This is a genomic window from Pseudonocardia sp. OZ21, assembly GCF_059359135.1.
This window is the reverse complement of record NZ_JCADBN010000011.1, coordinates 1-222,682: the sequence shown is the minus strand read 5'-3', so window position 1 is coordinate 222,682 and position 222,682 is coordinate 1. Positions and strand designations below refer to the sequence as shown.

Here is a 222,682-nt window from a genome sequence, read left to right as displayed (position 1 = left end):
GCCCTTGCCGTGCCGGCTCGAGACCACGCCGTAGGGCACGCGCGGCACGGCCGACAGCGTCTCGACCTTGAGCACGTCACCCGGCTCCGCGCCCTCGACGAAGATCGGCCCGGTGATCACGTGCGGGCCGTCGACGTCGAAGTTGCGCGGCGTGCGGTTGTAGTCGCGGGCGATCGCGACGGCATCGGTGAGCACGTCGTCCCGCGCCACCTGGTGGCGCCCGAAGTACGCGATCGGGTCGCGGCCCTGGTCCTCGAGGATGCCCTCGTGCGAGACCGTGTCGATGGTCACGGTCGCGCCCGACGCGATGCGCAGGGACGGGGTGGCTCCGATCGCCGGGACGTAGCCCCAGCGCACGGCGTCGGGCGTGGAGGGCAGGTAGTGGTCGCCGTCGATCGGACCGGTGCCCGGCTGCAGCGGGGCGGCCGGCACCGATGATCGGGTGCCTGCCGCGGCCGGCGTGGCTCCGAGCAGGGAGGATCCCACCGTGGCAGCGGTGACGGCGGTGGCGGCCCGCAGGAACCCCCTCCTCCCGATGCCCTCGACGATGAGTGCGCGTGCAACGATCGGATCGGGCGAGCTCATCGGGTGATCGTCATGGGCCCTCGTATCGGTGGGGTTACCCGACGTATCGCCGGTGTGAAGTGTCCCGCTCGTCCCGCCGTCACCCAACGGAACGCGGCGTGTCGCGGGGGCGCGGGACAGAACCGCCCGCGACGTGGTTGGATGGGTACAGGTCGTTCAGTTTCGGTGTTCGTGTGATGCACGCTCGCGGGAACAGGTTGGTGGGGGAGTCGGCGTCGACGTGACGTTGATCAGCCCATCAGGGTCGGCCGGGACGCGCACGGTGCGGGTCCCACCGTCTGCTAGGAGCACATCGCATGGCGCAGGGAACTGTGAAGTGGTTCAACGGCGAGAAGGGCTTCGGCTTCATCTCGGTCGACGGGGGCGGCGCTGACGTCTTCGTTCACTACTCCGAGATCGACGCCTCGGGCTTCCGTAGCCTCGACGAGGGGCAGCGCGTGGAGTTCGAGATCGGCCAGGGCACCAAGGGCCCGCAGGCCACCGGCGTTCGCGTCGTCTGATCCACCTCGCTCACCAGGAGCCCGTCTTCCCCAGGGGAGGCGGGCTCCCGGCGTTTCGGGGCTAGGGGGTGTCCCGCGGATCTTCGATCGCGATAGCCGCGCCCAGGCGGCCCCTGGCGACACCGCCGAACCGCCCGGATACGGCCCGGTATGAGGGCGATCCAGCGGCGCCGCCAGGAACCACCTGGATCACGGCTCTCATCGATCAAGATCCACGGGACACCCCCTAGAGGCCGATGTCCTCGGCGGTGATGGGCCGCCCGGGCAGAGGCGTGCCGGAGGACGGCGCGCGTAGGCCGTCGAGTATCAGCGCCATGCAGCGCTCTGCCGCCAGCCCTGCGACCTCGTCGTCCGCCTTCGGCACCTGCCGAACCAGCAGCGCGAACACCATGGCGACATCGCCGGTGTCGATGTCGCCGCGCAGCGTGCCCTCCGCCTGTGCGGCGTGCACCACGGTGTCGAGCACCTCGATCAGCGCCCGGCGGAGCTTATTGCGCTCCTCGTCGTCGCGCAGCACGATCCTCGGCGGCGACGCCATGGCGAGCTGCATGGTCAGCCGGAGCTCCTGGGACTGGTGCAGGAAGCGGACCAGCGCCTCCCATGCCGTGGGTTCCTCCGCCACAGCGGCACGTGCCTCGGCCAGTGCCTTCTCGAAGCTGTCCCGGGCCACGGCCTGGATCAGGGCCTCCCGATCGGGGAAGCGGCGGTAGAGCGTGCCGATGCCGACGCGGGCGGCCCGCGCGATCTCCTCCATCGGCACGTCCGGCCCCTGCAGGGCGAACCACTGCTTGGCCGCGGCCAGTATCTGGTCGCGGTTGCGGCGCGCGTCGGCCCTCAGGCTCGTCACCGGATCCGCGGTCATGCAGATCACCCCCCGTACATCGTCCGGATTGTTGCACGGGGTCCGGTTGGCTCCGTGGACGTGCTCCCGTCTAGGTGGACGAAATTCCTCCGCTTGCGTACCGTGGACAGCGTAACCGGAGGTAGATCCTCCACATGATAGGCGTTTCGATGGGGGTACCGCGATGACCGAACTGGTCGACCAGCAGGTTCCGACGTTCCCGATGCAGCGCACGTGCCCCTACGCCCCGCCACAGGCGTACGAGGAGCTGCGCGAGCAGTCGCCGATCGCCCGTGTTCTGCTGCCGACCGGGCGTCACGCCTGGTTGGTGACAAAGCACGAGGACGTGCGCGCGGTCCTGGCCGACACCCGGTTCAGCTCCGATCGCAACCACCCCGACTTCCCGCGGCTGATCGAGCTGCCGCCCGACCGGCCGATGTTCTCGCCGTCCCTGATCTCCATGGACCCGCCGGAGCACGGTCCGGCCCGCCGCGCCGTGGTGGGGGAGTTCACCGTCAGGCGCACCCGGGCGTTGCAGCCAAGGATCCAGCAGATCGTTGACGAGAGCATCGACGCGATGGTCGCCGGGCCCCGGCCTGCAGACCTCGTGCAGGCGTTCTCGCTGCCCGTGCCCTCCTTGGTGATCTGCGAACTGCTCGGGGTGCCCTATGCCGACCACGAGTTCTTCCAGTCCCGGTCGAAGCTGCTGATCACCCGCACCACGAGCGCCGAGGACCGGTACCGCGCGGTGGAGGAGGTGCGCAGCTACCTCGACGACCTGGTCACCTCGAAGGAGCGCGAGCCCACCGACGACCTGCTCGGCCGGCAGGTGCTCAAGCAGCGCGAGAACGGCGCCGTGGACCACGCGGGGCTGGTGGCGATGGCCTTCCTGCTCCTGATCGCCGGGCACGAGACCACCGCGAACATGATCTCGCTCAGCACCATCGCGCTGCTGCAGAACCCGGAACAGCTCGCGATCATCAAGGCCGACCCGTCCAGGACCCCGGACGCCGTCGAGGAGCTGCTGCGGTACTTCAGCATCGCCGACACCGCGACGGCCCGGGTGGCGACCGCCGACATCGAGATCGACGGGGTCCAGATCAAGGACGGTGACGGCGTGTTCGCGCTCAGCTACGCCGCCAACACCGACCCGGAGGTGTTCGAGGACCCGGACACCCTGGACGTCGCGCGCGGGGCGCGGCACCACGTGGCCTTCGGGTTCGGCCCCCACCAGTGCCTCGGGCAGAACCTGGCGCGGGCCGAGCTTCAGATCGTGCTCGACACGCTGTTCCGCCGGCTTCCCGACCTGCAGCTGTCCACCCCCATCGAGACAGTGACGTACAAGGACAACGCCGTCGTCTACGGCGTCGAGGAACTGCCGGTGACCTGGTAGGTCCGCCCAGGTCGTCCGAGCCGGACCCGGTCCGGGGGTCGCGCCTTCGCGGGATGTCTCAGCGGCCCTCGGAGTGGAACCGGCGCAGGGCCGCCAGCGTCTCGGCCGGCTTCTCCTCCGCGAGGAAGTGTCCGCTGTCGAGCGCCTCACCGGTGACGTCGTCCGCCCAGCCGCGCCAGATCGTGAGCGGGTCGTAGTCGCCGCCCAGCCGTCCCTTCGCGCCCCACAGGACCTGGACGGGACAGGCGATCCGCCGGCCTGCGCTGTGGTCCTGCTCGTCGAGCAGCCGGTCGTACGTGGCGCCGGCGCGGTAGTCCTCGCAGATCGCGTGCACGACCGCCGGGTTCCGGGCACATCTGACGTAGTCGGCAAGGGCCTCGGGCCGGAAGTAAGGCGCGTCACCGCCGAACTGGGCGTCGAAGAAGAACCATTCCGGGTCGTGGCCGATCAGGGTCTCGGGAACCGGATACGGCCGGGCCAGGAACGGCCAGTGCCAGTAGCCGAGCGCGAAGCTCCGGTCGGCGCGGGCCCAGGCCTCGCTCGTGGGGACGATGTCCAGGACGGTGAGCCGGCGGACGGCCTGCTGGTGGTCGAGGGCCAGGCGGTAGGCGACCCGCCCGCCGCGGTCGTGGCCTGCCACGTCGAAGCTCTCGAACCCGAACTTCTGCATCAGGCCGGCGACGTCGCGGGCCATGGCGCGTTTGCTGTAGCTCTCGTGGTCCGGGACGGACTCGGGCTTGCTGCTGTCGCCGTATCCGCGCAGGTCGGGGGCCACGACCGTGAATTCCTCGGCCAACTCGCCCGCGACCTGGCCCCACATCATGTGCGTCTGCGGGTACCCGTGCAGCAGCAGGAGGGGCGGGCCGGAACCACCGTGGCGCACGCGCAGGGACACCTCGCCCACGGTGATCTGCGACAGTTCGAAGCCCGCGAAGGCCCCGTCCGCTCCGGACGCCAACGACATGCGTGCTCCCTGGAATTCGTCATCCGCGATGCTGCCGCAATTCTACGCGGGAACTGTATAGGCAATTCGCGACATTCGTGGGAACTGTCACCTGCGCCGTCAGGCGCTGCCTTTCGGGCCCGTTATCCGGTGGTGGCCGTCGAGGAGTTCGGCGAAGACGGCTGCCGCCGCGTCGACGCGAGTGGGATCGGTGGCCACGAGTCGGTCCAGCGCCAGCCCGTCGAGGGTGTCCAGGATCAGGTCGGCCAGCGGTGCCGCCCGCTCGGGCGCGATGCCGAACGCGACCAGGCCGGCCTGCAGAGGTGCCCGCCAGGGTCCGCGCAGCTGCTCGGGGGCTTCGCGGAAGCGCTCCGGCTCCTGCACGGCGAGCACGCATATCTCGAGATAGAGCCGCGTGACGCGCGCCGCGGCCGGGGTGCTGAGGGCGCTCCACATGTGGTGCACCAGGTCCGCGAGGCTGCGAACGTCCGGCCCCGGTGGTTCCAGTGACGCGGCGAGACGCCGTTGTGCGAGGGCGAGGACGTCGCCGACCAGGCGCTCCTTGCTGCCGAAGTGGTAGATCAGCATCCGGTCGCTGGTGCCGAGCTCTGCGGCGAGAGGCCGCAGCGACAACCCGACGAGGCCATGGACCAGCACGTAGTCCAGGGCACCCTCGGTGAGCTCGGCGCGACGATCCACCGCGGAACCGTAGCAACCGCTTCACGCGGCGACGTAGCGTCTGCTACGTTCCGGCTGTAGCGACCGCTACGTCGGGCGAGGCGATCGGCGGGGGGAGCGGTGAGGTACAGCTGGTGGGGCGCCGGTGTGGCCCCGGTGACGTGGGGCGTGGTCGTCGGTCTGCTCACCCCACGTGGGCCACTGACCCCGGCCCAGGCCCTGATCAGCGTGGGCGTCGGTCTCGTTGTCGGTGGTGCCGCGGGCCGGTGGAGCAGGTCGCGGTGGGCGATGGTGGGCGCACCGGTGCTGTTCGTGATCGCGGTCGAGATCGTCCGGGCCGGCGCCGTCGGGCCGACCGTGGACGCCCCGCACACCAGTGCGTTGGGCGTGGTCGCGCTGGCCGCCGGACGAGGGGTGCACGGGCTCCTGACCGTGCTGCCGATGGTCGTCGGCGCGGCTTACGGTGCCGGGCAGGCCCGCCGGGCCGGGCACCCGACCCGACCCGGCCGCCTGCGCCGTCACCTGGGTCGGGCCACGATCGGCGTGCTCGCCGCGGTCGTCGTACTGGTGACGGGCGCGGTCGCGCTGCCCGCGCGCACGGACCCGATCCCCGGCGACCGCAGCATCGCCGAACTCACCACCGTCGACGCCGGCCCCCATCGGCTCGGCCTGATGATCCGCGGCGCCGACACGACCGCGCCGGTCCTCCTGTTCGTGCCCGGTGCCCCCGGCGCGGCCGAACGGGGTGCGGTCCGTGCGCACCTCTCCGGCCTGGAGCGCCATGTCGTCGTCGCGACCCTGGACCGGCGCGGCGGCGGGAGTTCCTACCCGGCGATCGAACCGACGGCGACCATGACTCTGGACGACGAGGTCGACAACATCGTCGCCGTCACGCACCACCTCAGGCAGCGGTTCGACGCCGACCGGATCTACCTACTGGCGCATTCCGGAGGGTCGATCCCGGCCGCTTTCGCGGTGCAGCGCCACCCCGAACTGTTCAGCGCCTACATCGGCGCAGGCCAGGCCGTCGACACCGCCGAGGCCGACCAGGCCCAGTACGCCGCGACGCTCGACTGGGCCCGCCGCCACCACGACACCGACCTCGCCGCGGTGCTCACCGCGGTGGGCCCACCCCCGTACGCGCGGATCCATGACTACGAACCGCTGATCCTCGCCGAGAGCAAGGTCTTCCCACGTGCCGGCGGCCAAGGCGGACTCGACGACAGCCTCGCCGCGTCGGAGTACACGGTCCTCGACAAGGTGCATCTCTTCTCTGGGCTCGTCGACGCCCACGACATCTACTACCAGCGCGTCCAGGACGTCGACCTGCGTTCGCAGATCCCTCGACTCGAGGTGCCCGCGTACTTCGTGGACGGCGTCGACGAGGTGCCCGCTCGCGTGCCGCCGATGCAGCAGTGGTTCGCCGGGCTACAGGCCCCGCACAAGGAGCATGTTCTGCTCGCCGAGAGCGGGCACCGGTCGTTGTACGAAAGGCCCGCGGAGTTCACCGACATCCTCGTCCGCCGGGTGCTCGGCGAGCCCGCGACGTAGGGCGCCGGTGTTACCTCAGCTCGCCCTCGAGCAGGCCCATGATGAACATGTCGTACCAGGTGCCGTCCCGTCGGAACGCCTCGCGCAATCTGCCTTCCTCGACGAACCCCACCTTCTTGTACACATGGCAGGCGGCGTGATTCTCGGTCACGACGCTCAGGAAGATCCTGTGCAGGCGCATCTTGTCGAAGCCGTACCGGCACATGGCACGCATGGCCTCGGTGGCGTATCCCTGACCCCAGTAGGACTTCTCGCCGAGGTAGATGTCGAGTTCGGCGCAACCGAGCTCAGGCTCGGCGTCGCGCAGCCGGACGATCCCGATGAGCGTGCTGTCGTCGATCACCTCGACGCCGAAGAGCACGTCGCGGTAGGAGTTCGGCTCCCGTTCTTCCAGCCGTCGTCTGGTCCGAGCGAGCGACGAGCCGTGCCCGTCGTTCATCCACCGCATGACGTCCGGATCGTGGTTCCAGCGCCACAGGTCCTCGGCGTCACTCGGCTCCATCGCCCTCAGCCGGATCCGACCAGCCTGTAGTGCTGCCATGCCCTGCCTCGTCGTCCGGGACCGTGCGCCGCTGGTGCAGTCCATCCGATCATCGGTGCGGGTACAGCGGCGCCGCAACGGGGTTTCGCTCCACCCGTCGCCCCCCGGCCGGATGGCGCCAGAGGAGATCGCCACCCGCCGGAGGGCCCGGTCCTCACATGCCAGGAGCGACCTTCACGCCGCCGTCAGGGCCACGATTGCCACGGCCACCCCGCCGACGCCCGCGACAGGACCCCAGTACTGCATCGGAAGCCAGAAGAACGTGTGCCGGTTCGTGACGACCGTCGGCTGCCCCGTCCGCGCGTCATAACCGGCCACTCCGCGGTTCAGCCGCCGGCCGACGAACCAGATCGCCACTCCGGCCAGCGCGACTCCCACTGCGGTACCGAGGTTGGCGCTGTCCGTAGGGCCGCCGAGCGCCACGCCGATTCCGGTGCCGCCCAAGCTGAAGGCTGCGGTCAGCAGCACAGTGAGGACTCCCCATCCGGGCCAGACGATCACTTGTATCCCTTGTTCCCTTCAATCGGCAAGAATGATCGGAGAGGCTAGAGACCGCCTCCGCGAACCTCCGCACCGGGTGATCAACTTCGGCGACGAAATCCGGTTGACGTTGCAACAGCCAAGGCGCGCTTGACCTCAACTCGGATTGATGGTCGAAGCCCGGCCGATGAGCGATCTTCTTCCGACCCGACAGCCACCCCACCGCACAGTGGGTCTGCGCTATACCTTCGACGCCGTCCGAACAGCGGACGGCTGGCGGTTGGCGCGCGCCGAGATCACCCCGAGGTGGTTTCGGGAGACCTGAGGTCAGCGCATCCGGCTCGGGCCGGCTGGGCCGCCACGGAAACCGTTGCTACGCGGCTGTTCCATACAGCGGGTCCGAGCGGCCACCTGCCGCCCGAGACCCGTCTGACATGGTCGGGGTGGCGGGATTTGAACCCACGGCCCCTCGCTCCCAAAGCGAGTGCGCTACCAAGCTGCGCCACACCCCGTCGGGTGAAGTCTAGGCGGTAGGTCCCGGAACCGGTGACTCGGCGTCTCCCCGACCGCCGGCCGACCGTCCTGTTCGGAATCCGTTCGATCCGGGCTGGATCAGGGCTGATGATGAGCGCGTGGACGCGGACGGGCCGACGTGGCGTGCGGATGTCCAGGTCGCGGCCTGGATCGTGCCGCGGCTCGGGACCCGCATCGGACGGGTGGGCGCGGTGGTGCCCACAGGTTTCGAGGCCTACGCGCGCGTGCTGCATCCGGTGCCCGGCGTCTCGGAGCCGGGAACCTGGGCCGAGGTCTGCCGACGCACGGGGCGTCGCGCACATGCGTTGATGCAGTGGCACGTGGTGGCGGGGGTGCCGCTCATCAGCGCGCCGCCGACCCGCTCCGTGAGATGGAGCGGCGAACACCCCGAGCCGGGCAACCTCCCGACGCCGGCCCTCGAGGTGCTGTCCGATGTCCTCGCAGTGCACACCCGCGCGGACGCGGAGTGTTTCTTCGCGCTCTGGGACGGCTACGGCTGGATCTTCGACGGCGGCCCCGTTCCACCCGCATACCCGAGGGAGATCATCGACGGGCCTCGCCTGCGTCATCCGCTCCGGGACTACATCCTGTTCTCCGGGCCGCTCTCCCGAGCGGCGCACCTCGGCCGCGACCCGTGGAGGCAGTCGCCGAACCTGTTCTGGCCCGCTGACCGCTCCTGGTGCGTCGCCACGGAGATCGACTTCGACTCGACTCTGGTGGCGGGGACTGCCGCGGTCGTCGACGCGGTGCTCGCCGCGCCGGAACTGGAAGCTTGGCCGGTCGGGCCGGACGACGCGCTGACCTTCGACGCCGACACGGTGAACATCTGAGGCGGGGGAGAGGAGCGCGGCGGAGTCCGCTAGGCTGGCCACGTCCCCGGGCTCGTGGGGGACACGCGGGCGTAGCTCAATGGTAGAGCCCCAGTCTTCCAAACTGGCTACGCGGGTTCGATTCCCGTCGCCCGCTCAGCGTCTCTACCAGCGAGAACAGCCGCCCGTCCCGATCTTGGGAGAGGCGGCTGTCTGCTTGCGTGCAATTAGCGTGCAATTAGTTCGCGTCGGACTGGGCGGCGGTCGGGGGCGCGGACGACGTGACGATGGTGCTCAGCCGGTCCGCGATCTGGCGGTCTCGCTCGCGTGTGGCGTGCTGGTAGATCAACGCGGCGCGCATCGAGCCGTGGCCCATCCGGTGCATGAGTTCGCGTGTGCTGGCTCCGGCAGCGGCGGCGAGCTGGTTGCCGGTGTGTCGCAGGTCGTGGAAGTGGAACCCGCGAGGTAGTCCGGCCCTGACCACCGTCTGCGTCCACGCCGTGCTGCGGTGGAAGTTGCCTCGGCGCAGCGGCCCGTCCCGGTCACCGAGGAACACCAGACCCTCTGGTCCTGACTCGGCGAACGAGTCCAGGTGCTGGCGAAGCTCGTCGACGAGTACGTCCGGCAGGGCGACCGACCGGGCGCCGGCCACGGACTTCGTGGGGCCAGGCACCATCTGACCGCGTCGGGTCTGTGCGATGCGGCGGTACACGTGGACGACGCGTCCCTCCAGATCGAGGTCGCAGCGCCGGATCGCGATCAGCTCTCCCCAGCGGAGCCCGGTCAAGGCGGCGGCGAGGACGAGCACGCGGTACCGGGCAGGGACGAGATCGGCGAGGCGGTAGACCTGCGGGACGGTCGCCGTCGGGCGCTCCGGCGTCCGGTGCTGGCCTGCGCCCTTGATCCGGCACGGGTTCCGCTTGATCCGGCCGTCATCGGCTGCAGTGTTCAAGATCGCGCGGAGTAGCCGGTAGGCCTTCGCGGTCCGGTCCTCCGAGCGCCCGTCACGGAGCAATGCTGCCCGCCAGGACCGCACCTGATCAGTGGTGAGCTGCCCGATCTCCACGGCACCGAGGTAGGGCTCGACATGGTGTCGGAACAGGCTGTCGTACTCCTCCCGCGTGCGCAGACTGATCTTGTGCTCGCTGATCCACTGCTCGCCGAACTCCCGGACGGTCACCGTGCCGAGGTCCGGGTCGGACCACTCGCCCTGCACGAGTTCGGACTCCGCCATCGACAGCCACCGTTCGGCGTCCTTCTTCCGCGCGAAGGTCTCCGGCGCTGGTCGACGGCGCCCATCGGGTGCCAGGTAGGAGGCCTGGAACCGGCCAGACGGGAGCTTGCGGATCAGCCCGAAGCGTCGGTGCCCCGGCTTGTTACCCCGTGCCATCAGACGACCCCCCGCACGTGCCGCCGGACCGACTGGGCAGTGATCGGCTCGACGCATCCTTGGGCCACGAACGCCCGAAGGTCGGCGACAGAGAACCGGATGTGGCGACCGACCCGGTAGAACCGGATGCGACGTTCGGCGATCAACCGCCTGACGAAGCGCTCGGAGGTCGACAGGTACGCAGCAGCGCCCCGCACCGTCAGATACTCGCCGCCGTCGTTCCTCATGCCGCCCTCCTGGTTCGGGTGCTGCGTCGTTGCTGTCGGTTGCGTTCGGCGATGGCCATGGCGAGTTCGCGTTCGGCGTGGGTGTGGTGTCCGATGTGGACGAGGCGCCAGTCGTTGATCACGGTGACGGTCGACAGGTCGAGAGGGATCTCGTTGGGGTCGTCGGTGTCGCGGTCGAGCTGGGCCAGGTCGTCGGCGAGCCGCCACGCCCGTCGATCGGCACGGAGCGCGCCGAAGGTGGTCGAGTACCGCTGGGACTTGGTCAAGAAATGACCGCGAAATCCGAGCATGTGCGCCCACCGCCGCAACCCCAGCTCCTCGTACCGGGTGAGGCCGCCGAGTTCCCAGCAGGTGCGGATCATGGCCGCGTGGTGCGGGCTGACGTCGAGGTACTGCACGTGCTCGACATCGCGGATCGGGCGGTCCGCCGGAGCGGTTGTCCTGGACGGAGCGTCCTCGTTCGACCCCGCGACACCCCCTGCAGAGCGCTACGTCGATGCCCTCCTGGCGGCCCTGGCTGGGACTCTCGAACGCCCCGCCGACCTCCGCACCATCCTGAGCGACGCAATCGCTCTCGTCGCACACCAGCTCAACCTCACGCCGGGCGCCGGCCCCTCATCGACGGTGCTGTTGCTGCGCGAAGTGGGGGAGCGGCTCGAACTCCTGGTCCTCGGCGACAGCACCGCCGTCATCGGTCGCCGAGACGGACTGATCGAACGATGGGCCGACCAGCGTATGGCGACCATTGCGGGCGGTCTACGTGCTCGATACCGGGAGGACCTGTGCGCAGGCCGGGGTTACAGCCCCGCACACCGGGAGTTGCTGAGCCAGATCCAACGCGCCGAGCGCGCTGCCCGGAACACCGACACCGGCTACTGGATCGCTGAGGCCGACGAGAACGCCGGACGCCGCGCCATCGTCCACCGCTACCGCCGAACCGATGTCGACTGGTGCGTCCTAGCGACCGACGGCGCACAACGCGGCTTCGACCATCACCACACCGACTGGGCCGCCCTGCATAAGGCCAGTGTCGCGGAGCTGAGCGACCTTCTCGGCTACCTCCAGCGATGGGAAGCCGAAGCAGACCCCGACGGCCGCCAGCTCCCGCGCGCGAAGCGCCACGACGACAAGACCCTCGTCGCCTGGTCCAACGACTGACGATCAAGGTTGGGACGCCGCCGCAGCGTGCGTGTTCAAACTCTCCATACCTGTTCAAGGCGGCGCCTGCGGCGCCGCGCGGCGCTCTGCCCATGCAGCCGCAAGCGCTCGCGCGGGGCGTGCGGCCTCCGGCCGGTCCCCGCGCGGCTCGCGGCTGCGAGCTAACGGGCCGCGGTGAGGTAGATGGTGCCCCGCCCGCCCACGTCAACCTCTGTCTCACGTGTGTGTGTCCACGTCGACGACCGGCTGAACGCCACGCGCGTTCCGGACAGCTGGTAGGGATAGCCTAAGATGCACCAAAGGTGTAGAGAGGTGGCGTGGGTGACCTGGAGTGACATCTACTCGGTGATCGACCCCGTCTCCACTACCCTCTCTATTCCTCTTGCGATCGCAGGCTTTTGGGTGGCGTTGGTGCAGATCAAGAAGACGCGTGCCGCCGCCGAAGCAGCTCGCGATACTGCAATAGTTGCCCGAAATGACGCGAGTCGAGCGAGTATTCTCGTTCTGCTGCCCCAGCTGCAGCGAATCGAGGAGCAGATTGACCGGTCTGTTGATGCGGGTTCTGTAGACCTCGTTATTGCGTGGGCGAATACCTGGCGGTGGCAAGCGAGTCAGCTTAACGAACTGCTACGCTCGGCCTCTTTCGATGATCCGCAACTGTCTCAATTGCTACAATCGTCTGTCCAGGCGGCCGCCACGGCTAAGCAATCACTCATTACTAATGGCGCATCTGATCTTCCGCGCTCGACGAAACGCCTGCGGGATACCGTCACTGCAGTCACGAGTCAACTGGGAGGTCTCACCGTCATCTATTCAGCGCTGCCAGACAGGGGGAATCCATGAAGCCGGACGAGATAACTTCTCGCTTGACTACGCTAATTGCTAAGCTGCAGAGCCAGACGGAGTTAGGCAATATCATCTGGGAGAAAGTTGATGATGAGCGCTACGACGCATCGACGCAGCACTCCTCATTCTCGATTCAGACTCGCGACGGCGATGGCGTCGCCCCCTGGCTCCTTAGCATTTACGACTCGACTGGTAATGCTGTCGCGAGCTTTGACTCGGGCGACTCAGAATACCCGGTAGAACTTCGAAATGAAATTCGCAGCCTCTACGACCAGGTGCGCAACTTAGCAGACACTGATCAAATTGTGAGATCGCTGGATAAGGTACTGCAAGAACTTGATGAGCTTCCGCCATTCTGAATTTCCATGGCTATCCGCTCGGCTTTTCTGCCCCTTGCCACCTCTTGATAGCCCTCGCCGGGCGGGCAGGCCTCCGGGATGGCCGGGCCGGAGCAGACGCGCGAGCATTGTGGGGGAGACGGTGTGCGGCATCCCGTCGACCTCCCAGAGGGCTACCACACGCCGGGCCGGGGGCAGAGCATGTCGGGCATCGGCGGCGGTAACGTCGAGGGCTGCCCCCGGCCCGGCGCGCGGTCGGGCTTTGCCAGGTCGACGGGATGCCGCACGAGCCCCGAGGTGGGCAGCGGGCCGGTGGGCAGCGGGCCGATGGTGCCCCCGTCTTACCCCCATTTTCGGACGGCAGATGTCAGTAGGCCAGGAGAGCGCCCTCGCCGGGCGGGCAGGTTCTCGGAGATGGCGGACTCCGCAGGGATGGCACGTCGGAGCTGGCCGGGTGCGCGCCATCTCCTCGACCTCCCCAACGGCTATCACACCGCCGCTCGGGGTCAAGCCCCCATGGGGGAGCGGCGGTATTGTCGGGGGTGCCCCGACCGGCGGAGTGAGCGGGCTGCGCCAGGTCGAGGAGATGGCGCTCCGGCACTCGGGGTGGGGGAAGCGGAGCATTCCCGGAGCGCACGCCGTATCCGCACCCGCCCCGCGTTAGTACCCCGTGACACGGAGGCCCAGCTCAGGCAGCACGTAGTGGCACAGGGTGGCACAGGGCGGCAGTTGGTAGCCCCTCGCATCCGCCTTCACACCGGTAGGTTGCGCGCTCGTGCAGGGGGTCCGTCGGTGCTGTGTCCCATGCAGCCGCAAGCGCTCTCACGGGGCGTGCGGCCTCCGGTCGGTCCCCGCGCGGCGCGCGGCTGCTTTCGAGGTGCCTCCCCACGACTAAAAAACCTGCCGATACCAGCAGCGGCAGGTTGCGTAATCTTCCTACGGCTAGCGCTACCCTAGCGGCCTGGAGGGCTGAATTGAGTGATCAACTGGATCTAACGCGGCTGCCGCGTGGTCAGCGCGAATGGCGATCTTTCGTTTACCAGATTAGCCAGGTGGATGATCGCGCGGAGCGCTACTTTCTGGAGCTGAAGTCTGAGCTTGACCTGAATAAAAAGGAACATTGCGCTAAGGTTGCGAAGTTCATCCTCGGAGCGGCAAACAGGGCGCCCGAGCGCGCAGCCCGGCGATTTGAGGGCTACGCGATCATGGTTCTGGGTGTGAGCCGAGGGAAGGTCATCGGCATCCCTTCGTTTGAAGCAAAAGACCTGGAGACGGCCGTCTCGCGTTATGTAGGAGTCGGTAAGCCTGCCTGGGATTTTGAGCGAGTCTCGGTTGAAGGCGATCGGGATGTAATCCTCATCATGGTAGACCCGCCCACCGGGGGGAACATTTGGACGTGCTTACGAGACGGTCCAGATGGCTTGCGCGATGGCGCGATCTACATTCGCGCTGACGGTGAAACGCGCGAGGCCAAAGGCGGAGAGGTTCGCGATCTTGCAGCGCGTGTAAGTCAGCAGCAGCCGGAAGCGGAGCTTGAAGTGCAACTCGAAGGGGTTGTCGACGCTGTCTTCTTCGACGCCGATCCATTGCGTGATTACGCAAGTCGAATCGCAGCGGCCCTTCGTGCTGAGGCTCGTCCCAAGAGGCCGAACCCGAATCAGACCGTCTCATCGCGCATCATGCAAGCATATACGAGTCCGTTCTGGCGTGCGGAGGATCGAAGCCTGGAGGATTATGAAGCGGCTATCGAGGAGTGGGTTGGGCAGGTGCTCTCTTCCGGGTCGGCTATAGTCGACACCATTGCCGGAGTGTACTTTCCTCGTAATACGGTAGTAGTCAAGAACTCATCAAAGCGGTACTTGGAGGATGTCGAAGTTCACGTGCACCTTGAGGGGAAGGTACGTGCGGTCGATGTGCTGACGGAAGATGCTGACCTATTGCAGAACTTGCCGCATCCGCCACGGAAATGGGGCGCCTATCAGGAGGACCTCGGCTTTTACCCGCGAGTGATGAGCAATTATGGAGCCCAGTCCTTCTTCGACCGCACCTCAAGTAATGGGATTGTCTCCTATCGCAACGGCGGATCCGTTAATCTGACATTTAGACTAGATAGTCTTAGGCCTAAGGGGTCTTTTGTGTCAGACGACGATGACTTCTTGCTGGTTCTTGATGGCACTGGCACTGATGGTGGCACTGACGGTGGCGAGGTGCGAGGAACGTGGACCGTGACGGCGCGCGGGATCAACGATGTACTCGAAGGCGAACTTCGCGTTCCTGTGTTGGGCGGCAGGGATCTGACTGACGTCCTTCGGCGCCTACTCAGCAATGAGGACAAGGAAGCGTCCGGCGAGACGACCGATTAACGGCCAATCTGCGCCCTCAATCGATCCCTGCTAGCCCTCGCCGGGCGGGCAGGTCTCCGGGATGTTCAGGGGGTAGCGGCGAGAACTCGGTGATTGTGCGGCATGGTGACGAGGACCGGCGCGGACCGTGCAACTAGCGTGCAACTAGGCACGGCTTGAGCCGGTCAACAGGTGCATGCCGTTGCACATCCGAGTGCAGGTCAACGTCGGGGGAGTGGTCCTCGGGGCAGTCTTCCAAACTGGCTACGCGGGTTCGATTCCCGTCGCCCGCTCCGAGCCCCACCAGCACGGACTCCCTTCGCAAGACAGGTGCGCACCGGTCCGGATGGCTCCCGGTCTACGCCCGCGCCTGGCCGGTCGACCAGCCCACCGCCACTCTCGCCACCACCGAGACCCCCTGGTCGTCCCGGCAGAGGGCCGCGACGGGAAGACCGCGCCGGTGGAGATGCCGTTACGGACCCAGTCCACGCGGGCGGAGACCGCATTGGTGGTGCCCTACTACGGCACAGGCGTCGCGCACCCGGGCGACGAGCCGCTGCACGCGGTGCCGACACGGGACCGATTCGGGCTGGCGCTCATCGCCGAGTTGCGCGGCGGTGGCTCCGACGCCCGCGACGTGCATCAGCCGCTGGCGGCGGTGACCGCGTCGGGGAATCACCACATGCTGGTGCGGCACAACAGCTCCAAAGGCGAGGGAGGGGAGATGTGCACCCCAGCTGGCGAGCCCGCGCGCATGTTCACCACGACGGGGCACCAGTCGCTGGTCGGGTGGCCGCACGAGGTGCCGGCTGTGGAGGGCTGCACGTTCCGGATGCTCGAACCCCGCGAGATCCAGGCGGCAATGGCCTTCCGGCGCGACTACCGCATCGACGGGACCCGCCGCGAGCAGGTCCGCCAGCTCGGCAACGCCGTCACCCCACCACGTCACGTTCACAGAGGAAGTGGGCGAGCACGTCTTGCGGCACGGTCTGCCCAGGACCGCCATTGTTTCTTCCAGTCGTCAGTATGGGACCAGCCACGCCAGGACCACGCGTTCCCGGTCAGGGCTGGAGCCAGCGGTCGAACCAGGCACGGGTGCGGCGCAGGACGTCGAGTTGGTGGTTGCGTTCTCGGATCGAGTGGCCCTCTCTGGGGTAGATCACGAATTCGTGCTCGGCGCCGAAGTGGCGCAGTGCCCGGTGGAGGTACACGGCCTGGCCGAGGGGGACGTTGGTGTCCTCGGCGCCGTGCAGGATCAGCACCGGAGTGCGGACGCGGCTGGCGAAGGAGACCGGGCTGACCGCGTCATGCGGGTGCGGGCCGATCCCGTCCCACCCGATGCTGCCGCTGAGCGCACCGTCGAACTGGCCGTACTCCCCGGTCGCGGCGAGCATCCCCCAGTCGACGATGCCCGCGTTGACCAGCGCGGCGCGAAACCGGTCGGTCTGCCCAACGGCCCAGGCGGCCATGAAGCCGCCGTGGCTCCCGCCGGCGATGCCCAGTCGGTCGGGGTCGGCGATGCCCTCGGCGATGAGCAGTTCGATGCCGGTCAGGATGTCGGTCCATTCCTCCCGGCCGACCCTGCCCGCGACGCTGGCCGCGAACTCGTGACCGTGGCCCTGGCCGCCGCGCGGGTTGGGAAGGAACACCGCGTATCCAGCGGTGGCCAGCCACTGTGCCTGTGCGCCGTGGAACGAGAACACTTGGAGGCGATCGGCGTAACGGTCGTAGGGGCCTCCGTGCACGATCGTGACGAGCGGGAACGGGCCGTCTGAAGCGGATTTCCCGACCGGTAGTACGAGCAGACCGTCCAGATCGAGGCCGTCGGCGGCTCGATAGGCCAGCGTTCGCTGGGTGCCGAATGCGATGCCGTCCAGTTCGGGGCGGGTGTCCGTGATCTTCCGCAGCGGCCCGGTCGGTGGCCCGACGTGAACGTTCGTGGGTTGGTGACGGGTTCCGGTCAGTGCCGCGATCGTCGTGCCTGCGGGGGTGGTGGTGAGGGCGTCGAGGTGGCCGGGGTGCTGCGACAGTGGCGTGGGGCCGTCGGGGTCGAGCCGGGCCAGGGTCGTGTTCAGGCCGTCGGCGAACACCACCAGAGGGGCGGCGTCGGTTTGGCAGAGTTCGGTGGGGCACATCGGAAGGTCGGCGGTGCGGTTGCGTCGGACGCGGCTGCCCATGGCCAGGTCGAACACGGCGGTGCCGGCGTGGAGGACCGGTGGCGTGAGGGCGATGTAACCGAGGTGCCAACCGTCTTCGGCCGGCCACCAGGCCAGAGAGTGTGCCTCGGCCTCGACCGGTCCGAGGTCCTCCGCGGTCCCCGTTGTGGGGTCGAACAGGTGCAGTCGGCCATTGCGGGGGCCGTAGTCCTTGTCGGCGCTGGCCTGGGTGAGTAGGGCGAGCGGGCCACCGTCGGGTCGTTGCCGCAGTTCCACGACGTGCCGGTCGCCGAACACGCTCGGGGTGGTGACCTGGCCGGTGCGCAGGTCGAGCAGGCGCAGCCGAGCACGCGGTTCGCGCTCACCGACGACAATGGCGTCGTCGCGGTCCTGGGCGCGGCGCGTGTCCTGCTCGGTGGGCTCGTCCTCGGCGAGCAGAGCGACCAGGTTGGGATCGGCGAGCGGCAGGTGGTCGGTGATGCCGGCGCGCCAACTGGTCACCGCGGTCACCCCCTTGTCGGCAAGGGTGAACCGGTGCACCTGCGGAGTACCACGCTCGGCGTGGTCAGACAGGAAGTACAGCGTGCGCGAGTCCGCGGACCAGCGAGGCCGGGACTCCGTTGCGGTGTCGGCGGTCGCCCGACGCCACACACCGTCGCCTTCGATGTCGGCGAGCCAGAGTGCGGTGTCGAGGTGGTCATCGATTCGGCTGGTGGGGGCGAGAACATGGCAGAGCAGATGCCCGTTCGGAGCGAGCGCCGGGCTCTGCGGGACGCGACCCTCGACCACGAGTTCGGCGGTCAGACCTTTCATGCGATCAGTGTGCCAACGTCACCAGCGCACCACATGGACGAGTCATTGCGCTTGGCGCGCTCGGACGAAGTGTTCAGCTGCACCGGCGGTGCAGCACCCCAACGCGCCCGGCCAGTCGAGGTGCAGATCAGCAGTGATGGGGTTTCGCGCCGAGGAAGGCCCGGCGCGGCGCAAACGTGCGCCGTATGCCGTGAACTGCCCCGCCAGCAACGGGCGCCGCCGGGTCGGTTGCGGAGTCGCCCGCGCTGATCGCACGGTCCAAGCTCCCACAGGCCGGGCAGGCCGGAGCATCGGCTTGGAGCGCGACTCCGCAGGCCAGGCAGCGGATGTCTGGAGCAGTCACGGGTCGATCACCGAAGCCGCAGGCGGCCCGGATCGTCGACGAGTCGTGGCGCGATCCCGAGCGCGTGCTCGTAGGTGAGCACCAGGCGGGACGCGCCCAGCATCGACCCGAACAACCCCATCACCAAACCGCGGCATACGCGTCACGGCCGCGCATCATGGGCCGGCACCCCAGCTTCCCCACATAGGCCGGGTCGAGGTCGTCGACGAGCACATGCAGCGTCGGCGGCGCCCCCGACGGCCGCACGCAGCATCGCGTCGGTGACGTGCACCGCCATGCCCTCGAGCTGGTCCACCCAACCCCGCCACGTGCCCGGTCTGCTCCATAGCCAGGGAGTCTGAACCGGAACTCCGACATTTCTGGGCGCTTACCGCAGCTAGAACCAGGGTTCGGCGTCCGTGCCGGGCCGCAGGGTCGGGGCGGGGCAGGTACGTGCTCAAGGCCGCGCGGGCCGAGGGAACTACCCCGATGGACCGCCTTCGGCGGGGGCCTGTCGGCCCTTGGAGCCCTGTGTCAGCCTCTCCAAGAATGATCAGCTCTTGCTGGGTGTCTCCGGTGGGCGGGCTGCGTGGCTGCGGTGCTGACCGATGAGTTGGCTGCTGGTCGCTGGTCTCCGAGGGGATGACGCGCTCTGACGGTGCGTCCCTGATGGGTACGAGGCGAAGGAATTGACGATGACCGGTCCGATTCGGCTGTACATGTCCATGTCGCTCGATGGTTACATCGCCGGTCCCGACGATCGGCCTGGTCAGGAGCTCGGGCGCGGCGGCGGGCGACTGTTCAACTGGCTCGACGACCGAGAATCCGCCGGTCCGAGCGGGCAGGTGTATGGAGAGGCGTTGGCGACCGGCGCGGTGATCTCGGGCCGGCGAACCTTCGAACTCGCCGGACGCTGGAACGGCGACCACCACGACGGCGTACCGATCTTCGTTCTCACCCACCGGGTCGAGGAGGGAGACATCCCACCTGGCAGGGCACGCTTCGTCACCGATGTCGAGGACTGCGTGCGCGAGGCCTGTGCGGCGGCCGGGGGCCGGGCCGTCCTGGTCCACGGGGCCGGCGCGGCTCAGGCGCTTCTTCGTGCCGGGCTGCTGGACGAGCTGGAGATCCACCTGGTGCAGGTCCTGCTCGGCGATGGCCGGCGGTTGTTCGACCAGCTCGGCGGGGACCGCACGGAGCTCGAACTGGTCCGCCGGCTCGACGACCGCGACGTCACCCATCTCCGCTACCGGGTGCGCCGCACGGGTGCGTCGGCATGAAGACCCTCATGGTGGCCGTCCGCGTGACCGACCTGGATCGGTCACTCCGCTTCTACGCGGCCATCGGCTATGTCGAGCTCGGCAGGATCGCCATGGGCGATGGGGGAAGCCTGGTGGTGCTCAAGTTCCCCGGCGAACCGGTGGCCACGCTCGAGCTCGTCCATCGTCTGGCCGACGGCCCGGTGAAGGTGGGCGACGGGTTCGACCACCTCGCGATCCAGGTGGATGCGCTGGTGCCGACCCTCGACCGGCTGGCCGCCGTCGGCCTGACACCCGGGCCCGTGGAACATCCCGGCGGACCCGACGGACCGGCGGTCGGTTGGCTGACCGACCCCGACGGCTACCGGATTGAGCTGGTCGAGTGGCCACCCGGCCACGCCGACGGCATCACCGCTGCGGACTTCGATCCCCGCCCATCGTCGCGGCTGGGCTGAGCCGTCTGGACACCACGATCGATTCACCGGGATCGCGCAGCCTGGGCTGGTCGGCGCAGATCCGCGCGCCGCGGTCAAGGAACTCATCCTGGGCGGTGCCGAACCAGCCGCCCGATCGCATGGGGGAGTGACCACCTCCACCCTGACCAGCCACGGCGCCCCACGCGGTGCGGGCGGCTGGTCATGGTGGGATACGGCCGGATGAGGTGGTGCTCGGCCCGTGGCATCTGCGGTGCTGGGTCTCTCCTCACATCGGCGCAGCGACGGTGCCGGGACCCGTCACGCCGACGCGAGGAGAATCCCAGCCGATCACCCGGCCAGCGGTGGCCCCACTTGCGCCCGGTCCGTGCGGGGCCTCGGCGACCAAACGCGTGTTCGAAGCGCTGGATGGTGCTTGCATTACGGCATAGGGGTTCACGTGGTTAGGCTGAACGCCATGGCCAGGGTTGCTCGGGCCGAGCTTGCCTGGCTGACCCGGCGGGTGGCGCGGGCTGGGCCGCAATGCGCCGTGGAGTCTGGTCACGCCAGGCCCCGGCCATCGTCAGTTACAACACGCTCCGTGCCACGTCATGTGCCTCGCCCTATCGTCGCCGGGTGCGAAATCCGGCGGCCGACGATGCCGACCTGATGTGTGTTGATGCACGTGGATGCCCTGTACCGTGCTGATCGGCTGCCTTCCAAACTGGCTACGCGAGTTCGGTTCCCGTGGCCCACTCCAAGCCTTCTACCAGGCGCAACTGTGGTTGCAGCCGCCCTGTCTCCGCGACCAGGGTGTTTTCCGTGCGCCGCAGATCGTGCGGGGGCGCCTTGCTCCAGATGCGGTCGAAGTTGGAGCGGGTCGGCATGACTGTTGGGACCGCGATCATCCACCATCGCTGAACCCGATGACTACGCAGCGATGAGTTCCTGGCTGCGCCGCGAGTCTGACTGTCCAGATGGGGGCGGACCGAGGATAGGCCCACCTCCACAATCAGCGACACGAATCGGACGAGCAGGGGGCGCTGTGAGCGGTATCAGGGTGTTGGTGGCGGGGGCGAGCATCGCGGGGCCCGCGCTGGCCCACTGGCTGCGCCGGCGGGGGGCCGAGGTGACCGTGGTGGAGCGGACCCCCGGGCTGCGTCCCGGTGGGCAGGCGGTGGATGCGCGCGGGGTGGCCAAGGAGGTCATCCGGAGGATGGGACTGGACGCGGCGGTACGCGCGGCCTGCACCGACACCGCGGGCGCGTACACCGTGGACGTGGACGGGAACGTGCTGGAGACCTTCCGCGCCGACGACGACGGCGGCGACGGGTTCATCGCGGACATCGAGATCCTTCGCGGGGACTTGTCCCGGGTGCTCTACGACGACACCCGCGACGGTGTCGAGTACGTCTTCGGTGATCGGATCGCCGAGCTCACCCAGGACGGGGACGGGGTCGACGTGGCCTTCGCGGGTGGCGACCGGCGGCGCTTCGACCTGGTGGTCGGGGCGGACGGGCTGCACTCGGCGCTGCGCACGATGGTCTTCGGACCGCGCGAGCGGTTCCTCCGCCATCTCGGGCTCGTGCTTGCCTTCTACACCGTGCCCAACGAGTTCGGGCTGGACCGCTGGCTGATCGACTACCAGGACCCGGAGTCCGGGCGGTCCGCCGGTCTGCGGCCCGTCCAGGACGCCACCCGGGCGATGGCCATGTTCTCGTTCCCCGCGGCCGACTTCGACGTCGACCACGGCGACATCGCGGCCCAGAAGCGCCTGCTGCGTGAGCGCATGGCCGGCTTGGGCTGGTTGACCCCGCGCATCCTCGCCCACCTGGACGACACCCCGGACTTCTACCTCGACCAGGTCGCCCAGGTGGTGATGGACCGCTGGTCGCGTGGACGGGTGGGTCTGCTCGGGGACGCGGCGTTCAGCTCGTCGCCGATGTCCGGGCAGGGCACCGGGCTGGCCCTGGTCGGCGCCTACTTGCTGGCCGGAGAGCTCGCCGCCGCCGAGTGGGACCCGGAGGCCGGGTTCGCCCGCTACGAGGGGCGGATGCGTTCGTTCGTCGAGGCCAACCAGGAGATCGGACGGTTGCACGTGCGCAGCCGCGACGTCCCCGGGCCGGACGCCGAGCCGAGCGCGGAGCCGGAATGGGACCTCGAGCTGATCGAGCGCGCGATCAACGGCGTCGAGCTGCCCGACTACGCCGGGGTGCCGGACTCCGGGGCCCCGGTCGAACCGCCGATCACCTCGTCGGTCAGGCCGTAGGCGCACCGCCTCGGGCGGGGTGAACCAGCGTGCGCGAGAGGCGACGCCTGCCCATGATCAGACGTACGAGCAGCGTCGGGCCCGTGCCGCCTCACATCCGGGATCTCAGCACGTCGACCTCGCAGCCCGGCGCGGACGGGTCGAAGCCGTGCTCGACCAGCCAGCGGACCCCCAGCAGGCTTCGCAACGACCACCACGCGCGGATCACGTCGAGGTCCACGTCGGTGCCGTAGCCGGCGACGACGTCGCCGAGGTGCTCCTCGTGCCCGAGCGTCAAGGTGGCGAGGTCGAACAGGGCATCGCCCGGGGCCGCCTCGGACCAGTCGATCACGCCTGTGATCTCGGCACCGTCGACGAACACGTGGGTGATCTGCAGGTCGCCGTGCGTGAACACCGGGGTCCACGGCCGGAGCGCAGCCTCGGCGACCTGGCGGTTGCGCGTGACCAGGTCGGTGGGAAGGACGCCGTTCCTGACGAGCCACTCGCATTCGCCGTCGAGTTCCGATGCGAGCTCGTCGAGGCTCCGGCCGAGCCATGGCGGCAGCGGCGCGTCGTGCAGCATCCGTGCGGCGGCGCCCGCCGCGGCCCACGCCGCCGACGACGCGGGCGACGGCTCGCCGAGGCGGCCGAGTGCCGTCCCGGGGAGGGCGGTGAGCGCGAGCACGGGCGGCTTCCGCCACAGGACCTCCGGAGTCGGGATCGGCGCCATGGCCATCGCCTCGACCTCGACGTCGGTGCGCGTCTGATCGGCGTCGATCTTCAGGAACACGTCGCCGACGCGCAGGGTCGCGCGCTCGTGATGGGCGACGACGACCTCGACCTCTTCCACGTCGGCCATCATCGCGGGGGCTTACCACCGACGTCGCCGGGTTTATCGCGTCCGGGATGGTGTCAGCCCAGGCCGGACCGGGCGATGACGTTGGTGATGCTGATGTGAACCGCGGTGAAGCCTTCCTGCACGAATGACTCAGCAATGGCCTCTGCGGGTTGAGAGGGGTAGTAGCGGCCGGCGATGCCCGTGGCGACGTGTGTGATCCGGTCTGGCTCGGCAGAGGTTCGTGCATGTCCTTCGATGGTCACGAAGCTGTAGGGTTGCCGCTCGTCACTCACGCAGACTGCGATGCGCCGGTCACGGGCCACGCTCTTACCTTTGACGCTCCCGGGCGACAGGGCGAAGGCGAGTTCGTCGCCGTCGAGGATGAAGCAGACCGGGGTGACATGGGGTCGCCCGTCGGCGCGGGCGAGGGCGATGTGGGCAAGCCGTGTTCCTGTCGTGACGAAGGATCGCCATTCGGTGTCGGTCATTGTCGGCATTGATGTGACCTTTCGTTCGATGCGATTGCCACCGGCGGGCCGAGTGCGGTCAGAGCATCGGGAAACGCCAGCGGGTGGCGCTGAACCCCGTCTCCTTGCCGAATGCGAACACCTGTGCTGGCTCGACTGCGTAGACGTGCCGAGGATCATCGAGGGCGGTGTCGGCGGGATCGTAGAACTCGCCGTCTCTGACGAACGGATGCCACCACGGATACTTGGCCGGAAACAGGTCCGCAACTCCCTGCAGCCGAGGTGGATCCCGAACGAGATGGGCGGCGCCTTCGAAAACCAGGTCGACATCATGACCGGGCACCGTGACCGCGCATCCGTTGTTCCGCACGAGGTTGCGGGCCTTGCGGGACTGCCGGAAAGTGACGAAACAGAACATTCCTTCACGCCATACACCCAGCACCGGCACCACGTGTGGCCGTCCATCCGGGTCGGTGGTCGCGAGCAGGAAGTCGCCTGCCTCGGCCACTCGCGTCCGTACGTCCGCCCAACTGAGCGTCGTCAGAGGTACGCCCCGAGGGCTGGTCAGTTGCTCGGGAGTCGGCGTGCCGTAGGTCGTCATGTCAACGACGCTAGGTACACCGGAGCATTGAGAAAAGCGAAGGTTCCCGATCGACTTGATCGCCATCGGCTATGCTAGGGCGCGTGGGCGACGTCGAACTGCGCCATCTGAGGACGATGGCTGCCATCGCCGAGGAAGGAACGTTCGGGCGAGCGGCTGCCCGGCTCGGCTACACCCAGTCGTCGGTGAGCCAGCAGGTCGCCGCGCTGGAGCGGGCCATCGGTGGCGCCGTCTTCGACCGGCCCGGAGGTCCGAGGCCGGTACGGATCACTCCCCTCGGCGAGGTGGTCCTGACCCACGGCCGCGATCTGCTGGCGAGATCGGAGGCGCTGGCCGACGCCGTCGATCGCTTCAAGGCGGGTAGCGGCCGGATCGACATCGGCACCTTCCAGAGCGTGTCCAACCTGATCCTGCCGGCCGTCGTGCGCCGGCTGCTGGACGAGCACCCCGGCTGCGACATCAGGCTGTCCGAGGTGAGGCCGGACGATCCGAAGATCGGAGATCTCGACCTGTTGTTCCACGACGGCCGGGTCGAAGGCGACGTCGAGCACGTCAAGCTGCTCGACGAGCCGTACCTCCTGGTGGCCGGCGCCGGCACATTCCCCGATGGTCCGGTACGGGTGAAGCTGCTCGACGATGCTCCGATGGTCGCCTGGCCTCCCACCTATCACCAACAATGGTTGGAGCGGGCGCTCGCCGGCTACGGCGCACAGCCACGGATCGTGTTCCGAACCGCCGGCCACGAGACCATCTTGTCCATGGTGCGGGCGGGCATAGGTTCGGCAGTGCTGCCATGGCTCGCCCTCCACGGATCCGATGCCTCGTCCGACGACCGGCTCAGCATCCACCCACTGCGACCATCGCCCACCCGCGAGATGTATCTGCACTGGCCGGCCGACCGCACCCGATCGCCTCTCGCGACCCGAGCCATCGACATCGCCGTCGAAGCCGCCGACGAGCTGGCCATACGCATCAATGCCACGAACGTCGGGCCCACCATGGCCCCGACTGGTCCGCTCTCGGATTGTTGAGAGTCTTCGCCCGGAAGGCGTCGTCCGCCCGGCCCACCGCTCTCCGGAGAGGGGCCGCACGGCGCCGGTCGAGCGCGCGCAACGCCGTCTCGAGTTGGTCTCGCGCAGGCGGCCCGATGTACTCGGTCCAGTCGTTGTGGGCGGCGCTCAGAGTTGCTCGTGGTTTGCCCGCCACTGCCTGCCAGGTAGCGAGTGCCTCTCTGACGTTCGGCGAGCTGACCTCAGGACGGCCGAGTCGGTCCAGTGCCCGACTTGTAGAGATCGGAACCCCGGGGATCTCCGTGGTTGGCGCCTGGTTCGCTGCTTCCCGGACACGGGACGGGCGCCTACGCGGCATTGCCCTTTCGAGTCGTGATCATCTGGTCATCATCTCACCGGCACGCACGATTCGACGGGGCACGCGCCGGCGCGGTGTGGCAGGCGTGGGTCGTCATCGTCGGCGCACTGTTCCTCGAACAGCGCCAGAGCGTCAAGAAGTTCATCCGCATCGCCATCGTGATCGCCGGGGTCGTCGGACTGCAACTCAGCGGAGCAGCGTGACGAACCATCCGGCGCCGGGCCTCACCTCAGACGACCCCACCGCACCCTGTCAGCACGAAAGGACTGACCCATGACTGTCACGGTCGCAAAGCGCAACGGCAGGGCTGGTGCGTGGCTCGTGCTGCTCCTGGCCGGAGGTTTCGCAGTGGGATCGGATACGCCGTCTGGGCGGGGATCGGCGTCGAGATGGCGGCGGCCGCGCCCGACCCTGCGCGCGGTTCCTGAACGAGGCTCACGTCCCCATCGCCTGGGAGGTCGCGGCCCTCGCAGGACCCATCACCGCGAGGGCCGCCGCACAGGAGAGGTGCTACTTGGTCCCCTCGGGCAGAATCTCGGTCGGCGGAGTGCCCTTCGCCTTCACGTAGAAGACGGCCAGTTTTGCGGGCTGTGTCTCACTGGCATTGCGACTTATGAGATGGATATCCGTAGGCGATTCGTAGAAGACGCCGCCGGTGTTGATCGTCTGGAGGTCGCCACCCTTCAGCTGTGTCACGACACTTCCTTCGATCACGTAGACGAAGAGATCGCAATTGTGCCGATGTACCTGGGAAGCTTCGCCCGGGGCGAAATCGACGATCTCGATCATCCCTTCCTTTCCGGACACATCGGGGAGGTCCTGGGTCATCAGACGTGTCACTGACCCCGCGCCGATGCGATGGACGTCGTCGCCATGGTCATGGGCGCCGGCGGCCGCTGGGGCGCTGGCAGGCGCCGGGGCGCTGTCAGACGTTTGACCCGTGCTGCAGGCCATCACGCCGCCAAACGCCAGCACGGAAACCAGTCCCATCTTGACTACATTGTTCATGTCCTGCTCTCTTTCTGTCGGATTGTTGCTGTGGGTACGGTGTTCGATCAGTGCGAGGAAGATCCGAACATCATTTGAGGCGCGCGGATCTTGGTCAGGTCGAGCAAGGCCGCTCGATGTCCGTTACGTGTCTTCCTGCGCGCTGCTCGTCGTCATGTCCGCGACGCTACGTGCCCGAAAGTGCTGGGATCTGGGTCATTCCCACAACAGATTCCTGGGCCAATTCTGAGGCCGCCGCCAGCCGCGTTCGGTACCGGCATCTGGAACGTGATGGGCTGGTTGGACAGTTTGTGAGCGTCCATCACCGGCCGTCGGGCCAGGTGCAGGCGGGCGCGCCGATGGACGTCTACACGAAGCTGGGCGTTCGGCGGCTGACCGGAACACCGCCGGTCTGCTGCTGTACGGCGCAGCGTGACGCGAAGACGGTGGCGGCGGTCAGCCGTGCAGGGACTGGTCGGGCGCTGGCTTGTGACCGCCACCGCTCGGCGCGGGAGGGACCGGCACGACCGGGGCGGGAACACCTGCGCTGCCGCCGTCGGGACCCGCAGTCCGATCACGCTTCTGCTTCGCCCTGCCTCTGCCCATGCTGGGAGCGACGCTACCCGTCGTCATGAAGCATCCTCGCGGCCTGACAGAACTCGAGCGCTGTCCGCCCATCGGTTGCCGTTCGGTGCGGCCGAGCCCCGCCTATCTGCCAGCAGCGACTCACTACACGGCAGAAGCCCCTCCGACGTCGGAGGGGCTTCTGCTCACAGCGGTGACCGCGAAGGTCAGCGGCGCTTCTTGCTTGCGCCCGGGGCGTCGGCCTCGGCCAGCTCCAACTCGGCGGTGGCCTGCACGAGCTCGAGCAGCGCCGGGTCCAGCCCGGGCGCGAACTCCTCCGGACGCTCCACCGCGATGTCCATCGGGAATCCCTCGGGCCGCTGCTCGGTGGTCAACGCTGCGCCGTTCGAGGCGGCGGGAGCGGAGCCACGGTAGATCTTGCCGGCCTCGGAGAGGTTGTCGAGGCTGAACGTGTACTGCTTGAGGTGCAGCCCCTGGTCGAGCAGCTTCTTGACCTCCGGGAAGCGCTCGGCGTCGGTCTTCGGGATCGGCAGGGTCTTGCCCCAGTTGACTCCCAGGGTCTCCAACGCCTTCGCGTAGGCGTTCTCGTGTGCCTGGTCGCGGACGATCAGGTAGGCCACCGTCGAGCGGGCGGTCTTGTTCTTGGTCATCTCGTAGATCCGGCACTTCTGCAGCCGGCCGGTGGACTCGAGCATCAGGTTGTAGAGCAGGTCGAGCACCAGGTTGCCGCTGTTGTAGACGTAGGACCCCGACCACGGGTTGCCCGCGGCGTCCACGGGCAGGGCGCCCTGGGCGCCGACGAGATAGTGGTGGATGTTGCCCATGCTCATCGCGTCGGCCAGCGGTGTCGCGCCGCCCTTGCCCGGCTCGTCGACGGGCTTCTTGGCCGAGCCCTTGTAGCGGGGCGATCCGTCGGTGAGCCGGGCGATGGTGGTGGCGATCAGCTCGACGTGACTGATCTCCTCCGTCCCCACTCCGTAGAGCAGGTCCCGGTAGGGCTTGGCTGCCGCTCCGCGGAAGTTGAAGCTCTGGAAGAGGTACTGCATCATCGTGCGCATCTCGCCGAACTGGCCGCCGAGCCCCTCCTGCAGGGCGTTGGCGGCGGCCGGATCCGGCTCGTCGGGGACGATCTCGTTGATCAGACGCTGAACGTTCATGAACATGGTGCGACGTCCTTGTCCTAGGGCTGTGGAGTCGATCCACTCCGGGGTGCCCGATTTGCTCCGCCTCACCCATGCCAGGGCGAGCAACGCCCGAACCGGGTGACGGCCGGGCCCGATCGGTCGGCCGGCGCGCGGCACCGCGGCCTGTTCCCGACGGGCAGGGCAGCGGTCGTAGCGTCGCCGACATGACCCATCTCCCCACGCCGCGCGTCCGACCTGCGGACGACGGCGACGTCGAGGCCGTCTTCGAGTTGGCCGCCGACATGGCCGTCTCCTTCACCGTCGAGCCGACGGCGTTCCGTCGCAGCTTCGCCGCCGTCCTGTCCGCCACCGATGCGCACGTGCTGGTGATCGACGTCGATGGGCAGGTCGGCGGCTATCTACTGGGGTTCGAGCACCCGGCCTTCTTCGCCAACGGGCCGGTGGCCTGGGTCGAGGAGATCGCCGTTCACGAGAGCCTGCGGCGACGGAACCTCGGCTCGCGACTGATGACCGCGTTCGAGAACGAGGTGCGCGGCCGGGGAGGCAGACTGGTCGCCCTCGCGACGACCCGGGCGGACAGCTTCTACGAGGCGATCGGCTACGACCGGCACGCCACGTACTTCCGCAAGGTTCTCTGACGGTCAGCCGGTGACCTGCGCGCTGGGGGAGACCCGCGGGATGTTGACCACCAGGTCGAAGGCGTCGAGCACCGGCGTCGGCTGGTAGGTGTCCATCACCCGGATGCTGTCGGGCCCCGCGACCCGCCCGCGGGCGCCACGAAGGTCGACGACGCTCAGCCCCGAGAGCACCGCCTCGATGCTGCCGTCCGCGGGTGGCCCGAGCTCGGCGCCTGCTATCTCGACCCCACCCGGAGCGGCCGGGTTGGCCCGGCGCGTTGTCGTCGTGCCCCCGGTGCTGGTGACGGCCACCGCCACGTAGGCGTCACCGAGCCGGTGGGCCAGGTGGGTCCCGGCGACGGACAGCTCGAACCCCGGCATCGTGAAGGGGGACCGCTGGACGTGGTTGTTGGCGGCGCCGATGACGATCTTCGCGTCCGGCCCGAAGCGTTCGAGCATCCAGAACACCGATTCGGCCATCCCGCGGTCACGTGCGGAAACCGGGGGATGGGCGGTCTCCCCGGCGAGCATCTGCGCTGCCTGGCTGCGCAGGCCGTGGTCGAGCAGGCAGGCCAACCGCAGTTCGTGTCGCACGACCGCGTAGGCGTCCGGGGCGCCAGAGCCCTGCTTGGCGTCGAACCACACGGCCAGATCGGCGAGGCCGGCGGTCATGGCGTCGCGGTCGGACCGGTCGAGCTGCGTGTAGGCGGCCAACGCCGTGAGGGTGGACTCGCTCGCGTACTTCTCGACCTGGTTGATCAGCCGGTCGACCAGCGGGACGGCGTCGGGGTCCGCACCGTCCACGTAGCGCCGGACGTTCCGCAACGCGGGCAGTGGCGAGGCGGCCGAGCCAGGGACGTCGAGTCCGAAGAACGGCACCGACGCCGACCTCATCCAGCTGAGGTGGGCGCGCATCTCCGGGCACCGGCCCATCCGGTACGTGATGCCCCACTCGGCGACGGTGTCCAGGTCGCCGGGGCCGCCGCGGACCCAGGAGTCCACCTCGAGCCCCTCGCTGAACCCGGACTCCATCGCGAAGACCGTGAAGCCGCACCGCTCCACCAGGAACCGCAGCATGCGGTGTCGCAACGCATAGAACTCGCGGACGAAGTGCGCGCTCTCGCCGATCGCGACGACCCGCGCGGCGCGGAAGCGCTCGGCCAGCGGTTCGAGGTCGTCGAAGGGCGCGTCCGGGTCCAGCGTGTCCAGGGGGACCGCGTGGTCGGCTGTGTAGGCGGCAAGGGCGGTCGACACCGGGGCAAGGTACGGCACCCGTCGGCTGCTGATCGCTCACGGTGGGTCGGACCAGCCCTGGACGCGGTGCCGGTGGAGGCGGGACGCTGGTGCGGATCGGGGGGGACCGGATGAGCACACCGACAGTCGCGGAGAAGGCGATCCCCGTCGTGCGTGGGCTGCCCGTCGTGGGCAGCGTCGCCGACCTCGCGCGGGACCCCGCGGCGTTCTTCGTCCGCTGCTATCTCGAACACGGCCCGGTCTTCCGCGTCCGCGCGCTCAACCGGACGCTGACCGTTCTCGCGGGTCCGGAGCTCGCCCGGTGGATGGGCTCGCGTGACGGCCAGGCGAGCCTGCGGTCCAAGGAGGTGTGGCAGGGCCTCGTCGACGAGTACGGCGCCACGCGGACCCTCACGGGGGTCGACGGCCCCGAGCACCGCAGGCTGCGCGAGGTCATGCGTCGCGGGTACTCGCGCGAGGCGCTGCAGGGCAGGCTCGACGACGTCGTGGCCATCACCGACGGCTGCCTCGACCAGGACTGGCGGGCCGGGACGGCGGTGCCCGTGGTCACCGCGATCCAGTACATGGTGACGAGCCAACTCGGGATTCTGCTCACCGGCCATGCGCCGCGCGAGTACGTCACGGACATCCGGACGGTGATCCTGTACATCCTCAACGCCCTGGTCACCGAGCAGCGTCCGGCGATCGTGCTCAAGCGGCCGAAGTACCGCCGGGCCAAGGCGCGCGTCAACGAGCTCGGCCGGCAGATGATCAGTGACCATCGCAACCGGCCGCCTGTCGTGGGGGACAGGCGCACGCTCGTCGACGACATCATGGACGCGCACGACCGCGATCCGTCGCTCATCTCGGCGGACGACCTCGTCCTCGCCCTCACCGGCCCCTACGTCGCGGGTCTCGACACCGTGGCGAACACCCTCGCGTCGCTCGTCTACGCGGTCCTGAAGCACCCCGAGGTGCTCGAGCGGGTCCGGGCCGAGGCCGACGCCGTCTTCGCCCGCGGTCCCGTCACCGAGGCGTCCCTCGCCGACATGCCGTCCATCAACGGGGCCGTGATGGAGGCGATGCGCCTCTACCCGATCGCCGTCGCGCAGCCGAGGGTCGCCGATCGGGACTTCGAGTACGCGGGGTACCGGATCCGGGAGGGCGAGCCGGTGTACTGCGCGGTCACCGTCCCGCACTTCCTGCCCGAGTTCTTCCCGAACCCGCAGGCGTTCGACATCGACCGCTACAGCGCCGAGCGCCGCGAGCACGCGACCCCCGGTGCGTACGCGCCGTTCGGCAAGGGCCCGCACACGTGTCTCGGCAAGGGCATCGCCGACGTGCAGATGACTCTCACCGCGGCGCGCCTGTTCCACCGGCTCGACCTGGCTCTCGATCCGCCGGACTACGTGCTGCGACGCAAGGCGGCCCCGACACCCGGCCCGACGATGGGCTTCCGCGTCCGCGTGACGGGGGTGCGTCGCCCGGGGGTGACCCCGGACAGGACGGGTTGACCGCCGCGGGCTACGGCTACCGGGGTACGGCGCTCTCGGGAGAGCTCAGCGCCCGGTGACGCCGTCGATCGCCTGTCGCAGCAGGTCGGCATGGCCGTTGTGCCGGGAGTACTCGCCGATGAGGTGCACGTAGACCATGCGCAAGGACATCGGGTCGCCGCGGAAGTCGAACTCGTGGTCGAGCGGCACCGCCGCGACCGCCTCATCCCCGAGGCGCCACTCCTCGCACAGCGCCTGCACCTCCTGCTCGGCGCGAGCCGGGTCGACCAGGTCGAAGTCCGTGTTGTTGCCCGGGCCGCCGTGCAGATGCGGTACGTCCTGGCCGCCCGCCCGCTGTCTGAGCCAGATCCGCTCGACCTTGGCCAGGTGCCGGACGAGCCCCAGCAACGACAACGTCGACGGTGGCACCGGCCGCGCGGCAATCTGTTCGCCGGTCAGACCTGCGCAGATCCTCAGCAACGTCGCGCGATGATGGGCCAGGTAGCCCTCCAGGATGGGCCGTTCCACGCCCGTCGTCGGTCCGTCCGTCAGTAGCCCGGGTGGAGGGGCGGGCTCGGGCGATGTCCAGATCACCCGCTGCATTCTTCCGTGCCGGCCACCGGGCACATGGTCCCGGTCAGCGCATGAGGGGCGTGCACAGCGGGGACAGGACGGTCAGCGTTCCCACCAGGAACGGGCCGAGCAGGAGTGCACCCGTGGTGGCGACCCGGGCGAGTCGGGCGCTGGTCCGCTCGGGAGGGAACAGCAGACGCTCCACGCGGTCGGCCACCCCCGCTCCCGCCACACCGAGCCCCGGGACCGGTAGCCGGCTCGAGGGGCGCTGGTCGGGTCCGGACAGGGCGAGCAGCGCACCGACGACGGTCTCCCCGCCGTGGCGACGGGCGGCGGCGTCGTCGGCGGCCATCTCCGCCAGCCGGGCGACCGAGGCGGCGCCTTCAGCGAACAAGCGCCTCCCGGGCCGGATCCAGGCCAATGCCGCGGTGCAAGCCAGCAGTTGGTGGTGGCGCCCGGTCAGGTGGGCCCGTTCGTGGGCCATGACCGCCGCCACCTGGGCCTCGTCGAGCGCGTCCAAGGCGGCCCGCGTGAACACGATGGTGCGGATCCGCCCGGGCAGGCAGTACACACTGCGGTGCTTCACGTCCACCACGAGCGCTCCGCCGGGGCCGCGTGGTGTCCCCCGGGCGGCGAGCACCGCAGCGTCCGCGTGGCGGCGGGTGCCTGCGCGGGCCCGATGCAGGTCGAACCCCACGCGGGTCACGACCAGCGCGAGCCCGAGGGTGGCGAGCGCGACTGCCGCGCTCAGGACGCCCTGCACGATCCTGCTGCCCGCACCCCCGGCCAGGTCGGCCAGCACGGCGACACAGCAGCCGAGCATCCCGTCGAGATGTCCCCAGCCCGTCACCAGATCATCGACGAGCATTCCCACCGCCACCACCCAGGCGCCCAGCACGCTGGCCATGGCGGTGATCCACGCGGCCATGCCCCACGCCGGCGCCACCCCGGCCTGGGTGGCCCGCCGCAGCAACGGGGGGCCGGCCATCGTCACCACAGCGCTGGAGCCCAGGACGCAGACGGGCAAGCTCATCGAGGTGTCCCGCTGGAGCGGCGGTGCAGCACCTGCTGCAGCCGGGCCAACTCGTCGTCGGTCATCTCTCCGACGAAGTGGGTGAGCACCGCTTCGGAGTCGGTGTCGGTGTTCAGGGCCTGGCGCATCAGCGCGGCGGTGTGTTCGGAGTGGCTGACCATCGTGTGAAAGCGGTGCGCCTTGCCCTCCCGCGCTCGGGTGAGGTGGCCCTTGCGGTAGAGGTTGTCCATCGTGGACAGCACCGTCGTGTAGGCGATGGTGCGGTCCTGCTGCAGCTGCTCGAGCACCTCACGGACGGTGCCCGACCCGCCCATCGCCCACAGCCGGTCCATCACCACCGCCTCCAGCTCACCGAACCCGCGCATGCCGCCTCCCGACGTCGACCGTGCTCATCCTGACGCAGCACCGGCCGAACTACTACCTCCGTACCGAGGTGGTAGTTATAGTGGCCGGCCGCGCCGGGAGCCCGTACCGCGCGACGTGCTCCGCAGCGCCTGGATCCCGCTGACGCCGGCGGCGAGTGGTTCGAGCACGTTGTCCGTGTCACATGTGGGCAGCACCCACTGAACCGATGTGGGCCGTTGTCCGTAGTGATATTGACAGCGAACCATCAGCTTCTCCCGGCCCCGGACGTTGTACTGTCTCCGTACGTAGGCAGTAGATGGCCCGGTATCGCTGGAAGCCGCGTCGCCGTCATGTCTCGAGGGGGAGCTATGCAGTCGTTGCTGTACGGAGTCGCAGTACTCGCCGGGGGGCGTGAAATGTTGATGATGATGATGATGTGCAGGTCCGACGCTGCGGTCGTCGAGCAGCGGTTCTCCGGCCTGGCCGGCCGCTCTGCGGCGGGGGTTTCGTGATGGTGGACTCGTTCACGGTGATGATCGCCGTGTTGTTCTCGGGCGTGATCGCGGTGCTGATGATCGGCGCCACGTACGTGCTCTGCCTTCGCCCTGTGCTCAGCGCACGACGGCAGTACAGCGGCCGGAGGCCCAACAGTCTCCGCATGGGGCGGGGCAACGACTTCGCCCGGAGATTCGTCGAGTGGTCGGTGGAGCCCGACGCCGCACCCGTCCACCAGCGCAACGGCCGGCGCGAGACCTCGGTCGACTGACCCTCCTGTAGCCGGCGGTCTGCAGGGATCATGACCCGGACATCGTCGAACGGATCAGCTGGGACGCACCCGTCCGGAACCAGCGACCCCCCGGACGCGGTCCATCCCGTTCCTGCACGTCACAGAGGGTTCCGTCGTCATCGGTCCGAGGTTCTGCCTGCTCTGGGATGATCTGGCTCGACGCGTGCCACGACCCCGTGGTCGCCCGACCCGGGAGGCCCACCGCGTGCAATCCTCGACCGAGGACCTGTCGGTTTCCTCGATGGTTCACGTCCCCGGTGGCGCTGTGGATCTTCGGGACGACCGGCGCGGCACCCGCTGGCGGGTGGAGATCGCGCCCTTCCTGCTCGGCCGGTACCCCGTCACGTCCGCGAGCGGTGCCTCACCCGTGGTGAACGTCAGCTGGGACGACGTGATCGACCTGTGCAACGTGATGTCGGACCGGTCCGGACTCGACCAGGCCTACTCCCGCGACGCCCGGAGCGGGGAGGTGACCTGCGACTGGGCCTCCAACGGCTACCGCCTCCCCACCGAGGCGGAGTGGCAGTACGCCTGCAAGGCGGGCACCAGCGGATACCGGTACGGGGAGATCGACGACATCGCCTGGTACGCGGACAACTCCGGGGGCCGGCTCCACGACGTGGGCGGCAAGGCACCCAACCCGTGGGGCCTGTACGACATGCTGGGAAACGTCTGGGAGTGGTGCTGGGACCTCTACGACGAGGAGGTCTACGGCTCCTATCGCATCTTCCGCGGTGGTGGCTGGGCCGAGTCGGCTCGGGGGTGCGGAGCCACGGTGCGTCGCCGCAGCCACCCGTCGTTCGCGATCGACGACCTCGGCTTCCGTCTCGCTCGGGCCGCGTGACGGAATCTCTCCTGGACTGTCTCTGCATGAAAGGGACTCAGAGACCTCGGCGGCGTGCCCGAAGTAGCCATCCGCCCGCCACGGCAGCGCCGATGACGATCGTGGCGATCAGGACCGTCTGTCGCGTCGAGTCCCAGCCAGGGTCCTCGACGCCCACGGCGAGGCCGGCCAGCCACAGAGCGACGTTCGGGACAACGGCGACGAGGCCACCGAGGAACACCGCGACAGCGATCTCAACGGTCCGAGCATCGCGTCGGACCTGAGGATCACCGGGCCCCATGCGCCGAAGTGTGGCCGACGATGATGTCGAGCGCCAGGGCCGTCACAGCTGCCGGCAAGAGCGATTGTCGAACCTGTGGATCGCGTGTGCTCGGAATCAGAGTCGGTAGCGGCCTTCGGTGAGTGACCGCAGGACGATCTCCGTGGTGCCCGTGGCGTCGATGTGGCTGGAATCCAGCACGTGTGGCTCGAGAGTGTCGAGACTGCTGAGGGACTGAATCGGTTCGGGATCGGTCAGGGAGTCGGCGGCGGTTCGAGCGACGGCTCGGTGCAGAGTGGTGGCCCGGTCGGGTCGCAGTACGACGTAATACAGATCGATTGCGCTGGTCCTGCTCGCGGCACGGAACACGTCGAGGAACCAGGGACCGATGACACCATCGCAGATCACGTGGTAGCCCCCGGCGGCGTAGCCGAACGCGCTGTGGGCCAGCACGCCGATCACGATGCTGTTCTGGCGGTGCGCTTCAGGCAGGTACGGCGCGATCCCGCCTCGGCGGATGTAGCTCCAGAAGTCGTCGGCGTGCAGGTGCACGCTGGGCGAGAGCGCGTCGGCGACCCGCCGGGCGATCGTGGACTTGCCCGCCCCGGGTGGGCCGGTCACGACGATCACCCTGCCGGGTTCGCCCGAGGTGCTCGGCGGGCGGGTATGGCTGTTGCTCATGTCGCGAATGGTCCTCCAAGCGGATGGCCGATCGATGCCACGATGCGGCGGTGCTACCGCGACAGAGGGCCCTGCTCGTGCTCGGGGTGCTGGTCGTCCTCGTCGGCGCGTACAGCGTGGTTCATGAGCACCTGTACGGGGTGTCGCTGTTCTCGCCGGCGGCGCTGCCCGAGAAGGTGCGGTCTGCGACCGTCATTTCCGTATTTCAGGCAATACCACTCTGACGACCAGACACGACGTCGATGCCGCTGCGCCGGGCCGGGAGCCGCTGCGCCGGCTCGGGACCTTCGCGCCGCCCCTGCATCACCGTATGGACATCCTCGGCCGGCCCGACGAGTCGGTGTGCGGCATGGAGGTGTTCGTCGGGGACGACGATCGCCTCGCCGAGTACGGGTTGATGGGCGGCCCCTGACTGCGAGACGCGCCCTGGCGGCGATGAGTCGGTCTTGCCGCATCGGGATGCCGCATGCTAATTTTCCGGCGAGCCCCGTATGGGCCTACGCATGGAGGTAGCGGCTACTCAGCCACTATAGAGATCGGTACTGCTCCTCGCCGGAGTCGCGGTATCGCTTTCCCAGTGCGTTTGGCCCGCGGGGTTCTTTCGTGCCGTCTCTTGGTGGTGTCGTCCTCCGATCCGATGGATCGATTCGAAAGGGCAGCATGGCCGAGCGGAGTTTTGATTTCAACGAGTTCCAGCGGCAGATCATCGCGGAGTTCCGGGCCAACGGCGGCAGAGTGGGCGGGATGTTCGAGGGTTCCACGTTGGCCCTCCTGACCACCGTCGGCGCCAGGACCGGCCTGCGCCGGACCAGCCCACTCGCGTATCTGGAGATCGACGGGCAGCCGCTCGTCGTCGCGTCCGCCATGGGCGCGCCCACCCATCCGGCGTGGTACCACAACATCCGGCACAACCCGGCGGTGACCGTCGAGACCGGCACCGAGACCTATGACGCGATGGCCGGAGTCCCCGTTGGCGAGGAGCGGGACGCGCTGTTCCACAAAGTCGTCGAGCACGCCCCGGGATTCGGGGAGTACCAGACCAAGACATCTCGCGTGATTCCGGTGGTGACCCTGCACCGCATCACGCCGACGCCAGGCGCGGGTCGGGCGCAGGGGCTGGGTGATTTCCTCGTGGAGGGCCACGAGTGGCTGCGCAGTGAGCTGGTCGAGCTTCGTCGTCAGGTGGACGAGATATCCGAGGGCCGGGCGGACTCCGTCACCAGTGAACGCAGGCCGGACGACCTTGCACAGCAGATGCGCAGGCGCTGCCTGGAGTTCTGTGGAGCACTGGAACAACACCACACGGGCGAGAACATGGGCGCGTTCCCGATGATCGCACAACGGTTTCCCGCGCTCGCCCCGGAACTGGAGAAACTGAGTGCGGAACACGCCGTGGTCGCACGGCTGCAGGGGGAGATCCGCCGGCTCGTCGACGACCACGTCCCCGGTGAGAGCGACCCTGCTCGGCTCCGGGACGAGCTCGAACGGCTCGCATCCGAGTTGGAAGCACATTTCGCCTACGAGGAGCGCACGATCGTCACGGCCCTCAACGCGATGGGCCCGGCACCCGACGTCAGCGGAACCTGACACCGCCCCGGCCGCCGCCCCCACCGCGTCATGGACACATGACGCGGCATCAGGCCGCACTCGAACAGCAACACGGGACCACAACGCTGTCACCGTGGCTGCGCGCAGCAGGCTGCGGGCGACTCGCGCGCGCGGAACGGGCGACTCGCGCGCGCGGAACGGGCGACTCGCGGGGCCGTGCGCTGCACCGCATCCCTCCGCGGACGCCCCAGCCCCACGGCGGCTGCCGAACCCGAGGAGCGTCCGGGCAGGTCAGTGCTCGTGGACGAGGATGCCGCGGATGTTCTTCCCGTCGAGCAGGTCGCGGTAGCCGTCGTTGATCTCGTCGAGGGCGTACCGGCGGCTGATCAGGCCGTCGAGCCTCAGGTCACCGCTGCGGTAGAGGCCGAGCAGGCGGGGGATGTCGTAGAGCGGGTTGCACGCGCCGAACAGCGCGCCCTGCACCTGGCGCTGGTAGGCGACGAGCAGCCCGTCGTACGTCCTCACCTGCTGCTCGCTCACCTTGCCCGCGGCGGTGATCGTGACCCGTCCGCCCTTGCCGGTGATGGCGATCGCCTGCGAGACGACCGTGTCGTCGTTCACCCCGACCGTGACGACGGCGTGGTCGGCGTACTGGCCCCGCGTGGCGTTCTTGATGAACCGCCTGGCCTCCTGCGGGTCGGTGAACGTGTGGGTGGCCCCGAACTCCTGCGCCGTGTCCAGCTTGAACTGCACGGGGTCGACCACGACGACGTGCTTGGCCCCGGCGTAGGCCGCGCCCTGCACGGCGTTGATGCCGACGCCGCCGCAGCCGTAGATCACCACGGTCTGCCCGGCCCGGACCCCGGCGGCATAGACCGAGCTTCCCCAGCCGGTGGGGACGCCGCAGGAGACGAGGGCGGCGAGCTCGAACGAGATGTCGTCGTCCAGCGGGATGCACGAGAACTCGCTGACCACGGCGCGCTGGGCGAAGGCGCCGAGCACGCACATGCCGCCGACGTCGAGGCCGTCGCGCGAGTGGAACCGGAAGGTGTCGTCGGGCAGCATCCCGCTGACGGCGTTGCGGCCGGCGTCGCAGAGGTTCTGCCGGCCCGTGGAGCAGTAGCGGCAGGTGCCGCAGACCGGGATGTAGGAGCACACGACGCGGTCACCGGGGCGGACGCGGCGCACCCCGGAGCCGACGGCCTCGACGACACCGGCCGCCTCGTGGCCGCCGACCATCGGGTAGCGGACCGGCATGTCACCGGTGCGGATGTGGTCGTCGGAGTGGCACAGGCCCGCCGCCTCGAAGCGGACCAGCACCTCGCCGTCCTGGGGGTCATCGAGATCGAGGTCGACGACGTCCCACTGCCGGCCGGCCCCCCACATCACGGCGGCGCGGGTGGTGGTGGGCATCGGCACTCCCGGAAGTTCTCGGCTGACCGGCCTCCCGCAGACGGCCGGTCCGGTCGATCAAGAGCCTAGGCCGCGGGCACGTAGAACCGCTGTCGAGCCAATCACAGCCGTCCCCGGCCGATCACGTCGTGTGCCCCCGCAGCAGGCTCGTGCCGGAGTGCGCAGGGTCGCCGTCCAGCGACTCCGCCGAGACGTCGACGATGCCGAACTGGTCGAGGGTCAGGTCCGCCGGCAGCGCGAACGTCCCGCGGAAGCGGGAGCCGTCGACCTCGGGAGCGAGGGCGCCGAGCGAGTACAGCCGCGTTCCCGCGGCGTCCATCAGCCACGCCTCCAGGTACGCCCCCGGCCGGATCCCGCCGGGATCGACGACCGTGACCTCGACCTGGCGCACCCCGCCGGACTCGACGACGTCCGCGCTGCCCGACGCGGCAGGGTCGGCGGCGGCCAGCGGCGCGAGCGGCACCTGCGTGAGCGTCGCCGGCCGGGGTCCTCCGGTGAACCCGACACCGAGCACGATGCCCGCGACGAGACCGGCCGCGGCCGTCGCGGCGGGGAGGACCCAGCGTCGCCACGGCGGGCGCGCGGCGCCGGAACGCCTGCGGGTACCGGGGGCGGGCGGGTCGTCGGGCTCGCCCACCTCGTCGAGCACGGCCTGCCAGACGCGCGCGGGTGGCAGCACAGTGACGGGGCCGGCGTCTCCCGCCTGCGCCATCGCGACGGTGTGGCGCAGCGCCGCAACTTCCTCGCGGCACGCCGCGCACGCCGCCAGGTGGGCGTCGATCTGCGGGTCGGGCGGCTCTGCGGGTAGCGCGGCGAGAGTGAGCGCGTCAGGGTCGGGATGCCACACCGTCGACCTCCCACCGCCGTCGCAACCGCACGAGCCCTCGCCGCAGATGACTCTTGACCGTGCCCAGCGGCAGCCCCGTCACCGCGGAGATCTGTTGATGGGTCAGGTCGTCGAAGAATGCCAGCCGCACCACGGTGCGCTGTTGGGGAGGCAACCGTCCCATCTCGTCGGCGACCACGAGAGCATCGACGACGTGGTCGGGCAGCGGCCCGCGGTGCTGGGCCACGGCGGCGTGGGCGGCCCGTTCGGTGATCTCGCGCTCGCGGGCGCGGGCGGCGTACCTGTTGGCGATCTGACGGCGGGTGATGCCCACCAGCCAACCCCCCAGCGAGCCTTTCCCGGGGTCGAACGTCGCGCGCGAGCGCCAGGCCCCGACGAACACCTGCTGGGTGACGTCCTCGGCGTCGTCGTGTCCGGCGAGGGCCCGCGACGCGAGGCCGAACACCACCCGCGAATGCCGGTCGTAGGCCTCCCGGAGCGCCGACGGATCGCCGGCCCGGAAGCGGCGGGCCAGATCGGCATCGATGTCCTCGGCGGCGGCGCCGTCAGCGGCGCCGATCGGCGCACGCGACTCGACCTCGGGCCTCACCCGGGCGGCCTCGTGGTCGGTCACCCTGGTCTCACCACGCACCGGAGCATCCCACCCCTGGGCGGTCCTCGCCTGTCCACCGACGACGGCCTAGGCCCGGGCCGAGGCCGTGCCGGGGATGGGCGGAACGAGCCGGCGGGCGTGGGTCAGGACGGGGGAGCCGGAACGAGTTCGGCGAGCAGCCCGCGGACCCGGGCGTCGATCTCGTCGCGGATGGGGCGGATCTGCTCGGCGGTCCGGCCGACCGGGTCGGGGAGCTCCCATTCCAGGTAGCGCCGGCCGGGGAAGATCGGGCAGGCGTCGCCACAGCCCATGGTGACGACGACGCCGGCGGCCTCGACGGCGTCGGTGGTGAGTCGCTTCGGGAACGCCGTGGTCAGGTCGACGCCGATCTCGTCCATCACCGCGCGCACGGCGGGGTTGATCTCGTCGGCGGGCGCGGAGCGTGCTGACGTGACCCGGACCCGGCCCTGCGCGTGGTGGTCGAGCAGCGCGGCGGCCATCTGGGACCGGCCGGCGTTGTGCACGCAGACGAAGAGCACCTCGGGAACGCTGGTCGGGCGGCCGGTCACGGGGTTCCTCCGGGTACGGGGCGGCGCGTCCAGCGCCGCCGGGCGGCGAGGGAGACGTAGACGAGCCCGACGAGCACGGGCACCTCGATCAACGGGCCGACCACACCGGCCAGTGCCTGCCCGGACGTCACGCCGAAGGTGGCGATGGCCACCGCGATCGCGAGTTCGAAGTTGTTGCCCGCCGCGGTGAACGCCAACGTGGTGGTGCGTTCGTAACCCAGGCCGATCGCCCGTCCGAGCAGGAACGAGCCCGCCCACATGATCGCGAAGTAGGCGAGCAGGGGGAGTGCGATGCGGGCGACGTCGAAGGGCCGGCTGGTGATCGCGTCGCCCTGCAGCGCGAACAGGACGACGATCGTGAACAGCAGCGCGTACAGCGCGAACGGGCCGATCCTCGGCAGGAACCGGGACTCGTACCACTCCCGGCCCTTGGTGCGTTCGCCCAGCCGGCGGGAGAGGTAGCCGGCGAGCAGCGGCACCCCGAGGAAGATCAGCACCGAGGTCGCGATCTGCCAGGCCGAGATGGCGAGGTCGGCCTGCGGGAGACCGAGCCAGCCGGGCAGTACGTCGAGGTAGAACCAGCCGCGTGCTCACGCGAGCACTGTCGGGGCGTCGTCGGGCACGAGCACTGCGGACAGCCGCCGCAGAGCCTCCGGTTGGACGCGGTAGTAGACCCAGGTCCCGCGCCGCTCCCCGGAGATCAGGCCGGCCTCGCGCAGCACCTTGAGGTGATGGCTGATCGTGGGACCGGTCAGGTCGAACACGCCGGTCAGGTCGCAGACGCAGGCCTCGCCGCCCTCGTGCGACGCGATCAGCGACAGCAGCCGCAGCCGTACCGGGTCGCCCATCGCCTTGAACAGCCGGGCCAGGTCGACGGCCTGGTCTGTCGACAAGGGTTCGCGGGCCAGCGGCGAGCAGCACCCCACCGCGCCGGCCAGGTCGGCGAGCATCAGCTCCTGATTCGACATCTCTCTATCTTGACAGCCATCGATTCAATGGTGCAACCTCTTGTCTCGACAGACATCGAAACAAGGAGTGGTCATGTCCCGAGCCCAGCTTGCGCTGCGTGTGTCCGACCTCGACGCCTCGATCGCCTTCTACCGGTCGCTGTTCGGTGTGGAACCGGCCAAGAGGCGCCCGGGTTACGCCAACTTCGCGATCACCGAGCCGCCCCTCAAGCTCGTCCTCATCGAGGGGGAGCCCGGCCTGCCCACCGTCTTGGACCACCTCGGGGTGGAGGTCGAGACCACCGACGAGGTGCACGAGGCGACACAGCGGCTCTCCGGCCTCGGCCTGTTCACCGACGTCGAGAACGACACCACCTGCTGCTACGCCCTGCAGGACAAGGTGTGGGTGCGCGGGCCCGGCCAGGAGCCGTGGGAGGTCTACACGGTGAAGGCGGACGCGCCCGACGCCACGAGCATCCACCCGGTCGGGGCGACGGCCGGCGCTGCCGGCGACTGCCAGTGCGGTGGAGTGGCGCCCGAGGCGGAGGAGACCGCGTGTTGCGCGCCGACGGCAGCGCGGTGATCAACCGCGGTTGAAATAGAGCACGGTCATCGTCACCGCGGTCGTCAGGACGATGGCGCGCAGCAGCGGGGCCGGGAGCCGGCGTGCGAGATGGGCACCCACATACCCGCCGAGCAGCGCTCCGACCAACACCGCTGCCAGCGGGATCGGGTCGCCCAGGACCTCGCCCGCGACGAGGAACAATGCGGCGGCGGGAGTGTAGATCGCGGCCAGTTGCGCGACCCGCATCGGATTTCCGGCCGCGGTGTCCAGACCAAGACCGATACTCCACAGCGCCAGCATCATGATACCGACGGCTCCACCGAAATACCCGCCGTAAACTGCCAGGACGAACTGGCCGGCGAGAACGCTGCGCGGCCCCAGGTCGAACGAACGTCGGAGTCTCGTTCGAAGCAACCGGGACAGCGGGCGGCCCACTGCGAGCACGGCGGTGGCGAAGGCGAGCAGCCACGGGATGGCGGCGTCGAATGTTGCCGCAGGCAGAGCCAGCAACAGGACGGCGCCGACGCCGCCACCGAGGAGGCTCGCCGACGTCAACGAGCGGTAGGTCGTGGTGCCGACCGGCGCGATCTCGGCGCGGTAGGCCCACGCGCTCGAAAGGGCCCCGGGCAGCAGGGCGACCGTCGATGACGCGTTTGCCGTGACCGGGGACAGGCCGGCTGAAACCAGGGCGGGCAGGGCGACAAAGGTCCCTCCGCCACCGACGGAGTTCAATGCCCCGGACGCAATGCCCGCCAGCAATAGAGCTCCGAACTCCGTCATGCGAGGAAGCATCGGCCGAACGGTGCCCGAGCCACAATGCGGAATCCGCGCAGCCGTACTTCGGCGCTCCCATAGGCTGGACGCGTGCGGTACGACCTGGTCGATCTACGGCTCTTCCTGCACACCGTGGCGGAGGGGTCGATCACCGCCGGTGCCCGGCGGATGCACCTGAGCCTGCCCTCGGCCAGCAGCCGGATCCGTGCCCTGGAGCACCACGCCGGCGTGCCCCTGCTGGTACGCGGGCGGCGAGGAGTGCGGCCCACGCCCGCCGGAGCGGCACTCACCCGGCACGCGCGCGAGGTCCTCACCCACGCCGCGCGTCTCGAGGGTGCCGTCGCGAGCTACCTCCGGCCCGAGGCCGCCCCGCTGATCGTGCTGGCCGGTAGCTCGGCCATGCACCGGCTCGTACCGCGAGCACTGGTGTCGTTCCTGAGTGAGCACCCCGACTCGGACGTCGTCGCGTCGGAGCGTCGCAGTTCGCAGACCGTACAGATGCTTGCCGACGGGGAAGCCGATCTCGGTGTCGTGCTCGACGACGAAGCGGCCGGCTCCGGTCTCGACACCGAACCTCTCGGCGACGACTCCCTGGTCGTCGTCGGTCAGGCCGGCGGAATCCTGGCGGGACGAGCGGCGATGACGTTCCGGGAGGTCGCCGAACATCCCCTGGTCGGGCTCCACACCGACGCCCCGCTGCAGCGTTCCATCGAGGACAACCTCGGACCGCACGCGCCGGTGGCCCGGTACCGCACTCTCGTCGGCTCCCTCGGCGCTGTGGTCTCCCTTGCCGCCGCCGGTGTCGGGCTCGCCGTCGTGCCACGCCGCGCTCTCGACCAGGACAGCGCACTCGATGTCTGCGACCTGCAGGAGAGCTGGTCGCAACGGCGCCTGTCGCTGTGCCGGGGCTCCGCGGCGCGCATTTCGTCGCCCGCCGCCGGGGCGCTCGCCGAGCACATCCGACGCGCGGCCCACCACCGTTGACCAGGAGGCGTCAGGTCGGCTGCGCCGTCCTAGTCGTCGACACGGTGCGCGGCGGGTTCGTCGTCCGCGTGCTCGTCGAGGCCTCGGGGCAGGTCGCGCATGCGCACGAGCGGGCTGAGCAGCACCGGCAGCGCTCCGAGCGCCTGCCCGGCCACCCCGACCCACAGGGCTGTGAGCACGCCGTACCGGCTGCCGACGACCCCGCCGAGGAAGGCGCCGATCGGCATCGTCCCCCAGACGACGAAGCGGACCGAGGCGTTCATGCGCCCGAGCAGCGGTCGGGGGCACAGGCGCTGGCGGAAGGAGACCTGCGCGACGTTGTAGAACACGATCCCGACGCCGACCACGGCGGTCGACACCGCGAGCATGGCGATCGCGACCGGCGGCGAGTGTCCGTGGGCGAGTGGGACGAGCGCCAGTGCCGGCAGGCCGGGCAGCAGTGCGAGGGCGATGGAACGGCCCTCCCCGACCAGTGTGATCAGGGGTTCGGCCAGGAGTGCCCCGGCGAGACCCCCGATCGCGCCGATGCTGAGGGCGAGGCCGAGCCCCGCCTCACCCACGTCCAGGTCCCGGATCGCGTACAGCACGAGCAGCGCGTTGCTGATGCCGCCGAAGAGGTTCGACACCGCGGTGGTCGCGACGATGCGTCGCAGCAGGGGCTGGCGGAACACGAACGCCAGCCCTTCCCCGATCTCCACGTGCAGCGCGCGGCGTCCGGTGGCGGGTGGCCGCTCCTCACGGTGCCGGATCCGCAGCACGAACGCGGCCGAGCCGAGGAACGACAGCGCGTCCAGCAGGATCACCAGGGGAGCGCCGAGCGCACGGACGAGCACGCCGCCGATCCCCGGCCCCGCGACCTGCGCGACGGACTGCGACACCTGCAGCTTCGCGTTGCCCTCGCTGATGCGTGACGACGGGACGAGCGAGGGCAGGTGGCTCTGGTACGCGACGTCGAAGAACACGGTCGCGACCCCGACGACCGTGGCGACCACGAGCAGGAGCGGGAACGTGAGCACCCCGAGGAACCACGCGAGCGGCAGCGCCAGCAGCGCGATGCCGCGCACGACGTCGCCGGCGACCAGCACGTCGCGCTTGCGCATGCGGTCGATCCACGCGCCGGCGGGCAGGCCGATGACCAGGAAGGCGAGGGTCTCGAACGTCGCGAGCAGGCCCATCTCGAACTCGTCGGCACCGAGGACGGACACCGCCAGCAGCGGCAACGCGATCAGGCCGATCTGCGTGCCGAACTGGCTGATGGTGTCGGCGACCCACAGCTGCCGGAAGTCCCGGCCGGCCGGGTGACCCGCGAGGCTCGTGCGATACCAGCGGGTGAGCCGGGAGGCGGCGGCGGATTCGGTCGAGCTCACACCGGTGATCCTCGGTAACCGATTGGGAAATGTCAATCAGTGGGACGCGGGCGGCTACGGTTGTCGTCGTGGACCCCTCCGACTCCCGGCGGCGCCCCGCGACGGATGCCGAGGCGAAGGCTCTTGCGTCGTCGCTGCGGTTACGGATCCTGCGGATGTGCCTGGATGAGCCGATGACCAACGCCCAGCTGGCCGAGCGGCTGGGCCGGCCCCCGGCGAGCGTCCTGCACCACGTGCGGACGCTCCGGGCCACCGGGTTCCTCGAGGCCCTGCCCGTGCAGGAGGGCCCCCGCGGGTCGCGCCCCGTGCCGTACCGCGCCACCCGAAAGTCCTGGATGCTCGAGCAGCACCGGTCGTCACGGCCGATGATCGAGGCGTTCCTGGAGACCACGACCGACGTCGGCGAGGACGAGCTCTCCGTGTCCCGCCTCGGCCTGCGGCTCGATGACGCGGGGCATGCCGAGCTCGTCCGCCGGCTCGATGACGTGCTGCAGGAGTTCGCGGCCCGGCCGCCGGACCCGGGAGGGCAGCCGTGGTCGGTGTTCGTCGCCGTCCACCCGGATCCCGACCGCGACTGACGTAACGGCGTTGATCGAGCGCAGGTGCCGGAGCTACCTTCGCCTGCTGCCCAGCGAAAGGTTGTCCCGATGGCCGGCGAACCCCTCACCGACGACGTCCTCAGCGCCGTTCTCATGCGCCCGCTGCGTCCCACCCGCGTCGTGCTCGCGGAGTACGACCCCCAATGGCCCGTCCGGTTCGCCGCGCGGGCCGCGGACCTCTGCCGGATCCTCGGCGATCGAGCACGGTTGATCGAGCACATCGGCTCCACCTCCGTGCCCGGCCTCGCCGCCAAACCGATCGTCGACATCGTCGTCGGGATCGACGATCCGGACGACGAACCGGCGTACATCCCCGATCTGGAGGCGGCGGGCTACGAGTTGCGGGTCCGCGAACCCGGGCATCGATGCCTGCGGATCGGTGAGCCGGACGAGTCGGTCAACCTGCACTGCTACGCCCCTGACGACGTCGAGACCCGCAGGTACCTGGTCTTCCGCGACCGGCTGCGCACCAGCGACGAGGACCGCGACCTCTACGAGAGGACGAAGCGGGAGCTGGCCCAACGGGAGTGGCGCGACATCAACTACTACGCCGAGGCGAAGTGGCCCGTGATCCGCGAGATCCTCGGCCGTGCCGGGTGGGAGGAGTAGGGCCGCTCGCGCTTGACGGAGCCGCGAGATGGACAGGGGAGTGGGCTGTTGGTCCGAGAACCACGCTGAGGTCGATCTCGCGGCGGTCCTGCGGAGCGGGCCTGCGTCCGCGCCCCACCCCCACCAGGTCGACCTCGTCCGGGTGGCGGCGGCTGCGTCCGCCGCATCGGTCCATGGGGTAAATGTCCGGAAAAAGGGGCGTTATGTCCTTGTTCGCCGCCGCCCCGACCTCGATGCTCCTTTCAGGACTTCGCCTGGGAAGGACGACCTTGAGCAGCAACTCGACCACCGACACGATCGTGCTGATCCACGGCTTCTGGGTCACCCCCCGGAGCTGGGAGCACTGGGTCACGCGCTACGAGCAGCAGGGTTACCGCGTGATCACCCCCGCCTACCCCGGGTACGAGGTGGAGGTGGAGGCCCTCAACGCGGATCCGTCACCGATCGAGGCCGCCACCATCCCCGGGATCGTCGAGCACCTCGAGTCCGTGGTCCGCGAACTCGACACGCCGCCCATCCTGATGGGCCACTCCGCGGGTGGCGCGTTCGTGCAGATCCTGCTCGACCACGGTTTCGGTGCCGCGGGCGTGGCGCTGAACTCGGCCCCCACCGAGGGTGTGCCGGTGGTGCCGCTCAGCCAGATCAAGGCGACGTTCCCGGTGCTGGGCAACCCGGCCAACCGGCACAAGGCCGTGGGCTACACCCACGAGCAGTGGCACTACGCGTTCACGAACACCTTCACGGAGGAGGAGTCGCGGGCGCTCTACGAGCGCTACCACATCCCCGCCTCCGGCTCGATCCTGTTCGAGTCGGCACTGGCCAACCTGGTGCCCGGCCACCAGGGCACCTACGTCGACTACCACAACGACCGGCGCGCGCCGCTGCTGTTCGTCGCGGGCACCGAGGACCACCTGATGCCGGCGAAGATCCAGTGGTCCAACGCGAAGCACTACAAGTCCGCCACGATCACCGAGGTCGCCGAGTTCAGCGGCAAGTCGCACCTGCTGCCCGCGCAGCAGGGGTGGGAGGAGATCGCCGACTACGCGCTGGCCTGGGCCGCCCGTCACGCATCCGCGAAGCTCACGCAAGGAGCGGCGACCACAGCGTGACAGCCGTTCGGATCACCCACATCGGCGGTCCGACGGCGCTGATCGAGGTCGGGGGCTGGCGACTGCTCACCGATCCGACGTTCGACGCCCCCGGCCGGAGGTACGCCTTCGGCTGGGGGACGTCGTCGCGCAAGCTCGTCGGACCTGCCGTCGCCGTGGCGGACCTCGGACCGATCGACGCCGTGCTGCTCACCCACGACCACCACGGCGACAACCTCGACGACGCCGGGCGCGCGTTGCTGCCGTCGGCCGGCACGGTCCTCACCACCGTCCCCGGAGCAGGTCGTCTGGGCGGGGGTGCCCGCGGCCTGCGGGCATGGGACACCACGCATCTCGAGGCGCCGGAGCGGCCGACGATCGAGGTCACCGCCACGCCGTGCCGGCACGGCCCGCCCGGCAGCCACGCGATCGTCGGCGAGGTGATCGGTTTCGCCCTGCGCTGGGACGGTCAGGAGCACGGGGTGCTGTGGATCTCGGGCGACACCGTGCTCTACGACGGGGTGCGGGAGGTCGCCGACCGGCTGGAGGTGGGCACCGCGCTCCTGCACCTCGGCGGGGTGCAGTTCCCCGTGACGGGTCCGGTGCGCTACTCCATGACGGCCGCGCAGGCCGTCGAGACCGTCGGGCTCGTCCGTCCGCGCACCGCCGTGCCCGTGCACTACGAGGGCTGGAAGCACTTCAGGCAGGGCCGGGACGAGGTCGAGCGCGAGTTCGCAACGGTGCCGGAGGACCTGCGGGGCCGGGTGCGCTGGCTGCCCATCGGGGCGGGTGTCGAGATCCCGTCGTAGGCGGGAGATCACCCGGCGTTCGTCGTGGCCACTCCGGTGGTCCGGAAGCGCTGCCGGTAGGCGTGCGGGGTGGTGCCCACCTCGCGGGTGAAGCTGCGCCGCAGTGCCTCCGTGGAGCTCAGCCCGGCCTGACGTGCGATGGCGTCGAGAGAGGCGTCCGAGGTCTCCAGGAGCGCGCGGGCGGCCTCGACCCGCACCTGCTCGACGTACCGGGCCGGGGTCATGCCGATCTCGCGGAGGAACACCCGTGCCAGGTGCCGCTCGCTGAACCCGGCACGCTCGCTGAGCACCGACAGCCGGTGATCGGCGGCCGGGTCCGCGACGACGGCGTCGAGGATCGTGCGCAGCGGTGACCGGGCAGCCGGCTGCGCCTGCATCCGGACGCTGAACTGGGCCTGCCCACCCGGGCGCTGCATGAACACCACGAGGAACTGGGCGACCTGCCGGGTGAGGTCCGGGCCGTGGTCGGCCTCCACCATCGCCAGAGCGAGATCGATCCCGGCCGTCACGCCGGCGCAGGTGAACACGTGCCCGTCACCCACGAAGATCGGTCCGCGCTCCACCGTGGTGGTCGGGAAGCGCTCGGCGAGGTCGTCGAGGAACATCCAGTGCGTGGTGGCGCGCCGGCCCTCCAGCAGACCGACCGCACCCACCAGGAAGGCGCCGGCGCAGACGGCCGCCACCCGCCGGGCCCTGGCCGCCCCGCCGTGGAGCACGGCGAGGAGCGGCTCGTCCTGCATCAGGCGCGCCCAGTGGGGCGTGCCGGGGATCAGGAACGTGTCGATCGGATCGTGGAGATCCACGAGCGACGACGTGACGCCCATCCGGAGACCGGAGGCGCTGACGGTGTCACGCCCGTCCGGCGAGACGATGTGGACGCGGTAGGCATCGCCGCCTGCCAGTTCGCTCGCGACGTAGAACACCTCAGCGGGGCCCATGAGGTCGAGGACCTGGGCCCCGTCGTAGGCGAGGAGCGCGACGGTCCGCATCCCTTGTCGTCTCCCGTTCCGTCCCGGCGTCCGGGACCGCACGCGGAGATCGTAGGACCGCGACCACCGCGCCCACCAGGAGCTGGGGCGACGGGCTCCGGGGATCACGATCCGTTCAGCAGCTGCTCGAACGGGGTCGGCTCCAGGAACGGGTCGACCGCCTTCTGCGCGGGACGGACGGCGACGAGGTCGGCCAGCTCCCCGGCGGCGCGCGCGATCCGCTGGTCGAGCGACTGCGCCGTCCGGTCTCCTGCGCCCCAGTCCTCGGGTGCCGAGAACACGGAGGTCGGCACCACCAGTGCGCGCAGGTAGGCGAACAGCGGGCGGACGGCGTGCTCCAGCGCGAGCGAGTGCCGGCCCGTGCCGCCGGTGGCGGCGATGAGCGCCGGCTTCCCGGCCAGCGACTCGGGCTCGAGCACGTCGAAGAACAGCTTGAACAGCCCGTTGTAGGACGCGGAGAACGTCGGCGTGACGGCGATCAGGCCGTCCGCATCCGCCACGGCCCTCAGCGCCGCTGCCAGCGACGGAGCCGGGAACCCGGTCAGCACGTTGTCGACGAGCTCGTGGCCGTGGTCGCGCAGCTCGATCACGTCGACCTCGGCGTCGATCCCGCGCTCGCGCAGGGCCGACGCCGTGGCGGTGGCGAGCCGGTCGGCCAGCAGCCGGGTCGAGGAGGGGACGCTGATCCCGGCGCTCACCACGGCGATCCTGCGGGTTGTCATGCGACGACCTCCTCCTTCTCGTTCTCGCTGACCTCGTTGTCGCTGCCGGACTCGGCCGCGGCCAGCAGGCCGGCGTGCGTCGGGGCGTCCGGGACGTGGGCGGGCTTCAGCGCCGCGAACTCACGGCGCAGCACCGGCACGACCTCCTCGCCCAGGATGTCCAGCTGCTCCAGCACCGTCTTGAGCGGCAGCCCGGCGTGGTCCATGAGGAACAGCTGGCGCTGGTAGTCGCCTGCCATCTCCCGGAAGGAGAGCGTCTTCTCGATCACCTGCTGCGGGCTGCCCACCGTGAGCGCCGTCAGATCCGTGAAGTCCTCGAGCGACGGGCCGTGTCCGTAGACGGGGGCGTTGTCGAAGTACGGGCGGAACTCGCGCACGGCGTCCTGCGAGTTCTTCCGCATGAACACCTGTCCGCCGAGCCCGACGATCGCCTGGTCGGCCGCACCGTGGCCGTAGTGCTCGAAGCGCGCGCGGTACAGCTCCACCATCCGCTGCACGTGCTCCTTGTTCCAGAAGATGTTGTTGTGGAAGAAGCCGTCGCCGTAGTAGGCCGCCTGCTCGGCGATCTCGGGGCTGCGGATCGAGGCGTGCCAGACGAACGGGGGCACACCGTCGAGTGGCCGCGGGGTCGAGGTGAAGCTCTGCAGGGGAGTGCGGAACCGGCCCTCCCAGTCGACCACGTCCTCGCGCCACAGCCTGCGCAGCAGCGCGTAGTTCTCCACGGCCAGCGCGATGCCGTTGCGGATGTCCTGGCCGAACCACGGGTAGACGGGCCCGGTGTTGCCGCGCCCCATCATGAGGTCGACCCGGCCGTCCGCGAGGTGCTGCAGCATCGCGTAGTCCTCGGCGATCTTCACCGGGTCGTTCGTGGTGATCAGCGTGGTCCCCGTCGACAGCTCCAGCCGCTCGGTGCGCGCGGCGATGAAGCCGAGCAGCGTCGTCGGTGACGACGGCACGAACGGCGGGTTGTGGTGCTCACCGGTGGCGAACACGTCCAGCCCGACCTCTTCGGCCTTCAGCGCGATCGTGACCATCGCCTTGATCCGCTCCGCCTCGGTGGCGGTGCGGCCGTTCGTCGGGTCGGGCGTGACGTCGCCGACCGAGAAGATGCCGAGCTGCATGTCTCGCTCCAGTTGTTGCGTATGCAATTAGTACGGTCGATGGAACGCGGCGGGGGTGCCGGATATGCCCGGCGCAGGCTAGGACTCGCTCTCCGTGGCACGACGCCGGGAAAGCGGTGATGCTCGGAGCCATGAACCGCCGCGAGCTCGCCGACTTCCTGCGCCGCCACCGGGAGCAGCTGCGCCCGGCGGACGTCGGGCTGTCGGCCGGTTCACGCCGGCGCACGCCGGGCCTGCGCCGGGAGGAGGTCGCGCAGCTGGCGGGGGTGTCAGCCGACTACTGCATGCGGCTGGAGCAGCAGCGCAGCTCGCAGCCCTCCACCCAAGTGCTCGCGGCGCTGGCCCGCGCGCTGCGCCTCACCGACGACGAGCGCGACCACCTCTACGTACTGGCCGGGCATCCGGCGCCGACCGGGCGGCTCGCGGGCGACCACGTCCGGCCCGGGCTGATGCACCTGCTCGACGCGCTGCCCGCCACGCCCGCGCAGATCCTCGGCGACCTCGGTGACCTGCTCGCCCAGAACGAGATGGCCCGGTTCCTGTTCGGGGAGGTCTGCTCGGAGCGGGAGGAGTCCCGCAACGTGGTGCTGCGGTGGTTCACCGATCCCCGGGTGCGGCTGGCGCACCCGCAGGAGGAGCACGAGTACCTCAGCCGCGTGCACGTCGCCGACCTGCGTGCCGCCGTCGCCCGCCGCGGCGACGACGCCGGAGCCGCCGGGCTCGTCCGGCGGCTCCGCGCCGCCAGCGCGGAGTTCGCCACCCTGTGGGACCGGCACGAGGTCGCCGTCCGACGCCGGAGCCTCATGCGGGTGCGGCATCCGCACATCGGGCTGATCGAGCTCGACAGCGAGACACTGCTGACGCCGGCCGAGGACCAGAGGGTGCTCATCTTCACCCCGCCACCAGGCAGTGACACCGCCGAGAAGCTCAGCCTGCTGCGCGTCATCGGCGACCAGGACCTCACCACCGGCGCCTGACCGCCGGGACGCCTCGGCGTCGACAACGAACTAGTACCTGCACACGAACCGGGAGACACCCATGTCCGAAGACATCCCTGCAGCCGTCGCCGCCTACCTCGGGGCAAAGGACGGCGACGACGCCGGCGCAGTCCTCGACAGCTTCGCCGACGGCGCGATCGTGCACGACGAGGGCCGGGACCACGTCGGGATCGACGCGATCCGCACCTGGACCGCCGAGATCTCGGGCGCCTACGAGCTCACCCGCACCGTGCTGGAGACGCGCCGCAGCGGCGCCGCCACCCTGGTGCGGGTCCGCGTCGCCGGGAACTTCCCGGGCAGCCCCGTGGAGCTGCACCAGCACTTCACCGTCTCCGAGGGCCGGATCACGGCCCTCACGATCTGCCCGTGAGCGCCGTGATGAGTGAGCTCGACGGCCGCCGGGCCGTGGTCACCGGCGGCACCCGCGGCGGTATCGGGGCCGCGGTCACCGCCCGGCTCACCGCCGCGGGCGCCACGGTGCTCACCACCGCCCGAGCCGCGCCCGCCGACCTGCCGAGCCCCGAGCTGTTCGTGGCGGCCGACGTCAGCACGGCGGACGGGGTGGCCCGCGTGGCGCGCGCGGCCCTCGAACGGCTGGGCGGCGTGGACATCGTCGTCCACGTCGTCGGGGGGTCCCGCCAGGAGCCCGGTGGCGTGCTCGCCCTCTCCGACGACGACTGGCAGCAGGAGTTCGCCGTCAACCTGTTCTCCGCCGTGCGGCTCGACCGCGCCCTGCTCCCGTCGATGATCGAGCAGGGCAGGGGAGCGATCGTCCATGTCACCTCGGTCCAGCGGCGGGTGCCGCTCCCCACGACGGTGCCGTATGCGGCGGCCAAGGCCGCGTTGACGAGCTACAGCAAGAACCTTGCCAACCAGATGGCCCCGAAGGGGATCCGGGTCAACACCGTGTCGCCCGGGTTCGTCGAGACGGCGGGGGCGCGCGGGATGATCGGCGCGCTGGCGGCCGCGGACGGCGTCGACGAGGACACCTCACGCCGGAGGATCATGGACTCCATCGGCGGGATCCCGCTCGGCCGCCCGGCCCAGCCGGAGGAGGTGGCCGAGCTGGTCGCCTTCCTCGTCTCGGACCGGGCCTCCTCGATCGTCGGTGCGGAGCACGTCATCGACGGCGGCAGCACGCAGACGATCTAGGGCGGGCGCGGACCCCCTCCCCGGGATTGCAGCAAAGCCACGTTCACGCAACGTCGTTGCATGAACGTGGCTTTGCTGCAACCGGGGGGAGGGGCGAGGCTGGACGCGTGGCGGCGGACGGGGAAGAGGCGGCGACGGGTGACTCCCGCTCCCGCGGGGGCAGGTCCGTGCTGGGCCGCGCGCTCGCCGTGCTCGGTTCGTTCTCCGACGAGCGCGCGGAGCAGACGCTCGGGGAGATCGCCGCGGCCACCGGGCTGGCCTCCGCCACCACGCACCGGATCGTCGCGGAGCTCGTGGAGTGGGGCGTGCTGGAGCGGCCGGCGCGTGGGCGGTACCGGATCGGGATCCGGCTGTGGCAGCTCGGCTGCCTCGCCCCCGTGGCCCGCGACCTGCGCGACTCCGCGCTGCCTGCCCTGCAGGACCTCGCCGCGGTCACGGGGCAGGTCGTCCACCTGGTCGTTCTCGACGGCCGGGAGGCGCTCTTCGTCGAGCGGCTCGCCGGGCACACCGACGTCCCGGTGCGGTCGCGGGTGGGCCGGCGCCTGCCGCTGCACGCCAGCGGGCCCGGCAAGGTGCTGCTGGCGCACGCCCCGGCCGAGTTCGTCGACGAGTTCCTGGCGCGGAAGCTGCCCCGGCCGGCCGGCGGCACCATCACCGACCCCGCTCAGCTCAGACGGGCCCTCGCCGACATCCGGAGCACCGGCTACTGCCTGTCCCGCGACGAGATGACCGACGGCGCCTCGTCCGTCGCGGCGCCGATCGTGGGGCCGTCCGGTGAGGTCGTCGCGAGCCTGTCCGTGGTGGTGCCCAGCAGCACGGAGAACCTGCAGCTCCTGGTGCCGGCGGTGCGGGTGACGGCGGCCGCGGTGACCCGGGCGCTCGGTCCCCGTTCTCCACTGGGCGGGAGGACGCGCTGACGGACGCGGACCCGGCGCCCATACTCCCGCCCAACGGAGAAAGGTTGGGTCATGTCCGCGGATTCAACGGTGAACCCGACGAACCCTCGCGAGCGCCGGGCCGGCTGGGTGGCGCCCCTGTGCTGGTCGGCGGTGGCCCTCGAAGGCTTCGACCTGGTGGTGCTGGCTGTGGTCCTGCCACCACTGCTGCGCTATCCCGACTGGGGGCTGACGCCGGGCACCGCGTCGCTGATCTCGGTGGTCGGTCTGCTCGGCGTGATGGTCGGAGCGCTCGCCATCGGCCCCGTCACGGACATCATCGGGCGGCGCCGGACGATGCTGCTCACCGTCGTCGGCTTCTCCGTCCTCACGCTGCTGTGCGCGTTCGCGCCGAACCCGTGGGTCTTCGGGCTACTGCGCTTCCTCGCCGGCCTCGGCCTCGGCGGCGTGCTGCCCGTCGCGCTCGCGCTCGTCAACGAGTACGCCCGGCAGGGCCGCAGCGGCAGTGCCACCACCACCCTGATGACCGGGTACCACGCCGGCGCGGTCCTGACCGCCCTGCTCGGCATCGTGGTGATCCCGGCCTTCGGCTGGCGTCCGATGTTCGTGATCGGGGCACTGCCCGCGCTGGTGCTCGTGCCGTTGCTGCTGCGCTACCTGCCCGAGTCGGAGTCGTTCCTGCGCGAGCGCGCCACCGGCGTCAGCGCGAGCGGCGCGGGCACGGAACGCAACCCGGTGACCATCCTGTTCCGCGGCGGGTACCTGCGTGCCACGCTCGCGTTCTGGGTGACGTCGTTCATGGGGTTGCTGCTGGTCTACGGGCTGAACACGTGGCTGCCGGAGATCATGCGCTCGGCCGGGTACGAGCTGGGTGCCGCGCTGGCGCTGCTCCTCGTGCTCAACGTCGGCGCCGTGGCGGGCCTGCTCGTCGCGGGCCAGGTGGCCAACCGGGTCGGCGTCCGTCGTTCGGCCATCGCCTGGTTCACCGCCGCCGCGCTGTTCCTGGCTCTGCTGAGCGTGCGGCTGCCGGGCATCGGCGTGTACATCAGCGTGCTGCTCGCGGGAGTGTTCGTGTTCAGCGCCCAGGTGCTGGTCTACGCCTACGTCAGCCAGCTCTACCCGGCGGCGGCCCGCGGCACGGCGCTGGGCGCGGCCAGCGGGGTGGGCAGGCTCGGCGCGATCTCCGGCCCGCTGATCGGCGGCGCGCTGCTCAGCGCCGGCCTCGCCTACCCGTGGGGCTTCTACATCTTCGCCGCGGTGGCGGCCATCGGCGCGGTCTCCGTGGCGGTCGTCGCCCGCACCGGCGAACCCGCCGCCGTCGAGAAGGCGACCACCACCGGATGAGTGCCCCCACCCGCACGGTCCGCGACGCGACGTTCGACGTCCTGCGCCGCCACGGCCTGACCACGATCTTCGCCAACCCCGGCTCCACCGAGGTGGCGTTCCTGACCGACCTGCCCGACGACATCGACTTCGTCCTCGCGCTGCACGAAGGCTCGGTCGTCGGCATCGCGACGGGCTGGGCCACCGCACTGGACCGGCCCGCCCTGGTCAACCTGCACACCACGGCGGGGCTGGGCAACGCGGTCGGCGCGCTGGCGACCGCACGGGTCAACCGCGTGCCGCTGGTGGTGATCGTGGGCCAGCAGGACCGCCGCCACCTCGCGCTGCAGCCGTTCCTGGCCGGTGACCTGGAGGGGCTGGCGGGGCGGTACCCGGTCTGGGTCACGACTCCGGCCCGTCCGCAGGACGTGCCGGGCGCGGTGGCCAGGGCCTGGCACGAGGCTCGCGACGGCCGGGGCCCGGCGCTCGTCATCGTGCCGAGTGACGACTGGGCCGCTCCCGCCGACGACACCCCGGTGCCCGCACCGGTGGTGCTGCACCGCGCGTCGGCAGTGGAGCCCGCCGCCGTGGACGCACTCACCGACCTGCTGGCCGGGGCGGTCTCCCCGGCGCTGGTCGTCGGCGCGGACGCCGACGACCCTGCTACGTGGGCCGCACTCGTCACCCTCGCCGAGCGGTTGCAGTGTCCGGTCTGGCAGGAGTCGTTCGCGGCCCGTGCGGGGTTCCCGCAGGACCACCCGCAGTTCGCCGGGCACCTCCCGGCCGGGCGGGCCCGCCTGCGGGACGCGCTGGCCGGCCACGACGTCGTGCTCGTCGTGGGTGCGCCGGTGTTCCGGCAGTACCCGTTCGAGGCCGGCCCACTGGTCGAGGACGGCACGACGGTCGCGCTGGTCACCGACGACATCGAGGACGCGCACCACAGCCCCGTCGACCTCGCGGTGGTGGCGAGCCCGGCCCCCGTGTGCCGGTTGCTCGCCGAGCGGGTGCCGCAACGCCCCGCCGCGGCCGTCACCCGTGCCGCACGCACGTCACCACCGTCACCTCCGCAGGAGGGCGAGCCGCTGCGCGCCGCCCACGTGATGGCGGCACTGGCCGAGCGGATCCGGCCCGAGACGGTCGTGGTCGAGGAGACGCCGTCCAGCCGCCCCGACCTGCACCGGTTGCTGCCCGCACGGCGGCCACTGGGGTTCCTCAGCGCGGCGATGGGCGGGCTCGGGTTCGCGCTGCCCGCGGCGATCGGCGTGCGCATGGCCCGGCCGGACGGCCCGGTGATCGCCGTGGTGGGCGACGGCTCGTCGCTCTACGGCATCCAGTCGCTGTGGAGTGCGGCCCACTACGGCTGCGGCGTGCTGTTCGTCGTGCTCGCCAACGGCCGTTACGCCGTGATGGACCGGCTGGCCGAGCAGCACGGGAGTGGTAAGGCGCCATGGCCGGCGTTCGAGGAGGTCAGCGTCCACGGGTTGGCACTGGCGCTGGGCTGCCCGGCCCGGCGCGTGGACACCTACGGCGAGCTGGTCGAGGCCCTCGACGCCGTGGTGCCGACCCTCGCCGACCGGCGTGAACCGCTGCTCCTCGAGGTCGCGGTGACACCGGAGCTGACCTTCCAGCCCTAGGTCCGCTCAGCCCTGCCGGGCAGGCCGGATGGTCACGTCACCGATCTCGACGTCATCGGGCTGTTCGATGGCGAATGCGATGGCGCGCGCCACCGCGTCGGGGCTGATGCCGAGCGCCGCCATCGCACGCTGGGCCGGCTCCCGGTTCGCGGGGTCGTCGATGTGGTCGACGAGTTCGGTGCGTACGAACCCCGGCGAGATGGAGGTCGTGCGGAGAACGCCGTCGGTGGACTCCTGACGGAGAGCCTCCAGCAGCGTGCGCACGGCGTTCTTGGTGCCCGCGTAGACGGCTTGGGTCGGGACGATCTTGAGGCCCGACGTCGACACAGTGGTGACGAGGTGCCCGTGGCCCTGACTGCGGAACACCGGCAGTGCGGCGGCGATGCCGTACAGGACACCGCGCAGGTTGACGTCGATCATCGCGTCCCAGTCGTCGACGTCGAGGTTTGCCATGGGTGCGATCCGGGCGACTCCGGCGTTGCTCACCAGTACATCGAGGCGTCCGAACCGGGTCACGGCCAGGGCCACCAGCCGCTCGAGATCGGCGCGTCTGGTGACGTCCACCTCCAGCATCTCCGCGCGGCCACCCTCGGTCCGGATTCGCGACACGAGCGAGTCGAGCCGGTCGGTGCGCCGGGCGCCCAGTACGACAGCCGCACCGCGGGTCGCCAGCTCACGTGCGGTGGCCGCACCGATACCGCTACTGGCTCCGGTGATGGCGACGACCTTGCTGTCCAGTCTGCTCATCGAGACGTCTCCTCCTCTAAGCTGACACCTGTCCGGTTACGGCCTCACGGTACCGGACAGCTGTCCGCCTTGGCGTGCGGGAAGGAAGGTGGTGGCGTGGCGAATCGTGAGCGCCGGTCGGACGCGGTCGCCAACCGGGATCGCATCGTCGAGGCCGCGCGGGCCGAACTGAGCAGGTCCAACGGTGCAGCCGCCGACCTGAAGCTGCACGGGGTCGCCAAGTCGGCGGGTGTGGGACAGGGCACCCTCTACCGGCACTTCCCGACCCGCGAGCACCTGCTGGCGGAGGTGTACCGGTACGAGCTGACCCAACTCGTCGACGCCGTGGAGCCGCTGCTGGCTGAGCATTCCCCGCTGGGGGCACTGACCTGCTGGCTGCAGCGGCTGGTCGAGTACGCGCGGGTCAAACGCGGTGTCATGGCGGCGATCGAGGCATCGGCGTGGCGCGACGTCCACTCGGACCAGCACCACCGACTCGACGACGCGCTCGGGATGGTGCTCGATCGGGGAAAAGCCGCCGGTGACATACGCGACGATGTCGACGCCGCGGACGTCATCCTTCTCCTGGGTGCGTTGTCGCGTATCCCCGAAACGGAGTGGGACTCACGGGCGCACACGGTTGTGGCGGTCATCGTCGACGGTCTCCGCTCTCGTTGAGAGCGGCGACCGGCAGGCGCATCTCCTTCGACCTCACCATGGCGCGTTCTCGCCGAGGCCGTGGAACGCGAAGAGGAAGAAGCGGGCGCCCGTACCGGAGGCACGCCGTCGGTGACGTCGTGCCGGGCCTCCTCGCGGAGATGCTCTGCCTCTTCCATCGCCCGTGATCGTAGGGAGTGGTCGACGACTCGCACCGGCAGTTCCGGTGTGCTCAGCCGCGCCCGGTCCCCGAGGAGGCCAGCGCGGAGTCGACGGTGTCGAGGTCACGCCCGCGGGTCTCGGGGGAGTACAGCGCGGTGATCACCGAGACGGCGATCAGGGCGATCACCCACCAGGTGAACGCCGCGGGGGCGTGGTGCGCGGAGGCATAGGCCTGGAGATAGGGCGCGGTGCCCCCGAACAGGGCCACGGAGAGGGAGTAGGGGAGGCCGAAGCCCAGGGCACGGACGCCGGTGGGAAACATCTCCGCGAACAGCGCCGGGATGATCGAGACGGTGGCGGCGACCAGGATCAGCGCGATTCCCATCGCCACCAGGAGTTGCCACGCCTGACCCTGGATCAGTGCCTGCAACGGGAAGGAGAGCACCGCGAGCAGCGCCCAGGTGATCACAAGGACCGGGCGGCGCCCGATGCGGTCCGACAGCGCCCCCCACAGGGGCAGTACCGCCATGAACACGACAGTGGCCACCGAGGCGGCCCAGAGCGCGCCTGCCGCGTCGGTGCCGCGCTGTCCGATGGCGAGGGTGGGTGCCGCCACCGACCACGAGTAGAACGTGATGGTGCCGCCCGCGGTCAGGCCGATCACGCGCAGCAGAGCGGAGGGACGCGCGACGAACTGCTGCCATGTCGTCGTTTCCCGGCGGGCGGTGGCACGGGGGGTGGTGGCTCTCGTGAAAACGGGGGTCTCGGCCATTCGCTTCCGCATGACCACCGCGAACACGCCGAGAACGCCGCCGAGCAGGAACGGAATACGCCACCCGAAGGCCACCATGTCGGCGTGGCTGAGCAGCGCGGCGAGAAGTGCTCCCAGTACCGTGCCGAACAGCGTGCCCACTGAACCGGAGAAGTAGATGAGGCTGGACCAGAGACCACGCCGGGGCGCGGGAGAGACCTCCACGAGGTAGGTCTGTGCGGAAGGCAGTTCGCCGCCCTGCGCCAGCCCTTGGACGAGCCTGGCCAGCAGCAGCACGACAGGTGCGGCGATGCCGATCGTGGCGGCGGTCGGCGTGACGCCGATGATCAGGCTGCCGCCCGCGGCCACGGCGACGGAGAGAGTCATCGCGGGCTGCCGCCCGACCCGGTCGGCCATCCAGCCGAAGAGGAGGCCCCCGAAGGGGCGCGCGACGAACCCGACCGCGAACACGGCCAATGTGCTGAGCAGATCGGTGGCGGTACTGCCACTCATGAAGAACTGGGAGGCGAAGAACACGGAAAACGTGGTGTAGATGTTCCAGTCGTACCATTCGATCGCGTTGCCGATACCGACCGCGGCCAGCAGGCCGGGCCGGCCGGGAACTGGGCGCGCGCGGTTCTCGGATACGTTCACAGGGCGGTCACCTGCAGGTTGCTTGCGGTCGCCGGGCCGGGCATGACGCTCCCCCCAGAGTCGGTCATGGAATTCCCGAGCTTAACCGCCGCACTCCCTCGTTTCGGGGTGACAATCATCGCTTCGGTATCTGTCGATATCGGCCGATGGTCCAATTCTCGCAGTTCCGGGTAGGCCTCGGGGTCGACAGCCGGTTAACTTCGTACGCTGTACGCGGTACCCTCGGATCGTCGAACCGGATGAAGGGGGCAAAGATGACGATCTTGGTAACGGGGGCCACCGCCAACATCGGCAGGCTCGTGGTCGACCACCTGCTGGCCGCGGGGGCGACGGGGATCAGAGCGCTCACCACCGACCCCGTGAAGGCGGCGCTGCCACCGGGGGTGGAGGTCGTGGCGGGATACATCGGGAAACCGGAGACGCTGCCCGCCGCACTCGACGGCGTCGACCGGATGTATCTGGCGCCCCACCCGCAGACCGCCCAGGAGGTCGCGTCCCTCGCCGCCGACGCCGGCGTCTCCCGGATCGTGGATCTCGCGGGCGGGAAGGGGACCTGGTGGTACGGCGTCGAGGATGCGGTGGAGCAGTCGGGCGTCGGCTGGACTCACCTCGAGCCCGGCGAGTTCATGCTCAACTCGCTGAACTGGGCGCAGCAGATCCGCACCACCGGCGTGGTGCGCGACGGGTATCCCGACGCGGCCAACGCGCCCATCGACCTCGACGACATCGCTGCCGTGGCCGCCACCGTCCTGCTCGAGGACGGGCACGCGGGAGTGGCCTACGAGCTCACCGGTCCCGAGACGATCAGCCGGGCGGAGATGGTCCGGCAGATCGGGCTCGCGCTCGGTCGTGAGATCCCCTACGTCGAGCTGACCCACGACGAGACGGTCGCCGCGCTCACGCCGAGCATGGGGGAGTACGCCCGCTGGTACGTCGAGGGGATGGCGCTGCTGGCCCAGCACCCGCAGCGTCCGGTGCCGACCGTCGCGCAGGTCGCCGGGCGGCCGGGCACGACGTTCGCGGACTGGGCGGTCGCCAACGCCGACGCGTTCCGCTGACGCCCGGTCCCGCAGCGTGCCGGGCGCAGCGGCTCAGCTGCGGGGCGGAGTGAACGGGCTCGTTCCCGCGACGAGAGAGATCCGCCCGATGCCGCCGTAGCGGTTGGCGTAGGTGAGGGCCATCGAGAGGTCGGTGACGCCGTTGGTGCCGGTGCCGTCGAGGAACTGCGTGCTGAGCACGCCGAACGCCCTGCCCTCGCCGTCGAGGTAGCCGCTGCCGGAGTCGCCGGGACGCCCGGGCGGGACGGTGTCGACGCGGTGCGCGCGCCCACCGCCGCTCTCGCTGACGGCCTTGCCCTCCTTCACCACGGTGCCGCCGTTGTTCGGCTGGTAGCTGAACACCGGCTCCCCGTTGGCCGTGCCGTTGGTGTCCAGTGCGGTGGGGCCGCCCAGGATCGGCACGGTCGGGTCCACCGCTGCCGCGGTGGCGCTGTCGAGTTGGACGAGCGCGAAGTCGTTGTAGAGGCACAGCGCCTGGTTCGTCTCGCCGCGCTCCTTCATCGTGCCCCAGGAGCTGTACGCGAGCCGACCGGTGCCGGTGGCACCCTCCCGGCCTTCGATCCGGACGGTGGTGCCGAGCGGGAGCGTCCGCTCCTGGCAGCCGCTCAGGTCGGTGGACGCGCCGGCGCTCGCACAGTGGGCGGCGTACCCGAGGTAGGTCTTCCCGCCACCGGAGAAGGCGAAGGCGGCCGTGCAGGCGTTGGCACTCTCATCGTCGATGGGGCTGATCATCAGAGCGCCGGGCGAGATGGTGCCCGCGCCGGCCTGGGTGGGAGTCGTCGTGGCCGGGGCGGCGACGGCGACGGCTGCCGGACCTGCCAGTGCCAGCAGCGCGGCGACCACCATCACGGCGACGGCGCGGAGCGCCGTGCGTCTTCGATCCATGGGAGCCTCCTCGTGAGCGTCCGCCCCGGTACTCGAACTCTAGGTGGCGGTGCGCAGGGAGAACGTGCGCGACGGAGTGGTTGCGGACGGAGCAACGACGAGCTCGGATGGTGGGGACAACCTCCGTCCGGGTCATCCGGGTACCACCACTGGCTGTTCGCCGTCCATCTGTCACTCTGGGAGGAGCTCCCCGCGTGTGGGCCTCGCGCCTGCGTACGACCGCAACCGAGAGGACCTGCCCATCGTGCTGGAAGTCGTGGCCGTCTGTGATGCGATCCTGCACAGCCCGTGGCTGCTGCCCGTGCTCGTGGTCCTGATCGCCGTCGACGGGCCCTTTCCGGTGCTGCCCAGCGAGACGGTGCTGATGAGCGCGGCCTCCGTGGCGTTCGGCACGCACAACACGCTGGGGGTGGCCGGCCTGTTCGTGGCCGCCCTGATCGGCTCGGTCGCAGGCGACTTCCTGGTGTTCGGCCTCGGTCGTTCCTCGCACCGGGTGCTGGCCCGCGCCACGGAGAGCGAGGGTGGACTGTCGTCGTGGGTCCGCCGCCACCTGCTGCTGCGGCCCGGCACCGTGCTGGTGGGGGCCCGGTTCGTGCCGGGGGGACGGCTGGTGAGCACGGCGGCCGCCGGCCGCTTCGGGCTGGACCTGCCCCGATTCTTCGCCGGGTCGGTGGCCAGCTCTGCGGCCTGGAGCGTCTACATGCTCCTGATCGGGCTGCTGCTCGGCCCGATCACCGGGGGGAGCCCGCTGCTCAGCCTGCTCGCCGGCGCGGTGATGGCTGTGCTGACGGCGGGGCTGTTCGCCCTGGTGCAGCGTGTCCGCGCCTACCGGGCGCGCCGGGCGCCCGCGGCCACGCAGGAACGCACGGACCCGCCGCTGACGCTGGTCGCGCCGCGCTGATCAGCGCCATACTCCGGCCTCATGGGTGAAGATCGGTGGGTGGCCGAGGTCGGCGAGGACAACGCGCGCTGGCTCGCCACCGAGAGCCGCACCGCGCGCCTCGCGTCCGAGTACCGGCCCCGCGAGGTCGGCGAGGGCCGCGTCGAGTTCTCCGCGCGTGCTCTCGGGGCTTCTCGTGAGCTCGGCGAGGAGGAGGACGGGTTCATCACCGACGACGGCGACGGCCTGCGGGTCTGGATCGGGGACGACGCGTTCGAACTGCTGCTCGTCGAGTAACGAGATCGCCAGATCCGAACGAGAGCAGTGCTCTTGACGCGGTCCTCCACACCTGGTTCACTGCTCCTTGATGAGAGCGCTGCTCTCGTATTCACGAGGAGACATCATGACCAGTGCCCGCAACATCCAGGCCGCCCGCGGTACCGCGATCTTCAACAGGATCGTCGCCCGGCTGACCGGCCTCGGCCTGAGCATCTGGGGCTCCCGGCTGCTGGCCGTCCGCGGCCGGAAGAGCGGCGAATGGCGGACGGTCCCGGTCAACCCGCTCGTGCACGACGGTGTGCGGTACCTGGTGGCTCCGCGCGGCCACACGCAGTGGGTCCGCAACCTCCGGGCCGCCGGTGGGGGAGAGCTGCGGCTCGGCCGCCGCGTGGAGGTCTTCACCGCCACAGAGGTCGCCGACGGTGACAAGCCCGCCGTGCTGCGGGAGTACCTGCGGCGATGGAAGTTCGAGGTCGGAGTGTTCTTCGACGGCATCGACGCCTCGGCGAGCGATGAGCAGTTGCTGGCGATCGCACCGGGGTACCCGGTGTTCCGGCTGCTCTGAGCCCGGGGGGATCAACCGGTGCCGGCGGAGGCTCCCCATTGTCCGCCGGCCCCGGTCACTCGGAACAACGGCTGACACTTCGTCTGGTTTCGGTCGATCTGCACTCTCCGTCGAGTGGGGGAACACAATCTGTGATCGGCGTCCCCCACTTGCCGCCGGAAAGCGGTGCCGTCGGGCGATCGGCGGCCGGCGGACCCGCCGAATGGGCGAGTCGCGGCGGGGAGTGCGCTGACCACATTCCGGCTCCGACCGCTGTGGCGTCCGCGCCCATGGTCGACCGGCCCCGCGCTTCGTAGCGTCCTCGCAGCCCCGCGTGTGCTCGAGGAGGAGTCATGCTCCAGCGTTCCGGTCGCTCTCCAGCGGCCCTGCTCATCGCCGTACTGGCCGTGCTGCTCGCCGCCTGCGGTGCCCCCGGATCGAGCGGCGAGGGCTCCGGTGCCGACGGCGCGACCGCGCCGTTCCGGGTCGGCCTGGTGCACTCCACCACGGGTCCCCTCGCGAGCTACGGCGCTCAGTACGCGGCAGGGTTCCGGGCCGGCCTGGACCACGCCACGGGCGGCACCGGGAAGGTCGGCGAGCGCGCGATAGAGATCACCGAGGCCGACGACGCCGGCGATCCGGCGAAGGCCGTCGCCGCCGCCACCGACCTGATCGGTCAGGGCTACAAGGTGATTGCCGGGTCGACAGCATCGGGGGTGGCGCTGCAGGTGGCGCCGCTGGCCGAGGAGAACCGGGTGCTGTTCATCTCCGGGCCGGCCGCCACCGACGCGGTCACCGGCGCGAACGAGTACACCTTCCGTTCGGGGCGCCAGACCTACCAGGACGTGCTGACAGCAGGCACGATCGTCGGCGACCCGGCCGGCCGCTCCGTGATCGTGTTCGCGCAGGACAGCGCGTTCGGCCAGGCCAACGCCCAGGCGGTGAGCGCGGTGCTCGGCGGGAAGGGCGCGCGGGTCACCCCGGTGCTGGTGCCCGCCGGTGCCACCGACCTCACCCCGTTCGCCCGGCAGGCCGTCGACGCCGCTCCGGACCTGCTGTTCGTGGCCTGGGCAGGCGCCAACGCCACCCAGATGTGGCAGTCCCTGCAGCAGCAGGGCGCCTTCGAGGCGTCCACAGTGGTGACGGGGCTGGACATCACGGCCACCTACCCGATCTTCGGCCCGGCCGCCGACAAGATCCACTTCTTGTCGCACTTCTTCCCCGGCGCCACCTCCAACGAGGCCTACAAGGCGTTGGAGGCGGGTCTCGCGAAGCAGGGCGCCGAGGTCGACCTGTTCACCAACGACGGGTTCGTGGCCGCCCAGATGGTGGTGCACGCCCTGCAGGAAGGTGGCGACGACACCGCCGCGATGGCCAAGGCCCTGGAGGGCTGGACGTTCACGGGGCCGAAGGGCGAGACGACGATCCGCGCCGAGGACCACGCCGTGCTGCAGCCGATGTTCACCGCACGGCTCACGCCCACAGCGGGCGGGTTCGCGCCACAGCTCGTCGACACCCTCTCCCCGGACGCGGTGGCCCCGCCTGCCGCACCCGCCAAGTGAGCCCGGTGGACGTCACCGCCACGGCGGCCCCGGTCCTCGCCGCCCACGACCTCGGCTGGGTCGTGGGCGGCGCGGTGATCCTCGCGGACGTGACCCTCGGCGTCCGGGACGGCGAGCTGCTGGCCGTGATCGGCCCGAACGGCGCGGGCAAGTCCACGCTCCTGCACCTGCTCTCCGGCGTGCGCCGCCCGACGAGCGGCACCGTCGAGCTGGGCGGACGCGACGTCACCCGCGCGTCGGCCGCCGCCCGCGCCCGGCACGGGCTCGGCCGGACGTTCCAGACCTCCAGCCTGTTCGGTGGCCTCTCGGCCCGGGAGAACGTCCGGCTCGCGGTGCAGAGCCGCAGGCCGGGCCCGCTCTCGGTACTGCGCGGGGCGCAGGGGCGCGAGGAGCTGGCCGAAGCCGACGCGCTGCTCGACCAGGTGCGGATGGCCCGCCGCGCCACCGCGACGGCGGGCGAGCTCTCCCACGGCGACAAGCGCAAGCTCGAGATCGCGATCGCACTGGCCAGGAAGCCGTCGGTGCTGCTGCTCGACGAACCGATGGCCGGGGTCTCGGTGGAGGACGTGCCCGCTCTGGTCGAGCTGATCGGCGGCCTGCGTGCCGGCGGGGTCAGCGTGACCATGGTCGAGCACCACATGGACGTCGTGCTCGGGCTGGCCGACCGGGTGGCGGTGCTGCACCACGGCAGGCTGCTCGCGGTGGGCTCGCCCGCCGAGGTCACCGCGGACGCCACGGTCCAGCAGGCGTACCTGGGGGAGGAGCTGTGACGCACGCTCCCGTGCTCGAACTGGACGACGTGCACGTCCGCATCGGTGGCTCGCACGTCCTGCAGGGGGTGTCGCTGACCGTGGCGCCGACCGGGGTGACCGCTCTGCTCGGCCGCAACGGCGTCGGCAAGACCACGACCCTGCGTGCCGTCGTCGGGCTGGTGCCGCGCACCGGCTCGATCCGGCTCGTGGGCGACGAGATCGGCCGCGGGCGCACGCCCTGGGTGGTGCGTCAGGGCGTCGGCTACGTGCCGGAGGACCGCGAGGTGTTCGCGACCCTGACCGTGGCGGAGAACCTGCGGCTGGCCTGCCCCGACCCCGAACCGGAACGCGCGGCGCTGGTGCACGAGCTGTTCCCCGAGCTGGCCGAGCGCCGCAAGCAGCGCGCCGGGACGCTCTCGGGCGGGCAGCAGCAGATGGTGGCGCTCGCGCGGGCGTTGCTCCCGCCGAGCCGCCTCCTGCTGATCGACGAGCCGACCAAGGGCCTCGCGCCGCGGCTCGTCACGGAGGTGGCGGCCGCGCTGGAACGGGTGGCGCAGGTGACGCCCGTACTGCTCGTGGAGCAGAACCTGCCCGTGGTGCGCAGGCTCGCCGGGGACGTCGTGGTGCTCGACGCCGGGCGCGTCGTCCACACGGGACGGGCCGACGAGCTGCTGGCCGACCACGGCCGGACCCGTGAGCTGCTCGGAGTGGGGTCCAAGTCATGAGTACGTTCGTGCTGCTCCTGGCGACGGGGTTGGGGCTCGGGGCGCTGTACTTCCTCGTGGCCTCCGGGCTGAGCCTGATCTACGGGCTGATGGGCGTGCTGAACTTCGCGCACGGCGCCTTCCTCGCCGCGGGTGCCTACGCGGCGTGGTGGGCCGCGTCCGGCGGGCTGCCCGGCGCCGGTGGCGACGGGTGGGGGTTCGTGCTGGCCACCGCGTTCGGAGTGGTGGTCGGGGCGGCCGTGGGCGCCGGGGTGGAGCTGCTGCTGATCCGTCCGCTCTACCGCCGCCACATCGAGCAGGTGCTGGTCACCGTCGGGCTCGGTCTGGTCGGGGTGGCGCTGCTGCGGGGCATCTGGGGCGCCGACCCGCTGCCGTTCCCGCGGCCCGCGCTCGCGTCGGGCGTCACGACGATCGCAGGCGCGGCGATCCCCAACGACCGCTTCGTGCTCCTCGTCGCCGCCGTCGCGGTGCTGCTCGGGCTCCTGGCGTTGCTCCGGTTCACCCGCATCGGGCTGGTCATCAGGGCCGGGGTGGAGAACCGCTCGATGGTCGAGGCGCTGGGCATCGAGGTGCGCCGCACGTTCACGCTGGTCTTCGCCATCGGCGGGGCGGTCGCCGCGCTCGGCGGCGTGCTCGGGTCGGTGTACCTGGGCAGCGTGTCGCCGGGGCAGGGCACCTCGCTGCTGATCTTCGCGTTCATCGTCGTCGTGATCGGCGGTCTCGGCTCGCTGACCGGTTCGGCGGTGGCCGCCGTCGTCGTCGGGCTGGTGCAGCAGCTCGCGAACTACTACACGGCCTCCGGGGTGGGTGACCTGTCGGTGGTGCTGCTGCTCGCGCTGGTGCTCCTCGTGCGCCCGGGTGGGCTGTCGGGGAGGACGGCATGAGCATCGTCGAACAGGTCCGGCAGCGGGCGACGGCAGGCGAGGCGCCACGGCGCGCACCGTGGTGGCGCTCGGCCGTGGCGCCGGTTGCGGTGCTCGTGGTCCTCGCGGCCCTGCCGTACGTCTCGGTGCCGCTGCCCGGCGTGCTGCCCGGGCTGGTGAACAGCCCGGGGTCGATGCAGCTGCTGGCGCTCTGCCTGGTGTTCGGCGGCGTCGCGCTGTCCTACGACCTGCTGTTCGGACGCACCGGGCTGCTCTCGTTCGGCCACGCGCTGTTCGTCGCGGCCGGCTCCTACACCGCCGCACTGGCGCTGGCCCGGCCCGGAGTGGGGCTGGCCGCCGCCGTCGGGATCGCGGTGGTGGTGGGCGTGGTCCTGCCGCTGCTCGTCGGTGCGGTCGCGCTGCGCGTCACCGGCATCGCGTTCGCGATGGTGACGCTGGCGTTCGCGCAGGCCGGGTCGATCCTCGTGCTGCGCAACCCCGGCGGGCTGACCGGCGGCGAGGAGGGCCTCCCGCTCGACCGCGAGGGCCTCCCCGACCTGCTGGTCGGCGTCGTCAACGCGCCGTACCGGTACTGGCTCGCGCTGACGTACCTGGCGCTGTGCTGGGCCGTGGTGGCCTGGCTGGTGCGGTCGCGCGCCGGACACATCTGGGCCGCGGCGCGGGAGAACCCCGAGCGCGTCGCGGTGCTGGGCCTGTCGGTGTACCGCGCGCAGCTGCTCGCCGTCCTGGTGGCAGGCCTGCTCGGAACGCTCGGCGGCGTGGCCCACCTGCTGGTGGTGGGCGGCGCGACCCCCTCGCTCACCACCAGCGAGCTCACGCTCGGGCTGCTGGTGATGGTGGTGCTGGGTGGCGCGGGCAGCAGGTGGGGCGCGGTTCTCGGTGGCGTGCTCTACACCTACCTCGACAACCGGCTGCTGGAACTGGCCGGTTCCGACGCGGTGGCCGGGCTCCCGGCCGTGCTGCGCGTGCCGCTGTCGGAGCCGACGTTCGTGCTGGGCGCGTTGTTCGTCGCAGTGGTGTTCTTCGCCCCCGGCGGCCTCGTCGGGCTGGTGCGCCGCCGCCGCCCGTCCCCCTGACCGCCCGCCCCCGCCCCCGCGAGTCGCCCGTTTCGCGCCCGCGAGTCGCCCGCCCCGGGAGCCCCGGGCCGGGTGATCGTCGCGAGATGGCCCGTTCGGCCCTGGGAAGGGCGGAAACGCGGATCTCGTGGTCCCGGCCCCGCGAGTCGCCCGTTCCCGGCCGGCGAGTCGCCCGTTTCAGGTGGCCGAGTCGCCCGGGTCGTACGGCGGCCTGCTCAATTCCGGCAGCACCAGACGGTCCCGGTGAACTCCGCCGGTACGACATCGGCCGGCATCAGCGCCCGGAACTCCTCGAGGAGCCACGCGCGCAGCTCGGCGTGGGTGGTGCGGCCGTCGTCGATCGCGCTGGTCGCGTTGCTCTGGCTGAGCAGGTAGTCCGCCAGGGCATCCGCTGTCATCGGCACGTCGTACCGCAGTTTCTCCGACCCGACGAACGTGAGCCCGGCGGCCTCCGCCGCGTCGCGGTCGAAGTGGCTGCGTCTCGGCGGCCCCGGGTAGCGGGGCCGGTAGGTGCCGGCGAGCCAGTCGTTGAGGCCATCGGCGCCGCCGAGCCGGCCGCCGAAGAAGTCCGAGTAGACGGCGAACCCCCCTCCCGGACGGAGGACTCGGGCCACCTCCGCGAGGGCTCGTGCCTGGTCGAACCAGTGAAACGCGGCGGCGGTGACGACGAGCCCGGCCGAGCCCGAGCCCAGCGGGAGGCGTTCGGCGCGGGCCTGCAGGTAACCGACCCCGGCGGCGGGGGTGGCGGCGCGCAGCATCGATGCTGAGACGTCCAACCCGACGACCTGCGCCGCGACGGCGGTGAGTGCGCGAGTGGACATGCCGGTGCCGCACCCGATGTCCACGGCGAGGGCGACCAGATCACCAAGGTCAAGCAGGCGGGCCACGGCCCCGACTGCCGCGGGGTGGTAGTCGGGGCGGGCCCGGGCGTAGTGCTCGCCCGTCAGCGTCCCGAGGAACGGGTTCGACGTGGCCACGAGCCCTCCTGATCATCACGGTTCGGGCCGAACGTGCAACGGTTCATGATCGTGGGTGAACCGCTGCACGTTCGATCTTGTGGACGGGTGGCGGTCAGCCCGCGCGGATCCTGCGCAGCCGCAACGCCAGCTGGATCTCCAGCGCCCGGTCCGGGCCCTGCCAGTCGGTGCCGAGCAGCGACGCGATCCGGTCGAGCCGCTGCGCCACCGTGTTGACGTGGACGTGGAGCGCGCTCGCCGCCCGGCGGGGGCTGCCGCCCGCCGCGAAGTACGCCTCCAGCGTGCCGAGCAGGTCGCTGCCCCGCCGGGTGTCGTACTCCGTCACCGAGCCGAGGACGCGGTGCAGGTAGCGGTCGACATCGGCGGGCGTGCTGGTGACCAGCCCCGCGAACCCCAGGTCGTGGGCGGAGCCTGCGCGCATCCCGATCGCGGCGAGTGCGTCGGTGACGCGGCGGGCCTCGGCGTGAGCGTCGCGCAGGCCGGCGGCGGGGACGACCGGACCCGTGGCACCCACGGTGACCTGGACGTCCTCCGCTCCCAGCCGGCGGGACAGCACGGCCGCGACGGCGGAGGGGTCGCTCCCCGGCACGACGGCGACGATCTCGCCGTGGTGGTCACCCGCGAGCCCGCGGCCGTTCCCCGCGGCGGCCGCGGCCAGGTGCAGCCCGCGCCGCGTGCCGCGGCACACGGCCACGACGTGGGGGGTCTGCAGCCGCAGCCCGAGCAACCGCCCGCGCTCGACGAGCGCGCCGTCGACCTGTCCGTCCGGGCGGCCCAGCAGGTCGGCGAGCAGGTCGGTGCGCACCCGCTGGTCGGCCTCGGCGGCGCGGAGCCGGAACAGCAGCACGAGCGCGGTGACCATCGCCGCCCGCTCCACGGTGCGGCCCTGCCCGCTGTCCAGCGGCGGGCAGCCGCCGAGCACGAGCGTGCCGAGCCGCTGCCCGGCCGCGCTCACCACGGCGGCCCACACCCCGCCCGCCTCCGCGAGCCGGCCTGACGCGGCGGAGTGGCGCACCGCCTCCGCCGTGGCCAGCGGGTCGTGGTCCGGGCCGGGCGCGGGAGCGGACCCGTGCGAGGCGATCCGCTGGTCGTCGACGTCGAGCACCGCCACCCAGCAGCCCAGCAGCTCGCCCAGCGCGGCCGCGATGTCGTCCACCCCGCCGCCGGACAGCACCACCCCGGCGAACCGGTCGTGCGCCGCCGCGGCCTGCTCGATCCCGGCGTGTGCGCTCGACAGCGCCGCCAGCGCCTGCGCCGTCTCGGCGGCGCGCCGCGACTGCACGAGGGAGACGGCGGCGAGCGCGGCGAGCGAGCCGAGCAGCGCCACCTCGCTCCGGTTGAACGGGCGGCGGCTGCGGTTGGCGGCGAAGAGCACGCCGACGAACTCGCCGTCCACCAGCAGCGGGGTGCCGCAGATGGCGACCAGCCCCTCCTCGTCGACCGCCGAGTCGATCTCGGAGGTGTGGGCGTAGCGCTCGTCGCCGGGGTAGTCGGCGGTCCAGTACGGCCGCCGGGTCTGCGCCACCAGCCCGCCGAGGCCCGCGCCCTGCGGCAGCCGCAACGCCTGGAACGCCGCCGAGACCGACCCGGCCGTCGCCCGCATGAACGTGTCGCCGCGCTCGGCGTCGGCGAGGGTCAGATAGGCGACGTCCGTGCTCAGCAGGCTGCGGGCGCGCCGCACGATCGCATCGAGCACCCCGCCGGGCTCGGGCCGGGACGCGAGGTCGCGCGCGATGTCGACGAGTGCCGACAGCTCGGCCTCCCGCCTGCGCTGCGCGTCGATCCCGCTGCGCACCCGCAACGCGAGCTCGCGGGACACTGCCGCGGTCTGCGGGTCGGCCTCGGCGAGCGCCCGGGCCTGCTCGTCGATCCGCTCGGCGGGAGCGTCCTGCGCGAGCAGGCGGAGCAGCTCCAGCGCGGTCCGGGACACGGGCGTGATCATGCCACCGTCCCTAGCCGGCTCGCCGGGCTCGTGCGCCCCCGGCGGGGTCTGCGCCGGGCAACGCCGCACCGGCACCGGGATCGCGGACGAGCCCGGTGCCGGTGGCGCAGCTCAGCGGGACGCGCTGCCGGAGACAGCGGGGTCCGCGGCGAGGTCGCGGGTCCGGGTCTCGGCGTACGTGGCGACCGCGAAGATCGACACGGCCGCACTGATGGCGACGTACACCGCGACCGCGTAGCCGCTGTCGAACGCGGTGTAGAGGGCCACCGCGATGATCGGGGCCAGCCCGCCCGCGACGACCGACGCGAGCTGGTAGCCGATCGAGACCCCCGAGTAGCGCACCTTCGTCCCGAACAGCTCGGACAGGAACGCGGCCTGCGGGCCGTACATCGCGCCGTGGAAGATCAGACCACCGACGACGGCGAGCGCGGTGAGCGCGAAGTTCCCGGTGTTGACGAGCGCGATGAACACGAACGCCCAGACCCCGACGCCCGCGGCCCCCAGCAGGTACACGGGCTTGCGCCCGACCCGGTCGGACAGCGCGCCCCAGATCGGGATCGTGACCAGGTGCACGGCTGCACCGATCAGCACGGCCCCGAGGACGAACGAGCTGGACAGGCCCAGTCGCTGCGTCACGTACGTCGTGATGACGATGGTGAAGATGTAGTAGGAGACGTTCTCGGCGAAGCGGGCACCCATCGCGGTGAACACCTCGCGTGGGTAGCGGCGGAACACGTCGACGATCGGCATCGTCTGCTTCCCCCCGGCGGCGGTCAGCTCCGCTTCGCGGGCCTGCGCCTCCTTGAACAGCGGCGACTCCTCCACGGACAGGCGCACGTAGAGCCCGATCAGCACCAGCACCGCGGACAGCAGGAACGGGATCCGCCAGCCCCACGCGATGAAGTCGTCGTCGCTCTGAATCGCGGACAGCAGGAACAGCAGACCGTTGGCGAGGAGCTGACCGAGCGGGACGCCGGCCTGGGGCCAGCTCGCCCAGTAGCCGCGCCGCGCAGGGTCGCCGTGCTCGGAGACGATGAGCACCGCCCCGCCCCACTCACCGCCGAGCGCGAAGCCCTGCACGAGTCGCAGCGCCACCAGGAGCAGGGGGGCCGCGATCCCGATCGTCGCGTATCCCGGTAGGAGCCCGATCGCGAAGGTGGCGACCCCCATCATCACCAGGCTGACCACCAGCAGCGTCTTGCGGCCGATCTTGTCACCGAAGTGACCGAACACCAGGCCGCCGATCGGCCGCGCGATGAACCCGATGGCGAACGTGCCCAACGCGAGCAGCGTGCCGGCGGCCTGGTCGCTCGAGGGGAAGAACACCGCCGGGAAGACCACTGCGGCGGCCACGCCGTAGAGGAAGAAGTCGTACCACTCCACGGTGGTGCCGGCCATGCTGGCCGCGACCACCTTGATGATGTTGCTGCGGGGCTGTTCCCTGTCGACCACGTTGTCTCCCGGTGTTCCTAGTGAGCGGTCCAGCCGCCGTCCATGGACAGCGACGATCCGGAGATGGACGCCGACGCCGGGCCGTAGAGCACGGCGGCGAGCTCGGCCACCTCCTCGGGCTCGACGAGCCGTTTCACGGCCACCGGGCCGAGCATCACCTGCTCGACGACGGCGTCCTCGTCGATGCCGTGCGTGCGAGCCTGGTCCGCGATCTGCCGCTCGACAAGTGGCGTGCGGACGTAGGCGGGGTTGATGCAGTTGCTGGTGACGCCGTGCGCCGCCCCTTCCAGCGCGATCACCTTGGACAGCCCTTCCAGGCCGTGCTTCGCGCTGATGTAGGCCGACTTGAACGGGCTCGCCCGCAGGCCGTGGACGCTGGAGATGTTGACGACCCGGCCCCAGCCGCGCTCGTACATGTGCGGGAGCGTCCGGCGGGCCAGCCGGAACGGCGCCTCCAGCATCACCCGCAGGATGAGCGAGAAGCGCTCGGGATCGAACTCGTGGAGCGGGGCGACGTGCTGCAGCCCGGCGTTGTTGACCAGAACGTCCACGGCGGCAGGTAGCGCGTCGACCGCGGCGAGGTCGGCGAGGTCGCAGGGCATGGGCTCGACCTGGGGCACGGCCTCGGCGAGCACCTTGAGGCCGGCCTCGTCACGGTCGACCGCGAGCACCGTGGCTCCGTCGTCCACGAGCCGTCGCACGATCGCGGCGCCGATGCCCGACGCCGCACCGGTGACCAGCGCGGTGCGGTCGGCCAGCACCGGTGTCGAAGGGGTCATGCCGGACGACGGTACGTTCGCCTGGGCACTTCCGCGCGGTGCGGAGACACCACGGATACGGCGCCGGATGTGTCGGTGGCACACACACCCGGCCGGGGCGGATGTGAACGACTCAGAGCCGCCGGTAGCCCGGGTGCACGCCCGGGGTGAGGCCCTGGTCCTCCGCGACGCGGGCGAGCAGGGCTCGCAGCCCGGCCCGCTCCCCGTCCTCCAGGCTGCCGAGCATCGCGTCGTCGTGGTCGCGGCCGACGGCCTCGATCCGCTCCGCGAGCGACTCGCCGTCAGCGGTGAGGTGCAGGGCGTGCAGCCGCCGGTCGGCGGGGTTGCGCCGGCGCTCCACCAGCCCGCGGTCGGCGAGGGAGTCGACCAGGCCCACCAGGCGGCTCGGCGGGGTGCCGAGCAGGTGGGCCAAGGCCTGCTGGCTCTGTCCGGGGGTGGCGGCGATCGCCCGCAGCAGGCCGGTCTGCGGGGGCGTCAGGTCCAGCGCGGCGATCCGCTCGGCGAAGCGGGCGGCGGCGTGCGCGCCGAGCGCGGCGAGCAGGAAGGCGGCCCCGGGAGGGTCCTCGAGACGCCGGGGGGACGCGGTCACCGGCCGACCGTACCAGTTGACAAATCGTTCCGACATGTAAATCATTCAACCTTGTAATGATCTCTTGGACTGGAGGGAAAGATGATCGACAGAGCGTTCCGGTTCGGGGTCGTGGCCACGCCCACCGGCGGTCCGGACGAATGGATCGCCTCCGCGCGGCGCGCCGAGGAGCTCGGCTACTCGTCCCTCCTGATGCCTGACGGCCTGCAGCTGCTGGCACCGTTCCCCTCGCTCGCCGTGGCGGCGAGCGCCACCACGTCACTCCGCGTCGGCACCTTCGTGCTGGCGAGCCCCCTGCGCCCGCCCAGAACGGCTGCCTGGGAGGGCCACAGCCTCTCGGTACTCACCGGTGGCCGGTTCGAGTTCGGCGTCGGTACCGGTCGCCCGGCCGTACGGGAGTTCACGGAGAGCCTCGGCGTCCCGTTCGGCACGGCCGCGGAGCGGCTCCAGCAGGTGGCCGACAGCATCGACCACCTGCGTGAGCTCGACGGCACCGACCGCCGCACCCCCGTGCTGGTGGCCGCAGGCGGCCCCAAGGCGCTCGCCGTCGCCGCGGAGAAGGCCGACATCGTCACCCTCGCCGCTGCGCCGCTCGCCTCCCGGGACGACGTGGCAGGCCTGGTGCGGACCCTACGGACCGCCGCGGGCGACCGGGCGGACGACATCGAGCTCGCGACGAACCTGTTCGTCGTGGGCACCGAGGTGCCGCCGTGGATCCAGAGCTTCATCGGCGCGGACGCCGCCACGCTGATCGAGCACGACTCGCTGGTGATGCTCCGCGGCAGCACCGCGGAGATGGCCGACGAGCTGCAGCGGCGCCGCGACGCCTTCGGCGTCTCCTACATCAGCGTCAACGGCGCGTTCTCCGAGCAGCTCGCGCCGGTGGTGGAGCAGCTCGCGGGGAAGTGACCCCGGTCCTCAGCTGCCGTTCGCACGGAGCCAGCCGAGCACCTGCTCGGCGTGCTCCCCGGGCGGGAACACCGGGTAGAAGACGTGCTCGATCGTCCCGTCGCGCACGACCAGGGTGATGCGCCGGTAGAGCGTCATCCCGTCGGCCTCGAACGTCGGCAGGCCCAGCGCGGCGGCCAGCCGGAGACTCTCGTCCGACACCATCGCGAACGGCAGCCCGAGACGTTCGACGACCTCGCGCTGGTAGTCGGTGTCCTGGCTGGACAGGCCGTAGACGGCGCGCGCTCCGGCCGCCCGGAGATCCTGGTAGTGGTCGCGGAACCCGCAGGTCTCAGGAGTGCAGCCACGGGCTCCCGGGATCTCGTCCCATCCGGTGGGCAGGTCGGCGCCGGGCCTGCCGGTGAGCGGATAGATGTACAGGACGGTGCGGCCGGCACCGAGCGCGCCGAGGTCGAGCGTGTCGCCGCCGGTGGTGGGCAGCGCGACCGCCGGCATCGAAGTGCCGGGCAGGTGGTCGGCGGCACCGTCGTCAACGGGGCGCGGCAGGTCGTCCGGGAGGGTCTGCGGATCGGTCACGGGGCACTCCTCACTCGGGACGGTATGCGCGGAGCTGTCGTGCGGCCGGCGCGACGCTCTCGCTCGCCCACGACGGTAGACCGGGTCCGGCGTTCGGTGGTCCGGCGCTGGATGCCGGCAGGGGCGCTGTGGCGAAGGGCACCATGCCGGCCACCGGTCACATGCGGGTGAGCAACGGGCCACGCGGACGCCTAGCCTCGGCCCGTGCAGGACGAGAAATCACCGGAGGCGCCCGAGGAGAAGCCGCAAGGCAGCGGAGGCGAGAGCACGTTCACCGTCCTGGTGGCAACCGCGGCGAACGCTCTGATCGCGGTGCTGAAACTGGTGGCGGGGTTGCTCACCGGGTCGGCGGCGATGCTCGCGGAGGCCGCGCACAGCATCGCGGACACCGCCACCGAGCTGCTGTTGCTCACCGCGCTTCGCCAGTCGGCCCGCCGGCCCGACCAGCGCCATCCCTTCGGCTACGGCAAGGCCCGCTTCTTCTGGGCGCTGATCGCGGCGGTGAGCATCTTCGTCTCCGGAGCCGTGTTCGCGTTCATCGAAGGGATCCGCGCGATGCTCGGCAGCGATGCCGAGCAGACCCTGGCGTGGGTGGCCTACGCGGTGCTCGGTGTGTCGTTCCTGCTCGAGGGGGCCTCCTGGCTGCAGGCGGTGCGCCAGGTGCGCAACGAGGCCGCCGCCGAGGACGTCGGCTTCCGCGCGTGGCTCCGCAACACCGACGACCCGACCGTGAAGAGCGTGTTCTTCGAGGACAGCGCGGCGCTCATCGGTCTCCTGCTCGCCTTCGGCGGCGTGGGACTGCACCAGCTCACCGGCTCCGGGTTCTGGGACGGGCTGGCGTCGGTGCTCATCGGCCTGCTGCTCACCGGGGTGGCGTTCATCCTGGGACGGACCAACGCCGGGCTGCTGATCGGGCGCCAGGCCGACCGCCGCACCGTCTACGCGTTGCGCGACGCGCTCGCCGCCCGGCCCGAGGTCGACGCGGTCGTCGACCTGCTCACGATGACCGTGGGCACCGACCAGGTGCTGCTCTGCGCACGGCTCGACTTCGCCGACTCGCTCGACGTGGCCGCACTGGAGCGGGCGTGTGTCGAGATCGACGTCGAGCTGCACGGCCGCTTCCCCGACCTCCAGGAGATCTTCCTCGAACCGGTGCCGCGCGCCGACCCGACCATGCGGCAGCGCGTCCTCGACCGCTACGGCGGTGCGGGCGCGCAGCGGTTGCGCGAAGGCCAGGAAGCGGTGGACTGAGGGGGCCGCGGCACTCCGCCCGACCTTGCAGCAAAGCCACTTTCATGCAATCTCGTTGCGTGAAAGTGGCTTTGCTGCAACTGGGCCGGGACGCCGGGCACGGGGGGGACCCCCCGCCCCGATCAGGGGGCGCACCGGCCCGACTCGTCGCGGCAGGCGGCGAACACTCGGTGGCACGTCCACCGAGGAGGTACCCGTGACCGCTGCGCCCGCCCGCACCGGACCCCCCGTCCACGTCCCCGCAACGGTCCGGCTCTCGGTGCTGCTGTGGCTCAGCGCCATCAGCGCCGGAGTGGCCGAGGTCCTGGTCCGGCTGCTGCTGCCGGAGCCGCCCACGCCGGCGCAGCTGTGGGCCCGGTTCGCGATCTACACCGCACTCGCCGTGCTCGTGCTGGCCCTGCTCACCGGCCGCGGCGCCGTCCGGTGGGCGGTCGCGGTGCTGCTCGGCGGGATCGGCACGCTCTCGCTGGTGGTCGAACCGGCGACGTGGCTGCTGGCCGGCGGCTCACCCACCGCGTTCCTGGCCACGGCCGACGGCCCGACGCTGCTGATCACGGCACTGCGCGTGGTGCACATCGCCGCGGTGCTGGTGGCGCTGACGCTCCTGTTCCGCCCGACGGCGTCACAGTTCTTCCGCCCCCGCTGACGCCCGCACAGCGCGCGTAGGAGCCGTAGTGCTGTCAGGGGTCTGTTCTGACAGCACTACGGCTCCGAAGTGCGCACCGGGTGTTATGTGAGGGGGCGGTCCGTCGGGGCGATGGGGCGGGGGAGGACGGCGCGGCCCGTCAGGAACGCGTCCACCCCGGCCGCGGCGGCGCGGCCCTCGGCGATCGCCCACACGATGAGCGACTGACCCCGGCCCATGTCGCCCGCCGAGAAGACACCCTCGACGCTCGTCATGAACTCCGCGTCACGTGCGACGTTGCCACGCTCGTCGAGCTCCACGCCGAGGTCGGAGAGCAGCTTGCCCTTCTCCGGGCCGACGAAGCCCATGGCGAGCAGCACGAGCTGGGACGGGAGCTCCCGCTCGGTGCCCTCCACGGGGACGAACCGCCCGTTCTCGTCGCGGGTGACCTCGACCAGGCGCAGTGCCGCGAGCTTCCCGTCCTCGTCGGCGACGAACTCGGTGGTGTTCACCGAGTACAGCCGGTCGCCGCCCTCCTCGTGGGCGGACGACACGCGGTAGACCATCGGGTAGGTGGGCCACGGCATGTTGTCGCTGCGGTGCTCCGGCGGCGTCGGCATGATCTCCAGCTGCGTGACCGACGCGGCGCCCTGACGGTGCGAGGTGCCGAGGCAGTCGGAGCCGGTGTCGCCGCCACCGATGATCACCACGTGCTTGCCCTCGGCCGTGACCGGGGGCGCGTCGATGTCGCCCTGCTGCACGTGGTTGGCCCACGGCAGGAACTCCATCGCCTGGTAGACGCCCTCGACCTCGCGCCCCGGCACCGGGATGTCGCGCCACGCCGTGGCCCCGCCCGCGAGCACCACGGCGTCGAAGTCGGACCGCAGCTCCTCGACGGTGACGTCCACGCCGACGTCGACCGACGTGCGGAACTCGGTGCCCTCGGCGCGCATCTGGTCGAGCCGCCGGTCGAGCCGGTGCTTCTCCATCTTGAACTCGGGGATGCCGTAGCGGAGCAGGCCGCCGATGCGGTCGGACCGCTCGAAGACCACCACGTCGTGGCCGACGCGGGTGAGCTGCTGAGCGGCGGCCAGCCCGGCCGGTCCGGAACCGACGACCGCGACCCGCCTGCCGGTGCGCACCTCGGGCACCTGCGGAGGCACCCATCCCTCGCGCCACGCGTGGTCGATGATCTGCAGCTCGATCTGCTTGATCGTGACCGCGTCACTGTTGATCGCCAGCACGCAGGCCGACTCGCACGGCGCCGGGCACAGCGTGCCGGTGAACTCCGGGAAGTTGTTCGTGGCGTGCAGCCGCTCGACGGCCTCGCGCCAGTCGCTGCGGTAGACGAGGTTGTTCCACTCCGGGATGAGGTTGCCCAGCGGGCACCCCTGGTGGCAGAACGGGATGCCGCAGTCCATACAGCGGCTGGCCTGGCGCTCCAGCTGGTCGTCCGGGAACTCCTCGTAGACCTCCCGCCAGTCCATCAGGCGTAGGTCGACGGGGCGACGGGTGGGGATCTCCCGGGGGACCTTCAGGAAACCCTTCGGGTCAGCCATGTGCGGCCTCCATGATCGCGGCGTTGACATCGCGACCGTCACGCTCGGCCGCCTCGCGGGCCTGCAGCACCCGCTTGTAGTCCCTGGGCATGACCTTCCCGAAGCGGGGAAGGGCGTCGTCCCAGTCGGTGAGCAGCGCCCGTGCCACCGCCGAGCCGGTCTCGGCGTGGTGCCGCTCCACGGCGTCGCGCAGGAACTCGCGGTCGCCCTCGTCGAGCGGGTCGAGATCCACCATCTCGGGGTTGACGCGGTGTTCCGGCAGGTCGAGCACGTAGGCGACGCCGCCGGACATGCCGGCCGCGAAGTTGCGCCCGATACCGCCCAGCACCACGACACGACCGCCGGTCATGTACTCGCAGCCGTGGTCGCCCACGCCCTCGACGACGGCCAGCGCACCGGAGTTGCGCACGCAGAACCGCTCGCCGACGACGCCGCGGATGAACATCTCGCCCGACGTGGCCCCGTATCCGATGACGTTGCCGGCGATGATGTTGTCCTCGGCCGGGAACGGCGCCTCCGGGTCGGGCCGCAGCGTGAGCCGCCCGCCCGACAGTCCCTTGCCGAAGTAGTCGTTGGAGTCACCGACCAGGCGCAGGGTGACCCCCCGCGGCACGAACGCCCCGAAGCTCTGCCCGGCCGAGCCGGTGAGCGTGATGTCGATGGTGCCGTCGGGCAGCCCTTCGCCGCCCCACCTCTTCGTGACCTCGTAGCCGAGCATCGTGCCGACGGTGCGGTTGACGTTGCGTACGGGCAGGTCGAGGTGGACCTTGTCGCCCAGCGACAGCGCGCCCTCGCACAGCTGGATCAGCGTGTTGTCGAGCGCCTTGTCCAGGCCGTGGTCCTGCTCCTTGGTGCGGTGCCGCGCGGCACCGGCCGGCAGTTCGGGGGTGTGGAACACCGGCGAGAGGTCGAGCCCCTCGGTCTTCCAGTGCCGAACGGCGTCGTCGGTGTCGAGCACCTCCGCGTGCCCGACGGCCTCGGCGACGGACCGGAAGCCGAGCTGCGCCAGGTTCTCGCGCACCTCCTGCGCGATGAAGCGCATGAAGTTGACGACGTACTCCGGACGCCCGTCGAAGCGCTTGCGCAGCTCGGGGTTCTGGGTGGCGACACCGACCGGACAGGTGTCGAGGTGACAGACCCGCATCATGATGCAGCCCGAGACCACGAGCGGCGCGGTGGCGAAGCCGAACTCCTCCGCGCCGAGCAGCGCGGCGATGACGACGTCACGGCCGGTCTTGAGCTGCCCGTCGGTCTGCACCACGATGCGGTCGCGCAGGCCGTTGGCCAGCAGCGTCTGCTGGGTCTCGGCCAGGCCGAGCTCCCACGGACCACCGGCGTGCTTGATCGACGACAGCGGCGAGGCCCCGGTGCCACCGTCGTGCCCCGAGATGAGCACGACGTCGGAGTAGGCCTTCGCCACGCCCGCCGCGACCGTGCCGACACCGACCTGGCTGACCAGCTTCACGTGGATGCGGGCCCGCGGGTTCGCGTTCTTCAGGTCGTGGATGAGCTGCTTGATGTCCTCGATCGAGTAGATATCGTGGTGCGGCGGCGGGGAGATCAGCCCGACGCCGGGTGTGGAGTACCGCGTCTCGGCGATCCACGGGTAGACCTTGCTGCCGGGCAGCTGACCACCCTCGCCGGGCTTGGCGCCCTGCGCGATCTTGATCTGGATGTCGTCGGCGTTGACCAGGTACTCGCTCGTGACCCCGAAGCGGCCGGACGCCACCTGCTTCACGGCGCTGCGCCTGCTGTCGCCGTTGGCGTCGGGTGTGAAGCGGGCGGGGTTCTCGCCGCCCTCACCGGTGTTGGAGCGGCCGCCGAGCCGGTTCATGGCGATGGCGAGCGTCTCGTGCATCTCCTGCGAGATGGACCCGTAGGAGATGGCGCCGGTGCCGAACCGCTTGACGATCTCCTCGACCGGCTCGACCTCGTCGATCGGTACCGGCGGGCGTACACCCTCCTTGAACCGGAAGAGCCCGCGCAGCGTCATGAGCCTGCCGGCCTGCTCGTCGACCTGGCGGGTGTACTCCTTGAAGATCTCGTAGCGGCCCGAGCGGGTGGAGTGCTGCAGCTTGAACACCGTCTGCGGGTTGAACAGGTGCAGCTCACCCTCGCGGCGCCACTGGTACTCGCCACCGGTCTCGAGCGCCTTGTGCGTGCGGCGCACGCCGTCGGCGGGGAAGGCCCGGCGGTGCTGCTCGAGAACCTCCTCGGCCAGCACGTCGAAGCCGACGCCACCGAGCCGGGAGGTGGTGCCGCGGAAGCAGGCGTCGATCACGTCCTTGCCGAGCCCGACGGCCTCGAAGATCTGCGCGCCGGTGTAGGACGCCACCGTGGAGACGCCCATCTTGGACATCGTCTTGCGGACGCCCTTGCCCAGTGCCTTGACCAGGTTCTTCGCCGCCGTGGGGGCGTCGACGCCGGGGATGTCGCCGCGGTTGGCGAGGTCCTCGACCGTGGCCATCGCCAGGTACGGGTTGACCGCCGCGGCCCCGTAGCCGATGAGCAGCGCGATGTGGTGGACCTCGCGGGCGTCGCCGGACTCGACGATCAGGCCCACCCGGGTGCGGGTGCGCTCGCGGACGAGGTGGTGGTGCACCGCGCCCGTGAGCAGCAGCGACGGGATCGGGGCCCACTCCGCGTCGACGCCGCGGCTGGACAGCACGATGAGCCGGGCGCCGTCGGCGATGGCCCCGGACACCTCGGCCCGGATCTCGTCGAGCCGGTCGCGCAGCCCCTTGCCGCCGTCGGCGGCGGGGAACAGGCCGCGCACCGTGTGCGAGGCGAACCCGGGGAAGTCGCCGTCGTCGTTGATGTGGATGATCTTGGCCAGGTCGTCGTTGCCCAGCACGGGGAACGGCAGTACCACCGTGCGGCAGTTGGCGGGCCCGGCGTCGAGCAGGTTCTGCTCCGGGCCGAGCAGCGACCGCAGCGACGTCACGAGCTCTTCGCGGATCGCGTCCAGCGGCGGGTTGGTGACCTGGGCGAACAGCTGTGTGAAGTAGTCGAAGAGCTGTCGCGGGCGCTCCGAGAACGGGGCGAGGGGCGCGTCGTTGCCCATCGAGCCGATCGGCTCGGCACCCGAGCTCGCCATCGGCTTGAGGAGGATGTTGAGCTCCTCCTCGGTGTAGCCGAAGGACTGCTGACGCAGCGTCAGGGCGGTGTGGCTGGGCGTCTCCCGCTCCCGTGGGGAGAGGTCCTCGAGCCGGATCAGCCCGGCGTGCAGCCAGTCGGCGTAGGGGTGCTCGGCCGCCAGCGCGCCCTTGATCTCGGCGTCGTCGACGATCCGGCCCGCCTCGGTGTCGACGAGGAACATCCGGCCCGGCTCCAGGCGACCCTTGCGCACCACGGCCGACGGCTCGACGTCGAGCACACCGACCTCGGAGGCCAGCACGACGGTGCCGTCCTCGGTGACCCAGTAGCGGGCGGGCCGCAGGCCGTTGCGGTCGAGGACGGCACCGATCTGCGTGCCGTCGGTGAACGCGACGAGCGCGGGACCGTCCCACGGCTCCATCAGCGTGGAGTGGAACTCGTAGAAGGCCCGGCGGGCCGGGTCCATCTCGTCGTGGTTCTCCCACGCCTCGGGGATCATCATCAGCACCGCGTGCGGCAGGCTGCGGCCGCCCAGGTGCAGCAGCTCCAGCACCTCGTCGAACGTGGCCGAGTCGCTGGCGTCCGGGGTGACGATCGGGGAGAGCCGGGCGAGGTCGCCCGGGATCAGGTCGGACTCCAGCAGCGCCTCGCGGGCGGCCATCCAGTTGCGGTTGCCGCGCAGCGTGTTGATCTCACCGTTGTGCGCCACGTACCGGTACGGGTGCGCGAGCGGCCATGCCGGGAACGTGTTGGTGGAGAACCGGGAGTGGACGACGGCCACCGCGCTGGTGACGCGCTCGTCGGAGAGATCGGGGTAGAACGCCTCGACCTGAGGCTCGGCCAGCATCCCCTTGTAGACGATGGTGCGCGGGGACAGGCTGGGGAAGTAGGTGCCCGTGGTGTGCTCGGCGCGCTTGCGCAGGCAGTAGCTGCGGCGCTCCAGCGCGATACCGGTGGGGGCGTTGGCACCCTCCTCGACACCTGCGACGAACAGCTGGCGGAAGCTCGGCATGGCCGCGCGGGCGCTCGGCCCGATGTCGGCGGCGTCGGGGTCGACGGGCAGCTCGCGCCAGCCGAGAACCCGCAGGCCCTCCTCGGCGGCCAGCCGGTCGATGTCCGCGATCGCGGCTTCGGCCTTCTCGGCGTCGACGGGCAGGAACGCGGTGCCCACGGCGTAGGTGCCTTCGGGGGGCAGCTCGAAGTCGACGACCGCGCGGAGGAACTCGTCAGGGACCTGGATGAGGATGCCTGCGCCGTCGCCGGTGTTGACCTCGGCGCCTCGCGCACCCCGATGTTCCATCCGCAGCAGTGCCGTGAGCGCTTTGCGGACGATGCTGTGGTCGCGGCGACCGGCGAGGTCGGCGACCATGGCAACACCGCAAGCGTCGTGCTCGAACTCGGGGGCGTAGAGCCCCGCCGAGGTACCCGCTGGGTTCACAGCCATGAGTGCCTCTCCTGTCGTCTCGGTGCGCAGCCCGACAGATGCATCGGGACGACTGTGGTGGTAGGAAAAAACAACGTAACGGACCAGTCCGACTCACTGCCTGTTCTGGCATGGACGGCTACGCGGCGCAGCGTCGTCACCCGGTTGTCGCCCGGGAGCCGACACGACGGCCGAGCGCCGTCGTGGGGCGTCGGCCGGCTCTTGCGCACGCGCGCGAGCGCACACGGCAGCGGGTGCGGGATCGCTTCCGCTAATGTCGCATGGCAATGCGGCGATTCGCCAGTAAGAGCTGAAGTGACCACTGTGACCAGCGCGGGGAGCTGGGTTTCGGGCATCCAGCAGGTATTGTGTCTGGCTCGTTAACGACCCGTGGCCGTTCCGGCACGCTGCGATGGTGACCGCGCGTGCCGTGCTTGCCGACGTCGCCGCACTCGGCCCGTTCTTCGCGGTGGCCACCGAGCCCGCCGAGGGCGTCGACCCGTCATGGCGCCCCTTCCTGGATGTCTACACCGACCCCCGCCCGCTGCACGACCGCATCGCCTATGTGCGCCGCGCACTCACCCCGACGGACGCGTCCGATCAGGTGGACGCCAGGGTGGCCGCGTCGATCGCGTTCCAGGGGCTGGCCGCCCTCGTGATCTCGGCGCCGTTCGGTGCGGTGGCCCTGCACGGGGTGGTGCCGGAGCTGACGCCGCAGGCACTGCACTGGCGGCCGTCGGCTGGCGGGCCGTGGCCGCTGTGGTGCCCCGCACCCGATGCCGTGCCCGTGCCGGGGCCGGAGGAGGCGGCCGGCGCGCTGGCCGTCCTGTTCTCGCAGCACCTGGAGCCGCTCGTCGCGGCGGTGCGCGCGCAGGTGCCGATCTCCGAGCGGGTGCTGTGGGGGAGCGTGGCCTCGTCGGTGGCGGGGGCGAAACGGCTGGTCGGGATGCAGCGCCCGCAGGCGGCCGAGCGGGCCGCCGGGGTGGCGCGGCGGCTGCTCACCACAGGTCGGCTGGCCGACGCCGGCGAACTCCTCCCGCCGGTGGGTCCCGACCGGTACTGGTCGTTCCGGCGCCGCAGCTGCTGCCTGTACTACCGCGTGCCGGGGGGCGGGCTGTGCGAGGACTGTGTGCTGCACGCCAGGAGGCGCTGACGCCGGGTGGGCGGGATCAGTCGAGCAGTACGTCGGCGACCGTCACCCGCACCGTCACGTCCAGTCCCGTGTAGGCGCGCACCTCGGCCGCCACGTCCCGCTGCACCGCCACGGCGAGGTCACGGCAGTTGTGTCCCAGCCGTGTGACGACGGAGACGGCCACCTCGACGGACGGGCCGTCGACCGCGACGCTCACGCCGTCGACCGGGAGCCGTGAGCGGTCCTGCCCGAACACCGTGCTGGCGATCCCGAGCAGGGCCTGGTGCAGGTCGGGCCGCAGCGCGACGACGCCCGGCACCAGCCGGGCCCGGTGGGCCGCCACCCTGGCCACCACCGCGTCGCCGACGTGCAGGTGCACGGGAGGGTCCTGCTCGCTCACGGCCGTTCCTCCCCGACCGGATCGACCCCGAACAGATCGACCACGTCGATGTCCACCCGCCGCACGGGCACACCGAGTGCCTGCTCACCCGCCGCGATCACCATCTGGCGCACCCTGGCCGTGACCGACATCAGGTCGATCCCGAACCGCGCGGTGACGGTGATGGCCACGTCGGCCGCGTGTGCCTCCGCTCCCGCCCCGCCGAGCTGCTCGATACGACAGCTGCGGGCCCGCAGGCCGTCCATCCGGTCGACGACGTGGCGCAGCACCGCTGCTGCCGCCGGGCGGCTCAACCCCACCGGCCCGTGCGGCGACGGCAGCGTCAGCAGGTCGTGCGGGCGGAGCTCGGTGAGGACGGCCGCCATCACGCGGTCCACCGTCGAGGGCGGCGGCTCCAGCTCCTCCGACGCCATGCGGTGCACCACCGCGTCGAGGCCACGCGCGTCGGCGAACGCCGCGCCGCAGTGCGGGCAGTCGCGCTCGTGCTCATCAGGTGGGGTCCCGGACGCCGCCCGATCCCAGGCCGGCGCCGCATCGCGGCCGCAGCCCAGGCGGGGGACGGAGTCGTCCGGGCCGTCCACCGGGGAGCCCCCGTTCACCGCCACGGTCGCATCACCTCCGCCAGCTGCACCCGCGCGCGGTGGATCCGGCCGCGCACCGCATCCTCGCTCGCCCCGGTGATGTGGGCGATGTCGGTGTACCCCAGTCCCTCGAGCTCCCGCAGCACCCAGCAGACCCTGAGCTCGTCGCGCAGGCCCTGCAGTGCCTGGCCGAGCGCGACCATCCCGGCGTCCAGCTCGACGCGGCGCTCGGGGGAGTCGGACGCGGCAGCCGACTCCTCGATCCGGTCGACGGGCACCGGCCGCCTGCTGCGCAGCATGCTCATGCAGCGGTTGGTGACCACGCGGTACATCCACGTGGAGAAGGCCGCGTCGCCACGGAACCTCCCGATGCGCCGCCACGCGTCGAGCAGCCCCTCCTGGAGGGCGTCCTCCGCCTCGCCGGGGTCGCCCAGCACCCGCACCGCGAGCCGGTAGAGCGCCGCCTGGTGGCGACGGGCGAGGATCTCGAAGGACCGGACGTCGCCCTCCTGGGCGCGCACCACCAGCGTGGGCTCGTCCAGCTCGGCGGTGCGCGGTCCCGCCCCACCCCGGGTACCCACCACCGACCACACGCTAGTACGGCGGCCGTAGCCTGCTGCGATGTCCCTGTCCGGCGGCCCGGCCCAGCTCGCCGCGGCCGTGCTCGCCCACCCCGCCGTCGAGAGCCTCGACGGCGGCCCGTTCGGCACGGTCGCCTCGTACCTGGCCGGCGGCCGTATCCTCGGGGTGCGGATCGGGATCGACGGCGAACCGGTGGCGCTGGCCGTCGTCGCGCGGTACGGCATGCCGCTGCCGCAGCTGGCCGACGAGCTCGGCGCCGTGGTCCGGGGGCTGCTCGGGCCGGTCGCCGTCGACGTCACCTTCTCCGACGTGGTGCCCGGGCCCGCGACGTCGCTCTAGGGAGCGCCTGTGGTGGCCGGACGCGGTGCGCCGCGCCGTCTCGCCTAGACTCGCGGGAACGACCGGCCGCGCGCCCTCCGGCGCTGCGACCGGGTACGCCTGAGGACCCACCTCGCCTGCGGCCCGCACCGTCCGCGTCGTGTGTCCCGACACTGCCCAGCACCGAGGAGTACCCCACCGTGAAGAGCACCGTCGAGCGGCTGAGCCCGACGCGAGTCCGGATCAACGTCGAGGTGCCGTTCGACGAGCTGAAGCCGGACTTCGACCGCGCCTACAAGAAGATCGCGCAGCAGGTCCGGGTTCCCGGGTTCCGCCCGGGCAAGGTGCCCGCCCGAATCATCGAGGCGCGGCTGGGCCGCGGCGTGGTGCTCGAGGAGGTCGTCAACGGCGCCGTGCCGGCCAAGTACACCGAGGCCATCACCGCCGCCGGCGAGGTCACCCCGATCGGGCGTCCGGACATCGAGGTCACCGAGATCGCCGACGGCGACAAGCTCGCGTTCACCGCTGAGGTCGACGTCCGGCCGGAGATCACGCTGCCCGAGCTCGACTCGGTCGCGGTGTCCGTCGACGACGTCGAGGTCACCGACGCCGATGTCGACGAGCAGCTGGAGAACCTGCGGGCGCGCTTCGGCACGCTCACCGGCGTCGAGCGGGCCGCCGGCAAGGACGACTTCGTCCTCATCGACCTGTCGGCCAGCGTCGACGGCAAGCCCGTGGAGGAGGCCACCACCACCGGGTTCTCCTACCAGGTGGGCCAGGGCGGTCTGATCGACGGCATCGACGAGGCCATCGAGGGACTGTCGGCAGATGAGTCCGCCACGTTCACCTCGCGCCTGGTCGCAGGCGAGTTCGCCGACCAGGACGCCGAGGTCACCGTCACGGTCACCGCGGTGAAGGAGCGGCAGCTCCCCGAGGCCGACGACGAGTTCGCCCAGCTCGCCAGCGAGTTCGACACGCTGGAGGAGCTCACCGCCGACCTGCGTGAGCGGCTGGGCCGGGTGCGCCGGATGGATCAGGTCACGCAGGCCCGCGACAAGGTGCTCGACGCGCTGGTGGAGGCCACCGACGTGCCGCTGCCGGAGAGCGTGGTGGCCGCCGAGGTCGAGTCCCGCGTGCACGACGCCGTCCACGGCTTCGACCACGACGAGGAGCGCTTCGCGCAGTTCCTCGAGTCGCAGGGCCGCACGCGCGAGGAGTTCGACACCGAGGCCAAGGAGGAGTCGGAGAAGTCGGTCCGCACCCGCCTCGTGCTCGACGCGCTGGCCGACGCCGAGGAGGTCTCGGTCAACGACCAGGAGCTCACGGAGCGCATCGTCTTCCAGGCGCAGCAGTACCAGATGCCGCCCGAGGAGTTCGTGCAGCGCATCCAGGAGGCCGGTCAGCTCGGCGCGATCTACGCCGACGTGCGGCGCAGCAAGGCGCTGATCCAGGTGGTGCGGGCGGCCACCGTCACCGACGCGTCCGGTCGGCCCGTCGACCTCTCCGAGCTGCTCGGTGACGACGAGGACGAGACGCCGCAGGTGGTGGACGCCGCCGCCGACGAGACCTCGGCGGACGAGAACCCGTCCGACGAGAACGCGGCCGTCGAGGCCGGGGCCGACGAGGCCGGGGCCGACGGCGCCGCGGCCGGCTCGGAGGCCACGGGGGACAAGACCCCCGCCGGCTCCTGAGCCGGCCCCGCCACGCCTACAGCGAACAACCCGGCTTTACGCGGCGGGCGGACCGTCCGTCCGCGTAGGGTCGAACCCGACCAAACACGCGAGCTGACCAGCAGAAGGCAGGGTGAAGTGAGCCCACAGGACACCGGCCCGCGTAGCGCGGACCGTACCTACGGAGCGGACATGCGACGGGGTGCGCCCGCGTCGATGACGTTGTCCGACTCGGTCTACGAGCGGCTGTTGCAGCAGCGGATCATCGTGCTCGGCCAGCAGGTCGACGACGACATCGCCAACCGGATCGCGGCGCAGATGCTGCTCCTCTCGGCCGAGGACCCGACGGCCGACATCGCGCTGTACATCAACTCGCCTGGTGGTTCGGTGACCGCCGGTATGGCCATCTTCGACACGATGGAGTTCATCGAGTGCGACGTGGCCACCTACGCGATGGGGCTGGCCGCCTCGATGGGGCAGTTCCTGCTCTCGGCGGGCGCCCGTGGCAAGCGTTATGCGCTCCCGCACTGCCAGATCCTCATGCACCAGCCGTCGGCGGGTGTGGGCGGCACGGAGTCCGACATCTCCATCCAGGCCGAGCTGTTCAAGCGTCACAAGCGCGAGATGGCCGAGCTGATCGCCGGGCACACCGGCCAGCCGGTCGAGAAGATCACCGCCGACTTCGACCGCGACCGGTGGTTCTCCGCGCAGGAGGCGCTGGAGTACGGATTCGTCGACCACGTGATCTCCCGCGCCGGTCAGCTGCCGGACGCGGTCAGTGAGAACGGGAGTGCCCGGTGACCAGGTTCGAGATGCCCGGGGGCCGCGCGCCCCAGGGCGCACAGTCCCGTTACGTCCTGCCGTCGTTCGTCGAGCGCACCAGCTACGGGGTCAAGGAGTCCAACCCGTACAACAAGCTGTTCGAGGAGCGCATCATCTTCCTCGGCGTGCAGATCGACGACGCGTCGGCCAACGACGTCATGGCGCAGCTGCTGTGCCTGGAGTCGGCCGACCCGGACCGTGAGATCAGCATGTACATCAATTCGCCCGGCGGGTCGTTCACGTCGCTGATGGCGATCTACGACACGATGCAGTTCATCCGGCCCGACATCCAGACGGTCTGCCTCGGGCAGGCCGCGTCGGCAGCGGCCGTGCTGCTCGCCGCCGGCACCCCGGGCCGCAGGCTCGCCGTGCAGAACGCGCGGATCCTGATCCACCAGCCCGCCGTGGAGAGCATCTACGGTCAGGTGTCGGACCTCGAGATCCAGGCCGCGGAGATCTCGCGGATGCGGCGTCTGCTCGAGACCACGCTCGCGAAGCACAGCGGTCGTACCCCCGAGCAGGTGCGCGAGGACATCGAGCGCGACAAGATCCTCACGGCCGAAGAGGCCAAGGAGTACGGCATCGTCGACGAGATCATCCAGAGCCGCAAGCTTTCGGCTGTCTGACTCAAGAGAGAAGGCGCGGTTGCGCGTCGGGGTCCGTTCGTCGACCCTCGACGCCGACCGTCCGCCGACACGTCCACGATTCAGGGTGCGCTGAAGCTCCCCGGGGGACGCGTTCGACGGGTACCGTCACGAGAACGCTCCTACCGGGCCCGCCGGACGGGGTAGCGCTAGATGGGATTTGGGGTCTGCACTCATGGCACGCATCGGCGACGGCGGTGACCTGCTCAAGTGCTCGTTCTGCGGGAAGAGCCAGAAACAGGTCAAGAAACTGATCGCCGGTCCTGGCGTCTACATCTGCGACGAGTGCATCGATCTCTGCAACGAGATCATCGAGGAAGAGCTGGCGGAGGCCGGTGAGGTAAAGCTCGACGAGCTCCCCAAGCCTGCTGAGATCCACGACTTCCTCGACCAGTACGTCGTCGGGCAGAGCCAGACGAAGCGCACGCTTTCCGTGGCTGTCTACAACCACTACAAGCGCATCCAGGCGGGCGACAAGGCACGCGGGGCCGACGGCGATGGCGTCGAGCTCGCGAAGTCCAACATCCTCATGCTCGGCCCCACCGGCTGTGGCAAGACCTATCTCGCGCAGACGCTGGCGAAGCTGCTCAACGTCCCGTTCGCGATCGCCGACGCCACGGCGCTCACCGAAGCGGGTTACGTGGGTGAGGACGTCGAGAACATCCTGCTCAAGCTCATCCAGGCCGCCGACTACGACGTCAAGCGCGCCGAGACCGGGATCATCTACATCGACGAGGTCGACAAGATCGCCCGCAAGTCGGAGAACCCGTCGATCACGCGCGACGTCTCCGGCGAGGGTGTGCAGCAGGCGCTGCTGAAGATCCTCGAGGGCACCACCGCGAGCGTGCCGCCGCAGGGTGGCCGCAAGCACCCCCACCAGGAGTTCATCCAGATCGACACGACGAACGTGCTGTTCATCGTGGCCGGGGCCTTCGCGGGTCTCGAGAAGATCATCGGTGACCGGGTGGGGCGGCGGGGGCTGGGCTTCGGTGCGGAGATCCGCTCGAAGAACGACCTGGAGGCGGCCGAGAGCTTCGGCGACACCATGCCCGAGGACCTCATCAAGTTCGGCCTGATCCCCGAGTTCATCGGCCGGCTGCCGGTGGTCGCCTCGGTCACCTCGCTCGACAAGGAAGCACTGGTCAAGATCCTCACCGAGCCGCGCAACGCCCTGGTGAAGCAGTACCACAAGCTGTTCGAGATGGACGGCGTGGAGTTGGAGTTCACCGCCGACGCGCTGGAGGCGGTGGCCGACCAGGCCATCCTGCGCGGCACCGGCGCCCGCGGCCTGCGGGCGATCATGGAAGAGGTGCTGCTGCCGGTCATGTACGACATCCCGAGCCGCGACGACGTGGCCAAGGTGGTCGTCACCGAGCAGACGGTGCGCGAGAACGTGAACCCCACGATCGTGCCGCGGGTGCCCCCGCGGCGCGAGCGCCGGGAACGTTCCGCTTAGGAGCGCGCTCCGAGAGCTCAACTCGCACGGTCGAACGCCGGTCCCGAACGCGGGGCCGGCGTTCGGTCTGCCACAGCCCGTATCGGCGCGCGTGCTCGTCGTATCGGATCTTGGTCAGCTCTTGGGAAAATCTTGACCGGATGGTCTTGGTTGCCTCATATGTCCTGGTCAAGCCCCCTGCGCGAGTTGCATCTGCAATAAGATCCTCCTAAGTTCTGGGCGCAAAGTGTGCTCAAGGCAAGGGGACCGTCATGGCTGCTGGGTTTCTCCAACGGGAGCGGATCGTCGCTCCTCCGGGATGGAGTCGGTGGCTCATCCCGCCCGCGGCTCTGTCGATCCACCTGGCCATCGGCCAGGCCTACGCGTGGAGCGTTTTCAAGCCGCCGCTGGAGGCCGGGCTCGGCATCTCGGGTGTCCAGAGCGCACTGCCGTTCACGCTGGCCATCATCATGCTCGGCGTGTCGGCCGCACTGTTCGGCACGAAGGTCGACGCCAACGGGCCGCGCTGGGCGATGGTCGTGGCGTCGGCGTGCTTCGTCGCCGGGTTCCTGATCTCCGCACTGGGCCTGTACTTCTCGCAGTACTGGGTGGTCGTGGTCGGCTACGGCTTCGTGGGCGGTATCGGGCTCGGCATCGGCTACATCTCGCCGGTGTCCACCCTGATCAAGTGGTTCCCGGACCGGCCGGGTCTCGCCACGGGCATCGCCATCATGGGCTTCGGCGGTGGTGCCCTCATCGCCTCGCCGCTCACCAGCCAGCTGCTCGCGGCGTTCGGCGGTTCCGGCAGTGACCCGGACGTCCACGGCATCGCGATGACGTTCCTGGTGATGGGCCTGATCTACGCGGTCTTCATGTCCGTCGGGTGGCTGCTGATCCGCGTGCCCCCGGAGAACTGGAAGCCCGCGGGCTGGGACGCGTCCCAGGCCCGGCAGGGCACGCTCATCAGCCGTGGGAACGTCTCGGCGCGCAACGCGATCAAGACGCCGCAGTTCTGGCTGCTGTGGGTGGTGCTGTGCTTCAACGTCACCGCGGGGATCGGCATCCTCGAGCGCGCCAGCCCGATCTTCGTCGACTTCTTCAGTGGCAGCTCGCCCGCCACGACGATCGCGGCAGCGGCCGTCGGGTTCGTGTCCATCCTGTCGCTGGCCAACTCGCTCGGCCGCATCCTGTGGTCCTCGGTGTCGGACTACCTGGGCCGCAAGAACATGTACCGGATCTACCTCGGGGTCGGCGCGCTGCTGTACCTCACGGTCATGCTCACGACCAACACCAACCGGGTCGTGTTCCTGGTCTGCGCGATCTTCATCCTGTCGTTCTACGGGGCGGGCTTCGCCACGGTGCCCGCGTACCTGCGCGACCTGTTCGGCACCTACCAGGTGGGTGCGATCCACGGGCGGTTGCTCACGGCCTGGTCCACGGCAGGCGTGCTGGGCCCGCTCATCGTCAACGCCATCGCGGATGCGCGGATCGAGGCGGGGGTGCAGGGTCCCGGCCGGTACACGCCGGCATTCATGATCATGATCGTTCTGCTGGCCATCGGGTTCATCTGCAACGAGCTGATCCGCCCGGTGAACGAGAAGTTCCACGAGCCGGTCTCCGGTGAGTCGGCGACCACGGCAGGAGTACGCGCATGAGCACGGCGGAGAACATCACCGGGGACACCGGAACCGAGTGGGGCGCCCTGCAGTGGGTGGGCGCCGTCGTCGCCTGGCTGTGGGTGCTCATTCCACTCGGCTACGGCCTGTACCAGCTCGTGATCAAGATCCCTGCCCTGTTCGGCTGATCGACCCGCCGGGCGCCACCGCGGTCCCGCGGATAGGGTCGGGCTCGTGAGCCCGAGTAGCGATGCGAACGCCCTGTCCGAGTGGGTCACCGCGGTGGCGAGGGAGCTGGGGCTGGAGGAGACGCTGGACAGCGCCGCCACCACCGACCTCGTGCTCGACCTGACCTCCGACGTCGCCCACGGCGTCAGCCGTCCGGGTGCACCTGTCACCGCGTTCCTCGTGGGAGTCGCGGCCGGGCGGGCCGACGACCCCGCGGTGGCCGCCCGGGACTACTCCCAGAAGATCAGCAGGCTGGCCGAGGGCTGGGACAGCGACAGCGAGCGTGGCGCCCCGGCGGGCGACCAGGCGAAGCGAGCCTGACCCGCCCCCGCCGTCACGAGCCGAGCATGTCCAGCGCGGCGACCACCTTCGTGGGGCGCAGGCGCACCACCAGCTCACCGGGCACGCCGTTGCGCTTCCCGAACTCCTCGGCGCGGTCGGCGCCCACGTAGCGGGTGGCGATCGCGGTGGCGGTGCGCAGGAGCTCGTCGGGGTCCTCCGACACCGTCGCCTCGCCCTGCACCTGCACGAACGCGTAGGGCGGCTGCTCGAGGTCGACGCAGATCACGATGCGGGGGTCGCGCGCGACCGCGCGGCCCTTCGCAGTGTCCGCGCCCGTGTTGAACACCAGTTCGGGAGCGTCGTCGGGACCCTCCACCACGAACCACACCGGAGCCACCAGTGGCCGTCCGTCGGCGGCGACGAACCCCAGCTTGCCGGTGCGGGTGCCCTCGGTGAGGAACGCGCGGATCTCGGGTGCGATCTGGGTCATAAGTGCACTGTGCCACGGGGCCGCGGCGTTCCGCGGAATCCGGGGCGACGATGGCCGGTTGTGATCGACGGTCTCGCACCGAAGGGGAAACCGTGCCGGGTGTCGCTGCACCGTCGTTGCCTGCCCGCATCCCGCGGGTCGTCCCGGTGCTGGCGCTGAGCATCTTCGCGCTCGGCACCAGCGAGTTCATGATCGCCGGACTGCTGCCGCAGCTGGCCGCCGACCTGGGGGTCGGTATCCCCGAGGCCGGCTACCTCATCTCGGCGTTCGCGGTCGGGATGATCGTCGGCGCTCCCGCGATGGCCGTGCTGACGCTGAGGCTGCCCCAGCGCACCACGCTCCTGGCCGCGCTCGCCGTGTTCGTCATCGGGCACGTGGTCAGCGCGCTCTCGCCCGAGTACGGGGTGCTGCTCGTCGCCCGGGTGGTCACGGCCGTCGCGACCGGTGCGTTCTGGGCGGTGGCGGCCGTGGTCACGGTGTCCGTGGTGGCGCCGGAACTGCGGGCCATGTCCCTGTCGGTGCTGCTCGGCGGCCTCACCGTCGCGAACGTCGCCGGGGTGCCGCTCGGCACGCTCGTGGGGCAGCAGTTCGGCTGGCGCTCGGCGTTCTGGGCGGTCGGTGCACTGGCCGCCGTGAGCGCTGTCGGGGTGGTGCTGAGCGTCCCGCGCCGGACGGCGGGCGGCACCACACCCCGGTTGGCCGCCGAGTTCGCCGCGTTCCGCCGCGGCAGGCTCTGGCTCGCGCTGGGCACCACCGCGCTGTACCAGTCGGCGATGATCGGCGCGTTCAGCTACATCGCGCCGCTGCTCACCGACGTCACCGGCCTGGAAGAGAGCTGGGTGCCCGGGGTGCTGCTCGGCTTCGGGCTCGGGAGCCTCGTCGGCGTGGTTGTCGGCGGCAGGCTGGCCGACCCGTACCCGTGGCCCACGCTGTTCGGTGGCCTCACCGCAGCGGGTGTGCTGCTCGGGCTGATCGGGGTGTTCGCGCCGGAGCCCGTGGTCGTCGTCGGGCTCGTGGTGCTGCTCGGAGCCGTCGCGTTCATCGCGGGGGCGCCGTTGAACGCGCGGGTGTTCGCGCTGGCGGGAGCCGCGCCGACACTGGCGAGCGCCACCAACACCTCGGCGTTCAACGTCGGCAACTCGCTCGGGCCCGCGCTCGGCGGACTGGCGATCGGGGCCGGCTGGGGCTACACGGCCCCGGCCTACCTCGGGGTGCTGCTGGCGGCCGCGGCGATCGCGGTGGCTCTCGTCTCCTGGCGGCTCGACCGCCGCGAGGTCAGTGCCGGGGAGTAGGGGATGGCCCGCGGCAAACCGGACGGGGAGTGTTCACCTGCCCGTCCCCTCGACGATCCGGCGTCCGGTTCACCCGATCGGATTGCATGCCTCCCATGCGCTCCCCACACCTCGACCGCCGCACCCTGCTCCGCACCGCCGCGATCGGTGGCCTCGCCGCCGCCGTACCGCTGGGCAGTGCCGCTCCCGCGTTCGCCGCGCCCGCCCTCGCCCGTCCGGACCGCCCCGTGCTCACCCACGGCGTCCAGTCCGGGGACGTGCTGGCCGGTTCCGGACTGGTCTGGGCACGGGCCGACCGCCCGTCACGGATGGTCGTCGAGGTGGCCGACAACCCGGAGTTCCGCAGGTCCCGCACCCTGCGCGGCCCGGTCCTGACCCCGGACACCGACTTCACGGGCAAGCTGCGCGTGCCTGCGGACGGGCGCACCGTGCACTACCGCGTCACGGCCGAGGACCTCGACAACCGCAGCGTGAGCGGGGCCGTGGGCGGCTCGTTCCGCACGCTGCCCGGCAAGCGCGACGGCGTCCGGTTCGTGTGGTCGGGTGACGTCGTCGGCCAGGGCTTCGGCATCAACCCGGACCTCGGCGGCATGCGGATCTTCGCGGCGATGGCCGACCGCAACCCGGACTTCTTCATCCACAGCGGCGACACCATCTACGCCGACAACCCGCTCACCGAGAGCGTCACGCTGCCCGACGGCCGGACGTGGCGCAACGTCGTGACACCGGAGAAGGCCAAGGTGGCCGAGACGCTTGCCGAGTACCGCGGGCAGCACGCCTACAACATGCTCGACGACAACGTGCGGGCGTTCAGCGCGGCCGTGCCGCAGATCAACCAGTGGGACGACCACGAGGTCCTCAACAACTGGTACCCCGGCGAGGTGATCACCGACGACCGCTACACCGAGAAGCGCGTCGACGTGCTCGCGAAGCGGGCGTTCCAGGCCTTCCACGAGTGGGTGCCGCTGGACCCGCGCCGCGCGGTGGACGGGCGCGTCTACCGGCGCCTGCCCTACGGCCCGCACGTCGAGGTGTTCGTGATCGACATGCGGACCTACCGGGACGCCAACGACGCGAACACCGCGCCGATGGGGCGGATCCTCGGCGAGAAGCAGGCGCAGTGGCTGGTGGACGGGCTCGCCTCGTCGAAGGCCACCTGGAAGATCGTCGCGTCGGACATGCCGATCGGCATCCAGGTGCCCGACGGCACGGCGTGGGAGGCCGTCGCCAACGGCGTCGCGGGCCCGCCGAGCGGTCGCGAGGCGGAGATCGCCTGGGTGCTGACCCAGCTCAAGAAGCGCAAGGTGCGCAACGTCGTCTGGCTGACCGCCGACGTCCACTACACGGCAGCGATCACGTACTCGCCGTCCCGCGCGGCCTTCACGGAGTTCGACGAGTTCTGGGAGTTCGTCTCCGGCCCGCTGAACGCCGGGGCGTTCGGGCCCAACGCGATGGACTCCACGTTCGGTCCCGAGGTCGTGTTCTCGCGGACGCCCCCGGTGGCGAACGCCTCCCCGATGGAGGGATTCCAGCACTTCGGCGAGGTCGAGGTCGCTCCCGGCGGCGGGGAGCTTCGCGTGACTCTGCGCGCCCAGGACGGCGGGGAGCTCTGGTCGACGGCGCTGACCGCGGCGCGCTGACGGAGAGCCAGGAGAAATCCCCGGGGAGGTGCGCATCGGGCCGTCCGCAGGGAGGATCGCGGCATGCGGACGGTGTGCGGTGTGGCGCGGCGGGTCCGGTCGCTCGTCCTGCGTGGTGCGCGGCAGCCGGGCCGGGTCGCGGAGGTGCTCCCGCTGGCGGGCGGGCGCAGGCCGCTGCTCGGCGAGCACATGGGTGAGCAGCGCCGCGGCGACGCGCGGCTCGACCAGGTGGACCGGACGGCCTGCGGCAGCGCCGTGCTGGTCGCGCTGGCGGCCTGGGCCGACCCGGCCGAGATGCTGCGGCTGGACGGGGAGGCGGTGGCCGGTGCGGCCACCGCCTCCGGTACGACCGTGGCCGGCGCGCACGGCGTCGCGAGCGGGTTCGGCGCGCGGTACGACGCGCGCCAGCAGCAGGTGCACCGGCAGACCAACCGCTTCTGGCCCCGGGCGCTCGGCACCACGCCGTGGGGGATGGTGCGGTGGCTGCGCCGGCACGTCCCCGGCGCGGGGCCGTACCGGGTGCGGCTGGTGGACGACAGGTCCCGCGCCGACCTCACGGCCGCGCTCGACGAGGCGACCGCCGCCCTCGCGGCAGGCAGGCCGGTGCCGATGCTCGTCGGCTCGCTGGTGCCGCGGCACTACGTACTGGCGCTCGGTGTGGTCGACGCCGACAGCTGGCGGGTCTACGAGCCCGGCAGCGGGCGGGTGCGCGCGCTGGACCTGCGCCTCGTGCGGCAGCGCCGGACGGCCCCGGTGCTGGGCTTCCACCGCCTGCACGCCCTCCTGCTCCCGCCCCCCGGGGTGGGTGCGCGCAGAACCGGGTCGACGACGGCTCGTAGACTCGAAGGGTGACCGACACCCTCCCATCCCGCACTGCCGACCTGCCCGCCCAGTGGAATCCGGGTGAGGTAGAGGCCGGTATGTACCAGCGGTGGGTGGACGCCGGTTACTTCACCGCCGACGCGTCGAGCGACAAGCCGTCGTTCAGCAACGTCATCCCGCCGCCGAACGTCACGGGCAGCCTGCACATCGGCCACGCCTTCGAGCACACCCTCATCGACATCCTGGTGCGGCGCCGTCGCATGCAGGGCTACGAGACGCTGTGGCTCCCCGGCATGGACCACGCGTCCATCGCGGTCCACGCGCTCGTCGAGCGCGCGCTCGCCGCGGAGGGCACGAGCCGCCGCGAGATGGGTCGCGAGGCGTTCGTCGAACGCACCTGGCAGTGGAAGGCCGAGCACGGCGGCAAGATCCTCGACCAGATGCGCCGCCTCGGCGACAGCGTCGACTGGTCGCGCGAGCGCTTCACGATGGACGAGGGGCTCAGCCGCGCCGTCGGCACCATCTTCAAGCGGCTCTACGACGACGGCCTGATCTACCGCGCCGAGCGGATGGTCAACTGGTCGCCGGAGCTGCGCAGCGTCCTGTCCGACGTCGAGGTCGAGCACCGCGAGGTCGAGGGCGAGCTCGTCTCCATCCGCTACGGCGACGGCGACGATTCGGTGGTCGTCGCCACCACCCGCGTCGAGACGATGCTCGGCGACACCGCCATCGCCGTCCACCCCGACGACGAGCGCTACACCCACCTCGTCGGCCGGGAGATCGAGCTGCCGCTGGTCGGGCGCATGATCAAGGTCGTGGCCGACGAGCACGTCGACCCGAGCTTCGGCACCGGCGCTGTCAAGGTCACCCCGGCGCACGACCCCAACGACTTCGAGATCGGGCGGCGTCACGACCTGCCGATGCCCTCGATCATGGACGAGTCCGGGCGGATCGCGAACACGGGCACCGAGTTCGACGGCATGGACCGCTTCGAGGCGCGCGTCGCCGTGCGCGAGGCGCTGGCGGCGCAGGGCCGGATCGTCGCCGAGAAGCGGCCCTACCTCCACAGCGTCGGGCACTCGTCCCGGGGCTCGAAGGAGCCGATCGAGCCGCGGCTGTCGCTGCAGTGGTTCGTCAAGGTGGCGCCGCTCGCGAAGGCCGCGGGCGACGCCGTCCGCGACGGCCGCGTCGCCGTGCACCCGAAGGAGCTCGAGCCCCGCTGGTTCGGCTGGGTCGACAACATGCACGACTGGACGATCAGCCGGCAGCTGTGGTGGGGCCACCGCATCCCGGTCTGGTACGGCCCCGACGGCGAGATGGTCTGCGTCGGGCCCGACGAGGAGCCGCCTGCCGGCTGGACGCAGGACGAGGACGTCCTCGACACGTGGTTCTCCTCGGCCCTGTGGCCGTTCTCCACGCTGGGCTGGCCGGACGAGACCCCCGACCTCGCGAAGTTCTATCCGACGTCGGTGCTGGTCACGGGCTACGACATCCTGTTCTTCTGGGTCGCCCGGATGATGATGTTCGGCCTGTACGCCATGCAGGACCGGGGCTCGGCCGATGCGATCCCGTTCCACACCATCGCCCTGCACGGGATGGTCCGCGACCAGTTCGGCAAGAAGATGTCGAAGTCGTCCGGCAACTCGGTCGACCCGTTGGAGTGGATGGACCGCTACGGCACCGACGCCCTGCGTTTCGCGCTGGCCCGCGGCGCCAACCCGGGCACCGACGTCCCGATCGGCGAGGACGCCGTCCAGGCGTCGCGCAACTTCGGCACCAAGCTGTGGAACGCCACCCGCTTCGCGCTGTCCAACGGGGCGTCCCCGGCGCTTCCGCTGCCCGCCGCGCCCACCGACGCCGACCGCTGGATCCTCGGGCGGCTGCGCGAGGTCCGCGAGCAGACCGACGCGCTGCTGGAGGACTTCCAGTTCGCCAAGGCGGTGGAGGGGCTCTACCACTTCACCTGGGACGAGCTGTGCGACTGGTACGTCGAGCTGGCCAAGGTCCAGCTGCGTGACGAGGCCACGGCCGACGGCACCCGCGCCGTCCTCGGGCACGTCCTCGACGCGCTGCTACGCCTGCTCCACCCGGTCATCCCGTTCCTGACCGAGGCGTTGTGGCAGGGGCTCACCGGGCGGGAGTCGGTCGTCGTCGCCGACTGGCCGGTCGACGCCGGTGCGTCCACCGACGCCGCGGCCACGGCGCGGGTCCTCGACGTGCAGCGGCTGATCACCGAGGTGCGCCGCTTCCGCACCGAGCAGCGCGTCCCCGACAGCCGCCGGATCGCCGTCCGCCTCGTCGGGCTGGACGAGGCAGGGCTCGGGGCGCACCGCGCCGCCGTCAGCTCGCTGGTCCGCCTCGACCCGCCGGGGGCCGAGTTCGCGCCCACCGCGTCGTTCGAGGTCGGGCTGGCCGGGGGCGCCGTCCACGTGGAGATCGACACCTCGGGCGCCATCGATGTGGCGGCTGAGCGTGCGCGGCTGGCGCGCGACCTGGCCGCCGCGCAGAAGGAGCTCGACCAGGCGGACAAGAAGCTCGGCAACCCCAAGTTCGTCGAGAAGGCGCCCGCCGACGTCGTCGACGGCATCCGGTCACGGCGTGCCGCGGCCGCCGCCGACATCGACCGCGTCGAGGCCAGGCTGGCCGCCCTCCCGGCATCATGAGCAGGCCATCCGACGAGCTGCCCGAGGGCGAGGGCGAGGTCCGGTCGCCGGAGCAGCTGGCCGAGGACACGGTGGTCTCGCACGTCCTCGACGCCATCCGCGGCGGGGAGAGCCCCGACGTCGTGCCTGCTCAGTCGTCGGTGATCGGCTTCGCCGAGTTCCTCGCCGCCGACGCCGAGCTCGACCGGCGCGCCCCGGAGACGGTGATCGAGCCGTCGCTGGACCGGATCGCCGCGCTCGTCGACGTGCTCGGCGACCCGCACCGCGGCTACCCGATCGTGCACCTGACCGGCACCAACGGGAAGACGTCCACGTCCCGGATGGTCGACGCCCTGCTCACCGAGATCGGTCTGCGCACCGGCCGTTACACGAGCCCGCACCTGCAGCGGGTCACCGAGCGGATCACCATCGACGGCCGGCCGATCACGCCGGAGCGCTTCGTCGAGATCTACCGGGACGTCCTGCCGTTCGCGGAGATGGTGGACGCGAAGCTCGGCACGCTGTCGAAGTTCGAGGTGCTCACGGCGATGGGCTTCTCCGCCTTCGCCGACGCGCCGGTCGAGGCGGCGATCCTCGAGGTCGGGCTGGGCGGCCGCTGGGACGCCACCAACGTCGCCGACGGCAACGTCGCGGTGGTCACCCCGATCGGGCTCGACCACCAGGAGTTCCTCGGCACCGACATCCTCGGCATCGCCAGGGAGAAGGCCGGGATCATCAAGCCCGGCGCGGTGGCCGTGCTGGCCGCGCAGGACAAGGCCGTGGCCGAGGTGCTGCTGGAGCGCTGCGTCGAGGTGGACGCGCAGGTGGCCCGGGAGGGCGCCGAGTTCGGCGTGCGCGAGCGCGAGATCGCGGTGGGCGGCCAGCGGCTCACGCTGCAGGGTCTCGCCGGCACCTACGACGACATCTTCCTGCCGCTGCACGGCGAGCACCAGGCGAGCAACGCCGTGCTGGCGCTCGCCGCTGCCGAGGCGCTCATCGGCGCCGGGCCGCGGCAGCCGCTCGACCCCGACGCCGTGCGCGCCGCCTTCGCCGGCGTCGCGTCCCCGGGGCGGCTGGAGCGGGTCGCGGCGGGCCAGGGCGTGCCCACCGTCCTCATCGACGCCGCGCACAACCCTGCCGGCGCCCGCGCGCTGGCCACCGCCCTGACCACCGACTTCCGGTTCACCCGACTCGTCGGCGTGCTCGCGGTGATGCGTGACAAGGACGTCCGCGGCATCCTCGAGGAGCTGGAGCCGGTGCTGCACGAGGTGGTCGTCACGGCCAACTCGTCGCCGCGGGTCATGGACCCCGACGAGCTCGGCGCGCTCGCCGTCGAGGTGTTCGGTTCCGACCGGGTGAGCGTGGAGCCCGTGCTGGCCACGGCTGTGGAACAGGCGGGGGAGCTGGCCGAGGAGGCAGGGGAGTCCGGAGTGGGCGTGGTGGTCACCGGTTCGGTGGTCACGGCCGGTGAGGTGAGGGCCCTCTTCGCCAAGGAACCGCTGTGACCGTTCCCGACCGCGCGAGCGCCCCCGACCCCATGAAGGGGCTGCGCGGGGTCTTCGCCGCCACGCTCGTCCTGGAGTCGATCGTGGTGGCGCTCTCGCTGCTGGTGCTGTCGAAGTTCGGAGACGGCGCCACTCCGCTCGCGGTCGGGGTGATCCTGGCGCTCGCCGTCGCGATGATCGTCGCGGCCGGGGTGCAGCGGCGACCGTGGGGGCTCCGGCCGGCGCTGGCCCTGCAGGTCGTGATGGTCGCCTGTGGCCTGCTGGTGCCTGCGCTGGGCGTGATGGGCGTGGTGTTCGTGCTCGTGTGGGTCGCGCTGCTGCTGCTCCGCCGCGACCTCGCGGGGAAGATGGCCCGCGGCGAGCTCCCCAGCCAGCAGCTCCGGGATCCCTGACGCGGCCCTCCCGCGGGCCGTGGATACCCTGGACGCGTGACTGAACGCACCCTGGTCCTCGTCAAGCCCGACGGCGTCGAGCGCAAGCTGGTCGGCGAGGTCCTCGCCCGCATCGAGCGCAAGGGCCTCGACATCGTCGCGTTGGAGCTGCGCACCGTCGAGCGCGAGCTCGCCGAGCAGCACTACGCCGAGCACGACGGCAAGCCCTTCTTCGGCGACCTGCTCGAGTTCATCACCTCGGGTCGTGTGCTCGCGGCCGTCGTCGAGGGTCCGCGGGCCATCGCGGCGTTCCGCCAGCTCGCCGGGGGCACCGACCCCGTCGCCAAGGCCACGCCGGGCACCATCCGGGGCGACTTCGGGCTGGAGACGCAGTTCAACCTGGTCCACGGCTCCGACTCCGAGGAGAGCGCGGCCCGCGAGATCAAGCTCTGGTTCCCGAACCTGTGACGCCCGCCGCCGACGAGCCCTTCGTCAGCGGCCCACACCTCGTGCACGAGGTGCATCCCGAGATGGACACGGCGCTGGGCACGCTCTGGGTCGCGGTGACGCGGGCGGGCGGGGCCGTCGGCTTCGCCCCGGACGCCCCCGAGGCGGACATCCGCGCGGCCGCGGCCCAGGCGGTCGGCGACGTTCGCGCCAAGCGCCAGCAGCTCATCGTGATCGGCGCCGACCACACGCTCGCCGGCACGGTGTTCCTGCGTGCCGGCAACGGCGTGCAGGCCCACCGGGCCGACGTGCTGCGGCTCATGGTCCGCCCCGACCTGCAGGGGCGCGGCTGGGGCAGGAGGCTGCTGGACGCGGCCGTGGCACACGCCACCGCGCTCGGGCTGGAGCAGCTGATGCTCTCCACCCGTGGTGACACCGACCTGGCCGCGTTCTACCTGATGCGGGGCTTCACCGAGGTCTGTGTGTGGCCGGAGGTGCTGCGGCTCGGCCCGGACGACCTGCGCGACGAGCACTGGTTCCAGCTGCGGCTGCGCTGAGGCCGTCGGCCACCCGGACGCGCTGAGCGGTCCGCAGCTCCACGGCGTCGTGGGCGCTGAACACCGTGACCTCGTCGCCGTGGGAGCGCACCAGCTCGCGAAGCCTGTCCTGGTTGGCGAGGCGGAGCCCGCGTGCGGTCTCCATCCGGTTCTGGATGAAGCGCAGCCCGGGGGAGCACCAGGGCGCTTCCGGGCGCATCTCACCGTGGAAGAGGTAGGCGTCGCCTGCGTGCAGCAGCCAGCGGTCGCCATCGCGCACCGCCACGCCCGTGTGCCCGACGGTGTGGCCGATCAGCGGGACCAGCAGGATCTCCGCCGGCAGTCCGGGAAGCTCGCGCACCGCCTCGAAGCCGAACCACTTCTCGCCCTGCGGGTCGTGCGGTGCCCACCGGGTCACGTGCGACCAGTGGAGGCGCGGGTAGCGCAATCGCTCGGCGCTGGTGCGCGCGGCGGTCGCCGCCTCCAGCTCCGTGCGCAGCACGTGCACCTGGGCGTCGGGGAAGTCCCGCAGGCCGCCTGCGTGGTCGAGGTCGAGGTGGGTGAGCACGACGTGGCGCACGTCGGACGCGCTGTATCCCAGCTGCTCGACCTGGCGCAGCGCGGTCTCCGCGATGTCGAGCACCGGGCGGGACCGCCACTGCCACCCTCTGCTCAGTGACGCGTCCGGATCGGTGACGTCGCCCGTTCCGAGCCCGCTGTCCACCAGGACGAGGCCGTGGTCGGTCTCGATCAGGAGGCAGTGGCAGACCATCTCGGCGGTGGCGAGGAGGGGCCCCGTCCCGCTCACCAGCCTGCCGCCGAAGGGCCGCATCGTGCCGCAGTTGAGGTGGTGGACCCTCATATCGAGCTCCGTTCGTTGTCGAGAAGGACCCGCAGGCGGTTGCCGACCGCGCGCAGGGGGGCGACGTCGCGGCGGGTCCGGGCGAGCAGGAGGGCGCCTTCGACCGCGGCGAGGACGACGGTGGCGAGGTCGTCGGGTTCCGCCACCCCGGCCGCGCGCAGGTGGTCGGCCACGAGCGACTGCCACGAGCCGTAGACGTCGGCGCAGGCCGTGCGGACGGCGTCGTTGTGTGCCGCGGTGTCCAGGGCGACCGTCGCGACAGGGCAGCCCTCGCGGTAGTCGGTGGCGACCAGGTGCTCCGCGAGCAGTGCCACCGCGCGTTCCAGCGCATCCACGGGATCCGGCGTGCTCGCCAGCGTTGCGGCGAGTGCGGCTCCGAACTCCGCGCCGGCCAAACAAACCGACTCGACCGCCAGTTGTTCCTTCCCGCCGTGGAAGTGGAAGTACAGCGAGCCCTTCGGCAGACCGCCTTCGGTGAGGATCTGGGTGAGGCCGGTGGCGTGGTAGCCCTGCACGCGGAACAGGTCCGCCGCGGTCCGGATCACGCGCTGACGTGTGGTGGATCGATCAGGCACGCCAGGACTATAGAGACCGGTCTACTGCGGCGTCCAGAGCCGCCTGAAATGGCGCGTGTTTTGTCGGAGTCGCCGGATACCGTGCTTCTCGTGGCGGATGGACTGGTTCAGGCCCGCGGGCTGCGCAAGCGCTTCGGCGACTTCGAGGCGGTCCGCGGTGTCGACATCGACGTCGCCCGCGGTGAGGTGTTCGGCTTCCTGGGTCCCAACGGCGCAGGCAAGTCGTCCACCATGCGGATGATCGCCTGTGTGTCGCCCCGCACGGATGGGTCACTGCAGGTGCTCGGCATGGATCCGGATGTCGACGGCCCGCGCATCCGCGCCCGTATCGGCGTCGTCCCCCAGCTCGACAACCTCGACGCCGAGCTCACGGTGCGGCAGAACCTCCAGATCTACGGCCGCTACTTCGGGCTCTCCCGGGCGCACGTGCGGGCCAAGGCCACCGAGCTGCTGGAGTTCGCCCAGCTCACCGACCGCGCCGACGACGCCGTCGAACCGCTCTCCGGCGGGATGAAGCGCCGCCTCACCATCGCGCGCTCACTGGTCAACGAACCCGAGCTGCTGCTGCTCGACGAGCCCACCACGGGTCTCGACCCGCAAGCGCGCCACCTGCTGTGGGAGCGGCTGTACCGGCTCAAGCGCGAAGGCGTCACCCAGATCATCACCACCCACTACATGGACGAGGCCGAGCAGCTGTGCGACCGGCTCGTCGTGATGGACGGCGGTGTGATCGTCGCGGAGGGGTCGCCCGCCGAGCTGATCGAGCGCTACTCCACGCGTGAGGTGCTTGAGCTGCGGTTCGACCCGGCGCTCCGGCCCGAGGCCGCGGTCATCGCGCCTCTGGCCGAGCGGGTCGAGGAGCTGCCCGACCGGTTGCTGCTCTACACGGCCGACGGCGAACACACCCATGCCGAGGTGGCCCGAGCCGGCTTCGTGCCGCTCTCGGCGCTGGTGCGGCGCTCCTCGCTGGAGGACGTGTTCCTCCGGCTCACCGGCCGCACCCTGGTGGATTGATGAGCGAGCTCGCGCTCCGCGGTGCGGGACCGCGGTCCACCGGCCGGGCACCGGGCCCGTGGGGTGGGGTCCTGCTGGTGGTGGAGCACTTCTGGACCTGGTACCGGCGCAACTGGCGGGCCACCGCCGTGTCGTCCGTGCTGCAGCCGCTGCTGTTCCTGCTGGCCTTCGGGGTCGGGTTCGGGTCGCTGGTCGCCGGCACCGGCAGTGCCGCGGAGGCCACCGGCGGCGTCGACTACCTGGTGTGGCTCGCGCCGGCGCTGCTGGCCGTGTCCACCGTGCAGAGCGCGGCGTTCGAGTCCACCTATCCGGTGCTGTCGGGGTTCAAGTGGCAGCGGGTCTACCACGCGATGGCGGCGAGCCCGATCTCCCCGGCGCAGGTGGCGCTCGGGCACCTGGTCTGGGTGGCGGCCAAGATGGCCGGTTCCGGCGCCATCTACATCATCGTGATCGCCCTGTTCGGAGGCGTCGGGAGCGCGGGCATCGTGGTGTCGCTGGTGGCTGCTGTGCTCACCGGCGCGGCGGTGGCGGCGCTGGTCACCGCGTTCTCCGCCACGCTGGAGAACGAGGGCGCGGCGTTCAACGCGCTCTTCCGGTTCGTCGTCATCCCGATGACGCTGTTCTCGGGCACGTTCTTCCCGGTCGACCGGCTGCCGGGGTGGGTGCAGCCCCTCGCGTTCGTCTCCCCGCTCTGGCACGGCACCGAACTCGCCCGCGCGGCCGCGCTCGACCGCTGGCAGCCGCTCGCAGCGCTGGGGCATCTCGCCTACCTCGTGGCGCTGCTCGCGCTCGGGATCGCGCTCTCCACCCGATTCTTCGCCAGGAGGCTGGTCCGGTGACCACGCAGGCACCAGCGCCCGTCCCGTGGCTGCGGCTGTTCCCCACCGGGAGCTACGCCGGGCGCTCCCACGCGTTGCTGCTCCGGTCGGCCACGGCGTCCCGGCGGGCCTGGCTCGCGTTCGTCTCGGGGTTCTTCGAGCCGGTCTTCTACCTGGTCGCGATGGGCCAGGGGCTCGGGTCGCTGGTCGGGGCCCTCCCCGGGCCCGACGGCGCGCCCATCAGCTACGCGGCCTTCATCGCGCCGGGGTTGCTTGCCGCCTCGGCGATGAACGGGGCCGTGTTCGACGCCACCTTCAACGTCTTCTTCAAGCTCAAGTACGGCCGGCTCTACGAGGCCATGCTGGCCACGCCGCTCGGGCCGGTCGACATCGCGCTCGGGGAGATCGGCTGGGCGCTCATCCGCGGCGGCCTCTACGCGCTGGGGTTCCTGTCGGTGATGGCGGGCTTCGGGCTGCTCGTCTCCCCGTGGGCGCTCCTCGCGCTGCCCGCCGCGCTCGTGGTGGCGTTCGCGTTCGCCGCGGTCGGCATGGCGGCCACCTCGTTCATGCGGTCATGGCAGGACTTCGACCTGGTCACGCTCGCGATCCTGCCGATGTTCCTGTTCTCCACCACGTTCTATCCGCTCTCGGTCTACCCGCGGTGGCTGCAGATCGTGGTGGAGTGCCTGCCGCTCTTCCATGCCGTCGAGCTGATGCGCGGTCTCACCACGGGCGCGGTGCACCTCGGGATGCTCGGCCACCTGTCGTACTTCGTCGTGATGATCGCGCTCGGAGTCACGGTGGCGTCGCGACGGCTGGACGTCCTTCTGCTGAAGTAGCAGGGCCAGCCGATCTTCCACTCGCCCTGGTGTCCCGACCCGTCACCGACCCGTCATCGACTCGGTTGGCCGGGCAGCCGCGGGCAGGCCGACAATGGCTGCCATGACGGTAACGTCCCAGCGGCCTGCGCTCGTCGACCTCGTCCGCACCATCGTGGTGGTGCTGCTCGCGGTGCTCCAGATCGTCGTCTCGGCGCTCGCCGGAACCGGGGCCATCGGGGAGCCCATCGGGGTCGTCGCTCGCGACTACGCCACGCCGCTGCTCGCCGCCGGGTGGGCGTTCGCCATCTGGGCGCCGATCTACGCCGGGTTCCTCGCCTACGCGGTCTACCAGGCGCTACCGGGTCAGCGGGGACGGCAGCTCCACCGGGAGATCGGCTGGTGGCTCGCGGTGTCGGCCGTGCTCAACGCCGGCTGGGTGCTGGCGTTCGGGGCCGGCTGGCTGCCACTCGCCGAGCTGGTGATCCTCGTGCTGCTCGTCGCGCTGGCCGTCGTGTTCGGGCGCCTCACCCGCGTGCCCGCCGAGAGCGTGCTGGAGCGGGTGGTGCTGCGCGGCACCGTCGCGCTGTACACGGGCTGGGTGTCGTTCGCCACCGCGCTCGGCACCGCCGCCACCGGGGTGTGGGTCGGGCTGCCGGGCACCGGGGCGCTGGCCGCGATCGCGGCGGTCGTCGTGTTGCTGGCGGTCGCGGTGATCGCGTCGTGGGTGGTGCTCTCCGGCACGGCTGTCGTCGGCTATGCGGTCGCGGCGGTGTGGGCGGCCGCCGGCATCGCCCTCAACGACCCGCCTGCCGGGGTGGTCGTCGCCGGGGCGATCGCGATCGTGGTGGTCATCGCCGCCACCACCCGCAGGCTCACCACAGCGGGCAACCCCATGCGTGCCGCCTGGGGTTAGACCTCAGGGGAGGTCCACCCGGAGCACGTCCCCCGCGGCATAGGCCATGAGGCCGCCCTCGGCGGCGAACAGCCCGAGGCCCACCAGCCGCCGGTCCTGTGCCACCACGGAGACGCCGCCGTCGTCGCCGACCGCGAGCACCACGTCGTCGGCCACCACGACGGCGCGCCCCGCCCGGTCGAGGGCCACGGTGGCGCGCGGCAGGGCCAGCGCCGCGGGCGCCACGCCGCGGGCGAGCTGGACCGCCACCGGCGTGATGTCGCCGGCCCGGCCGCCCGCGTCGACCACCGCGCCCAACACGCGATCGCCGTCGAGGGCGAGCAGCCTGCCGTCCACGAGCACCCAGCCGCGGCCGTCGGTGCGGACGACCCCGCTGCCGACCCTCCCGTCGAGGACACGCACGGCCGCACCGCCGTCGACCCGGAACGCGCCGGCCGCCGTGGCGAGCAGCGGCGGGCGGCCGCCGAGGTCGGGGACCAGGCCGGTAGCGCCCCCTGTGCCCGCTGCCGGGTCGGGGACGGCCGCGAACCGCTGCTCACCGGCGGCGGTCCCGTGCACGAGCGCGATCGGCGGGTCGGTGCCGGTGGGGGACTCGAGCCACCACACGCCGCCCGCACCGTCGGGCCAGACCCGGTCCGTGGTGCCGTCGCGGCGCGTGCCGACCGGGGTGCGCGTCCCGTCGGCGGCGACGACGGCCACCTCGGTGGCCAGCCCAGCCGCGCCGGCCGCCCACCGCCCGTCCACGCCGATGGGCACCCCGAGCGTGTCGCGCCCGGCCCGGGCCACCGGCACCAGGCCGACGGGCCGGGCCACCGCCGCGGGGCTCGGAGTGCACGACGAAGGCGGCGGCGGGAGGTCGCCGAGCGCGGAGTCCGGCTGCGGGAGCCGCCACAGCGCCGGGCCGTCGGCCCCGGCCAGCGCGAGCACGACGTCACCCGTCGGAGCCACCGTCAGGGCGGTGACCGCACCCGGCAACGGTGCCGCCACGGCCCGGAGGTCCCCACCCGGGTGCAGCCGGACGAGCCGCGCCGCCGCGGCGTCGCCCGCAACGAACCAGATGCCGCCCCGCGCGTCGACGGCGAGAGGGCTCGGGCCGGGCAGGAAGCTCGCCGGGCCGGAGCCGGTGATCCCGCAGCCGGGGTCGAGCCCGCCTGCCAGCGCCGTGACCTCCGCGCGGGCGGTCGGCCCGCTCGACAGCCGTTCCAGGCGTACGCCGGCCGCCTGCGGGACGAAACGCAGGCCGCCGTCGGGCACGGGCAACACCGTGGTGACGTCGATGGGGGCGCTGTCGGTGGGTCCGAGGATGGTGAACACGGGCAGGAAGGTGCCGGCGGCGGACTGCGTGCCGTTGCGCTCGGCGAGGTCGAGGAGGCGGGCGGTGCCGGGTGGGTCGCCGGTGGCGCGCAGCCACACCACGCCGTCCGGGCCTGGTGGGCTCGCGGCGCTGACGCCGTGCACGGTGACGGCCACGGGGTCGGCGGCGTCGAGCCCCGTCACCGTCAGGGCGTCGACGGCCGACCAGCGCACCACCCGGCCGCCGCTCACCCCGAGGATCGACGGGCCGGCGACCGAGGGTGGGTCGTGCGGGGTCAGGGCCAGCACGTCGGCCCGTCCGCCGGCGTCCACGACGGCGAGTCCGTCCCGGCTCGCGGCGCCGACACCGGCGTCGAGGGCGACGACCCGGGTCCCGGCCGATCCGGCGAGCCCCGCCGTGCCGCCGCGGAACTGCGGCGCGTCCAGCCCGGCGACCCGCACGAACGGCCCGGCGGAGTGGGCCCCGGTGGGGGCGCCGGCCCCGCCCGGCAGGAGCGGGACGGCCGCTGCCACGAGCGCCACGGCGAGGAAGTCGGCGACGAGGATGCTCACCACGGTGGCCCGGGGGGTCCGGATCGCCGCGAGCACCACGGCGCCGACACCCGAGAGGATCGCGAGCACGGCGCCCACCGCCGCGGCGCCGCCCCAGCCGACCAGCACCCACACCCCGGTCGCGACGAGCCCGGCCCCGGCCGCGACGAGCAGTACCCGCGCGGCCACGGCCCGGCGTCCCCCGCGTCGCGACAGCAGCACCGCGCTCACGGCCGCCACGACGAGAGCGACCAGCAGGGCGGTGCGGAGCGTGCCGAGCAGTTCCCAGCCCGACCAGCGCGCGGCGGCGCCCGGCGCCGCGGGGTCGACGCCGAGGAGCACCACGGGCTGCCGCGGGGCGGTCCACCACGGCAGCGGCAGGGTCACGACGGGCACGACCACCAGCGCGGCAGCGGCGAGCAGGGCGGCTGGTATGCGTCCGACGGCCATCGGCGCGCTCCCTCGTTCGTCCCGGCGATCACCGTACCGACCTGCGGGGCCCCGGCCGGAGACCGCGCGGTCACCGGCCGCCCCGATGATGCGACTACCCTGGACCAGCATGACCGGCGACGCACTCACCTCCGAGGCACCATGACCGCTCCCACCGTGTTCGCCGACCTCGAACCGCTGCTGCCGCGTGTCTCCAAGCCCGTGCAGTACGTCGGCGGTGAGCTGAACGCGCAGCTCAAGGACTGGGAGTCGGCCGCGGTGCGGTGGGCGCTGATGTACCCCGACGCGTACGAGGTGGGGCTGCCCAACCAGGGCATCATGATCCTCTACGAGCTGCTCAACGAGCGGGCCGACGCGCTCGCCGAGCGCTGCTACGCCGTCTGGCCCGACCTCGAGGCGCTGATGCGCGAGCACCACGTGCCCGCCTTCACCGTCGACGGGCACCGGCCGCTCGGAGCCTTCGACGTGCTCGGCGTGAGCTTCTCCACGGAGCTCGGCTACACCAACCTGCTCACCGCACTGGACCTCGCCGGGATCCCGCTGTACGCCACCGACCGCGGGATCGACCACCCGGTCGTGGTCGCGGGCGGCCACGCGGCGTTCAACCCGGAGCCGATCGCCGACTTCGTCGACGTGGCCGCGATCGGCGACGGCGAGGAGGTCGTCGGGGACATCACCGACGTGGTCAGGGAATGGAAGGCCGAGGGCAGGCCCGGTGGCCGCGGCGAGCTGTTGCTGCGCCTGGCCGCCGTCGACGGCTGTTATGTCCCGTCGCTCTACGACGTCACCTACGACGACGACGGTGCGATCGCCGCGGTCGTGCCGGTCGACGAGCGCGTCCCGCGCACGGTCACCAAGCGCACCACCAGCGACCTGGACGCCTGGCCGTACCCGAAGCAGCCGCTGGTGCCGCTGGCCGAGACGGTGCACGAGCGGGCCAGCGTGGAGATCTTCCGTGGCTGCACGCGCGGCTGCCGGTTCTGCCAGGCCGGGATGATCACCCGGCCGGTGCGCGAGCGGTCGTTGGCCGGGATCGGCGAGATGGTCGACTCCGCGGTGCGTGCCAGCGGGTTCGACGAGGTCGGGCTGTTGTCGCTGTCGAGCGCCGACCACTCCGAGATCGCCGAGATCACCAAAGGGCTCGCCGACCGGTACGAGGGCACGAACACGTCGTTGTCGCTGCCGAGCACCCGGGTCGACGCGTTCAACATCGACCTCGCCAACGAGATCTCCCGCAACGGCCGCCGCTCCGGGCTCACGTTCGCCCCGGAGGGCGGGTCCGAGCGGATCCGGCGCGTGATCAACAAGATGGTGTCGGAGGAGGACCTGATCCGCACCGTCTCCGAGGCGTTCGCGCAGGGCTGGCGGCAGGTGAAGCTCTACTTCATGTGCGGGTTGCCCACCGAGGAGGACGAGGACGTCCTGGAGATCGCCGGGATGGCCCACCGGGTGATCCAGGCCGGCCGTGCGGCGTCCGGTCACAACGACGTCCGCTGCACCATCTCGATCGGCGGGTTCGTCCCGAAGCCGCACACCCCGTTCCAGTGGGCCCCGCAGGCCCACCCCGACGTGGTCGACGAGCGGCTGCGCAAGCTGCGTGCGGCCGTCAACAGCAACCGCAAGCTCGGCCGCAACGTCGGGATGCGCTACCACGACGGGCAGCCCTCGCTGATCGAAGGCCTTCTCGCTCGTGGCGACCGGCGCGTCGGCCGGGTGATCGAGCGGGTCTGGCGCGACGGCGGCCGGTTCGACGGCTGGAGCGAGCACTTCTCCTACGAGCGCTGGACGGGTGCCGCGGCGGCCGAACTGGAGCCGCTCGGGGTCTCGCTCGACTGGTTCACCACCCGGGAGCGCGGGCGCGACGAGGTGCTGCCCTGGGACCACCTCGACTCCGGCCTGGAGCGCGACTGGCTCTGGGACGATTGGCAGGACGCCCTGTCGGGCCGCGAGCAGGACGACTGCCGGTGGACGCCGTGCTTCGACTGCGGTGTCTGCCCGTCCACCGGCACGGACATCGAGGTGGGGCCCAGCGGCACCACGCTCATCCCGCTGACCGTCGTGAACCCCCTCTCCGGAGGCCCGGGCACGAGTGGCTGATCGCACCGGTTCCGGTCCACCGCTCGGAATCCGGGTCGCCGACGAGCGCGACGTGGTCGCACTGGCCCAGCTGCGCCGGGCCTGGCTGGAGGAACGCGCGGGGCGGCCGGTCGACGATCCCGGTTTCGAGGCCGCGTTCGAACAGTGGTGGCGCGTGGAACTGCCCCGCCGGACGTTCTGGCTGGCCGAGGTCGGGACGCCGCGCAGCGGGTTCACGGCCATCGGCTCCATCAACGTGGTGGAGATCGTGCACATGCCCCGCCCCGGCGCGCGCGGCGGCCGCATCGGGCACGTCGGCAACGCCTTCGTGCTCGCGGCCTTCGCCGACCGCGGTGTGCCCGCGGCCCTGCTCGCCGCGGCGCTGGAGCACGCCAGGGAACGCCGCTACCGGCGGCTGCTGCTCGCCCCCACGTCGGGGAGCGCGGCGTTCTACCGGCGGGCGGGCTTCGTCTCGGCGGGGGAGCAGTTGCTGATGCTCGATCCCTCGACCCTTCCGGCGCCGCCACCGCCGTAGGACGGCGCGGCTCCCCGGCGTCGGGCGGCCTCGCGTCCTCGACCGGGGCCGCGCCGCCGTCGGCGTAGGTTTGAGGCATGGCCCGCGAGCGTTCCGGGGAGGCCACGGACCCCGCTCCACCCACCCTGCTCGGTGCGCCGCAGCGGGAGGTGGTGGCCGGGTTCGAGGCGCTCGAGGTGGACCAGTCCGGTTACTCCCGTCAGGTGTTCTCCAGCTGGCACGAGGCAGGCTGGCGCTCCCTGCTGGTACGCCGCTTCGACGACGCTCCGGAGGTCGAGGACGTCACGATCCCGCCGAGCGACGCCCAGCAGGTCGTTCTGGTCACGTCAGGGCGCGCGAAGATCGAGTCCTGCGTCGACGGCCGCTGGCGCGGCGCCGGCTACCTGCCGGGGAGCATCGGGATGACCGCGCCGGGGCGGCCCACCCGGCTGCGGTGGCGCAGCACGTCGCCCGAACCGATCGGCAGGCTGCACGTCCACCTGCCGGGCAGCACGCTGCGTCGCGCCGCCGCCGAGATATGGGGCGGGGAGTTGCCGGAGGCCGACGCTCTGGCGGTGACCGACCCGCTGCTGGAGCAGGTGATGCTCGGACTCGCGGACGCGGCCGCAACGGGCGCGCCGGACCTCTATGCGGAGTCCGCTGCCGAGTTCCTCGCCGTGCATCTCCTCGTGCGTCACACCGGCAGGTTCCTGCGGCCGGTGCCTCGGCCGGAGGACGCGCGTGTCCGCCGGGCGCTGCAGTTCATGCAGGAGAATCTCGACCAACCGCTCAGCCTTGCGGAAATCTCCCGGGCCGCGGGCTTGAGTTCCTTCCATTTCCTGCGGGTGTTCAAGGCGGCCATCGGGCGCACCCCGCACCGTCATCTGACCACGCTCCGCGTGGCGGCCGCCCGGCGCCATCTGGAGAGCGGAGACCTGCCGGTGAGCGAGATCGCGCACCTCTGCGGATTCAGCAGCCCGGCCCATCTCTCCTCGACGTTCGCCCGTGAGATGACGATCTCTCCGTCGGCGTATCGGCGGGAGCGGCGCTCCTAGGAGCGCTGAACCCTCCTAGCGGGCCGCAATTCTTCGGCGGCTATAAGCAATCTGGCAGATGCGATCTGTGGTTCGGTCTCTTTACAGTTCCGCACCATGGCCACACCGGTACGAACCGACGAGACGGCGCGTACGACCGCGCCGTCCCCACCATTCAGGACCACGGTCCATGCCGGCTTCCGGGTCAACGATGAGGACGTGGAGCTGGACCTCGACCCGCGCGAGTCGCTGCTCGACGTGCTGCGCGAGCGGCTCGAGCTGACAGGCACGAAGAAGGGCTGCGATCACGGCCACTGCGGCGCGTGCACGGTGCACCTGGACGGGCGGCGCGTGGTGTCCTGCCTGACCCCTGCTGTGCAGGCGCAGGGGGCGTCCGTGACGACGATCGAGGGCGTTGCCGGTCCCGGCGGGGAGCTGCACCCGGTGCAGCAGGCGTTCGTGGACCACGACGCGCTGCAGTGCGGCTACTGCACCCCGGGGCAGGTGATGTCGGGGATCGCGTGCATCACGGAGGGCCACGCCGGTGACGACGGGCAGGCGCGGGAGTACCTGAGCGGGAACCTCTGCCGGTGCGGCGCCTACCCGGGCATCGTCGCCGCGGTCCGCGCCGCCGCCGACCGGACGGAGGGCTGAGCGGTGCGTCCCTTCGCCTATGCGGCCCCGACGAGCGTGCCCGAGGCGCTCGACGCCCTGGTGTCGGCCGGGCCCGACGCTCGGTTCCTCGCGGGCGGCACCACGCTGTACGACCTCATGAAGCTGGGCGTCGAGGCGCCCCCCGCGGTGGTGGACGTGCACCGGCTGCCCGAGCTGGCCGTGGTCGACACGTCCGGCCCGGACGAGCTGGTGTTCGGCGCCGGCGCCCGGATGGCCGACGTCGCCGAGGACCCGGTGCTGCTGCGTGACTACCCGATGCTGGCGGAGTCGCTGGCCAAGGCGGCGTCCCAGCAGCTGCGCACGATGGCCACCGTCGGCGGCAACCTGCTGCAGCGCACCCGGTGCAGCTACTTCCGCGGCGGCGCGCCCTTCGCCTGCAACAAGCGTGAGCCCGGCAGCGGTTGCTCCGCGCTGGAGGGCATCGACCGCGCGCATGCCGTGCTGGGCACCAGCGACAGCTGCATCGCCACCTACGCCGGCGACTGGGCGATCGCGCTCATCGCCCTCGACGCCCTCGTCGACGTGCTCGGTCCGGACGGCGCCCGCACGGTGGCGCTGGCCGATCTGCACCACGAGCCGGGCGCGCACCCGGAGCGGGAGACCACCCTCGCGGCCGGGGAGCTGATCCTGCGGATCCGGGTGCCCACCACCCGTACCGCACGCGGGTCGACCTACCACAAGATCCGGGACCGGGAGTCCTACGCGTTCGCGCTGGCCTCCGCAGCCACTGCGGTCGCCCTGGACGCGGACGGCGTGGTCACCGACGCCCGGATCGCGCTGGGCGGGGTGGTCACCCGGCCCTGGCGGGCCGCCGCCGCCGAACGGACGCTCGTGGGGGCGCCGCTGACCGTCGACACCGCCCGCCAGGCCGGTGAGGCCGCACTGGTCGGTGCCCGGCCCGGCCGGCACAACGGGTTCAAGATCGAGCTGGCCGTCCGCACCGTCACCGACGCGTTGCGCATCGCCGGAGAGCGAGCAGCGCAGTGAGTACCGAGACCGCCCCGCCGAGCACCGTGCGGGTGGACGCCCGCGACAAGGTCACCGGCACCCTCCGGTACGGCACGGACCGGGTGCCGCCGGGAATGCTGCACGCGGCGCTCGCGGTGGCGACCGTGGCGAAGGGCCGGCTCGTCCATCTCGACACCGAGGCGGCAGCGGCGCTGCCCGGGGTGCACCTGGTGCTCACCCACGCCGACGCCGACGAACTGACCTCGGGAGGGTTCCTGCTGGGCGGTGGGTACGGCTTCCAGAGCTTCCAGCCGCTGACGGGCGACCACATCGCCTATCGCGGCCAGCCCATCGCGCTCGTCGTCGCCGACACCCTGCACGTCGCCATCGAGGCCGTGGCGCTGGTGCGGGCCGAGTACGAGAGCGAGCCCGGCGCCTTCACACTCGACGCACCCGGCGCCGAGACCCTCGTGCAGTCCGAGGCGATCCCGTTGCCGATGTTCGCCGACGTCGTGGCCGGTGACGCCGACGGTGTGCTCGCCGAGGCCGCCACCCGGCCCGGCGCCGTGGTGGTCGACGCCGTGTACGACCACGCGGCTCAGCACCAGAACCCGATGGAGCTGATCGGGACGGTGGCCGAGTGGCGCAGTGCGGGCGACGGGGGCGCCGACATCCTCACGGTGCACGAGGGCACGCAGAACGCGGGCGCGGTGCAGCACGGGGTGGCCAGGCAGCTCGGGATCGACGCCGACCGGGTGGAGGTGATCTCCCCCTCGGTGGGCGGCGGGTTCGGGCAGAAGAACTCGCTGCAGCCCCAGACCGCGCTGGTGGCGATCGCGGCCCGCCGGGTGGGACGTCCCGTGAAGCTGGTGGTGCCGCGCACGCAGGTGTTCCACGACAGCAGCTTCCGGCCCGCCACCCGCCAGCACGTCCGGCTCGCCGCCGACGGGACCGGCCGGATGCTCGCGGCGGTGCACGAGGTGGACCAGCAGACCTCGCGCCACGACCTGTTCCCCGGGACCCACACGGAGATCACCTCCCGGCTCTACGGCATCCCGAACTACCGCGGTCTCCAGCGCCTGGTGCGCACCGACGTCCAGACGCCCGGCTACATGCGGGCGCCGTACGAGCACGCGGCCGCGTTCGCGTTCGAGTCCGCGGTGGACGAGCTCGCCGCCGCGCTCGGGCAGGACCCGGTGCAGCTTCGGTTGGCCAACGACACCGACACCGACCCCATCAGCGGCGAGCCGTTCTCCTCCCGTCACCTCGCCGAGTGCCTGCGCCGCGGCGCCGAGCGCTTCGGCTGGGCCCGTCGCACGCCGGAACCGGGCTCGATGCGTGCCGACGACGGCAGCCGGGTCGGCTGGGGCGTCGCGGTGGGGTGCTACCCGGGCATGGCCGCACCGACGGCCGCCAGGGTGTGCGCCGAGCCGAGCGGCGCGGTGCGGGTGGAGGTCGGCGCGCACGAGATGGGCCAGGGCCTGCGCACCGCGATGGTCCGGACCGTCGCTGCCGACCTCGGTATCCCGACCGGCGACGTCACCCCCGCCGTCGGCGACACCCGCGCCCTCCCGCACCACCTGACCGCGGGGTCGTGGGGTACCGCGGGGGCGCTGCCGGCGATCGCGCTCGCGCTCGCGGAGCTTCGCACCGCCCTGAAGGCTCCGGCGCAGGGTCCGGTCGACGTGGCCGCGGCTGTGGCCGCGACCGGACGTGACTCCGTGGAGGTCGAGGCCGTCTACACCGCGCCCGGCCAGCCGCCACAGGTCATCGACCGGCTACGGGCCGGCCTGCCGGCCCCGGGCGGGCCCGAGCACCCCGGCTTCGTCACGTTCAGCTGGGTGGCGCACTTCGTCGAGGTCCGCATCGAACCGACCATCCACCGGATCCGGATTCCCCGGGTGGTCAGCGTTGCCGACTGCGGCCGCGTCGCGAGCCCCACCACCGCGGCCAGCCAGCTCCGCGGCGGTGTGATCTGGGGCATCAGCGCCGCCCTGCGGGAGAGCAGCGAGGTCGATCCGCGCTTCGGCGGCTTCCTCAACGCCTCGCTCGAGGAGTACCCGATCGCCGTGAACGCCGACATCGGCGAGATCGACGTGGACTTCATCGACACGCCCGACCCGATGCTCAACAGCCTCGGGGTCAAGGGTCTCGGCGAGGTGTCCATGGTCGGTGTCGCCGGTGCCGTCGCCAACGCGGTCCACCACGCGACGGGACGCCGGTTCCGTCGCCTGCCGATCCACCTGGAGGACGTGCTCTGACCCCGTCGCCGCGCGGACCCCGTCGACCGCCGGGCGTGCGCGCGGCGCTGGTCATGGGCGTTCTGTGCCCTGGTGATCCGCCCCGTCACCTTCGTCCCGACCAAGATCGCTTCCGCCGTGCGGCCGTGCCGTCGACGGGGTCCAATTCGCCGATCGAACCGATCGGGGGGACGGATGACGGGATCAGAGGTCGCTGCGGGCAGCAACCCCGGTGGCGGCAGCAGCGGGAAGACGGCGGTCGAGGCGCGCCCGAGCTTCCACCACGAGGAGGAGGGCTACCAGAAGGGCCTCAAACCCCGGCAGCTCCAGATGATCGCGATCGGCGGGGCCATCGGCACCGGCCTGTTCCTCGGGGCGGGTGAGCGGCTCCGCGAGGCGGGCCCGGTGCTGGCCATCGTCTACGCCGTGTGCGGCCTGTTCGCGTTCCTCATCCTCCGGGCGCTCGGCGAGCTGGTGCTCCACCGTCCGTCGTCGGGCTCGTTCGTGTCGTACGCGCGGGAGTTCTTCGGCGAGAAGGCCGCGTTCGCCGCGGGCTGGATGTACTTCCTGAACTGGGCGATGACCTCGATCGTGGACGTCACGGCGGTCGCGCTGTACGTGCATTACTGGGGGATGTTCAGCGCGGTGCCGCAGTGGCTGATCGCGCTCGTCGCGCTGGTCGTGGTGCTGGGCGTCAACCTCGTGTCGGTGAAGGTCTTCGGCGAGCTGGAGTTCTGGTTCGCGCTGGTCAAGGTGGTCGCGCTGATCGCGTTCCTGGTGGTCGGCACCGTCTTCCTGGTGGGCCGGTTCCCCATCCAGGGCGCGGCGACCGGCATCGGGGTGATCAGCGACCACGGCGGCCTCATCCCCAACGGGCTGCTGCCGGCGATCGTGATCACCCAGGGTGTGGTCTTCGCCTACGCCGCGATGGAGCTCGTCGGTACGGCGGCAGGGGAGACCGCGGACCCCGAGAAGGTCATGCCGAGGGCGATCAACTCGGTGGTGCTGCGCATCGCGGTGTTCTACGTCGGTTCGGTGCTGCTGCTGTCGCTGCTGCTGCCCTTCACCTCCTACGCGGCAGGCACCAGCCCGTTCGTCACGTTCTTCGCGGCCATCGGGGTGCCGGGCGCCGGCACTTTGATGAACCTGGTGGTGCTCACCGCCGCGCTCTCCAGTCTCAACGCCGGCCTGTACTCCACCGGCCGGATCCTGCGGTCGATGGCGATGAACGGCTCCGCGCCCCGGTTCACCGCCCGGATGTCCGGCGGCGGCGTGCCCTTCGGCGGCATCGCGCTCACCGCCGTGATCACGCTGCTCGGCGTCGCGCTGAACGCGGTGGTGCCCGAGCAGGCGTTCGAGATCGTGCTGAACGTCGCGGCGCTGGGCATCCTCTCGAGCTGGGGGATGATCGTGGCCTGCCAGCTCCGGCTCGTGGCCTGGTCGAAGGCGGGGGTCGTGCGGCGGCCCTCGTTCCGGCTGCCTGGGTCGCCCTACACCGGTTACGTCACCCTGGTGTTCCTCGTCGGCGTGCTGGTGCTGATGGCGCTCGACTACCCGGTGGGGACGTTCACCGTCGGCTCGCTCGTGATCATCGTCCCGGCACTGGTGGGTGGCTGGTTCGCCGTGCGGACGAGAGTGCAGTCCGCTGCCGCCGAACGGATGGGCCACACCGGCGAGTTCCCGGTGCGGGCCAACCGGCCGCCCGCGGAGTGACCGGCGGTCCGGTGCTCGTAGGCTGCCCGCATGGCCCGTGTGCGTCCCGGGGAGGCGGCTAACCCCGCCCCGCCCACCGTGCAGCGCATCCGCATGCGCTTCGCCAAAAGGGGCAGGCTGCGCTTCCTCTCACACCGTGACGTGGCACGCAGCTTCGAACGGGCCGTGCGGCGGGCCGGGGTCCCGGTGGCGCACTCCCACGGCTTCAGCCCGCATCCGCGGCTGTCCTGGATCGGCGCGGCACCCACCGGCTCGGCGAGCGAGGCGGAGTACCTGGAGATCGGGCTGACCAGCCCGGTCGAGCCGGCCGCGCTGGTGGCCGCGCTCGACGCGGCCCTGCCCGACGGGCTCGACGTGCTCGACGCGGCGGTGGCCGACGGAGCGTCGCTGGCCGACCGGATCGACGGCAGCAACTGGCTGATCGAACTGCCCGGCGTCGGACCCGACGCACTGCGGGAGGCGCTCGCGGCGCTGCTGGCGGAGACCTCCGTGGTCGTGGAACGCGTCACGCCGTCCGGGCGGCGGCAGATCGACGTCAGGGCGGCGCTGGTGCGGGCCGACGTGGTGATCGACCACACTGCCGCATCGGTTCCGTCGGGTGGGTCACCGGCGACTCCCACCGATCGGACGCCAAACTGTGCGATAATGACGGCGGTCGTACGGCAGACGACACCCGCTGTTCGACCCGATGACGTGTTGGGTGCACTCGACGTTGTCGCAGGCCTCAGGCCGCCGGTGCCCGCGAAGGCGACCCGGATGGCGCAGGGACTGCTCGACCATCGAGGCGACTTGGCCGACCCACTCGGTTCCGACCGGGTCACAACCCGCGCCTGAACCGGCGGGTCGGCTCTCGGAGCACCGGCGCTACTGCCGGTCACGGCACGTCGTCGAGCACAGACCGCCCTCCGGGGCGGAGCGAGACCAGAGGATTGCTCGTCGCGCACCGCGCGGCGAGAACAGAACTGCACGTGTCCCCGCGCGGCGGCCTCCACACGGAGGCGCCCGGGGGCGGAGGAGCTGAATGTCGAATATCGATTCGCCTGCCGGTAGCGCCGGCGGGCCGGTCACCGTACCCGGCCTGGACGAACTGCCCGAGCGGATGCGGGTGCACGCACTGGCCAAGTTGCTCGGACGCACCAGCCGCGAGGTCATGGCCGCACTCACCGACCTGGGCGTCGAGGTGCGCAGCGCGCAGTCCAGCATCGACCGCAAGTCGGCCGAGCAGGTCGTCACCGCACTGGTGCCCGGCTCCGCCGAGCCGGCGGCCGGTGCCGTCGAGCCCGTCGTGGAGGAGCCACCCGTGGCCGCCGCCGCGGCGGAGGTCGCCGCTCCGCTCGCGCCGGTGTTCGCGCCCCCCACACCGCTGTTCCAGCCGCCGACGCGCCCCGCGCGCACCCGCCGCCGGTCGGCCGACGCCGAGGCCGCACCCGCGGCCGTCGACGTCGAGCCGGAGGCTCCTGCCGGCCCGGACACCGACACGGCGCCGGCCGCCGACACCGACACCGACACCGCCGATGAGCAGGCCGCGCCGCCCGCCGCCGACGCTGACGACTCCGACGACGACGGGGCCCGCAGGCGCAGGCGCCGTGGCCGTCGTGGCCGGGGTCGCGGACGTGGCAGCGACGGCTTCGACGACGAGAGCGGCGACGACTCCGACGACTCCGACGAGCCGGCCGGCGCCGACGCCGCCGGGGCCGAGGCCGACGAGGCCGCTGCCTCCGACGAGCCGAGCGCCGAGCAGGACGACGACGGCGACCGTGAGGGCGATGACGAGGCAGGCGGCTCGCGCCGTCGCCGCCGTCGCCGTCGCCGCCGTGGGGCGGGCGACGACAGCGCCGACACGCCCGACGAGCCCGACGCGCCCAACACCGTCGTCCGGGTGCGGCAGCCGCGCGAGCAGCGCACCGACGACAGCGACGGCGACGGCGTGCAGAGCGTGCGCGGTTCGACCCGTCTCGAGGCCAAGCGCCAGCGCCGTCGCGACGGCCGCGACGCGGGGCGCCGCCGCGTCCCGATCCTGTCGGAGGCCGAGTTCCTGGCCCGCCGCGAGTCCGTCGACCGGGCCATGGTGGTGCGGGAGCACAGCAACCGCGTCGAGATCGCGGTGCTCGAGGACGACATCCTCGTCGAGCACTTCGTCACCGACCAGGGCGGCACCGGCCCGTCGATGGTCGGCAACATCTACCTCGGGCGCGTCCAGAACGTGCTGCCGAGCATGGAAGCCGCGTTCGTCGACATCGGTCGCGGTCGCAACGCCGTGCTGTACGCAGGCGAGGTCGACTGGGACGCCGCCGGTCTCGGGGGCAAGGCCCGCCGGATCGAGCAGGCGCTCTCCAGCGGCGACAGCGTGCTCGTGCAGGTCACCAAGGACCCGATCGGCCACAAGGGCGCCCGGCTCACCACGCAGATCAGCCTGGCCGGCCGCTTCCTCGTCTACGTGCCGTCCGGTGGCGCCGCCGGCATCAGCCGCAAGCTGCCCGACGTGGAGCGCAAGCGGCTCAAGGACATGCTCAAGGAGATCGTCCCCAGCGAGGCCGGCGTGATCATCCGCACGGCGTCCGAAGGCGTCAGCCACGACGCGCTGGAGCGTGACGTCCGCCGCCTGCAGGCGCAGTGGGAGGTCGTGAAGACCAGGGCCGAGCAGACCGGCCCCAACAAGCCCAAGGCGCCGGTGCTGCTCTACGAGGAGCCCGACCTGCTCCTCAAGGTCGTGCGCGACCAGTTCAACGAGGACTTCTCCCGGCTCATCGTCGAGGGCGACGACGCGTGGGACACGCTCCAGAACTACGTCGGGCACGTCGCACCCGAGCTCGCCGACCGCCTGCACCGCCACGTCGGCCCGTCCGACGTCTTCGAGGAGTACCGCATCGACGAGCAGCTGCTCAAGGCGCTCGACCGCAAGGTCTGGCTGCCGTCGGGCGGCACGCTGGTGATCGACCGCACCGAGGCGATGACGGTCATCGACGTCAACACCGGCAAGTTCACCGGCTCCGGCGGCAACCTCGAGGAGACCGTCACCCGCAACAACCTGGAGGCGTCCGAGGAGGTCGTCCGCCAGCTGCGGCTGCGTGACATCGGCGGCATCATCGTCATCGACTTCATCGACATGGTGCTCGAGGCCAACCGCGACCTGGTGCTGCGGCGGCTCACCGAGTGCCTGGCCCGCGACCGCACCCGCCACCAGGTGGCCGAGGTCACCTCGCTCGGCCTCGTGCAGATGACCCGCAAGCGGGTCGGCGGCGGACTGCTGGAGCACTTCTCCACGCCGTGCGAGCACTGCCGCGGCCGCGGTGTGCTCATCAGCACCGAGCCGCTCACCGAGAAGGCCGACTCCGCCCGCACCGAGCGCAGCGACCGCTCCGACCGCGGCGCCGACCGCGACCGCGAGGTCTCCGGCCGCCGGTCGCGTGGCCGCAACCGGCGCGGTGACGGCGACGAGCGCGGTGGCCAGCAGAACGGCGCCCACCAGGGCGGCCAGCACAACGGCGTCACCGTCGACGCGGTGTCCGCGCCCGACACGCCCGACACGTCCGACGCCGCGATCGACGTCGGCGCTCCGGCGCCGGTGGCGGAGGAGCCCGCGGTGGCCGAGCCCGCGGTGGCCGAGCCCTCGGTCGTGGTGGAGGCCCCGGTCGTGGCCGACGTGCCGGTCGCCGAGGCGGCCGACGCACCCGTGGTCGACGCGCCCGCGGTCGAGGATCCGCAGGTCGTCGAGGCGCCCGCACCCACAGGTCGCCGCTCCGGCAGCCGCCGGGTCGTGCGCCGGGGCGTGGTCGAGACCTCACCCAGCGCCGGTCCGGTCGACGTCGCCGCCGACGCGGTCGAGGAGGTCGTCGTCGAACGATCGCTCGCGGAGCAGGCCACGCCGCCGGCTCCCGCCGAGTCGGGGGAGGCAGCCGACTCCGCGGCGGCCGCCCCTTCCACCGGGGCGTCCGAGGCGAACGGGCAGTCCCGGCCCCGCCAGCGGCGCGGCCGCGTCACCCGCACGGCCGGTGCGCCTGCCGCGGCCTCGGGGGACGCACCGGTGGCGGCCGTCGTCACGGTGCCGGCCTCACCGGCAGCGGCGAGCGAGCCCGCCACACCCGTCGCGGCGCCGCCTCAGCCCGAGCCCACCGGGGCCACGCGGCCCCGGCGCACGCGCCGGGCGGCATCCCGTCCGGCCGGGCCTCCGGCCACCGGCGACAGCGGGGGAGACCCGGTTTGACCCTTGCCAAAACCCTTCCGTACCCTGGGACCCCTGCGCCGCGCTCTGTTCATCGGTTGCCGCGGCCCGCGCAGAGCTACAGAAGAGGACAGAGTTCTGTGCTTCGTCCCCCGAGCTAGGAGCAGTGCGTCGATGTACGCGATCGTCAAGACCGGCGGTAAGCAGTACAAGGTGGCCGTCGACGACGTGCTCACCGTTGAGAAGATCAAGGGTGAGCCCGGCGCGGAGGTCACCCTCCCGGCCCTGCTCCTGGTGGACGGCGACGACGTCACCACCGACGCCGAGGCGCTCGCTGCTGCGTCGGTCACCGCCACGGTCGTCGAGCACACCAAGGGCCCGAAGATCCGCATCCACAAGTTCAAGAACAAGACCGGGTACCACAAGCGTCAGGGGCATCGTCAGCCCCTGACGAAGGTCCAGGTCACCGGCATCGCGAAGTAGGGAGACGCAGCCATGGCACACAAGAAGGGTGCGTCCAGCTCGCGCAACGGGCGCGACTCCAACGCACAGCGCCTCGGCGTGAAGCGCTTCGGCGGCCAGGTCGTGGGTGCGGGCGAGATCATCGTCCGCCAGCGCGGCACCAAGTTCCACCCGGGCACGGGCGTCGGCCGCGGCGGCGACGACACGCTGTTCGCGCTCGTCGACGGAGCTGTCGAGTTCGGCTACACCCGCGGGCGCAAGGTCATCAACATCGTTCCGGCCTCCGTCTGAGGTCGGCACCACCCAGTTCTGCACAACGGCGGGCCGCCCTCGGGGTGGCCCGCCGTTGTCGTGTATGAGGAGAAGTCGATGTCGAAGTTCGTGGACCGCGTGGTGCTGCACGCCACCGCGGGGGCGGGCGGCAACGGCTGCGCCTCCGTGCACCGCGAGAAGTTCAAGCCGCTCGGCGGCCCTGACGGCGGCAACGGCGGGCGGGGCGGCTCGATCGTGCTCGTCGTCGACCCCGGAGTGCACACCCTGCTCGACTTCCACCACCGGCCGCACGCCATGGCCGGCAACGGGAAGCAGGGCCAGGGCGGGTTCCGAGCCGGGGCCAACGCAGAGGACCTGGAGCTGCGGGTCCCCGACGGCACGGTGATCTTCGACGGCAACGGCGAGATCATCGCCGACCTCGTGGGGACCGACACCCGCTTCGTCGCCGCCGAGGGCGGCCGTGGCGGGCTGGGCAACGCCGCGCTCGCCTCCGCTGCCCGCAAGGCGCCGGGGTTCGCGCTGCTCGGCGAGCCGGGTGAGAGCCGCGACCTCGTGCTTGAGCTGCGCTCGATGGCCGACGTCGGCCTCGTCGGGTTCCCCTCGGCCGGCAAGTCCTCGCTGGTCGCCGCGCTCTCCGCGGCGCGCCCGAAGATCGCCGACTACCCGTTCACCACGCTCGTGCCGCAGCTCGGGGTGGTCACCGCGGGCGAGGAGATCTTCACCGTGGCCGACGTGCCCGGACTCATCCCGGGGGCGTCCGAGGGCCGCGGCCTGGGGCTCGACTTCCTGCGCCACATCGAGCGCTGCTCGGTGCTCGTGCACGTCGTCGACTGCGCCACGTTCGAGCCCGGCCGCGATCCCGTCGCCGACGTCCAGGCGCTGGAGGACGAGCTCGCCCAGTACACCCCGGCGCTCGGCGGCGAGCTGGCCGACCGGCCGCGGCTCATCGCCCTGAACAAGATCGACGTCCCCGACGCCCAGGACATGTCCGAGATCGTCGCCGCCGAGCTCACCGAGCGCTTCGGCTGGCCGGTCTACGCGATCTCGGCCGTGAGCCGGGCCGGGCTGCGCGAGCTGACGTTCGCCATGGCCGAGCAGGTACGGGCCTACCGTGCGGCGCAGCCGATTCTCGAACCCACCCGCATCGTGCTGCGGCCGCAGGCCGTCGACGACGCCGGGTTCACGGTCGAGGCCGACCGCGAGCTCCCCGGTGGGTTCGTCGTGCTCGGGGCGCGTCCCGAGCGGTGGATCCGGCAGACGTCGTTCGACAACGACGAGGCCGTCGGGTACCTGGCCGACCGGCTCGCCCGGCTCGGCGTGGAGGACGCGCTGGCCAAGGCAGGCGCGAAGCCGGGCTGCCCGGTGACGATCGGTGACGTCACGTTCGACTGGGAGCCGAGCACCCCCGCGGGTGTCGCCGTGCTGATGTCCGGGCGTGGCACCGACCGGCGCCTGGAGCGGGACGACCGCATCGGCGCGGCCGAACGCAAGGCCGCGCGCATCGAACGGCGCAAGCCGCGCACCGACGCCGAGCTGTTCGAGGCGGAGCAGGCCGCCGAGCCGGCCCCGCCGGTCTGGGACGACGCGGTGTGGGACGAGTCCGTGAGCTCCGGGGAACGGCCCCGGACCGGGCCGTGACCGCCAGGGGGCAGCTCGCCGCGGCGCGCCGGATCGTCGTCAAGGTCGGGTCGTCCTCGCTCACCAGTCTCGACGGCGGGCTGGACCCCCTGCGGCTCGACGCGCTGGTCGACGCGCTCGCTGCCCGCCGCGCGGCGGGCAGCCAGGTGGTGCTGGTGTCGTCCGGGGCGATCGCGGCCGGGCTGGCCCCGCTCGGGCTGTCCCGCCGCCCCCGCGACCTCGCCACCCAGCAGGCCGCGGCGGCCGTCGGGCAACTGCTCCTCGCGCAGGCCTATGCCGCATCGTTCGCGCGGCACGAGCAGGCGATCGGGCAGGTGCTGCTCACCGCCGACGACATGATCCGCCGGGCCAACTACCGCAACGCCCAGCGCACGCTCGAACGCCTGCTCGGCCTCGGGGTGCTCCCGGTGGTGAACGAGAACGACACCGTCGCCACCGACGAGATCCGGGTCGGCGACAACGACCGGCTGGCCGCTCTCGTGGCCCACCTCATCGGCGCCGACGGCTTGGTGCTGCTGTCCGACGTCGACGGGCTCTACGACGGTGACCCGCGCCTGCCCGGCTCGACGCTGCTCAGCGAGGTGGATGCGCCGTCCGACCTGGAAACCGTGCAGATCGCGCGCCCCGGCCAGGGCAGCCTCGGCCGCGGCGGCATGGCCACCAAGATCACGGCGGCCGCGATGGCCGCCGCCGCGGGCATCCCGGTGCTGCTCGCGGCGTCGGAGGACGTCACCTCCGCACTCGACGCGTCGGAGGTGGGTCCCAAGGTGGGCACCGCCTTCCAGCCCTCCGGACGGCGGATGTCGGCCCGCCGGTTCTGGCTGCGCCACGCCGCGGACGTGCGCGGCTCGCTCGACCTCGACGCGGGCGCCGTGGCCGCGGTGATCGGCCGCAGGCGCTCCCTGCTCGCCGCCGGCATCCACGGCATCTCCGGCGACTTCGTGGCGGGCGACGTGGTCGACCTCGTGGGGCCGCACGGCGTCGTCGTCGCTCGCGGGGTGGTGGGCTTCGACGCCACCGAACTGCCGGCCCTGATCGGCCGCCGCTCCCGCGACCTCGCCCCCGAGCAGCGCCGCGAGGTCGTCCACGCCGACGACCTGGTCCCCCTGACCTGACCCCCGCCCCCCACCCCGCGAGTCGCCCGTTCCGCGTGCGCGAGTCGCCCGTTCCCGTCCCGCGAGTCGCCCGTTTCGCGTCCGCGAGTCGCCCGTTCCGGTTCCTGAGCCGTCCTCCACGCGCGTGTGACGGGCTCGTTCCAGGTTGTCGCCGCCCGGCGCCGCGACGAGACTCGGTGTGGTGGTTGCCGCCGATCGAGCCCGCTCCCGGATGGTCGACGCCCTCCGTGACGCCGGGCGAATCCGTTCACCGGCGGTGGAGGACGCGTTCTGTGCCGTGCCGCGCCACCTCTTCCTGCCCGGGCTCTCGATCGAGGACAGCTACGCCGATGAGGCGGTCGCGGTCCAGTTCGCCGAGGGCGTGGCCACCAGTTCGGCGTCGCAGCCGTCGATGATGGCGATCATGCTGGAGCAGCTCGACCTGCGGCCGGGACACCGGGTACTCGAGATAGGGGCGGGCACCGGCTACAACGCGGCGCTGATGACGCGGATCGTCGGCCCGACCGGCGCGGTGACCGCCGTGGACATCGACGAGGACCTCATCGCGAGGGCCGCCGTCCACCTGGCCGATGCCGGGGTCACGGACGTGGCGCTCGTGGCGGCGGACGGCGCGCTCGGGTACCCACCGCTGGCGCCCTACGACCGGGTCGTGCTGACCGTGGGCAGCAGCGACATCCGCCCCGAGTGGGTGGCCCAGCTCGCGCCGGGTGGGCGCCTGCTGCTGCCGCTCGCGGTGCGCGGCAGCCAGCTCTCCACGGCTCTCGACCTCGGCCCCGACGGGGTGCTGCGCAGCGACTCGGTGCGCAGCTGTGCGTTCATCCGGCTGCGCGGCCTCGGGGCGAGCACCGACGTCGCGTCCCGGCTGGACGGTTTCGGACTGATGCTGCAGGTGGCCGAGGACGGCCCCGGACCGGACGCGGCCGAGGTGGCCGTGGCCCTCGCCGACCCGGGCGGGCTGCTCCCGGTGCCGGTGCGGCTGGGCTCTGCTGACGTGTGGGACGGGTTCGGTCTCTGGCTGGCCCTCACCGAGCTCGGGACGTGCCGCCTGCTGGCGTCGGACGCGGAGCCGGGCCTGCCCGACGACCTGCTACCGCTGGGGCCCGGACGGGGCACCATCGCGCTGGCCACGGTCCGGGGCGAGCGTCCGTCGGGTCTGGCGATGGTGGTGGCCGGTTCGGGCCGTGCCGAGGGCGGCAGGGCCGCGCCCGTGGGGGTGCGGGTGTACGGGGCTGCGGGCCCCGCGCTCGGTGTACGGCTGCTCACCGCGCTCGAACGGTGGCTGACGGCCGGCCGGCCGGGTGCGGCGGAGTGGCGGATGGCGGCGGTGCCTGCAGGGGCGCTCCCCGAGCCGCTGCCGCCCGGGGTGGGCGTGGTCCGCAAGCAGCACTGCTGCCTGCTCCTGGACATGCCAGGGCTGCCGACGAAGTGACGAGCTGAGCTGAGGCGCGCTCAGCCGGCCAGCGCCAGTGCGAACGGCAGCACCGCGGTGGCCCCGGCCTGTCGCAGCAGCCGCGCGGCCACGGTGGCCGTCCACCCGCTGTCGATCAGGTCGTCGACGAGGAGGAGAGGGCCGCCGGGCGGCGCGAACGTGGGCGGGTCGAACGCTCCCCACACCGCCGCGAGGCGCTGGGCGCTGTTGTCGTGCGCCGCGGGGCGTGGCCCCGCAGGGACGAGCGTGCCCAGCAACGGCAGGCGACCGATCTCGGCGATCCGGCGGGCCAGGTGGTCGAGCTGGTGGGGCCGGGTGCGGGAGCCGATGCCGACCACACCGACGGGGCGCTCCTCCCAGCCCCAGCCGGCCAGCACCCGGACGCACGCGTCGAGCACGTCGGCCGGGATCGGGGCATCGGGGCCCGCCACCAGCTCGCGCAGCCGGGTGCCCCATCCGATGTCGGACAACCGCCCGATCACCCGCCCGACGTCGGCGAGCTCTCCCGCGGCGATCCGGCCGGACACCGGCACACCGAGCTCGGCCATGCCGCTCGGCCACTGCTTGCGGGGCGGTACCTCGACCCCGGGACGGGTGATCCGCTCCTCGGCCGCCGTGGCGACCCCGGCGTCGACGTCGGTGGTCCACACCTGCCCCGCGCAGTTGTCGCACCGCCCGCACGGCTGCGCGTCGGGGTCGTCGAGCTGGCGGCGCAGGAACACCAGCCGGCACTCGGCCGTCTCGAGGTACTGCAGCATCGCCTGCTGCTCGGCGTGACGGGCCTCCGCGATGCGGCGGTGGCGTTCCTCGTCGTAGACCCAGTCCTGCCCGGTGGCGACCCACCCGCCCTTGACGCGCCGGGCGGCACCGTCGCTGTCGAGCACCTTCAGCAGCATCTCCAGCCGGGTGCGCGAGAGGTCGACGCGCGTCTCGATCGCGGCGGTGGAGAGCGGTTCGGGGCCGAGCACCCGCAGCGTCTGGCGGACCAGCGGCTCCGGAGGGAAGGCGAGCGAGGCGAAGTAGGCCCAGATGTCGCGGTCCTCCCGGCCGGGCAGCAGCACCACCTCGGCCCGCTCGACGGCGCGCCCGGCGCGGCCGATCTGCTGGTAGTAGGCCACCGGCGAGGCGGGAGCGCCCAGGTGCACCACAAACCCGAGGTCGGGCTTGTCGAACCCCATCCCCAGCGCGCTCGTGGCGACCAGCGCCTTGACCCGGTTGGCCAGGAGGTCGGCCTCGGCCGCCAGCCGCTCCGCCGGATCGGTCTTGCCCGTGTAGGACGAGACCGGGACGCCCCGCTCGCGCAGGAACTCGGCGATCTCCTCGGCCGCGGCGATCGTGAGCGTGTAGATGATGCCGGCGCCGGGGAGGGCGTCGAGCTGCGCGGCGAGCCAGCCCAGCCGCTGGGCGGGCGTGGCCAGCGTGACGACGGACAGCCGGAGGCTCTCGCGGTCGAGCGAGCCGCGCAGGACCAGGGGCTCGCCCGAGGCGAGGCCCAGCTGCTCGGTGACGTCGACGACGACGCGGTCGTTGGCCGTGGCGGTGGTGGCCAGCACCGGGATGCCGCCGGGCAGGTCGGCGATGAGCGCCCGCAGGCGGCGGTAGTCGGGCCGGAAGTCGTGGCCCCAGTCGGACACGCAGTGGGCCTCGTCGACCACCAGCATCCCGGCGCTCGCGGTGAGCCGGGGCAGGACGCGGTCGCGGAAGTCGGGGTTGTTGAGGCGTTCGGGACTCACCAGCAGGACGTCCACCTCGCCGGCGTCGACAGCGGCGTAGGTGCGCTCCCAGTCGGCGGTGTTGGCCGAGTTGACCGTGACGGCGTGGATGCCGGCGCGCGCGGCGGCATCGATCTGGTTGCGCATCAGCGCCAGCAGCGGCGAGACGATGACGGTGGGCCCGGCGCCGTCGGCCCGCAGCAACGCGGTGGCCACGAAGTACACGGCGGACTTGCCCCACCCCGTGCGCTGCACCACCAGCGCGCGCCTGCGCTGCGCGACCAGCGCCTCGATGGCCGTCCACTGGTCGTCGCGCAGCCGGGCGGACGGACCGGCCAGGGTGGCCAGCACGGCCTCGGCACGGGCCCGGAGACCCGGCGGCGCCGCTGCGGGCTCCGCCGATGCTGCCTGGGGGGTTGTCGTCACCTGCCCCATGGTGGACGACAGCACCGACAGCCGGGCGGGCGGCCGCCGACGCCACCCGGCCGGGGCACCCGCGGCGTCGCGACCCGAGACCCTCAGTCGCGTGGCTGCACGGGCGCCCAACCGGTCATGTCCAGCACGAAGCGGTAGCGCACGTCGTTCGCACGCAGCCGCTTCACGGCGATCTCGACCTGGTCCGCCGGCAGCACCTCGACGTCGGCCGTGACGCGGTGCTCGGCCGCGAAGTCCAGCAACTCCTGCGTGGAACGGAGGCCGCCGCTACCGGCCGAGGCCAGCGACTTGCGCCCCACCAGCAGGCTCATCGCGTCCACGTGCCAGCCCTCTTCCGGGATGCCCAGCACACAGAGGGTGCCGTCCATCGCCAGCGCCCGCAGGTACGGGGCGGGGTCGTGGGCGGCGGATGCCGTGTCGAGGATGACGTCGTAGCGTCCGGCCACCGCGGCCATCGCCGCCTCGTCGCGGGACAGCACGACGTCGTCGACGCCCAGGGCACGGGCGGCCTCCTCCTTCCCCGGCGAGGTGGTGAACACCGTGACGCGCGCGCCCAGCGCCCTGGCGAGCTTCACGGCCAGGTGGCCGAGGCCACCGAGCCCGACGATCCCCACGTCCTTCCCCGGCCCGACGGCCCACCGGCGCAGCGGTTCCCACACCGTCACCCCGGCGCACATCAGGGGCGCGACGCCTGCCGGGTCGAGCTCCGGCGGGAGGTGATGGACGAACTTGTCCCGCGCGACGTACTCGCTCGCGTAGGCGCCCTGGGTCGGCGTCCCGTCGACGCGGTCGACGCCGCCGTACGTGGTGGTGGGGAACGCCTCGCAGTAGTTCTCCTGGCCGGCGCGACAGGCGCGGCAGGTTCCGCAGGAGTCCACGATGTTGCCCACGGCCACCAGATCGCCGACCGCGAAGCGGCTGACCTCGGATCCGACCGCGCCGACCCGGCCGACGAACTCGTGACCGGGGACGAGCGGCCGTGGGCCACCGGCGTCGATGGCGTGGAGATCGCTGTGGCACACCCCGCAGTACGTCACCTCGATCGCGACGTCGTCCGCTCGCAGGTCGCGACGGGTGAACCGCCACGGCTGCAACGGCGTTCCGGGCTCCAGCGACGCGAACCCCTGTACCTGGCGCATGTGCGTGTTCCCTACTCGGCAGAAGAAACAAACTGGTTGGTTGCTTCGACCGTACGGCCATCGGCTCCCGTAAGCAACTAACTGGTTTGTCCCCTCGCTCGCTAGGCTGGCCCCCATGCGAGACGGACAGGCCACCAGGCGCCGGTTGCTCGACGCGGCCACCGCGGAGTTCGCCACTCACGGGATCGCCGGCGCCCGGGTGGACCGGATCGCCGCTGAAGCGCAGGCGAACAAGGCGCAGATGTACGCCTACTTCGGCAGCAAGGAGGGGCTCTTCGACGCCGTGATCGAGGAGCACCTCGACCTGCTCGTCGCCACCGTCCCCAGCGACGGCAACGATCTGCCCGGCTACGCGGTGGGCCTCTACGACTTCTACCTCGAGCGGCCGGAACTGGTGCGCCTCGCCACGTGGGCCCGGCTGGAGCGCACGCCCCGCGGTGCCCTCTTCACCTCCCTGGAGGAGGCCGAGGCGGACAAGGTCGGCGCCGTGGCCCGGGCGCAGCAGGCGGGCTCCGTCACCGCGTCGGTCGACGCGGCCGAGATCCACCGGCTCGTCGTCGCCCTCTCCGTCACCTGGGGACCCGCCAGCCTCACCTACACCGCCGACCGGAGCGAGGACGAGGCCGTCCACGAGCAGCGCCGTCGCATCCTGGCCGAGACCGTACGGCGGGCCTTCGCGCCCTGACTCGCGCCCACTCGCGGGCGCCGCCGCGATCTTGTGCGCGGCGCGACCTGCGCTGGGCGAAGCGATGTTCTGCAAGGCAGGATGAGGTCGATGAGTGCTCCCCAGTCCCCGCTGTTCGGCTCGGTCGCGGACGTGGCCGAGCGGCTGGCAGGCGTCGGTTACCTCGCCTCCACGGCCGTCGCCACCACCGTGTACCTGGCCGACCGGCTGGGCAAGCCGCTGCTCGTGGAGGGGCCGGCGGGCGTCGGGAAGACCGAGCTGGCCAAGTCCGTGGCCGCGGCTACCGGCGCGGGCCTCGTGCGGCTGCAGTGCTACGAGGGCATCGACGAGGCCCGTGCGCTCTACGAGTGGAACCACGCCAAGCAGTTGCTGCGCATCACCGCCGGTCAGGGGCGGGAGTCCTGGGACGACACCCGCGACGACGTCTTCTCCGAGGAGTTCCTGCTCCCGCGCCCGCTGCTCACCGCGATCCGGCGCACCGAGCCCACCGTGCTGCTCGTCGACGAGATGGACAAGGCCGACGTCGAGGTGGAGGGCCTGCTGCTGGAGGTGCTCTCCGACTTCCAGGTCACGGTCCCCGAGATGGGCACCATCACCGCGTCCCGGCGGCCGTTCGCGCTGCTCACCTCCAACTCCACGCGTGAGCTCTCCGAGGCGCTGAAGCGCCGCTGCCTCTTCCTGTACCTCGACTTCCCCGACGCCGACCTGGAACGGCGCATCGTGCTCAGCCGTGTCCCGGAGCTCGCCGAGTCGCTGGTGGACGCCCTGGTGCGCACCGTCCGCGTGCTGCGCGGGCTGGAGCTGCGCAAGGCCCCCTCGGTGGCGGAGACGATCGACTGGGGCCGCACCCTGCTCGCGCTGGGGCTCGACACCCTCGACGACGACACCGTGCGCGCCACGCTCGGCGTGGTGCTGAAACACCAGTCCGACGCGGTGAAGGCCGCTGCGGAGCTGCGCTTGAACTGATCGGCGGTAATCATGGGGTGGTGGACACCGCGGTGAGCATCGGCTCGGAGCACGGCCTGCCCGGGCACCTCGTCGAGTTCGTCACCGCGCTGCGCCGCCACGGCGTGTCCGTCGGGCCGGGGGAGACCGTGGACGCCGCACGCGTGCTCGGTGTTCTCGACCTGATCCACCGAGAGCACGTCCGGGAAGGGCTCGCCGCCGCGCTGCTGCGCCGCTCCGGTCAGCGACAGGTGTTCGACACGCTCTTCGAGCTGTACTTCCCGGCGGCGCTGGGGGTGGGGTCCGCGGAGGTCGAGGTCCCCCGCGTGGATGACACCGCCGACGGACCGGTGGACGTCGACGCGCTGCGGGACATCCTCGCCGACCTGCTGCGCGACGGCGACACCGCGGCGCTCGCCGAGCTGGCGCGCGCCGTGGTCGACGCGCTCGGGCGCTCGGGCGCGTCCGGCACCGGAGTGCGGGGGGCGGGCGGCCAGCCCAGCTGGTCGGCCTACCAGGCGCTGCGGGTGCTCTCACCCGAGACGCTGCTGGCCCGGATCCTGGACGAGCTGAGGGCGCGCGGCACCGAGGGGGACGCGTTCTCCGACGAGGTGCGGCGCCGCGAGATCCGCGACCGCATCGCCGCGTTCCGGAAGATGGTCACCGACGAGGTGCGGCGGCGGACCGCCGAGCAGCGCGGACGTGACCAGGTGGCGAAGACGGCCGTGCCGAAGCAGGCCGAGCAGGTGGAGTTCCTCTCCGCCCACGCCGAGCAGCTCGCGCAGCTTCGCCGCACCGTGCACCCGCTCGCCCGCAGGCTCGCGTCCCGGCTGGCCGTGCGCCGCAAGCACGCCAGGCGCGGCACGCTCGACATGCGCCGGACGCTGCGCCGCTCGATGTCCACCGGCGGCGTGCCGATGCGCCCGGCCTATCGCAAGCGCCGTCCGGGTCGCCCGGAGCTGGTGGTGCTCTGTGACGTCTCCGGTTCGGTGGCCGGGTTCAGCCACTTCACGCTGCTGCTGGTGCAGGCCCTGCGCGAGCAGTTCAGCAAGGTGCGGGTGTTCGCGTTCGTCGAGCGTGCCGATGAGGTGACCCACTTGTTCGACCCCGGGGCGGAGCTGTCCGGGGTGATGCAGCGGGTGCTGCGGGAGGCCGACCTCGTCGCATTCGACGGCCACAGCGACTACGGCGGCTCCTTCGGCAGCTTCGCCGAGCACTGGGGCGACGCGGTGACGTCGAAGACCTCGCTGCTGGTGCTCGGGGACGCGCGCACCAACTACCGCGACCCCAACCTCGCCGTGCTCGGACGACTGGTGGGCCGGGCGCGGCATGCGCACTGGCTCAACCCGGAGCCGCGCCGCCAGTGGGGCGCCGGCGACTCCGCCGCTCTGCGCTACGCGGACGTGCTGCCGATGCACGAGTGCCGCACGGCCGCGCAGCTCGCCGATGTGGTGGAGGGCCTGCTCCCGGTCTGACCCGACCGGGAGCGTTGGTAGCACATGAGTACCAAGCGGATCCAGCACTTGACTCTGCGTGACAAAGATCGCATTCTCCTCCATCGGAGTGACCCCCACAACAGGGGTCACCGTGACGAAACGTGGAGCGCCATACATGACCGCAGCCACGCGACCCCGTCGATCACGGGTCGTCGCCGCATCCACAGCCGGGCTCCTCGCCCTCGCCGGCTCCGTGCTCACCGCCGCGCCGGCGTCCGCGGCACCGGCCGGATGCGACAACCGCACCAACGACTCCGTGGAGAAGCTCCTCGAGTGCGTCACCGTGGAGGGTGTGCGTGCCCACCTGCAGGCGTTCCAGGACATCGCCGACGCCCACGACGGCACCCGTGCCTCCGGCACCGACGGCTATGACGCGTCGGTGCAGTACGTGGCCGACCAGGCGCGCGAGGCCGGGCTGACCGTCACCACCCAGGACTTCGAGTTCCCCTTCTTCCAGCTCAACAGCGCCGCGTTCGCGCAGACCGCGCCCGCGGAGGCCGCCTACGCCGAGGGCACCGACTTCACCACGATGACGTTCTCCGGCAGCGGCGACGTGACCGGCACCGCGGTGCCGGTGGACCTGTTGCTGCCCTCGGTCGGCGGCTCCACGAGCGGCTGTGAGGCGGCCGACTTCGCCGGGTTCCCCGCCGGCGGGATCGCGTTGCTCCAGCGCGGGACGTGCGACTTCGGTGTGAAGGCCACCAACGCCGCGGCGGCAGGCGCGGCGGGCGCGGTGATCATGAACGAAGGCAACGCCCCCGACCGCACCGAGGTCCTCGAGGGCACGCTCGGGGCGCCGCTCGCCATCCCGGTGGTGGGCACGACGTTCGCGCTCGGTGAGTCGCTGCAGAACGCCACGGTGAACCTGCAGGTGGACGCGATCAGCGAGAACCGCACCACCACCAACGTGTTCGCCGAGACCGCCAAGGGCGGCGGCGACACCGTGCTGATGGTCGGCGCACACCTCGACTCGGTGCCGGAAGGCCCGGGGATCAACGACAACGGCAGCGGCAGCGCCTCGATCCTCGAGGTGGCCACCCTCATGGGGAAGGCCAAGCCGACCGCCACCGTGCGGTTCGCCTGGTGGGGAGCCGAGGAGCTCGGACTGCTCGGGTCGGAGCACTACGTGGCGTCGCTGCCGCAGCCCGAGCGGGCCCGGATCGCGGGCTACCTGAACTTCGACATGGTGGGCTCGCCCAACTTCGTACGCTTCGTCTACGACGGCGACAACTCCGACGCCGTGGGCGCGGGCCCCGGACCGGCCGGATCCGCGGCGATCGAGGACGTGTTCGAGAAGTTCTTCGCCGACCGCGGCCTCGCCAGCGAGGGCACCGACTTCGACGGGCGCTCGGACTACGGGCCGTTCATCGCCGCCGGGATCCCCGCAGGCGGGCTGTTCACCGGTGCGGAGGGCCTGAAGACCCCGGAGCAGGCGGCCACCTACGGCGGCACGGCCGGGGCGGCGTACGACCCCTGCTACCACCAGGCCTGCGACACCATCGCCAACATCAACGACACCGCGCTGGACGAGCACGCCGACGCCATCGCGTACTCGACCTTCACGCTGGCGTCCGACCCGGCGCTGATCACGGGCGCCGCGCCCGCGGCGCCGAGCGGGCCGACCGGCGCGACCGTGGGCGGTGGCGGGCTGGCTCACGACCACGGAGGGCTCCGCTCCTGACGATCCCGCACTGACGATCCCCTGCTGATCGAGATCCCCGCGTCGCCGGCACGCCCCTGCGTGCCGGCGACGCGGCGTCATGGGGCATCAGGTCACCGGCGTCAGTCGGTGCCGGTGCGCAGCGCGAACCGCTCGGCAACCGCCAGGTCGCCGGTGACCTCCAGGGCGCCGGCCGGACGGCGTCGGTAGAGGTAGAGCAGCAGGTCGGAGGCGGTTGCCCGGACCACGGCGTCCGCGCCTCCGCCGTCGGTGTCCGCGCCGCCCAGCCGTTGCCAGCGCGCTGCACCCTCGTGGTCCTCCCCGGCCTGCCACCGGAACCCGGTGTCGACCGCGACCAGGTGCAGCGTGCCGCCGACGGGCGCCGCGTCGTCGGCCCGGAACGGCGTGCTGACCTCGAGGAACTCCTCCACGGCATCGGTGGCCGCCGCGGCGTCGAGAGGGCTCTCCCGGCCGGTGGCCCGTTCGGCGTCCCACCGGTGGACGGCGGCCTCCTGCACCTGATGGCGCACCACGAACCCCGCGTCGCGCCGGGCGGCCCAGGTGTAGACCGGCTCCCCTGGCTCGGCGCCGCGCAGTGACTCGACGAGCCCGGCGACGCCGGCCCGCAGTCCCGGGACCAGCCCGTCGTCCTCCGGGCGCACCGGGTCGGGCACCGTGGCCGGATCCTGCACGCGGCCGGCGACGATCGCCCCCCAGAAGTGCTGCACCTCGAGCAGGTGCCAGACCAGGTCGGCAACCGACCAGTCCGGACAGCCCGGCACGGGGGAGGCGAGGTGCCCCTCTGCGGCGTCGGCGAGGGCGAGGGTGTCGGCCTCGATGTGGCGGAACGGATCGAACTCGGTGGCGAGCCCGTAGGCGGCGCGATGGCCGGTGATCGTCACGAGCGGGACCGTAACCGCAGGGTCCGACAACCTCGGGAGGGCTTCAACAGTCTGTTGACCTCTTCAACGGGCAGTTGTACCGTCTGCCTCCATCGCGCCCGCTCCCCAGCTCGTGGAGGTACCCGTGTCCGTCCTGCAGCAGAGCTCCACGGGCCGAACGCGGCCTGGCGGCTGGCGACTCGCCGCGATCGCCGGGCTCATGACCATCGCCGTCGCCGCGTGCGGGGGTGGCACGGACGACGGGGCGGGCGCGCCGGCAGCCGCTCCCGCGGGGGGTGGCGCCGTCCCCGACACGTCCTCGGTGCTGGCGGGGGTCCAGAAGGACGCGCAGCTCGCCGCCACCTTGCCGCCCGCGATCGCGCAGGCGGGCAAGCTGACGATCGGCTCGAACCTCCAGTCGGCGCCCAACAACTTCTACGCGGCCGACGGCACCACCCCCATCGGTTACGAGGTCGATCTCGCGAAGGCCGTCGCGGCGAAGCTGGGGGTCACCGTCGCCTACCAGGACATGGCGTTCGGCTCCCTCATCACGAGCCTCCAGTCCGGCCGGGTGGACCTCACGATGGCCGCGATGAACGACACCGCCGAGCGTCAGAAGCAGATCGACTTCGTGGACTACTTCACGTCGGGCATCACGATCATGGTCAAGAAGGGCAACCCGGACGGCGTCACGGGCCCGGACACCCTGTGCGGCAAGGCCGTCGCGGTGGTGCAGGGCACGAGCCACCAGGAGTTCGCCACCGAGCAGAGTGCGAAGTGCGTCCAGGCCGGCACGGGGCCGATCACGATCACCGCCACCGACAGCGACACGCAGAACCAGAACCAGCTCCGCACCGGCCGGGTCGCGGCCATCCTCAACGACCTTCCCAGCGCGGTCTACATCTCGCGCACCGCGGGCGACGGGGAGTTCTTCGAGGTCGTCCCCGGGGAGCCGATCAACGGCGGCCCGTACGGGATCGGCGTGAACAAGACCAACGCCCCGCTCACCGAGGCGGTCCGCGGTGCGCTCCAGTCACTGGTGGCCGACGGCACCTACGCCAAGATCCTCGACGCCTGGGGCGTCCAGCAGGGAGCCGTCGCGCAGGTGGGCGTCAATGGCGGAAGCTGACGTGCAGGACGGCCGCGCGCTCGCGGTCGGCGGCGAACTGCCGATCGTCCGGCTCCGGCACTGGGGGCGCTGGGTCAGTGGCGTCGTCGTCCTCGGTCTGCTCGCCCTGCTCGGGGTCGCGCTGGCCCAGGCTCAGGTCCAGTACGGGTCGGTGCCGGAGTTCCTCTGGTACCGGGTGATCCTGGTCGGCCTGCTGAACACCGTGGTGCTCGCGGTGGTCGCCCAGGGCTCGGCGATCGTGATCGGTGTCGTGATCGCCCTGATGCGGCGGTCGGTCAACCCCGTGGCCCGCTGGTTCGCCGCGGCCTACATCTGGCTCTTCCGCGGTCTTCCGGTGCTGCTCCAGATCCTGATCTGGTACAACCTCGCGCTGGTCTTCACCTACATCTCGATCCCGCTGCCGTTCGGCGGCTACCTGCTGCACGAGCAGACCAACGTGCTGGTCACCGCGTTCGTCGCGGCGCTGCTCGGCCTGGCGCTGAACGAGAGCGCCTACATGGCCGAGATCGTCCGCGCCGGGCTCAACAGCGTGGATCCGGGCCAGGCCGAGGCGGCGAAGTCGATCGGGATGGGCCCACTGCTGACGCTGCGCCGGGTGGTGCTGCCCCAGGCCATGCGGGTGATCATCCCGCCCACCGGCAACGACTTCATCAACATGCTCAAGGGCACGTCGATCGCGTCCGTCATCGGGGTCACCGAGCTGATCCACGCGGCCAACAACATCTCGTCCAACAACCTGCTGGTGATGGAGACGCTGCTGGCCGCCGCGATCTGGTACATGGTCGTGGTCACGGTCGCCGGCGTCGGCCAGCACTACCTGGAGCGCGCGTTCGGCGCGGCCGACCGCACCGGCTCGGCGAGCGGTCCGTGGTCCCGGGCCGCCCGGGCCCTGCGCACCGCACCGACGGTGAGGAGCCGGGATGTCTGACGCCGTGCTCCAACAGCCACCGCTGCTGCGCGCCGTGGGCGTGCGCAAGCGGTTCGGCGACACGGAGGTGCTGCGCGGGATCGACCTGACCGTGTCCAAGGGGAAGGTGGTCTGCCTGCTCGGCCCGTCCGGCGCGGGCAAGAGCACCTTCCTGCGGTGCATCAACCACCTCGAGACGATCGACGGCGGCCAGGTCTGGGTGGACGGCGAGCCGATCGGCTTCCGGCTGCGTCACGGCAAGCTCTACGAGCTGCCCGAACGCGAGGTGGCCAAGCAGCGCAGGCACATCGGCATGGTGTTCCAGCGGTTCAACCTGTTCGCCCACCGCACCGTCCTCGAGAACGTGGCGGAAGGACCCATCCGGGTTCTCGGCACGGCTCCTGGCGACGCCCGGCGGGAGGCGCTCGCCCTGCTCGACCGGGTGGGCCTCGCGCACCGGGCGGACGCCTACCCCGGGCAGCTCTCGGGCGGGCAGCAGCAGCGGGTGGCCATCGCGAGGTCGCTGGCGATGAAGCCCAAGCTGATGCTCTTCGACGAGCCCACCTCGGCGCTCGACCCCGAGCTTGTCGGGGAGGTGCTGGAGGTGATGCGGGCGTTGGCCGCCGAGGACATGACGATGATCGTCGTGACCCACGAGATGGGCTTCGCCAGAGAGGTCGCCGACGAGGTGGTGTTCATGGTCGACGGAGCCGTGGTCGAGACCGGGCCGCCGAGCCAGGTGCTGGCTGCGCCGCAGCACGAGCGCACCCGGCAGTTCCTGGCCCGGGTCCTGTGACGGGCACGCTGCCGGTCGCCCGGCTCTCGCCCCGCTACCTCGCCCAGTTCGACGAGCCGGCCGGGTACCTCGACTTCGCGCGGTTCGGGCCCCCGTCGCACGCGGTTCTCGACACCACGGCGCATCTGCTGGAGCTGTCGACGAAGGCCGGCCCCACCACGGTGGACGAGCTGATGCGACAGGAGGTGCGCGCGAAGGCGGCCGCGGCCCGGATGTGCGGCAGCGACACCGACCACGTCGTGCTCGTGCCCAACACCAGCACGGGCCTCTTCCAGGCGGCGTTCCACGCGCCGGGCGGCGAGGTCCTCGTGCCGGTGGCGGAGTTCCCGTCCAACACCTACCCCTGGGCGCGCGCCGAGCAGGTGGGTCGCGCGCGCGTGCGTCCGCTGTCCCCGCCGGGCGGACACGTCACCGCCGACGCGGTCGCGGCCGCACTCACCGACGACATCACCGTGGTCTCCGTGAGCGCGGTCGACTTCCGCACCGGGTACCTGGCGGATCTCGCCGCGATCCGGGACGTGGCGGGCGACCGGCTGCTCGTGGTCGACGGCATCCAGGGGTTCGGTGTCGTCGACGCGCCGTGGGAGGTGGCCGACGTGCTCGTGGTCGGCGGGCAGAAATGGCTTCGTGCCGGGTGGGGCACCGGCTTCGCCGTGCTGTCGGACCGGGCGCTGGAGCGGATGGACCAGGTGCTGTCGGGCTGGACCGGAGCCCGCGACCCGGGGCTGTTCGACGACGAGATCCACCCGCCTGCCCGCACCGCCGCTGCCTGGTCGATCAGCAACCTCAGCCCGGTCACCTCGGGAGCCTTCGCCGCGGCCCTCGAACTGGTGGAGGACGTCGGCGTGCCGGCGGTCGAGGCCCGGATCCGGGAGCGGGTGGGGGAGCTGGAGGAGGCCCTGCGGTCGGTGGGCGCCCGGATCGTCTCCTCCACGGGGCGGCGGGCCGGGATCCTGGCCTTCGAGCTGCCCGGGCATCCGGCCGAGCAGGTCGGCGCCGCGCTGGCCGCCGAGGGGCTCGCCGCGACCGTCCGCCCCGAGCACGTCCGGCTGTCACCGCACGCCTCCACCCCCGCCTCGGCCGCCGAACACGTCCGCGTGGCGCTGGCCCGTCTCACCCGGCTGGCACCCCCGGGATCCCGCTTCCCGGCCGACCCACCTGCCGAGGCGTCACACGCCCTGCTCGCCGCGCTGGTGCCTGCGGTCTCCGGCCTGGCCACGATGCTCGGCCCGGGCACGGAGGTGGTGCTGCACGACCTGTCCCGGCTGCCCGACTCGATCATCGCGGTGGCCGGCGACCTGACCGGCCGCACTCCGGGCGGCCCGATCACCGACCTGCTGCTCGGCCTGGTGCGCCGCGGCACCACGCACGACCTCACCGACTACGAGACGCACGGACCGGACGGGCGGCCGATCCGGTCGTCCACGATGTTCCTGCGCGACGAGAACGGGGTCGCGGTGGGCTGCCTGTGCATCAACAGCGAACGGCCGGCCACGGTGGGCGCCACGCGCGACGGGGAACGGCGTGAGTCGTTCCCCCCGGACGTCGACAGCCTGCAGCGGTTCCTGGTGGATCACGCCATCGACCGCACCGGGGTCCCGGTGGAGCTGATGAAGAAGAGCCACAAGGCAGCCGTGGTGCAGGAGCTGGACGAGGCGGGCTACTTCCTGATCAAGGACGCGGTCGACAGCCTCGCCGCCGAGCTGGCCGTCACCCGGTACACGATCTACAACTACCTCAACGAGGTCCGCCGATAGCACCTCTCCGCGTGATCGAGATCGAACTGATGTTCGATTCGAGGTAGCGTCGCCTGCGTGTCGCCCTTCGACCTCGCCTGGCAGCCGTCGCTGCTCGACGCCGCCGCTGACGGCGTCGAGATCGACGCGGCCTTCTCCGAGGTCCGACGCCGTGGGCTGGGGGAGGGGGCGTGGGTCGACCACGGGCCCGGCTGGTGTCGTGGCGCCGACGGGCTCTTCGCCCACCTCCTCGACGCCACGCCGTGGTCCGGCCGGGACGTGCGGATGTACGACCGGATCGTGCCGGAGCCGCGCCTCACCCATCGCTGGCGCCTCGATGACGGACCTGCCCCGCCCGCGGAGCTGTGCGAGATGGCGCGGGTGTTGAGCGAGCGGTACGGCGTCGCGTTCACGCAGGTGGGCGTCAACCTCTACCGGGGCGGTTCCGACAGTGTCGCCTGGCATGGTGATCGGGTCGCCCGGGATCTTCCGGAGGCGATCGTCGCCCTGGTCTCGCTCGGTGCGGTCCGCCCGTTCCGGCTGCGTCCCACTGGTGGAGGCGCGTCGATCGGGTACCTCCCCGGGCCGGGTGATCTTCTCGTGATGGGCGGCTCCTGCCAGCGCACGTGGCAGCACTCCGTGCCCAAGACGCGTCTGACCGGGCCGCGCATCAGCATCCAGTTCCGGCACGCCTACCAGCGCTGACGGGTGTGGCGGAGGTCTCTGCCGGATCCTCGTCCGTGAACTTGACCGGGCGGCCAGTCAGGCGCAACATCAAGTCATTGGATCTCATCTCCACGAGGGAAGGGTGATCGCGATGACCGCAAGGTCATGGCACCGGTGGCAGGACTGGGCAGCGCTCGTGATCGGCGTGCTGACGCTCCTGTCGCCGATCGTGGTGAGCACTGACGCCACCGCGTTGTGGACGCTCATCGTGTTCGGAGTGGTGATCGCCGGCACCGCGCTCTGGTCGCTGGCGCAGCCGGGTTCGGTGGCCAGTGAGTACGTGCACGCGGTGCTCGGCGTGCTGTTGTTCATCTCGCCGTGGGTGCTGGGCTACAGCGCCCTGGACGGGGCGTCCTGGACGTCCTGGGTCGCCGGCGTGCTGACGGTCGCCGTGGGGCTCGCCGCCCTGCCGGCCGCCAACGCGGAGCACCGGGGGCTGGCCGGACAGCACTGAACCGGTAGCAGGAAGATCGATCCACAGCACGGCCGTGGCCCGGTTGGCCACGGCCGTGCTGCGCGTCAGGATGGGCGTCGGGATGGACGGGTGGTGAGTGCGACATGACCGAGCCGGGTGCGCGCGACCGGATCCTGGCCGCGGCGGAGGAACTGTTCGCCGACCGGGGCTTCGACGCCACGCCCACGTCGCGGATCGCGGAGCGGGCTGGTGTGCCGAAGGGCCTGGTGCACTACTACTTCAAGCGGAAGCCGGACCTGCTGACGGCGCTGGTCGAGCGGCTGCCCGAGGAACACCTCGACCCGGCGAACGTGGTGGTGCCCGGCGACGTCGCGGCGAGCCTGCACCGCCTGGTCGATGTCCTCGACCGCACCCTGGACTCGTCGGCGATGCTCTCGCACCTGCTCTGGCGGGAGGCGGACACCCATCCCGCCGTGCTCGACGCACTCCGTACGCGCTTCGCCCGTCTGGTGGAGCAGATCCGCGCCGTCGTCGCGGCGGCGCGACCGAGTGGGTGTGCCGCCGCCGATGTGGACAGCGCCGCGCACCTGCTGGCCTCGGCGGTGAGCTACCGGCACTCGGTGGCCCGGCACGCCGAGGACGGTCAGGACACGATGCACCGCGAGTTGCGCTTCCTGGCCGACGCGCTGGCCGCGGGCGCCGGCGCGTAGGCCGCTCGACCCCTTCACCGGAACGTAACGCGGACTCGGGCCGTCGTCGTTCACACTGGTTGAACCGACCGGTTCATACAGAGGAGTCGACGTGACCGTTCCGGACCTGACCGCATTCACCGACATCGGCGTGTTCACCCCCGCCGACGGCTGCGACGCGGCGAAGGCCTTCTACGACCGTTGGGGCTTCGTGGTGCTGCGCGACCTGGTGGACGAGAGCGCGCTCGACGCGATGGAGGCGGAGTGCGTGGCCGCCCAGCAGGGCGTGCTCGACGGTGAGCTCGACGCCCGGCACGGCTCGCGGAAGTACCTCGACGACGAGACCAAGGCCGAGCACTTCGTCAACTACGTGGAGCGCGTGGAGGAGCTCGCCCCGACGATCGGCGCGGCGCTGGCCACCCCGGCGCTCGTGGAACTGGTGACGCGGATCCTCGGCCCGGACTACTGGCCGGGGCGCGGCGGCGTGGTCTACCAGGACGCCCGGCCGGGCCGGGAGTCCGGCTACACCCGCATCGGCTGGCACGCGGACTGGCAGGCCGTCCCGCATCTCGACATCTGGCCGGGCACCGCGTTCACGATCCACATCGACGGCACCAGCCCGGCCAACGGGTTCCTCCGCGTGGTTCCCGGCAGCCATCTCTGGGCCACCGCGTCGCCGTTCGAGAACATCAACAACGTGGCCGTGCCCGAGGGGGCGCCCGCCGCGCGCGGCTACACCGACACCCCGCCGCCGGCGCCGATGCCGCTGGGCTTCGAGAAGATCCGCGGAGAGCTCCCGGTCTACGCCGAGCGCGGCGACGTGATCCTGCACGACGCCTACCTCTGGCATTCCGCCGCGCGCGCCACCGACGACCACACCGTGCGCCGCCACGTCCGCGGCGGCTGGCACGGGGGCGACACCTCGCTGCGCGACGCGGAGACCGGGTTCGTGAAGAACGCTGCTCGCTGAACCGGCCGGACCTCGGCGGGCGCCCTGCTCACGTCGGACGTGAGCAGGGCCGTCACGCCGGGGTCGTCAGCCACTCCTCGACGAGCTCCACACCGTCGGCCACCAACTCCGCCGGGGCGCCCGAGCCCACCAGCGACGAGTGCGCGAGCTGTGCCAGCCGTTCGTCGGACAGCCCCATCGTGTGGCGCACGAGCTCGTACTCCGCGAGCAGCCCGGGGCCGAACAGGAGCGGGTCGTCGCCGTTGAGGGTGCAGCGGACGCCCGCATCGAGCAGCCGGACGAGCGGGTGCTCCTCGAAGGACGGCACGACGGCGAGCATGACGTTGGAGGTCGGGCAGACGTCGAGCACGATCCCGTCGGTGGCGAGCCGCTCCACCAGCGCGGGGTCCTCGACCGCGCGGACGCCGTGGCAGATGCGCCGCGCGCCGAGCGCGTCGAGCGCGCCGTAGACGCTGGCCGGCCCCGCCAGCTCGCCCGCGTGGGGCGCGGAGATCAGCCCGGCGTCGCGGGCGATCCCGAACGCCTCCGCGAACGGCTCCGGCCCGAACAGCGCTTCGTCGGCGGCCAGCCCGAAGGACACGACGCCGGCGCCCGCGTACCGGGCGGCCAGCTTCGCCAGCTCGACGGCCTGGGCGGGGTCGAAGTCCCGTAGCGCCGAGACGATCCAGCCGCAGCCGATCCCGCGGGCCGCCGCGGCGCGCCGTCCCTCGTCGAGGACGATCTCGAGCACGTCCTCGGAGGTGCCGAGCTGCCCGGTGTAGCGCGGCGGGTAGAAGTGCGGTTCCACCCACAGCGCGCCGTCGTCGGCGGCGTCGTCGACGACCTCGCGCACCACGCGCCGCAGGTGCTCCTCCGTGGTGATCAGCGCCGATGCCGCCCGGTACTGCAGGCCGAACTCGGCGAACGAGGTGTAGCCCCGCACCGGCGGGACCGGCACACCGGCCGCGGCGGCCAGATCGGCGAGCGTGGACGGGCGCATCGCGCCCTCGAGGTGCAGGTGCAGGTGGGCCTTCGGCAGGCGGGCGAGGTCACGGACCATCAGACGGTGGCCTTGCCCTGGAAGACGTTGTCCAGCACCGCGGTGTCGACGATCTTCGCGGCGTCGGGCAGCGGGGTCACCCCGGCCGCCGTGTACGCCGTGTACATCGGGCCGGAGAGGCGGGCCGGGTCGATCCGGAACAGCCCGCTCGCTTTCGTGAGGTCGCTCTCGGTGTAGGGGATCTGCAACTCGTTCTCCCTGGTCTGCTGGGCGAGGTCGAGGCCGAGATCCGCACCGTACTTCTCCACCGCGAGGTGCGCCGCGACCGACGGGTCGGCCGCGTTGTCCTGCCAGCCGCGGATCGTCGCGCGCATGAACTTCTCGACCGTCGGCCGGTTGGCTTCGAGCCAGGACCGCTCGCTGCAGAGCACGCTGGCGTACTGCTCCAGCCCGAGCTGCTGGTAGGTGGTGACGATGAAGTCGCGATCCTGCACCAGGCCCTGCTGTTCGAGCGTGATCGGCTGGTTGGTGGCGAAGCAGGTGTAGACGTCGCCCTGACCGTCTACCAGCGGGCTCGGCTCGTAGCCGACGGGGATGAACTGGTACTCGACGGGCACGCCGGCCAGCCGCATCGCCGCGTCGATGTAGGGCTGCACCCCCTGCTGCCCGAGTACCCGGGCGCCCACGATGTCCTGCGCGGTACGTACCGGCTTGCGCGCCATCGACAGCAGCGCCGACGGCGCGTTCTGGAACATCGTCCCGTAGGCGACGAAGTCGTTGCCCTGGTTGACGGCCGAGAGGAACGCCTGCAGCGCCACCGGGATGGCGATCTCGGCGCCCCGCGCGGCGAGGGTCTGCGTGGGGTCCGGCGCGTTCGGGCCGCCGGGCAGGAACTCCACGTCGAGGCCTTCCTGCGTGTAGTAGCCGCGGTCGTCGGCGATCCAGAAGCCGGCGAACTCGACGTTGGTGATCCAGCCCAGCGCGACCCGGACCGAGGTGGTTGCGCCGCTGCCGGTGTCGCCACCGGCGCCGCAGGCGGCGAGCGCCGCGGGGGCCACACCGAGGCCGAGACCGGCGATGCCTGCTGTGCGCAGCAACCGGCGGCGGGACCAGAGTGCGGGGTCGCTGGACATGGGTCTCCTCAGGTTCGGGGTCGGGGGGCTCGGGGGTGCGGTACGGGTGGGTCAGGTGAACCGGGCGGTGCCCCAGCGCTCCACGGCCCGGGCGGCCACGAAGCAGGCGACGGAGACGACCGTCGCCACGAGCGCGGTGCCCCAGGCCCGGTCGGGCTGGTAGAAGCTGACCGACTGCGCGAACAACGTGCCGAGACCCCGTCCGCCCATCAGGTATTCGGCGAGCATCGCGGCCAGCACCGCTGTGGGGGCGGTGAGCCGGAAGGCCACCAGCAGCCCGGGCACGGCGTGCGGGAGCAGCAGCAGGCGGAGCACGGTGGAGCGGGACGCGCCCAGCACGCCCATCAGGTCGGACGTCGCCTGCGGTGCGTCGCGCAGCCGGGCCCCGACGAACACGAAGGCGGGGAAGAACGAGACCACGGAGGTGATCACCAGCACGGTGATCCAGCCGTAGCCGAGCACCCTGGCCAGCACCGGGATCATCGCCACCACCGGCACCGACCGCATGACGAGCGCGAAGGGCGTGATCATGCCCGAGGCGATCCGCGACGCCCACACCGCGACCGCGAGCCCGGAGCCCAGCGCCATGCCCACGACCAGTCCGCCCGCGGCCATGGCGAGCGTCCACCCGAGGTCGGGCAGGTAGGCGCCGAGGTTGCCGACCACGTCGGTGAACACCAGCGACGGCGCGGGGACGACGATCCGGTTGTAGCCGCCCAGCCATGACCAGAGCTGCCACCCGACGACGAAGACGGCCACCGTCCAGTACCGGGAGACGACGCGGCCGAGGCCGTGCGCGACCTGCCGCACCGGCGACGGCCGGGAGGTGTGCTCGCGGCCGACCGGAGCCTGCCGGGCCGCCGGCAGCGATGATTCGCTCGCAAGCTGGGTCACTGGAACCTCCGGTTCACGGCCGCGCGCAGCGCCACCAGCAGGACGTAGGCGAGCAGCGACATGGCGGCGGCGGTGAGCGCGGCGGCCCACAGCTGGTTGGTCTGCACGTTCTGCATGGAGCTGACCAGCAGTACGCCGAGGCCGCGCTGCGCGCCGAACCACTCCCCGATGACCGCGCCGAGCACGGCGGCCGGCGCGGCGAGGGTGAGCCCGTCGACGATCAGCGGGAGCCCGGCGGGCAGCTGCAGCCGCAGCAGGGTGGCGGCCCGGCCCGCGCCGAGCACGGTGAACACGTCGCGCTGGGCGTTGCTCGCCGACGCCAGTGCCGACGTCGCGGCGACGAACAGGGCGAAGCCCGCGGCCAGGGCGGCGACCAGGGTCGGGGTGGCCTCGCGCCCGGCGGTGGTGATCAGCAGGGGTCCCAGCGCGATGAGCGGGACCGCGTTGACGACGGCCGCGAGCCGGTCGAGCCCGGGAGCCGTGGCCGGCAGCAGCACGCTGAGTGCGGCAACCAGCAGCGCGGCGACGCTTCCGAGCAGGAACCCGCCGAGCGCGGCGGAGCCGGTGGCCACGAGCGCGCGGCCCAGCAGTTGCTGTGCGGCAGGCTCGGTCACGTAACCGAGCACGGCGGTGAGCGGTGGCCAGCCCGGCCCGGCGAGTCCGAGCCGGCCGACGAGCTCGGCGAGCACCAGCAACGTGAGAACGCCGCCCGCGGCCAGCCCCGGGCTGCGGGGGAGTGCGGTGGCTCCGCCGGCGGCCCGGGTCACGAGGCCGCTGCAGCGGGCTCGGGGTCGTCGAGCATCCCGGTGAGCCGGTCGACGAGGGCATGGAACTCCGGGTCGCGCGTGACGTCGCTGCCGCGCGGGTGCGGGATCTCCACCTGCTGCACGTGCCGCACGCGGCCCGGCCTGCCCGTCATCACGACGACCCGGTCGGCGAGCAGCACGGCCTCGTCGACGTCGTGGGTGACCAGCAGGGTGGTGATCTGCTGCTCCATCCAGATCCGGGCCAGCTCGAGGTTCATCCGCCGGCGCGTGACGGCGTCGAGTGCTCCGAACGGCTCGTCGAGCAGCAGGACGTCGGGCTCCAGGGCGAGCGCGCGGGCGATGGCCACCCGCTGGCGCATCCCGCCGGAGAGCTGCCGGGGCCGCGCGTCCTCGAAGCCGGCGAGTCCCACGAGTTCGAGCAGGGCGTCGACGCGCTCGCGGTCGACCTGCCGCCCGGCCACCCGGAACGGCAGCGCGACGTTGGAGCGTGCACTGGCCCACGGCAGCAGCGCGTGTTCCTGGAACGCGACGCCCAGCCGGTGCGCCCTGATCAGCTCGGCCGGGCTGCGGCCCTCGACGAGCACCTCGCCGTCGGTGGGCTGTTCGAGGCCGGCGGCGAGCCGGAGGACGGTGGACTTCCCGCAGCCCGACGGGCCGAGCAGCGCGACGAACTCGCCGCGGGCGATCTCCAGGTCGAGACGTTCCAGGGCCCGCAGCGCCGTGCCGCGTCGCAGGGGGAACTCCTTGACGATCCCGCGCAGGGTGATGGCCCCGGCGGAGGGGGTGTCGGTGGGGGACGGGGTGGCGCTGCTTGGTGCTCGCATCTCGGACTCCGGTGAATCGAGCGGTTCAGCCACGCTAGGGATCAACGGTTGCTGCCGTGTTGCGCTCTCGGCGCCCGGAGGTAACGAGAAGGGTCCCGGGTAGCGTGGTGCGCCATGGTGGACGGTGGCGCGGAGCCCGAGAGGGACCGACTGCTGCGGCTGGCTGCCGACCACGTGCTCGAGCAGGGCATCGCCGAGATGACGCTGCGTGGGCTGGGCGCGGCGATCGGTACGAACAACCGCATGCTGCTCTACTACTTCGGCTCGAAGGAGAAGCTGATCGAGCAGGCGCTGCTGGAGGCCTCGCGGCGGTTCCCGGCGTTCGCCGTGGCGATGACCGCCCTCGACGAGCCAGGTACGCCGCTGGTCGATCGCCTGCTGAACTGCTGGAGGGGCATCGCCGCCCCGGAGAACCTCCCGTTCCACCGGCTGTTCTTCGAGATCTTCGGGCAGGCCGCCCACAACCCCGGCCGCTTCGACGAGTTCCTCGCCAGGGTCGGCCACGACTGGACCAACCAGGTGGCCACCGCGCTGCGCGCCGAGGGGGTGCCGGCCGCCCCCGCGGCCCGGTCGGCCCGCGAGATCGTCGCGTTGTGGCGCGGGCTGCAGTTCGACCTGATCTCCACCGGTGACCACGAGGCGGTGACGGCGACCTACGCGGCCGCCGCCGCCGCCTTCGCCGAGCGCTGCCGGGCCGCGATCGGGGAACGGGTCCCGGCCGAGGCGCGTCAGCCGGCGAGCTGAGCCGGGTTCTGCGGGTTGACGATGTCCAGCGTGCCCGTCGGCACCGCGACGGCCGCGGTGCTCCAGCCCCAGATCGAGTAGAGCACCCGCGCCGGATCGCTGTAGCCGTGGCGGCCGTGGAAGAGCCGGTAGTTGTCCACGCAGGCCATGTCGCCCGCCTCCAGCCGGAAGCGGGCGCCGGTGTCGCGCGCCGCGGTCACCGCGGCCTTCCAGTGCTCCACGAACGGCCACTGCGCCGCCTCGTCAGGGCCCAGGACCGGCGCGAGATAGGGGTGGTGGCGCACCTGCGGCCGTCCCGCCGGGGTGGTGCGCAGAATCGGGGAGAACCGGTCCTGCGGGAAGTTGGGCTCCGAGTGGTCGATGTCGACCGTGCGGCAGAACTGCACCATCTCGGCGTTCGCCGGGTCCTGGGCGAGGATGTCGAGCAGCCGCACGCCGTCGATCAGGAAGGACTCGCCTCCGACGGCGGCCGGTCGGGCGCCGAACAGGAAGAGCCGGTCCGGCGCCTGGTCGCCGAACGCGAACCCGTCGTTGTGCGGGGGCATCGGCAGTGTGGTGTCGCCCGAGATCCGGCGCTTGCGGCCGCGGGCGTCGGGCGGCTGCTCGTCGACGCGGGCGCCGTCGGCGGCGGCGCGCCTGGCGGTGGCCTCGATCTGCCGTCCGATCCGGACGAGATCGTCGCCCAGCACGGCCCGGCCGAAGGCGATGGCCGCCTCCTCGTCGGCGATACCACCGATGATCGCTGCCCCGTCGGCGGCGATCACGTCCCGTGCCTCCTCCGGGGTGGACACCCGGCGGGGCACCAGACAGGCGGCTGCGAGGTCGGGACTCAGGTTCATGGCGGTCTCCTGCGCTCGTTGAACCGATTGGTTCAGATGACGCTACGGCCGTTGAGTTGCCACGGTGTTTCGGTGCGGCGCATTACTCTGCACAAGGTGAAGCGCAAGATCGGGGTGATGGGCGGGACGTTCGACCCCATCCACCACGGCCACCTCGTGGCCGCCAGCGAGGTCGCCGACCGCTTCGGTCTCGACGAGGTCGTGTTCGTGCCCACGGGTCAGCCGTGGCAGAAGTCCGAGCGCGAGGTGAGCCCGGCCGAGGACCGCTACCTGATGACGGTGGTGGCCACGGCGTCCAACCCCCGGTTCACCGTGAGCCGGGTCGACATCGACCGCGGCGGGCCCACCTACACCACCGACACCCTCACCGACCTGCACCGGCAGCGCCCCGGATCGGAGCTGTACTTCATCACCGGCGCCGACGCGCTGTCCCAGATCCTCTCCTGGCAGAAGCTCGACGAGTTGTTCGACCTGGCGCATTTCGTCGGGGTCACCCGGCCCGGCTACGAGTTGGACGACCACCACCTGCCGGACGGTTCCGTCACGCTCGTCGAGGTGCCCGCGATGGCCATCTCGTCCACCGACTGTCGGCGCCGGGTCGCCGACGGGCATCCCGTCTGGTACCTGGTGCCGGACGGCGTCGTGCAGTACATCTCGAAACGGAACCTGTACCGCGACCCGGGAGCGGGGCCGTCCCGGCCCGGCAACAGCGCTTGGTGAGCGCGTTCGCCTCTCGATCGCACCGTCGACAGGGTACGCCGCCCTTCGGGTGATAGTGGGCCGACGCTCCGTTGTCGAAGGGCTGTTCTGCAGCAATTCGCCCACACTGAACAAACACAATCAGACGCGTAACCTGACTGTCCGTACTTTATTCGTACAATAGGGTTTACGCGCTTTGGTTGACGGTGCCTTGCGCGATAGATTGCCCCCGGTCGGCGGGCTCCCCCGAAGAGGCCCTTCCGCGATGGCCGTGGCGGCCGACGCGCTGACTCCGAGCGTCGGCAATTCATGTCGACCCGCGACGAGGAGAACACCTGTGCTGAAGAAGGCTGGAATCGTGGCGGTCGCCGCCGCGGCCGGCATATTTGCGCTGAGTCCATTTGCATTCGCGATCGACCGCGACGACCGTGGCGACGGAGATGACAACACGTCGTTCCTCATCGAGGACGACAGTGTCCAGCGGAACCAGGTCAACCGCTGCGACTTCGAGCAGGACTCAGCCGCCACGGGGCTTCTCGGCCCGATCCTCTCCCAGAGCCAGCAGGGGAACTGCGTCAACGTCGGTGACGGGAGCTCCCTCGGTCCCCCGCCGCCTCCCGGGCCCGGCCCTGATCCCGGGTCCCAGATCGTCTACAGCTCGATCCCGGACGACCTGCCCGGCCACGTGGTCTCCATCAGCTACAACGCCACCGGCACCAGCGAACTCGGCGACGAGGTCGGGCTCGCCGGAGGGCCCGAACGCGAGCTGGAGTCCCTGGAGGTCGTGCTGGACAGCTCGGCCTGCCAGATCGGGAACTTCTTCAGCAACAACTGCGTGACCACGCCCGGGGCCACGTTCGCCCACCCGATCACCATGAACGTCTACGCCGTGGACGATTCCGGTCCAATTCCGACGCCGGGGGCCCTGCTGGCCACCCGGACGGAAGTCGGCAGTATTCCGTACCGGCCGTCGGCCGACCCGGTGAATTGCACGGGTGCCAACGCCGGCCAGTGGTTCGACGCATCCGACAGCGCCTGCTACAACGGAATCTCGTTCCGACTCAGGTTCGACTTCCCGGAAGGCACGCCGCTACCCGACCGGGTCATCTGGACGGTGGCGTTCAACACGACGAATGCCGGCCCCGCCCCGATCGGTCCGGCCCCGTGCGTCGCCACGGTGGAAGGCTGCCCCTACGACTCGTTGAACCTCGGAGCCGACACCTTCCCCGGAGCTCCGTACGTAGGCATCGACATCGACCCCAACGGCGCGTTCCTCGACTCGAACCAGCCGGGTTTCTACTGTGACGGCGGTGCGGGCGGCACGGGCTTCCTCCGGCTCGACACGGACACCACATCGTGCTGGGACACCAACAAGCCATTGGGCAAGATCACGGCGCTCGTGGAATAGCACCGGCGCACGGTGGACGGGGACGTGACGTCCCCGTCCACTGCGTTCACCGGGCGTTCCGCTCCCTGTCCGACACGGCAGGATGCTCGTCCTCGGCGTCCCAGCCGAGTTCGGCGAGTGCCCTGCCGGTGTCCCAGAAGCCCGTGTTCCGGGGCAGCGGCCTGCGCAGCGGCACATCCGGGTACCACCGCCGGGCCAGCTCCTCCGACGGGACGTCGGTGCTGGTCCGGGCGGCCACGATGTCGTAGACGGCTGGCCCCGGCGTGCTGCGGTGCAGGGCGAGCAGGCAGGCCGCTGCCGCGGAGTCGAAGGACGTCCACCCCCACAGTTCCCGGGGGTCCCGGTCGTCCTCGGCCGGCCTGCGGGCGGCGGCGAAGTCCTTGCGGAGGGCGTGCAGCCGCAGCGCGGAGAACGCGACGGCGGGCCGGCGCCTGGCGAACGCCGCCATCTGATGCTCCCCGAGCCACTTCGACAGGCTGTAGGAGTCCTCGCAGTACGCGGGGTGCTCCTCGTCGATCGGGAGGTAGTCGTAGCGCGGGGTCGGGCTGAAGATCCCACCGATCGCGTTGACGCTCGACGAGAGGCAGACTGCGCCCAGCCCGTGCTCCTCGGCCGCCAGCAGCACGTTGTACGTGCCGCCGACGTTGATGTGGTGCACCGCCGGCTCCGGGTGGTGGGGGTGGGTGAGCGCGCCGAGGTGGGCCACGGCGTCCGTGCCGGCGAGCGCGGCCCGGACCTCGTCGAGATGGGTGATGTCCGCGGCCCGGCACTCGACGGTTGCAGCAAAGCCACTTTGCGGCAACGTCGTTGCGTGAAAGTGGCTTTGCTGCAACTCGCCGGACGCTGTCGCGAGCGCCGCCGGCAGGTCGACGGCGACCACGTCGTGCCCGGCGAGCCGTGCGCGGGCGACGACGTACCGCCCGAGCCTCCCCGCCGCCCCGGTGACCGCGATCCGCACGCTCAGCTCCAGAGCCGGTCGTGGCTCGACTCGCCGTCCCAGACCGTCGACTCGGAGAAGAACACCGGGTCGCGGGGGTCGAGATGCGTCATGAACAGCTCCTCGTTGATCTCGCCGAACCCGAGCCCCGGGGTCTCGGGCACGATGATGTGGCCGTCCTGGATGAGCGGGCGGGGCAGGTCGGTGACGAGGTCGCTCCAGAACGGCACGTCAGCGGCGTGATGTTCCAGCGCGAGGAAGTTCTCCGTGGCCGCGGCCAGGTGCACGCAGGCCATTGTCGCGATCGGCGACGCCGCAAGGTGCAGCGCCATCGCGACGCCGCGCTCCTGCGCGTAGTCGCCGAGCCGCTTGGTCTCGCTGATGCCGCCGGACGTGGCGGGGTCGGGGTGGATCACCCGGACCGCGCCGGCGTCGAGCAGCGGCTTGAACCCCTCGGTGAGGTAGATGTCCTCGCCCGTGCACGTCGGCACGGCGACGGCCTCGGTGAGCTGGCGCCACTGGTCGGTGAACTGCCACGGGATCAGGTCCTCGATCCACGCCAGCGTGAACGGCTCCAGCGCGCGCCCGATCCGGATGCACGAGTCGAGCGCGATGTGTCCGAAGTGGTCGGCGGCGAGCGCCACGTCGTACCCGACGATCGAACGCACGGTCTCCACGTAGCTCGCCAGGTGGTCCACGCCCTTGGCGGTGACCTGGATGCCGGAGAACGGGTGCATCACCGTCTTGGTCTCGCGGGCGCCGGGCGGGGCGATCAGGGTGCCGGGGACGTCCCACAGCAGGTCCACGCCGACGTCCATCTTGAGCATCGTGAAGCCGCGCTGCCTGCGCTCCAGGAGCCGCTGCCCCATCTCGTGCGGGTCGGGCACGGACGGCGTGTCGGCATAGCACCGGATCGAGTCCCGGAACTGGCCGCCCACCAGCGCGTACGCCGGCACGCCGTAGGCCTTGCCCGCGAGGTCCATCAGCGCCATCTCGACGCCGGACACCCCGCCGCCCTGCCGGGCGTGGAAGCCGAACTGCTTGATCTTGCGGAAGACCTTGTCGACGTTGCACGGGTTCTCGCCGACCAGCCTGCTCTTGAGCATCAGCGCGTAGGTGGCGCTCGCCTGGTCGCGCACCTCGCCGTACCCCACGAGGCCCTGGTTCGTGTCGATCCGGATGATCGACGACCGGAAGGGCACCCCGTGCAGGTTGGCCACCCGCAGGTCGGTGATGCGCAGGGCGCTCGGCCTCGATGCCGTGCTGATGCGCTCCTCGGTGATCACGGACGGCTCGTTGCTGGTGGTGGTCACCGTCAGCGCTCCTCTCCGGCGCGGGTCGCGCGCCACTGCAGGAAGTCGGCCTCGATCTCCTCGCTCCACGTGGGAACGTCGATCTGCGCGCTCGTCCAGCGGCGCTCCGACAGGCGCTGCTTGCCGAACACGTCCCGGACGCGGGTGTCCTCGCTGGCCGCGGCCACCTCGGCGGCGAGGTGCGCGGGGATCACCGCCACGCCCGTCGGCGTCCCGAGCACGACGTCCCCGGGCAGCACGGTGACTCCGCCGATGCGGATCGGGATGTTGATCCCGGCGAGGGTGACGCCGCGGATCGGTGTCGGGTCCACGGCCCGGTGGAAGATGTTGACCCCGCCGCCGAGCTGCTGCAGGCCCTGCAGGTCGCGGATGCCGCCGTCGATCACGGCGCCGACGCCGGTGCGGGTGGCCACGGCGGTGCCGAGGTTGTCGCCCACCACCGTGCCCTCGACGATCTTGCCGAAGATGTCGACGACCATGATGTCGCCGTTCTCGAGGGTCTCGATCACCCAGGAGTTCTGGCGGTCGCCCTCCAGATGCCCTTCTCGCCTTCCGGCCTCCACCACCACCGCGTCGAGGTCGGGCCGGTGCGGCAGGAACTGCGCCGTGACGGCCCGCCCGACGATCACCGTGCCGGGGTGGGTCTCCCGCCACTCGCCCGCGAACTGCCGGACGTAGCCGGCGTGGAACAGGAACCCCCAGGCCTCCTCTGTGGTGGCGAGGCGGAGGCTCGCCAGCACCTCGTCGGGCACGCGGGGCCGGCCGGAGCCGAAGCGCTCGCCCGTCCAGGCTGCGGTGAGCTCCTCGAGGTCGTCCTTGCCGGGTTGGATGCGCACGTCCGGTTCGCCTTCTCTCTCTCGTCGGGTCGTACGGGTCAGATCAGGCCGGCCACCTTCCGGGCGGTGGCCTGCAGCAGCGGGACGTAGCCGAGCAGCTCCTCGCGCTCCAGCATGAACGTCACCGAGGAGACGCTGACGCCGCCGCGGGGCCGTCCGTTGCGGTCCAGCACCACGGCGCCGATGCACCGCACCGTGAGCTCGTTCTCCTCGTCGTCGAGGGCGAAACCGCGCTCGCGCACGTCGGCGAGCTCCGCGTGCAGCGCGGCCACCTCCGTGATCGTGGCGGGGGTACGCGACCCCATCCCCGCCGTCGTGACGATGGCCTCCACCTCGTCACGCGGGAGGTGCGCGAGGATCGCCTTCCCGATCGCCGTGCTGTGCAGGGGCAGCTGGTTGCCCACCCGGGAGCGCATCTCGTAGGGCTTGTCGTTGTCGACCTTGTGCAGGTAGACGGCGTGGTCGCCGACCCGCACAGCCAGATGGACCGTGTTGCCGCCCGCGCCTTGCTGCAGTTCCTGCAGCGTCGGGCCGATCCCGGTCGACAGCATCCGGACGACCCTCGCCCCGAGGCCGCCGAGCCGGCTGCCGATCCCGTAGCGCCCGTCGCCACAGTTCTGGGCGAACCCCTGCGCGCCGAGCGTGGCGAGCACCCGGTACGCGGTGGAGCGGGGGACACCGGCCCGCTCCGCCACGTCCATCAACCGGTGCGGCCCGTCCTCGACGGCCAGCGCCTCGAGTATCCGCATCGCCTTCTCGACCGAGGTCCCCACCGGGCTGGAGCGTCCCCCTCGGGACGCGACCGCCTCGTCCGGTCCCGAGGTCATCCCTTGACCGCCCCAGCGGTGAGGCCTTCCGTGAGGAACCGCTGGCCGAAGGCGTACATGAGGACGACCGGAATGCTGATCAGCAACGATGCCGCGGCGAGCTGACCCTGCGGCACGACGTCACCGAAGATCATCGACTGCATCCCGACGGGCAGCGTCTTGTAGCCGTCCTTCGTGATGAATACGAACGCGAAGAGGAACTCGTTCCACGCGTTGGTCAGGGTGAACAGGGCGACGGCGAGCAGTCCTGGCTTCGCCAGCGGCAGCACGATCCGGTAGAAGGCCTGGAAGCGCGTGCAGCCGTCGGTGAGGGCGGCCTCCTCCAGGTCGGCCGGGATCGACTTGAAGTAGCCCACCAGCAGCCACGTCGCGAACGGCAGCGTGAACGTCGGGTAGGTGACCACGAGCGACCAGAGGGAGTCGTTCAGCCCGATCCCGCTCATCAGCTGGTACAGCGGGATGAACAGCAGCGCGCCCGGCATCACGTACGTCAGCAGGATCGTCACGGTGAAGCTCTCCGAGCCGCGGAACTTCAGCCGGGCGAGCGCGTAGCCCGACAGCGCCGCGCAGACCAGCGCGATCACCGTGGAGGCCACCGACACCAGGATCGTGTTGATGTACCAGGTGCCGAACGGCTGGCTGGTGAACAGGTCCGTGAACTGCTCCGTGCTCCACGGCGTCGGCCACAGGTCGCTGGTCCGCATCGTGATCTGGGTGTCGGACTTGAACGCCGTGACGACGATCCAGTAGAGCGGGCCGAGCACGAAGAGCAGCAGCCCGAGGAGCGCCACCCCGGATCCGATGCCGTTGACCGTCCGTGCGGCCCTCTCCCTGCCGCGCGCGGCGAGTGTGGAGATGGCGCGCCCGACGCCCGCGGCGAGCAGCACGCAGACCCCGAGCACCAGCGCGGCCTTCCAGATGATGTGCGGCGACGCCCAGGCCAGCACGGCCGTGGCGACGGCGACGGTCACCCAGGGCAGGGCCTTGCGCTGCGCGGGGGTGAGCCGGCTGCGGCCCAGGTCACCGGCGCCGGGGGCGTCGCTGCGCCGCATCATCCGCACGAGGATGACGACGAGGATGCCGATGATCGGCACCATCACCAGCGTCACCGCGGCGCCCGCGCCGAACTGCAACTGCTGGATCGCCTTCGAGTACGCCACCATCACGTACGGCGCGGTGGCGTCGCCGGGACCGCCCTGGGTCATGAGCCAGATCAGGTCGAAGTTGTTGAACGTCCAGATGGACGACAGCAGGACCGTGACGATCATGACGTAGCGCAGCCCGGGCAGCGTGACGTGCACGAACCGCTGCCACGGCGACGCGCCGTCCACCATTGCGGCCTCGTGCAGGCCGTGGTCGATCGCCTTGAGCCCGGCCAGGAACGTCACCGTGAAGAACGGGATGCCCTTCCAGACGTTCACCAGGATCACCGAGGGCATGGCGAGCGAGGCGTCGGAGAGCCAGCCGGCCGGCCACGCGTCGACGAGGTGCAGAGCCGCCAGCACCGGGCCGATCCCGGAGTCGGTGAGCAGGGTGTTCACGCTGCCGAAGATCGGGTCGAACAGCGACCGCCAGCTGAACGCCGTGACGACGGTGGGCACCACCCAGGGCAGCAGCAGCACCCCCGCGACGATCGCCTTTCCCCGCCGCATGTGGTGCAGCATCAGCGCGGCGATCAGGCCGAGAACCACCTTGAAGATCTCGGCGTACGCGGTGAAGACGAACGAGTTCACCACGCCGGTGTGGAAGAGCTCGTCGCCGATCAGCGCCGTGTAGTTGTCGGTGCCGACGAAGACGGTCTCCGCCCCGTGCCGCTCGGTGGTGCTGGTGATCGCCGAGCTGACGATCGGGAACAGGATCAGCGCGGCGACCAGGATGACCGTGGGGGCCATGAACACCGCGGCGAGCCGCCAGTCGCGGCCGAGCAGGCGCTGGACCGAGGTGAGCGACGCCCGCGTGACGGCTGGTGCGACCGGAGCCGGCCGGGGGCGCAGGATCGTCACTGCCGCAGTCCCTGCTGCTCGAAGATCTGCACCATCCGGTCGTGCGCGGTGGCCACCGCCTCAGCGGGCCGCGTGCCCTGGACGACCGACTGCATCATGTCGGTCAGGAGGTAGGCGGCCACGCTGGCCTGCTGCCCTGAGCTCGGCGTCTGCGGGAACGCGTAGCCGGTCGAGGTGGTCAGGGGCAGCGGCTGTTGCGTGATCTTGCGCAGGGCGGAGAACGCAGGGTCCCCGCTGGTGTAGTAGGGGTCGGAGTCCCACACCTTGTCCCACGCCGGGTTGACCAGGCCGGGGGCCTCCTTCGCCACGCCGAGCAGGGGAGTGCCGCTCGCCAGGTACTTCGCCACCTGCTTCGCGAGATCGGGGTTCTTCGCCCCCTTGAACACGACGAACGCCTGCGACTGGCCGAAGGTGATCGGACGGTCGCTGGCGGGCCCGATTCCGTCGATGAACGGGTGAGTATTGGCGTAGACCGGGTTCTGCTTCGTCTTCGAGTCGGCGTAGACGCTGTACTGGTTGCGGGTGAACCCAATGATTCCGGCGAGCCAGTTCTCGTTGTTGCTGGAGTCGGTCCAGCTCTCGATTCCGGGCGGGAGCATCGGCTTGTACTTCGGATTCGTGTAGATGTCGCCCATGAACGAGACCGCGGCCACGGTCTCCGGTGAGTTGAACTCCACCTTCTGTCCGTCGTTGGAGGAGATCGCGCCGCCGTAGGTGTTGATGACGTTCTCGATGAAGCCGTTGGCGTCGCCGGAGCGGTTCACCGTCTGACCCCACCCGAAACGCCGTTGGGCGGGGTCGGAGATCTCGAGTGCGATGTCCCGCAGTTCCTCCCAGGTGTAGGCGTCCTTGAGCTCGATGCCCTTTTCCTGTAGCCAGTCCTTGCGGAAGAACGAGCCGACCCCGATGAAGTGGTAGGGGATCGCATACCACCGGCCGTCGAAGACGCAGTAGTTCTTCGTCTCGGCAGCGGGCTCGCCGAACTGGGCCCGCAGTTCCTCCACCACGTCGGTGACGTCGGTGAGGTCGCCGAGGTTGTGGAACTGCGCGATGAACCGCGAGTCGGTGAAGAATGCCAGGTCACGGGCGTTGCCCGCCTTCACCTCGGCGTCGGTCTTGGCCACCATGTCGCCGGAGTCGGCCTGGACGAGGGAGTTCTCGATCGTGGTGCCGGTAGCGCCGGCGAAAGCCTGGATCGAGCGGTCGAGCGCGGCGTTCGCCGATTCGGAGTAGAGCTTCTGCGAGAGCATCCCCATCGAACTGCCGCGCAGGCCGGAGGCCGCATCGATGACGCCCTGCGGGACTTCGACCTGCACCTGCGGGGCGGCAGGCTGACCGCCACATGCGCTGAGACTGAGAATTCCGAGCGCGCTCGTCCCGAGAAACTTCCTCCTGGACCATTCCGACCGCTGGGTCATGACCACTCCTCCTACGTCCTGTCGAGAGGACGCGTGCCGACGGGGCGACAGTGCAACCGACGGGGGCCGGGAGGTTGTCCACCTCCCCGGTCGTGCGAGGAACGAGCCCGCGGGCTCGATGCGCCTTTCCGATAAGCAGAATTCGGGTCGGCGCGGCACAGCGGTCGCCGGCCCCCTTGCCGGAGAGAGCGCTGTGTCCTATTACTCGGGTTTCACGTAGCGGAACGCGGTATCACGTAATGCGACGCGGGTCACACTAAAAGGGCAATCACTGTCTGTCAACGGTGGAGATCGCCGTTCTTGTCGAACGCTCCCCGGGCAGGCCGTCGAACAGACCGGAGGCACCCCGGGGTCGCCACAGCGGGACGCCGCCCCCGCCGGGCGGGACGTCGTCGAGCGACATGACGGCGTCCCGCTCCGCCGAGTCCAGCGCGCGCAGGACGACCAGCATGTTCGCGACGCTCTGCCGGACCGTGCCGACCCCCGGCTCTCCGTGCCGGACGGCGTCGGAGAAGTCGCACAGCTCGGCGTGGTAGCCGTTGTCGATCCCGCGGAACACGTCGGTCTGCGTCGATCCGTCCGCGCGGGTCAGCGTCACGTGCCGCTCCGCCTCCGGCCCCGACAGAACGAGCACGCCCTCGGTTCCGTACAGCCGCATCTCGTTCCCCTCGTCGGGAACGGCGATCTCCGAGTACGTGGCCGTGTAGTTGCCGATGGCGCCGCAGGCGAAGACCATGGTGAGCGACAGGTCCGACGGCGCCTCGATCGTGCTGTTGGCCCACTGGACGGCCCCGTGGACCCGGACGGCGTCGCCGCAGAGCATCCGGATCTGGGCGATGTCGTGCACGCCTGCATCGAGGTGGACGCCGCCGCGGTACTGCGGTCGGTGCCGCCACACCGTGCCGGCGAACACGCCCTCCCACGGCACCAGCCGCCTGGCGCGACGCCAGGCCATGAGGTGCAGCTTGCCGATCGCGCCGTCGTCCAGCAGGGCGCGCGCGTGGCGGATGTCGTCGCGGTAGAAGTAGTTCTCCCCGATGAGGATCGTGCGCTCCGGATATCGCTCCTCCAGTGCGAGGAACGCCCGTGCCTGGTCCTCGTCGGTGCCGGTCGGCTTCTCGCAGAGCACGTCCTTGCCGGCCGCCAGGGAGTCGCGTGCCACCTCGTACAGGGCCGGGATCGGCACCGAGATCAGCACCGCGTCCACGTCGTCGCGGGCCAGCAGCCGGTGGTGGTCGGTTGTGAAGCCGGCCATGTCGACGCCGCTGTAGGACGAGAAGCGCTCGCCCTGGGCGGCCGAGTGGTCGGCGAACGCCGTGACGACGTACCGGTCCGCGAGCCGGCGGAGCGCCGGCCAGTGCAGCTTCTCGACGGCCAGCCCGGTGCCGATCAGCCCGAGCCGGATCGGCCCTTCCTCGCTCGCTCCCAACTCGCACCCGTCCCTCCGCCCCGACACCGGGGCATCGAAGGGGACTCGCCGCGGCCCTGCGGTCGAGTCCTCGTGCTCTACCGCTTCGCCGTCCTGGTCTTCGTCCTCTGCTGCTTCTCGGTGAGGATCCGGATGGTCTGCTGCAGGTGTGACCGCATCGCCTCGCGTGCGGCCTCCGGGTCCCTCGCCTCGAGCGCCGCGAAGATCCGGGTGTGGTCGTGGGTGGCGCGGTGCAGGCCGCCGGGCACCGCGTTGGTCACCCGCCGGCTGGCGGTGCCCAGCCACCGGGCGGAGTACATGATCCGGTCGAGGATCCGGTTGTTCGCCGCTCGGCAGATCGCCATGTGGAACTCGTGGTCGACCTCGAGGTAGTCGTCCGGCTCCTCCTCGAGGCTCGCCATCCTGGCCAGCTCGGCCCGCAGCTCGGCCAGCGTCTCCTCGGAGATGGTGGCCGCGGCCATGGCCGCCAGCTCCGGCTCGAGGAGCAGCCGCATCTGGTGCAGCTCGTTCAGCAGGTCGACGACGTGCTCCTCCGGCAGCCACTCGGCCAGCAGCGGGTTGAGGTAGTCCCACTCGGTGGCGGGCCGTACGACGACGCGCCTGCCCTGGGCGACGTCGAGGATGTCGAGCGACGCGAGGATCTTGATCGTCTCACGGGCGACCGCGCGGGAGACGCCGAACTCCTGCGAGATGTCGAGCTCCGAGGGGGTGCGCTCGTCCGCGAACTCCCCCTCGGCGATCCGGCGGGTCAGGTGGGCAGCCACCTGCACCGGGAGCGTGCGGACCTTGACAACGTCCGCGAGCTCTTGTCTCCTAGCCATGTCAGCAGCTTATCGGACAAGTCGATGAAACCGTACCGCAACCAGGCCTGACATCCGTGTCCGGGGAGGGGTTCCGCCCGGCCTCCCCGGCATCTGCCCGCCCACAGTTCGCCGTGGGCCTCACTGTGTCCGGCGGATGGCTGCTCCCGGGAGGGGAAGCATGAGGATCGTCAACGTCACCACGGCCGTGGTCGCCTATCACGGCCAGGCCACGCTGGTGCGGATCGACACCGACGAGGGCATCAGCGGGTTCGGCGAGGCGAATCCCGACGCCGGAGCGGGGGGTGTCGTCGGGATGATCGGCGACCTGGCGCCACTGCTGATCGGGGAGGACCCGCGCAACGTCGAGCGGTGCTGGGAGAAGCTGCGGCGGCGGAAGGTCTTCGCCGGTCCGCAGGGTGGCGTTTTCGTGATCGCCCTGAGCGGGATCGAGCTGGCGCTGTGGGACATCGCAGGCAAGGCCGCGGGGCAGCCGGTCTACCGCATGCTCGGTGGCAAGTTCCGCGACCGGATCCGGCTCTACGCCGACTGCGGCGACGGGGACGACCCGGCCGGCTCGGTCTCCGGCTGCGTCGACCGGGCCCAGCGGATGGTCGAGGAGGGCTTCTCCGCGATCAAGTTCGACATCGACGACCTGCAACATCGCGCGAAGTTCGACGAGTTCAACCACACGGTCAACGCCGCTGAGCTGCGCACGATGGTGGAGCGGGTGGCGGCGGTCCGGGAGGCGATCGGCCCGGACATCGACCTGGCCATCGACCTGCACGCCCGCTACGACGTGCCGAGCGCCTGCCGGATCGCCTGGGAGCTGGAGCAGTTCAACCTGATGTGGCTGGAGGAGCCGGTCCCCGCCGAGAACGTCGACGCGCTCGTCCGGGTACGCGCCCAGACCCGCACACCGATCTGCGCAGGCGAGAACCTCTACCTCCGCTGGGGCTTCCGCGAGCTGCTCGAACGCGGGGCGGTCGACGTGATCGAGCCCGACGTCCCGAAGTGCGGAGGCCTGGCCGAGGCCAAGAAGATCGCCAACCTCGCCGAGATGCACTACGTGCCGTTCGCGCCGCACCTCGTCTCCACGCCGCTCGGCACGATGGCCACGGCGCACCAGTGCGGCGCGATCCCGAACTTCTTCGTGCAGGAGTGGCACGCGCTCGAGGAGCGCGAGGTGTGGGACAGCTACGTCACCGCGCCCGACGGCAGCGGCTCGATCGTCAAGGACGGGTACATCACCCTCCCCGACAGCCCCGGCATCGGCGTTGAGCTCGACATGGACGGCGTGCGCGCGCACGCCGTACCCGGCTACGGGATCTTCGAGTAAGAGGGGAACGCACGACATGACGAATGGACAGGCGTCCGATCGAACCGCACGTCCCGATCCCGCCTGGGTGGCGCAGACCGCGAAGCGGCTGAAGGCGCTGTACTCGGCGGTGGTCTACGACATCATGGACGAGATGGGCCTGCCCCATCAGTGCCTCGACCTCGCGATCGCCCCGCTCGACAAGACGATGCAGGTGGCAGGCCCCGCCTACACCGTGGCGGCAGGCCCCGACATGCGGGAGCGCGCCGAGATGCCGGCCAACACGAAGCTGGCCGACTTCGGGGTCTTCACGCAGATGTACGACGGATGCGTCGTCGTCGTGGCGGCAGCGGGCGAGCACCAGAGCGGGATCTGGGGCGAGCTGATGAGCAACGCCAGCCGGGCCCGTGGAGCCACGGGCGTCGTCATCGATGGCGGCATCCGCGACGGCCGGCTGGTGCGTGAGATCGACGGACTGTCCGTCTTCGTGCGCTACACGTCGCCGATCGAGTCGCTGCGCCGCTCCCGGATCCACGACCTCGAGGTGCCGATCTCGATGACCGGCACGACCAGCAGCCAGGTTCGGGTCGACCCCGGCGACTGGATCTTCGGCGACGAGGACGGCGTGCTGGTGATCCCGAAGGAGGCGCTGGACGAGGTGCTGGCGAAGTCCGAGGAGGCCAAGGACATCGAGGACAAGGTCCGCGAGGAGGTCCAGTCGGGTGTTCCGGTGATCGACGTCTACAACAAGTACGGGCGGCTCTGACGCCGTCACCCTTCGGGTGATGTCCCCGCGACTCTCCGTGGGGCGTAATCGGTCCAGCGCGAATGTTCACCGGAAATACTCCACCCCATCAGATGCGTAACCTGACCAACGGTATTTCCCTCATTTGATCGTGCTCGAGATTTGGTTCATCGGGGAGTTCGCGCTAAATTGACCCCCGGTCAGCAGGCTCCCTTCTCGAGACCCTCACTGTGGTCCAGCAGCTGACGCGTCGGCTCGGACTGACGGCATTCTCATGCCGACACACAATGAGGAGAACGGCTGTGCTGAAAAAGGCGGGAATCGTGGTGGCCACCGCCGCGGCCGGCGTACTCGCGCTGGCCCCGTTGGCGTTCGCGACCGGCTCGGACGACCGTGACGACGGCAACTCGATCTCCGTCGAGGACCGCAGCGTCGAGCGGAACCAGATCAACCGGTGCGACGTCGAGCAGGACGCGACCGCCTCCGGTCTTCTCGGCCCGATCCTGTCGCTGCCGAGCCAGAGCCAGCAGGGGAACTGCGTCAACGTCGGTGACGGGAGCACGTACCGTCCCCCGTTGCCCCCTGGCCTTGGTACCGACCCGGTGTCGGAGGTCGTGTACAGCTCGATACCGGACGACATGCCCGTGCAGGTGCCGTCTCTCGGTTTCCAGGCGACCGGCACCAACCAGTTGGGCGACCACGTAGGGCTCGGGTCCGGGGCCGGATCCGTACTCGAGTCCGTGGAGGTTGTGCTGGTCAGCTGGGCCTGTGAGAGCGGAACCTGGGTCAACGACAACTGTGCGACCACGCCAGGGGCCACCTTCGCCCACCCGATCACCGTCAACGTCTATGCCGTGGACAACTCCGGAGCCGTCCCGGCACCCGGACCCTTGCTGGCCACCCAGACGGAAGTGAGCACCATTCCGTACCGCCCGTCGGCCGACCCGGTGAACTGCACCGGCGCCAACGCGGGCCAGTGGTTCGACCCATCGGACGGCACCTGTCACGACGGGTTCGTGCACCGGGTCACGATCGACTTCACGGGTAACACGGTGCTGCCGGCGGAGGTCATCTGGACGGTGGCGTTCGACACCACGACCTTCGGCGCGAATCCGATCGGCCCGCAGCCCTGCTTCACGTCCCCGGACAACTGCGACTACAACTGGCTGAACGTAGGAGCGCAGACCTTCCCCGGAGCACCGTTCGCAGGCACCGACATCGATCCCGACGCGGCATTCCTCGACTCGGACTACGCGCCCACCTACTGCGACGGCGGTGCGGGCGGCACCGGATTCCTCCGGTACGACTCGGCTCCCGGGTGCTGGGCAGGCAACATTCCCCTCGGCAAGATCACGGCCCGGACGGGATAGGCGCAGTCACGGCTCGTAGGAGAGCGGCGGAACCTTCGCGCTGGTCATCATCATCGTGATGCCGTCGTGCTCGCGGCTCACGCCCACGTCGTCCATGCACGAGTGGATCATCAGGAGACCCTGACCGCGGAAGCCGGCAGGTTCGGGCCGCCACAGCTTGCCGCCTGCCACCGCCACGAGGACGCGCCGTCCGCCGTCCGGCTCGGCGTACTGCCGGGCGGCCACCCGCACCTCGGCGCCGATCTCGGACGGGTGGATCTGCTCGATGGCGTTGGTGACCGCCTCGTTGACCGCCATCACCACGTCGTCGATCTCCTGCTCCGGCCAGCGCAGCGTGGTCAGCCACCGCCGGAACCGCTGGCGCACGACCGAGAGCGACACGGGATCCGCCATGAGGACCATGGAGATCACCGCGTCGAGATCTTCGGGGTACGCCATCGACGTCTCTACCGTCAGGCCGTGAGGGCCTCGTCGAGGGAGCCGAACAACGCGAGCACCTCATCCAGCCCCATCGTCCTGATGGGACGGATCACCGAGCGCGTCTCGTCGACGACCACCCGGAGCGGGGTGCGCATCGTTCGGCCCTCGTCGTGCAGGGCGACCAGCAGCCCCATGCCGGAGGAGGACAGGAAGTCGACGCCCGAGAGGTCGAGGACCACCGGTCGCCCCGCGGCCTGGTGGAGGGCCTCGCTCCCCGCCTCCATCAGCCGACTGCCGGTGCTCAGATCCACTTCTCCGTGCACGATGAGGACGAGGCACCCGTCCCGGTCGTCCCGGTTCAGTGTCATCAGTTGCTCGGCCGGCGGCATTCCGCCCAGGAAGCCGTTCATGTTAGCGCAGCGTACAGATGCCCGGTCAGGTGTCGCTCCCGCGTGGTACCGCGATGGAGGGAGCGCGCAGCTGAGCGTCACACAGGACGCGCCTCGCCAACGCGACGACGTCCTTGAGGCCGCGGCGGTCGAGCAGGCGCGCCACGTCCTGGGCGGCTGCCCGCGCGACCTCGTCCTCCGCTGTCGGTTCCTGTGTCGTCGATTCCTGCGTCATCGGCCCCCCGGCTGCCTTGTCGCATACGCGCCTGATCCTCGCCCATACCCCGGATCCGCCGGTCGGCAAACCCCGGCCGGCGTCCTGTGGTGGCCGAGTCCAGCGGCCCCGGCAGAGGCTGGGACAATAGCCATGACGAGGTGGACCCAGGTCCACCGGGAGAGGGGAACGGTGACGGCGACCGACGAGGCGCTCGACATGGCCCGCGTGGCGGTGGCCGCAGCAGCAGACAAGAAGGCGCAGGACATCGTCGTGCTCGACGTGTCCGACCAGCTGGTGATCACTGACTGCTTCGTGATCGCCTCCGCGCCCAACGAGCGGCAGGTGCAGGCCATCGTCGACGAGGTCGAGGAGAAGCTGCGCCAGCACGGAGCGAAGCCCACCCGACGGGAAGGCACCAGGGAAGGCCGCTGGGTGCTGCTCGACTTCGTCGACGTCGTGGTGCACGTCCAGCACACCGAGGAGCGCGGGTTCTACGGGCTGGACCGGCTCTGGAAGGACTGTCCGCGCATCGCGTTCCCGGAGGCCGAGGTCGTGCCCGACGGGGCGGGGTCCGTCGGCGGCGGGGACGGCACCGGGTGAGTCTGCGGAGGCTGGTGCTGCTCCGCCACGGCCAGACCGACTACAACGTCGCAGGCCGGATGCAGGGCCACATCGACTCGAAGCTCACCGAGGCCGGGCTCGCCCAGGCCGCGGCCGTCGCGCCCGAGATCGCGCGGGTCGCCCCTGACCGGCTCATCAGCTCGGACCTGCGGCGCGCGGTCGACACCGCCGACATCGTCGGTGCCGCCTGCGGCCTGCCCGTGAAGCTCGACCCCCGGCTGCGCGAGACGCACCTGGGGGAGTGGCAGGGCCGCTCGGTGCCGGAGATCGACGAGGCCTGGCCCGGTGCGATAGCCGCGTGGCGGTCCGATCCCGCGTGGCGGCCCCCCGGCGGTGAGTCCCGCGTCGACGTGGTCCGGCGGGCCGGGCCCGTGATCGACGAGCTGGACGAGGAGTTCGCGTCGGTGCCGGAAGCCACCGTGCTGCTCGTTGCACACGGCGGCCTGATCGCGGGCCTGGTCAGCGGGCTCCTCGCGCTGCCGACGTCGTCCTGGCCGTCCATCGGCGGTATCGGCAACTGCCGGTGGGCCACGCTGGCCCGCCGTGCCGACCACCCGCGCTGGCGGCTGTCGGGCTACAACGTCGGCACGTCATGACCGACCCCGACGGCCCGGGGTGACCGCGGACGGCCCCGTCCTGCTGGTACTCGGCGACTCGCTCGCCTTCCACGGCCCGCATCGGGCCGAACCCGCCGACGAGCCGAGGCTCTGGCCCAACGTCGCCGCCGCCGCACTCGGCGGCCGCGCGGAGCTCGTCGCCGGCATCGGGTGGACGGCCCGGCACGCGTGGCACGCCCTCACCCACGATCCGCGGGTGTGGACGGTCATGCCCACTGTGGACGCGCTGGTCCTCGGGGTCGGCGGGATGGACAGTCTCCCGTCGCCACTGCCCACGGCGCTGCGCGAGCTGATCCCGGTGCTGCGCCCGGCCGGCCTGCGCCGGGTGGTGCGGGCCGGCTATCGGAAGGCGCAGCCCGCGCTCGCGCGCGCGTTCGCGGCGGCCGTCCCCGGAGGCGGTCCGGTCGCGCTCCCGCCCCGGCTGACCGTGCAGTACCTGGAACGCTGCCGCCAGGCCGTGCTCACGATCCGGCCCGGGATCCCCGTGGTCGCGATGCTGCCTGCGGTGCACCGCGCCGCAGGTTACGGATCGGTGCACGCCGGGCGGGCCGCTGCCGAGCACGCCACCCGCCGCTGGGCCCATGAGCACGGCGCCACGGTGCTCGACCTGCGGGCCCTCGTCGCCGACCACGTGCTCGGCGGCCACGGCAACCCCGACGGCATGCACTGGGGATGGCAGGCGCACGCGGTGGTCGGCGCGGCCTGCGCCGACGTGCTGCGGCCCGTGTTGCGACGCTGACGGACATCCGTGCCATAAAGTGCGTCGTCGTGACCGTCGCCGTTGTCACCGACTCCACCTCTTACCTCCCGGCCGGAGTTGCGGAGGAGCGCGGGATCGGCGTGGTACCGCTGGAGGTCCGGCTGGGCTCCCGCGTCGGGCTCGAGGGACGGGACGTCGCCACCGCCGAGCTGTGCGCTGCACTCGCCGACCGCCACCTCGACGTGCAGACCTCCCGGCCCACCCCGGCCGCCTTCGCGGCGTGCTACAGCGGCGCCCTCGCCGCCGGCGCCGACAGCGTCGTCTCCGTGCACCTGTCGCGGGAGCTCTCCGGCACGTGGGAGGCGGCCAGGATGGCGGCCGAGCAGGTCGGCCCCCACCGCATCCGGATCGTCGACTCCCGGGCGGCCGCGATGGGCCTCGGGTACGCGGTGCTGGCCGCGGCCGACGCCTCCGACGCCGGAGCCGACGCCGCCGCCGTCGAGGAGGCCGCCACCGACGTGGCCGGCCGGTGCCGCGTCTTCTTCTCCGTCGACACCCTGGACCGCCTCCGCCACGGCGGCCGGATCGGCGCTGCCGCCGCCCTGGTCGGCACCGCACTCGCCGTCAAACCGTTGCTGCACGTCGTGCAGGGCCGCATCGTGCCGCTGGAGAAGGTGCGCACCACAGCGCGCGCGGCTCAGCGGCTGGTGGAGCTCGCGGTGCGGGCCGCGGGAGACGGACCCGTCGACCTCGCCGTACACCACCTCGGGGCAGCCGCTCGCGCAGAGGAGGTGGCCACCCTGCTGCGGGAACGCCTACCCGCCGCGACCCGGTTGCTCGTGTCGGAGGTCGGGGCCGTGATCGGCGCGCACGTCGGGCTCGGGCTGCTCGGTGTCGTGGTGGTGCCGAAGCGCTGACGCGCTTCTTGTGGCGGTGATCGGCGCGAGACGTGCGTCGTGGCCCCTGGGAGGGCGGTCAGGTGCGGTTCGTGGCGACTGCGCTCGCCGGGGGGCCGGAGCCGCCTTCCCGTGGGGATCTGGCGGGGTGATCGCCGCGAGCCGTACGTGCTGGCCCCGGTGAGGGCGGCCAGGTGCGTCTCGTGGGGGGTGATCGCCGCGCCGAGATGTGCATGTCGGCCCTTGGGAGGGCGGTCAGGTGCATCTCGGGCGCGGTGATCGCCGCGAGATGTACGTGTTGGCCCTGGGGAGGGCGATCAGGTGCGGCTCGTGGCGATCATGGTCGCGAGGCGCTGGGCGCCGGCGGCTGAGGTGGCCTGTGTGGTGTCTGGCGGGGTGATCGCCCCGGGAGGGCGGCCGGGGGCGTGTGGCCGCGGTGATCGTTGCGAGATGTGCGTGGTGGCCCTGGGAAGGGCGAATAGGTGCGTCTGGGGCTCGGTGATCGCCACGAGGTGGGCGTGTTGGCCCTGGAAAGGGCGATCAGGTGCGTCTCGCAGCGATCACGATCGCGGAGTTGGGCCGCCTCCCGCGGGGAGGTAGCCGGGGATTCTGACGGCGCGGCGATCGCCTCGAGCCGTGAGGTGCCGGCCCGGGGAGGGCGATCAGGTGCGTCTCGTGGCGATCATGGCCGCGGCGGCGGGGGCCACCGGGGAAGCTCGCCGGGGGGCCGGCGGGGCGGGTGATTGCCGCCGAGATGTGCGTGCTGGCCGCCGGGTGGGTGTCAGCGCCGCCCGCGGAGGTTGTCCAGGGACGTCTGCCCGCGGTGATCGTTGCGAGATGTGCGCGGTGGCCCTGGGGAGGGCGATCAGGTGCGGCTCGGGCTGGGTGATCGCCGCGAGATGTGCGTGTTGGCCCTGGAAAGGGCGATCAGGCGCGTGTCGCGGCGATCATCGCCGCGGGGCGCTGAGCGCCGGCCCCAGTGAGGGGACCTGGTGTCTGGCGGGGTGATCGCCGAGAGCCGCACGTGGTGGCCCTGGGGAGGGCGGTCAGGTGCGTCTCGCGAGGGGTGATCGCCGAGAGCCGCACGTGGTGGCCCTGGGGAGGGCGATGAGGTGCGTCTCGTGGCGATCATGGTGGCGGGGGCTGGGCGCCGCCCCCCGGTGACCAGTGTGCTCGGGAGGGGTGACGGTTTCGGGGGCGCGGGGTCGGGCCAGGGGGAGTTGTTCACATCGGCTCTCGGCCATCCACAGGTTCCGAAGTCGTCGGGGCCGGGGTCTGTCCCGGACCTAGCGTCGAGGCGTGGCTCGCCCCGACCCCCCATCCCCGCCCGGACGGCTGGCTGCCGTGCTGGGTCCCCCGCCGGGGGTGCCTTCGCGCGGGGCGGGCGGTCTCGGTCCGGCGGCGGGGGCGGGGTCGGTCGGCGACGAGCCGACGGGGCCGCTGCCGCGGGTGGTGCTCCACGGAGGCCACGATCCGAGGCCGGGGCGGCTGCGGCGGCTGCTGCCTGCCGCGTGGCGTGAGGCCCGGGTCGATCCCGGCCGTCCCGGGGCCACCGCGCTGGCGCTGGTTGCGGCCGCGGCCGCTGTGGTCGCCGCCATCGGGGTCTGGGTGGAGCGGCCGCGAGCCGAGCCCGTCGGTGCATTGCCCGAGGTGGCGGTCGTCGCCGAGTCGTCCGCCACCATGGCTGCGGCGACGGCCGCCGTTCCGGCGGCTCCCGAGGTGCCGGTCACCGGCCCGACCACGGTCCCGGCCGAGCCGCTCGTGGTCAGTGTCTCGGGGAGGGTGGTGCGACCCGGCCTGGTGGAGGTGCCGGCGGGGTCCAGGGTCGCCGACGTCCTGGCGGCCGCGGGCGGACCCGTCCCCGGCACCGATCTCGCCGGGGTCAACCTCGCGCGCCGGGTGGTCGACGGCGAGCAGGTCGCGGTCGGGGTGCCACCGGCCCCCGATGCGTTGCCGGGCGCGGCGGGTGGAGCGGGTGGCCCGGCGGCGCCCGGGTCGGGCCCGGCGGCGCCTGGCAGGCCGCCGGGGAAGGTCGACCTCAACTCGGCCACCCCCGAGCAGCTCGACGCCCTGCCGGGAGTCGGGCCCGTCACCGCCCAGCGGATCCTGGAGTGGCGCACGCGCCACGGCCGATTCGCCCGCGTCGAGCAGTTGCGCGAGATCGAGGGCATCGGCGAGCGCCGGTTCGGGCAGCTTCGTGAGCTGGTCACGGTCTGATGCGCGCCCGCGATCCCGCCGAACCCCCGCGTCCCCCCGATCTGCGCCTGGTGCCTGCCGCGCTGGCGGCGTGGGCTGTCGTACTGCTCGGCATCGGGCTCGGCCCCGTTGCCGGGGTGTGTGCCGCGGTGATCAGCACGGTCGGGATCACCGCGGCCGCACTGGTGCTCGCCACCGGCGCGCGTCCCGCCGGTGCGGCGCGGACGACGCACAGCGCGCGGCACGGCCCCGCCGTCCTCGCGGCCGCGGGTTGCGCCGCTGCTGCCTCGGTGGTGGTCACGGCCCACACGCTGCTCCTCGTGCAGCACCCGCTGCGGGAGCCCGCCGAGCGGGGCGCGGCGGCCACGGTGCGGGTGGTGCTGCGCGACGACCCCCGGCCCATCCGCGATGCGGCGTACGGCTCCCGTCCCGGCACCGCGGGCCAGGTGCTGGTCCCGGCGGTGCTCACCGAGGTGCAGGTCGACGACGGGCGGTGGAACGCGGGCGGCCGCGTGCTGCTGATCGCGCCCGCCGAGGGGTGGACCGGGTTGCTGCCCGGGCAGGAGGCCGCCGCGGAGGGCCTGCTCGCCCCGGCCGGGCGCCGGGACCTCACCGTCGCGGTGCTGCGGGTGCGCGGTCCGCCGCAGGAGGTCACGGCCGCGCCCTGGTGGCAGGAGGCCGCCGGTGGGCTGCGTGCGGGCCTGCGGGAGGCCGCGGGGGTGCTGCCGGCCGCGTCGGCGGGACTGCTGCCCGGGCTGGCGGTCGGCGACACCGGGGGCCTCACCTCGGAGGTCGACGCCGACTTCCGGGCGGCCGGGCTCACCCACCTGCTCGCGGTGTCGGGTGCCAACCTCGCCATCGTCGGGGGCGCCGTGCTCGCCCTCCTCCGGCTGCTGCGGGCCGACCCGCGGCTCGCGGCGGCGCTGAGTGCCGCGGCGGTGGCCGGGTTCGTGGTGCTCGCACGGCCGTCGGCGAGCGTGGTGCGGGCCGCCGTGATGGGCGCGGTGGTGCTGCTGGCTCTCGCGCTCGGGCGCGGGCGGTCGGCGATGCCGGCGCTCGCCGCGGCCGTGCTGGTGCTCCTGATCGCCGATCCGGCGCTGGCTGTCGATCCGGGGTTCGCGTTGTCGGTGCTGGCCACCGCGGCCCTGGTGCTCCTCGCTCCCGGCTGGACCGACGCACTGCGCCGCCGGGGCGTACCCGCCTGGGCCGCGGAGGCGCTCACCGTCCCGGCCGCGGCGTTCCTCGTCACCGCACCCCTGGTGGCCGGGCTGAGCGGGGAGGTGAGCCCGATCGCGGTGCTCGCCAACCTGCTCGCCGTGCCCGCGGTCGCCCCGGCCACCGTGCTCGGGGTGCTCGCCGCGGTGCTCTCACCCCTCGGACCGCTGCCTGCGCAGGCCTGTGCCTGGCTGGCCGGCCCGGCAGTGGGGTGGCTCGTCCTGGTCGCCGACCGGGCAGCGGCCGTGCCAGGGGCCGTGCTGCCGTGGCCAGACGGGGTCGGCGGAGCCGTGCTGCTCGGCGTGCTGGTGCTCGTGCTGCTCGTGCTCGGCCGTTCCCCACGGTCGCGGGCGGTGCTGCTGGCCGTGCTGCTCGGCCTGGCGCTGGTGCTCGTGCCCACGCGGATCGCCCCGCCCGGGTGGCCGCCCGCCGGGTGGCACCTGGTGATGTGCGACGTCGGGCAGGGCGACGCCGTGGTGCTGGCCACCGGACGGCCCGGCTGGGTCGTGCTGGTCGATGCGGGCCCTGACGACGGCCCGGTCGACGTGTGTCTCGACCGGCTGGGCGTGCAGGGGATCGCCATGGTCGTGCTGAGCCACCTGCACGCCGACCACATCGGTGGCCTGGCGGGCGCCCTGCGCGGGCGGCCGGTGGGGGCGGTCGCGGTCGGTCCGGTCCACGAGCCGCGCTGGGCGCTGCAGATGGTCGCCCGGCGCGCCGCGGAGGCCGGTGCCCCGCTCGTGGCGCTCACGGCCGGGCGGCGCCTCCAGTGGCCCGCGCTCACCCTGGACGTGCTCGCCCCCCGGCACCCCGAGTCCGGCATCGACCCGGACGACGGCACGGCGGTCAACGACGGCTCGCTCGTGCTGCGGGCCGGCACCCCGGCGGTCAGCGCGTTGCTCACCGGCGATGTCGAGCTCGCCGCCCAGGCCGACCTGCTGGCGTCGGGCGCCCACCTGCGGGCCGACGTGCTCAAGATGCCGCACCACGGCTCCCGGTACACCTCGGTCGCGTTCCTCAACGCGGTGGCGCCGCGCGCGGTGCTGGTCAGCGTGGGTGCCGGTAACCGCTATCGGCATCCCGATCCTGGTCTCCTCGGCGGTCTCGAGCGGGCGGGCGCCACGGTGGACCGCACCGACCTCGCGGGCGACGTCGCTGTGGTCGGCAGCCCTGCCGATCTCGAGCTCGTCTCCCGCGGCTCACCGCTTCCGGCTCCGCGATGAGGACGACCGTTCGGGTCGGCTGGGCGTCGAGCCGGCTGGCCGGCATGAACACAGCGCCCGATCGCCGCGGCACGATCCGAATCCGGTCCCCGCGGGACCACGCGTACGGCCGCTCCGAGCACGTGATGCACGTGATGCGCGTGATGCACGTGATGCACGTGCGAGCCTCCTCCGTGCTGCCATCGTTCTACGGAGGTGGCCTATCGGCCGGACAGTGCGAGATCTCGGTGTTTCAAGGGGACTTGAAACCTCAACCCCACGCTCGTGCACCGCGCCGACCTGCTGTTATGAGAACTTGGGCCGCCTCGCGACGGGCCGCGCCGGCGTTCAGCGGCGAGCGAGATCCCGACGCCAATTCTGATGACTCCCGCAAGCCACGATCTGCCTCCTGCATGTTCGGATCAACCGGGACCACTACGGTCCGGGGGTGCCGCGGGAGCCGCGTGGTGATCACTGCTGATGCCCTACACACAACCCGAACACGCCGATGACGTGCACTCGCGTGGGGCGCACTGGGTGCTTGGACCGCCCCGGGTTTCGTGGAGGTTCTGATCTCACAGGAGAGTGGATCAGTGCCCGCACCGAGGAAGTACCCCGACGAGCTGCGTGAGCGTGCGTTGCGGCTGGTCGAGGAGGCGATGAACGAGGACCCGCAGCTGTCGCTGAACGCGGCGGTGCACCGGATCGGGCAGCGCGTCGGGATCGTGCCGGACACACTGCCCGGCTGGGCCTAGCAGCGCCGGGCGACACGGGCAAGGCGGCCGGTACGACCAGCTCGGACGCGGCACGGATCAAGGAGTTGGAGCGAGGGAACCGTGAGCTCAAGCGGGGCCGACGAGATCTTGTCGGCGGCCTCGTCGTTCTTCGCGCGGGAGCTCGACCCGCGACTGCCTTGGTGATCAAGTTCATCGACGATCACCATTGCCGGTTCGGGGTCGAGGCCGAGCTGTCCGGTGCTCACCGAGCACGGCGTGCCGATCGCCCCGTCCGGCTACTACGCCGCCCGGCATCGGCCCGCCATCCGCCCGTGCGCTGCGTGACCAGCTGGTGCTGGCCGAATCCGCCGGATCTACCACGACCACGACCGCGAGCGGGGCCGGGGCCTGTACGGGGCCCGGAAGGTGTGGCACCAGCTGCGCTGCGAGGGCGGCGTGGACGGCCACCCGGTGCTGCGGTGTCAGGTCGAGCGGCTGATGCGCGCAGCCGGCCTGCGTGGCGCGGTCCGCGGCCGCAAGGTGGTCACCACCAGGCCGGACCGGGCCGCGCAACGACCTCCGGACCTGGTGGGGCGCGAGTTCACCGCGACCCGCCCGAACGAGCTGTGGGTGGTCGACTTCACCTACGTGCCCACCTGGTCGGGGGCGGTGTTCACAGCGTTCGTCTCCGACGTCTAATCCCGGCGCATCGTCGGCTGGCGCACCGCCGCCGCCACGCCCACCCAGCTGCCGCTGGACGCGCTGGAGATGGCGCTGTGGACCCGGTCTCGGGCTGGGCACGACACCGCCGGAGTGGTGCACCACAGCGACGCCGGTGCCCAGTACACCGCGATCCGCTACGCCAACCGGCTACTCGACGCCGGCGCGGTCGCCTCCATCATCACCGTCGGCGACTCCTACGACAACGCGATGGCCGAGTCCGTGATCGGGTTCTACAAGACCGAGTGCGTCCGCCGCGACGGCCCCCGGCGCGGCCTGGACGATCTCGAACTGGCCACCCTGAGCTGGGTGCACTGGTTCAACCACCACCGACTGCACTCCATGATCGGGCATGTGCCCACCCATCGAGTACGAGACCGCCTACTACCGTCACAACCAACCCGCCCAGCACCCGCTGGCGGGACAACCGAGCCTCCACTGAACCCGGGGCGGTTCAGCTTCCTGGCCAGCGCCGAAGGCTGGTCGATCTGGCGTCGACGCCACCAACACCGCGCCCGCACCAGCCACTACCAGGCTGGGTCAGTGCGCCGCACGGGTGCGTCGCGCGGCGACGTAGCGCCGGATCTTCTCGGCGGTGCCGCAGTCCTCCATGCTGCACCAGCGGCGGCGACGGTTCTTGCTCTCGTCGTGGTAGAGGAAGCGACAGCCTCCGCATCCCTTGATCCGCTCCAGCTCGCCCGAGGTGAGCAGTTGGACCGCCGCGTGCACCACCGGCCGCAGCGGCCGGGTGAGCGTGTGGTCGTCCTGCCAGGTCCACGCGAACGTGCCTTCACGCTCCAGTCGCGCGTGGCCGAGCGCGTCTGTTTCGTCGTCACGCAGCCGGGCCAGGGCGGGCGGGCTCGGGCTTTCGCCGGCGGCCAGTGGTCGGAACACCTCGTCGAGGTTGTCGCGCGTGCGCAGCGCTCGGGCGAAGGCGGCCCGAGCGCCACCGGGATCGTCGCGAGCCGCGCGGCGTAACGCTGCCGCCTCCGCCTCGCTGAGGGCGTCCGCGTAGACGCCCCAGGTGATCAGCTCGGAGTAGCCGGTGAGCACGTCATCGTCGGGAGGTCCGAGGGGTGGGCCACTGCGGGTGTTGACGAAGTCCAGGGCGAGGTTGCCGCCCACCAGGCGCATCCGCGTGACGTCCTCAACTGTTCCCATCGAAATCCATTTTACCAGTTGCGCCACCTCGGAGGTGATCGCTAACTTGTTTCCGACGTAAGTCCATTAGATGGAAACATGGGAGGTCCGGATGGAGGACAGGCGGGCGGTGGGAGCGCTTGTCGGCTTGGCCGGCGGCACGTTCCTCTACACCACGGCCGAGGCACTGCCCGTCGGGCTGCTGCTGCCCATGGCGGCGGACCTGGCGGTCTCGCCGTCGCAGGTGGGCATGCTCGTCACGGCCTACGCCGCGGTGGTGATGGTCGCCTCGGTCCCGCTGACTGCGCTGGTGCGAAGGGTCCCGCGCCGGGTTTTGCTGTCGGGGCTACTGGCCGGCTTCGTCGTCAGCACCGCGGTCACGGCGCTCGTCAGCACGTTCGCGCTCATGCTCGCCGCCCGGCTGGCGATCGCGGCGACCCACGCCTTGTTCTGGGCGGTGGTGGTGCCCGCGGCGGCCGAGCTGTTCCCACCCGCGCTACGAGGGCGTGTGATCGCGGTGGTGTTCTCCGGCGGCACCGTTGCGCTGGTCCTGGGTGTGCCGGCGGGCACCTGGCTGGGTGAGCGCGCGGGTTGGCGGGTGTCGTTCCTGGCGGTGGCCGGGCTCGGCGCGATCGTGCTCGTCCTGGTTGCCTCGTTGCTGCCCTCGACGCGGCCCGACCAGGGACATGCCGCCCGGGGCGCGATGCCCGACGCGCGCCGCTTCTGGCTGCTGGTCGGCGTTGCCGTCCTGGCCACCGCCGGAGCCATCGCCGCCTACACCTATGTCGCCCTCTTCGTCACCGAGGTCAGCGGCTTTGCGGACTCGTCGGTCGGCGCAATCCTGCTGGCCCGCGGCGTCGCCAGCGTGCTCGGGATCCTCGCCCTCGGCGCGGTGGTCGACCGCGGCCCGTGGCGCGCCCTGGCCGCGACCGTCGCGCTGCAGTCGGCGGCACTGTTCGGGCTGTACGCACTTGGCCACCACCCGGTGGCGGCGGTCGGCCTGCTCGCCGTGGCGGGACTGGCGTTCGCCGCGTTCACCGCGTCGCTCGGTGGGCTCGTGCTGCAGATAGCGCCCGGGCGCTCCGACCTCGCCGCCGCCACCGTCTCCGCCGCCGTCAACGTCGGCATCACCGGCGGCGCTCTGGCCGGCAGCCTCGCGGTGTCGAGCTACGGCGTCCAGAGCACGGTCCTGATCGGCGCCCTGATCGGTGTCGTGGCTCTGGCGCTGACTCTCGCCGAACGACTCATCCCGGCCGCCAGCGGTTCGCAGGCAGGGCGGCGGGGCGGAACCCCGACGATCTTGCCGTCTCGAGTGGGCTCACCGGGCGCGACGCCGTCCACCGGGACCACGACGATGCCATCCGGCTGACGGGGGCACTTCAGACCACGTCTTCGGCACCTACCGACGCCAGCTGCTCGACGCCAACATTCGCAGCCTCGACGCGGCGATGCAGCATGAGCGAGAGCAGCAGGTCGGCGCCCTCAGAAGGGCCACGTCTGACACCGACGCCAAGATCAACGAACCGTTTGCAACCTCGAAGGTGTCGACAATCCCGACCGGGACCTCATCCGCGACATCAACGAACGCTGCGCGGAACTCCGCGCCCAAGAGGAGCAGCTCGAAGGCCAATTCGCCGAGGTCGAACAGCGCATCCTGCACGCGCCCAACCCGGACTTGATCAACGTAATGCCCATGACCAAGATCGAACTGGAGCGCCGACCCGGGGACCTGGCCCGCGCGCTGTTCACCTGCCGCATCACCCTGACCGGCCCGACCATCACTGCCGCCAGCCCCTACTAGCTCGTACAGCTTGGGAGAATCCACCGCACCATGCGGCGTTGGCACTCGATGGGGTGCGCCTGTGCACCGCGCGCGGTGGTCGCCGTCTGCGGTCTGTTGGGCCACGTTCTGAGAGAACGGCCTGAGTACTGGCGGAGAAGGTACTGGCGACCGTCTGACAACGGCCACGGCGGCTGAATGTGAGGAAGACGGCGAACGCTTGACTGACGATCGTCGCCGGTGATTTTCTCCCCGACTGGGATGACCCGGGCGCAGCCTGGCCCGGTGGGCGGATTCGCCCGGATAGGCAGGACGGTCTTGAGCGGCTGGACGGAGCACAGGGCGGTACCGCGACCCTGCCTGCTCGTGTCCCGGCGCTACGTGGACCTGCTCCGTGTCGCGAGCGCGGGCTGTCCGCTCAGCCGCTGACCGACCCCATGGCCGCCACCCGATCCCGGGTGAGGCCACCGGCACGCGTCGTGATGGCGCCCCGTCAGCACGTGCCGACGGTGCCGCGCGTCCCGACACCCCGCGCGTCGCTCCCCCGACATCGGAGATCTCTCTGTGACCGCACCGAACCGGACGCCGGCCACGCGGCTGTTCTTCCGGCGTAGCTCCGGGAACTCCCAGTCGCTGGTGTCCGCCCTCTGGCGGGCGGTGCGCGCGGACCGCTGGGTGCTCGCCGCCGCTGTGGTGATCGTGGTGCTGCTCCTGGTGGCACTGGCCGCCCCGCTGCTCGCTGCTCTGGCGGGCCAGGACCCGTACACCTACGACATCACGGCGCTGGACCCCGCCACCGGGGTGCCGGCGGGTGTGCTCGGTGGGGTGAGTGCGGCGCACTGGTTCGGTGTCGAGCCGCTCACCGGGCGGGATCTGTTCTCGATCGTCGCCTACGGGGCGCGCACGTCGTTCCTGATCGGGACCGTCTCGACCGTGATCGCCACGGTGGTGGGGGTGCTGCTCGGGGTCAGCGCCGCCTACCGCGGTGGCTGGGTGGACCGGTTGGTGGTCCGGATCGCGGACGTGCTGCTGGGGTTCCCCTCGCTCGTCTTCATGATCGCTCTCGGAGCGATCGCACCGGCGTCGTTCCCGCGGCCCCTGCTGCTCGTGCTGATCATCGGCTTCTTCGGCTGGCCACGGGTGGCGCGCATCGTGCGCGCCGAGACGCTGTCACTGAAGCAACGCAAGTTCGTCTCGGCCGCACGTTCGCTGGGGGCGCCGCCCTGGCACGTCCTCACCGTGGAGCTGCTGCCCAACCTGTGGGCGTCGATCGTCGTGGTGTTCACGCTCAGCATCCCGGCGAACATCGGGTTGGAGGCGGCGCTGTCCTTCCTCGGCGTGGGCGTTCCCCCGCCGACGCCGAGCTGGGGCAGATCGATCTCCGACGCGATCGGCTGGGTCGCCACCGACCCGATGTTCCTGATCTTCCCCGGAGCGGCACTGTTCCTCGCCACCTGGGCGTTCAACGTGCTCGGTGACGGTCTGCGTGATGCGGTCGACCCGCGGTCGGGGCGCCGGATCTGATGGCACTGCTGAGGTTCGTCGCGGGTCGCGTGCTGTCCATGGTGCTGGTGCTGGTGGTGGTCAGCCTCGCCACCTACGCGGTCTTCTACCTGCTGCCGTCCGATCCGGCATTCCTGTCCTGCGGCAAGCCGTGCACCCCGGGGAACCTCGCGATCGCGCGGCAGTACATGGGCTTCGACCAGCCGTGGTTCCTGCAGTACCTGTCGTTCCTCGCGGCCATCCTGGTCGGGCGCACGTACGGCTCCGGCCCGACCGCCATCCACTGCGACGCACCGTGCTTCGGGTACTCCTTCCAACAGAACGCCCCGGTGAGCGAGCTGATCGCCAGCCGGGTGCCGGTGACGTTCTCGCTGGCCATCGGGGCGGCCGTGATCTGGCTGTGCGTCGGGGTCGGCACCGGCGTGGTGTCTGCTCTGCACCGCGGACGGCCGCTGGACCGGCTGCTGATGGCCGGGTCCGTTGCCGGGGTTTCCGCGCCGACGTACCTGGTGGGGCTGCTGGGGATCCTGCTGTTCGGGTTCACGCTCGACGTGGTGCCGGTCAGCGGGTACGTCCCGTTCACCGAGAGCCCGGTCGACTGGGCGTGGCACCTCGTGCTGCCGTGGCTCGTGCTGGCGTTCCTGCACGCCGCGCTCTACGCCCGGCTCACCCGCAACCAGATGCTGAACGTCCTGGGCGAGGACTTCATCCGCACGGCCAGGGCGAAGGGCGTTCGAGAGTCCAGCGTGATCCGGCGGCACGCGCTGCGCAACGTCGCCCTGCCGGTGGTGACGATCTTCGGTCTGGACCTCGGTTCGCTGCTCGGAGGTGCGGTCATCACCGAGCGCGTGTTCTCGATGCCCGGGCTGGGCGGCCTGCTCATCGACGCCGTCCAGCAGCTCGACCTGCCGCTGCTGCTGGGCTACACGGTCTTCGCCACCTTCCTCATCGTCGTCGCCAACACCGCGGTCGACCTGCTCTACGGCCTGCTCGACCCCCGGGCGCGGCTGGTTCGTTCGTGATCATCGACAAGGAGAACTTCATGGACCGGCGGTCATTCCTACGACTCGTTGCGACGGCAGGCGCGGTCAGTGGGGCCGGTGCATTGCTCGCGGCCTGCAACGCGAACGAGCGCAGCTCCGGTGCCGCCGCCGCGTCCGCCGCCCCTGCGGTCGGTGGCACGCTCTACGTCCTCCAGGACGGCGCCACCAACTCGTTCGACCCGGCGAAGAGCCAGAGCCTCGCCATCACCTCGCTGGCCCTCGTGCACCGCAGGCTGACCAGCTGGGACATCCGGCCCGGTGTCACCGCCGCGGTGGTACCGGACCTGGCCACCGACACCGGCACGCCCAGCGACGGCGGGGCGACCTGGACGTTCACGCTCAAGGACGGGCTGAAGTTCTCCGACGGCTCCCCGATCACCAGCGCGGACGTCAAGTGGGGGGTCGAGCGGTCCTTCTCGCCGTCGTTCTCGCAGGGCCTGACCTACCACAAGGCGCTGCTCGTCGGGGGGGCCGACTACCGCGGCCCGTTCGAGGGGCAGGGGCTCAGCTCGATCGAGACCCCCGACGAGAAGACGATCGTCTTCCGGCTGGCCCGCCCCTACGGCGACTGGACGTGGATCGCCAGCACCCCGGCCTTCGCCCCGGTGCCGCGCACCACCGGCGCCGAGGCCAACTACGGCGAGCATCCCGTCGGCTCCGGCCCGTACGAGGTGCAGTCCTACCAGCAGGGCGTGGGAGCCACCCTGGTGCGCAACCCGAACTGGGACAAGGCGACCGACCAGGTCCGCGCGGGGCTGCCCGACCAGGTCGTCTTCCAGTTCTCCCAGGACCGGACGGTGATCTCCCAGCGGCTCGCCGCCGACAGCGGCGACGACCGCTTCGCCTTCGGAGCGTCGTTCGTCGCGGCCGCCACCCTGGCCCAGCTGGAGAGCAACCCGGCCGTCAAGCAGCGGGTGGTCACCTCGAACGCCGGCGCGCTGGCCATGCTGGTGCTGAACACCCAGAAGGGCCCGCTGGCCGATCCCGCGGTGCGCACGGCGTTCCAGTACGCGGTGGACCGCAGCGCCTTCCAGGTGGCGTCCGCCGGCTCGGCCGCCCTCGCCGGTGAGGTTGCCACCACCTTGATCACGCCCGGCATCGCGGGCCGGGAGACCTACGACCTCTACCCGACGCAGCCGGCCGGCGATCCGGAGAAGGCCAAGCAGATGCTCGCGGCCGCCGGCCATCCCGATGGCCTGCCCGCTCTGAGCCTGCTGGTGAGCACCTCCAACGGCGGGGCGGACCGGGCACAGGCGCTCGGCGCCGCACTCGCCAGGGCAGGCATCCAGGTGTCGATCCGGCCGCTGGACTCCGACGCGTTCAACGCGGAGGTCACGGGCGCGGAGGCGAACTACGACCTGGCCTACTTCAGCTGGCAGCCCGACTTCCCGAGCCCGAACGGCAACATCCAGCCGCTCTTCGCGTCCGGCGAGATCGGCAACGGCGGCTACAACATCTCCCGGTACTCCAACGCCGAGGTGGACGCCATGATCGCCGATGCGCAGGCCACGGTGGACCCGGTCGAGGCCGGACGCAAGTGGGCCGCGGTGGACCGCCGGATCATGCAGGACAGCCCCGTCGTGCCACTGATCTACACGCGCAACTCGTTCCTGCGCGGCTCCAAGGTGGGCAACTTCTTCGTGGCCGACTTCCCGGCCTATCCCAACTACCTCAAGGCGGGCATCACGCCGTGACCGCGCTTCCCTTGCTGGAGGTGCGGGAGATCTCGGTGTCCTTCGGCTCCGCAGGCCGGTCGACCCCCGCCGTGACGGAGGTCAGCTACTCGGTGGGAACCGGCGAGGTGGTGGCCGTCGTCGGTGAGTCGGGCTCGGGGAAGACGGTCACCGCGATGTCCCTGCTCGGGCTGCTGCCGGACACCGCCACGGTGTCCGGCTCGGCGCTGCTGCGCGGACGTGAGCTGATCGCCCTCGACGCGGAGCAGTTGCGGACCGTCCGTGGCAACGAGGTCGGCTTCGTCTTCCAGGAGCCGATGAGCGCGTTGAACCCGGTGCTGAGCATCGGCGCCCAGGTGCTCGAGGCGATCACGACCCATCGTTCGCTGACGCGGGCGGCGGCCCGTCAGCGCATGCTCGAGCTACTGGCGCTGGTCGGGCTGCCCGACCCGGAGCGGAAGGCCCGTTCCTATCCCCATGAGCTGTCGGGCGGTCAGCTGCAACGGGTGGTGATCGCCATCGCGATCGCCAACGAGCCCGCCCTGCTCATCGCCGACGAGCCCACCACCGCGCTCGACGTGACCGTGCAGGCCGAGATCCTCGACCTCCTGCGCGGCCTGCGTGACCGGCTCGGCATCGGGATCCTGCTCATCACCCACGACATGGGCGTGGTCGCCGACCTCGCCGACCGGGTCGTCGTGATGCGGGCGGGCCGGGTGGTGGAGGAGGCGAGCGTCGCGCAGTTGTTCGCGGCGCCCCGTGAGGAGTACACCCGCCACCTGCTCGACGCCGTGGTGTCCCTGCCCACCGCACCGCTGGTCCCCGCGCCGGTCGTCGTCGACGAGCCCGCGCCGGTGCCGGATCGGACCGCCGCTCCGGAGGAAGGCACCGGCATCCTGACCGTGGACGACCTGCGGGTGACCTACCGTGGGCGGTTCGACGTGCCGGCCGTGGAGGGGGTGAGCCTGCACGTCGGCGCCGGAGAGGTGTTCGGACTCGTCGGCGAGTCCGGTTCGGGCAAGAGCACGATCGCCTCGGCCATCACCGGCCTGGTGCGTCCCGAGGGGGGCACGATCCGGCTCTCCGGCGACGACCTCGCCGCGCTGCGTGGCAAGGCCCTGCGGCGTGCCCGCGGCCGGATCGGCATGGTCTTCCAGGATCCCGCGTCGTCGTTGAACCCGCGAGCCACCATCGGCGACAGCGTCGCCGAGCCGCTACGCCTGCACACCTGCCTGCACGGCAGCGAGCTGAGCCGCCGGGTGGATGACCTGCTCGACGCCGCGCAGCTTCCGACCTCGACACGCGACCGGTTCCCGCACGAGCTCTCCGGTGGCCAACGTCAACGGGTCGGCATCGCCAGGTCGATCGCGTTGAACCCCGACCTCCTGATCGCCGACGAGCCCACCAGCTCCCTCGACGTCTCCGTGCAGGCCCGGATCCTCGACCTGTTCCGGGACCTGCAGGAACAGCTGAAGTTCGCGTGTCTGTTCATCTCGCACGACCTCGCCGTGATCGGCGCACTCGCGGCCCGGGTCGGCGTCATGCACCGCGGGCGGATCGTCGAGCAGGGGAGCGCCGTCCAGGTGCTGCAGGCGCCACGCCACCGCTACACCCAGCGGCTCCTCGCGTCGGCCCCCGTGGCCGACCCCACCGAACAGCAGCGCAGGCGCAAGGTCTGGCACACGATCCGGGACGCGCAGCCGGAGGAAGCGGCCCCCAGCGCCTCGTGACGGAGCTGGGGGCCGCCCCGGCCTCAGAGTCCGCGCGCCGCCAGCGCCTCGCGCACGGCCTTGCTGGTGGAGGGCACCGTGGCCGAGGGGCCGATCTGGCCGGCGACCGCGTCGAGGGTCTTGAGCCCGTCGCCGGTGATCAGCAGCACGGTCTCGGCGTCCGGGTCGAGCTTGCCCGACTCGACGAGCTTCTTCGCGGTGGCCACCGTGACGCCGCCCGCGGTCTCGGCGAAGACGCCCTCGGTGCGGGCGAGCAGCCGGATCCCGTCGACCACCTCGGCGTCGCTGACGTGCGCCACGGCCCCGCCGGTGCGGCGCACCGCGTCGAGGACGTAGGGGCCGTCGGCCGGGTTACCGATCGCGAGCGAGCGGGCGATCGTGTCCGGGCGCACCGGCTGCACGACGTCGTGCCCGTCCTCGAAGGCCTTGGCCACGGGGGAGCAGCCGGTGGCCTGCGCCCCGAACACGCGGTAGGGCGTGGGCTCCACCAGGCCCAGCTTGCCGAGCTCGGTGAAACCCTTGTCGACCTTGGTGAGCTGCGACCCCGACGCCACGGGCACCACGATCTGCTCCGGCAGCCGCCAGCCGAGCTGCTCGGCCACCTCGTAGCCCAGCGTCTTGGAGCCCTCGGCGTAGTACGGCCGCACGTTGACGTTGACGAACGCCCAGTCCTCGTGCTCGGCGGCGAGCTCGGTGGCCAACCGGTTGACGTCGTCGTAGTTGCCGTCGACGGCGAGCAGGGTGCCGTCGTACACGGCGGTGGTGAGCACCTTCGCCTGCTCGAGCGACGACGGGATGAGCACGACCGAGTCCCACCCGGCGCGGGCCGCGGCGGCGGCCACGGCGTTGGCGAGGTTGCCCGTGGACGGGCAGGCGAGCACCGAGAACCCGAGCTCGCGGGCGGCGGCGAGCGCCACGGCCACCACGCGGTCCTTGAACGAGTGGGTCGGGTTGCCGGTGTCGTCCTTCACCCAGAGGTTGCGCAGCCCCAGAGCGGCGCCCAGCCGGTCGGCCTTGATCAGGCGGGTGAGACCGGGCTCGGTGTTGGGGTGCTCCTGCACGGTGGACGGCACGGGCAGCAGCTGCCGGTAGCGCCAGATCGACTTCGGGCCGGCCTCGATGGACTCGCGGGTGACGGTGCCGAAGTCGTAGTCGACCTCGAGCGGGCCGAAGCACTGCGGGCAGGCGAACTCGGCCGCGAGCGGGATCTGGTGGCCACACTCACGACAGGAGAGGGCGCGTGCGGGCCCGAGGTCGTAGGCGGCGGTGGATCCGTCGCCGTCGGGACGCGTGGAGGCAGTCAGAGTCATCGAAAGATCTCCTCATCTTCCCCGCACCATGCGGGTCGGAATTGGCACCGTGATCGAGCGCGGATGCGCATCGCCGGTTGCCGGGGCTTCGCCGGGCCGTTCCCTCTGCCCCTCTGGATGAGCCATGTGAAGTTGTTCCGCGGCTGGTCGAGCAGCCGTCAGATGTCAGCCACGTTACGTCACGATCCACTGCCCCCCAAGTCCTGTCCGGATTCTGGGAGCCGGGTCACGCAATGTCGGTGGCGTGCGCGAGCATGGACGTCATGTCCGCGCCCCCTCCGCCCGCGCCGCTGCGCCTCATCCTCGGCGAGGAGGAGCTGCTGGTGGAGCGGGCGGTCGAGCAGGTCGTCGCGGAGGTGCGGGCCGGTGAGCCCGGCGCCGAGCTGCGGCGCTACCGGGCCGCCGACCTCACCCCGGTCGACCTCGCCGACAACCTGAGCCCGTCGCTGTTCGCCGAGGGCCGGGTCATCGTCCTGCAGGCCGCCCACGAGGTGGGCAAGGAGCTCGCCACGGCGATCGTCGAACAGTCGGCCGACCCGGCCGAGGGCATCGTCCTGGTCGTGCTGCACGCGGGGGGCGCCCGCAACAAGGGGCTGGCCGACGCGCTGCGCAAGGGCGGCGCCGTCGTCACCACGTGCAACCGGATCACCCGCTTCGAGGAGCGGGCCGACTTCGTACGCTCCGAGGTGCGACGGGCCGGTGGGCGCATCGCTCCCGCCGCGGTGGGCGTCCTGATCGAAGCGGTCGGGTCCGACCTACGGGAGCTCGCTGCCGCGGCGGGCCAGCTCGTGGCCGACACCGGGGGCACCGTCGACGAGCAGGCGGTGCGCCGCTACCACCGGGGCCGCGCGGAGGCGTCCGGTTTCGCGGTGGCCGACAAGGTGATGGCGGGCGACCGGGCCGGGGCGCTGGAGGCGTTGCGGTGGGCGCTCGTGCTCGGGGTGGCGCCCGTGCTGGTGGCCGACGCGCTGGCCGACGGGGTGCGCACCCTGGCCAGGGTGGGTGCGGCCGGCCGGGGCGATCCCAACCGGCTCGCGGGCACCCTGGGGATGCCGCCGTGGAAGGTGCGCAAGGCGCAGGCCCAGGTACGGGCGTGGCAGCCCGAGTCGCTCGCGATCGCGTTCGACGCAGCGGCCGAGGTGAACGCCGACGTCAAGGGAGCGGCAGCCGACGCGGGGTACGCGCTGGAACGCGCGGTACTGCGGATCTGCGCGGCACGCGAGTCACGCTGAGCGGTGCCGGAGGGCGGGCGCCGTGACACAACACAACGGCGCTGCCCCCGAGAGGGCAGCGCCGTGTGGGCTGGAGGTGTGGCCTCGTCAGAGCGCGTCGACGCGCTTGGACAGCGACGACTTGCGGTTGGCAGCCTGGTTCTTGTGGATGACGCCCTTGCTGGCCGCCTTGTCGAGCGCACGGGCTGCGGCGCGCTGCAGCTCGGTGGCCTTCTCGGTGTCGCCGGCCTCCGCAGCCTCGCGGAAACGCCGCACGGCGGTGCGAACGGCGGACTTGACCGACTTGTTGCGCTGGCGGCGCTTCTCGTTGGTCTTGACCCGCTTGATCTGGGACTTGATGTTGGCCACGCGAATGCCTCGAGTTCTTCTTCGCCTTGTTCCGGTCCGCACCGGCGGCGGGGGATCCTGCGTTCACGCCGGGCGCTCAGCGGTCCATGTTACAGCCCGGCGGGGACCGTCGGAAATCGGCCCGGTCCAGCAGTTCCCGCGGTCCGCCTAGGGTGATCGCATGACGGTGGTTCTGGTGCACGGCAACCCGGAGACCGAGGCCTTGTGGGACCCGCTGAGCGAGCGGCTCACCGCACGCGGCTACGACGATCAGGTGCGGCTCTCACCGCCCGGGTTCGGGGCCCCGGTGCCCCCGGGGTGGACAGCGACGGTCGACGAGTACCGCGACTGGCTGGTGGCCGAGCTGGAGGGCATCGGGCGCCCCGTCGACCTGGTCGGTCACGACTGGGGCGGCGGGCACGTGCTCAACGTCGCGATGACCCGGCCCGACCTGCTGCGCAGCTGGTGCTCCGACGTCGTGGGGCTCTTCGATCCGGACTACGTGTGGCACGACCTCGCGCAGGACTGGCAGACCCCCGGCGTCGGTGAGGCGGCGATCGAGGAGCGGCTCGACACCCCCGTGGACAAGGTGGTGGAGAACCTGGCCGAGCGCGGCATGGCTCCCGCGGTCGCCCAGCGCATCGCGCCCGCCTTCGACGTGACGATGGGCGAGTGCATCCTCGCGCTGTACCGCTCCGCGGCGCAGCCGGTGCTGGCGCGGCTCGGGGTGGGGCTGGAGGCCGCGGCGGCCCGTCCCGGGCTCTCGGTGGTGGCGACGGAGGACCACTTCGTGGGAACGATCGAGCAGCGCCACCGCGCCGCGGTGCGAGCGGGTGCCCGCGAGGAGACGCTCGACGGGCTCGGGCACTGGTGGATGACCCAGGATCCCGACCGCGGGGCAGCGATGCTCGCCCGGTTCCTGGACTCCGTCTGATCCCTGGTCCGTGACACCGTCGTGCCGCCGGTGACGGCAGCTACTCGGGCGGGGCGGCGGCAGCGCTCGACGTCACGGAGGACATGACACGGCCGGCGTGAACGGCGCCGGTGACCACGGTGTTGCCGCCGGAGTGCTTGGCGCGGTACATGGCGGCGTCCGCGGCGGCGAGCGCCACCTCGGGCTCGCCGTCGAGCGGGGCGCGGACCACCCCGACCGACATGGTGACGCCGGCGGCGACATCGGCGGGCAGTGCCGCCACGGCGTCGGTGGCGCGTTGCAGCGCCGCCCGTGCCTCCGGGAGCGGCGTGGCCGGCATGACCACGACGAACTCGTCGCCGCCGTACCGGGCCACGAGGTCCTGGGAGCGCAGGATGGTGCGCAGGCACGTGGCGACCTCGCGCAGTACGGCGTCGCCCGCGGCGTGCGAGCGGGCATCGTTGACGTCCTTGAACCGGTCGAGGTCGATCAGGGCGACGGCACACGGCTGGAGCGCCGGTGTGGTGGTGGCCTCGACGAGCCGCATGTCCAGCGCCCGCCGGTTCGGCAGCCCGGTGAGTGGGTCCTGCAGGGCCTGGGCCGCGACCGCGCCGTGCTCGCGGGCCAACCGGTGGTGCTCGGAGTGGCTGCGCAGCGCGGTGAGGCGCGCCTCGCGCAGGGCCCACAGCTCGGCCTCGAGCGCCTCGGCGTAGCTCGCGAGCGCGTCGGAGCGCCGCGGGGCACCGTTGGCGAGCTCGTCCATCCTCGCGAACTCCCGGTGCAGGGCGAGAGCGAGCACGGCGTCCGGGGTGGACATGCGCAGCTCGTGGTGCAGCGGCGCGAGTGCCGCCGCCGCGTCGCCCGGTCCGCCTGCGGCGAGCAGGCAGCGTGCCGTGGCGATGGCGAGCATGATGCGGTCCTCGGTGAAGTTGGTCATCGGCTCGAGCGCGACGAGCATCTCCAGGTGCTCCGGCGCCGGCTGCTTCAGGGAGTACGCCGCGCCGATGATCGAGCACTCCTCGATGGCCTCGGTTCCGCCTTCGGGCAGGCCGTGCGCGGCGGCCCAGAGCCGGGCGGCGGTGTGCGCGGTCTGTGCGGCGCCGACGAAGCGGGTGGCGGCGGCCGCGTCGCGTCCGCCGCGCTCGAGGCGCAACGCCCACGACAGCTGCAGCCGTACGCGGTTGAGCTGGAGCACGAGACGATCCATCACCGACGCGCCGCCCTCGGACACGGTGATCGCCCGCTGTGACACCTCGTCGGCCAGCTCGTGCGAGCCGAGCTTGAGCAGCACGAGGACCAACCCGTTGAGACTCCGCGAGAGCAGTCGCGACCATTCGGCGGGGTCCTCGTGGGGCTCCGGGGCGGTGAGCTCGGTGAGGATGGCGTGGGCGACGGCGGTGTCGGTGAGCGCGTTCTCCCCCTGGTGGAAGACGGCGGTGCGGTGTGCGCGGAGGGTGGCGGCCTCGCCGAGCCTGCGCGGATCGTCATCGAGCTCGGCGAGCTCGGTGTACTCCAGCAGCAGAGCCTCGACCTCGGTCTCGACCGTCTCCGCGTCGGGGTGGCCCGGTGCGGTGCGGATGGGGTCGAGGATGCGCACCAGGATGCACATCCGGAGCAGCTCGGACACGAGTGGGGACGGGCGGTGCCTGCGGGCGTGGGCGAGCAGCTCGTCCATGCCGACCCGGGCGGCCACCGCGCCCGCGGAGGTGCCCCGCTGCTGCCAGCGGAACTTGTCGGTGGCCCGGACCAGGATCTGCTGGTCGGTCAGCCGGCACGCGTCCTGTGCGCAGCAGCAGCTCGGCTCACCCTCCACGAGCACGCACTCGCTCGGGACAGCGAGCGCCGAGGAGGAGCGCGGTGTCACGGGTCGCCCCCTGCGAAGGCCGTCGGGCAGCTCGGACCGGACGCCGAGGCTGGGGCCCGACGGTCGGACCGCGGAGCTCCGTCTCGGCCCTGGGTCTCCACGATCTGGTCATGGTGACATGAGATGCACCCCGGTGGGGAGGCCGGTTTTCGGCGAAGTGTCCGTCCCGCTGACGGTGATCACCCGCCCCGTCCGGCGCATTGCGGAGCCGTAATGCTGTGTGCAGCGCGTCCCCACAGCAGTACGGCTCCACAGTGCGGGCGGGGGCCGGGTGACCGGTGGCGCCGCGCCCGCGGCGCCGCATGGGACGATAGAAGGACCTATACCTGAAGGATCCGTGAGTGAGCTCGTTCGCCGACCAGACGTTCACCCCTCCGGAGCTGATCCGGAACTTCTGCATCATCGCCCACATCGACCACGGCAAGTCCACCTTGGCCGACCGCATGCTGCAGCTCACCGGTGTGGTCGAGGAGCGGGCGATGCGCGCCCAGTACCTCGACCGGATGGACATCGAGCGCGAGCGCGGTATCACGATCAAGGCGCAGAACGTGCGGCTGCCGTGGAAGGTGGGGACCACCGAGCACGTCCTGCACCTCATCGACACCCCCGGCCACGTCGACTTCACCTACGAGGTGAGCCGGGCGCTCGAGGCGTGTGAGGGCGCGGTCCTGCTGGTCGACGCCGCACAGGGCATCGAGGCCCAGACGCTGGCCAACCTGTACCTGGCGCTGGAGAAGGACCTCACGATCATCCCGGTCCTCAACAAGATCGACCTGCCCGCCGCCGACCCGGACCGGTACGCGGCGGAGATCGCGCACATCGTGGGCTGCGAGCCCGGCGACGTGCTGCGGGTGAGCGCCAAGACGGGGCTCGGCGTGCGGGAACTGCTCGACGAGGTGGTCCGGGTGACCCCGGCGCCGGTCGGCGACCCCGATGCCCCCGCGCGGGCGATGATCTTCGACTCGGTCTACGACACCTACCGCGGCGTCGTCACCTACATCCGCGTGGTCGACGGGAAGATCACCCCGCGCGAGCGGATCAAGATGATGTCCACGGGCACCACCCACGAACTGCTCGAGGTGGGCATCGTCTCCCCGGATCCCAAGCCGAGCGTCGGGCTGGGCGTCGGTGAGGTGGGCTACCTCATCACCGGCGTGAAGGACGTGCGGCAGTCGAAGGTCGGCGACACGATCACGAGCCAGCGTCACGGCGCCACGGAGCCGCTCACCGGCTACCGCGAGCCGCGTCCGATGGTCTACTCGGGGCTGTACCCGGTGGACGGCTCGGAGTACCCGGACCTGCGTGAGGCGCTCGACAAGCTGCAGCTCAACGACGCGGCGCTCACCTACGAGCCGGAGACATCGGCGGCGCTGGGCTTCGGGTTCCGCTGCGGGTTCCTCGGCCTGCTGCACCTGGAGATCACCCGCGACCGGCTGGAGCGCGAGGCCGGGCTGGACCTGATCTCCACCGCGCCGAACGTGGTCTACCGCGTGATCAAGGACGACGGCACCGAGATGACGGTGACCAACCCGTCCGACTGGCCGACCGGCAAGGTCGCGCAGATCTTCGAGCCGGTGGTGAAGGTGACGGTTCTGGCGCCGTCGGAGTTCATCGGCACGATCATGGAGCTGTGCCAGGGCAGGCGCGGCCAGCTCGGCGGGATGGACTACCTGTCGGAGAGCCGGGTCGAGCTGCGCTACACGATGCCGCTCGCCGAGATCATCTTCGACTTCTTCGACGCACTGAAGTCGCGCACCCGCGGCTACGCCAGCCTCGACTACGAGGAGGCCGGCGAGCAGGAGGCGGAGCTGGTGAAGGTCGACATCATGCTGCAGGGCGAGGCGGTCGACGCGTTCTCCGCGATCCGGCACAAGGACGACGCCTACTCCTACGGCACGTCCATGACCACGAAGCTGCGTGAGCTGATCCCGCGCCAGCAGTTCGAGGTGCCGATCCAGGCGGCGATCGGGTCGCGGATCATCGCGCGGGAGAACATCCGGGCGATCCGCAAGGACGTCCTCGCCAAGTGCTACGGCGGCGACATCACCCGCAAGCGCAAGCTGCTGGAGAAGCAGAAGGAGGGCAAGAAGCGGATGAAGACCATCGGACGGGTCGAGGTCCCGCAGGAGGCCTTCGTCGCCGCGCTGTCCACCGACTCCGCAGGCGACGCCAAGTCCGGGAAGAAGTAGGAGACCCCGCCGGCCCGATCCTGCGGATGCCTGCGCAAATGATCTCGGCGATGATCGCCGGGCGCTTTACCATGACCCCATGACGGATCTTCCGGCGGCGCCCGGCGGGCAGTCGCCGGGAGTCGCGGGCCTCGTCCTGGTCGTCGTACTGGTGATCGGGTTCTTCGCCGGCCGGGTGAAGCGGCGGTTCATGCTGCTTCTCGTCGGGCTGCTGGCGATGCTCGGGATCGGCGTCGCGGTCACGCTGATCGCCGCAGCGCCCGGGGCGGTGGCCGACCGCGCGGCGGAGCTCACCGGGTTCTACGCGGTGGTGGTGCCGCTGACGGTGGCCTACGCCGCCGGCTGGCTGTGCGGGCGCGGCAGCCTGCTCTGGCGCCTGGTGGTGCTCGGGGTGGCCGTGCTGGTGCTCGCTGTCTTCCCCTACACCGACGCGGGGCGGGTCACGGCCGACACGGTGCTGGGGGCGCCCGCGGCGGGGGGAGTGCCGTGATGACCACACCGGCCGCGCACGCCGTGGGACGAGTCGAGTCGGTGAACGTGGCCGTCGTGCGCACCGACGAGTGGACGAAGGTCAAGAGCGGGCGTTCCGGCATCGACAAGCGTCCGGTCGAGGGCCCGGTGCTGCTCACGGCCACCGGCGTCGAGGGCGACACGATCTGCGACGTCGCGAACCACGGCGGTCCGGACCAAGCCGTGTACGCCTACTCGTGCGACGACCTCGCGTTCTGGACGGCCGAGCTCGGACAGCCGGTGCTGTCCGGTGGGGTGGGGGAGAACCTCACGATGTCGGGCGTGGACTGCTCGGGCGCCGTGATCGGAGAGCGCTGGCAGATCGGGGATGCCGTGCTGCAGGTTCGCGGCCCCCGGATCCCGTGCCGGGTGTTCGCGGGGTTCCGCGGCGTGCCCGATCTCGTGCGGCGGTTCGTCGCCGCTCGACGGCCAGGTGCGTACCTGGCCGTCGAACGTCCCGCCGCGGTGGCGGCGGGCGACTCCGTGCGTGTGCTCGACCGTCCCGCTCACGGCGTCACGGTGACCCACCTGATGGCTGCGCTTACCGGTGAGCGCAGCCAGGTGCCGGCGATCGTGGCCGCCCGCGAGTACCTCGGTGCTCGCGGACAGGACTGGCTGGACAACGCGCTCGGGGTGAAGCGGGGCTGATCCGGGGGGCTGTCGGGGAGGCTGTGGGCGGGGAGGCGAGGCTGCTGGGGAGGCGGCGTGGGAGCGAGAAGGTCGGTCAGACGTTGACGCCCTGGCAGGCCAGGGCTTCGAGGAGTTCGGCGAGCTGGGCGCGCTCAGGGGTGTGGGGGGAGCCGAGTGCTTCGCCTGCGCGGCGTTCCACGCGCCCGCAGACTCGTTCGACCACAGCGCGTCCGTCCGCAGCGAGATGGACGAGAACGCGACGGCGGTCCTCCGGGTCGGTGCGCCGGTAGGCCAGCTTGGCAGCGACCAACCGGTCCACCACACGGGTGGCTGTGGGGGCAGGCAGAGCGGTGTGCGAGGCGATCTCGCCCATGCTCCGACCACCGCCGCGGGCCAGCATCAGCAGCACTCGCCAGCCATCTCGGCTGACCCCTTCCGCCGAGGTGACCGGCGACAGTGCGGCGGCGACCGCACGGTCCAACCGGTCAAGCAACTCGACCAGACCTGTCACTCGGGGCACCGGGATGTACACGGATCCCGGCGCCGTTCGACTTGGTGGCTCAGACACGGTTACTTACTGTACGTCCTGAGAGGGCCAAGCGGGTCTCTCAGCAACCAGTTGCCGTAGACGAGCGGCTGATCCAACGCGACGGACGGTGCTATTTGGTAAAGACGATCTTGCCAGACGTCTCGCCCTCGAGCATCGCGCGGAACCCTTCCGCGGCCTGATCCATCGGCAGTTCGAGCCCGATCTCGGGGCTGATCCCGGCGTTGGCAACGAAACTGAGCAGGTCGGACAGCTCTTCCCGGGTGCCCATGGTCGAACCGATGACGCGGAGCTGGAGGAAGAACAGACGCTGGAGATCGGCGCCCGGGTTCGGACCACTCGTCGATCCGCTCACAACAATCACACCGCCGGGCTTGAGTGCCCTCATCGAGTGCGACCACGTGGCGTCACCGACTGTCTCGAATACGGCATCGACGCGCTCGGGCAGCCGCTCTCCCGACGGGAACGTCGCGTCCGCACCCAGCTTCTCCGCGACCGCCCGCTTCTCCTCCGTGCGGCCGGTGACCCAGACCCGCATCCCGGCCGCGGCGCCGAGCTGTACCAGTGCCGTGGAGACCCCGCCGGACGCACCTTGCACCAGCATGGTCTGCCCGGGCCGCAGCCCGGACTTCACGAACAGCATCCGGTAGGCGGTCAGCCAGGCCGTGCCCATCACCGACGCCTGCACCGGGGTGAGGCCGGCAGGCTTCGGCACGGCATTGCGCTTCGGGACCACGACGGTGTCGGCGAACGTGCCCTGGTGCTTCTCGGTGAGCAGCGTGCGCTTCGGGTCGAGGGTCTCGTCGCCGTGCAGCGACGCGTCGCCGATCACCGAGTGCAGCACGACCTCGGTGCCGTCCTCCAGGGTGCCGGCGCCGTCGCAGCCGAGGATCATCGGGAACTGTTCGGGCTTGATGCCCACGCCTCGCAGCGTCCAGAGGTCGTGCATGTTGAGGCTGGCGGCGGAGACCGATACGGCCACCCAGCCGTCGGGCACCTCGGGTTCGGGGCGCTCGCCCACGGTCAGGGACTCGAGCGGAGCGTCGGCGTTGGGCTCTGCGGCGTAGACGGCGAACATGGCACGAAAACTAGTCGCATCGGCTGCCCGCTACCGTGTGGGCGATGAGGTGGGTCGGAACGTGACGGGGGGTGGGGACGTGCTGCGCGCGGTGGCCGACTGGTGGGACGCGGTCGAGCTGTGGATCACCCAGCTCCCGTTCCCGCTGCAGGTGGTCCTGGCCATTGTGGTGGTGCTGCCGCTGTGCTGGGGCACCTCGGCAGGCGTGGACCGGCTGGTCGACCTCGTCGCGACCCACGTCCGGCGGGATCGCAGCGACGTCCGCTAGGTGGCCGGGCCACACCCGACCCGGCCCGCACGGCCGGTGCCGGGTGTGGCCCGCCGTGTTGTCAGCAGCCGCTGACGCTCGTGTAGTAGCCCGGGCTGGTCTCCCGGAGACTGGTGGTCACGAAGGTGTTCCACAGCCCGAGGTCGGTACCGGACCCGACCGCGTAGGCGTGCCCGCCGGACTGGGTGGCCCGGCCGGCCTGGGTGTGGGCGTAGTTGGACGCGGTCCAGCAACCGAGCGACGGCCCGGTCGTGGGGGGCGGGCTGGTCGGGGGCGTTGTCGGCGGGGTGGTCGGCGTCGTCGTCGGTGTGGGAGTGCCGCCGGAGCCGCCGTCCAACCCCCAGGCCACGGCGTCGTACCAGCTGGAGCACAGGGTGTCGGCGAAGTAGGCGCCGGCCTGCCCGCACTGCTGTGGTCCGGTGCCCGGGTCGTTGGGGGTGGCGTGGCCCATGCCGGCGATCGTGTAGGTCGTCACCCTGGCCACGCCGTCGGATGATGCGTGGACCGCCCGCGTGGTGCCACCGGGGAGCGACGTCGTCGCGGTCGGGGCCTGGGGCACCCCGTGCACCGCCGTCCACTGGTCCCGGCTGTTGGTCGCGTTGCCCGGACGTACGGTGAAGTCGGCGTCGCCGTGCCAGATCGACACCTCGGGCCAGTCCGTCGTCCCGCCGGGTGCCTTGGCCTGCACCGCGGACGCCCACTGAGCCGGGGTGCGGGTGGGCGGGGTGTTCATGCAGCCGAAGGCGGAGACCGTGTCGGTGGCGCAGCCCACCGGGATCCCGGCGATGATCGCCCCTGCGGTGAAGACGTCGGGGTAGGCGGCGAGCATCGCCGCGCTCATCGCCCCGCCTGCGGACAGCCCGGAGACGTAGGCCCGGCCGGCGCCCCAGGTCGAGCGGGCGTAGGCCACCATCGCGGCGATCGACGCCGCCTCGCCCTGGCCGCGGGTGACGTCCCCGGCCTGGAACCAGTTGAAGCACGAGGTCTGGTTGTTGGCCGAGGGCTGCTGGGGGAAGACCACGGTGAAGCCCCAGCGGTCGGCGAGCTCGGTCCAGCCCGAGCCTGCGGCGTAGCCGGCCGCATTCTGGGTGCAGCCGTGCAGCGCCACGACGACCGGCCGGCCGGTACCGGCGCCTGCGCCTGCGGGACGGTAGGCGTACATCACCAGGGCCCCGGGGTTGCTGCCGAACGAGCTCACCTGGGTCAGGGTCGCGGCCTGCGCGGGCGGCGCGCCGACCACGCCGAGCCCGCCCAGGACGGCGGTGATCGTCACCACGATCGCGATCAGTAATCCGGTCCGACGCATGTCAGCCCTCCCTGTCCGGGCACCGTTACCCGGTCGTGACGATGGTGAGGACCCGCGTCACGGGAAGGGAGGTGGTGTGCACCCACAGTCACGACGATCATGCACGATCATGCTGGTGCCCTCGCACACCTCCGGGCGACGGAGGTTGCCGACGTCAGGCGGCGTTGGCCGCGGTCGCGGCGATCACCGGCAGCACGTCCGAGCAGCCGCCGTCCACCAGCACCTCGGCGAACTCGTCGCCCCGGGTGCGGCCCCGGTTGACGATCACCACGGGCACGCCGATCTTGTGCGCGTGCCGGACGAAGCGCAGCCCGGACATCACCGTGAGCGAGCTGCCGGCGACGAGCAGCGAGCCCGCGGCGTCGACCATGGCGTAGGCGCGCGCCACCCGCTCCCGCGGGACGTTCTCGCCGAAGAACACCACGTCCGGCTTGAGTACGCCGCCGCACCCGTGGCACGCGGCGAGCCGGAAGCCGTCGGTGGCCTCGAGCGCCGCATCGCCGTCGGGGGCGGCCTCGACTTCCGCTCCGGCCGCGTCGACGAAGCCCGGGTTCAGCGCCGCGAGCCTGCCCTGGAGCTCGTCGCGGGGGCTGCGGGCGCCACACCCGAGACAGACCACGTCGGCGATCCGGCCGTGCAGGTCGATCACCGCGCGGCTCCCGGCGGCGTGGTGCAGCCCGTCCACGTTCTGCGTGACGAGGCCGTGCAAGGCGCCCACGCGTTCCAGTTCGGCGATCGCCCGGTGCCCGGCGTTGGGCTCGGCGTGCGCCATCCGGGCCCAGCCGACGTGGCTGCGGGCCCAGTAGCGGCGCTGCGCAGGTTCGCCCGAGACGAAGTCCTGGTAGGTCATCGGGGTGCGGCGCGGGGAGCCGGGGCCGCGGTAGTCGGGAATGCCGGAGTCGGTGGAGAGCCCGGCGCCGGTCAGCGCCACGAGCGGCCTGCGGGCGAGCACCCCGAGCGCGCGGTCGAGCGCCTCGTCCTCCAGAACGTCCACGTGACCAGGCTAACCACCGACGGGAATGGGCCGCGGTGTCGCGTTCGTGCAATACGGGCGGGCGCCCGCCCGGCAGATTCACCGGCATGGACAACGCAGACCACATGAGCAGGAGCATCGACCTCGCGGTCGCCGTGATCCGGGGTGCCGACCCGGCCCGGTACGACGACCCCTCCCCGTGCTCCGACTACGCCGTCCGGGACGTGGTCAACCACATCGCCTTCGGATTCCTGCTCGCCCACCGCTCGGGCACGCGTCAGGCCTGGGACCCGTCCTGGACGGGAGAGGAGCGCACCCCGTTCCTGCGCGGGCTTCCGGAGAGCGGGTGGGCGCCGGCGTGCGAGGAGCAGGCTGCTGCGGCGGCGCAGGCGTGGGCCACCCCGGCGGCCTGGGAGGGCGAGTCGCAGATGGGTGGCTCGCCGATGCCCGCCGCGGTGATCGGTTCGATCATGACGGCGGAGTTCGCCGTGCACGCCTGGGACCTGGCCGTCTCGACCGGGCAGCCGCTCCAGGTGCCGCCCGCCCTCGCCCAGGTGGTGCTGGAGGGCGTGGAGTCGATCGCGCAGATGGGACGGGACGGGGGCTGGTTCGGCGCCGCGGTGGACGTGCCGGCCGGCGCGCCGGCGTTCGAGCGCGCGCTCGCCGCGTCGGGCCGCGACCCGCGCTGGACCCCGCCCAGCGCCTGAGGGACAGCGCTACTGCGCCCAGGAGGGCGCGCGCTTCTCCGCGAAGGCCCGCATGCCCTCCTGGCCCTCCTTGCCTGCGAAGTGGCGCGCCGAGAGCTCCCGCATCTCGGCGAACTGCTCGCTGATCGCGGCAGGCCGCTCCTGGCGGAGCATCGCCTTGGTGGCCGCCAGCGCGCCCGGTGCGCCCATCCGCAGCGCCTCGGTGTAGCGGTGCACCTCCGTGTCGAGGTCGAAGCCGGGCACGGCGCTGTTCACCAGCCCGATCTGCTCGGCGCGGTTGGCGTCGAACGTCTCGCCGGTGAGGAACAGCTCGTGCGCCGCCCGCGGCAGCAGGCGCGGCAGCACGGTGACGGAGATGACCGCCGGGACGACGCCGATCCGGACCTCGCTGAACGCGAACGTCGCCGTCTCGGCGGCCACCGCGATGTCGCAGGCCGCCACCAGCCCGACCCCGCCTGCCCTGGCCGGCCCCGCCACCCGCGCGATCACGGGCGTGGGGGAGGCCCAGATCCGCTCGAGGATCGCGGGGAACTCACCGACGCCCTGGTCCTGCGCCGTGGCGCCGCGCGACTCCTTGAGGTCCATCCCCGAGCAGAACACCCGGCCGGTGTGGCTGAGCACGATCACCCGCACGGCGTCGTCCTCGATCGCGGTGGTGAGGTGGCCCAGTAGCTCCCCGCGCAGCTGCGCCGACAGCGCGTTGCGGTTGGCGGGGGAGTCCAGGGTGATCGTTGCGACGCCCGCCGCGACGTCGAGGTGCACCAGCTCGTCGGTCATGCGGGGACCGTATCCGGCTCACCCGCCGACTCGCCGTACGCGCGCGCCTGGAGCGTGAACAGCTCGTGATAGGTGCCGCGCAGCGCCATCAGCTCAAGGTGGCGGCCATGCTCGATCAGCCTGCCCTGCTCCAGCACGAGGATCCAGCGTGGCGGCCAGCAGCGCCGGGCGCGGTGCGGTGCCGGCCACCGCCAGCAGCCCGGCGTTCGCCGCCGACTCGTACCCCTGCGCCCACGAGGGCGTGCCGATGTCGTCGACCCCGATCAACGGGGCAGGCCCCGGCTTCTCACCCACGCGTCCCCCCGTCACTGCCCGGCCCTTCATGGTCCACTACGGCGGGGGCGCTCGGGAGGAATCAGGCGAATCGCTCCCGCAGGTAGGCGGCCGTGGCGTCGTCGGCGGGGAAGAAGCTCTCGATGGCCACCTCCTCCAGCGTCACGTCGAGCGGCGCACCGAGCACGGCCACCGTCGAGAAGAGCGTGAGCTCCTGGTCCGGGTGCCGCAGCCGCAGCGGCAGCAGAATCCGGTCGCGGGGCTGCGCAGTCGGATCGAGCCCGGCGTCCCGGCAGTACCCGACGAGCTCGCCCAGCAGCGCGCGCAGCCCCGTGGTCGCCGATCGCTCCGCCTGCCGGCGCAGCCGGGACACCAGATGGGCGGCGTACTCCTCCAGGTCGACGACGTGCGGGGCCAGCCCGCGCGGGTGCAGGCTCACGCGCAGGACGTTGGCCGGTGGGGCGAGCAGTTCGGGGTCGACGAGGTCGGTGAGCAGCGCGACCGCCCGGTTCGCTGCGAGCAGGTTCCACGAGCCGTCGACGAGGACCGCGGGATAGGGCTCCTGGCCGTCGAGGATCCGGCGCAACGAGCGCTGCACCTCGCCCAACTCGGCGTCGTCGAGGCCGTGCTGGGTGTAGGCCGGGGCGAACCCGGCCGCCATCATCAGCTCGTTCCGGGCTCGCAGCGGCACGTCGAGCTCCTCCGACAGGTGCAGCACCATCTCCCGGCTCGGCTTCGACCGGCCGGTCTCCAGGAAGCTCAGGTGCCGGGCGGACACCTCGGCCCGCAGGCCGAGGTCGAGCTGTGTCAGCCGACGGCGTTGACGCCAGTCGCGCAGCAGCGATCCGAACGCGGTTCCGGCGGCGGTGGCGGCGGTCATGACCGGACGCTAACCGGCCCCGGCGCGCCTGATCGATGACCCCGCAGGTAATGGACCGGCAGCACGGCGGGGCGGCAGTGTGCCTCCCGTGACCGACGACCTCACCGCGCAGATGCACCGCGCCATGCCCTTCACCGCCGTGCTCGGAGCCACCGCGCTGCGGGCCGGACCGGACGAGGTGGCGCTGCGCCTCGAGTGGGACGGCACCCGGTGTACGTCCAGTGGCCTGCTGCACGGCGGGGCGCTGATGGCGCTGGCCGACGCCGCCGGTGGCTGGTGCGCGTTCCTCAACCTCCCCGACGGCGCGACGGGAACGGCCACCGTGACCTCGGCGACGAACTTCCTGCGCCCCGTGACGTCCGGGCACATAGACGCCGTGGCGAGCGTGCTGCACGCGGGGCGCAGCACGCTCGTCGTGGACACCGAGTTGCGCGACGCGGCCGGGAGGCTCGTCGCGCGGGTGACGCAGACCCAGGCGGTCCTGCGCTTAGCTCCTCCGAGGTAGGTGCTGCGTCAGGCGGGAACGGCGGTGCGCGCCTGCTCCGCGTCGCGCCGCGCCACCTCGGCGCGCACGAGCGGGATCACCTCGCGGCCGAACTCCTTGGCGTCCTCCAGCAGGTCGTAGCCGCGGGCGGACAGGATGCGGACGCCGAGGTCGTAGTAGTCCAGCAGGGCGGCGGCCACGGTCTCCGGGGTGCCCACCAGCGCGGTGGAGTTGCCCGCCCCGCCGGTGGCCTTCGCGGTGACCGTCCACAGTGCACGGTCGAAGCGCTCGCCCTGCGCGGCCACCTCCAGCAGCCGCTGGGACCCGGCGTTCTCGGGGTCGGTGAGCTTGTGGCGGCGGGTGAGCTGCGACGTGCCGCCCTTCGTCCGGTCCTGGATGCGGGCCACGGTGGCGTAGGCCTTCTCCCAGGCCTCCTCCTCGGTGCGGCCGAGGATGGGGCGGAACGCCACCTGGAACGTCGGCGCCGGACGTCCGGCCGCGTGGGCGAGATCGGTGATCGTGGCGATCTGTTCGGCGGTGCCGGCGAGCGGCTCACCCCACAGCGCGTAGATGTCGGCCTCCTCCGCCCCCACCTTGTAGGCCGCGGCGGAGGACCCGCCGAAGGAGATGCGTGGACGCGGCTTCTGGGCGGGCTCGACGTCCAGCACGAAGTCGCTGAAGTCGTAGTGCTCGCCGTGGAAGTCGAACGGTTCCCGTGACGTCCAGGCCTTCTTGAAGATCTGGATCGCCTCGCGGGTGCGGTCGTAGCGGCGGTCCTTGGGCAGCGTGTCGCCCTCGCGCTGCTGCTCGTGGTCGTTGCCGCCGGTGATCACGTGCAGGGTGAGCCGCCCGTCGCTGATCTGGTCGAGCGTGGCGACGGTCTTCGCGGCGAAGGTGGGGTAGGAGACGTTCGGCCGGTGGGCCAGCAACAGCTGCAGCCGCTCGGTGTGCGTCGCGATGAGCGCCGCGGCCTGTGCCGGGTCGGGGCTGCCGGAGCCGTAGGCGGTGAGCACCCGGTCCCACCCGGTCTCCTCGTGGGCGCGGGCGAGGGCGAGCGTGTACTCCTTGTCGAACGCGGGACCGGTGCGCGGATCGGTCTCCGAGCCGTTGTTGGTGGCGCCGATGCCGAGGAACTCGACGGGCATGGTGGGTCCTTCCGGGAGGTGGGTGCGGGGCTGGGGGCTCAGGAGCCCGGACACGCCGCAGACCACACCCGGCCGAGGTCGATGTGCGGTCGCGTCACCAGGGGAACCCGGACGGTCACCTCTCCACTCCAGCACCGGGCGATGGGGTCGTCAACCGGCCATCGAGCCGGTCACATTCGGGAAGGATGGGCGGGTGCTCCCAGGTGACGGCTCGAGTCCCGTGCTGCTGCACGTCCCGCACGCCGGCACCGAGATCCCCGGGTGGACCCGGCCGCACCTGGTGCTCGACGACGACGAGCTGGCGGCCGAGCAGGCCGCGTTGACCGACCACCACACCGACCGGATCGCCACGGCCGCCGCGGACCGCGCCCGGCTCCGGCCGTGGGCCCTGATCAACCGGGTGTCCCGGCTCGTCGTCGACCCGGAGCGGTTCCCCGACGAGCGGGAGGAGATGGCTGCGGTCGGTATGGCCGCCGTCTACACGCGGGGTACGTGCGGGCAGCGGATCCGCGCCGACGACCCCGCGCACCGCCACGCCCTGCTCGACGCCTTCTACACCCCGTGGGCCACGGCGGTGCGCGACGCCGTCCACGACCGGCTCGCCGCCACCGGGCGCGCCGTGCTGCTGGACGTGCACTCCTACCCGTCGGCGCCGCTGCCCTACGAGCTGCACGCCGACGGCCCCCGGCCCGCGGTGTGCCTCGGCACCGACGCCGTGCACACCCCGGAGTGGCTCGTCGCGGCGGCCGGCACGGCGTTCGCCCCGATCGGCACCGTGGGGCTCGACTCCCCCTTCGCCGGCACCTACGTCCCGCTCGCCCACCACGGGACGGACCAGAGGGTGCTGTCCATCATGATCGAGATCCGCCGGGACACGTACCTGGCGGAGCCGGCGGGAGCCCTCACCGCGGGCGCTGACCGGCTGGCCGCCGCCCTGTCCGCTCTTGTCGACGCGGTCACCTTGTAAAGGGCACGTGAGTTGCGTCCGCATCACTGGCCCGCGGCGGCACGCCGACCTACTGTCGGGTGATGGGGTTGAGGTTGGTGCGGCGGTGGCACGTGGACCTGTGCCGCACCAGCACCGCCGTCTGAGGCACGGACCGTCAACGTCCGTCTGCCGAGAGGAACCCCTTGACCTCCGCGATCGCGATCGTCGGTGCCGGGCCGCGCGGCGCCGGGATACTCGAGCGACTCGGCGCGAGCGCTCCGGAGCTGCTGTCCGGCACGGTCGGGGCCGGCCTGGACGTGCACCTGATCGACCCCTACCCGGCGGGCGCCGGCCGGATCTGGCGCCACGACCAGTCGCCCCTGCTGGCCATGAACTCGATGGCCGCCGACGTCACCATGTACACCGACGACTCCGTCGTCTGTGAGGGACCGATCCGGCCGGGCCCCTCGTTCTGGGACTGGGCGCAGGAGCTGCAGACCCACGGCGACCCCGACCAGCTGGGTCCCGAGCTGGCCGCCGAGCTGCGCGCCGTCACCGCATCGACCTTTCCCAGCCGGCGCCTGCAGAGCGCCTACCTGGGCCGGGTGCTGGACGAGGTGATCGCCGGGATGCCGCCGGGGGTGCGGGTGCACGTGCACCGCACCCGGGCCGTCGGGCTTGCCGAGGACGGGCCGACGCAGATCGTGTTCCTGGAGGACGCCCCCGCGCTGCGCGTCGACACGGTGGTGCTCGCCTCCGGCCACCTCGACGCGACCCCCACCGAGGAGGAGCTCGCCCTCGCCGACCGGGCGGCCGGCCTGGGACTGCGCTACCTGCCGCCGGAGCAGACCACCGACACCGACCTGTCGGTGATCCGGCCGGGGGAGACGGCGATCGTGCGCGGCATGGGGCTCGCGTTCATCGACCTCGTGGTGCTGCTGTTCGAGGGTCGCGGCGGCCGGTTCGAGCCGGTCGGCCCGGACGGCGACACCCTGCGCTACCTCCCGTCGGGCGCCGAGCCGCACCTGGTCGTGGGCTCGCCGCGAGGGGCGCCCTACCACTCCAAGCCCCACTACGAGCTGCGCGCCGGACGACCGCTGCTGCCACGGTTCTTCGGGCCCGCCGAGATCGAGCCGCTGATCGCCGCGGGTGAGCCCGTCGACCTGCGGGCGCAGGTGTGGCCGCTGATGGCCAAGGAGATCGCCTGGGGGTGGTACCACGAGCTGTTCCTCGGCCACCCGGACCGCGTCCGGCTGCCCTGGGACGAGTTCGCCGCCCGGTACACCGCGCTCGGCTGGGGCACCCCGGCCATGGACGAGCTGATCACCGCGGCGGTGCCCGGGGCCGTCGACCGCATCGACTTCTCCGCACTGGACCGCCCACTCGACGGCGTCCACGCCCCGGACCTCGCCGCGCTGCAGCCACTGGTGCGCGAGCGGATCGCCGAGGACCTGCGCCAGCACGTCGACCCGGCACACACCCCACACCTCGGGGCCTTCGTCGCGATGCTCTCGGTGTACGGGTCGCTGGGCAGGCTCGTCGGGTCGGGCGCGCTCTCCGCCCGGTCGCAGGCCTTCGACGTGAACTGGTGGCAGAGCTTCTTCAACGCCGTCGCCAGCGGGCCGCCGGGGTTCCGGGTGCGCCAGCTGCTCGCACTGTCCCGGGCGGGGTTCGTGGAGTTCCTCGGGGCCGGGATGTGGGTGGACGTCGCCGACGGCACGTTCCGCGCCGGCAGCGCGTCGCTGGAGGGCGCCCCGCCCGTCACGGCCACCGTGCTGGTGGACGCCCGGCTGCCCGACGCCAGCGCCGCCCGCACCGAGGACCCGCTGCTCGCGAGCCTGATGCGCAGCGGTGCCGCGGGCGAGGCCGTCATCGTCGACGACGACGGCACCGTCCTGCGCAACACGGGGCTCATCCGCGTGCGCCCGTCCGACGGCGCGCTGGTCGACGCCTCCGGCGCGGTGCACCCGCGCCGCTTCGCCGTCGGCCCGCACACCGCGGTGAAGGTGGCAGGGGCGTTCACGCGCCCGGGGATGAACGCGCAGAGCCTGCGCTACAACGACGCCGTGGCCCGCGCGGTGCTGCGCAGCCTGCCCGTGGCGAGGGCGTCCGCCTCCGCCGCCTGAGCCCCCGCTCGGGAGCACTGCCCCCCATTGCAGCAAAGCCACTTTCACGCAACCTCGTTGCAGCAAAGTGGCTTTGCTGCAACGCCGGACCGGCCTCGGTGGCCCGTCTGACAGGCTCCCTCCGTGTTGCTGATGTTGACCACCACCGCGGAGCCGGCCACCGACCTCGGGTACCTGCTGCACAAGCACCCGGACCGGGCACAGGCGTTCCCCGTGGCGGCCGGCACGGCGCACGTCTTCTACCCCCGTGCGGACCAGGAGGAATGCACCGCCGCCCTCCTACTGGACGTCGACCCGGTCGCGCTCGTGAAGGGTGCGGCGACCACCGGGTTCACGCTGGGCCAGTACGTGAACGACCGGCCGTACGCGGCGGGCTCGCTGCTCGCGGTGGCGCTCGGCTCCGTGTTCTCCTCGGCGATGAAGGGCCGCTGCGCGGCGCGCCCCGAGCTGGCGGCCCGGCCGATCCCGCTGTCGGTCCGCATCCCGACGCTGCCCTGTCGCGACGGCCGTGAGCTGGTCGAGCGCCTGTTCACGCCACTGGGCTGGCAGGTGGTCGCGGACCCGGTGCCGCTGGACCCGCAGTTCCCCGAGTGGGGCGACTCGCGCTACCTCGACACGACGCTGACCGGGGAGATGCGCCTGGCCGATGCGCTCACCCACCTCTACGTCCTGCTGCCGGTGCTCGACGGCAGCAAGCACTACTGGGTGGGCCAGGACGAGGTCGACAAGCTCCTGCGGGCGGGCGCCGGCTGGCTCGCCGCCCACCCGGAGCGCACGCTGATCAGCCGGCGGTACCTCGCGCACCAGCGCCCCTACGTGCGCACGGCGCTGGAGCGCCTCGCCGACGCCGACGACACCGACGTGGCCGAACTCGACGACGCGCTCGCCCAGCCGGTGGTCACGGCGGTGCCCGAGCGGCCGGAGCCGCTGGCGGTGCAGCGCAGGCACAGCGTTCTCGGCGCGCTCAAGGAACTGGGCGCCCGCCGTGTCCTCGACCTCGGCTGCGGCAACGGCGCGCTGCTGCGGGACCTGATCGCCGACCCGGAGCTCACCGAGATCGTCGGCATCGACGTCTCGGCGAGCGCCCTCGAGGCCGCCGCGCGCGCCCTGCAGCTCGACCGGATGGCCGAGCGGCAGCGGGAGCGGATCACGCTGCGGCAGTCGGCGCTCACCTACACCGACCAGACGCTCGCCGGCTACGACGCCGCCGTCCTGATGGAGGTGATCGAGCACGTCGACGAGAGCAGGCTGCCCGCGCTGGAGCACGCCGTCTTCGGAGCCGCCCGGCCTGCCGCGGTCGTGGTGACCACCCCCAACGTCGAGCACAACGTGCGTTTCGAGAGCCTGGAGGCGGGCCGGATGCGCCATACCGACCACCGATTCGAGTGGACGAGGGCGCAGTTCCGCGAGTGGTCCGCCGCGGTGGCGGGCCGGCACGGCTACACGGTCCGGTTCCGGCCCGTCGGCCCCGACGACCCGGAGGTCGGCCCACCCACCCAGCTGGCCGTCTTCGAGCGGGAGCAGGCACCGGAGGGCGGGCGATGACCGAGCCGCGTGTGCTGCGCATCCCGGACATGGCGCTGGTCGTGCTCGTCGGCGCGTCCGGCTCGGGGAAGTCGACCTTCGCCGGCAAGCACTTCGCGCCGACGCAGGTGCTCTCCAGCGATGCCTTCCGGGGAATGGTCGCCGACGACGAGAACGACCAGTCGGCCACCACGGCCGCGTTCGAGGCGCTGCACGTCGTGGCGGGCAAGCGGCTGGCGGGCGGCCGGGTCACCGTCGTCGACGCCACCAGCGTGCAGCGGGAGGCGCGCGCCCCGCTGGTGGCGCTGGCCCGCGAGCACGACGTGTTGCCGGTCGCCATCGTGCTGGACGTGCCGGAGGCGGTCTGCAGGCAGCGCAACGAGGCCCGGACCGACCGCAGCTTCGGACCCCACGTGATCCGGCGCCAGCGCAGCGAGCTGCACCGGTCGCTGCGGGCACTGGCCAAGGAGGGGTTCCGCCGGGTGCACGTGCTCCGCTCCGTGGAGGAGGTCGACGCGGCGCGGATCGAGATCGAGCCGCTGCTCAACGACCGCCGAACCGAGACGGGGCCGTTCGACGTGATCGGCGACGTGCACGGGTGCCGCGGGGAGCTGGAGGACCTGCTCACCGCACTGGGCTACGACCTCGTCCGCGACGAGGAGGGGCGCGCGGTCGGCGCGCACCACCCGGCCGGGCGGCACGCGGTGTTCGTGGGCGACCTGGTCGACCGCTGCCCCGACACCCCCGGCGTGCTGCGGCTGGTCATGGGGATGGTGGCCGGGGGAGACGCGCTGTGCGTGTGCGGCAACCACGAGCAGAAGCTGGTGCGGGCGCTCTCCGGCCGGGCGGTGCAGGTCACGCACGGGCTCGCCGAGTCCCTGGCCCAGCTGTCGGGGCAGAGCGAGGAGTTCCGCGTCGCCGTCCGGGAGTTCTGCGACGGGCTCGTCTCTCACTACGTCCTCGATGGTGGACGGCTCGTCGTCGCGCACGCCGGGCTTCCCGAGCGCTTCCACCGCCGCGCGTCGGGACGCGTGCGCAGCCTCGCGCTGTACGGCGACACCACGGGCGAGACCGACGAGTACGGCCTGCCGGTGCGCTACCCGTGGGCCAACGACTACCGCGGCGCGGCGACCGTCCTGTACGGGCACACACCCACGCCGGAGGTGGAGTGGGTCAACAAGACGATGTGCCTCGACACCGGTGTGGTGTTCGGCGGGAAGCTCACGGCGCTGCGCTACCCGGAGCGCGAGGTCGTGGCCGTCGTGGCGCAGCAGGTCTGGTACGAGCCGAAGCGCCCGCTCACCCCGCCCCCCGCCGCGCAGGCCCCGGTCCGCGCGCCCGACGTGCTCGACATCGCCGACGTCACCGGCAAACGCATGATCGCCACCGCGCACCACGGCACGATCACCGTGCGCGCCGAGCAGGCCGCGGCCGCGCTCGAGGTGATGAGCCGGTTCGCTGTCGACCCGCGGTGGCTGCTCTACCTGCCGCCGACCATGGCGCCGACGGCCACGTCCACCGGCGACGGGCTGTTGGAGCACCCCGCGGAGGCGTTCGCGGGGTTCCGCGCCGCCGGCGTCCCGCTCGTCGTGTGCGAGGAGAAGCACATGGGGTCGCGGGCGGTCGTGCTGGTCTGCCGGGACGACGCCGTCGGCGCGCAGCGCTTCGGAATGGCAGGTCCCGGCACGGTGGTCACCCGCACGGGACGCCCGTTCTTCCCGCCCGCGCTGACCGCGCAGCTACTGGAGAGTGTCCGGGCCGCGGTCACCGCGGCCGGGCTCTGGGACGAGCTGGACACCGGGTGGCTGCTGCTCGACGCCGAGCTCCTCCCGTGGAGCGCGAAGGCGGGCGGCCTCATCCGCGACCAGTACGCCGCGGTCGGTGCGGCGGCCGGGGCCGCACTCTCGGCGTCCGGGGCAGCACTCGCGGCGGCCACGGCGCGCGGGATCGACGTTGCCGAGCTGACGGCCGGGACGACCGCCCGTGCCGCCGGTGTCACGGCGTTCCGCGAGGCGTACCGCCGGTACTGCTGGCCCACCGACGGGCTCGCGGGTGTGCAGCTGGCGCCGTTCCAGGTGCTCGCCGCCGAGGGCGCGACCTTCCACACCCGCGCCCACGACTGGCATCTCGCCGTCGCCGACCGCCTCCACGAGGCCGGGACGGAGCTGTTCCGCCGGACCGCCTCCCTCGTGGTCGACACCACCGACGAGGCCTCGGTCGCCGCGGGCACCGCGTGGTGGGAGGACCTGACCGGCGCGGGCGGCGAGGGCATGGTCGTCAAGCCGCTGGCCAACCTCACCCGCGAGGGCCGGCGCCTCGTGCAGCCGGGGGTCAAGGTGCGGGGGCCGGAGTACCTCCGCCTCATCTACGGCCCCGAGTACGCCGCGCCCGCCAACCTCGAGCGGCTGCGCGGGCGCGGACTGGGCGTCAAACGGGCGCTCGCGCTCCGCGAGTACGCGCTGGGCCTGGAGGCGCTCGAACGGCTGGCGGCGGGGGAACCGCTGTGGCGCGTGCACGAGTGCGTCTTCGCGGTGCTCGCGCTGGAGTCGGAGCCGGTGGACCCGCGGCTGTAGCCCCCGCCCTGGTTGCAGCAAAGCCACTTTCATGCAACGAGGTTGCAGGAAAGTGGCTTTGCTGCAGTCGGGCTGCTGCCCGGGCGCGGTGCCTCAGCCCAACGGCGGGTGCCGGTGCAGGGCGCTGCGCACCACGGCCAGCTCGTGCGCCACCTCAGCGGCGATGAGCTCGGCGTGCAGGTCGACCTGCTCGCCGGCGGGCTGCTCGTCCAGCGCGAGAGCGCGGTGCCTGCGCACCAGGTCCTCGAGCGAGTCGAGCATGCGGTCGGCGATGGTCCGGCGGATGGATTCGCGGGTGGGGGTGGACATGGGTGCCTCCAGGAGGTGGGTGTCGGACGGACCGGGTCGGCGGTGCGTCCGACAGAGCGCGCTCGCGTGGTGGCACAGGTCCCGGTCACGTCGCCTCGTGAGCGTCCTGCCGGGATAGCGGGTCACCGGTTCCCTTATGTCGCGGCGGAGAAGCCGGAGAAGAGCAGGACGGCGAGCCCCAGCCCGACGGCAGGATTCACCACGGTGGCGAACACCCCGACCGGGCGCCGGCCGGCCTCGTTCAGCGCGGCGCGGCGGGCGCCGCCGATCGTCGGGTCGTCGGGGTATCCGGTGGTACGCATGGGCGCGGCCATCAACGTGCCGGCGCCAGGCCGCGGGCGCGGAGCACGCGACGTTCCAGCGGCCGGAACGCCAGAAGCTCGACCCCGACGCCGACCAGCAGGATCAGGAAGATCGCGGCGATGACGCCGGGCATGCTGTTGAAGTCGCTGCCCTGCTTCAGGTACGCGCCCAACCCGATCCCCAGCTGCGGGGACGTCGCGATGATCTCCGCCGCCATCAGGGAACGCCAGGAGAAGGCCCAGCCCTGCTTGCAGCCCGCGATGTAGCCCGGCAGCGCGGCGGGCAGCAGGATCAGCCGCGCCGAGTTGATCCGGCCTGCGCCCATCACCTGTCCGACGCGCGGCAGGATCGGCGGCACCTGGTCGATGCCCGACACCAGCCCGTTGGCGATCGACGGGATGGCGCCGAGCAGCACCACGAAGTAGATGGTGGTGTCGGTCAGCCCGAACCACAGCACGGCCGCCGGCACCCACGCCACGGACGGCAGGCTCTGCATGCCCGCCAGCAGCGGACCGATCGCGGCCCGCACCACCGGGACCTTCGCGACGAGCAGCCCGAGCGGCGTGGCGACCACCACGGAGGTGAGGAACCCGAGCACCGCGCGGTGCAGCGACACCCAGACGATCCCCCAGATGCTGCCGTCGACGACCGTGCCGGCGAACTCCTGCCACACCGCGAGCGGGGCAGGCAGCTGGTACTCCGGGTAGATCGCCGAGGCCCACACGGCCTGCCACACGCCGATGAACAGCACGAGCGCGATCAGCGGTGGCAGCCCGGTGGCCAGCACCCGGCGCAGCACCGGCTTGCGCGTCTCGGTGGGCGTGTCGAGCGCGTCCAGGCCCGCCCCGACCGCGGCGGTGTCGGCGGACTGCGCGTCGGAGACGACCTCAGGCGCGGGCATGTGTGGAGATCACCTCCCGGAGCCTGCCGGTGATCTCCTCGGAGAGCTCCTCCCGGTCGGTCCGGGCGGCGGCGAGGTCCCACTCCCGCACCACGGTGCCCGGCCGCGACGACAGCAGCACGACCCGCTGCCCGAGGCGGACGGCCTCGCGGACGTCGTGGGTCACGAACAGGACCGCAGCCCCGGTGGCCTGCCAGATCCGCTGCAGCTCGCCCTGCAGGAAGTCGCGCGTGATGGCGTCCAACGCGGCGAACGGCTCGTCCATCAGCAGGAGGCCGCCCTCGGCGTCCGTGCCGCTCGACGTGGCGGCGAGCGCGCGGGCCAGCGCGACGCGCTGCCGCATGCCGCCGGACAGCTCGTGGGGCCGCTTGCGCGCCAGGCCGCCCAGCCGGACGAGGTCCAGCAGTTCGGCGGCGCGGGTGCGGCGGGCGGCTCGCCCGACCCCGGCCAGCCGTAGCGGGAGCTCGACGTTGCGGCCCGCGTCCAGCCACGGCAGCAGGGCGGGCTCCTGGAACATCACCGCGGGACGGCCGCTGTCCACCGTCACGTTGCCCGACGTCGGCTGGTCGAGCCCGGCGACGAGGTTGAGCAGCGTGGTCTTGCCGCAGCCCGACGCCCCGAGCAGCACCACGAACTCGCCCGGTTGCACCCGCAGGTCCACCTCGGTCAGCGCGGTGACGGCCGAGGCGCCCCGGCCGAAGACCTTGCCGACGCCCTGCAGGTCGACGGCGGCGCGGTGCTCGGTGCCGACGGGACGGTCGAGAGTGGCGGTCATGAGTTGCCTCCGGGCTTGTTGTCGAGTCCTGCGGCGTCCACGGGCGGCTTCCCGGCGGCCTGGAGTTCGGCGTTCAGCGGCGCGACGTCGAGGAAGCCCACCAGGTCGGTCGGCTTCTCGGTGATCCCCGCCGTGGCGCTGTCCTCCGCCAGTTGCGGGAACGTCGAGGCGAGCGGGTCGGGGTCGAGGGCGATGTTCTCGAAGGCACGGTCGATCACGGGCCCGGGGAGCACGCTGCCGGTGAGCTTCTGCAGACCCTGGTTGACGATGGTCTCGGCCTGTGCCGGATCCGTCTGCGCCAGGTCGATCGCCTTGATGTGCGCCCGCAGCAGCTCGCGGACGGTCTCCGGGTACTTCTGCAGGAAGTCGGCCCGCACGAGCAGCACGGTGGTGGGGAAGCGGCCGTTCGGCCAGAGGCTGCGTTCGTCGAGCAGCACCTTCGCGCCGGCGTTGAGGACGAGCTGGGAGCTCCACGGCTCCGGGAGCCAGCCGCCGTCGACGCTGCCCTGGCGGAACGCGTCGAGGGTGCGCGGGTTGTCGAGGTTGGCGATCTTGACGTCCTGCGGCCCGTCGCCCGCGGTGAGCCCGTTCTTCTTCAGCCACACCTTCAGCGCGATGTCCTGGGTGTTGCCCAGCTGCGGGGTGGCGATCGTCTTCCCCCTGAGCTGCTGCGGATCGGTGATCTCGGGCTTCACGACGAGCTGGGCGCCACCCGCGGTGGCACCGGCGACGACCCGCACCTGGCCGTCGGACTTCGCGAAGGCGTTGATCGCCGGGCCGGAGCCGATGTAGGTGGCGTCGAGCGAGCCGCCGAGCAGCGCGTTGACCGCGTCGCCGCCCGCGTTGAAGGTCTGCGGCGTCAGGGTGGTGTCGCCCAGTCCGGCCTTGAACAAGCCCTGCTCCACGCCGATGATCGCCGGCGCGTGCGTGACGTTCGGGAAGTACCCGAGGCGCAGCTCCGTCGCCTTCCCGCCGTTGACGGGCGCGACGGTGTCGGTGGGCGCCGGTTCGGCCCGCGAGCACGCGGTGGCGGTGAGCAGGGCGATCACGGCAGTGATCACGGCCGGGATCAGGGTGGGGGTGCGGAGCCGGGGCATCGGATGGAGTCCTGTTCTGGGTGGGGCGTGCCCGGCCGGGAATGCCCGGGCAGGCGGAGCGCAGGTCGCTGATGGCGCGCGCGAAGGCGCGGCGGCGGATCAGCGGGCGATGCGAGAGGTCAGCGACAGAACTCGTCGAAGGCGTGGCCGCGGCGGGACGGCCAGAACCTCTCGAGATCGGTGACCAGGAACCCCGACCTCGAGGCGAGGTCGGCACGTCGGAACACGGCGGGGCCCTGCGGGCACACCTGCGTCGACGTCACTGCACCATCGTGCGTCCCGCCCGGGGAAGAGGACAACCAGGCGTCCGAGAGGCGGGAACCGCACGAAATGTACGGACACCACCTCCCAGCCCACACCGCGGGCGCACTTCGGAGCCAAAGTGCGGTCTGCGGCGCGTCCCACCAGCAGTACGGCTCCATGGTGCGCAGCGGGTGGGGGTGGGGTGGGCGCGCGCGAGCCGGTGGCGCGGGTGCGGACCGGGCGACTCATGCGCGCGGAACAGGCGACTCGCGGGTCGTAGGACGCGGCTGGGGGGCCGGCGGCGCGGATGGGGCGGGTGGCTTGCGCGCCCGGACCGGGCGACTCGCGCGGGCGGCCCCGGCCGCCGGTGCACTGCGGAGCCGTAGTGCTGTGTGCGGCTTGTGTCAGCAGCAGTAGGGCTCCGGAGTGCGGGGCGGTCAGCCTGCTGTGCGGCAGAGGGTGGGGGTGGGGTGGGCCGTGCGGTATCTGTCGGCCACCAGGGACGCGACTGCCGGGTGCGCCGCCAGGGGACCGGCGAGCAGGACGTCTTGGCCTGCGGCGTGGGTCGCGCGGGCGATCGCGTCCGGGAGCAGGCCCGGGGCGAGGATCCACTGGGCCACCGCCACCCGCTCCGCGCCCTGCGCCCGGAGGGCGGTGATCGCCTGCGGCACGGTCGGCGAGGTGGAGGTGGCGAACGCCGCCACGCCGCCCGTCCAACCGAAGCGCCTCGCCCAGCCGTCGACGACCTCGGCCACGGCGGCGTTCGCCGGGGCGTGCGAGGAGCCGATGGCGGCGAGCACCACACCCAGGCCGGGGTCGTGCAGCGGGCCGGCGACGGCGGAGAGGCGGTCCAGGGCGGCGGCCTCCAGCAGCGGGCTGCCGCCGAGCACACCGGCGATGGTGATGTCGAGTTGCGGGTGGCGCCGGGCGGCCTTCGCGACCTCGCCGGGGACGTCGACCCTCGCGTGGAAGGCGTGGCCCAGCAGCAGAGGGACGACCACGGCGCGCCGGTGACCCTCCGCGGCGACGCCGGCGAGCACGTCCGGCAGGCGGGGGGCGGACAGGTCGAGGAAGCTCACGCGCACGTCGAGCCCCGGGTGTTGGCTGCGGACCTCGTCGGCGAGCGCGGCCACGGTGGTGGCCGACCGCGGGTCGCGGCTGCCGTGCGCCACCTCCACCAGCACCGGGGCTGCCCCCTCGGACCCGACGCGGATCCCTCCTGCGTGTGACGGCAGGCGGACGGGAACGGGCTGGAGTGGCACGGCAGCTACCCCGCCAGCGTGAGCGGGCTGCCGACCAGGCCGGCCGCTAGCGTGTTACCGGTGGGCGGGTCGATCAGCAGGAAGCTGCCGGTGGCGCGGATGTCGGCGTAGTCGTCGACGGGCAGCGGGTCGGCCGTGCGCAGGCTGACGCGCGCGATGTCGTTGATCCCCAGCTGCTCCGGCGCGTCCACATAGGACACGGTGTCGGTGTCGAGCCGGTCGCCCAGCGCCCCGACGATCACCTGGGTGGTGCGCGCGCCGTGCTTGAGCAGCAGCCGGGCGCCCGGCCGTAGCGGCTTGTCCGACAGCCAGCACAGCGTGGCCTCGAGTTCGGCGGTCAGCCGGGGCGGGGCCGTGGCCGTGGCGAGGACGTCGCCGCGGGCGATGTCGATGTCGTCGGTCAGCAGCACCGTGACGCTGCGCCCGGCACCGGCGGCGTCGAGCGGCCCGTCGGCCGTGTCGACGCGTTCGACGGTGGTGCGGGCTCCGCCGGGGAGCACCACGACCTCGTCACCCGGCCGCACGGTGCCGGCGGCGACCTGGCCGGCGTAGCCGCGGTAGTCGTGCAGCTCCTCGGATCTGGGACGGATCACGTACTGCACCGGCATGCGGAACGGCGCGGCCACCTCCGGACCGGCGACGGGCACCGACTCCAGGTGCCCGAGCAGGGTCGGCCCGTCGTACCAGGGCGTGCGTGCCGAGCGTTCGACGACGTTGTCGCCCACGAGCGCCGACACCGGGATCGTCACGACGGCCTCGTCGGCGAAGCCCAGCGAACGCGCGAGGCCGGCGAAGTCCTTGGCGATCGCGGCGAGGACGGCCTCGTCGTAGTCGACAAGGTCGATCTTGTTGATGGCCAGCACCAGCCGCGGCACCCGCAGCAGGGCGAGCACGGCGGCGTGGCGGCGCGTCTGCTCGACGACGCCGTGGCGGGCGTCGACGAGCAGCACCGCGAGCTCGGCGGTGGAGGCGCCGGTGACCGTGTTGCGCGTGTACTGCACGTGGCCCGGGGTGTCGGCCAGCACGAACTCGCGCGTGGGGGTGCCGAAGTAGCGGTAGGCCACGTCGATCGTGATGCCCTGCTCGCGCTCGGCGCGCAGCCCGTCCACCAGCAGGGACAGGTCCGGAGTGGCCAGTCCCTTGTCGACCGACGCGCGCTGCACGGCCTCGATCTGGTCGGCGAGAACCGACTTGGTGTCGTACAGCAGGCGACCGACCAGAGTGGACTTGCCGTCGTCGACGCTGCCGGCGGTGGCGAAGCGGAGCAGATCCCGTGTCACTAGAAGTACCCCTCGCGCTTCCGGTCTTCCATCGCCGCCTCGGAGAGGCGGTCGTCGGCGCGGGTGGCCCCGCGTTCGGTGAGCCGGGACGCGGTGACCTCGGCAATGATCTCCTCCACCGTCACCGCTGTGGACTCCACGGCACCGGTGCACGACCCGTCGCCGACGGTGCGGTAGCGGACGTCCCGAAGCTCCAGCGTCTCGGCGCCGCGCGGGCCGCCCCACGGTCCCTCGGCGAGCCACATGCCGTCGCGGCGGAAGACCTCGCGCTGGTGGGCGAAGTAGATCGACGGCAGTTCGATCCCCTCGCGCTGGATGTAGCGCCAGACGTCGAGCTCGGTCCAGTTGGAGATCGGGAACACCCGTACGTGCTCGCCGGGCGCGTGGCGGCCGTTGTAGAGGTTCCACAGCTCCGGCCGCTGGCTGCGGGGGTCCCACCGGCCGAACGCGTCGCGCAGCGAGATGATCCGCTCCTTGGCCCGGGCCCGCTCCTCGTCGCGCCTGCCGCCGCCGAACACCGCGTCGAACCGGTGCTCGACGATCGTGTCGAGCAGGGGGGTGGTCTGCAGTGGGTTGCGGGTGCCGTCCGGGCGCTCGACGAGGCGTCCGTCGTCGATCCAGTCCTGGACGTGCGCCACCTCCAGGCGCAGTCCGAGGCGCTCGACGAGCCGGTCCCGGAAGTCGATCACCTCGGGGTAGTTGTGCCCGGTGTCGACGTGCAGCAGCGGGAACGGCACCGGCGCCGGCGCGAACGCCTTGACGGCGAGGTGCACCAGCAGCGTGGAGTCCTTGCCGCCGGAGAAGAGGATCACCGGGCGGTCGAACTCGCCCGCCACCTCGCGGAAGATGTGGATGGACTCGGACTCGAGGGCCTCGAGGGCGTCGAGGGTGGGGGCTGCGGCGGTCACTGGACGTGCAGCCCGCACTCGATCTTGCCCGTGCCGGCCCAGCGGCCGCTGCGCGGATCCGCGCCCGGTGCGGGCTTCGCGGTGCAGGGGGCGCACCCGATCGACGGGTAGCCCTCCGACACGAGCGGGTTGACGAGGATCCCGTGCTCGGCGATGTAGGCGTCCATCTCCTCGTCGCTCCACGGGGCGATCGGGTTGATCTTCACCAGCCCGAACTTCTCGTCGTACGTGATCAGCGGCGTGTTCGCCCTCGTCGGCGCCTCGACCCGGCGAACACCGGTGACCCAGGCGTCGTAACCCGCGAGCGTCTGCTGCAGCGGGGCGACCTTGCGCAGCGCGCAGCACTGGTTCGGGTCGCGGGCGAACAGGTCCTTGCCGAGCAGCGAGTCCTGCTCCGCGACGCTGTGCTCCGCCGTGGCGTTGACGATCCGCACGTCGTACACGGACCCGACCGCGTCCCGCGTGCCGATGGTCTCGGGGAAGTGGTAGCCGGTCTCGAGGAACAGCACGTCCACCCCCGGCAGGGCGCGGGCGGCCAGGTCGACGAGTACCGCGTCCTGCATGTTCGACGCGACGATCAGCCGCTCGCCGAACGTGCCGGCGGCCCAGGTGAGCAACTGCTCGGCGGTGGCATCCGGGCCCACCTCGGCCGCACCCTGTTCCGCGACCGCCCGCAGATCAACCTCTGTCGCGACGCTCATCGTGCCACCTCCGCGATTCCGATTCCGACGAGCTTCAGCGAGAACGTCCGCAGGCAGTCGGCGCAGTACCAGGCACCGTGCGGCACCTTCTCGGTCTGCTCCGCGGGACGGAGGTCCTCCTCACCGCAGTACGGGCAGTAGAAGGGGACGGCACGCTCAGACATTCCGGATCACCTCGCGCCTCATTTGAGATCGCCCTCCGCCGCCCGGGTGACCCACTGCGCGAACCGCTCGCCGTCCTGGCGCTGGTCGAGGAAGTGGCGGACGACCCGCTCGACGTAGTCGCCCAGTTCGGCACTGGTGACCTTGAGCCCGCGCAGCTTCCGGCCGAACCCGGCGTCGAGACCGAGGCCGCCGCCCAGGTGGACCTGGAAGCCCTCGACCTGCGCGCCGTCGGCGTCGGTGACGATCTGGCCCTTGAGCCCGATGTCGGCCACCTGCGTGCGGGCGCAGGAGTTGGGGCAGCCGTTGAGGTGGATCGAGATCGGGACGTCCGGGCTGACGTCGGCGAGCCGGCTCTCCAGCTCCTCGACCAGCCGGATCGCCCGCTCCTTCGTCTCGACGATGGCGAGCTTGCAGAACTCGATGCCGGTGCAGGCCATCGTGGCGCGCCGCCACGGCGACGGCTCGGCCTGCAGACCCAGGGTGGCGAGCTCTGCGGTCAGCGACGCGACGTTCCGGTCGGGCACGTCGAGCACGACGATCTTCTGCTGCGGCGTGAGCCGCACCCGCCGCGAGCCCGCGGTCTCCGCGGCCTTGGCCAGCGCCACCAGCGTGGCTCCCGAGACGCGTCCGGCGGGCGGTGCGACGCCGATGTAGTTGCGGCCGTCGACCTGCTTGTGCACCCCGATGTGGTCGATCGGGCTCTCGGGGGTGGCCGGCGCGGGGCCGTCCACGAGCTTCCGGCCCAGGTACTCCTCCTCCAGCACGCGCCGGAACTCCTCCGCGCCCCAGTCGGCCACGAGGAACTTGATCCGGGCGCGGTGGCGCAGCCTGCGGTAGCCGTAGTCGCGGAACACCGAGATGATCCCCGCCCAGACGTCGGGGACCTCGTCGAGCGGGACCCACGCCCCGAGCCGCTGCGCGATCTTCGGGTTGGTGGAGAGGCCGCCGCCGACCCACACGTCGAAGCCGGGGCCGTGCTCCGGGTGCTCGACGCCGACGAACGAGACGTCGTTCACCTCGTGCGCCACGTCCTGCTGCCAGGAGATCGCGGTCTTGAACTTGCGCGGCAGGTTGGAGAACTCCGGGCTGCCGATGTACCGCTCGAGGATCGCGTCGATCGCCGGGGTCGGGTCGACCTTCTCGCCGGCGGAGATCCCGGCGACCGGTGAGCCGAGGATGACGCGGGGGGTGTCGCCGCACGCCTCGGTGGTGAGCAGGCCGAGGCCCTCGAGCTTCTTCCAGATCGCGGGCATGTCCTCGATCTGGATCCAGTGGTACTGGATGTTCTGCCGGTCGGTGACGTCGGCGGTGCCCCGCGCATGGTCCTGCGAGACCTCGCCGATCGCCCGCAGCTGCTCCGTGGTGAGCGCCCCGCCGTCGATGCGGACGCGGAGCATGAAGTAGCGGTCGTCGAGCTCCTCGGGCTCCAGCGCTGCCGTGCGGCCGCCGTCGATGCCGGGGCGGCGCTGCGTGTAGAGGCCCCACCAGCGCATCCGGCCACGCAGGTCGGCCGGGTCGATCGAGTCGAACCCGTGCTTGGAGTAGACGTTCTCGATACGGGCGCGGACGTTCAGCCCGTCGTCGTCCTTCTTCGTGCGCTCGTTCGGGTTGAGGGGCTCGCGGTAGCCCAGCTTCCACTGGCCTTCGCCGCGCTTGCGCTTGCCGGGAACGGACGTGGTGGGGGGCAAGACGGAGCCTCCGGATCGCGGCACAGGCACACCGCGATCAGGGCGGCAGGCCTCGGCGCCAGCTGAGATGTGGTGGTCGGGGGCGCGAGATCAGCGCTGTCGACAGAGTGCGCTGCTCACCCGGTGCAGGTCCACGTGGCGGCGGGCCACGAGTCGCAGGGTCAGCGCAGTCACAACTGACAGCGTGCCACTTGTCCGGTCCACGATCCATGGACGTCCGCATGCTGGGAGCGGACTCACACGTCTTCTCCCGAACGGCCCCGCGTCGTAGCACGTCTGCGTAGCGTCTCGCCGCGTGACGAGCGGAGTGATCGACCTGCGCAGGAGAAGCGCTCCGGGGCTGCTGATCTCGGCCCCGATCCTGTGGGGACTCACCGTGGTGGCCGTTGTCGCCGCGGTCCGCAGCGAGGTGCACGGAGGCCTGACAGCACGGGTGGTCGCCGGGGTTCTGGGAGTCTGTCTCGGGCTGCTCGCACTCCTCGTGTCGCAGGCGTTGTTCGAGCTGCGACGGCCGCGGCGGCTGGTGATCGACCACGAGGGGATCCGGCTCGACACCGGCCGCCGCAGGCCGGCGTTCCGTCTGGCGTGGACGGAGATCGCCGCCGCCTCGCTGCGCGTCTCCGACCGGCGCCGGCGCATCAGCGCCCGGACGTACATCCGGTGGCTCGACCGGCGGCCGGAGAGGACACCCATCGTGGTGGCGCTCGAGCTCTACCCGGCCGACGCCGAGGCCGTGCGCCGGCACCCCGAACTGCGCACCCCGTGGCGGCTCGGGGGCGAGCGATGCTGGCTGTTCGTGGTGTGGGCGGGACCAGGAAATCCGCCGCCCGTCGGTCCGCTCGTACAGCGGTGGCGGCCCGATCTCTGGCAGGGCGAACGCGCGGCGTCGATCCTGTCGGACCTTCGCTGAGCTGCCGTCAGGCCGCCTCGTCCAGAAGTGGACGGCGGGTCCGCCGCTCGTTCACCCGCCCGGCCAGCCACCCCAGGCCGTGCCGCGCTGCCGCCACACCTCGGGCGGCCGCCACCCGCCCGTGCACGAGCGCGGCCCGCGCGAGGACGGGCGGGGTGAGCAGCACGTCGGGATGCACCAGCATGAAGCCCGCCGCGGTCACCGTGGCCTCCACGGTGGCGTCCTGCGGCGCGGCGGTCAGGACGCGCTCGGAGAGGCCCCGGGCCAGCCGCTCCCGCAGTGACAGGCGCAGTACGGCGCCCGTGCGACGCACGTCCATGATCGTCGACAACCGCCAGGCGGCATCCACCACGACCCGCTGCCGGGCGAAGAAGCCGTCGGCCGGAGCGTCGAGATCCGGGCCGTCGGAGAGGTACGACTCCAGGCACACGGCGTGCAGCGCCGCCGAGGAGATGCCCTGGCCGAAGGTGGGGTTGAACGACGCCACGGCGTCTCCCACCGCCACCAGCCGGGCCGGGAGACGGTGCGCCGAGCCGAAGTCGCGGCGGCGGCTGTCGGCCATGTGGTAGGTCCGGATCGGACCCTGCGGTTCTCCTGCAGTGACCACGGTGAAGGGTGCCGGCAGGTCCGCCCGCAGCTGCGCGCGGAAGTCCTCGATCGTGCTGCCGGGCCGGTGGTCCCCGTAGGCGGAGATCATCACGATGTAGCGGTCGTCCTCGATCGGCCCGTACACCCCGCCGTTCGTCCGGCCCTGCAGGTCGCGGATGAGCCACATGGGCGGATCCGGGGTCGCCGTCCTCCGGAAGTACCCGGTGGCGTAGCTCAGCGCGATCGGCAGCCGGACGAGTTCGGGGCGCTCCCAGCCGGCCCGTTCGAGCCACTCGCCGAGCCGGCTCGCACGGCCGGTGGCGTCGACGACGAGATCCGCCCGCTCGATGCGCTCCTCCCCGACCACCTCCACGTGCACGCCGGTCACGGCCTCACCGGTGATTTCCAGGCCGGTGGCGCGCCCGGTGACCACGGTGACCGCGGGGAGTGCGAGCACCCGGCGGCGGATCATTCCCTCCAGGAACGGCCGGCTCCCCGACATGACGCCGGGGTCGACGCTGCGCAGCCAGCGGTGGCGGCCGGTCAGCGCGGGTCGCAGATCGCGTGACGGGGCCACGTAGGCACCCGCCGCCACGCAGTCGGCCGAGAAGCCGGGGAACCACCGGTCGAGATGCAGCCGGCCTCCCGCCAGCAGCGCGTGCACCTGCAGTCCCTGCGGCACGCCCGGCCGGGCGTCCACTCCGGGATCGGCCCCGTCCCGCTCGATGATCACGACCTCGGTGGCCACGTCGGCGAGCACCCGCGCCGCGAGCAACCCGGCAACCGACCCGCCCATCACGACGGCTCGCCCCAGCACCTGCCGCGGTGCGGTGGACGTCGTCGTCGAGACGAGGTCGGCGAACAGGCTCGCCGGCCGGAGCGGCCTGTCGATCGACATCCGGGTCCTCCCGGTCACGTGCCCGGGCGCCCCCGGGTCTGATCGACGCTAGTCACGATCAGCCGGCCCGTCCCGCCCCCTGGGCCGGTTGTGACCGAGGACGCCCCCACCCGCCCCCCCGCCCGCCCCCCACC

At 71.7% G+C, this 222,682-nt stretch carries 215 protein-coding genes, 2 tRNA genes, 3 pseudogenes and 1 riboswitch (1 of these 221 cut by a window edge); of the genes and pseudogenes, 123 read left to right on the top strand and 97 right to left on the bottom strand.

Annotation, left to right across the window (positions count from 1 at the left end; translation table 11 throughout):
• A protein-coding gene (locus AC5L35_RS24935; protein WP_495062109.1) for an acetamidase/formamidase family protein crosses the window boundary here: on the bottom strand, positions 1-585 show its start. Its footprint begins 783 nt before the window's first position; the window shows 585 of its 1,368 coding nt (coding positions 1-585); it begins with the start codon at positions 583-585; its stop codon lies off the left edge, out of view.
• A 296-nt stretch (positions 586-881) separates the two neighbouring features.
• Between AC5L35_RS24935 and AC5L35_RS24930 the strand changes: the two genes are divergently transcribed.
• Positions 882-1,085, top strand: coding sequence for a cold-shock protein (locus AC5L35_RS24930; protein WP_169395190.1), 204 nt, complete (start codon positions 882-884; stop codon positions 1,083-1,085).
• A gap of 226 nt (positions 1,086-1,311) precedes the next feature.
• On the opposite strand, the gene AC5L35_RS24925 is transcribed toward AC5L35_RS24930, so the two are convergent.
• Positions 1,312-1,947 (bottom strand): TetR/AcrR family transcriptional regulator, encoded by a 636-nt coding sequence (locus tag AC5L35_RS24925; protein WP_495062108.1) that lies wholly within the window; start codon positions 1,945-1,947, stop codon positions 1,312-1,314.
• Between the two features lie 163 nt (positions 1,948-2,110).
• Here AC5L35_RS24925 and AC5L35_RS24920 point away from each other — a divergent pair, with 163 nt between their 5' ends.
• Positions 2,111-3,319: a cytochrome P450 gene (locus AC5L35_RS24920; protein ID WP_495062107.1), complete on the top strand. Its 1,209-nt coding sequence runs from the start codon at positions 2,111-2,113 to the stop codon at positions 3,317-3,319.
• A 58-nt stretch (positions 3,320-3,377) separates the two neighbouring features.
• On the opposite strand, the gene AC5L35_RS24915 is transcribed toward AC5L35_RS24920, so the two are convergent.
• Entirely contained in the window at positions 3,378-4,283 is a 906-nt protein-coding gene (locus AC5L35_RS24915; RefSeq protein ID WP_495062106.1) for an alpha/beta fold hydrolase, read from the bottom strand.
• A gap of 99 nt (positions 4,284-4,382) precedes the next feature.
• Entirely contained in the window at positions 4,383-4,961 is a 579-nt protein-coding gene (locus tag AC5L35_RS24910; RefSeq protein ID WP_495062105.1) for a TetR/AcrR family transcriptional regulator, read from the bottom strand.
• 99 nt (positions 4,962-5,060) lie between these two features.
• Between AC5L35_RS24910 and AC5L35_RS24905 the strand changes: the two genes are divergently transcribed.
• Entirely contained in the window at positions 5,061-6,491 is a 1,431-nt protein-coding gene (locus AC5L35_RS24905) for an alpha/beta fold hydrolase (RefSeq protein WP_495062104.1), read from the top strand.
• A 10-nt stretch (positions 6,492-6,501) separates the two neighbouring features.
• Here the strand turns inward: AC5L35_RS24905 and AC5L35_RS24900 are convergent, their stop codons facing one another.
• The 3 genes from AC5L35_RS24900 to AC5L35_RS24890 form a co-directional block, all read right to left on the bottom strand.
• Positions 6,502-7,032 (bottom strand): GNAT family N-acetyltransferase, encoded by a 531-nt coding sequence (locus tag AC5L35_RS24900; protein ID WP_495062103.1) that lies wholly within the window; start codon positions 7,030-7,032, stop codon positions 6,502-6,504.
• Positions 7,033-7,206: 174 nt separating this feature from the next.
• Positions 7,207-7,500, bottom strand: coding sequence for a hypothetical protein (locus AC5L35_RS24895; RefSeq protein ID WP_495062102.1), 294 nt, complete (start codon positions 7,498-7,500; stop codon positions 7,207-7,209).
• Between the two features lie 447 nt (positions 7,501-7,947).
• Positions 7,948-8,024: transfer RNA gene (locus AC5L35_RS24890), tRNA-Pro, on the bottom strand.
• 120 nt (positions 8,025-8,144) lie between these two features.
• Between AC5L35_RS24890 and AC5L35_RS24885 the strand changes: the two genes are divergently transcribed.
• Positions 8,145-8,876 (top strand): hypothetical protein, encoded by a 732-nt coding sequence (locus tag AC5L35_RS24885; protein WP_495062101.1) that lies wholly within the window; start codon positions 8,145-8,147, stop codon positions 8,874-8,876.
• 65 nt (positions 8,877-8,941) lie between these two features.
• Positions 8,942-9,012, top strand: a tRNA-Gly gene (locus AC5L35_RS24880).
• 81 nt (positions 9,013-9,093) lie between these two features.
• Here AC5L35_RS24880 and AC5L35_RS24875 read toward each other — a convergent pair.
• From AC5L35_RS24875 to AC5L35_RS24865, 3 genes and pseudogenes are all read right to left on the bottom strand, one after another.
• The gene (locus AC5L35_RS24875; RefSeq protein WP_495062100.1) at positions 9,094-10,245 is read right to left on the bottom strand and encodes a tyrosine-type recombinase/integrase; all 1,152 of its coding nucleotides are present in this window, start codon (positions 10,243-10,245) and stop codon (positions 9,094-9,096) included.
• On the bottom strand, positions 10,245-10,472 hold the full coding sequence (locus tag AC5L35_RS24870) for an excisionase family DNA-binding protein (RefSeq protein ID WP_169395197.1): 228 nt from the start codon (positions 10,470-10,472) through the stop codon (positions 10,245-10,247). The genes AC5L35_RS24875 and AC5L35_RS24870 overlap by 1 nt, the downstream gene beginning before the upstream one ends.
• Positions 10,469-10,897: pseudogene (locus AC5L35_RS24865) on the bottom strand (replication initiator); the annotation flags it as partial. The gene AC5L35_RS24870 and the pseudogene AC5L35_RS24865, both read right to left, overlap by 4 nt.
• Here AC5L35_RS24865 and AC5L35_RS24860 point away from each other — a divergent pair.
• From AC5L35_RS24860 to AC5L35_RS24845, 4 genes are all read left to right on the top strand, one after another.
• On the top strand, positions 10,833-11,630 hold the full coding sequence (locus tag AC5L35_RS24860; RefSeq protein ID WP_495062099.1) for a protein phosphatase 2C domain-containing protein: 798 nt from the start codon (positions 10,833-10,835) through the stop codon (positions 11,628-11,630). The pseudogene AC5L35_RS24865 and the gene AC5L35_RS24860 sit on opposite strands and share 65 nt — an antisense overlap.
• 312 nt (positions 11,631-11,942) lie before the next feature.
• The gene (locus AC5L35_RS24855; protein ID WP_495062098.1) at positions 11,943-12,473 is read left to right on the top strand and encodes a hypothetical protein; all 531 of its coding nucleotides are present in this window, start codon (positions 11,943-11,945) and stop codon (positions 12,471-12,473) included.
• Positions 12,470-12,835 carry a hypothetical protein gene (locus AC5L35_RS24850; protein ID WP_495062097.1) on the top strand — a complete coding sequence of 122 codons (366 nt, stop codon included), beginning with the start codon at positions 12,470-12,472 and terminating at the stop codon, positions 12,833-12,835. The genes AC5L35_RS24855 and AC5L35_RS24850 overlap by 4 nt, the downstream gene beginning before the upstream one ends.
• A gap of 953 nt (positions 12,836-13,788) precedes the next feature.
• The gene (locus AC5L35_RS24845) at positions 13,789-15,177 is read left to right on the top strand and encodes a hypothetical protein (RefSeq protein ID WP_495062096.1); all 1,389 of its coding nucleotides are present in this window, start codon (positions 13,789-13,791) and stop codon (positions 15,175-15,177) included.
• Positions 15,178-16,217: 1,040 nt separating this feature from the next.
• Here the strand turns inward: AC5L35_RS24845 and AC5L35_RS24840 are convergent.
• The gene (locus tag AC5L35_RS24840; RefSeq protein ID WP_495062095.1) at positions 16,218-18,125 is read right to left on the bottom strand and encodes a S9 family peptidase; all 1,908 of its coding nucleotides are present in this window, start codon (positions 18,123-18,125) and stop codon (positions 16,218-16,220) included.
• Between the two features lie 1,017 nt (positions 18,126-19,142).
• Here AC5L35_RS24840 and AC5L35_RS24835 point away from each other — a divergent pair.
• The 3 genes from AC5L35_RS24835 (at position 19,143) to AC5L35_RS24825 (ending at position 22,388) form a co-directional block, all read left to right on the top strand.
• Complete coding sequence (locus AC5L35_RS24835) at positions 19,143-19,727, top strand: dihydrofolate reductase family protein (protein ID WP_495062094.1); 585 nt, start codon at positions 19,143-19,145, stop codon at positions 19,725-19,727.
• A complete protein-coding gene (locus AC5L35_RS24830; RefSeq protein ID WP_495062093.1) occupies positions 19,724-20,161 on the top strand; it encodes a VOC family protein in 438 nt (145 codons plus the stop codon). The genes AC5L35_RS24835 and AC5L35_RS24830 overlap by 4 nt, the downstream gene beginning before the upstream one ends.
• A gap of 1,003 nt (positions 20,162-21,164) precedes the next feature.
• Positions 21,165-22,388 carry an FAD-dependent monooxygenase gene (locus tag AC5L35_RS24825; protein WP_495062092.1) on the top strand — a complete coding sequence of 408 codons (1,224 nt, stop codon included), beginning with the start codon at positions 21,165-21,167 and terminating at the stop codon, positions 22,386-22,388.
• Positions 22,389-22,479: 91 nt separating this feature from the next.
• Here the strand turns inward: AC5L35_RS24825 and AC5L35_RS24820 are convergent, their stop codons facing one another.
• Genes AC5L35_RS24820 through AC5L35_RS24810 form a run of 3 tightly spaced genes read right to left on the bottom strand, consistent with a single transcriptional unit; the run spans position 22,480 to position 24,273 of the window.
• A complete protein-coding gene (locus AC5L35_RS24820; RefSeq protein ID WP_495062160.1) occupies positions 22,480-23,226 on the bottom strand; it encodes an aminoglycoside phosphotransferase family protein in 747 nt (248 codons plus the stop codon).
• 53 nt (positions 23,227-23,279) lie between these two features.
• Positions 23,280-23,693, bottom strand: coding sequence for a PPOX class F420-dependent oxidoreductase (locus AC5L35_RS24815; RefSeq protein WP_495062091.1), 414 nt, complete (start codon positions 23,691-23,693; stop codon positions 23,280-23,282).
• Between the two features lie 58 nt (positions 23,694-23,751).
• Positions 23,752-24,273, bottom strand: a complete 522-nt coding sequence (locus tag AC5L35_RS24810) for a pyridoxamine 5'-phosphate oxidase family protein (RefSeq protein WP_495062090.1) — start codon at positions 24,271-24,273, stop codon at positions 23,752-23,754.
• Positions 24,274-24,356: 83 nt separating this feature from the next.
• Between AC5L35_RS24810 and AC5L35_RS24805 the strand changes: the two genes are divergently transcribed.
• Positions 24,357-25,304: a LysR family transcriptional regulator gene (locus AC5L35_RS24805; RefSeq protein WP_495062089.1), complete on the top strand. Its 948-nt coding sequence runs from the start codon at positions 24,357-24,359 to the stop codon at positions 25,302-25,304.
• Between the two features lie 351 nt (positions 25,305-25,655).
• Positions 25,656-25,844, top strand: coding sequence for a hypothetical protein (locus AC5L35_RS24800; protein WP_495062088.1), 189 nt, complete (start codon positions 25,656-25,658; stop codon positions 25,842-25,844).
• 307 nt (positions 25,845-26,151) lie between these two features.
• Here AC5L35_RS24800 and AC5L35_RS24795 read toward each other — a convergent pair whose 3' ends face one another.
• Positions 26,152-26,649 carry a cupin domain-containing protein gene (locus AC5L35_RS24795; protein ID WP_495062087.1) on the bottom strand — a complete coding sequence of 166 codons (498 nt, stop codon included), beginning with the start codon at positions 26,647-26,649 and terminating at the stop codon, positions 26,152-26,154.
• Positions 26,650-27,419: 770 nt separating this feature from the next.
• Positions 27,420-28,370, bottom strand: coding sequence for a manganese catalase family protein (locus tag AC5L35_RS24790; RefSeq protein ID WP_495062086.1), 951 nt, complete (start codon positions 28,368-28,370; stop codon positions 27,420-27,422).
• 191 nt (positions 28,371-28,561) lie between these two features.
• On the opposite strand from AC5L35_RS24790, the gene AC5L35_RS24785 reads away from it, so the two are divergent.
• Positions 28,562-28,996 (top strand): GNAT family N-acetyltransferase, encoded by a 435-nt coding sequence (locus AC5L35_RS24785; protein ID WP_495062085.1) that lies wholly within the window; start codon positions 28,562-28,564, stop codon positions 28,994-28,996.
• A gap of 3 nt (positions 28,997-28,999) precedes the next feature.
• Here AC5L35_RS24785 and AC5L35_RS24780 read toward each other — a convergent pair whose 3' ends face one another.
• The gene (locus AC5L35_RS24780) at positions 29,000-30,229 is read right to left on the bottom strand and encodes an erythromycin esterase family protein (protein WP_495062084.1); all 1,230 of its coding nucleotides are present in this window, start codon (positions 30,227-30,229) and stop codon (positions 29,000-29,002) included.
• Positions 30,230-30,339: 110 nt separating this feature from the next.
• Between AC5L35_RS24780 and AC5L35_RS24775 the strand changes: the two genes are divergently transcribed.
• A complete protein-coding gene (locus AC5L35_RS24775) occupies positions 30,340-31,722 on the top strand; it encodes a cytochrome P450 (protein WP_495062083.1) in 1,383 nt (460 codons plus the stop codon).
• A gap of 45 nt (positions 31,723-31,767) precedes the next feature.
• On the opposite strand, the gene AC5L35_RS24770 is transcribed toward AC5L35_RS24775, so the two are convergent.
• The 3 genes from AC5L35_RS24770 to AC5L35_RS24760 form a co-directional block, all read right to left on the bottom strand.
• Positions 31,768-32,229, bottom strand: coding sequence for a DinB family protein (locus AC5L35_RS24770; protein ID WP_495062082.1), 462 nt, complete (start codon positions 32,227-32,229; stop codon positions 31,768-31,770).
• Positions 32,230-32,338: 109 nt separating this feature from the next.
• On the bottom strand, positions 32,339-33,307 hold the full coding sequence (locus AC5L35_RS24765; protein WP_495062081.1) for a M56 family metallopeptidase: 969 nt from the start codon (positions 33,305-33,307) through the stop codon (positions 32,339-32,341).
• Entirely contained in the window at positions 33,304-33,672 is a 369-nt protein-coding gene (locus AC5L35_RS24760) for a BlaI/MecI/CopY family transcriptional regulator (RefSeq protein ID WP_495062080.1), read from the bottom strand. The genes AC5L35_RS24765 and AC5L35_RS24760 overlap by 4 nt, the downstream gene beginning before the upstream one ends.
• A 491-nt stretch (positions 33,673-34,163) precedes the next feature.
• On the opposite strand from AC5L35_RS24760, the gene AC5L35_RS24755 reads away from it, so the two are divergent.
• Both AC5L35_RS24755 and AC5L35_RS24750 read left to right on the top strand, forming a co-directional pair.
• Positions 34,164-34,418, top strand: coding sequence for a hypothetical protein (locus tag AC5L35_RS24755; protein ID WP_495062079.1), 255 nt, complete (start codon positions 34,164-34,166; stop codon positions 34,416-34,418).
• A 286-nt stretch (positions 34,419-34,704) separates the two neighbouring features.
• Entirely contained in the window at positions 34,705-35,283 is a 579-nt protein-coding gene (locus tag AC5L35_RS24750; RefSeq protein WP_495062078.1) for a formylglycine-generating enzyme family protein, read from the top strand.
• A gap of 37 nt (positions 35,284-35,320) precedes the next feature.
• Here the strand turns inward: AC5L35_RS24750 and AC5L35_RS24745 are convergent, their stop codons facing one another.
• The gene (locus tag AC5L35_RS24745; protein WP_495062077.1) at positions 35,321-35,563 is read right to left on the bottom strand and encodes a hypothetical protein; all 243 of its coding nucleotides are present in this window, start codon (positions 35,561-35,563) and stop codon (positions 35,321-35,323) included.
• Between the two features lie 96 nt (positions 35,564-35,659).
• Positions 35,660-36,223: an AAA family ATPase gene (locus tag AC5L35_RS24740; RefSeq protein WP_495062076.1), complete on the bottom strand. Its 564-nt coding sequence runs from the start codon at positions 36,221-36,223 to the stop codon at positions 35,660-35,662.
• Positions 36,224-36,300: 77 nt separating this feature from the next.
• Between AC5L35_RS24740 and AC5L35_RS24735 the strand changes: the two genes are divergently transcribed.
• The gene (locus tag AC5L35_RS24735; protein WP_495062075.1) at positions 36,301-36,447 is read left to right on the top strand and encodes a hypothetical protein; all 147 of its coding nucleotides are present in this window, start codon (positions 36,301-36,303) and stop codon (positions 36,445-36,447) included.
• A 436-nt stretch (positions 36,448-36,883) separates the two neighbouring features.
• A complete protein-coding gene (locus tag AC5L35_RS24730; protein WP_495062074.1) occupies positions 36,884-37,810 on the top strand; it encodes a nitroreductase/quinone reductase family protein in 927 nt (308 codons plus the stop codon).
• A 252-nt stretch (positions 37,811-38,062) separates the two neighbouring features.
• Here AC5L35_RS24730 and AC5L35_RS24725 read toward each other — a convergent pair whose 3' ends face one another.
• The 6 genes and pseudogenes from AC5L35_RS24725 to AC5L35_RS24700 all read right to left on the bottom strand — a co-directional run bounded on the left by AC5L35_RS24725 (position 38,063) and on the right by AC5L35_RS24700 (position 42,160).
• The gene (locus AC5L35_RS24725) at positions 38,063-39,184 is read right to left on the bottom strand and encodes an NDMA-dependent alcohol dehydrogenase (RefSeq protein ID WP_495062073.1); all 1,122 of its coding nucleotides are present in this window, start codon (positions 39,182-39,184) and stop codon (positions 38,063-38,065) included.
• A 121-nt stretch (positions 39,185-39,305) separates the two neighbouring features.
• Positions 39,306-40,031: an anti-sigma factor gene (locus tag AC5L35_RS24720; protein WP_495062072.1), complete on the bottom strand. Its 726-nt coding sequence runs from the start codon at positions 40,029-40,031 to the stop codon at positions 39,306-39,308.
• Positions 40,012-40,644, bottom strand: a complete 633-nt coding sequence (locus AC5L35_RS24715) for an RNA polymerase sigma factor (protein WP_495062071.1) — start codon at positions 40,642-40,644, stop codon at positions 40,012-40,014. The genes AC5L35_RS24720 and AC5L35_RS24715 overlap by 20 nt, the downstream gene beginning before the upstream one ends.
• Before the next feature lie 122 nt (positions 40,645-40,766).
• Positions 40,767-41,123 (bottom strand): arsenate reductase/protein-tyrosine-phosphatase family protein, encoded by a 357-nt coding sequence (locus tag AC5L35_RS24710; RefSeq protein WP_495062159.1) that lies wholly within the window; start codon positions 41,121-41,123, stop codon positions 40,767-40,769.
• Positions 41,124-41,188: 65 nt separating this feature from the next.
• A pseudogene (locus AC5L35_RS24705) lies at positions 41,189-41,776 on the bottom strand (arsenic resistance protein); the annotation flags it as partial.
• Between the two features lie 6 nt (positions 41,777-41,782).
• Positions 41,783-42,160: an ArsR/SmtB family transcription factor gene (locus AC5L35_RS24700; protein WP_495062070.1), complete on the bottom strand. Its 378-nt coding sequence runs from the start codon at positions 42,158-42,160 to the stop codon at positions 41,783-41,785.
• 73 nt (positions 42,161-42,233) lie between these two features.
• Between AC5L35_RS24700 and AC5L35_RS24695 the strand changes: the two genes are divergently transcribed.
• A complete protein-coding gene (locus tag AC5L35_RS24695; protein WP_495062069.1) occupies positions 42,234-42,722 on the top strand; it encodes an ArsI/CadI family heavy metal resistance metalloenzyme in 489 nt (162 codons plus the stop codon).
• Here the strand turns inward: AC5L35_RS24695 and AC5L35_RS24690 are convergent, their stop codons facing one another.
• Positions 42,723-43,484 carry a sulfite exporter TauE/SafE family protein gene (locus AC5L35_RS24690; RefSeq protein WP_495062068.1) on the bottom strand — a complete coding sequence of 254 codons (762 nt, stop codon included), beginning with the start codon at positions 43,482-43,484 and terminating at the stop codon, positions 42,723-42,725.
• Positions 43,485-43,568: 84 nt separating this feature from the next.
• Here AC5L35_RS24690 and AC5L35_RS24685 point away from each other — a divergent pair, with 84 nt between their 5' ends.
• The gene (locus AC5L35_RS24685; RefSeq protein WP_495062067.1) at positions 43,569-44,462 is read left to right on the top strand and encodes a LysR family transcriptional regulator; all 894 of its coding nucleotides are present in this window, start codon (positions 43,569-43,571) and stop codon (positions 44,460-44,462) included.
• A gap of 29 nt (positions 44,463-44,491) precedes the next feature.
• Here the strand turns inward: AC5L35_RS24685 and AC5L35_RS24680 are convergent, their stop codons facing one another.
• The gene (locus tag AC5L35_RS24680) at positions 44,492-45,829 is read right to left on the bottom strand and encodes an MFS transporter (protein ID WP_495062066.1); all 1,338 of its coding nucleotides are present in this window, start codon (positions 45,827-45,829) and stop codon (positions 44,492-44,494) included.
• Between the two features lie 68 nt (positions 45,830-45,897).
• Here AC5L35_RS24680 and AC5L35_RS24675 point away from each other — a divergent pair, with 68 nt between their 5' ends.
• The 4 genes from AC5L35_RS24675 (at position 45,898) to AC5L35_RS24660 (ending at position 48,934) form a co-directional block, all read left to right on the top strand.
• Positions 45,898-46,407, top strand: a complete 510-nt coding sequence (locus AC5L35_RS24675; protein WP_495062065.1) for a helix-turn-helix domain-containing protein — start codon at positions 45,898-45,900, stop codon at positions 46,405-46,407.
• A 69-nt stretch (positions 46,408-46,476) separates the two neighbouring features.
• Positions 46,477-47,037 carry a GrpB family protein gene (locus AC5L35_RS24670; RefSeq protein ID WP_495062064.1) on the top strand — a complete coding sequence of 187 codons (561 nt, stop codon included), beginning with the start codon at positions 46,477-46,479 and terminating at the stop codon, positions 47,035-47,037.
• A gap of 269 nt (positions 47,038-47,306) precedes the next feature.
• Positions 47,307-48,146, top strand: a complete 840-nt coding sequence (locus AC5L35_RS24665; protein ID WP_495062063.1) for an alpha/beta hydrolase — start codon at positions 47,307-47,309, stop codon at positions 48,144-48,146.
• Positions 48,143-48,934, top strand: a complete 792-nt coding sequence (locus tag AC5L35_RS24660; protein ID WP_495062062.1) for an MBL fold metallo-hydrolase — start codon at positions 48,143-48,145, stop codon at positions 48,932-48,934. Before AC5L35_RS24665 ends, AC5L35_RS24660 begins: the two co-directional genes overlap by 4 nt.
• Positions 48,935-48,942: 8 nt before the next feature.
• Here the strand turns inward: AC5L35_RS24660 and AC5L35_RS24655 are convergent, their stop codons facing one another.
• The 3 genes from AC5L35_RS24655 to AC5L35_RS24645 form a co-directional block, all read right to left on the bottom strand.
• Positions 48,943-49,923: a GlxA family transcriptional regulator gene (locus tag AC5L35_RS24655; protein ID WP_495062061.1), complete on the bottom strand. Its 981-nt coding sequence runs from the start codon at positions 49,921-49,923 to the stop codon at positions 48,943-48,945.
• 104 nt (positions 49,924-50,027) lie between these two features.
• Positions 50,028-50,645, bottom strand: coding sequence for an FMN reductase (locus tag AC5L35_RS24650; protein WP_495062060.1), 618 nt, complete (start codon positions 50,643-50,645; stop codon positions 50,028-50,030).
• Positions 50,642-51,766, bottom strand: a complete 1,125-nt coding sequence (locus AC5L35_RS24645; RefSeq protein WP_495062059.1) for an LLM class flavin-dependent oxidoreductase — start codon at positions 51,764-51,766, stop codon at positions 50,642-50,644. Before AC5L35_RS24645 ends, AC5L35_RS24650 begins: the two co-directional genes overlap by 4 nt.
• 131 nt (positions 51,767-51,897) lie before the next feature.
• Here AC5L35_RS24645 and AC5L35_RS24640 point away from each other — a divergent pair, with 131 nt between their 5' ends.
• The 6 genes from AC5L35_RS24640 (at position 51,898) to mdlC (ending at position 57,769) form a co-directional block, all read left to right on the top strand.
• Positions 51,898-52,743, top strand: coding sequence for a helix-turn-helix transcriptional regulator (locus tag AC5L35_RS24640; RefSeq protein WP_495062058.1), 846 nt, complete (start codon positions 51,898-51,900; stop codon positions 52,741-52,743).
• Positions 52,744-52,804: 61 nt separating this feature from the next.
• Positions 52,805-53,134, top strand: coding sequence for a nuclear transport factor 2 family protein (locus tag AC5L35_RS24635; RefSeq protein ID WP_495062057.1), 330 nt, complete (start codon positions 52,805-52,807; stop codon positions 53,132-53,134).
• Positions 53,131-53,916: an SDR family oxidoreductase gene (locus tag AC5L35_RS24630; protein WP_495062056.1), complete on the top strand. Its 786-nt coding sequence runs from the start codon at positions 53,131-53,133 to the stop codon at positions 53,914-53,916. Before AC5L35_RS24635 ends, AC5L35_RS24630 begins: the two co-directional genes overlap by 4 nt.
• A gap of 107 nt (positions 53,917-54,023) precedes the next feature.
• A complete protein-coding gene (locus tag AC5L35_RS24625) occupies positions 54,024-54,833 on the top strand; it encodes an IclR family transcriptional regulator (protein WP_495062055.1) in 810 nt (269 codons plus the stop codon).
• Positions 54,834-54,884: 51 nt separating this feature from the next.
• Positions 54,885-56,156, top strand: a complete 1,272-nt coding sequence (locus AC5L35_RS24620; RefSeq protein WP_495062054.1) for an MFS transporter — start codon at positions 54,885-54,887, stop codon at positions 56,154-56,156.
• The gene (gene mdlC / locus AC5L35_RS24615; RefSeq protein ID WP_495062053.1) at positions 56,153-57,769 is read left to right on the top strand and encodes a benzoylformate decarboxylase; all 1,617 of its coding nucleotides are present in this window, start codon (positions 56,153-56,155) and stop codon (positions 57,767-57,769) included. Before AC5L35_RS24620 ends, mdlC begins: the two co-directional genes overlap by 4 nt.
• Before the next feature lie 6 nt (positions 57,770-57,775).
• On the opposite strand, the gene AC5L35_RS24610 is transcribed toward mdlC, so the two are convergent.
• On the bottom strand, positions 57,776-58,516 hold the full coding sequence (locus AC5L35_RS24610; protein ID WP_495062052.1) for an SDR family oxidoreductase: 741 nt from the start codon (positions 58,514-58,516) through the stop codon (positions 57,776-57,778).
• 96 nt (positions 58,517-58,612) lie between these two features.
• Here AC5L35_RS24610 and AC5L35_RS24605 point away from each other — a divergent pair, with 96 nt between their 5' ends.
• Positions 58,613-59,173, top strand: coding sequence for a TetR/AcrR family transcriptional regulator (locus tag AC5L35_RS24605; protein WP_495062051.1), 561 nt, complete (start codon positions 58,613-58,615; stop codon positions 59,171-59,173).
• 211 nt (positions 59,174-59,384) lie between these two features.
• Here AC5L35_RS24605 and AC5L35_RS24600 read toward each other — a convergent pair whose 3' ends face one another.
• Positions 59,385-60,719 carry an MFS transporter gene (locus AC5L35_RS24600; RefSeq protein ID WP_495062050.1) on the bottom strand — a complete coding sequence of 445 codons (1,335 nt, stop codon included), beginning with the start codon at positions 60,717-60,719 and terminating at the stop codon, positions 59,385-59,387.
• A 254-nt stretch (positions 60,720-60,973) separates the two neighbouring features.
• On the opposite strand from AC5L35_RS24600, the gene AC5L35_RS24595 reads away from it, so the two are divergent.
• The gene (locus tag AC5L35_RS24595; protein ID WP_495062049.1) at positions 60,974-61,777 is read left to right on the top strand and encodes an SDR family oxidoreductase; all 804 of its coding nucleotides are present in this window, start codon (positions 60,974-60,976) and stop codon (positions 61,775-61,777) included.
• 33 nt (positions 61,778-61,810) lie between these two features.
• Here AC5L35_RS24595 and AC5L35_RS24590 read toward each other — a convergent pair whose 3' ends face one another.
• Positions 61,811-62,662: a chymotrypsin family serine protease gene (locus tag AC5L35_RS24590; protein WP_495062048.1), complete on the bottom strand. Its 852-nt coding sequence runs from the start codon at positions 62,660-62,662 to the stop codon at positions 61,811-61,813.
• Positions 62,663-62,858: 196 nt separating this feature from the next.
• Between AC5L35_RS24590 and AC5L35_RS24585 the strand changes: the two genes are divergently transcribed.
• The 8 genes from AC5L35_RS24585 (at position 62,859) to AC5L35_RS24550 (ending at position 69,364) form a co-directional block, all read left to right on the top strand.
• Entirely contained in the window at positions 62,859-63,563 is a 705-nt protein-coding gene (locus AC5L35_RS24585; protein ID WP_495062047.1) for a DedA family protein, read from the top strand.
• 21 nt (positions 63,564-63,584) lie between these two features.
• A complete protein-coding gene (locus AC5L35_RS24580; protein WP_495062046.1) occupies positions 63,585-63,839 on the top strand; it encodes a hypothetical protein in 255 nt (84 codons plus the stop codon).
• Positions 63,840-63,945: 106 nt separating this feature from the next.
• The gene (locus AC5L35_RS24575) at positions 63,946-64,386 is read left to right on the top strand and encodes a nitroreductase family deazaflavin-dependent oxidoreductase (RefSeq protein ID WP_495062045.1); all 441 of its coding nucleotides are present in this window, start codon (positions 63,946-63,948) and stop codon (positions 64,384-64,386) included.
• A gap of 332 nt (positions 64,387-64,718) precedes the next feature.
• A complete protein-coding gene (locus AC5L35_RS24570; protein ID WP_495062044.1) occupies positions 64,719-65,927 on the top strand; it encodes a substrate-binding domain-containing protein in 1,209 nt (402 codons plus the stop codon).
• A 5-nt stretch (positions 65,928-65,932) separates the two neighbouring features.
• On the top strand, positions 65,933-66,697 hold the full coding sequence (locus AC5L35_RS24565) for an ABC transporter ATP-binding protein (RefSeq protein WP_495062043.1): 765 nt from the start codon (positions 65,933-65,935) through the stop codon (positions 66,695-66,697).
• The gene (locus tag AC5L35_RS24560; RefSeq protein WP_495062042.1) at positions 66,694-67,404 is read left to right on the top strand and encodes an ABC transporter ATP-binding protein; all 711 of its coding nucleotides are present in this window, start codon (positions 66,694-66,696) and stop codon (positions 67,402-67,404) included. The genes AC5L35_RS24565 and AC5L35_RS24560 overlap by 4 nt, the downstream gene beginning before the upstream one ends.
• A complete protein-coding gene (locus AC5L35_RS24555; protein ID WP_495062041.1) occupies positions 67,401-68,288 on the top strand; it encodes a branched-chain amino acid ABC transporter permease in 888 nt (295 codons plus the stop codon). The genes AC5L35_RS24560 and AC5L35_RS24555 overlap by 4 nt, the downstream gene beginning before the upstream one ends.
• On the top strand, positions 68,285-69,364 hold the full coding sequence (locus AC5L35_RS24550; protein WP_495062040.1) for a branched-chain amino acid ABC transporter permease: 1,080 nt from the start codon (positions 68,285-68,287) through the stop codon (positions 69,362-69,364). Before AC5L35_RS24555 ends, AC5L35_RS24550 begins: the two co-directional genes overlap by 4 nt.
• 215 nt (positions 69,365-69,579) lie before the next feature.
• Here the strand turns inward: AC5L35_RS24550 and AC5L35_RS24545 are convergent, their stop codons facing one another.
• The 5 genes from AC5L35_RS24545 to AC5L35_RS24525 form a co-directional block, all read right to left on the bottom strand.
• Positions 69,580-70,341 (bottom strand): class I SAM-dependent methyltransferase, encoded by a 762-nt coding sequence (locus tag AC5L35_RS24545; protein WP_495062039.1) that lies wholly within the window; start codon positions 70,339-70,341, stop codon positions 69,580-69,582.
• Positions 70,342-70,435: 94 nt separating this feature from the next.
• The gene (locus AC5L35_RS24540; protein WP_495062038.1) at positions 70,436-72,283 is read right to left on the bottom strand and encodes a helix-turn-helix domain-containing protein; all 1,848 of its coding nucleotides are present in this window, start codon (positions 72,281-72,283) and stop codon (positions 70,436-70,438) included.
• A gap of 111 nt (positions 72,284-72,394) precedes the next feature.
• Positions 72,395-73,681, bottom strand: a complete 1,287-nt coding sequence (locus tag AC5L35_RS24535; RefSeq protein ID WP_495062158.1) for an MFS transporter — start codon at positions 73,679-73,681, stop codon at positions 72,395-72,397.
• A gap of 71 nt (positions 73,682-73,752) precedes the next feature.
• On the bottom strand, positions 73,753-74,514 hold the full coding sequence (locus AC5L35_RS24530) for a 3-hydroxybutyrate dehydrogenase (protein WP_495062037.1): 762 nt from the start codon (positions 74,512-74,514) through the stop codon (positions 73,753-73,755).
• 112 nt (positions 74,515-74,626) lie between these two features.
• Positions 74,627-75,103 (bottom strand): MarR family winged helix-turn-helix transcriptional regulator, encoded by a 477-nt coding sequence (locus AC5L35_RS24525; RefSeq protein ID WP_495062036.1) that lies wholly within the window; start codon positions 75,101-75,103, stop codon positions 74,627-74,629.
• An 81-nt stretch (positions 75,104-75,184) separates the two neighbouring features.
• On the opposite strand from AC5L35_RS24525, the gene AC5L35_RS24520 reads away from it, so the two are divergent.
• Entirely contained in the window at positions 75,185-76,012 is an 828-nt protein-coding gene (locus tag AC5L35_RS24520) for an LLM class flavin-dependent oxidoreductase (RefSeq protein ID WP_495062035.1), read from the top strand.
• Between the two features lie 9 nt (positions 76,013-76,021).
• On the opposite strand, the gene AC5L35_RS24515 is transcribed toward AC5L35_RS24520, so the two are convergent.
• Positions 76,022-76,588 (bottom strand): peroxiredoxin, encoded by a 567-nt coding sequence (locus tag AC5L35_RS24515; protein ID WP_495062034.1) that lies wholly within the window; start codon positions 76,586-76,588, stop codon positions 76,022-76,024.
• A gap of 204 nt (positions 76,589-76,792) precedes the next feature.
• On the opposite strand from AC5L35_RS24515, the gene AC5L35_RS24510 reads away from it, so the two are divergent.
• Positions 76,793-77,839 (top strand): cation diffusion facilitator family transporter, encoded by a 1,047-nt coding sequence (locus AC5L35_RS24510; protein WP_495062033.1) that lies wholly within the window; start codon positions 76,793-76,795, stop codon positions 77,837-77,839.
• Positions 77,840-78,035: 196 nt separating this feature from the next.
• The gene (locus AC5L35_RS24505) at positions 78,036-78,485 is read left to right on the top strand and encodes a hypothetical protein (RefSeq protein WP_495062032.1); all 450 of its coding nucleotides are present in this window, start codon (positions 78,036-78,038) and stop codon (positions 78,483-78,485) included.
• A gap of 83 nt (positions 78,486-78,568) precedes the next feature.
• Here AC5L35_RS24505 and AC5L35_RS24500 read toward each other — a convergent pair whose 3' ends face one another.
• Together AC5L35_RS24500 and gltB are read right to left on the bottom strand one after the other, a co-directional pair.
• Positions 78,569-80,023 (bottom strand): glutamate synthase subunit beta, encoded by a 1,455-nt coding sequence (locus AC5L35_RS24500; protein WP_495062031.1) that lies wholly within the window; start codon positions 80,021-80,023, stop codon positions 78,569-78,571.
• On the bottom strand, positions 80,016-84,563 hold the full coding sequence (gltB, locus tag AC5L35_RS24495; protein ID WP_495062030.1) for a glutamate synthase large subunit: 4,548 nt from the start codon (positions 84,561-84,563) through the stop codon (positions 80,016-80,018). The genes AC5L35_RS24500 and gltB overlap by 8 nt, the downstream gene beginning before the upstream one ends.
• Before the next feature lie 394 nt (positions 84,564-84,957).
• On the opposite strand from gltB, the gene AC5L35_RS24490 reads away from it, so the two are divergent.
• Positions 84,958-85,695: a (2Fe-2S)-binding protein gene (locus AC5L35_RS24490; protein WP_495062029.1), complete on the top strand. Its 738-nt coding sequence runs from the start codon at positions 84,958-84,960 to the stop codon at positions 85,693-85,695.
• A gap of 16 nt (positions 85,696-85,711) precedes the next feature.
• Here AC5L35_RS24490 and AC5L35_RS24485 read toward each other — a convergent pair whose 3' ends face one another.
• Genes AC5L35_RS24485 through AC5L35_RS24475 form a run of 3 tightly spaced genes read right to left on the bottom strand, consistent with a single transcriptional unit; the run spans position 85,712 to position 87,239 of the window.
• Positions 85,712-86,074 carry an Asp23/Gls24 family envelope stress response protein gene (locus AC5L35_RS24485; RefSeq protein ID WP_495062028.1) on the bottom strand — a complete coding sequence of 121 codons (363 nt, stop codon included), beginning with the start codon at positions 86,072-86,074 and terminating at the stop codon, positions 85,712-85,714.
• Entirely contained in the window at positions 86,071-86,679 is a 609-nt protein-coding gene (locus tag AC5L35_RS24480) for an Asp23/Gls24 family envelope stress response protein (RefSeq protein WP_495062027.1), read from the bottom strand. The genes AC5L35_RS24485 and AC5L35_RS24480 overlap by 4 nt, the downstream gene beginning before the upstream one ends.
• Positions 86,670-87,239: an RNA polymerase sigma factor gene (locus AC5L35_RS24475; protein WP_495062026.1), complete on the bottom strand. Its 570-nt coding sequence runs from the start codon at positions 87,237-87,239 to the stop codon at positions 86,670-86,672. Before AC5L35_RS24475 ends, AC5L35_RS24480 begins: the two co-directional genes overlap by 10 nt.
• Before the next feature lie 37 nt (positions 87,240-87,276).
• Here AC5L35_RS24475 and AC5L35_RS24470 point away from each other — a divergent pair, with 37 nt between their 5' ends.
• The 8 genes from AC5L35_RS24470 (at position 87,277) to AC5L35_RS24435 (ending at position 94,291) form a co-directional block, all read left to right on the top strand.
• Positions 87,277-87,576 (top strand): hypothetical protein, encoded by a 300-nt coding sequence (locus AC5L35_RS24470; RefSeq protein WP_495062025.1) that lies wholly within the window; start codon positions 87,277-87,279, stop codon positions 87,574-87,576.
• 179 nt (positions 87,577-87,755) lie between these two features.
• Positions 87,756-89,246, top strand: a complete 1,491-nt coding sequence (gene tig / locus AC5L35_RS24465) for a trigger factor (protein ID WP_495062024.1) — start codon at positions 87,756-87,758, stop codon at positions 89,244-89,246.
• 171 nt (positions 89,247-89,417) lie between these two features.
• On the top strand, positions 89,418-90,026 hold the full coding sequence (locus AC5L35_RS24460; protein WP_169397157.1) for an ATP-dependent Clp protease proteolytic subunit: 609 nt from the start codon (positions 89,418-89,420) through the stop codon (positions 90,024-90,026).
• 11 nt (positions 90,027-90,037) lie between these two features.
• On the top strand, positions 90,038-90,673 hold the full coding sequence (locus AC5L35_RS24455) for an ATP-dependent Clp protease proteolytic subunit (RefSeq protein WP_495062157.1): 636 nt from the start codon (positions 90,038-90,040) through the stop codon (positions 90,671-90,673).
• A 193-nt stretch (positions 90,674-90,866) separates the two neighbouring features.
• Positions 90,867-92,147, top strand: coding sequence for an ATP-dependent Clp protease ATP-binding subunit ClpX (gene clpX, locus AC5L35_RS24450; protein ID WP_495062023.1), 1,281 nt, complete (start codon positions 90,867-90,869; stop codon positions 92,145-92,147).
• Between the two features lie 251 nt (positions 92,148-92,398).
• Positions 92,399-93,781: an L-lactate MFS transporter gene (locus AC5L35_RS24445; protein WP_495062022.1), complete on the top strand. Its 1,383-nt coding sequence runs from the start codon at positions 92,399-92,401 to the stop codon at positions 93,779-93,781.
• Positions 93,778-93,930: an MFS transporter small subunit gene (locus AC5L35_RS24440; protein ID WP_495062021.1), complete on the top strand. Its 153-nt coding sequence runs from the start codon at positions 93,778-93,780 to the stop codon at positions 93,928-93,930. Before AC5L35_RS24445 ends, AC5L35_RS24440 begins: the two co-directional genes overlap by 4 nt.
• Positions 93,931-93,976: 46 nt before the next feature.
• Positions 93,977-94,291 (top strand): DUF6457 domain-containing protein, encoded by a 315-nt coding sequence (locus tag AC5L35_RS24435; protein ID WP_495062020.1) that lies wholly within the window; start codon positions 93,977-93,979, stop codon positions 94,289-94,291.
• Positions 94,292-94,304: 13 nt separating this feature from the next.
• Here the strand turns inward: AC5L35_RS24435 and AC5L35_RS24430 are convergent, their stop codons facing one another.
• Positions 94,305-94,742 carry a PPOX class F420-dependent oxidoreductase gene (locus AC5L35_RS24430; RefSeq protein WP_495062019.1) on the bottom strand — a complete coding sequence of 146 codons (438 nt, stop codon included), beginning with the start codon at positions 94,740-94,742 and terminating at the stop codon, positions 94,305-94,307.
• 92 nt (positions 94,743-94,834) lie between these two features.
• On the opposite strand from AC5L35_RS24430, the gene AC5L35_RS24425 reads away from it, so the two are divergent.
• From AC5L35_RS24425 to AC5L35_RS24390, 8 genes are all read left to right on the top strand, one after another.
• Complete coding sequence (locus tag AC5L35_RS24425) at positions 94,835-96,034, top strand: Cmx/CmrA family chloramphenicol efflux MFS transporter (RefSeq protein ID WP_495062018.1); 1,200 nt, start codon at positions 94,835-94,837, stop codon at positions 96,032-96,034.
• A gap of 95 nt (positions 96,035-96,129) precedes the next feature.
• On the top strand, positions 96,130-97,674 hold the full coding sequence (locus AC5L35_RS24420; RefSeq protein WP_495062017.1) for an alkaline phosphatase D family protein: 1,545 nt from the start codon (positions 96,130-96,132) through the stop codon (positions 97,672-97,674).
• Between the two features lie 63 nt (positions 97,675-97,737).
• Positions 97,738-98,526, top strand: coding sequence for a hypothetical protein (locus AC5L35_RS24415; RefSeq protein WP_495062016.1), 789 nt, complete (start codon positions 97,738-97,740; stop codon positions 98,524-98,526).
• Positions 98,523-101,159, top strand: coding sequence for a valine--tRNA ligase (locus AC5L35_RS24410; RefSeq protein ID WP_495062015.1), 2,637 nt, complete (start codon positions 98,523-98,525; stop codon positions 101,157-101,159). The genes AC5L35_RS24415 and AC5L35_RS24410 overlap by 4 nt, the downstream gene beginning before the upstream one ends.
• Positions 101,156-102,643, top strand: a complete 1,488-nt coding sequence (locus AC5L35_RS24405; protein WP_495062014.1) for a bifunctional folylpolyglutamate synthase/dihydrofolate synthase — start codon at positions 101,156-101,158, stop codon at positions 102,641-102,643. The genes AC5L35_RS24410 and AC5L35_RS24405 overlap by 4 nt, the downstream gene beginning before the upstream one ends.
• The gene (locus tag AC5L35_RS24400) at positions 102,640-103,035 is read left to right on the top strand and encodes a DUF4233 domain-containing protein (RefSeq protein ID WP_495062013.1); all 396 of its coding nucleotides are present in this window, start codon (positions 102,640-102,642) and stop codon (positions 103,033-103,035) included. The genes AC5L35_RS24405 and AC5L35_RS24400 overlap by 4 nt, the downstream gene beginning before the upstream one ends.
• A 36-nt stretch (positions 103,036-103,071) precedes the next feature.
• Complete coding sequence (gene ndk / locus AC5L35_RS24395) at positions 103,072-103,482, top strand: nucleoside-diphosphate kinase (RefSeq protein WP_495062012.1); 411 nt, start codon at positions 103,072-103,074, stop codon at positions 103,480-103,482.
• The gene (locus AC5L35_RS24390; protein ID WP_495062011.1) at positions 103,479-104,018 is read left to right on the top strand and encodes a GNAT family N-acetyltransferase; all 540 of its coding nucleotides are present in this window, start codon (positions 103,479-103,481) and stop codon (positions 104,016-104,018) included. Before ndk ends, AC5L35_RS24390 begins: the two co-directional genes overlap by 4 nt.
• On the opposite strand, the gene AC5L35_RS24385 is transcribed toward AC5L35_RS24390, so the two are convergent.
• Together AC5L35_RS24385 and AC5L35_RS24380 are read right to left on the bottom strand one after the other, a co-directional pair.
• Positions 103,930-104,859 carry an MBL fold metallo-hydrolase gene (locus AC5L35_RS24385; RefSeq protein ID WP_495062010.1) on the bottom strand — a complete coding sequence of 310 codons (930 nt, stop codon included), beginning with the start codon at positions 104,857-104,859 and terminating at the stop codon, positions 103,930-103,932. The genes AC5L35_RS24390 and AC5L35_RS24385 overlap by 89 nt on opposite strands.
• A complete protein-coding gene (locus AC5L35_RS24380) occupies positions 104,856-105,434 on the bottom strand; it encodes a TetR/AcrR family transcriptional regulator (RefSeq protein WP_495062009.1) in 579 nt (192 codons plus the stop codon). Before AC5L35_RS24380 ends, AC5L35_RS24385 begins: the two co-directional genes overlap by 4 nt.
• 48 nt (positions 105,435-105,482) lie before the next feature.
• Between AC5L35_RS24380 and AC5L35_RS24375 the strand changes: the two genes are divergently transcribed.
• From AC5L35_RS24375 to AC5L35_RS24360, 4 genes are all read left to right on the top strand, one after another.
• Positions 105,483-106,448 carry an ABC transporter ATP-binding protein gene (locus AC5L35_RS24375; RefSeq protein WP_495062008.1) on the top strand — a complete coding sequence of 322 codons (966 nt, stop codon included), beginning with the start codon at positions 105,483-105,485 and terminating at the stop codon, positions 106,446-106,448.
• Positions 106,448-107,287 carry an ABC transporter permease gene (locus AC5L35_RS24370; protein WP_495062007.1) on the top strand — a complete coding sequence of 280 codons (840 nt, stop codon included), beginning with the start codon at positions 106,448-106,450 and terminating at the stop codon, positions 107,285-107,287. The genes AC5L35_RS24375 and AC5L35_RS24370 overlap by 1 nt, the downstream gene beginning before the upstream one ends.
• Positions 107,284-108,105, top strand: coding sequence for an ABC transporter permease (locus tag AC5L35_RS24365; RefSeq protein ID WP_495062006.1), 822 nt, complete (start codon positions 107,284-107,286; stop codon positions 108,103-108,105). The genes AC5L35_RS24370 and AC5L35_RS24365 overlap by 4 nt, the downstream gene beginning before the upstream one ends.
• Before the next feature lie 103 nt (positions 108,106-108,208).
• Positions 108,209-109,000 (top strand): TspO-related membrane protein, encoded by a 792-nt coding sequence (locus AC5L35_RS24360; protein ID WP_495062005.1) that lies wholly within the window; start codon positions 108,209-108,211, stop codon positions 108,998-109,000.
• A gap of 3 nt (positions 109,001-109,003) precedes the next feature.
• On the opposite strand, the gene AC5L35_RS24355 is transcribed toward AC5L35_RS24360, so the two are convergent.
• On the bottom strand, positions 109,004-111,295 hold the full coding sequence (locus tag AC5L35_RS24355; RefSeq protein ID WP_495062004.1) for a hypothetical protein: 2,292 nt from the start codon (positions 111,293-111,295) through the stop codon (positions 109,004-109,006).
• Positions 111,296-111,436: 141 nt separating this feature from the next.
• Here AC5L35_RS24355 and AC5L35_RS24350 point away from each other — a divergent pair, with 141 nt between their 5' ends.
• From AC5L35_RS24350 to AC5L35_RS24285, 14 genes are all read left to right on the top strand, one after another.
• Complete coding sequence (locus AC5L35_RS24350; RefSeq protein WP_495062003.1) at positions 111,437-113,392, top strand: TIGR03960 family B12-binding radical SAM protein; 1,956 nt, start codon at positions 111,437-111,439, stop codon at positions 113,390-113,392.
• Positions 113,385-113,906 (top strand): GNAT family N-acetyltransferase, encoded by a 522-nt coding sequence (locus AC5L35_RS24345; protein ID WP_495062002.1) that lies wholly within the window; start codon positions 113,385-113,387, stop codon positions 113,904-113,906. Before AC5L35_RS24350 ends, AC5L35_RS24345 begins: the two co-directional genes overlap by 8 nt.
• 77 nt (positions 113,907-113,983) lie before the next feature.
• Positions 113,984-114,940, top strand: a complete 957-nt coding sequence (locus AC5L35_RS24340) for an AraC family transcriptional regulator (RefSeq protein WP_495062001.1) — start codon at positions 113,984-113,986, stop codon at positions 114,938-114,940.
• 96 nt (positions 114,941-115,036) lie between these two features.
• On the top strand, positions 115,037-115,573 hold the full coding sequence (locus AC5L35_RS24335) for a (2Fe-2S)-binding protein (protein WP_495062000.1): 537 nt from the start codon (positions 115,037-115,039) through the stop codon (positions 115,571-115,573).
• A gap of 3 nt (positions 115,574-115,576) precedes the next feature.
• Positions 115,577-116,581 (top strand): FAD binding domain-containing protein, encoded by a 1,005-nt coding sequence (locus AC5L35_RS24330; protein ID WP_495061999.1) that lies wholly within the window; start codon positions 115,577-115,579, stop codon positions 116,579-116,581.
• On the top strand, positions 116,578-118,803 hold the full coding sequence (locus AC5L35_RS24325) for a xanthine dehydrogenase family protein molybdopterin-binding subunit (RefSeq protein ID WP_495061998.1): 2,226 nt from the start codon (positions 116,578-116,580) through the stop codon (positions 118,801-118,803). Before AC5L35_RS24330 ends, AC5L35_RS24325 begins: the two co-directional genes overlap by 4 nt.
• A gap of 174 nt (positions 118,804-118,977) precedes the next feature.
• Positions 118,978-120,495: an amino acid permease gene (locus AC5L35_RS24320; protein ID WP_495061997.1), complete on the top strand. Its 1,518-nt coding sequence runs from the start codon at positions 118,978-118,980 to the stop codon at positions 120,493-120,495.
• A gap of 30 nt (positions 120,496-120,525) precedes the next feature.
• Complete coding sequence (locus AC5L35_RS24315) at positions 120,526-121,329, top strand: TIGR03936 family radical SAM-associated protein (protein WP_495061996.1); 804 nt, start codon at positions 120,526-120,528, stop codon at positions 121,327-121,329.
• A gap of 187 nt (positions 121,330-121,516) precedes the next feature.
• Positions 121,517-124,699, top strand: a complete 3,183-nt coding sequence (locus tag AC5L35_RS24310; RefSeq protein WP_495061995.1) for a translation initiation factor IF-2 N-terminal domain-containing protein — start codon at positions 121,517-121,519, stop codon at positions 124,697-124,699.
• A 132-nt stretch (positions 124,700-124,831) separates the two neighbouring features.
• Positions 124,832-125,140, top strand: coding sequence for a 50S ribosomal protein L21 (gene rplU, locus AC5L35_RS24305; protein ID WP_169397180.1), 309 nt, complete (start codon positions 124,832-124,834; stop codon positions 125,138-125,140).
• A gap of 12 nt (positions 125,141-125,152) precedes the next feature.
• On the top strand, positions 125,153-125,410 hold the full coding sequence (rpmA, locus tag AC5L35_RS24300; RefSeq protein WP_495061994.1) for a 50S ribosomal protein L27: 258 nt from the start codon (positions 125,153-125,155) through the stop codon (positions 125,408-125,410).
• A 78-nt stretch (positions 125,411-125,488) separates the two neighbouring features.
• Complete coding sequence (gene obgE / locus AC5L35_RS24295; RefSeq protein ID WP_495061993.1) at positions 125,489-127,030, top strand: GTPase ObgE; 1,542 nt, start codon at positions 125,489-125,491, stop codon at positions 127,028-127,030.
• Positions 127,027-128,145, top strand: a complete 1,119-nt coding sequence (proB, locus tag AC5L35_RS24290) for a glutamate 5-kinase (protein WP_495061992.1) — start codon at positions 127,027-127,029, stop codon at positions 128,143-128,145. Before obgE ends, proB begins: the two co-directional genes overlap by 4 nt.
• Positions 128,146-128,326: 181 nt before the next feature.
• Positions 128,327-129,574: a methyltransferase domain-containing protein gene (locus tag AC5L35_RS24285; RefSeq protein WP_495061991.1), complete on the top strand. Its 1,248-nt coding sequence runs from the start codon at positions 128,327-128,329 to the stop codon at positions 129,572-129,574.
• A gap of 20 nt (positions 129,575-129,594) precedes the next feature.
• Here AC5L35_RS24285 and AC5L35_RS24280 read toward each other — a convergent pair whose 3' ends face one another.
• Complete coding sequence (locus tag AC5L35_RS24280; protein WP_495061990.1) at positions 129,595-131,712, bottom strand: RecQ family ATP-dependent DNA helicase; 2,118 nt, start codon at positions 131,710-131,712, stop codon at positions 129,595-129,597.
• Positions 131,713-131,804: 92 nt separating this feature from the next.
• On the bottom strand, positions 131,805-132,860 hold the full coding sequence (locus AC5L35_RS24275; protein ID WP_495061989.1) for an NAD(P)-dependent alcohol dehydrogenase: 1,056 nt from the start codon (positions 132,858-132,860) through the stop codon (positions 131,805-131,807).
• 115 nt (positions 132,861-132,975) lie between these two features.
• Between AC5L35_RS24275 and AC5L35_RS24270 the strand changes: the two genes are divergently transcribed.
• The 4 genes from AC5L35_RS24270 (at position 132,976) to AC5L35_RS24255 (ending at position 137,667) form a co-directional block, all read left to right on the top strand.
• A complete protein-coding gene (locus AC5L35_RS24270; protein WP_495061988.1) occupies positions 132,976-133,545 on the top strand; it encodes a TetR/AcrR family transcriptional regulator in 570 nt (189 codons plus the stop codon).
• 90 nt (positions 133,546-133,635) lie between these two features.
• On the top strand, positions 133,636-134,511 hold the full coding sequence (locus AC5L35_RS24265; protein ID WP_495061987.1) for an AAA family ATPase: 876 nt from the start codon (positions 133,636-133,638) through the stop codon (positions 134,509-134,511).
• A 20-nt stretch (positions 134,512-134,531) separates the two neighbouring features.
• Entirely contained in the window at positions 134,532-135,965 is a 1,434-nt protein-coding gene (locus AC5L35_RS24260) for a vWA domain-containing protein (protein WP_495061986.1), read from the top strand.
• A gap of 136 nt (positions 135,966-136,101) precedes the next feature.
• Positions 136,102-137,667 (top strand): M28 family metallopeptidase, encoded by a 1,566-nt coding sequence (locus AC5L35_RS24255; RefSeq protein WP_495061985.1) that lies wholly within the window; start codon positions 136,102-136,104, stop codon positions 137,665-137,667.
• A 101-nt stretch (positions 137,668-137,768) separates the two neighbouring features.
• Here the strand turns inward: AC5L35_RS24255 and AC5L35_RS24250 are convergent, their stop codons facing one another.
• Positions 137,769-138,548, bottom strand: coding sequence for a maleylpyruvate isomerase family mycothiol-dependent enzyme (locus AC5L35_RS24250; RefSeq protein ID WP_495061984.1), 780 nt, complete (start codon positions 138,546-138,548; stop codon positions 137,769-137,771).
• 199 nt (positions 138,549-138,747) lie between these two features.
• Between AC5L35_RS24250 and AC5L35_RS24245 the strand changes: the two genes are divergently transcribed.
• The 8 genes from AC5L35_RS24245 to AC5L35_RS24210 all read left to right on the top strand — a co-directional run bounded on the left by AC5L35_RS24245 (position 138,748) and on the right by AC5L35_RS24210 (position 145,895).
• The gene (locus AC5L35_RS24245; protein WP_495062156.1) at positions 138,748-139,656 is read left to right on the top strand and encodes an ABC transporter substrate-binding protein; all 909 of its coding nucleotides are present in this window, start codon (positions 138,748-138,750) and stop codon (positions 139,654-139,656) included.
• Positions 139,643-140,584 carry an amino acid ABC transporter permease gene (locus AC5L35_RS24240; protein WP_495061983.1) on the top strand — a complete coding sequence of 314 codons (942 nt, stop codon included), beginning with the start codon at positions 139,643-139,645 and terminating at the stop codon, positions 140,582-140,584. Before AC5L35_RS24245 ends, AC5L35_RS24240 begins: the two co-directional genes overlap by 14 nt.
• Positions 140,577-141,359, top strand: coding sequence for an amino acid ABC transporter ATP-binding protein (locus tag AC5L35_RS24235; protein WP_495061982.1), 783 nt, complete (start codon positions 140,577-140,579; stop codon positions 141,357-141,359). The genes AC5L35_RS24240 and AC5L35_RS24235 overlap by 8 nt, the downstream gene beginning before the upstream one ends.
• Entirely contained in the window at positions 141,356-143,116 is a 1,761-nt protein-coding gene (locus AC5L35_RS24230) for an aminotransferase class V-fold PLP-dependent enzyme (RefSeq protein ID WP_495061981.1), read from the top strand. The genes AC5L35_RS24235 and AC5L35_RS24230 overlap by 4 nt, the downstream gene beginning before the upstream one ends.
• Positions 143,117-143,173: 57 nt before the next feature.
• Positions 143,174-143,800: an alpha-ketoglutarate-dependent dioxygenase AlkB gene (locus tag AC5L35_RS24225; protein ID WP_495061980.1), complete on the top strand. Its 627-nt coding sequence runs from the start codon at positions 143,174-143,176 to the stop codon at positions 143,798-143,800.
• Between the two features lie 112 nt (positions 143,801-143,912).
• Entirely contained in the window at positions 143,913-144,275 is a 363-nt protein-coding gene (locus AC5L35_RS24220) for an SPW repeat protein (RefSeq protein WP_495061979.1), read from the top strand.
• A gap of 104 nt (positions 144,276-144,379) precedes the next feature.
• On the top strand, positions 144,380-144,946 hold the full coding sequence (locus tag AC5L35_RS24215) for a TetR/AcrR family transcriptional regulator (RefSeq protein ID WP_495061978.1): 567 nt from the start codon (positions 144,380-144,382) through the stop codon (positions 144,944-144,946).
• Positions 144,947-145,037: 91 nt separating this feature from the next.
• Positions 145,038-145,895, top strand: coding sequence for a phytanoyl-CoA dioxygenase family protein (locus AC5L35_RS24210; RefSeq protein WP_495061977.1), 858 nt, complete (start codon positions 145,038-145,040; stop codon positions 145,893-145,895).
• A 52-nt stretch (positions 145,896-145,947) separates the two neighbouring features.
• Here the strand turns inward: AC5L35_RS24210 and add are convergent, their stop codons facing one another.
• The 5 genes from add to AC5L35_RS24185 are packed head-to-tail and all read right to left on the bottom strand — an operon-like array spanning position 145,948 to position 150,492.
• Positions 145,948-146,934 carry an adenosine deaminase gene (gene add, locus AC5L35_RS24205; RefSeq protein ID WP_495061976.1) on the bottom strand — a complete coding sequence of 329 codons (987 nt, stop codon included), beginning with the start codon at positions 146,932-146,934 and terminating at the stop codon, positions 145,948-145,950.
• Positions 146,934-148,007: an ABC transporter substrate-binding protein gene (locus tag AC5L35_RS24200; protein WP_495061975.1), complete on the bottom strand. Its 1,074-nt coding sequence runs from the start codon at positions 148,005-148,007 to the stop codon at positions 146,934-146,936. The genes add and AC5L35_RS24200 overlap by 1 nt, the downstream gene beginning before the upstream one ends.
• A gap of 51 nt (positions 148,008-148,058) precedes the next feature.
• Positions 148,059-148,901: an ABC transporter permease gene (locus tag AC5L35_RS24195; RefSeq protein ID WP_495061974.1), complete on the bottom strand. Its 843-nt coding sequence runs from the start codon at positions 148,899-148,901 to the stop codon at positions 148,059-148,061.
• Positions 148,898-149,668 carry an ABC transporter permease gene (locus AC5L35_RS24190; RefSeq protein ID WP_495061973.1) on the bottom strand — a complete coding sequence of 257 codons (771 nt, stop codon included), beginning with the start codon at positions 149,666-149,668 and terminating at the stop codon, positions 148,898-148,900. Before AC5L35_RS24190 ends, AC5L35_RS24195 begins: the two co-directional genes overlap by 4 nt.
• Positions 149,665-150,492, bottom strand: a complete 828-nt coding sequence (locus AC5L35_RS24185; protein ID WP_495061972.1) for an ABC transporter ATP-binding protein — start codon at positions 150,490-150,492, stop codon at positions 149,665-149,667. The genes AC5L35_RS24190 and AC5L35_RS24185 overlap by 4 nt, the downstream gene beginning before the upstream one ends.
• 114 nt (positions 150,493-150,606) lie before the next feature.
• Here AC5L35_RS24185 and AC5L35_RS24180 point away from each other — a divergent pair, with 114 nt between their 5' ends.
• Positions 150,607-151,236, top strand: coding sequence for a TetR/AcrR family transcriptional regulator (locus AC5L35_RS24180; protein WP_495061971.1), 630 nt, complete (start codon positions 150,607-150,609; stop codon positions 151,234-151,236).
• Here AC5L35_RS24180 and AC5L35_RS24175 read toward each other — a convergent pair.
• Positions 151,221-152,075 carry a TauD/TfdA family dioxygenase gene (locus AC5L35_RS24175; RefSeq protein WP_495061970.1) on the bottom strand — a complete coding sequence of 285 codons (855 nt, stop codon included), beginning with the start codon at positions 152,073-152,075 and terminating at the stop codon, positions 151,221-151,223. The genes AC5L35_RS24180 and AC5L35_RS24175 overlap by 16 nt on opposite strands.
• A gap of 96 nt (positions 152,076-152,171) precedes the next feature.
• On the opposite strand from AC5L35_RS24175, the gene nadD reads away from it, so the two are divergent.
• Both nadD and AC5L35_RS24165 read left to right on the top strand, forming a co-directional pair.
• Complete coding sequence (gene nadD / locus AC5L35_RS24170; RefSeq protein ID WP_495061969.1) at positions 152,172-152,795, top strand: nicotinate-nucleotide adenylyltransferase; 624 nt, start codon at positions 152,172-152,174, stop codon at positions 152,793-152,795.
• A gap of 244 nt (positions 152,796-153,039) precedes the next feature.
• Positions 153,040-154,182 carry a hypothetical protein gene (locus AC5L35_RS24165; protein WP_495061968.1) on the top strand — a complete coding sequence of 381 codons (1,143 nt, stop codon included), beginning with the start codon at positions 153,040-153,042 and terminating at the stop codon, positions 154,180-154,182.
• 46 nt (positions 154,183-154,228) lie between these two features.
• On the opposite strand, the gene AC5L35_RS24160 is transcribed toward AC5L35_RS24165, so the two are convergent.
• The 8 genes from AC5L35_RS24160 to AC5L35_RS24125 all read right to left on the bottom strand — a co-directional run bounded on the left by AC5L35_RS24160 (position 154,229) and on the right by AC5L35_RS24125 (position 163,766).
• On the bottom strand, positions 154,229-155,140 hold the full coding sequence (locus AC5L35_RS24160) for an NAD-dependent epimerase/dehydratase family protein (protein WP_495061967.1): 912 nt from the start codon (positions 155,138-155,140) through the stop codon (positions 154,229-154,231).
• A 2-nt stretch (positions 155,141-155,142) separates the two neighbouring features.
• On the bottom strand, positions 155,143-156,432 hold the full coding sequence (locus tag AC5L35_RS24155; protein WP_495061966.1) for a mandelate racemase/muconate lactonizing enzyme family protein: 1,290 nt from the start codon (positions 156,430-156,432) through the stop codon (positions 155,143-155,145).
• Positions 156,433-156,434: 2 nt separating this feature from the next.
• On the bottom strand, positions 156,435-157,268 hold the full coding sequence (locus AC5L35_RS24150; RefSeq protein WP_495061965.1) for an RraA family protein: 834 nt from the start codon (positions 157,266-157,268) through the stop codon (positions 156,435-156,437).
• Between the two features lie 38 nt (positions 157,269-157,306).
• A complete protein-coding gene (locus AC5L35_RS24145) occupies positions 157,307-158,041 on the bottom strand; it encodes an IclR family transcriptional regulator (protein ID WP_495061964.1) in 735 nt (244 codons plus the stop codon).
• Positions 158,042-158,091: 50 nt separating this feature from the next.
• A complete protein-coding gene (locus AC5L35_RS24140) occupies positions 158,092-160,098 on the bottom strand; it encodes an ABC transporter permease (RefSeq protein ID WP_495061963.1) in 2,007 nt (668 codons plus the stop codon).
• Positions 160,095-161,516: an extracellular solute-binding protein gene (locus AC5L35_RS24135; RefSeq protein ID WP_495061962.1), complete on the bottom strand. Its 1,422-nt coding sequence runs from the start codon at positions 161,514-161,516 to the stop codon at positions 160,095-160,097. Before AC5L35_RS24135 ends, AC5L35_RS24140 begins: the two co-directional genes overlap by 4 nt.
• A 268-nt stretch (positions 161,517-161,784) precedes the next feature.
• Positions 161,785-162,972: a Gfo/Idh/MocA family protein gene (locus AC5L35_RS24130; protein ID WP_495061961.1), complete on the bottom strand. Its 1,188-nt coding sequence runs from the start codon at positions 162,970-162,972 to the stop codon at positions 161,785-161,787.
• Between the two features lie 50 nt (positions 162,973-163,022).
• On the bottom strand, positions 163,023-163,766 hold the full coding sequence (locus AC5L35_RS24125) for a FadR/GntR family transcriptional regulator (RefSeq protein WP_495061960.1): 744 nt from the start codon (positions 163,764-163,766) through the stop codon (positions 163,023-163,025).
• Positions 163,767-163,926: 160 nt separating this feature from the next.
• Here AC5L35_RS24125 and AC5L35_RS24120 point away from each other — a divergent pair, with 160 nt between their 5' ends.
• The 3 genes from AC5L35_RS24120 (at position 163,927) to AC5L35_RS24110 (ending at position 167,178) form a co-directional block, all read left to right on the top strand.
• Complete coding sequence (locus AC5L35_RS24120) at positions 163,927-165,084, top strand: mandelate racemase/muconate lactonizing enzyme family protein (protein ID WP_495061959.1); 1,158 nt, start codon at positions 163,927-163,929, stop codon at positions 165,082-165,084.
• Between the two features lie 16 nt (positions 165,085-165,100).
• Positions 165,101-165,829 (top strand): RraA family protein, encoded by a 729-nt coding sequence (locus tag AC5L35_RS24115; RefSeq protein ID WP_495061958.1) that lies wholly within the window; start codon positions 165,101-165,103, stop codon positions 165,827-165,829.
• Positions 165,830-166,110: 281 nt separating this feature from the next.
• A complete protein-coding gene (locus AC5L35_RS24110) occupies positions 166,111-167,178 on the top strand; it encodes a hypothetical protein (protein WP_495061957.1) in 1,068 nt (355 codons plus the stop codon).
• A gap of 6 nt (positions 167,179-167,184) precedes the next feature.
• Here the strand turns inward: AC5L35_RS24110 and AC5L35_RS24105 are convergent, their stop codons facing one another.
• Genes AC5L35_RS24105 through AC5L35_RS24095 form a run of 3 tightly spaced genes read right to left on the bottom strand, consistent with a single transcriptional unit; the run spans position 167,185 to position 168,222 of the window.
• Positions 167,185-167,616, bottom strand: a complete 432-nt coding sequence (locus AC5L35_RS24105; protein WP_495061956.1) for an ATP-binding protein — start codon at positions 167,614-167,616, stop codon at positions 167,185-167,187.
• A gap of 14 nt (positions 167,617-167,630) precedes the next feature.
• Complete coding sequence (locus AC5L35_RS24100; protein WP_169395709.1) at positions 167,631-168,008, bottom strand: STAS domain-containing protein; 378 nt, start codon at positions 168,006-168,008, stop codon at positions 167,631-167,633.
• 25 nt (positions 168,009-168,033) lie between these two features.
• Complete coding sequence (locus AC5L35_RS24095; protein ID WP_495061955.1) at positions 168,034-168,222, bottom strand: hypothetical protein; 189 nt, start codon at positions 168,220-168,222, stop codon at positions 168,034-168,036.
• A 171-nt stretch (positions 168,223-168,393) separates the two neighbouring features.
• On the opposite strand from AC5L35_RS24095, the gene rsfS reads away from it, so the two are divergent.
• From rsfS to AC5L35_RS24060, 7 genes and pseudogenes are all read left to right on the top strand, one after another.
• Positions 168,394-168,804, top strand: a complete 411-nt coding sequence (gene rsfS / locus AC5L35_RS24090; RefSeq protein WP_495061954.1) for a ribosome silencing factor — start codon at positions 168,394-168,396, stop codon at positions 168,802-168,804.
• Entirely contained in the window at positions 168,801-169,421 is a 621-nt protein-coding gene (locus AC5L35_RS24085) for a histidine phosphatase family protein (protein WP_495061953.1), read from the top strand. Before rsfS ends, AC5L35_RS24085 begins: the two co-directional genes overlap by 4 nt.
• 19 nt (positions 169,422-169,440) lie before the next feature.
• Positions 169,441-170,181: a diglucosylglycerate octanoyltransferase gene (gene octT / locus AC5L35_RS24080; RefSeq protein WP_495061952.1), complete on the top strand. Its 741-nt coding sequence runs from the start codon at positions 169,441-169,443 to the stop codon at positions 170,179-170,181.
• A gap of 29 nt (positions 170,182-170,210) precedes the next feature.
• Entirely contained in the window at positions 170,211-171,059 is an 849-nt protein-coding gene (locus AC5L35_RS24075) for a DegV family protein (RefSeq protein WP_495061951.1), read from the top strand.
• 1,278 nt (positions 171,060-172,337) lie between these two features.
• Positions 172,338-173,255: a ComEA family DNA-binding protein gene (locus tag AC5L35_RS24070; protein WP_495061950.1), complete on the top strand. Its 918-nt coding sequence runs from the start codon at positions 172,338-172,340 to the stop codon at positions 173,253-173,255.
• The gene (locus tag AC5L35_RS24065) at positions 173,255-175,672 is read left to right on the top strand and encodes a ComEC/Rec2 family competence protein (RefSeq protein ID WP_495061949.1); all 2,418 of its coding nucleotides are present in this window, start codon (positions 173,255-173,257) and stop codon (positions 175,670-175,672) included. The genes AC5L35_RS24070 and AC5L35_RS24065 overlap by 1 nt, the downstream gene beginning before the upstream one ends.
• Positions 175,673-176,244: 572 nt before the next feature.
• A pseudogene (locus AC5L35_RS24060) lies at positions 176,245-177,529 on the top strand (IS3 family transposase).
• A 98-nt stretch (positions 177,530-177,627) separates the two neighbouring features.
• Here AC5L35_RS24060 and AC5L35_RS24055 read toward each other — a convergent pair.
• On the bottom strand, positions 177,628-178,248 hold the full coding sequence (locus tag AC5L35_RS24055; RefSeq protein ID WP_495061948.1) for a CGNR zinc finger domain-containing protein: 621 nt from the start codon (positions 178,246-178,248) through the stop codon (positions 177,628-177,630).
• 109 nt (positions 178,249-178,357) lie between these two features.
• Between AC5L35_RS24055 and AC5L35_RS24050 the strand changes: the two genes are divergently transcribed.
• The gene (locus AC5L35_RS24050) at positions 178,358-179,596 is read left to right on the top strand and encodes an MFS transporter (protein WP_495061947.1); all 1,239 of its coding nucleotides are present in this window, start codon (positions 178,358-178,360) and stop codon (positions 179,594-179,596) included.
• Positions 179,597-179,626: 30 nt separating this feature from the next.
• Here AC5L35_RS24050 and AC5L35_RS24045 read toward each other — a convergent pair whose 3' ends face one another.
• Entirely contained in the window at positions 179,627-179,887 is a 261-nt protein-coding gene (locus AC5L35_RS24045; RefSeq protein WP_495061946.1) for a hypothetical protein, read from the bottom strand.
• Positions 179,888-180,664: 777 nt separating this feature from the next.
• Between AC5L35_RS24045 and AC5L35_RS24040 the strand changes: the two genes are divergently transcribed.
• The 4 genes from AC5L35_RS24040 to AC5L35_RS24025 are packed head-to-tail and all read left to right on the top strand — an operon-like array spanning position 180,665 to position 185,956.
• Positions 180,665-181,531: an ABC transporter permease gene (locus tag AC5L35_RS24040; RefSeq protein WP_495062155.1), complete on the top strand. Its 867-nt coding sequence runs from the start codon at positions 180,665-180,667 to the stop codon at positions 181,529-181,531.
• On the top strand, positions 181,531-182,532 hold the full coding sequence (locus AC5L35_RS24035) for an ABC transporter permease (RefSeq protein WP_495061945.1): 1,002 nt from the start codon (positions 181,531-181,533) through the stop codon (positions 182,530-182,532). The genes AC5L35_RS24040 and AC5L35_RS24035 overlap by 1 nt, the downstream gene beginning before the upstream one ends.
• Before the next feature lie 20 nt (positions 182,533-182,552).
• Positions 182,553-184,247 (top strand): ABC transporter substrate-binding protein, encoded by a 1,695-nt coding sequence (locus AC5L35_RS24030; protein ID WP_495061944.1) that lies wholly within the window; start codon positions 182,553-182,555, stop codon positions 184,245-184,247.
• Complete coding sequence (locus tag AC5L35_RS24025; protein ID WP_495061943.1) at positions 184,244-185,956, top strand: ABC transporter ATP-binding protein; 1,713 nt, start codon at positions 184,244-184,246, stop codon at positions 185,954-185,956. The genes AC5L35_RS24030 and AC5L35_RS24025 overlap by 4 nt, the downstream gene beginning before the upstream one ends.
• Positions 185,957-185,979: 23 nt before the next feature.
• On the opposite strand, the gene thrC is transcribed toward AC5L35_RS24025, so the two are convergent.
• The gene (gene thrC, locus AC5L35_RS24020) at positions 185,980-187,266 is read right to left on the bottom strand and encodes a threonine synthase (protein ID WP_495061942.1); all 1,287 of its coding nucleotides are present in this window, start codon (positions 187,264-187,266) and stop codon (positions 185,980-185,982) included.
• 9 nt (positions 187,267-187,275) lie between these two features.
• Positions 187,276-187,390, bottom strand: a riboswitch (SAM riboswitch).
• A 139-nt stretch (positions 187,391-187,529) separates the two neighbouring features.
• Here thrC and holA point away from each other — a divergent pair.
• Positions 187,530-188,498 carry a DNA polymerase III subunit delta gene (gene holA / locus AC5L35_RS24015; protein ID WP_495061941.1) on the top strand — a complete coding sequence of 323 codons (969 nt, stop codon included), beginning with the start codon at positions 187,530-187,532 and terminating at the stop codon, positions 188,496-188,498.
• Between the two features lie 87 nt (positions 188,499-188,585).
• Here holA and rpsT read toward each other — a convergent pair whose 3' ends face one another.
• Entirely contained in the window at positions 188,586-188,846 is a 261-nt protein-coding gene (gene rpsT / locus AC5L35_RS24010) for a 30S ribosomal protein S20 (RefSeq protein WP_169395720.1), read from the bottom strand.
• Between the two features lie 160 nt (positions 188,847-189,006).
• Here rpsT and AC5L35_RS24005 point away from each other — a divergent pair, with 160 nt between their 5' ends.
• Positions 189,007-189,759 carry an alpha/beta fold hydrolase gene (locus tag AC5L35_RS24005; RefSeq protein ID WP_495061940.1) on the top strand — a complete coding sequence of 251 codons (753 nt, stop codon included), beginning with the start codon at positions 189,007-189,009 and terminating at the stop codon, positions 189,757-189,759.
• 40 nt (positions 189,760-189,799) lie between these two features.
• On the opposite strand, the gene AC5L35_RS24000 is transcribed toward AC5L35_RS24005, so the two are convergent.
• Complete coding sequence (locus tag AC5L35_RS24000; RefSeq protein WP_495061939.1) at positions 189,800-191,602, bottom strand: GGDEF domain-containing protein; 1,803 nt, start codon at positions 191,600-191,602, stop codon at positions 189,800-189,802.
• A 341-nt stretch (positions 191,603-191,943) separates the two neighbouring features.
• Between AC5L35_RS24000 and lepA the strand changes: the two genes are divergently transcribed.
• The 3 genes from lepA to AC5L35_RS23985 all read left to right on the top strand — a co-directional run bounded on the left by lepA (position 191,944) and on the right by AC5L35_RS23985 (position 194,949).
• A complete protein-coding gene (gene lepA / locus AC5L35_RS23995; RefSeq protein ID WP_495061938.1) occupies positions 191,944-193,791 on the top strand; it encodes a translation elongation factor 4 in 1,848 nt (615 codons plus the stop codon).
• A 79-nt stretch (positions 193,792-193,870) separates the two neighbouring features.
• Positions 193,871-194,281, top strand: a complete 411-nt coding sequence (locus AC5L35_RS23990; protein ID WP_495061937.1) for a hypothetical protein — start codon at positions 193,871-193,873, stop codon at positions 194,279-194,281.
• Positions 194,281-194,949, top strand: coding sequence for an MOSC domain-containing protein (locus AC5L35_RS23985; protein ID WP_495061936.1), 669 nt, complete (start codon positions 194,281-194,283; stop codon positions 194,947-194,949). The genes AC5L35_RS23990 and AC5L35_RS23985 overlap by 1 nt, the downstream gene beginning before the upstream one ends.
• 76 nt (positions 194,950-195,025) lie before the next feature.
• On the opposite strand, the gene AC5L35_RS23980 is transcribed toward AC5L35_RS23985, so the two are convergent.
• Positions 195,026-195,442 (bottom strand): MarR family winged helix-turn-helix transcriptional regulator, encoded by a 417-nt coding sequence (locus AC5L35_RS23980; RefSeq protein ID WP_433275169.1) that lies wholly within the window; start codon positions 195,440-195,442, stop codon positions 195,026-195,028.
• 148 nt (positions 195,443-195,590) lie between these two features.
• Entirely contained in the window at positions 195,591-196,556 is a 966-nt protein-coding gene (locus AC5L35_RS23975; protein ID WP_495061935.1) for a zinc-binding dehydrogenase, read from the bottom strand.
• Between the two features lie 61 nt (positions 196,557-196,617).
• On the opposite strand from AC5L35_RS23975, the gene AC5L35_RS23970 reads away from it, so the two are divergent.
• Positions 196,618-196,824 carry a hypothetical protein gene (locus AC5L35_RS23970; RefSeq protein ID WP_495061934.1) on the top strand — a complete coding sequence of 69 codons (207 nt, stop codon included), beginning with the start codon at positions 196,618-196,620 and terminating at the stop codon, positions 196,822-196,824.
• A 61-nt stretch (positions 196,825-196,885) separates the two neighbouring features.
• Here AC5L35_RS23970 and AC5L35_RS23965 read toward each other — a convergent pair whose 3' ends face one another.
• Positions 196,886-198,130: an extracellular catalytic domain type 1 short-chain-length polyhydroxyalkanoate depolymerase gene (locus AC5L35_RS23965; protein WP_495061933.1), complete on the bottom strand. Its 1,245-nt coding sequence runs from the start codon at positions 198,128-198,130 to the stop codon at positions 196,886-196,888.
• Positions 198,131-198,284: 154 nt separating this feature from the next.
• Positions 198,285-199,124, bottom strand: a complete 840-nt coding sequence (locus AC5L35_RS23960) for an NAD-dependent protein deacetylase (RefSeq protein ID WP_495061932.1) — start codon at positions 199,122-199,124, stop codon at positions 198,285-198,287.
• A gap of 86 nt (positions 199,125-199,210) precedes the next feature.
• Here AC5L35_RS23960 and AC5L35_RS23955 point away from each other — a divergent pair, with 86 nt between their 5' ends.
• On the top strand, positions 199,211-199,810 hold the full coding sequence (locus AC5L35_RS23955) for a TIGR03086 family metal-binding protein (protein ID WP_495061931.1): 600 nt from the start codon (positions 199,211-199,213) through the stop codon (positions 199,808-199,810).
• Positions 199,811-199,819: 9 nt separating this feature from the next.
• Here AC5L35_RS23955 and AC5L35_RS23950 read toward each other — a convergent pair whose 3' ends face one another.
• The 3 genes from AC5L35_RS23950 to AC5L35_RS23940 form a co-directional block, all read right to left on the bottom strand.
• Positions 199,820-200,587, bottom strand: coding sequence for an enoyl-CoA hydratase-related protein (locus tag AC5L35_RS23950; RefSeq protein ID WP_495061930.1), 768 nt, complete (start codon positions 200,585-200,587; stop codon positions 199,820-199,822).
• On the bottom strand, positions 200,584-200,724 hold the full coding sequence (locus AC5L35_RS23945) for a hypothetical protein (protein WP_495061929.1): 141 nt from the start codon (positions 200,722-200,724) through the stop codon (positions 200,584-200,586). Before AC5L35_RS23945 ends, AC5L35_RS23950 begins: the two co-directional genes overlap by 4 nt.
• Positions 200,725-200,942: 218 nt before the next feature.
• Positions 200,943-201,740, bottom strand: coding sequence for a helix-turn-helix domain-containing protein (locus AC5L35_RS23940; protein WP_495061928.1), 798 nt, complete (start codon positions 201,738-201,740; stop codon positions 200,943-200,945).
• An 88-nt stretch (positions 201,741-201,828) separates the two neighbouring features.
• On the opposite strand from AC5L35_RS23940, the gene AC5L35_RS23935 reads away from it, so the two are divergent.
• The gene (locus AC5L35_RS23935) at positions 201,829-202,245 is read left to right on the top strand and encodes a PaaI family thioesterase (protein ID WP_495061927.1); all 417 of its coding nucleotides are present in this window, start codon (positions 201,829-201,831) and stop codon (positions 202,243-202,245) included.
• 8 nt (positions 202,246-202,253) lie between these two features.
• On the opposite strand, the gene AC5L35_RS23930 is transcribed toward AC5L35_RS23935, so the two are convergent.
• Positions 202,254-203,369 (bottom strand): LLM class flavin-dependent oxidoreductase, encoded by a 1,116-nt coding sequence (locus AC5L35_RS23930; RefSeq protein WP_495061926.1) that lies wholly within the window; start codon positions 203,367-203,369, stop codon positions 202,254-202,256.
• 193 nt (positions 203,370-203,562) lie between these two features.
• Between AC5L35_RS23930 and AC5L35_RS23925 the strand changes: the two genes are divergently transcribed.
• The 4 genes from AC5L35_RS23925 (at position 203,563) to AC5L35_RS23910 (ending at position 210,520) form a co-directional block, all read left to right on the top strand.
• Positions 203,563-204,336 (top strand): N-formylglutamate amidohydrolase, encoded by a 774-nt coding sequence (locus tag AC5L35_RS23925; RefSeq protein ID WP_495061925.1) that lies wholly within the window; start codon positions 203,563-203,565, stop codon positions 204,334-204,336.
• Positions 204,337-204,500: 164 nt separating this feature from the next.
• Entirely contained in the window at positions 204,501-206,423 is a 1,923-nt protein-coding gene (locus AC5L35_RS23920) for an FAD/NAD(P)-binding protein (RefSeq protein WP_495061924.1), read from the top strand.
• Between the two features lie 123 nt (positions 206,424-206,546).
• Positions 206,547-207,968 carry a 3' terminal RNA ribose 2'-O-methyltransferase Hen1 gene (locus AC5L35_RS23915; protein WP_495061923.1) on the top strand — a complete coding sequence of 474 codons (1,422 nt, stop codon included), beginning with the start codon at positions 206,547-206,549 and terminating at the stop codon, positions 207,966-207,968.
• Positions 207,965-210,520: a polynucleotide kinase-phosphatase gene (locus AC5L35_RS23910; RefSeq protein ID WP_495061922.1), complete on the top strand. Its 2,556-nt coding sequence runs from the start codon at positions 207,965-207,967 to the stop codon at positions 210,518-210,520. The genes AC5L35_RS23915 and AC5L35_RS23910 overlap by 4 nt, the downstream gene beginning before the upstream one ends.
• A gap of 93 nt (positions 210,521-210,613) precedes the next feature.
• Here AC5L35_RS23910 and AC5L35_RS23905 read toward each other — a convergent pair whose 3' ends face one another.
• The 12 genes from AC5L35_RS23905 to AC5L35_RS23850 form a co-directional block, all read right to left on the bottom strand.
• Positions 210,614-210,829, bottom strand: coding sequence for a hypothetical protein (locus tag AC5L35_RS23905; RefSeq protein ID WP_169398370.1), 216 nt, complete (start codon positions 210,827-210,829; stop codon positions 210,614-210,616).
• 134 nt (positions 210,830-210,963) lie between these two features.
• A complete protein-coding gene (locus AC5L35_RS23900) occupies positions 210,964-211,131 on the bottom strand; it encodes a hypothetical protein (protein WP_495061921.1) in 168 nt (55 codons plus the stop codon).
• Between the two features lie 11 nt (positions 211,132-211,142).
• A complete protein-coding gene (locus AC5L35_RS23895; protein WP_495061920.1) occupies positions 211,143-212,033 on the bottom strand; it encodes an ABC transporter permease in 891 nt (296 codons plus the stop codon).
• The gene (locus tag AC5L35_RS23890; RefSeq protein ID WP_495061919.1) at positions 212,020-212,808 is read right to left on the bottom strand and encodes an ABC transporter ATP-binding protein; all 789 of its coding nucleotides are present in this window, start codon (positions 212,806-212,808) and stop codon (positions 212,020-212,022) included. The genes AC5L35_RS23895 and AC5L35_RS23890 overlap by 14 nt, the downstream gene beginning before the upstream one ends.
• Positions 212,805-213,905, bottom strand: a complete 1,101-nt coding sequence (locus AC5L35_RS23885; protein WP_495061918.1) for an ABC transporter substrate-binding protein — start codon at positions 213,903-213,905, stop codon at positions 212,805-212,807. The genes AC5L35_RS23890 and AC5L35_RS23885 overlap by 4 nt, the downstream gene beginning before the upstream one ends.
• A 119-nt stretch (positions 213,906-214,024) precedes the next feature.
• Positions 214,025-214,168 (bottom strand): hypothetical protein, encoded by a 144-nt coding sequence (locus tag AC5L35_RS23880; RefSeq protein WP_495061917.1) that lies wholly within the window; start codon positions 214,166-214,168, stop codon positions 214,025-214,027.
• Between the two features lie 417 nt (positions 214,169-214,585).
• Entirely contained in the window at positions 214,586-215,362 is a 777-nt protein-coding gene (locus AC5L35_RS23875; RefSeq protein ID WP_495062154.1) for a sirohydrochlorin chelatase, read from the bottom strand.
• 53 nt (positions 215,363-215,415) lie between these two features.
• The gene (locus AC5L35_RS23870) at positions 215,416-216,690 is read right to left on the bottom strand and encodes a sulfate adenylyltransferase subunit 1 (RefSeq protein ID WP_495061916.1); all 1,275 of its coding nucleotides are present in this window, start codon (positions 216,688-216,690) and stop codon (positions 215,416-215,418) included.
• Positions 216,690-217,598 carry a sulfate adenylyltransferase subunit CysD gene (gene cysD, locus AC5L35_RS23865; RefSeq protein ID WP_495061915.1) on the bottom strand — a complete coding sequence of 303 codons (909 nt, stop codon included), beginning with the start codon at positions 217,596-217,598 and terminating at the stop codon, positions 216,690-216,692. The genes AC5L35_RS23870 and cysD overlap by 1 nt, the downstream gene beginning before the upstream one ends.
• A complete protein-coding gene (locus tag AC5L35_RS23860; RefSeq protein WP_495061914.1) occupies positions 217,595-218,299 on the bottom strand; it encodes a phosphoadenylyl-sulfate reductase in 705 nt (234 codons plus the stop codon). The genes cysD and AC5L35_RS23860 overlap by 4 nt, the downstream gene beginning before the upstream one ends.
• Entirely contained in the window at positions 218,296-218,463 is a 168-nt protein-coding gene (locus AC5L35_RS23855) for an Insertion element protein (RefSeq protein ID WP_495061913.1), read from the bottom strand. Before AC5L35_RS23855 ends, AC5L35_RS23860 begins: the two co-directional genes overlap by 4 nt.
• 18 nt (positions 218,464-218,481) lie before the next feature.
• The gene (locus tag AC5L35_RS23850; protein WP_495061912.1) at positions 218,482-220,152 is read right to left on the bottom strand and encodes a nitrite/sulfite reductase; all 1,671 of its coding nucleotides are present in this window, start codon (positions 220,150-220,152) and stop codon (positions 218,482-218,484) included.
• A gap of 295 nt (positions 220,153-220,447) precedes the next feature.
• On the opposite strand from AC5L35_RS23850, the gene AC5L35_RS23845 reads away from it, so the two are divergent.
• A complete protein-coding gene (locus AC5L35_RS23845; RefSeq protein ID WP_495061911.1) occupies positions 220,448-221,062 on the top strand; it encodes a hypothetical protein in 615 nt (204 codons plus the stop codon).
• Between the two features lie 7 nt (positions 221,063-221,069).
• Here the strand turns inward: AC5L35_RS23845 and AC5L35_RS23840 are convergent, their stop codons facing one another.
• Positions 221,070-222,548: an FAD-dependent oxidoreductase gene (locus AC5L35_RS23840; RefSeq protein ID WP_495061910.1), complete on the bottom strand. Its 1,479-nt coding sequence runs from the start codon at positions 222,546-222,548 to the stop codon at positions 221,070-221,072.
• Between the last annotated feature and the right edge of the window lie 134 nt (positions 222,549-222,682).

What these genes read in the sequence shown, in the direction of transcription:
- AC5L35_RS24930 (WP_169395190.1), top strand. Translation starts at nt 882, where the DNA reads ATGGCGCAGGGAACTGTGAAGTGGTTCAACGGCGAGAAGGGCTTCGGC.
- AC5L35_RS24925 (WP_495062108.1), bottom strand. Translation starts at nt 1,947, where the DNA reads ATGACCGCGGATCCGGTGACGAGCCTGAGGGCCGACGCGCGCCGCAAC.
- AC5L35_RS24920 (WP_495062107.1), top strand. Translation starts at nt 2,111, where the DNA reads ATGACCGAACTGGTCGACCAGCAGGTTCCGACGTTCCCGATGCAGCGC.
- AC5L35_RS24915 (WP_495062106.1), bottom strand. Translation starts at nt 4,283, where the DNA reads ATGTCGTTGGCGTCCGGAGCGGACGGGGCCTTCGCGGGCTTCGAACTG.
- AC5L35_RS24900 (WP_495062103.1), bottom strand. Translation starts at nt 7,032, where the DNA reads ATGGCAGCACTACAGGCTGGTCGGATCCGGCTGAGGGCGATGGAGCCG.
- AC5L35_RS24875 (WP_495062100.1), bottom strand. Translation starts at nt 10,245, where the DNA reads ATGGCACGGGGTAACAAGCCGGGGCACCGACGCTTCGGGCTGATCCGC.
- AC5L35_RS24870 (WP_169395197.1), bottom strand. Translation starts at nt 10,472, where the DNA reads ATGAGGAACGACGGCGGCGAGTATCTGACGGTGCGGGGCGCTGCTGCG.
- AC5L35_RS24860 (WP_495062099.1), top strand. Translation starts at nt 10,833, where the DNA reads ATGGCCGCGTGGTGCGGGCTGACGTCGAGGTACTGCACGTGCTCGACA.
- AC5L35_RS24850 (WP_495062097.1), top strand. Translation starts at nt 12,470, where the DNA reads ATGAAGCCGGACGAGATAACTTCTCGCTTGACTACGCTAATTGCTAAG.
- AC5L35_RS24840 (WP_495062095.1), bottom strand. Translation starts at nt 18,125, where the DNA reads ATGAAAGGTCTGACCGCCGAACTCGTGGTCGAGGGTCGCGTCCCGCAG.
- AC5L35_RS24835 (WP_495062094.1), top strand. Translation starts at nt 19,143, where the DNA reads ATGACCGGTCCGATTCGGCTGTACATGTCCATGTCGCTCGATGGTTAC.
- AC5L35_RS24830 (WP_495062093.1), top strand. Translation starts at nt 19,724, where the DNA reads ATGAAGACCCTCATGGTGGCCGTCCGCGTGACCGACCTGGATCGGTCA.
- AC5L35_RS24820 (WP_495062160.1), bottom strand. Translation starts at nt 23,226, where the DNA reads ATGGCCGACGTGGAAGAGGTCGAGGTCGTCGTCGCCCATCACGAGCGC.
- AC5L35_RS24815 (WP_495062091.1), bottom strand. Translation starts at nt 23,693, where the DNA reads ATGACCGACACCGAATGGCGATCCTTCGTCACGACAGGAACACGGCTT.
- AC5L35_RS24810 (WP_495062090.1), bottom strand. Translation starts at nt 24,273, where the DNA reads ATGACGACCTACGGCACGCCGACTCCCGAGCAACTGACCAGCCCTCGG.
- AC5L35_RS24795 (WP_495062087.1), bottom strand. Translation starts at nt 26,649, where the DNA reads ATGAACAATGTAGTCAAGATGGGACTGGTTTCCGTGCTGGCGTTTGGC.
- AC5L35_RS24790 (WP_495062086.1), bottom strand. Translation starts at nt 28,370, where the DNA reads ATGAACGTTCAGCGTCTGATCAACGAGATCGTCCCCGACGAGCCGGAT.
- AC5L35_RS24785 (WP_495062085.1), top strand. Translation starts at nt 28,562, where the DNA reads ATGACCCATCTCCCCACGCCGCGCGTCCGACCTGCGGACGACGGCGAC.
- AC5L35_RS24775 (WP_495062083.1), top strand. Translation starts at nt 30,340, where the DNA reads ATGAGCACACCGACAGTCGCGGAGAAGGCGATCCCCGTCGTGCGTGGG.
- AC5L35_RS24765 (WP_495062081.1), bottom strand. Translation starts at nt 33,307, where the DNA reads ATGAGCTTGCCCGTCTGCGTCCTGGGCTCCAGCGCTGTGGTGACGATG.
- AC5L35_RS24760 (WP_495062080.1), bottom strand. Translation starts at nt 33,672, where the DNA reads ATGCGCGGGTTCGGTGAGCTGGAGGCGGTGGTGATGGACCGGCTGTGG.
- AC5L35_RS24755 (WP_495062079.1), top strand. Translation starts at nt 34,164, where the DNA reads ATGGTGGACTCGTTCACGGTGATGATCGCCGTGTTGTTCTCGGGCGTG.
- AC5L35_RS24745 (WP_495062077.1), bottom strand. Translation starts at nt 35,563, where the DNA reads ATGGGGCCCGGTGATCCTCAGGTCCGACGCGATGCTCGGACCGTTGAG.
- AC5L35_RS24740 (WP_495062076.1), bottom strand. Translation starts at nt 36,223, where the DNA reads ATGAGCAACAGCCATACCCGCCCGCCGAGCACCTCGGGCGAACCCGGC.
- AC5L35_RS24730 (WP_495062074.1), top strand. Translation starts at nt 36,884, where the DNA reads ATGGCCGAGCGGAGTTTTGATTTCAACGAGTTCCAGCGGCAGATCATC.
- AC5L35_RS24725 (WP_495062073.1), bottom strand. Translation starts at nt 39,184, where the DNA reads ATGCCCACCACCACCCGCGCCGCCGTGATGTGGGGGGCCGGCCGGCAG.
- AC5L35_RS24710 (WP_495062159.1), bottom strand. Translation starts at nt 41,123, where the DNA reads ATGGCCGCCGCGCTGCTCGACCACCACGCGCAGGGCCGGGTCCGGGTC.
- AC5L35_RS24700 (WP_495062070.1), bottom strand. Translation starts at nt 42,160, where the DNA reads ATGTCGAATCAGGAGCTGATGCTCGCCGACCTGGCCGGCGCGGTGGGG.
- AC5L35_RS24695 (WP_495062069.1), top strand. Translation starts at nt 42,234, where the DNA reads ATGTCCCGAGCCCAGCTTGCGCTGCGTGTGTCCGACCTCGACGCCTCG.
- AC5L35_RS24690 (WP_495062068.1), bottom strand. Translation starts at nt 43,484, where the DNA reads ATGACGGAGTTCGGAGCTCTATTGCTGGCGGGCATTGCGTCCGGGGCA.
- AC5L35_RS24670 (WP_495062064.1), top strand. Translation starts at nt 46,477, where the DNA reads ATGGCCGGCGAACCCCTCACCGACGACGTCCTCAGCGCCGTTCTCATG.
- AC5L35_RS24655 (WP_495062061.1), bottom strand. Translation starts at nt 49,923, where the DNA reads ATGCGGACCGTCGCGCTCCTCGCCTACGACGGGGCCCAGGTCCTCGAC.
- AC5L35_RS24650 (WP_495062060.1), bottom strand. Translation starts at nt 50,645, where the DNA reads ATGACAACCCGCAGGATCGCCGTGGTGAGCGCCGGGATCAGCGTCCCC.
- AC5L35_RS24645 (WP_495062059.1), bottom strand. Translation starts at nt 51,766, where the DNA reads ATGCAGCTCGGCATCTTCTCGGTCGGCGACGTCACGCCCGACCCGACG.
- AC5L35_RS24640 (WP_495062058.1), top strand. Translation starts at nt 51,898, where the DNA reads ATGAACCGCCGCGAGCTCGCCGACTTCCTGCGCCGCCACCGGGAGCAG.
- AC5L35_RS24635 (WP_495062057.1), top strand. Translation starts at nt 52,805, where the DNA reads ATGTCCGAAGACATCCCTGCAGCCGTCGCCGCCTACCTCGGGGCAAAG.
- AC5L35_RS24620 (WP_495062054.1), top strand. Translation starts at nt 54,885, where the DNA reads ATGTCCGCGGATTCAACGGTGAACCCGACGAACCCTCGCGAGCGCCGG.
- mdlC (WP_495062053.1), top strand. Translation starts at nt 56,153, where the DNA reads ATGAGTGCCCCCACCCGCACGGTCCGCGACGCGACGTTCGACGTCCTG.
- AC5L35_RS24610 (WP_495062052.1), bottom strand. Translation starts at nt 58,516, where the DNA reads ATGAGCAGACTGGACAGCAAGGTCGTCGCCATCACCGGAGCCAGTAGC.
- AC5L35_RS24595 (WP_495062049.1), top strand. Translation starts at nt 60,974, where the DNA reads ATGACGATCTTGGTAACGGGGGCCACCGCCAACATCGGCAGGCTCGTG.
- AC5L35_RS24590 (WP_495062048.1), bottom strand. Translation starts at nt 62,662, where the DNA reads ATGGATCGAAGACGCACGGCGCTCCGCGCCGTCGCCGTGATGGTGGTC.
- AC5L35_RS24580 (WP_495062046.1), top strand. Translation starts at nt 63,585, where the DNA reads ATGGGTGAAGATCGGTGGGTGGCCGAGGTCGGCGAGGACAACGCGCGC.
- AC5L35_RS24575 (WP_495062045.1), top strand. Translation starts at nt 63,946, where the DNA reads ATGACCAGTGCCCGCAACATCCAGGCCGCCCGCGGTACCGCGATCTTC.
- AC5L35_RS24570 (WP_495062044.1), top strand. Translation starts at nt 64,719, where the DNA reads ATGCTCCAGCGTTCCGGTCGCTCTCCAGCGGCCCTGCTCATCGCCGTA.
- AC5L35_RS24555 (WP_495062041.1), top strand. Translation starts at nt 67,401, where the DNA reads ATGAGTACGTTCGTGCTGCTCCTGGCGACGGGGTTGGGGCTCGGGGCG.
- AC5L35_RS24550 (WP_495062040.1), top strand. Translation starts at nt 68,285, where the DNA reads ATGAGCATCGTCGAACAGGTCCGGCAGCGGGCGACGGCAGGCGAGGCG.
- AC5L35_RS24540 (WP_495062038.1), bottom strand. Translation starts at nt 72,283, where the DNA reads ATGATCACGCCCGTGTCCCGGACCGCGCTGGAGCTGCTCCGCCTGCTC.
- AC5L35_RS24535 (WP_495062158.1), bottom strand. Translation starts at nt 73,681, where the DNA reads ATGGCCGGCACCACCGTGGAGTGGTACGACTTCTTCCTCTACGGCGTG.
- AC5L35_RS24530 (WP_495062037.1), bottom strand. Translation starts at nt 74,514, where the DNA reads ATGACCCCTTCGACACCGGTGCTGGCCGACCGCACCGCGCTGGTCACC.
- AC5L35_RS24520 (WP_495062035.1), top strand. Translation starts at nt 75,185, where the DNA reads ATGATCGACAGAGCGTTCCGGTTCGGGGTCGTGGCCACGCCCACCGGC.
- AC5L35_RS24500 (WP_495062031.1), bottom strand. Translation starts at nt 80,023, where the DNA reads ATGGCTGACCCGAAGGGTTTCCTGAAGGTCCCCCGGGAGATCCCCACC.
- gltB (WP_495062030.1), bottom strand. Translation starts at nt 84,563, where the DNA reads ATGGCTGTGAACCCAGCGGGTACCTCGGCGGGGCTCTACGCCCCCGAG.
- AC5L35_RS24470 (WP_495062025.1), top strand. Translation starts at nt 87,277, where the DNA reads ATGTCCCTGTCCGGCGGCCCGGCCCAGCTCGCCGCGGCCGTGCTCGCC.
- AC5L35_RS24460 (WP_169397157.1), top strand. Translation starts at nt 89,418, where the DNA reads ATGCGACGGGGTGCGCCCGCGTCGATGACGTTGTCCGACTCGGTCTAC.
- AC5L35_RS24455 (WP_495062157.1), top strand. Translation starts at nt 90,038, where the DNA reads ATGCCCGGGGGCCGCGCGCCCCAGGGCGCACAGTCCCGTTACGTCCTG.
- clpX (WP_495062023.1), top strand. Translation starts at nt 90,867, where the DNA reads ATGGCACGCATCGGCGACGGCGGTGACCTGCTCAAGTGCTCGTTCTGC.
- AC5L35_RS24445 (WP_495062022.1), top strand. Translation starts at nt 92,399, where the DNA reads ATGGCTGCTGGGTTTCTCCAACGGGAGCGGATCGTCGCTCCTCCGGGA.
- AC5L35_RS24440 (WP_495062021.1), top strand. Translation starts at nt 93,778, where the DNA reads ATGAGCACGGCGGAGAACATCACCGGGGACACCGGAACCGAGTGGGGC.
- AC5L35_RS24430 (WP_495062019.1), bottom strand. Translation starts at nt 94,742, where the DNA reads ATGACCCAGATCGCACCCGAGATCCGCGCGTTCCTCACCGAGGGCACC.
- AC5L35_RS24420 (WP_495062017.1), top strand. Translation starts at nt 96,130, where the DNA reads ATGCGCTCCCCACACCTCGACCGCCGCACCCTGCTCCGCACCGCCGCG.
- AC5L35_RS24415 (WP_495062016.1), top strand. Translation starts at nt 97,738, where the DNA reads ATGCGGACGGTGTGCGGTGTGGCGCGGCGGGTCCGGTCGCTCGTCCTG.
- AC5L35_RS24405 (WP_495062014.1), top strand. Translation starts at nt 101,156, where the DNA reads ATGAGCAGGCCATCCGACGAGCTGCCCGAGGGCGAGGGCGAGGTCCGG.
- AC5L35_RS24385 (WP_495062010.1), bottom strand. Translation starts at nt 104,859, where the DNA reads ATGAGGGTCCACCACCTCAACTGCGGCACGATGCGGCCCTTCGGCGGC.
- AC5L35_RS24375 (WP_495062008.1), top strand. Translation starts at nt 105,483, where the DNA reads ATGGCGCGTGTTTTGTCGGAGTCGCCGGATACCGTGCTTCTCGTGGCG.
- AC5L35_RS24370 (WP_495062007.1), top strand. Translation starts at nt 106,448, where the DNA reads ATGAGCGAGCTCGCGCTCCGCGGTGCGGGACCGCGGTCCACCGGCCGG.
- AC5L35_RS24360 (WP_495062005.1), top strand. Translation starts at nt 108,209, where the DNA reads ATGACGGTAACGTCCCAGCGGCCTGCGCTCGTCGACCTCGTCCGCACC.
- AC5L35_RS24355 (WP_495062004.1), bottom strand. Translation starts at nt 111,295, where the DNA reads ATGGCCGTCGGACGCATACCAGCCGCCCTGCTCGCCGCTGCCGCGCTG.
- AC5L35_RS24350 (WP_495062003.1), top strand. Translation starts at nt 111,437, where the DNA reads ATGACCGCTCCCACCGTGTTCGCCGACCTCGAACCGCTGCTGCCGCGT.
- AC5L35_RS24340 (WP_495062001.1), top strand. Translation starts at nt 113,984, where the DNA reads ATGGCCCGCGAGCGTTCCGGGGAGGCCACGGACCCCGCTCCACCCACC.
- AC5L35_RS24335 (WP_495062000.1), top strand. Translation starts at nt 115,037, where the DNA reads ATGGCCACACCGGTACGAACCGACGAGACGGCGCGTACGACCGCGCCG.
- AC5L35_RS24320 (WP_495061997.1), top strand. Translation starts at nt 118,978, where the DNA reads ATGACGGGATCAGAGGTCGCTGCGGGCAGCAACCCCGGTGGCGGCAGC.
- AC5L35_RS24315 (WP_495061996.1), top strand. Translation starts at nt 120,526, where the DNA reads ATGGCCCGTGTGCGTCCCGGGGAGGCGGCTAACCCCGCCCCGCCCACC.
- AC5L35_RS24310 (WP_495061995.1), top strand. Translation starts at nt 121,517, where the DNA reads ATGTCGAATATCGATTCGCCTGCCGGTAGCGCCGGCGGGCCGGTCACC.
- rplU (WP_169397180.1), top strand. Translation starts at nt 124,832, where the DNA reads ATGTACGCGATCGTCAAGACCGGCGGTAAGCAGTACAAGGTGGCCGTC.
- rpmA (WP_495061994.1), top strand. Translation starts at nt 125,153, where the DNA reads ATGGCACACAAGAAGGGTGCGTCCAGCTCGCGCAACGGGCGCGACTCC.
- obgE (WP_495061993.1), top strand. Translation starts at nt 125,489, where the DNA reads ATGTCGAAGTTCGTGGACCGCGTGGTGCTGCACGCCACCGCGGGGGCG.
- AC5L35_RS24275 (WP_495061989.1), bottom strand. Translation starts at nt 132,860, where the DNA reads ATGCGCCAGGTACAGGGGTTCGCGTCGCTGGAGCCCGGAACGCCGTTG.
- AC5L35_RS24270 (WP_495061988.1), top strand. Translation starts at nt 132,976, where the DNA reads ATGCGAGACGGACAGGCCACCAGGCGCCGGTTGCTCGACGCGGCCACC.
- AC5L35_RS24265 (WP_495061987.1), top strand. Translation starts at nt 133,636, where the DNA reads ATGAGTGCTCCCCAGTCCCCGCTGTTCGGCTCGGTCGCGGACGTGGCC.
- AC5L35_RS24255 (WP_495061985.1), top strand. Translation starts at nt 136,102, where the DNA reads ATGACCGCAGCCACGCGACCCCGTCGATCACGGGTCGTCGCCGCATCC.
- AC5L35_RS24245 (WP_495062156.1), top strand. Translation starts at nt 138,748, where the DNA reads ATGACCATCGCCGTCGCCGCGTGCGGGGGTGGCACGGACGACGGGGCG.
- AC5L35_RS24240 (WP_495061983.1), top strand. Translation starts at nt 139,643, where the DNA reads ATGGCGGAAGCTGACGTGCAGGACGGCCGCGCGCTCGCGGTCGGCGGC.
- AC5L35_RS24235 (WP_495061982.1), top strand. Translation starts at nt 140,577, where the DNA reads ATGTCTGACGCCGTGCTCCAACAGCCACCGCTGCTGCGCGCCGTGGGC.
- AC5L35_RS24220 (WP_495061979.1), top strand. Translation starts at nt 143,913, where the DNA reads ATGACCGCAAGGTCATGGCACCGGTGGCAGGACTGGGCAGCGCTCGTG.
- AC5L35_RS24215 (WP_495061978.1), top strand. Translation starts at nt 144,380, where the DNA reads ATGACCGAGCCGGGTGCGCGCGACCGGATCCTGGCCGCGGCGGAGGAA.
- add (WP_495061976.1), bottom strand. Translation starts at nt 146,934, where the DNA reads ATGGTCCGTGACCTCGCCCGCCTGCCGAAGGCCCACCTGCACCTGCAC.
- AC5L35_RS24200 (WP_495061975.1), bottom strand. Translation starts at nt 148,007, where the DNA reads ATGTCCAGCGACCCCGCACTCTGGTCCCGCCGCCGGTTGCTGCGCACA.
- AC5L35_RS24185 (WP_495061972.1), bottom strand. Translation starts at nt 150,492, where the DNA reads ATGCGAGCACCAAGCAGCGCCACCCCGTCCCCCACCGACACCCCCTCC.
- AC5L35_RS24180 (WP_495061971.1), top strand. Translation starts at nt 150,607, where the DNA reads ATGGTGGACGGTGGCGCGGAGCCCGAGAGGGACCGACTGCTGCGGCTG.
- AC5L35_RS24175 (WP_495061970.1), bottom strand. Translation starts at nt 152,075, where the DNA reads ATGAACCTGAGTCCCGACCTCGCAGCCGCCTGTCTGGTGCCCCGCCGG.
- AC5L35_RS24165 (WP_495061968.1), top strand. Translation starts at nt 153,040, where the DNA reads ATGGCCGTGGCGGCCGACGCGCTGACTCCGAGCGTCGGCAATTCATGT.
- AC5L35_RS24135 (WP_495061962.1), bottom strand. Translation starts at nt 161,516, where the DNA reads ATGACCCAGCGGTCGGAATGGTCCAGGAGGAAGTTTCTCGGGACGAGC.
- AC5L35_RS24125 (WP_495061960.1), bottom strand. Translation starts at nt 163,766, where the DNA reads ATGGCTAGGAGACAAGAGCTCGCGGACGTTGTCAAGGTCCGCACGCTC.
- AC5L35_RS24120 (WP_495061959.1), top strand. Translation starts at nt 163,927, where the DNA reads ATGAGGATCGTCAACGTCACCACGGCCGTGGTCGCCTATCACGGCCAG.
- AC5L35_RS24115 (WP_495061958.1), top strand. Translation starts at nt 165,101, where the DNA reads ATGACGAATGGACAGGCGTCCGATCGAACCGCACGTCCCGATCCCGCC.
- AC5L35_RS24105 (WP_495061956.1), bottom strand. Translation starts at nt 167,616, where the DNA reads ATGGCGTACCCCGAAGATCTCGACGCGGTGATCTCCATGGTCCTCATG.
- AC5L35_RS24100 (WP_169395709.1), bottom strand. Translation starts at nt 168,008, where the DNA reads ATGAACGGCTTCCTGGGCGGAATGCCGCCGGCCGAGCAACTGATGACA.
- AC5L35_RS24095 (WP_495061955.1), bottom strand. Translation starts at nt 168,222, where the DNA reads ATGACGCAGGAATCGACGACACAGGAACCGACAGCGGAGGACGAGGTC.
- AC5L35_RS24065 (WP_495061949.1), top strand. Translation starts at nt 173,255, where the DNA reads ATGCGCGCCCGCGATCCCGCCGAACCCCCGCGTCCCCCCGATCTGCGC.
- AC5L35_RS24055 (WP_495061948.1), bottom strand. Translation starts at nt 178,248, where the DNA reads ATGGGAACAGTTGAGGACGTCACGCGGATGCGCCTGGTGGGCGGCAAC.
- AC5L35_RS24035 (WP_495061945.1), top strand. Translation starts at nt 181,531, where the DNA reads ATGGCACTGCTGAGGTTCGTCGCGGGTCGCGTGCTGTCCATGGTGCTG.
- AC5L35_RS24030 (WP_495061944.1), top strand. Translation starts at nt 182,553, where the DNA reads ATGGACCGGCGGTCATTCCTACGACTCGTTGCGACGGCAGGCGCGGTC.
- thrC (WP_495061942.1), bottom strand. Translation starts at nt 187,266, where the DNA reads ATGACTCTGACTGCCTCCACGCGTCCCGACGGCGACGGATCCACCGCC.
- holA (WP_495061941.1), top strand. Translation starts at nt 187,530, where the DNA reads ATGTCCGCGCCCCCTCCGCCCGCGCCGCTGCGCCTCATCCTCGGCGAG.
- AC5L35_RS24005 (WP_495061940.1), top strand. Translation starts at nt 189,007, where the DNA reads ATGACGGTGGTTCTGGTGCACGGCAACCCGGAGACCGAGGCCTTGTGG.
- AC5L35_RS23990 (WP_495061937.1), top strand. Translation starts at nt 193,871, where the DNA reads ATGACGGATCTTCCGGCGGCGCCCGGCGGGCAGTCGCCGGGAGTCGCG.
- AC5L35_RS23985 (WP_495061936.1), top strand. Translation starts at nt 194,281, where the DNA reads ATGACCACACCGGCCGCGCACGCCGTGGGACGAGTCGAGTCGGTGAAC.
- AC5L35_RS23975 (WP_495061935.1), bottom strand. Translation starts at nt 196,556, where the DNA reads ATGTTCGCCGTCTACGCCGCAGAGCCCAACGCCGACGCTCCGCTCGAG.
- AC5L35_RS23965 (WP_495061933.1), bottom strand. Translation starts at nt 198,130, where the DNA reads ATGCGTCGGACCGGATTACTGATCGCGATCGTGGTGACGATCACCGCC.
- AC5L35_RS23955 (WP_495061931.1), top strand. Translation starts at nt 199,211, where the DNA reads ATGGACAACGCAGACCACATGAGCAGGAGCATCGACCTCGCGGTCGCC.
- AC5L35_RS23950 (WP_495061930.1), bottom strand. Translation starts at nt 200,587, where the DNA reads ATGACCGACGAGCTGGTGCACCTCGACGTCGCGGCGGGCGTCGCAACG.
- AC5L35_RS23940 (WP_495061928.1), bottom strand. Translation starts at nt 201,740, where the DNA reads ATGACCGCCGCCACCGCCGCCGGAACCGCGTTCGGATCGCTGCTGCGC.
- AC5L35_RS23930 (WP_495061926.1), bottom strand. Translation starts at nt 203,369, where the DNA reads ATGCCCGTCGAGTTCCTCGGCATCGGCGCCACCAACAACGGCTCGGAG.
- AC5L35_RS23910 (WP_495061922.1), top strand. Translation starts at nt 207,965, where the DNA reads ATGACCGAGCCGCGTGTGCTGCGCATCCCGGACATGGCGCTGGTCGTG.
- AC5L35_RS23905 (WP_169398370.1), bottom strand. Translation starts at nt 210,829, where the DNA reads ATGTCCACCCCCACCCGCGAATCCATCCGCCGGACCATCGCCGACCGC.
- AC5L35_RS23900 (WP_495061921.1), bottom strand. Translation starts at nt 211,131, where the DNA reads ATGCGTACCACCGGATACCCCGACGACCCGACGATCGGCGGCGCCCGC.
- AC5L35_RS23895 (WP_495061920.1), bottom strand. Translation starts at nt 212,033, where the DNA reads ATGCCCGCGCCTGAGGTCGTCTCCGACGCGCAGTCCGCCGACACCGCC.
- AC5L35_RS23890 (WP_495061919.1), bottom strand. Translation starts at nt 212,808, where the DNA reads ATGACCGCCACTCTCGACCGTCCCGTCGGCACCGAGCACCGCGCCGCC.
- AC5L35_RS23885 (WP_495061918.1), bottom strand. Translation starts at nt 213,905, where the DNA reads ATGCCCCGGCTCCGCACCCCCACCCTGATCCCGGCCGTGATCACTGCC.
- AC5L35_RS23860 (WP_495061914.1), bottom strand. Translation starts at nt 218,299, where the DNA reads ATGAGCGTCGCGACAGAGGTTGATCTGCGGGCGGTCGCGGAACAGGGT.
- AC5L35_RS23855 (WP_495061913.1), bottom strand. Translation starts at nt 218,463, where the DNA reads ATGTCTGAGCGTGCCGTCCCCTTCTACTGCCCGTACTGCGGTGAGGAG.
- AC5L35_RS23840 (WP_495061910.1), bottom strand. Translation starts at nt 222,548, where the DNA reads ATGTCGATCGACAGGCCGCTCCGGCCGGCGAGCCTGTTCGCCGACCTC.